Raw genomic sequence first — 228,458 nt, 5'->3', positions numbered from 1 at the left:
CGGACTGCTGGGACTTCGCCAGCTCGTGCTGCGGGTGCGACGGCAGGAACGGATAGCGCACGCCGGTGATCCCGTCGAGCTGCTCCAGCGCCGTCGCGACCTGCAGCGCCGCCGCGTTCTGGGCGCGCACGCGCACGTCGAGCGTCTCGAGGCCCTTGAGCAGCACCCAGGCGTTGAACGGGCTCAGCGACGGGCCGGTGTTGCGGACGAGCGTCTGCACCGGCCCCGAGAGGAACTCCTCGGACCCGAGGATCGCGCCGCCGAGCACACGCCCCTGGCCGTCGATGTGCTTGGTGGCCGAGTACACGACGACGTCGGCCCCGAGCTCGAGCGGCTTCTGCAGCACCGGCGTCGCGAACACGTTGTCCACCACGACGACGGCGCCCGCGGCGTGCGCGAGCCCGGCCACGCGCCGCACGTCCACGAGGTCCTGCATGGGGTTGGACGGCGACTCGAAGAACACGACGTCGGCCGGCGTGGCGAGGGCCTCCTCCCACTGCGAGGTCACGTGCCCGTCGACCAGGTCGACCTGCACTCCCCACTTGGCGAGGATCTCGTCGTAGATGACGTTGGTGGAGCCGAACAGCGCCCGCGCGGACACGATCCGCGAGCCGGAGCGCACCAGCGCGGCGAGGGTGTTGAACACCGCCGACATGCCCGACGCCGTCGCGTAGCAGGCCTCGGCTCCCTCGATGAGGCGCAGCCGCTCCTCGAACGTGTGCACCGTGGGGTTGCCGTACCGGGAGTACAGGAACTGCGACCGCTCGCCCGCGAACGCCGCCTCGGCGTCGGCCGCGGAGCCGTAGGTGTAGCCCTGGGTGAGGAACAGGCCCTCGGACATCTCCAGGAAGTCCGAGCGCCGGTGCCCGCCGCGGACGGCGAGCGTCGCGGGGCGGGCGCTCGCGGGCAGCGGGCGCGAGCCGCCGGAGGTCTCGGGGTCGGCGCCGGGGCCGGTGGGGGTCTGCGCGTCGGTCACCGGGCCTGCTCCTCCTGGGGGCCGCGCGGCGCGGCGTCGTCCTGCTCGTCGTCGTACGCCGCCCACGCCAGGCCGCGGACCTTCCAGCCCTCGCGGTCGCGCACGCCGTCGAACCCGGCGCCGCCCTCGAAGCCCTCCAGCACGTTGTACGCCGGGCCGATGCCGGCCGACGTGGCGAGCCGGGCGGCGCCGATGGAGCGCTGCCCCGAGCGGCACAGGAACACGACCGGGCGGCCCGGCCCGACGCCCGCGGCGCCGAGGTCGGCCAGGAACCCGGCGTTGGGGCGGCCGCCGGCCTTGACCCACTCGACGAGGACGGCGCGCTTGTCGATCCCGGCGAGGTCGGGCACCCCCACGGCGCGCCACTCGCCGTCGGTGCGCACGTCGACGAGGACGGCGTCGGGGTCGCCGGCCAGCAGGTCCCACGCCTGCTGGGGGGTCAGGTCGCCGGCGTAGCCGGTGGCCGGTCGGGCGTCGGGGCGTGAGCCAGGTGTCGGTGCAGGCGCGGTCATCGCACTCCTCCCATCGGTCGTGGCGGTAGCACCCTCGTCCGGACGGTGGTGCGCCGACAGGCGGCGACCCCGGCCCGCGGGTTGCTGCGGCGTCGACGTGCCACGTCACTCGGCCGCTCGGGATGGTCCTGGCGATCGTACGACAGCCGTCCGCCTGCTGGGCACCCCGTCTCGCGAAGCGAACGTGTGTCGCTCCCGCCGCCCGTGCGCCCCCACGACCGGCCGGAGGTCCAGGGTGCCGACGACCTCCCGCGGTGGTGTGGTGAGGGGGGTTGGGCGGCGGCTTCGGAGGCCACGGCGCGCCCACCCGGCGCGCGGGCACCCTCCGGCTGACCGCATCGTGAGAAGCACCGTCCCAGCGCTTGACGACGCGGCGGGCCGACCTGAGCATGGTGCACAGGTCAAGAGCGCCAGCGCGAAGCCCCGGCTCGCTGGCCGGCAACCCTCCTCTCGCGGCGGGGTGCCCCGGGTGACGACCTGGCCCGCGCCGACCGGCGTCGGGCAAGCGCGGGGAGGTCTCTCCCCGGCACGACCGAGGAGGACCAGGCATGACCACGCTCACCACCGCGCCCGCCCCGGGGACGCCTGACGCCACAGCCGTCACGGCCACGACCGCCGCGGCCGTGCTCGACCTGCCGCCGGTGCTGCCCGTCGTCGGCGGCGACACGCTCGTCCCGCTCGTCGACGGGCGCCGGGTCGGCTACGCCAACCTCGACGTCGCGGCGTCGGCCCCGGCGCTGCAGGCGGTCGCCGACCGGGTCGCCCGGGTGCTGCCGCTGTACGCGAGCGTGCACCGCGGCGCCGGCTACCTGTCGCAGGTCTCGACCGCGCTCTACGAGACGGCGCGGCGCACCGTCGGTGCGTTCGTCGGCGCGCGCGAGGACGACCTGACGGTCGTCACCCGCAACACCACCGACTCCCTCAACCTGCTCGCGGGCTGCGTCCCGGCCGACCCGGTCACGGGCGAGCCCGGCCGGGTGCTGGTGCTCGACATCGAGCACCACGCGAACCTGCTGCCCTGGCAGCGCGTCACGGACGCGACCGTCGTCACGGGCGGCCCCACGGTCGCCGCGACGCTCGCGGAGCTCGACGCGGAGCTGCGTGCCGGTGCCGCGGAGGGGCGCCCGTACGCGCTGCTCGCGCTCACCGGTGCCTCGAACGTCACGGGGGAGGCGCTGCCCGTCGAGGAGGTCGTCGCCGCCGCGCACGGCGCGGGGGCGCGGGTCGTGCTCGACGGCGCGCAGCTCGTGCCGCACCGCCGGTTCTCGCTCTCCGAGACGGGCGTCGACTACGTCGCGTTCTCGGGCCACAAGACGTACGCGCCGTTCGGCGCGGGCGCGCTCGTCGGCCGCCGCGACTGGCTCGACGTCGGCACCCCGTACCTCGCGGGCGGCGGCGCAGTGCGCCGCGTGCGCGCGGCGGCGACCGACTGGCACTCCGGTCCGGCGCGGCACGAGGCCGGCTCGCCCAACGTCATCGGCGCCGTCGCCCTGGCGGCGGCGTGCGACGAGCTGGCCGCCCTCGACCCGCAGCAGGTGCGGGCGCACGAGGACGCGCTGCGCCGCCGGCTGGTGTCCGGCCTCGGCGGGCTCGACCGGGTCGAGGTCGTGCACGTGTGGGACGACGCCGTGGACCCGGTCGGCGTGGTGACCTTCACCGTCGCGGGCTACGACCCCGGCCTGGTGGCCGCCTACCTGTCCGCCGAGCACGGCATCGGCGTGCGCGACGGCCGGTTCTGCGCCCACCCGCTGCTCGGCCGGCTCGGCTTCGACGCCGGCGCCGTGCGGGCGTCGGTCGGCCTGGGGACCGCCGGCGAGGAGGTGGAGCGCCTCGTCGCCGCCGTGCGGGCGCTCGTCACCGAGGGGCCCCGGGCGCGGTACGACGTCGTGGACGGCCTGTGGGTCGTCGTCGACGACCCGCGTCCCGTCCCCGAGGGCTCCGGGCTGGAGGGCCTGCTCGCTACCGCCGCGCTGGGGGCCGACGAGGCGTTCGGCTGCCTGCCGGGCGATGTCTGACCGTCGCCCGCGGTGAGGGCATGACGAGGGGGTGCGACCTGCCGCGGTCGCACCCCCTCGTCGTGCGGGCGTCTACTTGAACGCGTCCTTGGCGTCGTCACCCGCCTGCTTGAGGTTCGCGCTGGCCTGCTGAGCCTTGCCCTCGGCCTCCCGCTTCTCGTCGTCGGTGAGCTTGCCCTGTGCCTCCTTGGCCTTGCCCTCCCCCTCTTCCGCGAGGTGCCGGGCCTTGTCGCCGAGTCCCATCGGTGCTCCTTCCGTCGAACGAACGACCTCGAACACCGACGCTAGGCGCGCTCCGGCCCGTTCGCATCCCGGCGGCGTCAGCCGTGGTCAGGCGGCGACGGCGAACGCCACGCAGAGGGCGGCGACGGTGAGGTCGAGGCCGATGCACCACACGGCGAGCGAGCGGTGCACGACGACGTCGCGCCGGTAGTGCACCAGGTCCCAGGCGACGTGCGCGGCGAGCGCCAGCGCGGCGACGACGAGCCCGACACGTGCCGGCATGGCCACCGCCGCGACCGCGACGCCGAGGTACCCGACCATGGCGCCGGCCTGTGCGAGCGTCGTCGGGCGGCGGCGGGCGAGCCCGTACAGCAGGAAGGCCAGGCCCGCCGCGCCGAACGAGACCCAGCGCGGCACGCCCGCGTACTCGAGGAACGGCAGCGCGCTGGCGACCGGCACCATGGCCCACCCCACCCAGCGCCTGCCCGTGGCCGCGGCGGCGAGGTAGCAGACGGCGGCGACGCCGACCGCGGTGGCGGGCACCGCGGCGGTGGTGGTCTCGGCCGCCGACCCTGCGGGCACGTCGCCGCCGGCGCCCACGCCGAGCACGATGCCCAGGCCGGACAGGACGCCCGCCACGACCCAGAGCGCGTTGACGCCCGCGCTGGTGGTTCGTGGTGGGGCGGCGGGCGGCGTCCCGCGCTCGTGGCGTGCGGCGGACCGGGCAGGGGGTCGGGCGGCAGGTCGGGCGGCGGTCGCGTCGGGCTCGGACATGGCGGTTCACTCCCTCGTGTACCCCTCAGGGGTATATACCCCTGAGGGGTAACTTACGCCTGCCGGTCGGGCGTGTCGAGGCCCTGCGCGCCCGTCACCAGACCGGCGGGTGCCGGTCGGCCCAGTGCAGGCGGTCCTCGAGCTGGGCGGCGACCGCCAGCAGGGTGCGCTCGCGGCCGGGGGAGCCGACGAGCTGGACCCCCATGGGCAGGCCTTCGTCGGTCCGGTGCGTCGGCACGGTGATCGCGGGCAGGCCGGCCACGTTGAGCATCGACGTCCACGGCGTGTACTGGCACTGCTGGGCGAAGTTGCGCTCCGGGTCCTGCGGGTCGAACCAGCCCACGGGGCGCGGCGTCATCGCCAGCGCCGGCGTCACGACCACGTCGTACCGGGCCACCTGCGCGAGGAGCCGCCGCTCGTACGCCGTCAGCGTGCGCAGCGCCTCGGACACCTCGCGCGCCGGCACCTCGCGCCCCCGGCCGATCAGCCAGCGGGTCAGCGGCTCCAGCCGGTCCAGCACCGCCGGGTCGTCGATCGGCACCGCAGACGCCCCCGCCATCCACAGGGTGCGGAAGGCCGGCCCGTACTCGGGCGCCGCCTCCAGCGCCGTCTCCTCGACGTCGTGGCCGAGGCCCACCAGCACGCCGACGCCCGCGTCGAGGGCGGCCCGCGCCTCGGGCGAGGTCGTGATCTCGTAGAAGTCGTCCCACGCGGAGTCCGTCGTGACGCCGACCCGGAACCGGCCCCGGACGTCCTCGCCGCCGCTGCCGCCGACCTCGCCCCGCGTCGCCGCGGCCAGGTACTCGCCGGCGCGGGCCGACGGCGCGCGCAGGGTGAGCGGGTGCGCGACGCGTCCGTCCGGACCCCACGTGAGCATGCCCTCCAGCAGCAGCGCCGTGTCGGCGGTGGTGCGCGCGAGCGGCCCGTTCACCACCAGGCCGCCGAGGGACTCCTGGCCCGACCCCGCCGGCACGAGGCCACGGCTCGGCTTGAGCCCGACGACCCCGCACGCCGCGGCGGGGATGCGCACCGACCCGCCGCCGTCGGAGCCCGGCGCGAACGGGAGCAGCCCGGCGGCGACCGCGACGGCGGCCCCGCCGCTCGACCCGCCCGCGCCGAGCGAGGTGTCCCACGGGTTGCGGGCGACGGGCCCGGCCAGCGGCTCGGTGTAGGCGGGAAAGCCCAGCTCGGGCGCGGTGGTGCGGCCCAGGCTCACCGTGCCGGCCGCGTCCAGCACCTCGACGATCTCGTCGCTCGCGGGCGGCACGACGGCGTCCGCGCCGGCGAAGGCGCGCGAGCCGAACCCCGTCGGCACCCCCGCTCGGGCCCACAGGTCCTTGTCGCCGCTCGGCAGGCCCCACAGGGTCGCGTGCCTGCCCGCGCCGTCCCGCTCCAGCGCGGCGGCCCGTTCCCGGGCCTCGCGGGGAGTGACGGCGACGAACGCGCCCAGGTCCGGGTTCGCCCGCTCGATGCGGGCGAGAAAGTGGTCCGCGACCTCGGCGGGGGCGAGCTCGCCCGTCCGCAGGAGGTCGCGCAGCCGGACGGCGGTCAGCTCGTGCAGGTCATCCATGCTCCGCACGCTACCCACCCGCCCCGCGCTCCCGCCCGGCTCCGCCCTCGGCGAAGATGGTGGGGTGACCCACGACCTCGTCCTGGCCGGCCACGGTGTCCGGCTCGAACCTCTCGCCACCCGGCACGCCGCCGGCCTGCTCCCCCTGATCGACGAGGGCCTGTGGTTCGGCCTCGCGTCGCCCACCCCGACCTCGGTCGGCGACGTCGAGGCCTGGATCGACAAGGGCGTGGCCACGGCCGGCACTCAGGCGTTCGCCGTCGTCGGGGACGACGGCGAGGTGCGGGGCTCGACCCGCTTCTACGACCTCGCCCTCGTCCCCGGGCGGGTCGAGATCGGCGCCACGTTCTACGGTCGCGAGTGGTGGGGCGGGACGACGAACCCCGCCTGCAAGCTCCTCATGCTGGGCCACGCGTTCGAGACGTGGAACCTGCGGCGGGTCGCCCTGCGGGCCGATGCGCGCAACGCCCGCTCCCGCGCCGCGATCGAGCGGCTCGGGGCGAAGCCGGAGGGCGTGCTGCGCAAGCATCGCGTCGCCGCCGACGGGACGGTCGGAGACACCGCGTACTACTCGATCGTCGACGACGAGTGGCCCGAGGTCCGCGCCGGGCTGGAGCGGCGCCTGGTGGCGCCGTAGCTCCGCGGCGCCGGCCGGCTCAGCGCAGGAGGGGCGCGACCTCCTCGCCGAGGAACGCCGCGAAGCCGTCGAGGTCGGGCTCGTCGAGCGTCGGCTGCGCCACCACCGTCGAGACGCCGAGGGCGGCGAACCGGCGGAACCCGTCGGCGACCTGCTCGGCGGAGCCCCAGGTGGCGTGGTCGGCGAGCACCTCGTCGGACGTGGCGTCGACCTGCCACCGTGCCAGGGACGACCGCAGCCGGGCGGGCGCGCCGTCGCCGGTGGCGGTCTGCGCGAACGCGACCGCGCGGAACGGGTGCTCGCTGCCCGGCCCGGACTCGGCGACCGGCGGCAGCCCCGCCGCCGCGCGGCCCTCGTCCAGCAGGGCGACCGCCCGTCGCGCCCCGGAGACGCCCGAGTCGCCGTCGATGACGACGCCGTCCGCCACCTCGCCGACCAGCCGCAGAGTCTTCGGCCCCTTGGCCGCGGCCAGCACCGGGGGAGCGGCCGCCGGCGGCCAGTCGAGGGCGACGTCGTCGAGGGTGACGTAGCGGCCCGAGGTGGTGACGCGCTCGCCCGCGAGCAGCGCCCGCAGCGCGGTCACCTGCTCGCGCAGGAGCGTCAGAGGCGACGCCACCCGCGCGCCGACCTGCCCCATCCACTCCTGCACGCCGTGCCCGACGCCGGGCAGGAAGCGGCCGGGGAACATGCCGTCGAGGGTCGCGGTCTCCATCGCGGTGAGGGCCACGTTGCGCAGCGGCAGCGGCATGACGCCGATCCCGACGCGCAGCCGCTCGGTGGCGCTCAGCATCGCCGACGCCGCGGCGGGGCCGGACTCGAGGAAGCAGTCCTCCCACAACCACACCTCGTCGAGGCCCGCCGCCTCGGCGGTGCGGGCGAACGGGACGAACCGCGAGGGCGGGTTGCCGTAGGGCGCAAGGATGCAGCCGATCGTCGTCATGCCGCGATCCTGCCGGTCCGCACCGACATCCGCCCGCCCACATCCGCCCGCCCGGACACGGATGCTCGGGTCACGCCCCGGTCATGAGCGGGTGGCCCAGGAGCTCGAGGATCCGTGCGGTCATCAGCTCGGTGGCGGCCGGGTCGTAGCTCGGCAGGGAGCTGTCGGCGAAGTAGTGCTGGTCACCCGGGTAGAGGAAGAGCTCGGCGGTCCCGGACTCGGCGACGAGCGCCCGGGCGGCCTCGAGGTCGCCCTCGCCGACGAAGACCGGGTCGTGGTCCATGCCGTGGACCTGTGCGGGCACGCCCGCCGGCCAGCCGCCGAACTCGGACGACGGGACGCACGAGTAGCAGAGCACCGCGCCCTGGGCACCGGGGCGGGTCTGGGCGAGCTTCTGGGCCGGCAGCACGCCGAGCGAGAACCCGAGGTAGAAGAGCTCGGCGGGCAGCGGCCCGGCCGCCCGCGTGCCGCGCTCGAGGACCTCGCCGAACCCGAGCCCCTCGACGTGGGCCATCCCGGCGTCGAGGGTGTCGAACGTGCGGCCATCGAAGAGGTCCGGCAGGTGGACGGTGTGCCCGGCGTCGCGCAGACGCTCCGCGAACGCGGTGATCCCCGGCGTCAGGCCCTGGGCGTGGTGGAAGAGCAGGACCTCGGCCACGGTGACCTCCTCGTCGCCGGCGTCGTCACCCGTCACCGTACAACCGCGAGCGCCCCCGATGCCGAACGGGCGGCATCGGGGGCGACGGGGCGGTCAGAGCGGGGTGACGGTGCCCTCGAAGTGCTTCTGCCTGCGGCCGCCGTTCCAGCCCACGTACTCGAAGCCCTGCCCGGACGGGGTCACGGCGACGTCCACGGCGCCCGGCAGCAGCACCGGCTTCGCGAACTCGACGGTCCACCGGTAGGCCTCGCCGCGCGCGTGGCCGACGTCGGCCAGCGCGCGGGCGGCGGTGTACATGCCGTGGGCGATGGCGCGGGGGAAGCCGAACGCCTTCGCCGACAGCGCGGAGAGGTGGATCGGGTTCCGGTCGCCCGACACCGCGCCGTAGGCGCGGCCGGTGCCCGGGCCGAGAGCCCAGCGGCCGGTGGGCAGCGGCGGCACCCAGGTGCCGGCCGGCGCGCGGTCCTCGCCCTCCGCCGGTCCGGTGGCGCCGTTCTCCGCCTCGCTCCAGGGCAGGTGGAAGCCCTTGGCGAGATAGGTGGAGACCCCGCGCCACACGAGGGCGGTGTCGCCCGCCCGGCGCACCTCGGCCACGAGGTCCACCTGGACGCCGCGCCGGTGCGGGCGCAGGTTCTCCGACCAGGCGCGCACCTCGAGCAGGTCGCCGACGCGGACCGGGCCGTGCAGCTCGACCTGGTTCGCCAGGTGCACCATGCCCAGCAGGGGGAGCGGGAAGTCGCCGCGGACCATCACGGCCGTCGCCAGCGGGAACGCGAGCACGTGCAGGTAGCCGGCGGGCAGCACGTCCGTCACCGGCTCGTGGAGGAGCCGCTGGTAGTCGTGCAGGTGGCCCGCGAGGTTCGCCGTGGGGACGCCGGGGACGTGCAGCGCGACGTCCGGCAGGGTGAGCGGCTGGTCGCCGTCCGGCTCGCCGTCACCACGGCCCGCGCCGATCCCGGGCAGGCCGGGCAGCGCCCGGCCGGCCGCGATCCGGCCCGACGACGCCGCCCCGCGCGCGTACAGGGAGCCCAGCCCCGGCAGCGTGGGCAGCGTCTCGACCCGGAGCGGCTCCCCGGAGCTGGTGGCCGGCCGGTGCGCGCTCACCGACCCACCAGGTTCTGACCGCACACGCGCAGCACCTGGCCGTTGACGCCGGCCGCGGCGGGGGACGCGAGGAACGCGATGGCCTCCGCGACGTCGACGGGCTGGCCGCCCTGCTGCAGCGACGACAGCCGCCGCGCGACCTCGCGGGTGGCGAACGGGATGGACGACGTCATGTCGGTCTCGATGAAGCCGGGGGCGACCGCGTTGGCCGTGCCGCCCTGCGCGCCCACGAGCGGCGCCGTGGCCCGCGTGTGCCCGATGACGCCGGCCTTCGAGAAGCCGTAGTTGGTCTGGCCCTTGTTCCCGGCGATGCCGGAGGTCGAGGCGAGCGACACGATGTGCAGGCCCGGGACGCCTGCGCCCCCGTCGGCGCCGAGCAGCTGGGCGTTGATCCGCAGCTGGGCGGCGAGGTTGACGGCGATGACGGAGTCCCACTGGGCGGGCTTCATGTTCGCGAGCAGCTTGTCGCGCAGGATGCCCGCGTTGTGCACCACGATGTCGAGCCGGCCGTGCCGGGTGCGGGCGTGCTCGAGGATGCGCGTGCCGGCGTCCTCGGCGGTGACGTCGAGCTGCAGGGCGGTGCCGCCGACGGCGTTGGCCGTGCGGGCGAGGCCCTCGCCGGCGGCGGGGACGTCCACGCACACGACCTGGGCGCCGTCGCGGGCGAGCGTGCGGGCGATGGCCGCGCCGATGCCGCGCGCGGCGCCGGTCACGACGGCGACGCGACCCGCCAGCGGCCGGTCCCAGTCGGCGGGCAGCTCGGCCGTCGACGGCCCGACCGGCAGCAGCTGGCCGTCGACATACGCCGAGCGGGCGGACAGGAAGAAGCGCAGCGTGGCGAGGGCCGACGGCGAGTCCGCCGCGGCGCCGTCGGTGAGCACGATCCCGTTGCCGGTGGCGCCGGCGCGCAGCTCCTTGGCGAGGGAGCGCAGGAAGCCGTCGACCCCGTTGCGCACGGCGGCCACCTCCGGCGCGTCGCCGTCGGCGGCCGGTCGCGACACGGTGACCACGCGGCCCTGGGGGGCGAGCCTGCGCAGCACCGAGCCGACGGCCAGCACGGCGCCGGACACGTCGGTGGGGTGCGAGGCCTCGGTGAGCACCAGCAGGACGGCGCCCCAGCGGGCGTCGTCGGTCGGCTCGCGGCGCACGTCGAGGCCCCAGCCGAGGAGGGTCGTGGCGAGGGCGTCCGCGTCGCCGCGGGACGCGTCGTCGGAGACGACGAGCACCGGGCCGACCGTGAGCGGGTCACCCGCACGGAACCGGCGCAGGACCGCGGGGCGCGGCAGGCCGAGCTTCTTCGCGAGAGTCTTGGTGAAGCCGGTGTTGACGGCCCTGGTGTAGCTGTCGGTCATCGGTGTGCTTCCCCTCTCAGACGGACTCGACGATGGCGGTGGCACCGAGGCCGCCGGCGGCGCAGATCGAGATCAGCGCGCGGGCCGGCTTCCCGGTCTCGGCGGCCTTGGCCGCGACCAGCTTCGCCGCGGTGGCGACGATGCGCCCGCCGGTCGCCGCGAACGGGTGCCCGGCGGCGAGCGAGGAGCCGTTGACGTTGACCTTGCTGCGGTCGACCGAGCCGAGCGCGCCCGGCAGCCCGAGCTCGCCGGTGCAGTAGTCGGCGTCCTCCCACGCGGCGAGCGTGGTGAGCACCGTCGACGCGAACGCCTCGTGGATCTCGAAGAAGTCGATGTCGTCGAGCGTCAGGCCGTTGCGGGCGAGCAGGCGCGGCACCGCGTGGGCGGGGGCCATGAGCAGGCCCTCGTGGCCGTGCACGAAGTCCACGCCGGCCGTCTCGGCGTCGACGAAGCGGGCGAGCACCGGCAGGTCGCGGGCGGCGGCCCACTCGGCGGTGGCCAGGAGCACGGCCGACGCGCCGTCGGTGAGCGGGGTCGAGTTCCCGGCGGTCATGCTCGCGGGCTCGTCGAGGTTCTTGCCGAACACCGGCTTCAGGGAGGCGAGCTTCTCGAGCGACGTGTCGGGGCGCAGGTTGTCGTCTCGGGTCAGGCCGCGGAACGGGGTGACGAGGTCGTCGAAGAACCCGGACTCCCAGGCGGCGGCGAGGTGCTGGTGGCTGGCGAGCGCGAGCTCGTCCTGCGCTTCGCGGGTGATGCCCCACCGGGCGGTGGTGATCGCCTGGTGCTCGCCCATGGACAGGCCGGTGCGCGGCTCGTCGGTGCCGGGAGAGAGCGGCTTGAGGTCGCTCGGGCGCAGCTTGGCGAGGGCCTTGAGGCGGGCCTGGACCGTCTTGGCGTGCGAGGCCTCGAGGAGCACCCGGCGCAGGCCCTCGCTCACGGCGATCGGCGCGTCGGAGACCGTGTCGGTGCCGCCGGCGACGCCGGAGTCGATCTGGCCGAGGCGGATCTTGTTGGAGACGTTGATGGCCGCCTCGAGGCCGGTCGCGCACGCCTGCTGCAGGTCGAAGGCGGGCGTCTGCGACGACAGCGACGAGCCGAGCACGGACTCGCGCACGAGGTTGAAGTCGCGGGAGTGCTTGAGCACGGCGCCGCCCACGACCTCCCCGAGCCGCTCGCCCTGCAGGCCGAAGCGGGCGACGAGACCCTCGAGCGCGGCGGTGAACATCTCCTGGTTGGACGCGTCGGAGTACTTCTTGCCGGCGCGGGAGAACGGGATGCGGTTCCCGCCCACGATGACGGCGTCGCGCACGCCCGACGGACGGGCCTCGGACGCGGCACTGGTCGCGGCACGGGAGGTGGTCCGGCTGGCGGACCCGGACGGCTTGCGTGTAGCCACAGCGGTAGTTCCTTCACTCCGTCGGTCAGGTAGGACTCACAGTACCTGATACTCTCGGTCTCGTGAGACCAGTCACAGGGTGCGGCCGATGACGGCCGCAGGGCGAGAGCTCAACGGACGCTCGACGATGGACGGTCGGGCGGTCGGGCGGTCGGACGGTCGTTCCACGAGGTGGGACGACCATCGTGCCGCGCGCCGGGCGCAGCTCGTCAACGCCGCGCGCAAGGCCGTCCACCGCGGGGGGCCGGGAGTCTCCATGGACGAGATCGCCGCCGAGGCCGGCACGTCGAAGTCCATCGTCTACCGGTACTTCGACGACAAGGCGGGGCTGCGGCTCGCCGTCGCCGCCCACGTCGTCGCGACCATGCACGACGCGCTGCGCGAGGCGGCCGAGACGGCGCCGACGCCTCAGGCCGCGCTGCGCGCCATGGTCCGCGTCTACCTCGAGATGATCGAGCACTCGCCGAACGTGTACTGGTTCGTCACCCGCACCGCGATCGGGGGCAACGAGCCCGCGACGGACGCGGGCGGCCTGTCCGGCCCGGTCGAGGCGCTCGGCGCCTACCTCGACTCCGTCATCGAGCTCGTCGCCGCCCCCTTCGCGCGCGCCGTCCACGTGCCCGCCGCGACGGCGGCCGCGTGGGCGGCCGGGGCCGTCGGCTTCGTCCGCGGCGCGGGCGAGTGGTGGCTCGGCCACGGCGGCTCCGACCGGCAGGCCCGCGAGGACCTCACCGAGCAGGTCACGCTCTGGCTGTGGAACGGGCCCGTCGGCGTGCTGCACCACGACGGCCCGACCCCCGCGACCACCGACGCTTCCGACATTTCCATCCGTCACCGCACGCAGGAGAACCGATGACCACCACGTCCGACCGTCCCGCGACGCTCCCCACGAGCGGCGCCGGGGCCGCCGTCACCGCCAAGCCCGCACCTCGCGTCGACGTCGCCGGCCTGTCCGAGCAGCTGCTCGGCCGCTGGCCCGAGTGGCGCCGGTACGCCCGCCGGCGCGCGACCGACTCCGCGTTCTGGAAGGACGAGTCGCTGTCGATGGCGGAGCACCGCGAGCGGGCGCTCGAGCAGATGCGCCTGCTCGCCTCGGACGAGAAGCACCAGGTGTGGCTCGGGTTCCCGGAGCGGCTCGGCGGGCGGGACGCCCCCGGAGCCAACCTGGCCGGCTTCGAGGAGCTCGTCGTGGCCGACCCGTCGCTGCAGATCAAGGCCGGCGTCCAGTGGGGCCTGTTCGCCTCCGCCATCCTGCACCTGGGCACCCCGGAGCAGCAGGACCGCCTGCTGCCCGGCGCCATGGACCTGTCGGTGCCCGGCGCGTTCGCCATGACGGAGATCGGGCACGGCTCGGACGTCGCGTCGGTCGCGACCACCGCGACGTACGACCCTCAGACCGAGGAGTTCGTCATCCACACGCCGTTCCGCGCGGCGTGGAAGGAGTTCCTCGGCAACGCGGCCGTGCACGCCACGGCGGCCACCGTGTTCGCGCAGCTCATCACGAACGGCGTCAACCACGGGGTGCACTGCTTCTACGTGCCGGTGCGCGACCCGGAGACCATGGAGTTCCTGCCCGGGATCAGTGGTCACGACGACGGGCTGAAGGGCGGCCTGCGGGGCGTCGACAACGGGCGCCTGGCGTTCGATCAGGTCCGCGTCCCGCGCACCGACCTGCTCGCGCGCTACGGCGCGGTCGCGGCCGACGGCACCTACTCGTCGCCGATCGACAGCCCGGGACGCCGGTTCTTCACGATGCTCGGCTCGCTCGTCCAGGGGCGGGTGTCGCTCGACGGCGCCGCCTCCACGGCGTCGAAGCTCGGCCTCGCGATCGCCGTGCGGTACGGCGCGGAGCGCCGCCAGTTCACGTCGTCGTCGCCCGTCGAAGAGACCGTGCTGCTCGACTACGCGACCCACCGCCGGCGCCTGTTCCCGCGCATCGCCGAGACCTACGCGACGCACTTCGCCCACGACCGGCTGCTCGACCTCTTCGACGACGTCTTCTCCGGCGAGAAGGACACGCCGGAGCAGCGCGAGGACCTGGAGACGATGGCGGCGGCGCTGAAGGCGACGTCGACGACGTTCGTCCTGGACACGCTGCAGGAGTGCCGCGTCGCGTGCGGCGGCGCCGGCTTCATCACCGAGAACCGCATCACCAGCCTGCACCACGACCTCGACGTGTACGCCACGTTCGAGGGGGACAACACGGTGCTGCTGCAGCTCGTCGCCAAGCGCCTCGTCGGCGACTACGCCAAGCACCTCAAGGGCACGACGTCGTCGCCGGCCGGCATCGCCCGGTTCGTCGTCGACCAGGCCACCGACGCCGCCCTGCACCGCACCGGCCTGCGCCGGTTCGGCCAGGCGATCGCCGACGCCGGCGACCCGCGCCGGGCCGCCGGCCACCTGCGGGACGCCGAGACCCAGCGGGAGCTGCTCGCCGACCGCGTCGCGACCATCGTCGAGGACGTCGCGATGGCGCTGCGGCCCGCCCAGAAGGCGGACCCCGTCACCGCGGCGCGCATCTTCGACGAGAACCAGGTGCAGCTGGTGGAGGCGGCCAAGGCGCACGCGGACCTGCTGCGCTGGTCGGCGTTCACCGAGGCGCTCGAGCAGATCTCCGACCCGGGCACCCGCCGCGTGATGACCTGGGTGCGCGACGTCTTCGGCCTCACCCTCATCGAGCGCAACCTCGCCTGGTACCTCATCAACGGGCGGCTGTCGGCGCAGCGCGCCCGCACGGTCACGTCCTACGTCGACCGCCTGCTGGACCGGCTCCGCCCGCACGCCGTGGACCTCGTGGACGCCTGGGGCTACGGCCCCGACCACCTGCGTGCCGTCATCGCCTCGGGCATCGAGGCGGAGCGGCAGGACGAGGCCCGCGCGTACTACGCGGCGCAGCGCGCCGACGGGTCCGCGCCCCTCAGCGAGAAGGCGCTGAAGAAGGCGAAGAAGCAGCGCTGACGCGAGCGCTCCTGCGAGACACGGCGAACCCCGGACCAGGTGGTCCGGGGTTCGTCGTCTCTCGTCGACTCTCGGCGGGGGACGTCAGGCCGCGGCGGGTGCGGTGCGGGCCGGCTGGCGCAGGGGCTCGACCTCGGCGGGCTCTGCCTCGACGGGCTGCGGCTCCTCCTCGACGGCCTGCGCGTCGCGCAGCGGCAGCCCCAGGGTGACCGTGGACGGCCGGGCGGCGGCCCGGGGCGGCGGGGTCAGCAACGCGACGACGAACGCTCCGGCGAGGCCGGCCACGAGGGCCACGACCGCCGCCAGGGTCCAGCCGAGAGCGGCGAACGCGCCGAGCGCCGCTCCGTCGACCGTCGCCAGTGCGAGCCCTGCGACGAGCACACGCCTCATGCCTACCTCCCACGGTCCGCCTCTTCCGTGCTCCTCCCAGGAGACGACACCTCGGGCGGTACTGCATCCGCAGGGGCGGTTGATCCGGTCACATGTGCATCACGGTCGCGCCGCGGGACGGCCGCCGGGTGCTGTCGCGGGGGATCGGCCGCCGGAGGTCAGGGAGCCGGCGTCACCACCAGGAGGAGTGCGCGGGGGCCTGGGCGTGACCCAGCAGGAGGTTCTCGGGGACGCCGCCGGCCTGCCGCCGCAGCGCGAGATGCATGTCGCCCGTGAGGCGCAGCGCCAGCTCGAGCCGCAGCGGCCCCACGTGGTCCACGTGCAGGCGCCCGCCGACGGCGGGGTGGGGCGAGAGGGTGAGGACCTCGTCCGGCGCGGGCGTGATGCCCCGCTCGGCCGCCTCGAGGCACAGGTCCTCCAGGAGCAGGTCGGCACGCCCGTCCTCGGAGTCGAGCTCGGCGTACATCTCGACGGCGGTGAGCCAGCGGAGCTCGAGCGACCCCTCGAGGGTGTCGAGGAACCACCAGCCCTCGAGAGTCTCGAGGAAGACGTCACCGAACGCCGTCGTGAAGCGCGGCGTCTTGTCCTGGACCCCCAGCCACGACCATGACGCCAGCCCGTACGCGAACGCGTCGGGAGAGAAGGCACGAAGGATTTCCACGAGCGCATCAAACCACCTTGTGGTAAAAGGCAAAAGCCCCGGGTGGTCAGGGGCGTCTCGGTGGTGTGTGTCACGGAGGCGCAGCACTTTCCGCCGCCGACGGTGTGCCAGCGGTAGAAGATGCGAAAAGATCGCACCGCGAAAGGTCAAAAGTGCTGGTCGCCGCGCCGCAGGGCGGCGCGGACCGCCGCTCGCCGGAACGATGCCCGGGCGCCGGGCGTTGGTCCCGACGAGACGGTGCGACCCGGCGCCGGACCGACGACTGGAGGTGGGATGACGTACGACGCGACCCGGAAGGCTGCCGGGCCGGACCCGAGCAGTGCCGTGATCACGGGGCTCACCACGCTCGGCTGGTACGCCGTCCCGGACCTCGTCCGGCCGCGCTGGGGGCGTGCCCTGGCCAAGGTCGGCGTCGCCGCCGCGGGAGTGGGCGTCGGCCTGCTGGCCACCGCGGAGGGACGTGCGGCGCGCGAGGGCCTGCGGGCCCTCACGGCCCCGGAGGAGTCGGCCGCCCCCGGTGCCGCCGAGCAGCCCACCGGGCGGCCTGCCGAGCAGCACGGTGAGCAGCACGGTGACGAGAACGGCACCCCCGCCCCCGACGACGAGCCCGCCTCGCAGGTGGACCCCCGGCTGGCCGGCGCCGCTGTCGTCGGCGTGTTGGGCGTCATGACGGTGGTCGCGGTGGCAGGGGAGAAGTGGGCCTACCGGCGCGGCGAGAAGTGGCGCGCGAAGGGCCTCGCGCTGCCGCACACCCGGGTCGGCCTGATCGTCGGGGCGCTCGCCGCCGGCGCCACCCTGCTCGAGCCGCCGCGCGCCGTGGCCACCGGCGACGACGGGCGCGGCTGAGGATCCACGTCAGGCGTCGCCCATCGTCGACGCCCGGACGACGAGCCGGGGCGGCGACAGCTCGACGCCGGAGCTGGGGCGGCCGTCGATGGCGGCCAGGAGCAGCTCGGCGGAGCGTTGCCCCAGGCGTTCCAGCTGCGGGTCGACCGTGGTCAGCGGCGGGCGGCTCGCGAGGGTCATGACGTCCCAGTCGTCGTAGCCGGTGACGGCCACGTCCTCGGGCACCCGGACCCCGCGGTCGCGCAGCCGGTCGCAGCCGCCGCGGGCGAGCTGGTCGGACGCGAACGCGATGGCGTCGACCGGCAGGGGGTCTCCCGCGCGGTGGTCGCCCAGGACGAGGTCGACGGCGAGGCGGCCCCAGCGCTCGGACCACTCGCCGTAGAGCGGATCGCCGACGAGCGTGCCGTCGTGCCCGCGGAGCGCGGTCCGCAACGAGTCGTGCCGCTGCGTCGACGCGGCCTGGTCGCCGCGGCCGCCCACGTAGGCCACCCGGCGGCGCCCGAGCGACGTCAGGTGCTCGGCGACCGCCGTCATCCCGGCGTCGTCGTCGGGGACGACGGAGGCGTCCTGGGGGTCCTGCGACGGTGCGAACGCGTACACGACGGGCATCGGCACCCGGATGGGCCGGCGTGGCTCGGTGGTCCGGCCGGTGACGATGATGCCGTCGACGCGCCGCGCCACGAGGCTGCGCACGTGGTGCTGCTCGCGCACGGCGTCGTGCCGGGCGGTGGCGAGCAGCGCGGAGATCTGGCCGCCGACGAGGGCGTTCTCCGCCCCGAGCACCACGGGCAGCGAGAAGCGCCCGGCGGAGTCCGTGCTCAGCAGGCCGACGGTGAAGCTCCGTCGCGCCGACAGCGACCGGGCGGTGGCGTCGGGGACGAACCCCAGGCGCTCGGCGGCCTCGCGGACCTTGGCGCGGGTGGCAGGGCGGAGCGACCCGGTGTCGTTGAGCGCCTTCGAGACGGTGCTGGGGGACACCCCCGCCAGTGCGGCCACGTCGGTGATCCGCACGACTCCCGGAGCGTCCGTCATGAGCCCTCCCTGGCTTTCCTGCTGTTCCGCCCGGTGATCGAGCGCTGCAGCGATGATACGTGATCGCAAGTCTGTTGCTGGTGCTTGACGACCGGACCGGTGCTCCGTACCGTTAGGAAAACGGATTCCTAGTTTCCTACCTCAAGGGAGAGGTGCATGACGACGACGACGTCCCGGAATGCTCGTGGCCCGGCGGAGCCCACGGCTGCCGCCCTGGCGGCACTGCGCCCGCTGCCGTCCGGCGGCGCGACCGTGGACGGCGGGCTGTGGGGCCACCGCCTGCGGGTCAACCGCGAGGCCTCCGTGCCGGAAGGGCTGGGGCACCTGCGCGAGTACGGGAACGTGCGCAACCTGGAGATCGCGGCGGGCCTCGCGGAGGGGGAGGCGACCGGTCCGGTCTTCGCCGACTCCGACGTGCACAAGTGGCTCGAGGCCGCCGCGTGGGAGTACGGGCGCGCGCCCGACGAGGGGCTGCTGGCCGACATCCTCGAGGTCACCCGCGCCGTCGCCGGCGCCCAGGCGCCGGACGGCTACCTCGACTCCGTGCCGCAGCTGCGCGGCGTCCCCCGCTACTCCGACCTGCCCTGGAGCCACGAGCACTACTGCGCCGGCCACCTCGTCCAGGCGGCCGTGGCGCAGTCCCGCGCCACCGGCCGGCACGAGCTGCTCGACGTCGCCGTGCGGCTCGCGGACCACCTCGTCGAGACGTTCGGCGACGGCGAGGGGCAGCTGCGGGAGGTCGACGGCCACCCGGTCGTGGAGTCCGCCCTCGTGGAGCTGTACCGGGAGACCGGCACGCGCGCCTACCTCGACCTCGCCCGCTGGTTCGTCGAGGCGCGGGGCACCGGGATCATCGAGGGGCACGGCAAGCAGCCGACGTACTTCTCCGACCGGGTGCGGGTCCGCGAGGCCACGACGGTCGAGGGGCACGCCGTCCGCGCCGTCTACCTGGGCGCGGGCGCCACCGACGTCGCGGTGGAGACGGGCGACCACGAGCTGCTCGCCGCGCTCGAGCGGCAGTACGCGGCGATGGTCGACGGCAAGCAGTACCTCACCGGCGGCCTCGGCTCCCGGTGGGACGGCGAGTCCTTCGGCGACCCGCACGAGCTCCCGAACGACCGCGCCTATGCGGAGACGTGCGCGGCCATCGGCGGCGTCCATTGGGCCTGGCGGCTGCTGCTGGCCACGGGCGACGCGCGCTACGCCGACCAGATCGAGCGGCTGCTCCTCAACGGCTTCCTCGCCGGGCTCTCGCTCGGCGGGACCGAGTACTTCTACGTCAACCCGCTGCGGCTGCGGACCGGCGCGCACGCCGAGGAGGAACGCAACCCGGCCGCGGGGCGCCGCCCGTGGTTCGGCTGCGCCTGCTGCCCGCCCAACATCATGCGCACCCTGTCCAGCCTCGAGGGGTACCTCGCGACGGTCACCGACGACGCGCTCCAGGTGCACCAGTACGCGCCCGGCACGATCGTCGCGGACCTGCCCGCCGGGACGCTGCGCGTCCGCGTCGAGACGGAGTACCCGCACGACGGCCGGGTGACGCTGCACGTCGAGGAGGCGTCGGGGGGCGCCGGCCTCGCGCTGCGGGTGCCGGGATGGGCCGACGGCGCCACGCTCGACGGCGCCCCGGTCGCGGCCGGCGCGTACGCGACCGTGGGACGGCCGCTCGCGGCGGGCGACGCCGTCGTCCTCGAGCTGCCGGTCGTGCCGCGCCTCACCGCGGCCGACCCTCGGGTCGACGACGCGCGCGGCTGCGTCGCGATCGAGCGCGGGCCGCTCGTCTACGCCCTCGAGCAGGCCGACCAGGACGCGGGCGCCGTCGTCGACGACGTGCGGATCGACGTCGCCCGCCCGCTCGGGGAGGAGGAACGGCCCGAGCTGCTGGGCGGGGTGGTCGTCGTGACCGCGACCGGCACGGTGCAGGGGCGCCCGGCGACCGCCGCGGGCGACGGGCCGTACCGGCCCGCGTCCGAGACCGGCCCGGCGGCCGGCGGCACGGTGACGCTCCGGGCCGTCCCGTACCACCTGTGGGCGAACCGGGGGGCGCAGGCCATGCGCGTCTGGCTGCCCGTGGCCTGAACCGCAGCACCTCCCGCGGGCACCGGCGCCCGCGGGCACGGATGTGGCGCCCCGAGGGGCGCGGAGGAGGAGAGCGATGGAGCTCACCAGACGGCAGCTGCTCGCGCTGCTCGGCGCGGGCGCCACGACCGCGGCCACCGGCGTGGGCCTGGCCGGCTGCGCGCGCGACGTCACCGCCGTCGACGTCGGCGCCCCGGGGTTCGGGGAGGGCGCGAGCGGCACGGTGGAGATGTGGTGCCGCTCGGACACGGTCAACGGCGTGCAGGCGGTCGTGGACGCGTTCCACGCGGCGCAGGACCGGATCACGGTGCGGCTCACGCCGATCCAGAACGGCCAGTACGTCACCAAGGTCGCCACCGCGATCCGCGGCGGCCGGGTGCCCGACGTCATCGACATCGACGACATCTACTCGACGATGTTCGCGTTCCGCGACGTGTTCACCGACCTCACGCCGCTGGTCGAGGACCTCGCCCTCGGCGACGCGCTCAGCCCGGGCCACCTGGCCCTCGCCACCAAGGACGGGCGGCACCACGGCGTCCCGTTCCTGGGCGACTTCTCCGTGCTGTTCTGCAACACGGAGCTGTTCGACCGGGCGGGGCTGGACGTCGACGAGCACACCGCGTCGTTCGACGGTCTGCTCGAGGCCGCCCGCGCGATCGCCGCGCTCGACGACGACACGTACGGCTGGTCCTTCCCGGGCAACGCGTCGGGGGCGCTCGGGTTCACGGTGCAGCCGCACGTGTGGGCCGCGGGCACGGACCTGATTGCCGGCGAGGTCGGCGACCAGCGCGGGAACGTCGCCGGCAACGACGCCGTGCGGCGCACCCTCGACCTCGAGCGCACGCTGTGGGCGGAGCAGCTGGTGCCGCCGGGCTGCTTCTCCGACGACGGGTCGCGCTGGTCGGCCGACTACGTGGCCGGCCGGCTCGGGATGTTCCCCTCCGGGTATGGCGTCGTGGCGCCGAACGCGTCGCCCGAGCTGCTGGAGCGCAGCCGCGTGGTGCTGCTGCCCGGCCCGGACGGCGGCCGCGCGTTCTTCGACGGCGGCGACAACCTGTGCATGCCCGAGGGCGGGAAGAACCCGCAGGCGGCGACCGAGCTCATCCGCTTCGCCGTCGCCCTCGAGCAGCAGGCCCGGATGCCCGACGGCTTCTACTCGCCGATCCGTTCCGACGTCGTGACGCCCGAGTTCAGGGCCGAGCACCCGCTCGTCACCCCGCCGCTGACGACCCTCGGCTCCGGGTACGCCCCCACCACGCTCGCCTACAACCTCATCTACAACCAGCAGGACGGACCCTGGCTGCGCATGTTCCGCCGGGCCGTCTTCGACGGGGAGGTCGACGCCGCCATGGACGAGGCCCAGACCACGTACGACCGCATCCTCCGGCAGGCCCAGGCATGAGCGCCCCGGCGGTCGTCCGGGACGCCGCGGCGGGCACCGCGCGCGCCGCCGTCGCGCGCCGCCCGGACCGTCGGCGGCACGGCACCCTCACGCACCCCGCCCGCACCGGCCTGCTGCTCGTCGCGCCGGCCGTCGCGTTCGTGGTCGTGTTCGTGCTGGTGCCGCTCGTCTCGGCGGTGGGCATCTCGTTCACCAACCTGCCGCTCATCGGGCCGTGGCGGTTCATCGGGCTGGAGAACTACGCGTCGGTGCTGACCGACCCCGCGTTCTGGCGGTCCGTCGGGTACACGCTGCTGTACACGGCGATCGTCACGCTGCCGATCCTCGCGCTGGGCTACGCGCTCGCGGTGGTCGTGCGGTCCAACCGCCGCGGGGCGACCGTGCTGCGCACGATCTTCTTCGTCCCCTACGTCATCGGCCTCACCACGCTGAGCTTCCTCATGCTGCTCGAGGCGCAGCCGAACAGCGGCATGGTCAACGTGGTCCTCAAGGCCCTCGGGATCACCGACGGCACGACGGCGTGGCTCGTCGACGGGCCGCTGGCGACCGGCCTGCTGTGCGTCATGGTGATCTGGGCGGTCTCCGGCCTCACCATGGTGCTGCTCATGTCCGGGATGCAGGGCATCCCGCGCGAGGTCTACGAGTCGGCCGAGCTGGACGGCGCGTCGTGGTGGGTGCGGGAGCGCTCGATCACGGTGCCGATGCTGCGCCGCACCATCGCGATGACGGTCGTGCTGTCGGTCATCGGGTCGCTGCTGGCGTTCACGCAGTTCTACATCCTGACCCAGGGCGGCCCCGGCTCGGACACCACGACCGTGGTGATGGCGATCTACCGGCGGGCGTTCGTGCAGCTGCAGCTGGGGGCCGCGACGGCGATGTCGCTGGTCCTGGTCGTCATCACCGGACTGGTCACCGCGGCGCAGTTCTGGCTGCTGCGGGAGAGGAGCTGACATGGCCGCCACCCTCGCCCCGCCCGCGGGGCCGGAGCGGGACACCCGCGTCCGCCGCACGCTGTACGTGGTCGGCGGGGTCCTCGCCGCGCTGGTCTTCGTGGTGCCGCTGCTGCTGGCGCTCGTGCGCTCGGGCCAGCCGGGCGACGTCGTCGTCGCGGCGCCGGACGGACGCTTCCTCGACCTGTCGTGGGTCAACTTCCGGGCGATCCTCGACCAGCCGGAGATCTGGCGCGGCATCGTGAACTCCGTGGTGGTGTCGGTCGTGACGGCGCTGCTCACGGCGTTCCTGGCGACGCTCGCCGGCTACGGCTTCGCGAAGTTCGGCTTCCGGGGGCGCGGCGTGCTGTTCGGGCTCGTCCTCGTGACGCTCATGGTGCCGTTCCAGGCGATCCTCACCCCGCTGTACCTGCAGATGAACGCGATGCGGCTCACCGACAGCCTGCTCGGCCTCGTGCTCTTCTACGTCACGGTCAACCTGCCGTTCTGCGTGTTCGTCATGCGCAACGCGTTCGAGGCGGTGCCGGGCGAGATCGAGGACTCGGCGCACGTCGACGGGGCGGGCACCGCCCGCATGATCGCCTCCGTCCTGCGGCCGCTCGTGCTCCCCGGCGCGGCGACGGCGGCGCTGTACGCGTTCCTCGCGTCGTGGACCGAGTTCCTCGGGGCGCTGACGTTCCTCACCGACTCGTCGCTCTACACGCTGCCCGTGTCGCTGGTGAACCTGCAGCAGGGCGCCTACGGCCAGGTGGACTTCGGGCTGCTGGCCGCGGGCTCGGTGGTCGCGATGATCCCGTGCGTCGTGCTGTACGTGGCGCTGCAGCGCTACTACGTCGCCGGCCTGGCGTCCGGGTCGGTGAAGGGCTGAGGACGGGGTGCCGGGTCCGCGGGCAGGATCGGCGGTCCGGGCTCCGCGGGGTCGCCGGTAGACTGGCCGCGCGCCGTGGGGGCGCTCCCGCCCGGACCGACGCCGGATGCCGGCACCGCACCGCGGTGCGGTGATCACCCGGACCGGGGCCCTGAGCAGCAGTCCGAGTACTCGTGCGACCCGAGGGAAGTTGATGACCGCCGCACCCGACCAGCAGGTCGACCAGCAGGTCGACCAGCAGCTCGACACCGTCGAGCACGCCGCCACCACCCCCGACGAGGTCCAGCCGTTCGCCGCGCTGGGCCTCAAGCCGGACGAGTACCAGCGGATCCGCGACATCCTGGGCCGCCGCCCGACGGCCGCCGAGCTCGCGATGTACTCGGTGATGTGGTCCGAGCACTGCTCGTACAAGTCGTCCAAGGTGCACCTCAAGAAGTTCGGCGACCGCGTCACCGACGAGATGAAGAAGCACCTGCTGGTGGGCATCGGCGAGAACGCGGGCGTCGTCGACGTCGGCGACGGCTGGGCGGTCACCTTCAAGGTCGAGTCGCACAACCACCCGTCGTTCGTCGAGCCGTACCAGGGCGCCGCGACCGGCGTCGGCGGCATCGTGCGCGACATCATCTCGATGGGCGCCCGCCCGGTGGCCGTGATGGACCAGCTGCGCTTCGGCGCCGTCGACCACCCCGACACCGCGCGCGTCGTGCACGGCGTGGTGAGCGGCGTCGGCGGCTACGGCAACTCCCTCGGCCTGCCGAACATCGGCGGCGAGCTCGTCTTCGACGCCTCCTACCAGGGCAACCCGCTCGTCAACGCGCTGTGCGTCGGCGTGCTGCGGCACGAGGACATCCACCTGGCCAACGCCTCGGGCGTCGGCAACAAGGTGGTGCTCTTCGGCGCGCGCACCGGCGGCGACGGCATCGGCGGCGCCTCCATCCTCGCGTCGGAGACGTTCGAGGACGGCGTCCCCGCCAAGCGCCCGAGCGTGCAGGTGGGCGACCCCTTCATGGAGAAGGTGCTCATCGAGTGCTGCCTCGAGCTCTACGCCGCGCAGGTGGTGGAGGGCATCCAGGACCTCGGCGCCGCGGGCATCTCCTGCGCCACCTCGGAGCTGGCCTCCAACGGCGACGGCGGCATGCACGTGTGGCTCGACGACGTGCTGCTGCGCGACCCCACGCTCAACGCGGGCGAGATCCTCATGTCGGAGTCGCAGGAGCGCATGATGGCCGTGGTCCGGCCGGAGAAGCTCGACGAGTTCCTCGCGATCACGGGCAGGTGGGACGTCGAGACCGCCGTCGTCGGCGAGGTCAACGACTCCGGCCGCCTCACCATCGACCACCACGGCCAGCGGATCGTCGACGTCGACCCGAAGACGGTCGCGCACGAGGGTCCGGTCTACGAGCGCCCCTACGCACGGCCGGCCTGGCAGGACGCCCTGTCGGCGGACACCACGGTGGCCGCCGGGCTGGCGCGCCCGACGTCGGCGGACGGCCTGCGCGCGACCGCGCTGCGCCTGCTCGCGTCGCCCAACCTCGCCTCCAAGGCGTGGGTCACCGACCAGTACGACCGCTTCGTGCAGGGCAACACCGCGCTCGCGCAGCCCGACGACGGTGGCGTGGTCCGGGTCGACGAGGCCACGGGCCGCGGCGTCGCGCTCGCGACGGACGCGAACGGGCGCTACGGCAAGCTCGACCCGCGCACGGGCGCGCAGCTCGCGCTCGCGGAGGCGTACCGCAACGTCGCGACGACGGGCGCGACGCCGATGGCGGTCACCGACTGCCTGAACTTCGGCTCGCCCGAGCACCCGGACTCCATGTGGCAGCTCGTCGAGGCGATCGAGGGCCTGGCCGACGCGTGCCAGGAGCTCGGCGTGCCCGTCACGGGCGGCAACGTGTCGCTCTACAACGGCACCGGCGAGCCGGGCCAGATCGACTCGGCCATCCACCCGACGCCGGTCGTGGGGGTGCTCGGGGTGCTGGACGACGTCCGCACCGCGGTGCCGTCCGGCTGGCAGCGCGACGGCCTGTCGGTGCTGCTGCTCGGCACGACCGCCGACGAGCTCGACGGCTCCGCCTGGGCGGACGTGGAGCACGGGCACCTGGGCGGCCTGCCGCCGCGCGTCGACCTGGCCGCCGAGCGGGCGCTCGCGTCCGTGCTCGTCCGCGGCCGTGAGCTGGGCCTCGTCGCGGCCGCGCACGACCTCTCCGAGGGCGGGCTGCTCCAGGGCCTGGTCGAGGCGTCGCTGCGCTTCGGCGTCGGCGCCTCGGTGGCCGTCGACGGCGTCACCGGCCGCGACGGCGTGAGCCCGTTCGCCGCGCTCTTCAGCGAGTCGACGGCGCGCGCGTTCGTCGCCGTCGACCCCGAGCACGAGCTGGAGCTCGTCGAGGTGGCCGAGGCGGCGGGCGTGCCCGTGCTCCGGCTGGGCGAGACCGGCGGGGAGTCGGTCGTCGTCGCGGGCGGGTTCGACGGCGGCTCCTTCACGCTGCCGCTGGCGGAGGCGCGCGAGGCGCACGAGGCGACCCTGCCGCGCATCTTCGGCTGAGGCGCAGACTCAACCGACAGACGGCTCGGCTGACGACCGTCCCAGCCCGGGGTCACGGTCTCGCAAAATGAGACAAAGACTCGTTCCGTGGCGAGACTGCCATAGTGAACGGTGGCCGACGTCCGTTCGTGGGCCCGCTGTACCTGTACGACGAACCCGAGGAGCACCATGGAAGACCGCTTGCAGCCAGCCTTTGCCGAGGTGCTGCGACGCAACCCCGGCGAGGTGGAGTTCCACCAGGCCGTGCGCGAGGTCTTCGAGTCGCTCGGTCCGGTCCTGCGCAAGAACCCGCAGTACACCGAGGCCGCCGTGCTCGAGCGGATCTGCGAGCCGGAGCGGCAGATCATCTTCCGGGTGCCGTGGGTCGACGACACGGGCCGCGTGCGGACCAACCGCGGCTTCCGGGTCGAGTACAACTCGGCGCTCGGGCCGTACAAGGGCGGACTCCGCTTCCACCCGTCGGTCTACCTGGGCATCGTGAAGTTCCTCGGCTTCGAGCAGATCTTCAAGAACGCCCTCACCGGGCTGCCCATCGGCGGCGGCAAGGGCGGGTCGGACTTCGACCCCCGCGGCCGCTCCGACGGCGAGGTCATGCGGTTCTGCCAGTCGTTCATGACCGAGCTCTACCGCCACATCGGCGAGTACACCGACGTCCCCGCGGGCGACATCGGGGTCGGCGGGCGCGAGGTCGGCTACCTCTTCGGCCAGTACAAGCGGATCACCAACCGCTACGAGTCGGGGGTGCTGACGGGCAAGGGCCTCACCTGGGGCGGGTCGCTCGTGCGCAAGGAGGCCACCGGCTACGGCTCCGTGCTGTTCGCGCAGGACATGCTCGGCACCGTCGGCGAGAGCCTCGACGGGCGCCGCGTCTCGGTGTCCGGCTCGGGCAACGTCGCCATCTACGCGGCCGAGAAGGCCCAGCAGCTGGGCGGGCGGGTCATCACCTTCTCCGACTCCTCCGGCTACGTCGTCGACGAGGCGGGCGTGGACCTCGAGCTGCTCAAGCAGATCAAGGAGGTCGAGCGCGGGCGGGTCTCCGACTACGCCGAGCGCCGGCCGGGGGCGCGCGTCGTGACGGCGGGCTCCCTCTGGGAGGTGCCGACCGACGTGGCCCTGCCCTGTGCCACGCAGAACGAGCTCACCGAGTCGGACGCCAAGCACCTCGTGGCGAACGGCGTCCGCGCCGTCGCCGAGGGGGCGAACATGCCGACGACGCCCGAGGCGGTCGCGCTGCTGCGCGACGCCGGCGTGCTCTTCGGCCCGGGCAAGGCGGCCAACGCCGGCGGCGTCGCGACGTCCGCGCTCGAGATGCAGCAGAACGCGTCGCGCGACTCGTGGAGCTTCGGCTACACGGAGCAGCGCCTGGCCGAGATCATGGGCGGCATCCACGACCGCTGCCTCGCGACGGCCGACGAGTACGGGGCGCCCGGCGACTACGTCGTGGGCGCGAACGTGGCGGGCTTCACCCAGGTGGCCGACGCGATGATCGCGCTGGGCGTGATCTGACCGGCGCACGTCCCTGCGCACACGACGACGGCGCGGCTCCTGTCCAGGGAGCCGCGCCGTCGTGCGTCGTGCCGGCGCCGAGGTCGGCGCCCGGGGTCAGGCCCCGGTCTCGGCGTTCTCGGACGAGATCATCCACGCCTGCTTCTCGAGGTCGGTGATGACCTCGTGCAGCAGGTCGGCGGTGGTGGGGTCCTCGGCGTCGACGTCGTCGTGGACCTCGCGCGCGACCTCGACGGTCTGCGCCACGCGCTCGACGATCGCGTCGACCGTGTCGCCGACGGACACCAGCCCGGCCGGATACGGGGAGAGGTCGGTGGTCGTGGCGACGGTCTCCGTGCGGCCGTCCGGCACCGCCTGGAGGGCGCGCAGCCGCTCGGCGATGACGTCGCTGTGCTCGCGCGCGACGTCGACGAGCTCGTCCAGCTGGAGGTGCAGGTCGCGGAACCCGCGGCCGGTCACGTTCCAGTGGGCCTGCTTGCCCTGGACGTGCAGGTCGACCAGCGCGACGAGCAGGCGCTGCAGGTGGGCGCGCAGCTTGTCGGACGCCTCGGCTCGGGCGGTGTTGCGCTTGATCGTGGGTGCGGACATCGGTGCGCCTCGCTTCCTCGCGGCTGATCGCCCGGGTCGTGCGGCGGTCACCCGCATGCTCGTCGTTCCGCCTGAAGGGCGGCTCGTTTTCTTGAACGATTCCAGGATAGGGAGGGTGGGCCGGGTCCGCCAGCAAGGCCAGGCGAGCCTTCGTCGCCCGAGGGTCGGTCGCCGTGACGTCGGTGGCGGTTCGTCGCCCCGGTGGTCGCGAGCACGGCCGCGGAATCCTATGGTGAAGGAGGATCGCGGGTCCGGGTGAGGTGCACCGATGACGTGGCAGCTGGCGTTCGTGGTGGTGACGGTCGTCCTGGTGGCGGCGTTCGCCTCCCGGTCGTGGCTGCGCTCCGACAGCCATGGAGAGGCGATGGCGCGGCGCGACCTGCGTCGTCGTGCGGCGACGGCCGACCCGCTCGTGACCCTGGCGATCCAGGTCAGGCTCGGCCAGCTCGCCGGCGAGCTGCACCGGCTGACCGACGACCCGGACGTCTTCGCGCGAGCCCACCACTGGCGTGCCGTGCAGAGCGCCTACGACGCGCTGCTGCGCGAGGCGTGCCGGCTGTCGGGCCTCCCGGTCGTCGAGGCGCCCCTGCGCGCCGACGAGCGGACCGCGGCGGACGAGAGGCTGCGTGAGGAGCTGGAGCTCAGCTCCCGCGGCTGGTCCTGGTAGGCCCCAGGTCATCCCCTTCGAGAACGTCATCGTGGACGAAACAAGGCCTCGAGACGTCCACGATGACGTTCTCGAAGGGGATGGGGGACGACGACGCCCCGCCGTCCTGACGGACGACGGGGCGTGCTGCCTCGGCAGGGTGGGCCTGCTTCAGCGGGACAGGCCTGCCTCGGCGGGCCTACCTCGGCATCAGAGCGCCGCGAGGGCGCCGTTGAACGTCGCGGACGGGCGCATCACGGCGCCCGCCTTGGCCGGGTCGGGACGGTAGTACCCGCCGACGTCGGCAGGGTTGCCCTGCACGCCGACGAGCTCGTCCACGATCGTCTGCTCCTGCTCGGCGAGCTTCGCCGCGAGCGGGCCGAACGCGGCGGCCAGCTCGGCGTCGTCGGACTGCGCCGCGAGCTCCTGGGCCCAGTACAGCGCCAGGTAGAAGTGCGAGCCGCGGTTGTCGATGCCGCCCACGCGACGCGTCGGCGACTTGTCCTGGTCCAGGAAGGTGCCGGTCGCACGGTCCAGGGTGTCCGCGAGGACCTGCGCCCGGGCGTTGTCCGCCACGGACGCCAGGTGCTCGAACGACGCGGCCAGCGCGAAGAACTCGCCGAGCGAGTCCCAGCGCAGGTAGTTCTCCGCGAGGAGCTGCTGCACGTGCTTGGGTGCCGAGCCGCCGGCGCCGGTCTCGAAGAGCCCGCCGCCGTTCATCAGCGGCACGACCGACAGCATCTTGGCCGACGTGCCCAGCTCGAGGATCGGGAACAGGTCGGTGTTGTAGTCGCGCAGCACGTTGCCCGTCACCGAGATGGTGTCCAGGCCCTGGCGGATGCGCGCGAGCGAGAACGCGGTGGCCTCGGCCGGGGCCATGACGTGGATGTCGAGGCCGTCGGTGTCGTGGTCGCCGAGGTACTGCTCGACCTTGGCGATGAGCTGGGCGTCGTGCGCGCGCTGCGCGTCCAGCCAGAACACGGCCGGGGCGCCGGTGGCGCGCGCGCGGGTGACGGCGAGCTTGACCCAGTCGCGGATCGCGACGTCCTGCGTCTGGCAGGCACGCCAGATGTCGCCGGCCTGCACGTCGTGGCTGATCAGCACGTCGCCTGCGGCGTCGACGACCTCGACGGTGCCGTCGGCCGGGATCTCGAACGTCTTGTCGTGCGAGCCGTACTCCTCGGCCTTCTTGGCCATGAGGCCGACGTTCGGCACCGAGCCCATCGTGGCCGGGTCGAGGGCGCCGTGGGTGCGGCAGTCGTCGATGACGGTCTGGTACACGCCGGCGTACGACGAGTCGGGGATGACGGCGAGGGTGTCGTGCTCGGCGCCGTCGGGGCCCCACATGTGGCCGCCGCCGCGGATCATCGCCGGCATGGAGGCGTCGATGATGACGTCCGACGGCACGTGCAGGTTGGTGATGCCCTTGTCGGAGTCGACCATGGCGAGCGCCGGGCCGTCCGCGAGCCCCTGGGCGACGGCGGCCTTGATGGCCTCGCCGTCGGGCAGCGTGTCGACGGCGGCGAGCAGGCCGCCGAGCCCGTCGTTGGCGGAGACGCCCGCGGCCTTGAGCTGGTCGCCGTACTGCGCGAACAGCGCCGGGAAGAACGCACGCACGACGTGGCCGAAGATGATCGGGTCGGAGACCTTCATCATGGTCGCCTTGAGGTGCGCGGAGAACAGCACGCCCTCGGCCTTGGCCCGCGCGACCTGCTCGGCGAGGAAGGTGTTGAGCGCTGCGACGGACATGAACGTCGCGTCGACGACCTCGCCCTCGAGGACGTTGAGCCCGTCCTTGAGGACGGTCGTGCCGTCCGCGGTGACGAGGCGGATGGTCAGGGTGTCGTCGGCGGGCAGCACGACCGACTTCTCGTTGGAGAAGAAGTCGCCGGCGCCCATCGTCGCGACGTTCGTCCTGGAGTCGGCCGACCAGGCGCCCATGCGGTGCGGGTGCGCCTTGGCGTACGCCTTGACCGACGCGGGCGCGCGGCGGTCGGAGTTCCCCTCGCGCAGCACCGGGTTGACGGCGGAGCCCTTGACCTTGTCGTACCGGGCACGGACGTCCTTCTCCGCGTCGGTCCGGGGGTCCTCCGGGTAGTCCGGGATCGCGTAGCCGGCGGCCTGCAGCTCGGCGACGGCGGCCTTGAGCTGCGGCGTGGAGGCCGAGATGTTCGGCAGCTTGATGATGTTGGCCTCGGGCGTCGTGGCCAGCTCGCCCAGCTCGGCGAGGGCGTCGCCGACGCGCTGGTCGTCGGTGAGGCGCTCCGGGAACTGGGCGAGGATGCGCCCGGCCAGGGAGATGTCGCGGGTGGTGACGGCGACGCCGGCCTTCGCGGCGTACGCCTCGACGATCGGGAGGAACGAGTACGTCGCGAGCAGCGGCGCCTCGTCGGTGTGCGTGTAGATGATCGTGGCGGCCTCGGGCCGGGACTCCGTGGTCATGCGGGGATGCTCCCTAGGCAGGGCAGTGGTGGACGAGAGATTGTTTGACATCAAGATATCTGGCGTCCCGCGGGCCTGTCGAAAGACGGGAGGCGCCCGCCACGCCGGGGAGGCTCCTGGCGCGCGCCGCGGGGTGCGGGGAACTACGGTCGAGCCGTGCCATCGCGTCATCTGCACCTCGCTCTGACCTCGTCCGACGACGTCGCGGACGCGCTCGCCGCGCTGCGCGCCGAGGTGGGGCTGCCGGCCATGTTCCCCGCCGAGGCCAGGGCCGAGGCCGAGGAGGCGGCGCGCGCGGGGTTCGAGGCGGACGAGCGCGGCCGGCAGGACCGCCGCGACGTCGAGCTCGTGACCATCGACCCGCCGGGGTCCATGGACCTGGACCAGGCCGTCCACGTGGCGTCGTCGGGGCGCGGGTACGTCGTGCGGTACGCGATCGCCGACGTCGCCGCGTTCGTGCGGCCGGGTGGCGCCCTGGACACGGAGGCGCAGCGGCGTGGCACCACCGTCTACGGACCGGACGCGCGGACGCCGCTGCACCCGGTCGCGCTGTCGGAGGGGGCGGCGAGCCTCCTGCCCGGCGAGGACCGGCCGGCGGTGCTGTGGACGATCGGGCTCGACCCGAGCGGGGAGATCACCAGTGCCGAGGTCACGCGGGCGCTGGTGCGCTCCCGGGCGCGGCTCACGTACGGGGAGGCGCAGGCGTCGCTCGACGGCGGGGTGGCGTCGGAGTCGCTCGCGCTGCTCGCCGACGTCGGGCGGCTGCGCCAGGAGCGCGAGCGGGAGCGCGGCGGGGTCTCGCTCGACGTGCCGGAGCAGGAGATCGTGCCCGACCCCGAGGGCGGCTTCGGGCTGGAGCTGCGGCGCACGCTGCCCGTGGAGGGGTGGAACGCGCAGATCTCCCTGCTGACGGGGATCGCCGCCGCGACGATCATGCGCGAGGGCGGGGTGGGGCTGCTCCGCACGCTCCCGCCCGCGGACCGACGGGACGTCGACCGGCTCCGCAGGACGGCGGCTGCCCTCGGCATCGACTGGCCGGAGGGGCTCCCGTACGCCCAGCTGCTGCCGGTGCTCTCGTCCCGCCGCCCCGCGCACGCGGCGTTCCTCAACGAGGCGACCACGCTCTTCCGCGGCGCGGGCTACCTGGCGTTCGGGGTGCCGGGCGCCGGGGCCGCCACGAGCGACCCGTCGCCCGACGCCGCGCGGCACGCCGCGATCGCCGCCGAGTACGCGCACGTCACCGCGCCGTTGCGGCGCCTCGCCGACCGGTACGCGACGGAGGTGTGCCTGGCCCACGCCGGCGGTCGCGAGGTCCCCGACTGGGTGGCCGAGGCGCTGCCGGGGCTGCCGGGGACCATGGCGGCCGCAGCGCGGCGTGCGGGGACGTTCGAGCGCGGTTGCCTGGACGTCGTCGAGGCGGCGCTGCTGACCGGTCGTGAGGGCGAGACCTTCGACGGCGTCGTCGTGGAGGTGCACGGTGACGGCACGAGCGGCGGCACGGACGGTGCGCGCCGCGGCGAGGTGATGCTGCGCGAGCCGGCGGTGCTGGCCCGCCTGGACGGGCCGGACCTGCCGCTGGGCGAACGCGTGCGGGCGACCCTCGCCGAGGCGTCCGTCCCCGAGCGCACGGTGCGCTTCACGCTCTCCTGACCGTCGTCGCCCGGACGCGTCGGCCGTTGCGTCCGCCGCACGTCCGACCGGCGGACGGCGGGGCGGTCAGGGCTCGAGGTCGGTCGCGCCGGTGGCGCCGGGCAGGCGCAGGGGGACCGAGACCTGGTCGTGCGCGATGCGCCAGCCTTCGGCCGTGCGGCGGAAGCCGAAGGTGACCCGCACCCACATGCCCGGCGTCGTCGTGCCGTCGCGCAGCGTGCCGCTGAGGCGGCCGAAGCCGTGCCCCCAGGCGACGTGCTCGTCGACCGCGAACGCGAGGCCGCGCACCTCGTAGCCCACCTCCTGGAAGGCGGCGAAGACCCGCGCCCAGTTCTCGAGCTTCGCGTCGACGCCCGCGTGCTGCAGCGGGGGCTCCATGTCGAACGACACGACGTCCGGCGTGTAGAGCCGCCTCAGGGCCTCCAGGTCCCGGGCCCGCAGGCCCTCGGTGATCGCACCGACCAGGTGCCGGAGCGGGTTCTCGTCGTGGATGGTCATGTCCGTCCTTCCCGTGGGGTCTCTCGCTGACGACGACGTGGTGGGGCCGGGTGTGACGGAGAGGCTTCGTGCCGGTGCGAGATGACGTTTTGATAACACTCCTGCCTTATAACGATTCAACCTCTAGCCGAACACCGGAGGGTATTCGTTAAGGTCCCTTCCGTACGGCCCGTCGAGGGGCCGCCGCGGCGTGACGACGCGCTGCCGACCTGGGAGGACCAAGGATGATCCGAGGCAAGAGTCGCGGACGACGGCTGGCTGCTGCCGTCGCCGCGCTGACGAGCGTGACCCTGCTGGCCGCTGCATGCTCCGGCGCCGCGGGCGGCGACGAGCCGGCCGGCGAGTCCGGTGGCCCCGCCGCCGAGGGGGCGGCCACCGACCGAGAGCTCGTGATCTGGGCGGGTTCGCAGACCCCGATCACGGCCAACTTCAACCCCTACGCCGTGGGCGTGCTGCACCTGGCCAACGGCGGCATCTACGAGACCCTCCTCGCCTACAACAAGCTCGAGGACGTCGAGCCGACGCCCATGCTGGCCGAGTCGTTCGAGTGGAACGCCGACGGCACCGAGCTCACCGTGACCCTCCGCGAGGGCGTGCAGTGGAACGACGGCGAGGCGTTCACCGCCGACGACGTCGTCTACTCGTTCACCAACGACACGGCCAAGCCGGAGTACCTCGCGGACGCGAACGCGACGGACGACACCACCGTCGTCCTCAGCTTCGACGAGCCGGCCTTCGCCAACGAGTTCGCGATCCTCGGCAGCACCTACATCGTCCCGGAGCACGTCTTCTCCCAGCACGAGTCCGACACGGGCGAGGACGCCGAGGGCGCCGCCCTCAAGGGGCTGGTGGCCTGGGCGAACGCCGAGGCGCCCGTCGGCACCGGGCCCTACGAGCTCGACTCCGCGTCCAACGCCGCCTACACGGCCAAGGCGAACCCGGACTACTGGGGCGGGGAGCCGAAGGTCGCGTCGCTGCGCTACGTCGGCATCGACGCGAACCAGTCCGCGGAGGACCTGCTGACCACCGGCGAGATCGACTGGACCACGATGTTCGTGCCCGACCCCGAGCGGGTCACCTCCACCGGCGCCTACGGGTATGTCAACACCCCGATCGACCCGGTCGTGCTGTACACCTGCGCCAACACCGACCTCGGCTGCGAAGGCGACCAGACCGACGTGGCCGTGCGCCAGGCCCTGAACGTCGCCATCGACCGGTCCGAGATCAACGAGAAGGCGTTCGTCGGGCTGGCCACGGAGATCTCGCCGACCTACGCGCTGCTCGGTCGTGACGACAAGTGGATCGCGGACGGCATGCCCGCCGAGTCCCCGCAGACGGCCGACGCGGCCGCCGCGGGCGCGATCCTCGAGGAGGCCGGGTACACCAAGGGCGCCGACGGCTTCTACGCCAAGGACGGCGACCCCGTGGAGATCACCCTCACCTCGGTCGACGGCTGGACCGACTTCAACAACGCGGCGAAGCTGATCGAGGAGCAGGCGCGCGCCGCCGGGCTCAAGGTCACGGCCTCGACCGTCTCCTGGAACGAGTTCGCCGACACCCGGGTGTCGGGCGAGTTCGAGCTCATCATGGGCGGCGTCGTCGGCACGTCGATCGCCGACCCGTTCCAGATCTACCGCGAGTGGTTCTCCGGCGACTACACGCAGAAGGTCGGCACCGCCCTCGAGCCCGGCGAGTGGAACTTCTCCCGGTACGCGAACGACGAGGTGGACGCCGCGGTGCAGGCCGCGTCCGAGACGAACGACGAGGACGCCAAGGCGGAGGCGTACGCCACCGTCCAGGAGCACATCGTCGACGACCTGCCGTACATCCCGCTCGTGGTGAACGCCACCCAGACGTTCTTCAACACCACCGCGTACACCGGCTGGCCCACCGAGGACGACATGTACATGTTCCCGCCGTCGTGGCAGGGACCGTCGTCCGGCGTCGTCCTCGGCAAGCTCGGCGGCGCCGAGTAGCCGCTCCGCCGACGACGACCGGACGGTGGCCGGCGGGCGGACCCGCCCGCCGGCCACCGTCAGCACACCACCACTCCAGGAGGAGCCGCATGCCCCGGACACCGACGGGCAGGGGAGCGCCATGAAGTTCTACGCACGCCGGATCGCGTTCTACGCGGTCACGCTGTGGGCCGCCATCTCGCTGAACTTCTTCATCCCGCGCCTGCTGCCCGGCGACCCGTTCACCATCCTCATGGCCAAGCTGCAGCGCAGCGGCGACATCCCGGCCGGTGTGGAGAACAGCATCCGGCTCCTCCTGGGCGCCACGCAGGACCAGTCCCTGTGGGAGCAGTACGTGACCTACTGGGGGAACCTGCTGCGCGGCGACCTGGGGATCTCGGTGACGAACTTCCCCACCCCGGTCACCGAGCTCATCGGCGACGCCCTGCCGTGGACCCTCGGGCTGGTCGGCACCGCCACGATCCTGTCGTTCGTGCTCGGCATCGGGCTCGGGGCGCTGGCCGGCTGGAAGCGGGGCACGTGGGTGGACAGCCTCGTGCCGAGCACCACGATGCTCCAGTCGCTGCCGTACTTCTGGGTCGCGCTGGTGCTGATCTTCGCGTTCAGCGTGTCCCTCCAGTGGTTCCCCATCATCGGCGCCTACGACGTCTTCCACTTCAACGGGCCCGAGTGGAGCTGGGCGTTCGTCGGCTCCGTGCTCTACCACGCGTTCCTCCCGGCGGTCACGATCGTCATCTCGTCCGTGGGCGGCTGGCTGCTCGGGATGCGCAACATGATGGTGTCCACGCTGTCGGAGGACTACGTGACGACGGCGGAGGCCAAGGGGTTGCGACCGCGCCGCGTCTTCACGACGTACGCCATGCGCAACGCGGCGCTGCCGTCGCTCGCCGGGTTCGGCGTCTCGCTCGGCTTCGTGGTCGCGGGGTCGCTCGTCATGGAGCAGGTCTTCACCTACCCCGGCGTGGGCAAGCTGATGATCACCGCCGTGCGCAACAACGACTACGCGCTGATGCAGGGCGTCTTCCTGGTCATCACGCTCGCGGTCCTCGCGGCGCTGTTCCTCATGGACCTCATCTACGGCTTCCTGGACCCGAGGACGCGGCACAATGACTGACATCCCCACGCCCACCCCCACCGAGACCGCCGCCGTCGCGGCCCGCCCCGCCCGGCGCTCCGGTCTGAGGCAGTCGCTGCCCTCGATGTCGGGCAAGCTGCTCGCCGGGCTGATCCTCATCGGCGCGATCGTGCTGTTCGCGGTCGTCGGTCCCTGGATCACCCAGGACCCGCGCAGCTCCGGCAACGACGCGATGCTCCCGCCGCAGCCCGGCCACTGGCTGGGCACCACCTCGCTCGGCTACGACGTGCTCGCGCAGCTCGCGGAGGGCGCGCGCGGCTCCTTGATCGTCGGGGTCACGGCCGGGGTCGTGGCCATCGTCCTCGCCCTGCTGTTCGGCGTCGTCGCGGGCTACCTGCGCGGCTGGACGGACGAGTTCCTCTCGCTGGTCACGGGCATCATGCTCGTCATCCCCGGCCTGCCGCTGATGATCGTGGTGGCCAGCTACCTCCAGGTGCGCAGCCTGTGGGTCGTGGCCCTCATCCTCGGCGTCACCGCGTTCGCCGGCCCGGCGGTCGTGCTGCGCTCGCAGGCGCGGTCGCTGCGGGTGCGCGACTACGTGTCGGCGGCCCGGGTGGCCGGGGAGAAGACCCCGCGCATCATCGGGGTCGAGGTGCTGCCCAACCTGCTGCCCCTGCTCGCCTCGCAGTTCCTCTTCGCGATCGTGCTCGCCATCCTCGGCGAGGCCGGCCTGTCCTACCTGGGGCTCGGCCCGAACGGGTCGATCACCTGGGGCACCATGCTCAACGAGGCGCAGGGCGGCGGTGCGCTCACCCGCGGCGCCTGGTGGTGGTTCGTGCCGCCGGGCCTCATGATCGCGCTCTTCGGCACCGGGCTGTCCCTCGTGAACTTCGCGATCGACGAGATCGTCAACCCGAAGCTGCGCCTCGCGCCGGCCGCCGCCAAGAGCGTCCGGGAGGCCCGCAAGGCAGGCAAGGACAAGCTCGGCCGCCGGCCCGCCACGGCCGGCGTCACGACCGAGCGGACGGACGTCCCTGAGGCCGACGGCCCGGCCACCGACCAGAAGGAGAGGGTCGACGCATGACGGCCACCGCCACCGGCCCGCTGAGCTCCGCCGCGCACGACGCGTACACGGCCGGCCTCGCGCCCGTCCTCACCGCCCGGGACGTGTCCATCGAGTACGAGGTCGACCCGCCCGTGCAGGCGGTCAAGGACGTGTCCCTGACGCTGCACCGGGGCGAGATCCTCGGCCTCGCGGGCGAGTCCGGCTGCGGCAAGACGACCCTCGCCTACGGGCTCGACCGGCTGCTCAAGCCGCCGGCGATCCTGCGCTCGGGCGAGGTGACGTTCCACGACGCCTCGGGCGTCGACATCGACGTCGTCGGCCTGCGGGGCGACGCGCTGCGGGCGTTCCGCTGGGACAAGGTGTCGATGGTCTTCCAGGGGGCGATGAACTCGCTCAACCCCGTGATCAGCGTGCGCAAGCAGCTCGGCGACGTGCTCACCACCCACCGGCCGCAGATGGGCCGCAAGGAGCGGGACGCGCGGTCGGCGGAGCTGCTGGAGCTCGTCGGGGTCGACCCCGCGCGCCTCGACAGCTTCGCCCACGAGCTCTCCGGCGGCATGCGCCAGCGCGTGATGATCGCGATGGCGCTCGCGCTGGGCCCGCAGGTGATGATCATGGACGAGCCGACGACGGCGCTCGACGTCGTCGTCCAGCGCGGCATCCTGCGCGAGATCATGCGGCTGCGCGAGCGGTTCGACTTCGCGGTCGTGTTCATCACGCACGACCTGCCGCTGCTGCTGGAGATCAGCGACCGGATCGCCGTCATGCGCGAGGGCGAGATCGTGGAGATCGACACCGCGGAGTCGATCTACTCCCGGGCCCAGCACCCGTACACGCGCCAGCTGCTGGCGTCGTTCCCGAGCCTCACGGGAGACCGAGGCTCGTTCGTCCGCACCGGTGCCGAGCAGGAGGGGGCGTCATGAGCTGCCTCGAGGTCCGCAACCTCGTCAAGGACTTCAAGATCCGCAGCGGCCTGCGCAGCTCCACGCTGCGCGCCGTGAACGACGTGTCGTTCACCCTGGAGCCGGGCAGGACGATCGCGCTCGTGGGCGAGTCGGGGTCGGGCAAGTCGACCGTGGCGAAGATGATCTCCCAGCTGGAGACGCCGACGTCGGGGGAGATCCTGCTCGACGACGCGCCGGTGGGACGCCGGGGGCGTGCGCTGACCGACTACCGGCATCAGGTGCAGATGGTCTTCCAGGACCCGTTCGCGTCGCTGAACCCGTACCACACGGTGGCCCACCACCTGGAGCGCCCGCTGCAGCTCCACGGCGTGGCCTCCGGCGCGGAGCTGGAGCCTGCGGTGCACGGGCTGCTCGAGCGCGTGAACCTCACGCCGGCCGAGACGTACGCCGCCAAGCGCCCGCACGAGATGTCCGGCGGTCAGCGCCAGCGGGTCGCCATCGCGCGTGCGCTCGCCCCGGGGGCGCGGTTCCTCGTCGCCGACGAGCCGGTCTCCATGCTCGACGTCTCCATCCGCCTCGGGGTGCTCAACCTGCTGGCCAGGCTGCAGCGCGAGGAGAACCTCGGCGTCCTGTACATCACCCACGACCTGGCCACCGCCCGGCACTTCAGCGACGAGATCCTCGTCATGTACCGGGGGGACGTGGTGGAGCGCGGACCGTCCGACGACGTGATCCTCGACCCGCAGCACGACTACACGAAGACCCTCCTCGCCGCGGCGCCGGAGCCGTCGCGGCACGGGCGGCTGCGCGAGGAGGTGCGGGCGGAGCTCGCCGGGGCGTGACTCCCGGCGGCGAGGTAGTGCCTCCCGCTCTCCGGTAGTGCCCGCCGCGCACGACCGGAGCACGGGAGGCACTACCTCGCGGCGCCGTGCCGGGCGGCGAGCCGCTGCCGGTGGGCCTCGTAGAGCACGACCGCGGCGGCGTTCGACGCGTTGAGCGAGCTCGCGGAGCCGGCCATCGGGATGCGGATCGTGACGTCCGCCGCCTCCAGCCACGCCCGGGACAGGCCGGCCGTCTCGTTCCCGGTGAGCAGGAGCGAAGGGCGGGTGAGGTCGAGGTCGGCGGCGTCGACGTCGCCGTGCTCGTCGGTGGCGACGACGACGAGCGGGTCGCCCGCGGCCCGCCGGTCGGCCACCCAGGCCATGACCTCGCGGTGCGAGGGGGACCGGACCACGGGCACGGCGAACAGCGACCCGGTGGAGGCGCGCACCGACTTCGGGTCGTAGGCGTCCGACGCGTGCCCCGTGGTGATCAGGGCGTCGGCGCCGAAGGCGTCGGCGGACCGGGCGATCGCGCCGATGTTCCCGGGCTGCGTGGGCCGGTCGAACACGACCCCGAGGAACTCGGGGCCGACCTCGATCCGCGCGAGGTCGTCGGGCGGCATCTCGACGACCGCCAGGAGCTCGACCGCCCCCTCCGACTTCTCGGACAGCTCCGCCAGCAGCTGCGGCGACATGGCGAGCAGCTCGCCGCGCGTGGACCGCAGCAGGTCCTGCGCCCACCCCGACAGCCGGGCCTCGGCGTCGTACAGCAGGGCCCGCACTGTCCAGCCGTGCTCGACGGCCATCGAGATCGGCCGCACCCCCTGCACGAGGAACTCGCCGGCCCGGCCGCGCTTGGTGCGGTTGGTCAGGAGAGCCTGGAGCTGCTGGAAACGGGCGTTGCGGGTCGTGATCCGGCGGGTCGCCACGAGGCCTCCGATGCGTTCGTCGCGATGGGTGGTGCCGGCGCGCGCCGGCACCGACCAGGATGCCCTATCGTGCCGCCATGCCTGCACGACGACGGACCGACCCGGTGGCGGGGCGCGCGGCGGTGGCCGCGTGGCTGGGCGGGGACACGTCCCGCGCGGTGACGACGACGGCGGTGCGGTTCACGCTCGAGGAGCTGGCCGACGTCGCGCCCGGCAACGCCGTCGAGGTGCGGGTGCCGCCCGCGGGCGCTGTGCAGGCCGTCGCCGGCCCGCGGCACACGCGCGGGACCCCGCCGAACGTGGTCGAGCTCGACACCGCGACGTGGCTCGGGCTGGTCACCGGGCGGTTGCGGTGGGCCGACGCCGTCGCGGACGGCCGGGTGCACGCGTCGGGCGAGCGGTCCGACCTCTCCGCGCTGCTCCCGCTGCAGGCGGCGCGCGAGCGGCGCTGAGCCGGCTCCGCAGGTCCGAGGGGGCCCGGTTCCGCGCGCGGGCACGGGAGAGGTCCGCTACGTTCGGCGTCACCCGGCGGACCGCCGGGGCGCGCACGGCACGGGACACCGACGTCCCGTGCCCTGAGGTTCACCTGCGTTCCGCGCCCCGTTCATGCGGCCCTGCTCGGATGGCCTCACCCGCACGCCACCCGCGAAGGAGCCACCGTGACCCCTCCCCGCCCCGTCCCGCGCAGAGCTCCCCGACGCCGCGGGCTCTGCGCGGCCGCGACCGCGCTCGCGCTCGTCCCGGCCTGGGCGGTGTCGGTCCCGGCGCACGCGGCGCCGTCGCCGGACGCGCCCGTGGTCGTCGACGAGGTCTACGGGGGCGGGGGCAACAGCGGGGCCGCGTTCGCGCAGGACTTCGTCGAGCTGTTCAACCCCACCGACGAGCCGGTCTCGCTCGACGGCTGGTCGGTGCAGTACGCCTCGGCGACCGGGACGTGGGCGAACGGCGCGCAGACGGACCTGGCGGGCGAGATCCCGGCGGGCGGGTCGTTCCTCGTCGGGCAGGCCGTCGGGGCGAACACGTCGCTGCCCGCGCTCCCGGAGCCGGACGTCACCGGGACCGTCGCCATGTCCGGGTCCGGGGCGAAGGTCGCGCTCGTGCGCTCCACCGAGCGGCTCGCGTGCTCGGCCGCGGCGTGCGCCGAGGCGGAGGACGTCGTGGACCTCGTGGGCTGGGGGTCGAGCGCGAGCTCGTTCGCCGGGTCCGGGCCGGCGCCCGGGACCGGCAACGCCACCTCGGTCGCGCGCGTCGACCACGCCAACACGGCCGACAACGCCGCCGACTTCGCCGTCGGCGCGCCGACCCCCACGGCGAGCGGCACCGACCCCGGTCCCGGCCCCGACCCCGCCGAGCCCGTGACGATCGCGGAGATCCAGGGCACCGGCGACACGTCGCCGCTGGCGGGCCGGTCGGTCACCACGACCGGCGTCGTGACCGCGGCCTACCCGACCGGCGGCTTCGACGGCCTCTCCGTGCAGACGGCGGGCACGGGCGGCGACCCGGCCGACGACGCGACCCCGGGGGCGTCGGACGGCGTCTTCGTCCACTCGCGCGCGGCGGCCGCCGAGCTGGCGGTCGGCGACCACGTCGAGGTCACCGGGAAGGTCACGGAGTTCCACGGGCTCACGGAGGTCTCGGCGAGCAGCTGGACGGTGCTCGACGAGCCGGCGGCCCAGGTGAAGCCGACCGTCACCGGCTGGCCCGCCACCGACGCGGAGCGGGAGGCGCTGGAGGGCATGCTGCTCGCGCCGCAGGGCGACTTCACGGTCACGGACAGCTACGCGACCCACCAGTACGGCACCGTCGGGCTCGCGGCAGGCGACGGCCCGCTGGTGCAGCCCACGACGGTCGGCCGGCCGGGCTCCGCCGAGGCGGCGGCGCAGGCGGCCGACAACGCGGCGCGCGCGGTGCTCCTCGACGACGGCGCGTCCACGAACTACCTCGCGGCGGCGAACCAGGACCGGCCGCTGCCGTGGCTGACGGGCGGGGAGCCCGTGCGCGTCGGTGCCCCGGTCACGTTCACCGGCCCTGTGGTGCTCGACTACCGCTTCGACGCCTGGGGTCTGCAGCCGACAGCCCCGTTGACGCCCGACGTCGCCGCGACGGTGCAGCCCGCGACCTTCGAGAACACCCGCGAGGACGCGCCCCGCGACGTCGGCGGCACCCTGCAGGTCGGCACCTTCAACGTGCTCAACTACTTCACCACCACGGGCGACCAGCTCGACGGCTGCACGTACTACACCGACCGGCACGAGGACCCGGTCACCGTGCGGGGCGGCTGCCTCGCCCGGGGCGCCGCCGACGCGGAGAACCTCGAGCGGCAGGAGGCGAAGCTCGTCGCGGCGATCTCCGCGCTCGGGGCGGACGTCGTGGCCCTGGAGGAGATCGAGAACTCCGCGGCGTTCGGCAAGGACCGCGACCAGGCCCTGTCCGACCTCGTGGACGCGCTCGACGCCCACGACGGCGCCGGTACCTGGGCGTACGTCGCCTCGCCGGCCGACGTTCCGGCGGACGAGGACGTCATCCGCAACGCGTTCGTCTACCGCACCGCGGGCGCCGAGCCCGTCGGGGCCTCGCGGATCCTCGACGACCCGGTCGCGTTCGGCAACGCCCGTCAGCCGCTCGCGCAGGTCTTCCAGCCGGCCGGCGGCGTCGACGCCGACACCGGGGACGACGTCGTGGTGATCACCAACCACTTCAAGTCCAAGGGGTCCGCCGGGCCGTGGCCCGGCGACGAGGACACGGGCGACGGCCAGGGCGCCTCCAACGAGTCGCGGGTGCGGCAGGCGACGGCGCTCGCCGGGTTCGCGGACGACGTCGCGGCGGACGCCGGCACCGACGCCGTGCTGCTGGTCGGCGACCTCAACGCCTACGAGCAGGAGGACCCGGTCGTCGTCCTCACCGACGCGGGCTACACCGACCTGGGGCCGACCACCGGGGAGCACACGTACTCCTACCAGGGCCAGGTCGGGTCGCTCGACCACGTGCTCGCCTCGCCGGCGGCCGCCGCGGAGGTCACGGGCACGGACATCTGGGCCATCAACGCCGCCGAGCCGGTCGCGAACGAGTACAGCCGGTACGGGTACAACGTGACGAACCTGTACGACACGTCGCCGTTCCGGTCCTCCGACCACGACCCGCTGCTCGTCGGGCTCGACCTCGCCCCGTCGGCCCCGGCGTGGGACGAGCGGACCCGGTACGGCCGCGGCGACCGGGTGGTCCACGACGGCGTCCTGGTCGAGGCGACCCGCCCCAACCGGGCGAAGGAGCCGGGGGCCAAGCCGCACGGGCCGTGGCGGGTGGTGGCTTAGGCTCGGGGGGTGAGCAGCTCCGCCCCCGACCGGCCCGACCCGACGCGCCCGGACGCCCCGTCCGCGCGGCCGGACGACACCGTGGACGCGACCGCTGCGCCGGCGGGGGAGCGCGAGGCCGTCGAGGAGCCGCAGGACGTGACGCTCCTGGTGGACCCCACCCGGGTGCGCCGGGCGCCCCGCTACCCCGTCTTCCTCTGGATGGGCGCGCTCGTGGGGGTCGTCGGCGGGCTCGGGTTCGCGACGTGGCTCGTCGGTGTCACGGGCTCGGGCGCGTCGTTGATGAAGCCCGGCGTGTACATCACCGTCGTCGTCCTCGCGACGACGGCGCTCTGCATGGGCGTCGCGGGGCTGATCGCCGTGCTGGCCGACCGGCGCAGCCTGCGCCGCCGCTGATCCGCCCCCCGGACGCCTGTGGGATACTCGGTCCATGCCCTTGCGCCCTGACGGCCGTCTGACCCACGACCTCATGCCCGGCGAGAAGGGCCCCCAGGATGCCTGCGGGGTCTTCGGTGTCTGGGCTCCCGGCGAGGAGGTCGCCAAGCTCACCTACTTCGGCCTCTACGCCCTGCAGCACCGCGGCCAGGAGTCCGCCGGCATCGCCGCGAGCAACGGCGAGCAGATCCTCGTCTACAAGGACATGGGGCTCGTGTCCCAGGTCTTCGACGAGACGGCGCTCGACGCCCTGACCGGCCACCTCGCCGTCGGACACTGCCGCTACTCCACGACCGGCGCGGTCACCTGGGAGAACGCCCAGCCGACGCTCGGCGCCACCGCCGGCGGCACCGTGGCCCTCGGCCACAACGGCAACCTCACCAACTCCGCCGAGCTCGTGAACCTCGTGGCCGAGCGCTACGGCGCGCAGCGGCGCGGCGAGCTGGCGCGCGGCAACACCACCGACACGGCGCTCATCACGGCGCTGCTCGCCGGCGACGCCGACCACACGCTCGCCCAGACCGCCCTCGAGGTCCTGCCCCGCCTGCGCGGCGCCTTCTCGCTGGTGTTCATGGACGAGGGCACGCTGTACGCGGCGCGCGACCCGCAGGGCGTGCGGCCGCTCGTGCTCGGGCGCCTGCAGCGCGGCTGGGTCGTCGCCTCCGAGACGCCCGCCCTCGACATCGTCGGCGCGTCGTACGTGCGCGACGTCGAGCCGGGCGAGCTGATCACCATCGACGCCGACGGGCTGCGCTCCGAGCGCTTCGCCGAGCCCGAGCGCGCGGGCTGCGTCTTCGAGTACGTGTACCTGGCCCGCCCGGACAACACGATCAACGGTCGCTCGGTGCACGCGTCGCGCGTCGCGATGGGCCGCACCCTGGCGCGCGAGCACCCGGTCGAGGCGGACCTCGTCATCCCGACGCCGGAGTCCGGCACCCCCGCCGCCGTCGGCTACGCCGCCGAGTCCGGCATCCCCTTCGGGCAGGGGCTGACCAAGAACGCCTACGTCGGCCGCACCTTCATCCAGCCGTCGGACACGCTGCGCCAGCTCGGCATCCGGCTCAAGCTCAACCCGCTGAAGGAGGTCATCCGCGGCAAGCGGCTCGTCGTCGTCGACGACTCGATCGTGCGCGGCAACACCCAGCGGGCGCTGATCCGCATGCTGCGGGAGGCCGGGGCGGCGGAGGTGCACGTGCGCATCTCGTCCCCGCCGGTGAAGTGGCCCTGCTTCTACGGCATCGACTTCGCGTCCCGCGCCGAGCTCATCGCCAACGGGCTGAGCGCGGCCGAGATCGGCCAGTCGCTGGGCGCCGACTCGCTCGGCTACATCTCGGTCGACGGCATGATCGAGGCCACCGAGCAACCCGCGTCCCAGCTGTGCGCCGCATGCTTCACCGGCAAGTACCCGATCGAGCTGCCGGCCGCGGAGCAGCTCGGCAAGCACCTGCTCGAGCAGGCCGAGCTGCCGCTCGGGGCCCCCGAGGACGGGCTCACGCAGGTCTCCGTCGGCGCCGGCGCGGCGTCGGCGCTCGACCACCCCTGACATCCGCCGGTGGTCGAGCCTGTCGAGGCCACCTCCCCGCGATCCGTGGTGGCGTCGACAGGCACAGCCACCGCGTGGAGCATGACGTGACCAACGAACCCCTGACCTACGCGGCGGCCGGAGTCGACACCGAGGCCGGCGACAAGGCCGTCGAGCTGATGAAGGACGCCGTCCGCCGCACCCACGGCCCGGCCGTGCTGGGTGGGGTCGGCGGGTTCGCCGGCCTCTTCGACCTGTCCGCGGTGCGCGACTACCGCAAGCCGCTGCTGGCGACGTCGACCGACGGCGTCGGCACGAAGGTCGCGATCGCGCAGGCCCTCGACAAGCACGACACGATCGGCTTCGACCTGGTCGGCATGGTCGTGGACGACATCGTCGTCGTGGGGGCCGAGCCGCTCTTCATGACCGACTACATCGCCACCGGCAAGGTCGTGCCCGAACGGGTCGCCGACATCGTGCGCGGCATCGCCGAGGCCTGCGAGGTCGCCGGCACGGCGCTCGTCGGCGGCGAGACCGCCGAGCACCCGGGCCTGCTCGCCGAGAACGAGTACGACGTCGCCGGCGCCGCCACGGGCATCGTCGAGGCCGACGCCGTGCTCGGCCCGGAGCGGGTGCGGGCGGGCGACGTGCTGGTGGCCATGGCCTCCAGCGGGCTGCACTCCAACGGCTACTCGCTGGTGCGCGCCGTGGTGAACCGGGCGGGCTGGGCGCTGGAGCGCGAGGTCGCGGAGTTCGGCCGCACCCTGGGTGAGGAGCTGCTGGAGCCGACCCGCGTGTACGCCCGGGACGTCCTGGCGCTCGCCGGCGACCCCGCGGCGCAGGTGCACGCGGTCACGCACGTCACGGGCGGCGGGCTCGCGGCGAACCTGGCGCGGGTGCTGCCGGCCGGCACCGTCGCGACCGTGGACCGCGGCTCGTGGGAGCTGCCGACCGTCTTCCGTACGGTGCAAGAGCTGGGCGGGGTCCCGTGGCGCGACCTGGAGAACACCCTCAACCTGGGCGTCGGCATGGTGGCCGTGGTGGGTCGCGAGGGGGCGGACGCGGCCCTCGCGACGCTCGCGGCGCGCGGGGTGCCGGCCTGGGTGCTCGGCACCGTCGGCGAGCTCGACCCGGCCGCCGCGGCGGAGGACCTGGTCTCGGGCACCAAGGGCGTGCAGGGCGGCGCGGTCAGGCTCACCGGCGACTACCGCTGACCACCCTGGCGCGAGAGCGAGGAACAGCAAGGGCCGGACGGCGATGCCGTCCGGCCCTTCCTGACTCAGCTCAGAGGAAGCGCGTCAGCGCTCGTCCCACGAGTTGTAGCGGTTGTCGTACTCGTCGTCGGGGGAGTTGCGGTCCTCCGTGGCGAGGTCGGTACGACCACCCTCACTGCCCTTGAGCTCCTGCTCGAGCGCGTGATAGTTCGTCTCGGGGCTGTAGTACTTCAGCTCGCGAGCGACCTTGGTCTGCTTTGCCTTCTGACGGCCGCGGCCCATGGCTGAGACCCCCTCAACTAGGAGCGGGGCTGGCGACGTCCTCAGACGTGCGGCCCCGTGCGTAAGTATCGTCTGTTCAGCCCCAACGGTACATGCTCGCCGGCCTTTCGCTCCACTCCGGAGCGGGGTGCGGACGGCATCTGCCGAGGGCGAACGTCCAACCTGGCCGAAAATGTGTCTCGGATCACGAGATGCTGGTCCTGGATCGGCGCCCGTGGGCGGGCGGAACGACCGGAGCATCCAGGATGTCGGGGACCGGTGGTCCGGGGCTTTCATCCGGTCCTCAAGTCGCCTCAATCCCACTTTCTGCACACAATGGATCAGCGAGGCCGTGCACCATCCGGACGCCGCCCGGGACGGCCGCGCAACCAGGAGGTGCAGGGATGTCGCTTCACGGAGAGTCGGAGGTTCTGCTGACACCGGCCGAGGTGGCCAGCCTCTTTCGGGTCGACCCGAAGACGGTGACCCGGTGGGCGAAGGCGGGCAAGCTCTCGTCCATCCGCACCCTCGGGGGACACCGGCGCTACAAGGAGTCGGAGGTGCGCGCCCTGCTCGGGGCGGCCTCCGAGGACGCCACACCGGACAAGTAGCCCGAGCGGCCCAGCCTTGCCGTGCCACCGGTGAGCGCGCCTCGGCGGGAGCGACGGCTCAGCGGCGGGCTGCCCGCACGACGGCGAGGGTGGCCAGGGCGAGACCGGCGGCCACCGCACCGAGGAGGATCTTGGCGTTCCGGCTGCGCCGCGGCTCGGTCTCGGGAAGCCCTCCGCCCGTGACGAAGGCCCCGAGGTCGGAGGCGGCCTGCTTGGTCGACTGCGCCAACTGGGACGCCTGGTAGGACGGCGAGAGCCGGGTGACGAGCTGGTCCAGCGTGTCTCCGAGCTCTGCCCGGCTGCGTGCGACCTCCGCCTCGAGCTCGCGAGCGGTCGGTGCGGGTGTCCTGTTCTCGGGGGTCGTGGGTTCGCTCACCGGTGCATCCCCTTCTTGATCGTGTCGACGTCCTCCTTGACGCGGTCGACCGTCTCCGGCCGCTGTGCCACGCGCTTGAGCTGCGAGACCGCGATCGCGACGGCGATGCCGGCGACGAGCACCAGGAAGACGCCGACCACCAGAGCCGAGAGCCACAGGGGCCACGCCTCCGCGAGACCGATGATCCCGGCCCAGATCAGCACCCCGACGGCGTACAGGACGATGACGACCGCGGCGGCGATCAGCCCGATGCCGATCGCGGAGCGCTTGGCCTTCTCGGCCGCCTCGGCCTTGGCGAGCGCGATCTCGGCGCGGACCAGCCGGGTCGCCTGTTCCGAGAGCTGCTCCATGAGCCGGCCCATCGTGGGCGTTTGCTCGGCGGGCGGCGTCCGCCCGTCGTCCCAGTCCGTCATCGGCTGCTCCGATCCCGTGGTCGATCGTCCTGTGGGTCCCACTCAACCCGTCCCTGCTGGTCCAGGCAATTCCTGGGGACAGGACGGGGCCCGTGGGGAGTCCGGGTGCGCATGGCCGGGAACGACAGAACCCCCGGGCCTCGCGGGCCCGGGGGTTCCGGTGGTGGCTCCGACCGGCGTCGATCCGGTGACCTTTCGATTTTCAGTCGAACGCTCTACCAACTGAGCTACAGAGCCGTGACACGAAAGCCCGGGGCGCCGTTGCCGACGTACCGGGCGCATCATGCGCGACCCTGACGGGACTTGAACCCGCGACCTCCGCCGTGACAGGGCGGCGCGCTAACCAACTGCGCTACAGGGCCTTGGCGGAGGGTGATCCCCCTGCCGAGAAGCTCGTTTCGAGCCGAGAAGAAGCGTACCCCATGCTCAGGGCGATCCTGAAATCGGCTCCCGACCAGCGAGGACGCGGTCATTCGCGGTACTGACGTGCCGCGAGACGTACCCCCAACGGGATTCGAACCCGTGCTACCGCCGTGAAAGGGCGGGGTCCTAGGCCGCTAGACGATGGGGGCTGGACCTGCGCAAGCATACCGATCATGCCGGAGTGTGTCGGGCAGCCGGTCGGGCGACGGCCGTCACAGGGAGGCCGCGGTCGGGCGCAGCCCTCGGGTGGGCGAGGATGGGGCCGTGGTGGAGATGACGCGCGAGGACTTCGAGGACGCCGTCCGGGACGGCCTCGACCAGGTGCCGCAGGAGCTGGCCGCGATGATGGACAACGTCGTCGTCCTGGTCGAGGACGACGCCCCCTCCGACGACCCGGAGCTGCTCGGGCTGTACGAGGGCGTTCCGCTGACCGAGCGCGACCTGCACTGGGCCGCCGGCTCGCTGCCCGACCGCATCACGATCTTCCGCAACCCCACCCTCGCCATCTGCGACGACCGTGAGGACGTCGTCGAGGAGGTGGCGATCACCGTGGTCCACGAGATCGCGCACCACTTCGGCATCGACGACGACCGGTTGCACGCCCTCGGCTGGGCGTAGCGGGTCCGGAAGGCCCTCACTGCCCCCACGTGACCGGGCGCCAAGGCCGTCAGCGGGCGGAGTACTCCCAGTGCCACGCCTCGGGCTTGCGGCCGTCGGCGCGCGCCCAGCCGGGGTTGTCCCAGCCGAACTTCGGGGCGACGTCCCGCAGCCACTCGTACTGGGCGCTGCCGAACTCCTCGACGCCGCCGTTGAGGTCGACCGCGACGGCCAGGCCGTGGTCCGAGTACCCGGGGACGGCCGCGAAGTAGCCGCGGCTCGCCTTCACGGACACCTGGGACTCGTACGAACGGTAGGAGTCGCGGATCTCCAGGCTGCTGCCGAAGTGGGCGCGGTAGGCGGTGTTCAGCCGCTCGAGCTGCTCGGCCGCGTCGCGACGCAGCGTCTCGCCGGAGGCGAAGGAGAGCTCGGCGAGGTCGCCCGACGGGATGCGTCCGTTCTCGTAGCCGCGGGTGTCGTCGGCGTGCTTCGCCAACGCGGGTGCGGCCTCACGCGCAGCCTGCACCTGGGCGGTGAGGATCTCCGCGGGGGTGGCCGGCGCGGCCTCGATCTCGACCCGGGAGCTCTGCGCCCGGTCGATCGTCGTGGTCAGCGAGTCCGTGGCGGAGGCGAGCTTCTCGCTCGCGGCCGGCGTGGCGGCCAGCTGGCCGCCACCCGAGCCCGCGCCCGTCGCGGTGGTCCCCGTCGTTCCCGCGCCGGCCGGCGCGTCGGCGGTCGCGATGGCGATGTCGTCGCTCAGCAGCGTCGGGTGGGTGATCGCGTCGCCGACGGCGACGGCTGCGACGGGTTCCAGGTCGGCGGTGTCCAGGTCGGCGGTGTCCGGCGCGGCGGTGGCCGGCTGGCCGGCGGCGGGCTCGGCCGGCGCCTCGGCCTCCGGCGTGGCCTCGGCCTTGTCCGCCTTCTCGGTCGCGTCGGCCTCGGCGCGGTCGGCCACGGGGACGCGCTCCGACGACCGCGAGGCCTTGGCGCTCGCTGCCGCGTCGTTTGCCGCGGGCTTCTCGCCGGTGACGAGCGCGCGCAGCCGGTCCGCCTTGCGGGCGATCTTCTCGCGCTGCTCGTCCGACAGGCCGACGGCGTCGTGCGCCACGGTGCGGGCGCGCGCGAGCGCGGCCTGGGCGGAGCTGACGTCCTGCGGGGCGGCCTGCGCACCGGCAGCCGTCGTCCGCGCGACCGTGACGCCGTCACCCGCAGGTGTGGACTCGGCCGTCGGCGCGGCGGTGGTGTCGGGCGACCCGCTCGCGGTCGCGGCCACGCCCGTGGCCAGACCGGCGGACAGGGCCACCGCGGTGAGCGTCGCGGGCACGGCGGCGCGGCGCGAGCCGGCGCGCCGGCGTGCGGCGTCCGGCCGGTGGACGTCGCGGCGGCGACGGTACGGTGTCGTGGGACGGGGCTCGGGGGAGCCGTCGGGCTGGGGCGCGTCAGAGCGCGCGATGTCGTTCTCAGTCAAGTCAGGGGGTCCTCGGTGTCGGGGGCTCCTTCCATCGTGACCAGACCGCCGGGGTGCTCCGGCCCGTTCACGGGACCAACGGGAACGGATCCGGTGCGGAGCGGGCGCACGAGATGTGAAGACCCGGACATCCCGGGACGGGGCGCCGCGCCGTCCCGGGCCTCTCGCGGGTCTCGTCGTGGGTCGTCCCTGCGGGCGCGCGGCCCGTTCACAGTGCCCGCCCAGCCGCACGTTCCTAGGCTGAGGGCGTGCTCCCGCTCTCCGACCCCGACCCCGACCTCGAGCAGACCGCCGAGGCTACCGCCAGCCTGGCCGTCACCCTCGCGTGGGCCGCCGGCGCGCTCGTGGTCGCGTACGTGGTCGCGACGGTGGCGTCCGTCCTCATCCGGCGGCTCGGCCGGCGGAACCTGCTCGTGCGGGACATGGGCGTGCGGATGCGTCGCCCCATGCGCGTGGTGCTCATGATCGTCGCGGTCTGGATCGCCTTCCACGTCACCGCCGACCGGGCCGAGCCGTGGTTCGACGCCGTCAGCCACATCCTGCTGATCGCGACCATCGTCGCGGTGGCGTGGCTCATCGGTTCCGTGGCGTTCGTCGTCGAGGACCGCACGCTCGCGCGGTTCAGCGGGGTCCGCGGCGACGACCGGCACGCGCGGCGGGTCCGCACCCAGGTGAACCTGGTGCGCCGGGTCACGGTGGCGGTGCTCGTGGTCTGCGCGATCGCGGCGGTGCTGCTGACGTTCCCGGCCATGCAGGCGGCCGGGGCCAGCATCCTCGCCTCGGCCGGGCTGCTCTCCATCGTGCTCGGCGTCGCGGCGCAGTCGTCCCTGGCGAACACCTTCGCCGGCATGCAGATCGCGTTCACCGACGCGATCCGGGTGGACGACGTCGTCGTGCTCGACGGCGAGTTCGGCCGCATCGAGGAGATCACCCTCACGTACGTCGTCGTCCACGCGTGGGACGACCGGCGGCTCATCCTGCCCTGCACGTACTTCACGACCACCCCGTTCGAGAACTGGACCCGGCGCGCGGCCGACCTGCTCGGCACCGTCGAGCTCGACGTGGACTTCCAGGTGCCGATGGGCGCGATGCGCGACGAGCTGGACCGGCTGCTCGACGGCTCGGCCCTGTGGGACCGGCGCACCAGCGTGCTCCAGGTGACCGACGCCGTCGGCGGCCAGGTGCGGGTGCGCGCGCTGGTCAGCGCCGCGGACGCGCCGACCCTGTGGGACCTGCGCTGCTACGTGCGCGAGGGGCTCGTCGAGTGGTTGCAGCGCGAGGCGCCGGACGCGCTCCCGCGCACCCGCCTCGAGGCCCCCGCCGAGCCGGGGAGGCTCGACCTGCTGCGGGCCGTCGCACAGCCAGGGGAGGACGACCGGACCCACGACGACGAGCCCGGTGCCGCGACGTCCGACGAGACCGGCGTGGCCGGGTCCGAGGAGGGCGGCGCCGAGGTCGAGGACGCCGGCGCGCCGCCGGGCGGGCGGCCGCACCCGAAGGCCCCGGCGGTGGTGCCGCCGCGCTCCCCGGTCCTGCACCGGGACCTCCCGTCGCCCGTGCGCTCGAGCGTGCGCCCCGCGGTCCCCCGGCCGGGGCGGGGCACGACCCCCGCGGCGGAGCGCACCGTGCTGCTGCCCGCCGTCGACAGGTCGGCGCCGGGAGGCGGCGACGACGCGACGGTCCTCCTGCCCGCCGTCGACGACGAGCCCGAGCACGGCAGCACGGCCGAGCGGTCCGCGCTGTTCAGCGGCAGCGCCGAGGCGGAGGCCCGCTCCAAGAACTTCGACGGGCCCGGCCAGGACGTCATCGAGGAGCGCGAGCAGACCGCCATGCTGCAGCTCGGCGAGGACCCCGACGACGAGCTGCCGGGCGACGGCGGCGACCCCGGCGACCCCGGCGACGCCGACGACGCTGACGACGCTGACGCCGGCCGGTCGCACCGGGGACGGACGGCACCGGACTCGGGCGAGGGCGGCCCCGTGCACGGACCGGGCGAGGGGCACGGCGGCCGCGGCGACGGGCACGGCGGGCACGGCGGGCACGGTGGGGACGGCGGCGACGGGGGACAGTAGCCGCGGCCACGGCGCTGGTGCGGGTTCGGTGCGGGTTCGGTGCGGGTCCGGCTCAGCGACGAGTCCGGCTCAGCGACGGGTCCGGCTCAGCGCTGGTCGTCGGTGCCGGCGAACCAGCGCAGCAGCTCTTCCGGGAGGTCGTCGTCGGAGCCGGTGAGCCACAGCAGCAGCTGGTCGGGCTGGTCGGTGATGATGCCGTCGACGCCGGCCGACACGAGCGTGGCCCACGCGTCCTTGTCGTTCGCGGTCCAGGCGAGCACCTGGAGCCCCGCGTCCTGGCAGCGGGCGACGAGCGACGGGTCCGCGGACAGCAGCGGCGCGGCCAGGCTGACCGCGGCCGCGTCCAGCGCCGCCGCCCGGGCGACGAGGTCGGGCCGGTCGACCTCGACGAGCAGCGACCGGGGCACCTCCGGCGCCACGTCGCGCAGCGCCGCGATCGTGGGCGCCTCGAAGCTCTGCACCATGAACCGGTCGACCAGGCCGGCGGCCTCCACCTCCTGCAGCGTCACCGCGACCTGGTCGGCCGTCCATGCCCCCTTGTACTCGCACAGCACGTCCATGCCCCGGCGCTCGCGGACGAGGCCGAGGACCTCGGCCAGCGTCGGGACGCGCTGGCCGGCGAACCTCGGCCCGAACCACGAGCCGGCGTCGAGGGCCCGCAGGGAGTCGAGAGGCAGCTCCCCGACGGCGCCGGTGCCGTCGGTGGTCGCGTCCACCGTCGCGTCGTGGATGACGACCGGTACGCCGTCGGCGCTGAGACGCACGTCGATCTCGACGGCCTGAGCACCGGACCGCCAGGCCTCCTCGACCGCCACAAGAGTGTTCTGCGGGGCGACGGCGGAGCTTCCCCGGTGCGCGACGACCTCAGGCCGCACCCGGCGAGGGCGTGGCGGCGGTCCTGCGAGGAACGTGGGCACGGGGTCCCTCCTTCGCCGGCTGGCGGGTGCCTCCTCACCTTAGGCGACCCGCCCCCTGGCGGGGCGGCGCCGCCCCGCCAGGGGGCGGATCGACGTCAGGTGCCGGATCGCGTCAGCGCCTGGTGGTGGGTGCGCAGCTGGAGCAGGGCGGCCCTCAGCAGCGGGGTGCGCACGCCCAGGGCCTCGGCGCGGGCGGCCAGGTCGCCGAGGATGTGCTCCGCCTCGACGGGGTCGCCCTGCTGCAGGTCGCGGTAGAGCGAGGACGTGAAGCCGGAGCCGGGTTCGGTCAGCAGGGCGAGCGACCGGGCGTGCCCGGCCTCGCCGACCGGGTGGCCGGCGGCCGTCGCGACCCGTTCGCACTCGTCGACGGCCTCGAGGATCGTCGCCTCGCCCCCGGCCGCGAGGATGTCGCCGACGGTGCCGCGGAACAGGCAGGTGATGACGCCGGCGGCGGCGATGAAGACCCATTTCGCCCACAGGCGCGCCGCGATGTCGTCCACGACCTCCAGCGCGACGCCGTCCGCGGCGAGGGCCTCGACGACGCCGTCGGGGACCGGGTCGCCGTGCAGGCCGCCGATGGTGAGGCTGCTCATCGACGTCATCTGCACGACGGTGGCGTCGTCGTCGAGGGTCGCGACGATCATCACGATGCCGCCGAGAACCTGGCCGGGGAACGCCGCCTCCAGGGCGTCGACGTGGGCCATGCCGTTGAGCAGCGGGACGACGCGCGTGCCCGGCCCGACGGCCGGCGTGAGCGTCGGGACGACCGCGGCCAGCGCCGGGGCTTTGACGGCGACGATCACGAGGTCGAACGGGTCGCCGCCGTCGAGGCTCGTCACGACCCGCACGTCGTGCACCGTGTCCGTGCCGGGAGCCCGGAAGCGCAGGCCGTCGGCGGCGAGCTGCGCGGCGCGGCGTTCGCGGACCAGGAACGTCACGTCCTGCCCGGCGGCGACGAGGCGCGCCCCGAGGGCTCCGCCGGTCGCCCCGGCGCCGACGACGAGGATGCGGGTCATGCGGGCTTCCCTTCGCGCACTGCGGTGGGTGGGCCCCCCGGGGATCGAACCCGGAACCCGCGGATTAAAAGTCCGCTGCTCTGCCAGTTGAGCTAGAGGCCCGACGTCGTCGCCCGGTGTGCGGCACGACGGCTGCGCACAGCGTACGCGGGGCGGGCCCGTCGTCACGGCACCGACCGGTGCTCGCGTCCGGGTCGGTGGCCGGCCGGTGGCAGGCCGGGCACCAGGTCACGATCAGGTCACGGAGGGCAACCTATCCGCGCGCTGACGAGCCTGTCACGCGCGGTCTCACCCACCGGGAGATCTGGGTCCGATCGCGTCTCGCCATTGCTTTTTGCCCCTCGAGCCTGTTTCGGTGGACAGGTTCGCAAGGACCGACGAGAGGAGCGTCCATGCTCACCGTGACCGACAACGCCCGTACGGCAGTCCAGGACCTCGCCCAGCAGGCCGGCGTGCCGGCCGAGGGCGGTCTGCGGATCGCGCAGTCCGCCGGCCAGCCCGGCAACTTCGAGCTCGCGCTCGTTCCCGCGCCCCAGCCCGACGACCAGGTCGTCGAGGAGGACGGCGCGACGCACGTGTTCGTCGAGGCGCAGGCAGCCCCCGCGCTCGAGACGCTCACCCTCGACACCGACCCGGAGGCCCAGGGACCGGGGTTCGTGCTCACGCCGCAGGCGTGACGACCTCCCACGACGCTCCACATCTCATCGGCGGCCGGGAACCCACGGGTTCCCGGCCGCCGTCGTGTGCGAGCACGTCACCGGGCCGACGACGTGCGGCGCGGTCGGCTCAGACGGCGAGGTCCGCGACCGGGCCGACGATCCAGGTGGCGCCGAGCACGAGGCAGCCCACGGTGACGAGCAGGAACACGACGACCCACAGGATGCCGGTGGTGTGGGTGAGGGTGCCGAGCTGGTCGGCGTCCGAGCGTCGGGCCCGGCCACGGGAGCGTTGGGCCTGCAGCTCGAAGACGGGCCGGACGGAACCCAGCAGGAGGAACCACGTCACGGCGTACGCGACGGCCGACTGCGCGTCCGGCTCGAGCCACCACGAGACGGCGACCAGCGCGGCGCCGCTGACGAGCACCGACCACAGCCCGAACCAGTTGCGGATCTTGAGCAGCAGCAGCGCCAGCAGCAGCACCAGCAGCCACAGCAGGCCGACGGCGTAGCCCTGGCGCAGCAGCCACGCCGCGCCCAGGCCGGTGAGGCCCGGCCCGACGTACCCGGCGAACGCGGTGAGGATCATGCCGAACCCGCGGGGCCGGCCGGCCGACACCGTCAGCCCGGAGGTGTCGGAGTGCAGCCGGATCCCGTCGAGGCGCCGGCCGGTGAGCATCGCGGCCACGGCGTGCGCGCCCTCGTGCGCGATCGTCACGACGTGCCGGGCCACCCGCCACACGGGCGTCGCGAGCACGACGGCGAGCGCGACCAGTCCCGCCGCGAGCACGACGGTCTGCGGCGGTGGGTCCACCGGGGTGGTCGCCGCCGTCCAGATCTGTGCGAGCACGTCTCCGGTGGTCGCGAGGAAGTCGTCCACGGCGGACATTCCACCACGGCTTCCTGCATGTCCCACGAGAACGCCGTCCCGCCTCGCGCCCGGGCCGGTGGTGGTGAGGGTGGTCACCCGGGGCGCGGGCCGGACGGCTGGCGTGCGACAATGGGGGCCGGAGGCTGCGCGACCGCGCGCCCCGCGTCGTGGAGATCCCCCCGGATTGCGTGCGGCGGACCCCGACCCGACGTCTCAGCACGTCCCCAGCCCGAGAGGCCCATCTGTTGACTACCTTTGCCGATTTCGGCTTGCCCGCCCCTGTCGTCCGCTCGCTCGCGGACCAGGGCATCACCACCCCGTTCCCCATCCAGACCGCGTCCCTGGGCGACACGCTCGCCGGCACGGACGTGCTCGGCCGCGGCCGCACCGGCTCCGGCAAGACCCTCGCGTTCTCGCTCCCCGTGGTGACGCGGCTCGCGACGTCGGCCGCCAAGGCCGCCGCGGCCGGCCGCCCGCGCCGCCGGGCCGGCCGGCCCCGTGCGCTCGTGCTGTGTCCCACGCGTGAGCTCGCCAACCAGATCAACGCCGTCCTGGAGCCGCTCGCGGCCACGCTCGGCCTGAAGACGACGACGATCTTCGGCGGCGTCGCCCAGTCCCGCCAGGTCACCGCGCTCGCCGCCGGCGTCGACGTCGTCATCGCCTGCCCGGGCCGGCTCGAGGACCTGCTCGGCCAGAAGCACCTCACGCTCGACGACGTCGAGATCACCGTGCTCGACGAGGCGGACCACATGGCCGACCTCGGGTTCCTGCCCGGCGTCAAGCGGATCATGGACCGCACGCCCGCGGTGGGGCAGCGGCTGCTGTTCTCCGCGACCCTGGACAACGGGGTCGACGTGCTGGTCAAGCGCTACCTCAAGAACCCGGTGACGCACTCCGTCGACGACGCCGCCGCGCCGCCGCCGCAGATGACGCACCACATCCTCGCCGTCGCGGACGCCGACGCGAAGAAGCACGTCGTGCACGCGCTCGCCTCGGGCACCGGGCGCCGCGTGCTGTTCACGCGCACCAAGCACCAGGCCAAGAAGCTCGCCAAGCAGCTGACCGGCGCGGGCGTGCCCGCCGTCGACCTGCACGGCAACCTCGGCCAGGGCGCGCGCGAGCGCAACCTCGCCGCGTTCTCCTCCGGCTCTGTCAAGGTGCTGGTCGCCACCGACATCGCCGCGCGCGGCATCCACGTCGACGACGTCGAGCTCGTCGTGCACGTCGACCCGCCGGCCGAGCACAAGGCGTACCTGCACCGCTCCGGTCGCACGGCCCGCGCCGGGTCGGGCGGCGACGTCGTCACCGTGATGCTCCCCGAGCAGCGCGGCGACATGCGCGACCTGACCCGCAAGGCGAAGATCTCCGCGCGTCCGCAGCAGGTCGTCCCCGGTGACGCGACCGTGTCGGCGCTGGTCGGCGAGGTCGCGGCCTACGTCAAGCCGGCTCCTGCCCCGGCGCCGCAGCAGCCGTCCCGCAAGGGGCAGGCGCGCTCGCGCACGCCGCAGAAGCAGGGGGCGTCGCGCCAGCCCGCGCCGCAGCACCAGGGCGGTTCCCGTGCCGCCGTCCCCGCCGGGGCGTCCGGCGACGGCGCGGCCCGCCCGGGTGGCCGGCGTCGCCGCGGCGGCCGCGGCCGCGGTCCCCGCGCCGGCGCCTGACCGCGCCGGTCGTCACGCTGCCCACCGCACCCGCGGTGCCGGAACACCGGCGCCGCGGGTGCGGTTGTGTCCCACGGAGGTGTCACATGACGTACGAAGTCACGAAGTCCGACGAGCAGTGGCGCGTGGAGCTGGACCCGCAGGAGTTCGCCGTGCTGCGCCAGGCCGGCACGGAGCGGGCGTTCACCGGCGAGCTGCTCGGTGAGCAGCGCACCGGCGTGTACAGCTGTCGCGCGTGCGGCAACGAGCTGTTCCGGTCGGACACCAAGTTCGACGCGCACTGCGGCTGGCCGTCGTTCTACACGCCGCTCGCCGGCGACCGGGTGGAGCTCCTCGAGGACCGGTCCCACGGGATGGTCCGCACCGAGGTGCGGTGCGCCCGCTGCGGGTCGCACCTGGGGCACGTCTTCGACGACGCTCCGCAGACGCCCACGGGCGACCGGTACTGCATGAACTCGCTCAGCCTGTCGTTCGCCCCGGCCGAGGGCTGACACGCCCGTCGCCGCGGGGAGCGCTAGGGTCGCCGGATGATCGACCCGGCGCACAGCGCTCCGCCAGCCCTCGACCGGCTCGCCAACCTGCGGGACGTCGCCACGGCGTCACCCCGGTTGCGTCCGGGCGTGCTCCTGCGCTCGGACGCGCCGCGGGCCGGCGACGTCGTCCCGCGGGACGTGGCCTGGCCGCCCCGCACGGTCCTCGACCTGCGCGACCCGGGCGAGAGCCGGGACGCGCACCCGCTCGCCGGGACGGCGCACGTCGTGCCCCTGCCGGTGCTGGACGGCGCCGCGACCGGGGCGGCGAGCGCCCCGGCGCCCGTGCCCGGCCTCGGCGTCCTGTACCGCCAGATGCTCGAGGGCGTGGGCGCCGGCCACCTGGTCGACGGCGTCCGGCTCGTCGCGACGGCGGACGCCCCGACCCTGGTGCACTGCACGGCCGGCAAGGACCGCACCGGCGTGCTGGTGGCCCTGGTCCTCGCGCTCGCGGGCGTCGACCGGGCGGCGATCGTCGCCGACTACGAACGGACCGGCCCGCACATGCGCGAGGTGCTCGCCCGGGCGTCCGTCACCGCGCAGCTCCCCGCCCCGGACGCGCACGTCCTCGCGGCCCTGCCGCCCGAGCTGGTCACGGCGCCGGGATGGGCGATCGCGTCGGTGCTCGACCTGCTCGACGACCACGACGGCGGGCCGGAGGGCTGGTTCGCGGCCCACGGCGGCGCCGCCGGGACCGTCGACGCGCTGCGCGACCGGCTCGTCGCCGGCTGAGGCCGTCGGCCGGCGCGGCCGGCGACGCCGGGAGGCGTCAGGAGTTCGCGTCCCGCCAGCGCACGAAGTCGTCGGAGTAGCGGTGCAGCAGGGTCGCGAGCTGGGCGACGTCGGCCTCGTCCCACTCGCCGAAGGCCTGCTGGTACATCTCGACCCGCCGGTCGCGTGCCTTCGCGAAGCGGGCCTCCCCGTCCTGGGTGAGCGTGATCTGCTGCCCGCGGGTGTCCTCGGGGTCGACCTCGCGGTGCACCAGGCCGAGCTCGACGAGCCGGCTCAGCTGCCGGGAGACGGTCGCGCGGCCGACACCGAAGTGCGTGGCCAGGTCGGAGCCCCGGATCCCCGGGTTGGAATGGATGTGCGCCAGCAGGGGGTAGGCAGAGGCGTCGAGCTCCGGGTGCATCCGGCGGGCCGTCTGTGCCGCGGACGACTGGGCGCGCCGGATGAGGACGCGGATCTCGCGTTCCAGCGCACCGAACGGGTCGGTGACCGGATCGGGCGTGTGCGTCATGGTTGCCTCGTGCATGGGCCCATCATGGGCTGTCCGTGGGGTGCTACGGGAGGTCTCCACGGCATCGATCTCGTCACGATGCCCTGTTTTGCGGGTGAAATTCCGACAGAAGGGCCCCCGGAGAGCCTGGGCGGGCTCTTCCGGGGGCCATCTCGCGGCCGCGTCAGGAGGCCTGCGCGGGCTGCTCCTGCTCCTCGGCACGCTCCTCGTCGAGGGTCTGCTCGATGCCGGACCTCTGGCCGAGCGGGATCTCCTTGAGGAAGATCACCGCGACGAGCGCGACGAGCGCCATCGGCACCGCGATGAGGAAGATGTGCGTGATCCCGTCCGAGTACGCCGACTCGATGACCGAGCGCACCGCGTCGGGCACCTGCGACAGGTCGGGCACCCCGCCGGTGCCGGAGCCGAGGGCGGACGCCGGCACGCCGATCTCCGCCAGCCCCTCCACCGTCTCGTCCTGCACCTTCGTGGCCATGAGCGCGCCGAGCACGGAGACGCCGATCGAGCCGCCGAGCGACCGGAAGAACGCGACGCCGGACGTGCCGGCACCCATCTCGTGCACGTCGAGGGTGTTCTGCGTGGCGAGCACCAGGTTCTGCATGAGCGCGCCGACCGAGAGGCCGAGGCCGAAGAGGAAGACGCCGATGACGACGAAGCTGGTGTCGACCTCGATCGTGGACAGCCCGTACAGCGAGCCCGCCAGCACGACGCCGCCGCCCACCATGATCGCCTTGTAGCGGCCGGTGCGGGAGATGATGCGGCCGAGGACGAGCCCCGCGAGCATCGTGCCCACGACCATGGGGATGGTGAGCAGGCCCGACTCCGTCGGCGTCTTGCCGCGGGCGAGCTGGAAGTACTGCGCGAGGAACACCGCGGTGCCGAACATGGCGACGCCGACGGCGGCCGACGCGATGACGGAGAGCACGAACGTCCGGTTGCGGAACAGGTGCAGCGGGATGATCGGCTCGGCGACGGCGCGCTCCACGAACCCGGCGCCGACGAGGGCGACCAGCGCCCCGCCGAGCATCGCGGCGGTCTGCCAGGAGGCCCACTCGTACTTGTCGCCCGCGAAGGTCACCCACAGCAGCAGGAGCGCCACGCCCACGGCGATGAGCAGGGCGCCCACGTAGTCGATCTTCACCACGCGCTTGACGCGCGCGGGCAGGTGCAGCGTCTTCTGCAGGACGACGAACGCCGCGACGGCGAACGGGACGCCGACGAAGAACGTCCAGCGCCAGCCGATCGAGTCGGTGAGCACACCGCCGAGCAGCGGGCCGCCGATCTGCGCGACGGCCATGACGCCGCCCATGAGGCCCATGTACTTGCCGCGCTCGCGCGGGCTGATGATGTCGGCCATGAGCACCGTCGCGAGGGCGGTGAGGCCGCCGGCGCCGATGCCCTGCAGGGCGCGGAAGCCGATGAGCGTCTCGATGTTGTGCGAGAGGCCCGCCGCGGCGGCGGAGACCACGGTGATGGCGAGCGCGACCTGCATGAGGACCTTGCGGTTCGTCAGGTCGGCGAGCTTGCCCCACAGCGGGGTCGAGATCGTCATCGTCAGCAGCATGGCCGTGACGACCCAGGTGTACGAGTGCTGCGAGCCGCCCAGGTCGGACACGATCCGCGGGAGCGACGTCGAGACGATGGTCGTGGCCAGCAGCGAGACGAAGACGCCGAGCATGATGCCCGAGAGCGCCTCGAGCACCTCACGGCGGGTCATCGCGGGTGCGGGGGTGGCGGCGACGGTCGGTGCGCCGGCGGCCGGACTGACGGGAGTGCTCATCGGGTGAGGGTCTCCTCCTGCGCCTGGGCGCGGTCGTGGGTCGTGACGAGGGCGACCGCGACGCTGCGGATCCGGGTGATGGCGTCGGCGAGGTCCTGGTCCGACCAGTCGGAGAAGGCGTCGACCACGAGGTCGTCGATGCGGTCGAACGACACCTCCGCGAACTCGCGGCCGGCGTCGGTGAGCTCCAGCGTGCGGGCACGCCGGTCGTCGTCGTCGACCGTGCGCCGGACCAGGCCGGCGTCGACGAGCGCGCTGACCTGGCGGCTCGCGACCGAGACGTCGACGCGGAGCTTCGCGGCCACGTCGCCGAGCTGGACGCGACCGCACCGGGTGAGCAGATGGAGGGCACCCAGTCCGGCGCGGGGGAGGTCCAGGTCGCGCGCGATCCTGGTCGCGGCCTCGCGCTGGGCCCGGGAGAGCTCCTCGAGCGCCTGCACGAGCTCGCGGCTCGTCGTGCGGGGAACGGGCATGCCAAGACCTTCGGGGAGTGAGGGGGTGGCCGGGGCCGGTGGGCCGGGGCCGGGGTGACCGGACGGGTCAGAACCTTGCGAGGTGCCACCGTACATCCAGTGCTTGCAGCAAGCAAGTGTTCTGGTGAGAGCGACGGCCGGCCGGGCCCGACACGTGGTCGGACCCGGCCGGCGACGGGTCCGCGCGGTTCCGGGACGGTCCGGGGCCGCTCGGGCGCAGCCCGTCAGGCGCGGTGGTAGGCCTCGCCCGACATGTCCTCCAGCTCGACGCCCTTCGTCTCGGGGATCTTGGTGAGCACGAAGAAGAACGACAGCACGGCGAAGATCGCGTACATCAGGTACGGCAGCGCCGGGCCGAACGTCGCGAGCATCGGGGGGAACGTCAGCGTGATCGCGAAGTTCGCGATCCAGTTCGCCGCCGCGCCGACGCCGAGCGCCGCCGCGCGGATGCGGTTCGGGAACATCTCGCCCAGCAGCACCCACATCAGCGGGCCCCAGGTCGCGCCGAAGAAGACGACGAACGCGTTCGCCGAGACGAGCGCCACGATGCCCCACGCGCCGTCGAGCGACACGTTCTCGCCGCTGCCCGTCGCCTGCGTGAAGGCGATCGCCATGAGCCCCAGCGACACCGCCATGCCCGCGGAGCCGATGAGCAGCAGCGGGCGGCGCCCGACCTTGTCGATCAGCGCGATCGCGATGAACGTCACGGCGACGTTGGTGACCGCCGTGATCGTCGAGACGAGGAACGCCTGCGACTCCTCGAAGCCGACCGCCTGCCACAGCGTCGTCGAGTAGTAGAAGATCACGTTGATGCCGACGAACTGCTGGAAGATCGCCATCACGATGCCGACCCACACGATCGGCTTCAGCCCGAGACGGCTGCCCTTGAGGCTGCCCAGCTCGGCGTTCTCCTCGTCCTCGGAGATCGAGCGGTGGATCTGCGCGATGCGGTCCTCGACGTCCTCCTCGGGACCGAGCACGGACGACAGCACCGCTCGGGCGTCGGCGTCCTTGCCCTTGCTCACCAGATAGCGTGGCGACTCCGGCATCCGCACCGCGAGGATCCCGTAGACGGCGGCGGGCACCACGGCGACGATGAACATCCAGCGCCACGCCTCCCAACCCAGCCACAGCTCGTTCGCGGCGCCGCCGGCGCTCGTGGCGAGGATCTGGTCGGACAGCAGGGCGGTGAAGATACCGACGGTGATCGCGAGCTGCTGCAGCGACCCCAGCCGCCCGCGCATGGCGGCGGGCGCGATCTCCGCGATGTAGGCGGGGGCGATCACGGAGGCGATGCCGATCCCCACACCCGCCATGAAGCGCCAGAGCGCCAGGTCCCACGCGCTCCACGCGATCGCCGACAGGATGGACGAGACGAAGAACAGGACCGCACCGAGGACCATCACGTTCGTCCGGCCCCACCGGTCGGCGAGCTTGCCACCCGACCAGGCGCCGAGCGCGCAGCCCAGGAGGGCGACCGCCACCACGAGCCCGGTGACGGTGGAGTCCAGCTCGAACTGCCCCTCGATCGCGTCGACGGCGCCGTTGATGACCGACGAGTCGAACCCGAACAGGAAGCCACCGACGGCGGCCGCGACGGCCAGCCCGGTGGCTTTTCGGTGGGCGCTGCGCTCGTTCACTGATGTCGGTGACGTGCTCGACATGGGTGTCCTCGATTCTGCCGGGTCGGCATCGGGCCTCGTCCCGATGCTAGGTCGGCACGAACGACCTGGCGCGGCGGGTGCTGCCGGGGGAAGACAGGAGGGGGGCGCGGGGAGAGACACTGAGGTGATGAACGACGCACCCAGGCCGGCCCGCCCGCGCCGGCCCGCCATGCTGGACCCGCGAGACGCCGAGCGGCTGCCCGGGTCGCTCGACCCGGCGCTGCGCGACGAGGTCGCGCACACGACGGCGCGCGCGGTCGTGCACCGCGCGCGGGCCTCCGAGGACCCGCAGGTGGTGGACCGCCTGGTGCGCCTGGTCGAGCGCGAGGGGCTCGACGTCGTCGCGGGCCTGTGGTCCGACGCGGCGCCGACCTCGCTGCCCGGCGCGCTGTGGCGGCTCTACGTCCTGCGCGAGTGGGTGCGGCGCGACCCGCGGACGGTGACGCTGCGCTACCGGCTCGGCGTCGACGCCGCCCCGGTGCACGAGGCCGTCGCGGGCGTGCCGCGCCCGCCGTCGCCCGACGACGTGCGGACCCTCGCCGACGAAGTGCTTTCCGGCGTCTATGCCGGCGACCTCGCGGTGGCGCTGGAGCGCGCGGCGTCGTTCTGCCGCATCCTCGCGACGGGCGCGGCGTTCGACGCCGACGCGCGGGAGGTCGCCGACCCGCACGGCGCCGACCGGATGACGCGCGGCGCGGCCGACCTCGAGCGCACCGCCGAGGAGATGGAGCACGCGGCGGCCTCCTGGCGCGCCGGGGTCCTCGACTGAGACGAAGGTGCAGCAGAGGGTGGGGGCCGAGGAACGAGGCACGCGCCCGGCGCGGAGCCGCAGGCTCGGTCGACGAATCGCTCGGCTGAGGCCGACGAGCGACATTTTCGAGGTGTGGCCAGGGCGTTCGGGCGAGCCCGACCGAGGGGTTTACGATGGGCGGGCGACGTCGGGCCGCGGTAGCCCCGGGCTCCATCTTCAGCCGCTACGAGCGGCCACGCGCCGAGAGGCGCTCCCGGTCCGGCGTCGCTCATCACCAGCACCGACGTGACCCGGCGGGGCGAGGAGTTCACCGCGCGTTCAACTGGTCGCGCGGTGCGGCCCCGCCCTAGTCTGTGAACGTCTCAGCCTCCACGACCACAGGAGCGTCACGTGCGCCTGCGCCTGACACCGCGCGACACCACCTACTTCGACATGTTGGCCACGCTCGCGCAGCACAACGTGGCGGGAGCCTCCCTGCTGGCCGAGCTGCTCGGCGCGTCCCGCCCGGAGCGGGAGGCGATCGTGGAGCGGCTCTCGGAGACGGAACACCTCGCCGACGACGCCACGCACTCGATCATGCGGCGGCTGAACCAGACGTTCGTCACCCCGTTCGACCGGGACGACATCTACGGGCTCGCCTCGGCGCTCGACGACTGCATGGACTTCATGGAGGAGGCCGGCGACCTCATCGTCCTGTACAAGGTGGACGAGCTGCCGCTGCGCGTCTCCGAGCTGGTGCAGGTGCTCCAGCGGTGCGCCGAGCTGACCGCCGAGGCGATGCCGCGGCTGCGGTCGATGGACCAGCTGCAGGACTACTGGGTCGAGATCAACCGCCTGGAGAACCAGGGCGACAAGCTGCACCGCAAGCTCATCGCGCAGATGTTCGACGAGGTCACCGACCCGGTGCTGCTGATCAAGCTGAAGGAGATCGTCGACACCCTCGAGGAGGCGGCGGACGCCTTCGAGAGAGTCGCGAACATGGTCGAGACCATCGCCCTCAAGGAGTCCTGATCGATGGAGGCGGCTCTCGTCGTCCTCGTCGTCGCCATCGCGCTCGGCTTCGACTACACCAACGGCTTCCACGACGCCGCCAACGCCATCGCGACGTCGGTGTCCACCCGGGCGCTGACGCCGCGGGTCGCGCTCGCCATGGCCGCGGTCATGAACTTCGTCGGGGCGCTGCTCGGCACGGAGGTCGCGGAGACCATCGCGACGTCGATCGTCGACCTGCAGGACGCCTCGAACCACACGGCCCTCGTGGTCGTGCTCTGTGCGCTGATAGGCGCGATCGCCTGGAACCTCATCACGTGGTGGTTCGGGCTGCCGTCGTCCTCGACCCACTCGCTGATCGGCGGGCTCGTCGGGGCCGGCCTGGCGGGCGGCCTGCCGATCTACGGCCAGTCGATCATCGACAAGGTCGTGCTGCCGATGGTGTTCTCGCCGCTGATCGGCTTCGTCCTCGCCTACCTGGTGATGGTCGGCGTCCTCTGGATCTTCCGCAACGCGTCGCCGTCGCGGGTGACGCGCCGGTTCCGCATCGCGCAGACCGCGTCCGCGGCCGCCATGGCGCTGGGCCACGGCCTGCAGGACGCCCAGAAGACGATGGGCGTCATCTACATGGCGCTCGCGACGGTCGGCTGGGCCTCCGACGGCGTGATCCCGCTGTGGGTGAAGCTCGCCGCTGCGGGCGCCATCTCGCTGGGCACCTACTCCGGCGGCTGGCGCATCATGCGGACGCTCGGGCGCCGCATCATCGAGCTCGACCCGGCGCGCGGCTTCGTGGCCGAGTCGGTGTCCGCGCTGGTGCTGTACGCGAACGCGTTCATCCTGCACGCGCCGGTCTCCACCACGCACACGATCACCTCGGCGATCATGGGCGTCGGCGCCACGCGACGGCTGTCCGCCGTACGGTGGGGCGTGGCCAAGAACATCGGCGCCGCGTGGGTGCTGACGATCCCGGCGGCCGCGGCGGTCGCCGCCGTCACCACGTGGATCCTGCACCCCATGCTCGGCTGACGGTCACCAGACGGGCGGCGTGACCTTCTCCACCGCGACGACGCGGGGTCCCTTGGGCGACTCGGCCACGTGCGCCATCAGCAGCTCGCCGGGCTCGAGGAAGGGGTCGCGCTGGGGGAGCACGTCGGCCACGGCCCGTCGCGAGTGCTGGCCGAGCACGTCGAGCACCGTGGGCAGGACCGGCCGGTGGGTGCACAGCACGGACGAGCGCCCCGACTCCAGCAGGTCGCGCACCGTGGCCGCCACCCGCGCGGGCGAGCGCTCGTGCTGCGCCTCGGTGAGGTTGTCGCTGTACTCGGGCCGCAGGCCGGCCGCGCGCACGTAGGGGTCGACGGTGGTCGCGCACCGCTCCCACCGGCTGGAGACGGCCGCGTCCACGCCGTACGCCGCCAGCACCGGGACCGCGGCGGCGGCCTGCGCGTACCCGGCCGGGGTGAGGGGGCGGTCCTGCTCCGACCCGTGCCACACGCTGCGCGGGACCGCCCTGCCGTGCCGCACGATGGCGACGGCGTGGGTCGTGAGGCGCCCCGCGTCGTGCGCCGCGACCAGCGCGTCGAGCGGGCCGCGGTCGGCGTCGCGCGTCAGCCTCCCGGCGGCGTCGTCGGCGTCCAGCCAGGCGAGGTCGTCGACCTCGTCCGCCGTCGGCTCCTGGACGGGGTGCCGGGCGGCGAGGGGGCGCCCGTCGGTCTTGCGCCGGGCGCGGCGCGCCGCCCAGTAGTGCACGCGCTTCACCCGGCCCTCCGGGGTGAGGTACTGCAGGCCCGGCAGCGGCAGGCCGAGCACCACCGGCTTGCCGGTCTCCTCCGCGACCTCGCGCGCCGCGGCCGTCGCGAGGGACTCGCCGGCCTCCAGCTTGCCCTTCGGCCACGACCAGTCGTCGTACCGCGGCCGGTGCACGAGCAGCACCTGCAGGCGGCCGTCGCGCACCCGCCAGACGAGCGCGCCCGCGCTCTCGATCACCGGGGCGTGGCTGAGCGACGTCGCTCCCAGGGCGTCGACGAGGGGCGACGCGGTCCCCGCCACCGCGTGCCGCGTCGGGCCGGGCCTCACCGCACCCGCTCGGGCCGGCGCCGGTGGCGCTCGACCAGGCTCGCCTGCAGGTCCACGAGGGGGTTGCCGTCCGCGTCGACGTCGTGGCGCGTCCAGCGCGCGTCGGGGCCCAGGTGCCAGGTCGACGTCTCGTCGGACATCGAGCGGTCCACGAGGCCGACGAGCTCGTCGATGTGCGCCGGGTCCGTGATCCGCACCAGCGCCTCGACGCGGCGGTCCAGGTTGCGGTGCATGAGGTCGGCGGACCCGATGAAGACCTCCGGCCCGGAGTCGGGCCCCTCGCCGATCGCCGGACCGGCCGAGTTCGCGAACGCGTAGATCCGCGAGTGCTCGAGGAACCTGCCGAGGATGGAACGCACCCGGATGTGGTCGCTCAGCCCGGGGACCTGCGGGCGCAGGGAGCAGATGCCGCGCACCACCAGGTCGACCTGCACGCCGGCCTGCGACGCGCGGTAGAGGGCGTCGATCGTGTCCTCGTCGACGGCCGAGTTGACCTTGATCTTGACCCACGCCTCGTGGCCGTCCCGGGCCGCCGCGGCCTCGCGCTCGATGCGCTCGATGAGGCCCGAGCGCACGCTGCGGGGCGCGACGAGCAGCCGGTGGAACCGCGACTGCGGCGCGTAGCCGGACAGCTGGTTGAACAGGCGCGAGAGGTCCTGGCCGACGTCGCGGTCGCAGGTGAGCAGCCCGTGGTCGGTGTACGAGCGGGCGGTCTTGGGGTGGTAGTTGCCGGTGCCGATGTGGCAGTAGCGGCGCAGCCCGTCCGCCTCCTGCCGAACGACCAGCGACAGCTTGCTGTGCGTCTTGAGCCCGACGATCCCGTACACGACGTGCACGCCCGCCTCCTCGAGCTTGCGCGCCCAGGAGATGTTGGCCTGCTCGTCGAAGCGGGCCTTGATCTCGACCAGCGCCAGCACCTGCTTGCCGGCCTCGGCCGCGTCGATCAGGGCGTCGACGATGGGGGAGTCGCCCGACGTGCGGTACAGCGTCTGCTTGATCGCGAGCACGCCGGGGTCGGCGGCGGCCTGCTCGAGGAACGTCTGCACCGACGTGGAGAACGAGTCGTACGGGTGGTGCAGCAGGATGTCGCGCTCGGCGATGGCGGCGAAGACGTCCCGCGCCGTCGCCGACTCGACCTCCGCGAGCTGCCGGTGCGTCGTGGGGACGAACGGCGGGTAGTGCAGGGCGGAGCGCTCGATGTCGGCGATGACGTTGAGGCCGGTGAGGTCGAGCGGCGCCGGCAGCTCGTAGACCTCGTCCTCCTCCACGCCGAGCTCGCGGACCAGCAGGTCGCGGATGCGGGGCGAGATGCCGTGCGCGATCTCGAGCCGCACGGGCGGGCCGAAGCGGCGGCGCAGCAGCTCCTTCTCCATCGCCTGGAGGAGGTTCTCGGCGTCGTCCTCCTCGACCTCCACGTCCTCGTTGCGGGTGACGCGGAACGTGTGGTGCTCGCGCACCTCCATGCCCGGGAACAGGTGGTCGAGGTGCTGGGCGATCACCTCCTCCAGCGGGACGAACGACGTCTGGGTGCCGCCCTTCTGCGTGGGCGTCGGGGCGCTGGGGCGGCCGCGCTCGTCGACGGCGATGAACCGCGGCAGCAGTGGCGGCACCTTGACGCGCGCGAAGTGCTCCTTGCCCGTGAGCGGGTTCGCGACCACCACGGCAAGGTTGAGCGACAGGCCCGAGATGTACGGGAACGGGTGCGCGGGGTCGACCGCGAGCGGAGTGAGCACCGGGAAGATCTGCTTGCGGAAGAACTTGTGCAGCCGCTCCTGCTCGCGCTGCTCCAGCTCGTCCCAGTGCACGATCGTGATGGCCTCGGCCGCGAGCGCGGGCTGCACGTCGGAACGGAAGACGGCCGCGTGCCGCTCCATGAGGCGGTGCGCGTCGTGGCCGATCACCTCGAGGACCTGGCGCGGGCTCATCCCGGACGCCGCGGTGACCGCGATGCCGGTGGCGATGCGGCGCTTGAGGCCGGCCACCCGGACCATGAAGAACTCGTCCAGGTTGGAGGCGAAGATCGCGAGGAACCGGACCCGCTCCAGCAGCGGCAGGGTGGTGTCCTCCGCGAGCTCCAGCACCCGCTGGTTGAACGCCAGCCAGCTGAGCTCACGCTCGGCGAAGCGGTCGGCGGGCAGCGGCTCCAGCTCGTCGGGCGCGGGGGCGGGGACCGGCGAGGCGGGCTCCTGGTCCTCGGCGATGTGCTCGGCGATGTGTGCTGCGAGCTGCGGGTCGATCGACGTCCGCGGGCCGGCCGGGGCCGTGGACCGCGTGCGGGTGTCGGTGGCCTCGGCGGACGCCGTGGCGGCCGCGAACCGGCCGTGGCCGTCGCGCGGGCGGGAGCGGGACGCAGTCATGCACCCATCGTGGCACCGATGGGTGAACGACGGGTGACGACCGCCGGGGGGTGGACCGGGGGCGGACCAGGGGTGGACCGGAGCCGCGGCTACGACGCGGTCGCGGAGGCGGCGGGCGCGTACTGGACGTCCACGGCAGCGGGCTCGAAGCCGGCGCCCGCGTACGTGGCGCGCGCGGCGGCGTTGTCGCCGTCCACGTACAGCACGGCGCGGTCGCACCCGGCGCGCGCCAGGTGCTCCAGCGCGACGGAGGTGAGCATCCGGCCGAGGCCTCGGCCCTGCGCGGACGGGTCGACGCCGACGGCGTAGATCTCGCCGTCGCGGGCGCCGTCGGGCTGGCCCGGCTCGACCTTCGTCCACAGGTACGCGACCGGCGCGACCGTGGGGTCGTCCGGGGCGCCCGGGCCGTCCGCGGGACCGGCGGGCGCGGTGGGCTCGACGAGGAAGAGTCCCTCGGGGTCGAACCACGGCTCGCCGCGGCGGTCGCGCAGGTCGTCGGTCGTGAGGCGGCCCTGCTCGGGGTGGTCGGCGAACGCGCGGGCGTTGAGCCGCACCCACGCCTCGTCGTCGGCGTCCGGCCGGAACGTGCGCACGCGGAACCCGTCGACCTGCGTCGCCGCCGTCGGGCCGGACAGCGGCCGGGCGAGCAGCAGCAGCTCGCGCACGACGGCGTAGCCGCGGTCGGCGGCGAACGCGCGGGCCTCCGGCAGGTCGCCGTGCGCCCACACGCGCAGGCCCTTGCCCCGCTGCCCGGGCGCGCCCGAGACCATGGGCAGCCGGGCGTCGCGCTCGGCGGTGCGCAGCAGCATGCTGCCCGTGTGCCGGCGGCGGTGCTCGGGGTGCACGACGAGCTCCGCCGACGCGTCGTCGCCGCCCCGGTCGACCTGCAGGTAGCCGACGACGGCGCCGTGCTTGTCGTGCGCGACGACGTGGGTCAGCCACTCGGCGTCGGTCGCGAGGCGCAGCAGCGGCTGCTCCGACAGGGGAGCGACCCCGTCGTGGGCGGCGGCGGCCTCGGCGAGGCGCCGCACGGTCTCCTGGGCGGTGGGGTCGAGGGGCCCGATCTGCAGCGGGGGAGCGGTACGCACGGTCCCATCATGCCGAAGTGTGCCGCCGGCGGGGCACCGGGGCCGGGTCGCGACGACGGCCCGCCCTGCGGTGGGGCGGGCCGTCGTCGACCGGCGGGCGTCGGCCGCCGTGCCGGGGCGTCGCTAGCCGCGGGGGCCCTTCGGGCAGCGGGACAGGTCGACCGCGGCGGACTCACCGCGTGCGAGGGTCACCTCGACCGACCGGACCGGCTTGCCCGCGGGGTTGCGGCACGAGATCGTCCACGACTCCTCGAGCAGCGTCGAGGTCTCCTGGGACTGCCGCAGCGACGGCAGCAGGTGCCACTCGAACCGGCCGTTCTTCGGCACCTCGAGGGTCGAGACCAGCTCGTGGTCGGAGGTCAGCGTCCCGCCGTCGGCCACCGGGGTGGGCGAGGACTCGACCGTGACGTCCTTGTGGACGGTCAGCTCGACGCCCGCGGGCGCGGTCCCGGTGACGACCGAGTGCAGCGCCGGGTCGGCCGCCGCCTGCCACGCCCGGACGAACGCCGCGCGGGCGCTGGAGCCCTCGTACTCCCCGGTGCCCCAGTACTGCTGCGGCACGTACTCGTACGGCGGGTGGAACCGCTGCAGCCCGTCGAAGCCCGGCATCAGCTCCGGGGTGAATCCGAAGGTCCCGTTGACGTACAGGCCGTGCTCCTCCGCGGTGCCCGACGCGTCGTAGTAGACCTCCGGCCACGGGCCTGCCGTCCAGCCGAGGAGGGAGCCGAGCTCCTGCGCCAGGCCGTCGTACGCCTCGACGTCGGCCGGCACCGGCTCGAGCGGCGACGACGGGGCTCGCAGCAGGCGGGCGTCCGGGGTGTGCGCGTTGACCGCGACCGTCACCTGATGGGAGTTGATGAGGTCGCGCATGTTCGCGATCTCCGGCTCGGAGTACGGCCGTGCCCCGTGGTGGTTGCCGGCGGTCGTCTCGACGCTCGACCCGGGGCCGCCCCAGAACGGCCCGTAGTTGCGGTTCGGGTCCACGCCGAGGTCGCCGGTCGTGGCGGCGCACTCTTCCCACGTCGGGACGACGCCGGGCTCGACGCGGCAGTTCTTGCGCTTCATCTCGTTGATGAGCTCGCGCGAGATCACGTACCCGTCGGGGTTCACCACCGGGACGACGACCATCCGGGCGGAGTCCATCAGCGCGGTGAGCTCCGGGTCCTTCCCGTAGCTCGTGACGGCCTCGGTGGCGAACTCGGTGGTGAGCTCGAGCGTCGGCCACTCCCTGGCGTGGTGCACGCCGGTGAGGAGGAAGACCGGGTCGCCGTCCTCCGCCCGCACGTCGCCGGCGATCTCGATGCCGTAGATCGGGCGTCCGACCAGCGACGTCCGCGGCATCCGGAAGAGCTTCACCTGCTCGGGGTGCTCCTTCGCCAGGGCGCGCAGCTCGGCGTTCACCGTCTCCAGGTCGCGGTAGGAGACGCGGCCGGTCGGCAGGGACGACGCCCCGGACGGGTCCTCGGCCAGGGCCGCCTGGGCGGCCTCCTCCGCGGTGCGCGCCTCCCGGAGGGTCGCGAGCTCGGCGTCCGCCGGCTCGACATCGACCTGCCAGCCGTCGCGCACCAGCCGCTTGCGGTCCGCCTCGCCGTACAGCAGCACCTCGGCGTCCGGGGACGAGACGTCCAGGACGTCGAGACCGGTGGCGAGCAGCCGCTGCTTCTGCGCGGGGGTCTCGGCGCGCACGGTCGCGACCTGGAGGGCGGGCCCGTCGTCGGCAGGCCCGGGCGGCGGGGCGGCGGAGGCCGCGAGCGCGACCGTGGTCAGGGCCGACGTCGCGACGAGCGTGACGGCGAGACGGCGGGTGCGGTGTCTCTCCTGGTGGTGCCTGAGGGTGCTGTTCACGGGCTTCCTCTCTGGCTGCGGGAAACGCGGCCGACCGGCAGCACAGCCGCCGTCGACCCTGTGCCCAGGAGGCTCCCAGAGGCGAGGAAGCCGGGCAACCGGGAAATATCGCCCCAACATCGGGCGCGGTGGTCGGCCCCGCGCGCAAGCGACGAGGGGCGGACCGCAGGTCGCGGTCCGCCCCTCGTGGTGCTGCCTGGTGTCGGTCAGTCCTCGTTCGAGGAGGGCTTCTTCAGCCCGGCGGAGATGAGGTCCATCACCGACGAGTCCGCGAGGGTCGTGGCGTCGCCCACCGTCCGGTTCTCGGCGACGTCGCGCAGCAGGCGGCGCATGATCTTGCCGGACCGGGTCTTGGGCAGCTCCGGCACGACGAGGATGCGGCGCGGCTTGGCGATCGGGCCGATCTGGACGGCCACGTGGTTGCGCAGCTCGGCCTGGACCTCCTCGGCGCCCTCCGGCGTCGTCGCGCGGTCGGCGTGCTCCCCGCGCAGGATGACGAACGCGACGACGGCCTGGCCGGTGGTGTCGTCCGCGGCACCGACGACCGCCGCCTCGGCGACGACGTCGTGCGACACGAGCGCCGACTCGATCTCGGTGGTGGACAGCCGGTGGCCGGAGACGTTCATGACGTCGTCCACGCGGCCCAGCAGCCAGATGTCGCCGTCCTCGTCCTTCTTGGCACCGTCGCCGGCGAAGTAGAGGCCCTCGAAGCGCGACCAGTAGGTGTCCTTGAACCGCTGGAGGTCGCCCCAGATGCCGCGCAGCATGGCCGGCCACGGCTCGGAGAGCACCAGGTACCCGCCGCCGCCGTCGGGCACGGAGTGGGCCTCGTCGTCGACGACGTCGGCCACGATGCCGGGCAGCGCCACCTGGGCCGAGCCCGGCTTGGTGGCGGTGACGCCGGGCAGCGGGCTGATCATGATGGCGCCGGTCTCCGTCTGCCACCAGGTGTCGACGATGGGCGCCGTGTCGCCGCCGATCACGCGGCGGTACCACATCCACGCCTCGGGGTTGATGGGCTCGCCCACCGAGCCGAGCACGCGCAGGCTCGACAGGTCGAAGCCGGCGGGGACGTCCTCGCCCCACTTCATGCAGGTGCGGATCGCCGTCGGGGCCGTGTACAGGATCGAGACCTTGTACTTCTCGACGAGCTCCCACCAGCGGCCGCGGTGCGGGGTGTCCGGAGTGCCCTCGTACAGCACCTGCGTGGCGCCGTTGGCGAGCGGGCCGTACACGACGTACGAGTGGCCCGTGACCCAGCCGATGTCGGCCGTGCACCAGTAGACGTCCGACTCCGGCTTGAGGTCGAACACGTACTTGTGCGTGTACGCCGCCTGCGTGAGGTACCCGCCGGTGGTGTGCAGGATGCCCTTCGGCTTCCCCGTGGTGCCGGAGGTGTACAGGATGAACAGGGGGTGCTCGGCCTCGACCTGCACGGGCTCGTGCACCTCGGAGGCGCCGTCGACCGCGTCGTGCCACCAGACGTCGCGGCCCTCGGTCCAGTCGACGTCCTGCCCGGTGCGGCGCACCACGAGCACGTGCTCGACCGTCGTGGCGGGCGCGCCCTCCTTGGGCGCCAGCGCCTCGTCGACGGCGGGCTTGAGGGCCGACGGCGCGCCCCGGCGGTAGCCGCCGTCGGCCGTGATGACGACCTTCGCCTCGGCGTCGGCGATGCGGCTGCGCAGCGCGTCGGCGGAGAACCCGCCGAAGACGACCGAGTGCGGGGCGCCGATGCGGGCGCAGGCGAGCATCGCGACGACGGACTCGACGAGCATCGGCAGGTAGATGACGACGCGGTCGCCCGTGCGGACCCCGAGGGACTCCAGCGCGTTGGCGGCGCGGGAGACCTCGCGCTGCAGGTCGGCGTACGTGACGGTGCGGGTGTCGCCCGGCTCGCCCTCGAAGTGGAGGGCGACCCGGTCGCCCAGCCCCGCCTCGACGTGCCGGTCGACGGCGTTGTAGGCGGCGTTCAGCTTGCCGTCCGCGAACCACCTCGCCACCGGCGCGCCGGACCAGTCGAGGGTCTGGGTGAACGGTGTGGACCACGTGACCAGGTCTCGCGCCTGCGTCGCCCAGAACCCGAGGCGGTCGGCCGCGGCGTCCTCGTACATGGACGGCTGGGCGTTCGCCTGGGCCGCGAAGGCCGAGCTCGGCGGGAACGCCCGCGTCTCGTGCAGGAGGTTCTCGAGGCTGGGGGCGGTGGTCTCGTTCTCTGGCACGCTTACCTCCGGTGCGCATCGTCGCTGGTGCGGTCCCGCCGGGCGCGGCACGCCACGTCCCGGGACGGCGGGCCCCGCGGGGTCTCGCCGTCGGGAGTCTAGACCTCACGCGTGACCGGGGTCACGCCGTCCACGGTTCGGCCGCCCTCCTTGCAAACCGGGTCCGGGCCGCCGGAACAATTCCGTAGCCCGTCCGGCAACGGACTGGTAGATCTCGACCATGACCACCCTCGACGTGACCTGGCCGCGGCAGGTGGGCCCGCTCGTCCTGCGCCCCCCGTCGAGCCGGGACGTGGACCAGGTGCTCGCGTGGCGCAACCACCCCGACGTCACACGGTGGCTGCTGCGCACGGTGGTCGAACCGGACGCGTTCCGCGAGAAGTGGCTCGCCTCGGTCGACGACCCCGCCGACCACTCGGTCGTCGCCGACCTGGACGGCGTCGTCGTCGGCACGGGTTCGCTGTCCGTCCACGACGGCGAGGGCCAGATCCAGGGCGACGTCTGGCGTGGCGCGGAGGGCTCGCTCGGCTACCTCATCGACCCGGCGTACGCGGGTCGCGGGTTCGCGACCGCCATCGCACGAGCGCTGCTCGACGTCGGGTTCCACGACCTGGGCCTGCACCGCGTCACCGCGGGCTGCTTCGCGGCGAACGCGGCCTCGTGGCGGGTCATGGAGAAGCTCGGCATGCGCCGCGAGCAGCACGGCGTCCAGGACTCGTGGCACGCCGAGCTGGGCTGGCTCGACGGCTACACGTACGCCGTGCTCCGCAGCGAGTGGGCCGCCACGCCGTAGTCGCAGGGCTGCTCACAGGCCGGCGCAGGACTCAGAGGCTGGCACAAGAACGGCGCCCGGGTTTGCTCGACCGAGCGCCGTCCTCGCCGGTCCGGACGCGGGTAGCAGGCGCGTCGTGCTTTCACCGGGCGGGTCCGTTCCCACCGAGTGCGTCCTCAACCGGGGACTTCCTGTGCGTGGGTCCCGGCGTCCGGCCGTTGACTTCCATGGAACGTCACCCGGGCCGGGGTCGCAAGGGCGGGCGCCCTCGGGGAAGGGCGCGTCAGCCCCGCCGGTAGGACCACCAGCGCCTCAGCAGCCACGCGGCCGCGGCGGCGCCGACCAGAGCGCCGAGGACGAGCACCGCCGTCGGCGGCCGCAGCACGCGGCGCAGCGCGACCGGGCGGGTGAAGGTGAGCACGCCCCAGCCGTGCTCCACGGCCGCGCGCCGCAGGCTGCGGTCGGGGTTGACGGCGAAGCCGTGCCCGACGGCGGCGAGCATGGGCGCGTCGGTGATGGAGTCGGAGTAGGCGAAGGAGCGCTCCAGGTCGTACCCCTGCGCGGCGGCGAGGTCGCGGACGGCCTCGGCCTTCTGCTCGCCGTAGGCGTAGAACTCGATCTCGCCGGTGTAGCGGCCGTCGTCGACGGCCATCCGGGTGGCGACGACGTGGTCGGCCCCGAGCACGGTGGCGATCGGCTCGACGAGCTCGGCGCCCGAGGCCGAGACGACCACGACGTCGTGCCCCAGCTCGTGGTGCTCGGCGATGAGCTCGACCGCCTCGGCGTAGACGTACGGGTCGATGAGCTCGTGCACGGTCTCCGCGACGATCTGCTGGACCTTGCTCACCTCCCAGCCGGTCGCGAGCTCGGACAGGTGCTTGCGCATCCGCTCCGTCTGGTCGGCGTCGGCGTTGCCGGCGAGGAAGAGCAGGTGGGCATACGCACTGCGCAGCACGTCGCCGCGCGTGATGAGCCCGCCGGCGTAGAACGGCTTGGAGAAGGCGGCCGACGAGCTGGTCGCGATGATCGTCTTGTCCAGGTCGAAGAAGGCGGCGACCCGGTGGCCCTGCGCCGTGCGGGCGCGGGGCGGCGTCACGGCCGGGTCGTGCGGCTGGGCGCTCACGCAGGTGAGCCTATCGGTGCCGGTCGGCAGGTCGAGGGGTGCGGCCCGCCGGGAACTGTCCACGCTCATTGTGCACAACTCTTGTGCATAGGGAGTGTGCAGAGATACTGTGCACGCATGGCCGAGCAGAAGGACCGCCCGTACACCCATCTCGAGCTCACCGCCGAGGCGGCCAAGGTGCTCGCGCACCCGCTGCGCTCGCGGCTGCTCGGCGCCCTGCGGCGCGGCGGCCCGGCGTCGGCGACCGCGCTCGCGGCCGAGCTGACCACGAACACCGGCGCGACGAGCTACCACCTGCGCAAGATGGAGTCCGTCGGGCTCGTGGCCGACACCCAGGAGGGACGCGGCAAGGAGCGGATCTGGAAGGCCGCCACGCAGAGCCACGGGTGGAACGACTCCGACTTCGCCGGCGACGAGGACGCGCGCACGGCCCTCGGCTGGCTGGTGCGCGACTACCACCGGCAGTTCGACACGAACTACAGCCACTGGCTCGACGTCGCCGAGTCGTGGCCCGCCGAGTGGCAGGACGTCTCCGGCATGACCGACACCTGGGTGGACGTGACGCCCGAGCAGGCCCGTGCCCTGGAGGACGAGCTCGAGGCCGTCGTCAACAAGTACCTGCGTCTCGGCACCGGCGACCCGCGCGCCCGGCGCCTGCACCTGTGGCGGTTCACGTTCCCGCTCGACGCCGACGACGTGCCGGACGACGGCACTGCGTCCGACGGCGGCGCGTCCGACGGCGTGGCCGGGCGATGACCGCCCTGTCGCCGGCTGCCGCGCGCCGGGTCTTCCTCCTGCTCAGCGCGACCCGCTGGTTCCCCGTCGGGCTGGTGGTGGCCGTCACGACCCTGCTGCCCATCGAGCGCGGGCTGTCCGTCACGCAGACCCTCACGCTCGCGTCCATCACCGGGATCGTCGTGTTCGCCCTCGAGCTGCCGACCGGCGGGACGGCGGACGCGCTCGGCCGCCGGCCCGTGCTGGTGGCGGCGGCGTCGATGCAGGTGCTCGCCGCGACCCTGTTCGCGACGGCGCAGAGCTTCTGGGCGTTCGCGCTCGCTGCCGCCGCGATGGGCACCTTCCGGGCGCTGGACTCCGGGCCGATGGAGGCCTGGTTCGTCGACACCGTGCACGCCACCACCCCGGGCGCCGACGTCGACCGGACGCTGTCGCAGCAGGGCGGGGTCATGGGCACGGCGATGGCGGTGGGAGCACTGGCCTCCAGCGCCCTGGTGTGGTGGCACCCCGTGACGGCCTGGTCGGCGCTCACGCTGCCGTACGTCGTCTACGCCGTGCTCGCCGTCGCGCACCTCGTGATGGTGTGCGTGCTGCTCCAGGAGGACCGGCCGGTCCCGGCGGGCGCGCGTGTCGCGCCCGGCCGGTCGAGGGCACGTCGTGCCCTCGCGGAGGCCCGCCGCACGCCGGCGGTGATCGCCGACGGGCTGCGGCTGGCGGGTTCCAATCGCGTGCTGCTGGGCCTGCTGCTCGTCGAGCTGTTCTGGTCGGTCGCGATGGTCGCGTACGAGTCGCTCATGCCGATCCGGCTGTCCGAGCTGCTCGGCAGCGAGCAGGAGGCCGGGGCGATCATGGGGGTGGTCGCGTCGGCGGGCTGGGGGGTGTTCGCCCTCGGGTCGGCGCTCGCCGGCCTGGCCTCGCGCCGCATCGGCGTCGTGCGCGCGGCGATGATCACCCGGGTGCTCAACGGCCTGGGCGTGGTCTGGATGGGGCTCACCGCGGGGCCGGCCGGGCTGGTCGTGGCGTACCTCGTGACCTACTCCCTGCACGGGGCGGGCGGGCCCACGTACCAGGCGCTGCTGCACCGGGAGGCCGAGTCGCGCAACCGCTCCACCGTGCTGTCGATGGCGTCCATGGTGGCGTTCGTGTCGTACGCGCTCGCGTCGCCCGTGCTCGGCCGGTTCTCCGAGCTGACCTCCACGCCGGTCGCGATGATCGTCGCCGGCACGTTCAGCATCCTCGGGGTGCTCTGCTTCCTGCCCGCCCGACGGCACGAGCGCGCGCTGGTGGCCTCCGGCCGGGCCGCCGTCAGCGTCTGACGGCGGCCGAGCCCGCCCCCAGGGGCCGGCCCTCCACAGACTGACCAGGGCCGCACCCGCGGTCGTGGCGCGGCGGCCAGCCTGGGCGCCATGGACGACGCACCCGAGCCGCTCGCGGCGAGCACCCGCACCCTGCCGACCTCCGCCCGCGCCGAGCTCCCGTGGCTCACCGGCCCGCCGGGGACACGGCGCACCGGCCGCACCGCGCGGACGGTGGCCGTCGTCGGCGCATGCGGCGGGGCCGGGACGAGCACGCTCGCCGCGGCCGTGGCGCACGGGCTGCGGCGCTCCGGCGAGCCCGCCGTGCTCGTGGACCTCGACGTCCCCGGGCCCGGGCAGGACGTGCTGCTCGGGATCGAGGACGAGCCCGGCGCGCGATGGCCGGAGCTCGCCGCCGCGCGCGGCGACGTCGACGGCGAGGGGCTCCTCGCCGCGCTGCCGCGGTGGCGCACGGTGCCCGTGCTGTCCGCGAGCCGGCAGCAGCCGGACCCGCCCGACGACGCCGTCGTCCTCGACGTGACGACCGCCCTCCTGAGGGCCGGCGAGAGCGTCGTCCTGGACCTGCCGCGGCCCACGGCATGGTCGCGGGCCGCCGGCCTGCTCGCGGCCGCGGCGGACGTGGCGCTGCTCGTCGTCCCCTGCACGGTGCCGGGGGTGGCCGGAGCCGTGGCGACCTGCGCCGGGCTGCACGCCGCGCGGGTGCGCGAGCCCTGGGTCGTGGCCCGCCGGCCCGTGCCAGGTCGTGTCGACGCCGCGGCACTGGAGGCGGCCCTGGGCCTCGACGTCGTCGCCGAGGCACGGTGGGACGGCCGGCTCGCAGACGCCGTCGACCGCGGGGAGGGGCCACCGGTCGGGCGCCGCAGCGCGCTCGGACGGGTGGCCGCCGGCCTGGCCGCGGCGCTGCAGGGGGCGTCGTGAGACCGCGGCCGGTGGAGCGCAGCCTGCTCGACGACGTGCGCGACCGCGTCGCCGGGGCGGCCGTCGACGACGACGCGGTGCGGGCCGCGCTGGTGGCGAGCGGGCGCGTCATCGGCTCCTCCGCGCTGACAGACCTCACGCGGGCCGCGCGCGCCGAGCTCACGGGCGCCGGGCCGCTGCAGGCCCTGCTCGACCAGCCTGGCGTGACCGACGTGCTGGTCAACGGGCCCGACCAGGTGTGGGTGGACCGTGGCGACGGGCTGCACCGGGCCGACCTGGATCTCGGCAGCCCGGCCGCCGTGCGGGCGCTCGCGGTCCGGATGGCGGCCGTGGCCGGCCAGCGGCTCGACGACGCGGCGCCCACCGTCGACGCCCGCATGCCCGACGGCACCCGCCTGCACGCCGTCGTCGACCCCGTGGCGCCGTCGGGCGCCGTGATCGCGCTCCGGGTGCTGCGGCAGGCGACGCTCGACCTCGAGGCGCTCGTCGCCTCCGGCGGGGTGTCGCCACAGTGGCGCCCCACCCTGGCCGCGCTCGTGGGCGGGCGGGCGAACCTGCTCATCAGCGGCGGCACGGGCACGGGCAAGACGACGCTGCTCGCCGCGCTGCTCGGGCTGGTTCCGTCGCGCGAACGGATCCTCGTGGTCGAGGAGGCGCGCGAGCTGGCGCCGCAGCACCCGCACGTCGTGGGGCTGGCCGCGCGGCGCCCCAACGTCGAGGGCGTCGGCGAGGTGAGCCTCACGGACCTCGTGCGGGGCGCCCTGCGGATGCGGCCCGACCGCATCGTCGTCGGCGAGTGCCGCGGCGCCGAGGTGCGCGAGCTGCTGCTCGCCATGAACACCGGCCACGACGGCGGCATGGCCACGGTGCACGCCAACGCCGCCGAGCACGTGCCGGCCCGCCTCGAGGCGCTCGCGGCCCTGGCAGGGATGCCGCGGGAGGCAGTCGCGGCACAGGCGGCGGCCGCCCTGGACGTGGTGCTCCACCTGCGGCGCTCCCGCGGTCGCCGGTACGTCGCCGAGGTCGGCCTGGTGGACCGGGACGACGACGGCCGGCTCGCGGTGCGGCAGGCCGCGCGGTGGGGCGGGGAGGGATCGCCCGTGCCCGGGCCCGCATGGGACGAGCTCGCCGGCCGGTGGTCGGGGTGCTGAGCGTCCTGGCCGGTGCGTGCGTGGGCCTCGCCGTCCTCGCGGTGCTCGCACCGGGCGGCCGTCGCGCCGAGGTGTTGGTCCGGTCTCCCGCGCGCCCTCGGACGGCCCGGTGGCGACGGGCGGCCGGCAGGTCGCCCGCCGCGGCCGGGGACGAGGTCCGGGTGGCGGTCGCGCAGGTGGTCGCGCTGCTGCGTGCCGGCGCCCCGCCGGCCGCGGCCTGGTCGCGGGCCCTCGGGGTACGCGTCGACCTGGCGGGGCTGCCCGACGCCGACGAGCTGGCACCGGTGGTCGGCGGCGCGCAGCACGCCCGGTCGGTGGTGGCCGCCGCCCGGCTCGCCGGCGACGTCGGGGCCCCGCTGGGCGGGGTGCTGGACGCGGTCTCCGGCGCCCTGGTGGCCGAGGCGGAGGCACGTGCGGAACGGGAGGCGTCGCTGGCCGGCCCGCGGGCCACGACGCAGGTGCTCCTGTGGCTGCCCGTGCTCGGGGCGCTGCTCGGGTGGGCGCTCGGCGCCGACCCGCTCGCGACGGCCACCGACGGCGGCGCCGGGACCGCGGCCGTCTCGCTCGGCGTGCTCCTCCTGGTGGCCGGGCGGCTGTGGACGGGGCGCCTCGTCGCCGCGGCCCGCACGGCGGGGGAGGGGACGGCATGAGCGGCGGACCGGCCGTCGTCGCGTCAGCGGTCGGGCTGCTGGTGCTCGTCGCGGCGTCGCCGTGGTGGGCCGCCGGTCGAGGGGCGCGTCGTCGCGCCGGGCACCAGGTCGCGGGCGCCGGTCCGGGCGAGGCCGGGATCGGGGGTCCGGGCGGAGCTGCCGGTGGCGTCGGTGCGTCGCCGGACGCCGGGCCGGACGCCGAGCTGCCCGTGCTGCTGGAGCTGCTCGCCGCGGCCATGCGGGCCGGCGCGGGGGTGCCGCGGGCGCTCGAGGCGACGGCGGACGCCGTGCGGGGGAACGACGCGCCCGCCCTGCGCGCGGCCGCCGAGGCCCTGCGCCTGGGAGCGGACTGGGACACCGCCTGGCGGGGAGCGCCCGCACGGCTCGGACCGCTGCGCCGCGCCCTGCGCGGGGCATGGGTGGACGGCGCGGCGTCGTCCGACGCCCTGCGCGCCGCGCGGGACGAGGCGCTGCACGAACGGCGCGCCGCGGCCGCGACGGCCGCGGCCCGCCTCGGCGTGCGGCTCGTGCTGCCGCTCGGGGCGTGCTTCCTGCCGGCCTTCGTGCTGGTCGGCCTCGCCCCGGTGCTCATCGCGCTGGGCGTCGACCTGCTGTCCGGCTGACAGGACGACCCGACCCTGCGTGCGCCCCAAGGTCCGGCGCATCACGACGTCCGGCCGACCGGCCGGAGGAACGAGGAGGAGGAACACGATGAGGAACACGACGGAGACCGGGGACGGCGAACGCGCCCCCGGCGGGCGCGATGAGGAGCAGCACGCCAGGGCGGGCACCCAGGAGCTCGACCCCGAGGCGGGGCTGGCGACAGCGGAGTACGCCGTGGCCACGGTCGCGGCGGTCGGGTTCGCAGGGCTGCTCATCGCGGTGCTGAAGAGCGACACGGTGCGAGGCCTGCTGGAGAGCATCATCAGCTCGGCGCTGTCGGTCTGATGCACCGGCATCGCAGCAGCGAGGTACGTGCCGCCGATCCGCAGCGCGGCGCGGTCACCGCCGAGCTCGCCGTCGGGCTGCCCGTGGTGGTGCTCCTGCTGGTCGCGGTGCTGACCCTCACGGCCGCGTCCACGGCGCAGATGCGCGCCCTGGACGCGGCCCGTGCCGGGGCGCGCGCCTACGCGATCGGCGAGGACGACGCCGCCGTGCGGCAGACGGTCGCGCGGGTGGGCGGCGACGACGCCCAGCTCGGCGTCAGCCGCGACGACACGTGGGTGCGGGTCACCGTGACCCGCCCGGTCGTGGGCGGCTGGTTCGCCGCGGCGCCGTTGCGCGCCACCGGCGAGGCGACGGCGTGGGTGGAGCCGTGAGGCGGGAACGCGGGGCGGGCACGGTCCTCGTGCTCGCGCTCGCCGCCGTCGTCGTGCTCATGGCGCTCGCCGTCGGCGCGCTGGGGTCCGCCCAGCGCGCCCGGGGCACGGCGCAGGCGGCGGCCGACCTGGGTGCGCTGGCCGCGGCGACCGCCCTGCGGCACGGCGCCGACGCGTGCGCGACCGCCGGCGAGGCGGTCCGGCGCAACGGTGCCGGGCTCGCGGCGTGCGCGCCGGAGCCCGGCGGGGTGGTGGGTGTCACGACCACGCGGGCGGCCGTCGGCACGGACGACGGGCCGTGGCGCGGGCTGCTCGGCGACGCCCGGGCCCACGCACGGGCCGGGCCGCGACCCGCCGAGCTGCCGCCGCCCGGGCCCTCGGGCGCGCACGCGCCGCCTGCCTCGCCGGTGCCGCGGGGGACGCCGTGACCGCGGCGCGACGACGCCGGGCCGGAGCACCTCGGACAGGTGCTCCGACCCGGCGCCCCGGTCGTCGAACCGGTTGTCGAACCGGTTGTCGAACCGGTTGTCGAACCGGTTGTCGAACCGGTTGTCGAACCGGTTGTCGAACCGGTTGTCGAACCGGTTGTCGAACCGGTTGTCGAACCGGGTCAGTCCGGGATGACGACCCCCGTCAGCGGCGCGACCAACGGGTCGATCTCGTCCGCGTCGGGGACCTGCGACGCGCCGGGGGCGAAGCTCGCCCGCGGGCCGGTGACCGGCAGGTCCAGCGTCGTCGCGCCGAGGTCGACGGAGTACTCGGACGCGGCCGGGTCCACCGTGACGGTGGCACCGCGGTCGGTCCCCATGACGACGAGCCCGAGCTGGTGGCCGGCCGGGACGACCAGGTCGTTCGCCTGCATCTCGACCGTCAGGCGGTGCGTGCCCGCCCCGTCGAGACGTGCCCAGCCGCGGGCGAGGACCTGCAGGTCCGTGGGGCCGATGCGGCGCTCGACGTCGAGGTAGCACGCGTCGTCGACCGCCGACGCGGCGCCCCAGCAGGACTCGGTCTCGAGCGTGAGCGCCCCGTCGCCCTGCGGCAGCACTCGGTCGGCAGGGCCGTAGTCGACGAGGCCGACCGTGACCTGCCCGGTCGGTGCGTCGCTGGAGAGGGTCGTGGTCACCGACGGGGTGCCGGAGACCCGCAGGTCGTCGCGGAGCGTCCCCGTCGTGAACAGCAGGCGGTGCGGGTTCTCGCCCGCGCCGAGCGCCTGGCTGAACCGCTGGGAGGGGTCGTTGACCCAGTCCGCGTCGACGGCAGGGCCGCCGGCGCCGAGGCTCAGCGAGCCGTCGGCCTTGGGGCGGAGCTTCGTCGTGCGCTTCGCCGCGGGCCAGTCGTCCTGCTCGACCCACTCGTCCGGCGCGACCTCGACCCGGACGGCCGGCTCCCGGTCGATGCCGTTGCGGACGCCGTGCAGCTCGTGGTCGAACCAGCGGTGCAGGGTGTCGACCCACGCGGCGCGGTCCGAGTCGAACGGATCCACGTGCCCGAGCCGGGAGAGCCACATCTTGCGGTCCACGCCGTGCTCGCCCAGCGCCTCCCACCAGCGCGAGAAGTTCGGGGTGTCGACGTTGGTGTCCTGCAGCCCGTGCATGACGAACACGGACGCCGTGACCTGCGAGGCGTCGCCGAGCGTCCCCGCCCGGTAGTCGCGCTCGTCCCAGAACGCGTTGTGCGCCCCGGTGTCGTCGGCCGAGTCGGCCGTCATCTGCTCGAGCTGTGCGGAGCAGCTCGTCGCCTCGTGCCGGTCGCCCGCGACGTACTCCGACAGCCACGCGGGGTACCCGGTGGAGAAGGGGAGGCCCTGCGCCCGGTCGTAGTCGTACCAGGAGGAGATGGCGGCGATCGGCACGATCGTCTCGAGGCCCTCGACGCCGGTCGCGGCGACCCCGTTCGCCAGGGTCCCGTCGTACGACTTGCCGATCATGCCGGTGGCGCCCGTGCTCCACGACGCCTCGGCGGGGGTCCCGTCGGCGTAGGACGCCGTGCCGCGGCCGTTCAGCCAGTCCACCACGGCCTTGACCGACAGGATGTCGGACGGGCCGCCGTGGTCGGTGCAGCCGGTCGAGCGGCCGGTGCCCGCCATGTCGACCGCCACGAAGGCGTACCCGCGCGGCACGAAGTAGTTGTCGTAGAACAGCGGGAAGGACTCGATGGTCCCGTCCGCGTCGTAGGTCTTGAGCTCGCTCTCGTTGCCGCGCCCGCAGCAGGAGTAGTACGGGCTGGCGTCCATGACGACAGGCACCTCGGCCTCGCCGTTGAGCTCGGCGGGGCGGATCAGGTCGGCGGCGATGCGCTCGGGCTGCCCGTCGCCGTCCAGGTCCGGCGCGTCGACCCAGACCGACTCCTTGATCGCGTCGCCGTAGGAGTAGACGGGAGCGGTGGCCCCGTCGTCGCCCAGGACATAGGGCTGCCCGTCAGCGGCCGGTGGTGGGGCGGCCGGCGCCGCGGTGGCCGGCACCGCGGCACCCGCCGCGACGACGAGGCCGGTGAACGCCGCGACGAGCGCGGCCCCGACCGGGCGGGACGAACGTCTGCCAGAACCTCGGGACACTCCCATGTGCTTTCCCTCCGACGGGCCGATGGTGGCGCTCGCAACGTACCGAGGTCACCGGGGTGGCGCCACGGCAACGACCGCGGCGCCACCACGGCCGGAGGGCCGGCGTCAGGAGGGGTTCACGTGGAACAGCGCCGCGCGCTCGCTGATCTTCCGGGCGCGCGCGAGCCGCGGCTTGTCGGAGCCGTCGCGGATCACGGACCCCGAGGCCTCGAAGTCGGCGAGGAAGTCGACGGCCCACGCGACGTCGGCGCTGGACGGGCTGAACGACTCGTTGATGACCGCGGGGGTCTCCAGGTCGAGGCAGAGCTTGCCGGTGAGGCCGAGGGCCACGCCGTCGGCGGACTGCTCGCGCAGCAGGGAGTGGCTGGTGCCGACCGTCGGGCCGTCGATCGGCCCCGGCAGGCCGCCGATGCGGCTGGCGGTGACGAGGCGCGAGCGCGGGTACGCCATCGCGAGCGACTCGTTGGCGGTGCCAGTGTCCCGGCGGTAGTCGCCCGAGCCGAACGCCAGGCGGAACGCGCCGGGCGCGCGCGCGATGCTCACCGCGTCCTCGATGCCGAGGGCCGACTCGACGAGCGGGATGACGGGCACGTTGCCACCGAGGCGCTGTGCGGTGTCGACCACCTGGTCCGGGGACTCGGTCTTGGCGAGCATGACGCCCAGCAGGCCGTCGGCGTCCCACAGCGCGCGGATGTCGTCGGCCCACGCCTGCGAGCCGCGCTCGTTGATCCGCACCCAGGCGCGCCCGCCGCCCGCGAACCAGTCGAGGACCTTGGAGCGGGCCTCACCCTTGAGGCTGTCGTCGACCGCGTCCTCGCAGTCGAGGATGACCTGGTCGGCGCGAGAGAGCTGGGCGTCGTCGAAGGCGTCGGCCCGCAGGGCGGACAGCAGGAGCCACGAGCGGGAGTTGGCGGCGTCGACGCGCGTCTCCTCGCGAGAACGTCGGCGTTCGGCGAGGTCGATATCGATAGTCACCCCATGATCGTAGATTCTGCGGGCGCGTGGCTCAGTACCGCATCCAACAAGCGCACGGCCGCGGACTTGTCGAGTGGGGCGTTGTCGCTGCCGCACTTCGGCGACTGCACGCACGCGGGGCAGCCCTCGGCGCACGTGCACGCGGCGATCGCGTCCCGCGTCGCCTGCAGCCACCGCGCGCCGAGCCGGAAGCCGCGCTCGGCGAAGCCCGCGCCGCCGGGGTACGCGTCGTACACGAACACGGTCGCCTGGCCGGTGTCCGCGTGCAGCGCGGTCGAGACCCCGCCGAGGTCCCAGCGGTCGCAGGTGGCGAGCAGGGGCAGCAGCCCGATCGACGCGTGCTCGGCGGCGTGCAGGGCCCCCGGCGCCTCGTCTTCGCTCACGCCCGCGGCGCGCAGCACGAAGTCGGGCACCGACCACCAGACCGCCGTCGTGGCCAGAGTGCGCGACGGCAGGTCGAGCGGCTCGGTGCCGAGCACCTGCATGTCCGGCAGCCGGCGCCGCTGGAAGCTCACGACCTGGCTCGTCACCTCGACCGGGCCGAGCCCCCACGTGACGGGCCCCCACTCGTGCTCGACGACCGGCCGCCCCTCGTGGTCGTCCTCCACCGCGATCTCCATCACCTCGCGCGACCAGGTGGCGTGGTCGACGTCGCGGCGCACCACGAGCGCCACCCCGTCGTCGAGGTCGAGGTGGTCGACGACGAACGTCGTCCCCTGGTGCGTGTACACGGCGCCGTCGTGCACCTGCCCGTCGGCCGAGCCGGCGTCGACCGTGCCGAGCAGCCGTCCCGTGGTCGCCTCGACCACGCGCACGGGCCGCCCGCCCGAGCCGCGCAGGTCCGCCATCGCGGAGGCCGGCTGCGCGTGGGTCCAGTACCAGCCCGACCGACGGCGTCGCAGCGCACCCCGGGCGACCAGCACGTCCAGGACCTCGCGCACCACGGCGGGATCGCCGAACGCGGCCAGGTCGTCCGTGCGCAGCGGCACCTCCTGCGCGGCCGCGCACAGCTGCGGGGCCAGCACGTGCGGGTTGGCCGGGTCGAAGACCGTGGCCTCGAGCGGGGCGTCGAGGAGGGCCTCGGGGTGCGTGACGAGATAGGTGTCGAGGGGGTCCTCGCGCGCGACAAACGCGACCAGGCCGTCCGCGCCGGCGCGGCCCGCGCGGCCGGCCTGCTGCCACAGGGACACCCGGGTGCCCGGCCAGCCCGCGACCAGGACGGCGTCCAGCCCGGAGACGTCCACCCCCAGCTCGAGGGCGCTGGTGGTGGCGAGCCCGCGCACGGCGCCGGTGCGCAGCGCCTGCTCCAGCTCACGACGCTCCTCCGGCAGGTACCCGCCGCGGTAGCTCGCCACGCGGGCGGCGAGGTCGTCCGGCGCCCCGCGCAGGTGGTCGCGCGCCCGCTGGGCCACGGACTCCGCGCCCCGGCGCGAGCGGGTGAACGCGAGCGTGCGCGCCCCGTGGGCGGTGAGGTCGGCCAGCAGGTCGGCGACCTCCGCGGTGGCGGAGCGGCGCGGGTGCGGCGCGGCCGCGTCGGGCGTGACGACGGCCTCCGCCTCGCGCTCGGTGTGCCCCGGGTCGAGGGGGTCCGGCAGCGCCCACGGGTCGTCGGCCGCGGGCTCGTCGCCGGCCCCCGACCGCTCGAACCCGGCGATCTCCGGCGGCTGCCACAGCGCGACCGTGCGGCGGCCTGCGGGGGAGGCGTCGGCCGTGACGGTGACGACCTCGTCCGGGGAGACGCCCACCAGGCGCGCGGTGCTCACCGCCGGCTCGGCCGTCGTCGCGCTGGCGACGACGAACACCGGCCCGCCGGCGAGGTTCTCCGGGGCGGCGCCGCTTGCGCCAGGGCTCGCGCCAGGGCCAGGGTCGGGGCGCGGGGCGTGGTGCGCCGCGAGCCGAGCCAACCGGCGCAGCACCAGCGACACGTGCGCGCCGAAGACCCCCCGGTACGCGTGGCCCTCGTCCACCACGACGTAGCGCAGGGAGCGCAGCAGCCGCGCCCAGCGGCGGTGGTTCGGCAGCAGCGAGAAGTGCAGGAAGTCGGGGTTGGTCAGCACCACGTCGGCGTGCTCGACGACCCACCGGCGCTCGTCCGGCCCGGTGTCGCCGTCGCAGGTCGCGACCCGCAGCCCCGACGGCGCGGTGGGGCTGACGCCCATGGCGGTCACGAGGCGCTCCAGCCCCACGAGCTGGTCGGCCGCCAGCGCCTTCGTCGGCGCGAGGTACAGGACGGTGCCGCGCCGGGCGGCGGGCTCGATCCGGCCGGGGTCGGCGGCCTCGGCACGGGCACGGGCCCGCACCGCCGTGAGCGCCGGGAGCCAGAACGCCAGCGACTTGCCCGACCCGGTCGACGTCGCGAGCGCCACGTGCCGCCCACCGTGCGCCGCGTCCGCCGCGACGACCTGGTGCGCCCAGGGCCGTTCGACGCCGAGCGCCCGGTACCCCGCGACGACGTCCGGGTCGGCCCAGTCCGGCCACTCGCCCGTGACGCCCGCTCGGGCGGGGAACGTGCGCGCGTGCGTGAGCCGGTCGGCGCGGGCGCCGTGCGCGGTCAGCACGTCCAGCAGCGGGTGCCGGTCCGGGTCGTGGGGCAGGGCGTCGGGCACGGAGCAGGTCAGCCGAGCAGCGCGGCGCCCATGGCGCGCGACAGGTACCAGGGGTCGACGACGGCCGTGAGCTCGCGCGCGGAGTGCATCGACAGGATGGCGGCGCCGACGTCCACCACCCGGATGCCGAGGCGCGTGGCGGTGATCGGCCCGATCGTCGACCCGCACGGGATGGTGTTGTTCGAGACGAACTCCTGGCTCGGCACCCCCGCCGCGGCGCAGGCGGCGTGCCAGCGCGCGGCGCCGTGCGCGTCGGTGGCGTACCGCTGGTTCGCGTTGATCTTGAGGATCGGCCCGCCGCCGGCGACGGGGTGGTTGGCCGGGTCATGACGCTCGGGGTAGTTCGGGTGCACGGCGTGCCCGACGTCGGACGACACGCACCACGACGCCGCGAACGCCCGCTGCCGCCCCGCCTCACCGGCGCCGAGCCCCGTCGACACCCGGCGCAGCACGTCCTCGAGGAACGGGCCGGCGGCACCCGAGCGGGAGCCGGAGCCGATCTCCTCGTGGTCGAACGCGGCGAGCACGCCGATGCCGGTGAGCTCCGCCGGGTCGGCGCCCAGCAGCGCGGTCAGCGCGGCGTGCGTGGAGAGCAGGTTGTCCAGGCGGCCCGACGCCCACAGGGCCTCGCCCGCGCCGAACGCGCGCGGCGCCTGGGTGTCCGCGACGACGACGTCGTAGCCGAGGACGTCGGCCGCGTCGACGCCGGCGCCGTCGTCCGCCGTCGCGGCGAGCGCCGCGAGCACGTCGGCGTCCGCGACGTCGCCGAGCCCGAAGACCGGCTGCGTGTGGCGCTGCTTGTCGAGGGCGAGACCGTCGTTGACGGACCGGTCCAGGTGCACGGCCAGCTGCGGGATGCGGGCGAACGGGCCGGTGCGCACGAGGTGCTCGCCGCCGTCCGCCGTCACGACGCGCCCCGCCAGCTCCAGCTCGCGGTCGAGCCACGAGTTGAGCAGCGGCCCGCCGTAGACCTCGACGCCGGCCTGCTGCCAGCCGTGGCCGCCGGTCGTGGGGCGCGGCTTGAGTTTGAACCCGGGGGAGTCGGTGTGCGTGCCCAGGACCGTGAACGGCGTCGTCGGGCCCGCGGCCGGCGGGACGACGACGGCGATCGCGGCGCCGTCGCGCACGACGACGTACCGGCCCCCGGGAGCCAGGTCCCAGGCGTCCGTCTCGGTCAGGCGGGTGAAGCCGGCCGCCTCGGCGCGGCGGGCGACCTCCGCCGCCGCGTGGTACGACGACGGCGACGCGGTGACGAAGGCGCCGAGGTCCTCGGCGTGGGCGCGGGCGGCTTCCGGGACGGGCTCGAACGGCATGTCCGGCATCTTCCCACGCGCGCGGGGCGGAGGGTCAGCCCCCGGCCCGCTCCTCCCACGAGCCGTCGCCGGCGACGGTGACCGTGAACGGGGCGGAGAGGACCAGGTCGCCCGCGGCGACGTCCTCGGGCCACAGCCGGGAGAGCGCCCGCACCTCGTACTCGCCGGGCGGCAGGTCGGTGTCGAAGGACGTCTGGCCCTCCGCACGCCCGCCGGGGGCGCAGGTGGTGCTCGGGTAGTCGCTCGCGAGGCCGTCCAGCGCCCCGCCGGCCTGCGGCCCGAGCTCGACCGGGCTCTCCGTCATGTTGATCCCCACGTCCACCACGACCCCGTCCTGCGCCCACACCAGGGTCGGGCCGATCGCCAGGGCGTCGGCGGGGACGTCGCCGGGGACGGTGAGCCGGGTCGCGACGGTGAGCACCGGGCTGGTCGCCGGGCCGGCCGCGCCGACGGGACCCGTGGCCCCGAGCGACCAGCCCGCCGGGCCGGCAGGCAGCTCGTCGACCGCCATGCCGCAGACCAGCTCCGTGCCCTCGAGCCAGCCCGGCTGGTAGCCGTCGTCGATCACGTCGACGGCGGACGGGCCCTGCGCGTGGTCGGGCGCGTCGTCGGGAGCCGCGTCGTCCTGCTCGGTGCCCTCTCCGGTGCCTTCTCCGGTGCCGGACTCCTCCGGCTCGGGCGTGGGCGAGGGAGTCACCGCCGGCCCGGGCAGCGGCGTGGGCGGGTCGGGCAGCAGGGCGGCGCCACCGAGGGCGAGCATCCCGGCGACGGCGAGCGTCGTCGCCCCGATCCCGGCCTGCTTGGCCGCGCGGCGCCGGCGCACCCGGCCCCGGACCGCTCCGAGCGCACCGTCGGGCGCGTCGCCCAGGGCCGACGAGGCGGCGCCGAGGCCTGCCAGCGCGTCGAGCTCGCGGCGGAGCGCCTCGTCGGTGCGGGCGTCCGCCCAGTCGTCGCGGGCGTGGTTGCCGGTCATCGTGCGGCCCTCCGGTCCGTGGTCACATGGCCGGCGGTGCGGCCGTCCCGCTCGTCGGGCACGCGGAGCACGTCGCGCAGGCTCGCCGTCGCGTCCGCCAGGTAGCGCTTGACGGTGCCCTGCGCGAGGCCGAGCGCTTCGGCCACCTGCGGCACCGTGAGGTCCTCGAAGTACCGCAGGACGACGCACGCCCGCTCCCGCGGGGCGAGCCGCCCCAGCGCCGCGGCGACGTCGGCCCGCGCCGTCGCGCCCGACGCCGCTCCCAGGACCTGGTCGTCGACGGCCACGAGGTGCCGCCGCTCGTTCCACCGCCGTCGTCGCCGGTACTCGTCGAGGTAGAGGGTGAGGATCGCGCGGCGCACGTACGCCTCGCTCGTTCCGCCCTCCAGCGGGTGCACGCCGGGCGCGGTCCGCGGGCCGCGGCGCAGCCGCGAGAACACCTTGACCAGCGCGTCCTGCACCAGGTCCTCCGCCTGCCGCTGGTCGCCGCACAGCACGTAGGCGTACCCGACCAGGGCGCGTCCCCGCCCCCGCGCGAGCTCGGCGAGCTCGTCCTCCCACATGGCCATCAGTGCCTCCTGTGCGCCGTCCTACCCTTCACGACGCACGGGACGCCCGCACCGTTGGGGCGGATCACGATCTTCCGGGCCCGCCGCTCCCGGGACCAGCCGTTCACAGGTCCCGCCGCTCACAGATGGGCGGCGACGCGCTCCAGGGCGGCCGCGCCCACGACGTCGTCGGCCAGCAGCGGGACCTCGTCGGCGGGCAGGTGGCCGAGGGCGTCGCGCAGGGTGCGCAGGTGCGCGGACTCCTGGGCCCGGCGGGCGGCGAGCAGGTCGCCGGCGTCCGCCGGGGAGCGCTTGTTGACGACGAGCCCGCCGACGGGCACGCCGAGCTCCTCGAGCTGCCGGCACAGCCCGATCGTCTCCAGCACGGGCAGCCGCTCGGCCGCGAGGACGGCGACGAACGCCGTGCGGTCGGGGTCCGTGATCACCTCCCGCAGGCGTGCGAACCGGTCGCGGCGCTCGGTCAGGACGTGCCGGATCTCGCTGTCGCGGCGGGCCTCCGCCTCGCCCTGGCCGCCGAGCACCCGGGCCGCCGCCCCCAGCCGTTCCGACCGCTCGCGGCGGCGCAGCAGCCCGTCCGTCCAGGCGCCCATGGTCTCCGGCAGCGCGAGCAGCCGGGCGGTGTGCCCCGACGGGGCGGTGTCGAAGACGACGAGGTCGTGGTCGGCGAGGCCGTCCTCGACGGCCGTCGCGATGCGCTCCAGCACCGCCGCCTCGTGCGTGCCCGGCGCGTCGCGGGCGAGGTCGAGGTGGCGGTCCACCTCCCGCGACAGGTGCTCCGGGGTGAGGCGGTGCAGGGTGCGGCGCACCGCCGCCAGGTGCGCGGCCGCGGTGCGCGCCGGGTCGATCTCGACCCCGTCCACCACGCCGCCCTGCGCACCCCCCGCGCCGTCGAACGGCCCGGCCAGGCGCACGACGTCGTCGCCGACCGTCCGCTGCCACAGGTGACCGAGGTTGTGCGCGGGGTCGGTCGAGACCACCAGCACGCGCCGGCCGGCGCGCGCCTGGGCGAGGGCGGTCGCCGACGCCAACGACGTCTTGCCGACCCCGCCCTTGCCGCCCAGGAACAGCACGCGCCGCCGGGCGGCCAGGTCTAGCAGCACGAGATGCCGTCCAGCGGGGAGCGCTCCATCCCCATCCGGGTGTGCCACTCGTGCACCCGGTCGGCCACGAGCGGCAGCAGCTCGACCGTGTAGTACGACGCGGGGTTCGGCACCCCCAGCGCCTCGGCGAGGACGACCACGGTGAACAGGTCGTCCTCGTCGCGCCGGGCGCGGGAGAGCGTGCGCCGGTACGGCGCCTCGTAGAACTCCCGCAGCCCGGCCGACAGGCTGCGCAGCCCGTCCGTGACGGTGGTGCGCGTCGTCATGCCGTCAGTCCGACCCCACCGTGCCGCCGCGCCCCGACCCGGCGAGCACCGGGTCGTCGGTCTCCGGGTCGAAGGCGCCCTTGCGGGCGGCCTGCATGGCGATCGCGGCCTCGAGGGCGACCCACAGGGAGGCGACCAGGATGACGAGGTCGAGGCCGAGCAGCAGCCAGTTGCCGTCCGCGTAGAACGTGCCGATCTGCACGACCAGCGCGTAGACCGACATCACGAGCACGAACACCAGGGGGATCAGCACGAGGACCGGGTTGCGCTTCTTGCGCAGCAGGACCACCGCGATGATCGCGAGCGTCAGCGACGCGAGCAGCTGGTTGGTGGTGCCGAACAGCGGCCAGATGAGCAGGCCGCCGGAGCCGTCGGCGCCGGCGCTGAAGGTCAGGCCGACACCGACGACGAGCACGATCAGCGTCGCCACGACGTTGCGGACCCGGAACCCCATGATCTCGGCGGCCTCCTGCACGACGAACCGCTGCAGCCGCACCGCGGTGTCCATGGTGGTCGCCGCGAAGAGCACCGCCATGGTCGCCAGGATGGTCGCGGAGAGCGACACGGGGATGCCGAGGCCGGCGTTGACGATGGCGCCGCCGCCTTCGACGAACGCCGCGACCCCGCCCTCGTTGAACGCGCTGTACACGGCCTCCCAGTCGGCGAGCGTCTGGTACCCGGCCGTGGCGGCGATGATCGCGCCGAGGGCGAGCAGGCCCTCACCGACCGCGCCGAAGTAGCCGACGAAGCGACCGTCGGTCTCCTTGTCGAGCTGCTTCGCGGACGTCCCGGACGAGACCATGCCGTGGAAGCCGGAGATCGCGCCGCAGGCGATGGTGACGAACAGCAGCGGCACGATGCTGGGCGTGCCCTCGGGCACGGCGTGGTTGACGGCCGGGGCGACGATGGTCGGGCTGGCGAACAGCACCGACAGGTACAGGATGCCCAGGCCGATGAACAGCTGGACGCCGTTGATGTAGTCGCGGGGCTGGAGCAGGACCCACACGGGCAGCAGCGACGCGACGCCGGCGTAGACGAACAGCGCCACGATCCAGAAGGTCGCGGGCGTCATCCCGAGGACGGTCTCGGGCAGCACGACCGGGAAGCGGTCGCCGACGAGGATCAGCGAGTACAGGGCGACGACGCCGATGACCGTGGTGAGCAGCAGGTTCATCTTCCAGCGGTAGATCATCTGGCCGATGACGGCGGCCACGGCGATCGCGCCCCACACGGGGATGACCGACGTCGGCGTCGAGATGAGCAGGTTCGTGATGACGGTCGCGAACGCGGCCACCACCATGAGCAGCAGCAGGAAGATCACGACGAGGAACAGGTTGCGCCCGCGGGCGCCGATGTAGCGGCCCGACAGCATGCCCATCGACTGGCCCTTGTTGCGGACCGAGGCCCACAGCGCGCCCATGTCGTGCATGCCGGCGAAGAAGACGGTGCCGAGCGTGACCCACAGGAAGGCGGGGAGCCAGCCCCAGATCACGGCGACGGCGGGCCCGACGATCGGGGCGGCGCCCGCGACCGAGGTGAAGTGGTGGCCCCACAGCACGAACTTGTTGGTCGGCACGTAGTCGACGCCGTCGGTCAGCTCGTGCGAGGGGGTGCGGAACTCGGCGTTGAGCCGGTAGACGCGGCGCGCGAGGTACTTCGAGTAGACGAAGTACCCGGCGAGCATCATGGCGATGCCGATGATGGCGAGCACCAGGGAGTTCACGGTGGCTCCGTTCTGTCGTCGTTGACGGTTCGGCGGGACGCGGTGCGGTTTGTGTGGGAAGTGTAGAGGCCACCGCGAGCGGCGCCGACGGCGCCGGCGTCGCGGGTTGTTCGTGACGGCCGTCACATGTGGGTAGACTCACGCGCATCCCGCCGTCAACGGCGCCGGCGGGACCTTCCGGACCACCCGGCCGGGCCTCGACGACGTGGCACGGGCGGGCCCGGCGGGGGTCGAGGCAGCAGTACGTCGAGGAGGACGGATGCTCACGTTCGGATCCAGCAGCATCACGATCGTCGCGGTCATCGGGGTGATCGCGCTGGCCGCGCTGGTGTGCGCGGCGGTCATGCGGAAGCAGGTGCTGGCGGCGCCCGAGGGCTCGCCGGGCATGCAGGACATCGCGAAGGGCGTGCAGGAGGGGGCCTCGGCCTACCTCAACAGGCAGTTCCGCACGCTCGCGCTGTTCGCCGTCGTGGTCTTCGCGCTGCTGTTCCTGCTGCCGGGCGACGGCGGCATCCGCGTGGGCCGGTCGATCGCGTTCCTCTTCGGCGCGGGCTTCTCCGCCGCCATCGGCTACCTCGGCATGTGGCTGGCCGTGCGGGCGAACGTCCGCGTCGCCTCCGCCGCGACCCGCCCGGGCGGCCGTGCGGAGGGCGCGCGGATCGCGTTCCGCACCGGCGGCGTCGTCGGGATGTCGGTCGTGGGCCTGGGCCTGCTCGGCGCGGCGCTCGTCGTGCTGTTCTACCGCACCGACGCCCCCGCCGTCCTGGAAGGGTTCGGCTTCGGTGCCGCGCTGCTCGCGATGTTCATGCGGGTCGGCGGCGGCATCTTCACCAAGGCGGCCGACGTCGGCGCCGACCTGGTGGGCAAGGTCGAGCAGGGCATCCCCGAGGACGACCCGCGCAACGCCGCCACCATCGCCGACAACGTGGGCGACAACGTCGGCGACTGCGCCGGCATGGCCGCCGACCTCTTCGAGTCCTACGCCGTGACGCTCGTCGCCGCCCTCATCCTCGGCAAGGCCGCAATGGGCGAGCAGGGCCTCGTCTTCCCGCTCATCGTCACCGCGATCGGCGCCCTGGTCGCCCTGCTGGGCGTGCTCGTCACCCGGGTGCGCGGCAACGAGAACGGGCTCAAGGCCATCAACCGCGGGTTCTACCTGTCGGCCGTCGTCGGCGCCCTGCTGGCCGCCGTCGCCGCGTTCACCTACCTGCCGTCGTCGTTCTCCGAGCTGGCGGGCACCGCCGACCTCGGCGACGTCACCTCCGACCCGCGCGTCGTCGCGTCCCTGGCCGTGGTCATCGGCGTCGTCCTCGCCGGGATCATCCTGTGGATCACGGGCTACTTCACGGGCACGACGTCGAAGCCGACGCTGCACGTGGCCGCCACGTCGCGCACGGGCGCCGCGACCGTGGTCCTGTCCGGCATCGGGGTGGGCTTCGAGTCCGCCGTCTACACCGCGGGCGTCATCGCCGCCGCGATCTGCGGCGTGTTCCTGCTGGCGGGCGGCTCGATCTGGCTCTCGCTGTTCCTCGTGGCGCTCGCGGGCTGCGGGCTGCTGACCACGGTGGGCGTGATCGTCGCGATGGACACCTTCGGGCCGGTCAGCGACAACGCCCAGGGCATCGCCGAGATGTCGGGCGAGGTGGACGAGGAGGGCGCCCAGATCCTCACCGACCTCGACGCCGTAGGCAACACCACGAAGGCCATCACCAAGGGCATCGCCATCGCGACGGCCGTGCTCGCCGCCACGGCGCTGTTCGGCTCCTACGCCGACGCCGTGGGCACCGCGATGGCCGAGGTGCAGGAGATCGGCACCGGGCTCGTGCCCGCCATGCTCAGCTTCGAGATCATCTCCCCGGTCACGCTGGTCGGCGTGATCCTCGGCGCGGCCACGGTCTTCCTGTTCTCCGGGCTGGCGATCGACGCGGTGACGCGGGCCGCCGGCGCGATCGTCTTCGAGGTGCGGCGCCAGTTCCGCGAGCACCCGGGCATCATGACGTTCGACGAGCGGCCCGAGTACGGCAAGGTCGTGGACATCTGCACCAGGGACTCGCTGCGCGAGCTCGCGACGCCCGGCCTGCTGGCCGCGTTCGCGCCCATCGCCGTCGGCTTCGGCCTCGGCGTCGGCCCGCTCGCCGGCTTCCTCGGCGGCGCGATCGGTGCGGGCGTGCTCATGGCGGTGTTCCTCGCCAACTCCGGCGGTGCGTGGGACAACGCGAAGAAGATCGTCGAGGACGGCGCCTTCGGCGGCAAGGGCTCCGAGGCGCACGAGGCGACCATCATCGGCGACACCGTGGGCGACCCGTTCAAGGACACCGCCGGGCCCGCGATCAACCCGCTCATCAAGGTCATGAACCTCGTGGCGCTGCTGATCGCGCCGGCGGTCGTGATTCTGAGCGTTCCCGCCGACGCGAACCAGGTGCTGCGCATCGGCATCGCCGTCGTGGCGGCCGCCGTCGCCTTCGGGGCGGTCATCGTGTCCCGGCTGCGTGCGGCGCGGGTCGACCGGGAGCAGGCGGACGAGACCGCGGCGGTCCCCGCGAGGTAGCCCCGCGGGGCCGTGGTGGCGTCAGACCGGGGACCGTTCGCGACCGAACGGTCCCCGGTCTCACGCCCGCGACCTTCGGTGCGGGCGCGGGGGCTACTGGCCCGTGCGGCCGTCGATGCACTCGCGCAGCAGGTCGGCGTGGCCCAGGTGCCGGGCGTACTCCTCGACGAGGTGCTCGAGGATGTCGCGGACGGGGGTGCTGCCGCCGTCGAAGGGGACGTCGCGCGCCATGTCGGCGTCGGTCTGGGTGGCGAGCCAGGCGTCCGCGGCCGCGGTCTCGCGCCGCCACGCCTCCCACGCCTGGTCGACGACGGCGGGGTCGGCGACCGCCCCGTCGAAGGGCGCGTCGGGGCCGCCGTCGGCCGCGTAGAGCTTCGGCAGCTCGGGCTGGCCCTGCAGCACCCGGCGGAACCAGGAGTGCTCGACCCCGGCCAGGTGCCGCACGAGCCCCAGGAGCGAGAGCGTCGACGGCGGCACGGAGCGGCGCGCGAGCTGCTCGGCGTCGAGCCCCTCGCACTTCATCTCCAGCGTCGCGCGGTAGGTGCGCAGGTAGGACCAGTGAGTCTGCAGCTCACCGACCGGGTCCGACCACTGCTCGCGGGGGTCGTCCTGGGGGTCGACCCACATGTCGGGGAAGCGGCGGCTCTCGGAGGAGGACGTCGTGGGGGTGTCGGTCATGGGCGACATCCGACTCCACCGCGTCCTGGGCGCGCAAGGGGATTGACGCACCGGTCGGTCGGCGCGCGCCCGGCGGCACGCGTGGCTGCCGCTCGTGAATTCGGTGTTTCCGGCCGTGCCGAGTTGCCCGCCGCACGCCATGCTGGACGCGGACGTGCGACGGCGCAGGTCCGCGGCGGGACGACGACGTGCCGCCCGACGACAGGAGAAGGAGACCCATGAAGCTCCCACGCACCGTCGCGGTGCTCGGCACCCTCGCCCTCGCCGCGACGACGTTCGCCGGCCCCGCTGCCGCGGACGATCGACCCGACCGCCCGGGGCGCGGGCCGGAGCGCGACACGCCGGCCGCGGGCGCGACGTCGTTCGCCGAGCTGGCACGCACCGCGCAGGAGGACCGCGGCGGACCGGGCGGCCACGACCCGGCGGGCGGCGCGATCGAGATGCCCCGTGCGTACCCGCACCAGCCCGAGCTCACCGTGTTCCCGCCCAACGACGACGACGCCACCGACCTCAACGGGACCATCAGCCACGCCGACATCGCGCCGCGGCTCACCGAGCTCATGGCGGCGGGCGACCGGGTCTCGACCCAGGTCGTGGGGCAGTCCACCGCCGGTCGCGACCTGTACCTCGTGACGCTGACGGCGCCGGAGTCACGACGGGAGACGGCGCAGCAGACCCGCTGGCGCGAGCAGATCCGCACCGCTCCCGACCGGGCGGCCCGCGACCGGCAGCTCCAGCGCGGCTACAAGACCCCGCTGTGGATCAGCGCCAACATCCACGGCAACGAGTGGGAGGGCACCGACGCGGCGATGCAGGTCATCGAGGACCTGGCGACCTCCGACGACCCGGCCACCGCCGAGCTGCTCGAGCGCCACCGGGTCTACTTCTCCCTCACGCTCAACCCGGACGGCCGCACGATCGGGCAGCGCGCCACCACCCTGAACCTCGACGCGAACCGCGACATGATCACGGGCGCGACGCCGGAGTCACGGTCGTTCGTCGCGACCGCGCAGGCGCTGCAGCCGCTGTACGCGGCGGACTTCCACGGCTACACCGACGTCCTGCAGGTGGAGCCCTGCGGGCCGCCGCACGGCGAGAACTACGAGTACGACCTCTTCATCCCGCACGGGTACGCGATCTCGCGGCAGGTCGAGGACGACGTGGTCGCCGCCGAGATCCCCGGGAACACGTACTACGACCCGGCCACCGACGAGGCCGTCGACGAGAACACGGGTTTCATCAAGATCCCGTACCGCGACACCCCGTCCGGCTGGGACGACTACCCGCCGGTCTTCACCGCCCAGTACGCGGCGTACCACGGCGCGGTGACCAGCACGGTCGAGCTGCCGCACGGGCGCACCGGCCCGACGACGACGCCCGAGGACGCCGTCATCAACACGGCCGTCGCGAAGCAGACGATGACCTCGATGATCGACTACGTCGCCGAGCACCACGACGCGATGCTGGCCGACCAGATCGAGTCCTTCCGTCGTGGCGTGGCGGGCGGCCCGAAGGACGCGCTGACGGCCGAGGACGTGGCCGCCGTCCCGGGCCCGGACGAGTGGAAGCAGCACTGGGACGTCGCCGACGACCAGGACCCGGTCGACCTGCCGCGCGCCTACGTGATCCCCGTGGGCGACGGGCAGCGGTCGGCCGCCGACGCGGAGGCGCTGGTGGACCAGCTGCTGTTCCACGGCGTCGAGGTGGGCACGCTGGCACGCACCACCCGGGTGGACGGCACGACCTACCCGCGAGGGTCGTTCGTCGTCGACCTGCACCAGCCGCTGCGCGGCCTGGCGAACGTCCTGCTCGACCTGGGCACCGACATCTCCCAGAAGGTGCCGTCGATGTACGACATCTCGGCGTGGAGCCTGTCGTCGCTGTGGGGCGCGACGGTCGACAGCGTCGGCTCGACGACGGACCGGCCGGTGGGGCCGGTGCGGCCGCTGCGTGGTGAGCCGTCCGACGGCGGGGTGCCGCGCGGGGCGCCGTTCGTGGCGTTCGACGTCGCCGGCGTCGAGGACCACCGGGCGCTCAACGCGCTCCTCGACGCCGACGCCCCCGTCTGGCTGCTGGACGGCGGGCGCGCCGTCGTCGGGCCGGAGGGCCTGCGGGCGGCGCGGCACGTGGCGAAGGAGCACGACGTGCCCTTCGAGCGGGCGTCGTGGCGTGAGGTCGCGGGCCTGGACGACGCGACGGAGCTCGAGGACCTGACCGTCGCGTACGCGGGAACCCAGGACGACCTGCTGTCGCTCACCGGGCTCGGCTTCGACGATCTGGTGCGCGTGACGGCGGACGGGATCGAGGCGGGCGCGCCGACCGGCAGCACCGGGCTCGAGGACGCCGACGTGCTGTGGGTCGGCTCGCGGCTCGACCTGCCCGCCGGCAGCGCCGGCCGGGCGGCCGTGCAGGAGTGGGTGTCGGACGGTGGCTCGGTCGTCGGGCGCACGGGCGCCGCGTTCGCGGTGGCCGAGACGTACGGGCTGGTCTCCGGCGAGGCCGTCACCGGCAACCGGTCGGGCAACGGCATCGTCGACGTCGAGACCCCGGCCGGCTCCGTCCTCGCGGCGCACGAGCAGGACCACGCGTTCGTCTACCCGGCGACCTGGTTCACCGACCTCGGCGAGGGGACGACGACCGAGCAGGCGTACGCGGCCGACCCGTTCCTGGCCGGCCACTGGGCGCCGTCCGGCTCTGGAGCGGACGGGCCGGACGCCGCCGCCGGGCAGGCGGCCGTCGTCTCCGGCGAGGCGGAGTCGGGGGCGCGGGCCGTCGTCTTCGGCACGTCGCCGTTCTTCCGCACCCACCCCAAGGGAGGCATGAGCCAGGCCGCGCAGGCGCTGTTCTGGGCGGCGTCGGGTAACTGACGCGAGCGTCGGTTCGGCACTCGCGGCATCGGATCGGCAGGAAGGCCTGCCGATCCGATGCCGGGGTGCCGAACGGAACTCAGGCAGGGGAGGCCCGCGCGGGGTGTCAGGCGTCCGTCGCGAGCCGCTCGGCGACGGCCCGGTAGCGCTCGAGGTACAGCGGCCAACCGTTGCCGGAGTCAAGGCTGGTGAAGCCCTCCCAGCCCTCGCCGTGCCGGTCGAGGTGCCGGTGCACCAGTGTCACCGTGGTCCGCTCCGGGGCCGCGGCGACGAACCGGATCTCCACCTCGCTGGCGCGACCGGGGTCCGGCTCGACCTGCCAGCGCGGGCTGATGTCCCAGGTGAACACCAGCCGGTGGGGAGGCTCGTGCACGAGCACCCGCGCCCAGGTGCACCGGCTGCCGTCGACGCCGACGTCGTAGATCGTCCCGCCGGCACGAGGCTCCAGGACGGTCCGTTCGATCGGCACCGCCAAGAGGTTGTGCTCGCGGGGCTTGATCTGGTCGAACTGTTCGGTGAACACGCGAAAGGCGTGCTCGACCGGGACGTCGACGGAGATGTCGACCTGCAGCTGCGTCCGGTCCTGCGACGTCGTGGTCATCATGGTGCTCCTTCCGGTGGTGCCGCGGTCGGCTCGTAGGCCTGCTCGGCCACGTCCTTGAAGGTGGACAGGGTCTGGTTCCAGTAGGAGTCCAGCTCGCGCCGGAGTCCGTCCAGGCCGCTGAGCCGTGGCTGGTAGAGACGCTCGCGCCCCTGTCGCCGCACGTCGACGAGACGGGCGTCGAGCAGGACGCGCAGGTGTTGTGACACCGCGGGCCGGCTGACCGGCAGGTCGCGCGCGATCTCGGTCACGGAGCCCTGCCCCCGCGCGACCCGGGCGAAGACCTCGCGGCGCGTCGGATCGGCCAGCGCATGCCACGGGTCAACGGTCGACGTCTCCACCATGCGTAAGTTACTACTTACGCATGGCGGTGTCGAGAGGCTGATCTCCTGCGCCCGTCAGGCTCCTCAGGCGGCCGGTGCCGGGGTGCGCCGCGACGACGCGAGCCGCCGCGCCCGCGGCCACGCCCACGGCCAGGCGAAGCACACGACGCTCACCACCGCGGACACCCAGAACACGCGCCAGATCTCGCCGCGCAGCGGGGTCAGGAACGCGTCGAGGGCGAGCCGCACGGCCTCCATGCCCGTGTCCTGCAGGGTGAGCGCGTCGAGCGCGCGGGTGTTGCCGATCTGGACGCCGGCCTGCAGCACCAGCATGACCAGCGCGATCACCCCGGCGGCGACGGCGACGGTGCGCAGCCGCCGCCCGGCGCCCGCGACCCAGGCGGCTGCGGCGACGAGCGCGAGCACGATCACGGGCAGCCAGGGCGTGAGCCGGTCGAGCCAGGTGACGCCGTCCGAGACGGCGGCGAGGTCGTCCGACTCGAACAGCGTGATCGAGCGTCCCTGCGGCTCGATCCGCTCGGCGATCGTGAGCCCGCGGTCCACGAGCCGGTCGCGGACCTCCTCGACGAACGGGTCGAGCGGCACCGACACGACGCCGTTCTCGATGTCGAGGTACTCGCCGCTGCGGTCCTCCAGCACGCGGGCCGCCGTGCCGTGCCCCACCTCGTTGGCGCTGATCCACAGGGTGACGAAGGCCTGCGACTGCACGAGCCGGTCGGCCGCACGGGCGATCATCGTGTCCACCTGGTTGGCCAGCGCGGGCCCGACGACGGGGGACAGGCGGGTGAGGGCGTCGGGCACGCGCTCGCGCCCGGCGGCGTTCGACAGGGCGTCGTCGACCAGGGCCTGCACGTCGATCTGCGCGGTCACCTCGCGGGTGATGGCGGCGGACACCGCCTCCTGCACCGCGGGCTCGGACGCGAGCGGGCCCACGACCTCGAGGTACCCCTCCGTGTCGAGCACGGTGTGCTCCACGTAGCGGGCCGGGATCGTGACGACCGTGACCAGCACCGCGAGGACGAGCAGGACCGCGGTGACCGCTCTGCGCACCATGCCCGGCACGCTACCGGCGGGCCCGCCTCCCGGCGCGGGGAGGGGTCAGAGGCCGGTGCGGCCGTCGATGCACTCGCGCAGCAGGTCGGCGTGGCCCATGTGTCGCGCGTACTCCTCGGTGACGTGCAGCAGCACGTCGCGCGCCTCGACGGTGCCGCCGTCGAACGGCACCTCGCGGTCGAGGTTCTCGCCGACCATCCAGTCGTCGGCGGCGTCGACGGCGCGGTGCCAGGCGTCCCACGCCTCCTCGACGCACGTGGTGTCGGGCAGCGCCCCGTCGAAGTCGACGTCGGGGTAGCCGGGCAGCTCGAACGGCCCGCGCTCCGTGGAGCCCTGCAGCACGCGCCGGAACCAGTGGTGCTCGACGTTCGCGAGGTGGCGCACCAGGCCGAGCAGCGAGAGCGTCGACGGCGCCACGGAGCGGCGCGCCATCTGCGAGGCGTCGAGGCCCTCGCACTTGAGCACCAGCGTCATGCGGTACCGGCAGAGGTACTCCCAGACGGTCTCCTTCTCGCCGACGGGGTCGGCGCCGGTCACGCGAGGGTCGTGCTGAGGGTCCACCCACTGGTCGGGCGCGGTTCGGGTCACGTGCGCAATCTGGCCCACCACGGGCGCTGGGTCAAGCCTCGGGAGGCGACGCCCGGTCGTCCGTGGTAACGGGTAGCCTTCGCGGACATGGGCACGACGAGGACTCGACGCGACGAGCGGCGCCGTCGTGCCCCTCGCGGCCTGCGCCGTCCCCTGCCGCCGGGCTGGAGCCGGCCGGCTCCTCTCGCGGCGAGCGGGGCGGTGTCGCTCCTGCTGGGCGTCGCGGTCGGGCTCGGTTCCGGCGTGCTGGGCGACGCCGGTGGGGCGGCGGCCTCGGGGGAGGCGTCGGCCGCCGTGCCGGTGGAGCCGGCGACGTGCGCGGAGGCCCAGGTCGCGTGGTCGCGGGCGGCGACGGCCCAGGTCGCGATGTCGGCCGACCAGCCGCGCACCCTGCGCACCGGCTTCACCCGCGCCCGCGACGCGCTCGCGGCGGTGCGCCCGCCGGAGCCGGTCGTCGCCGACTGGCAGGTGGTGCTGGACTACCTGAGCACCGTGGCGACGGCGGTCGAGAAGGCCGACGGGGACGACGACGTGCCCGGGGCCGTGGCGGGAGCGCTCGAGTCGCTGGACACGCCGGCGATGTCGGCGGCGTCCGACCGCGTCACCACCTACCTGCGGGACGACTGCGGCGCGTCCTCGGACGGGGCGGCGGACGACGCGGGTGACGACGCAGGTGACGGCGCCGAGGACGATCCGGCCGGCGGGTCCTGAGACACGGCGGGCCCGCGAGCGGTTTCGCCTCGCGCGCGAGGTGGTTCACCATATGAGGATGCGCCGGCTCCGACTCACCCGTTCCCGACTCCCCGTCCTCGCCACGGCGGGGGTCGCCGTCGTCCTCGTGGCGGGCGGTTGCGGGGCGGCCGGCGACGGTGCCGAGCCGGCCGCCGAGCCCGCGCCTGCGGTCTCGGTGCCCGCCGACCTGCGGATGGGCGGGGACGGTGAGGCGTCCCGCTCGGCGGACAAGGACAAGAGCGAGGACAAAGGCCAGGAGCAGGCCGAGGGCGAGACGAAGGACGACGCGCCGGCGGAGAAGGGTGACGCCGACGCGGCGGCCTGCGCCGAGATGCAGGCGGCGTGGGCCGCGACCAACCGTGCGCTCGTCGACCTGAGCCCGGAGCACCCGCGCGCGCTGGTGGAGAGCTTCCGCTCGGGGTACCAGGCCGTGACGTCGGCTGAGCCGACCGCGGAGATCTCGTCGGCCTGGTCGGCCATGGCGGGCTACCTGGGCGACGCGGTCGAGGCGTTCGAGGACGTCGACGAGGACGACGCCGACGCGGTCAGCACGGCGATGGCGGAGACGATCAGCGCGGACGACACGGAGCGCGCCACGACCGCCGCCCAGGAGGTCACCGACTACCTCGCGGCCACGTGCACCGACCGGTGAGCGACGCCCCGCCGCCGGGCGCCTCGGCCCTCGCCGGTCCCGGCAGCACCGGCAGCACCGACAGCGCCACCGGCGACCGGCTCGTCGCCGGGCTGCGCACCGACCTCGACGCCGCCGGGTACACCGTCGACGGCGTCCGGGACCTGCTGGGCGACGTCGCGTCGGGCGCGCTGGACCGCGAGCAGCCGGTGGCCGCCCTTCGGGTCCTGGCGGGGGCGTCGCACGACCCGCGAGCTGCGCTGACCCAGCTCTTCGTCCTCGGCGACGAGGTGCTGCGCGCCGACCTCGACCGCGCGCTGCGCGGGGTGGGGGCCGACGGCGCGGAGCGGCTCGGGCTGGTGCGCGCGGCCGGTGCGGGCGCGGGCGACGCCGTCCGCGCGGTCGTCGACCTGCGCCCCTACGCCGCCGAGGACGCCGGCGGGCAGGTGGCGTGGTGGCTGGCCAGCGACCTGGGGGAGCTGGCCACGGGCGGCCGGCTGGCCGCCGACCACGTGCTCGGCACGGGCGGCGCGTCGACCACCCTCGCGCAGGTGACGGTCCGCGACCGGGTCGGCCGCGTGCTCGACCTCGGCACGGGCTGCGGCATCCAGGCGCTGCACGCCGCCCGGCACTCGCGCCAGGTCGTGGCCACCGACATCTCCCGGCGTGCCCTGGGCTTCGCGCGGTTCAACGTCGCGCTGAACCAGGCACCCGACGGGGGGACGGCCGACGTCGAGCTGCGCCACGGGTCGATGCTGGAACCGGTCGCGCAGGAGAGCTTCGACCTCGTCGTCTCCAACCCGCCGTTCGTCATCACGCCGCACGCGGGGGCCGCCGGGCGTGCGGTCGCCGACGCGCTCGGCGACTACGAGTACCGCGACGGCGGGCGGTCCGGCGACGACCTGGTGCGCGACCTCGTCACCGGCGTCGGCCAGGTGCTCGCCCCCGGCGGGGTGGCGCAGCTGCTCGGCAACTGGGAGCACCGCCGCGGCGAGCCGTGGACCGAGCGGGTGGGGGCGTGGCTCGACGCCGCCGGGCTGGACGGCTGGGTGATCCAGCGCGAGGTCCTGGACCCGGCGGAGTACGCCGAGACGTGGATCCGCGACGGCGGCACCACCCCCGAGCGCGAGCCCGGCCCGTGGGCGGCGGCGTACGGCGCGTGGCTGGACGACTTCGCCGCGCGCGGCGTCGAGGCCGTGGGCTTCGGCATCGTGACGCTGCGGCGCCCGGCCGGCGACACCGGCCCGGGCGCGGGGGCCCGTCCGACGCTGCGGCGCCTGGAGGAGCACACCGGCTCGGTGCGTCAGCCGCTCGGGGGCCACCTGGCCGCCTCGCTCGCGGCGCACGACTGGCTCGCCGCGCGCGACGACGACGCCCTCGCGGGGGCGCGCCTGGTCGTCGCCGACGACGTCACCGAGGAGCGCTACCTCACCCCGGGTGCCACCGACCCGAACGTCGTCGTGGTCCGCCAGGGCGACGGGCTGGGGCGTGGCGTGCACGCCTCCACCGGGCTGGCGGCGTTCGTCGGCGTCTGCGACGGCGAGCTCGCCGTCGGGCAGATCGTCGGGGCCATCGCGGCCCTGCTCGACGTCGCGGCCGAGGACCTGCGGGCGGAGCTGCTGCCCGCGGTGCGGGGCCTCGTGCGCGACGGGTTCCTGCGGCCCGCCGCCTGAGCTCCGGCTGCCGCCCGAGCAGGGCTCAGCCGGCGCCGAGGTAGGGGTCCGCCCAGGCGCTGACGATGCGGGCGGCGCGCCGGGCCTGGCCGGGCGCGGTCAGCAGGTGGTCCGACCCCTCGAGCGACACGAAGCTGCGCGGGTGCCGGGCGGCGGCGAAGATCTGGCTGGCGTTCTCGATGCCGACCACCGTGTCGGTGGGCGAGTGCATGACCAGCAGCGGCAGGCCCAGGTCGCCGATCGTGTTGTCGAGGTCCGCCTCGCGCACGTCCTCGACCATCCCGCGCTTGAGGTTGAGCCGCTTGTCGCCCACCCGCCACTCGGCGACGCCCTCGGCCAGGACCTGGTCGACCAGGTCGTCGTACTGGTTCTCGGCGTGGCTCGGGTCGAACGGCGCGCAGACCGACACGACGGCGCGCACGCCGGCCTCGGGCGCGGCGGCGATGGCGGCCGCCCCGCCCCACGAGTGGCCGACGAGCAGGTCGACCGGCGTGCCGCGCTGCGCCATGAACCGGGCGGCGAGCACGGTGTCCGCCACCTTGACGGTGAACGACCCGTCGCCCCAGTCGCCCTCGGAGTCGCCCAGCCCGAGGTTGTCGAAGCGGAGCATCCCGATGCCCTCGGCCGCGAGCTGCTTGCAGATGCGCGCCGCCGCGGGGGAGTCCTTGCCGAGCGTGAACCCGTGCGCGAACAGGCCCCAGCCCCGGGTCTCGCCCTCGGGCAGGTCGAGGATGCCGGCGAGCCGCGGCCCGGTGCTGCTGGTGAACGTGACGCGCTCGGCCATCGGTGCGTTCCTCCTTGTCGTGCCCGGTCAGGCCGGCCCCGACGGCCGGGGCGAGCCCGCGACGAGTGTGCCACGCGCCGCGCCACCGTGACCCTCGTCACTCGGGGAGATCTCCCCGTGGGCACGTGGGGCGCCGGGCGGGCGAGTCGTGGACGATGTCCCCATGCGAAACCGACAGACCATCACCCGCACCGCCGCCGTCACGACGAGCGCGCTCCTGGCCTTCGCCCTCGCCGCCTGCGGTGGCGGCTCGGACGAGGGCGGCTCGACCTCGGAGGGCTCCGCGGAGGGCGGCGCGGCCACCGAGGAGTCGCCCCAGGCCGAGGCCGAGGCGGGCGGCGACGACGTCTGCGGCGCCACCGAGGTGCTGACCGACATGTCGACCGCCATGGGCGACGTCGACCCGAGCGACCTGCAGGCCACCATGGACAAGCTCGAGGAGCTCACCGGCACGCTCGAGGCCGTCGACCAGCCGCCGGCGGAGATCGCCGACGACTGGGACGCGCTGTCGTCGTCCTTCCGCGAGGTGACCGACAGCCTCGGCGCCGTCGTCGACGACCCCTCGGACAGCGAGGCCATGACGAAGGTCTCGGAGGCCATGTCCACCCTGAGCGACCAGTCGTTCCAGGAGTCCGCGCAGGCGATCAGCACCTACACCGCGGAGAACTGCTGACCCGCTGACCTGCGGGTGATGGTCGTTCGCCGGAGAAGGCCTGGCCGACTCCTGGATGCACCCTTACCGTGAGATGCGCCGGGCAACCGTCCGGACCTGACGGAAGGAAAGCTCCGATGAGACGAACGACCTTCAGGGCGCTGGCCGCCACGGCCGCCGGGCTCACGCTCTCGGCGACCGCGGTGACGGCACAGGCCGCCGGTCCGTCCCCCGACGACGACGTCGCGGGGGCGGACCGATATCCGGCCGCTCTCCTGCAGGCCATGGAGGACGACCTCGGCGTGGAGCCCGAGCGCGCGGTGCAGCGCCTCGAGTACCAGCACACCGCGGCCGAGACCCAGGACGAGCTGGCGAAGAGGCTCGGCGACGAGTTCGCCGGCTCGTGGCTGGACCCCGAGCGGGACCGCCTCTACGTGGCGACGACGGACGCCGCGCACGCCGCCGCGGTCCGCGCGGCGGGCGGTCACGTCGTCGACGCCCGGTACTCGCTGGACCAGCTCGACGGCTGGGCCGCCGACCTTGCCGAGTCGACGGCGGAGTCGACGGCCGACGCGACGGCCGCCCCGGGCGACGTCACGGGCTGGCACGTGGACGTCACCGACAACTCGCTGGTGGTGGAGGTGCTCGACGGCGGCGCCGCCGACGCGCGCGCCGCGCTGGCCGACGCCGGTGTCCCGGACGCCGCCGTGACCGTCACGACGACCGCCGAACGGCCGCGGGTGCTCGACGACGTCGTCGGCGGGAACGCGTACTACACCGGCTCGGGCGCCCGCTGCTCGGTCGGGTTCGCCGTGACCGACGGCTTCATCACGGCGGGGCACTGCGGCTCCGCCGGGGAGACGACGACCGAGCCCACGGGCACCTTCACCGGCTCCAGCTTCCCCGGCGACGACTACGCCCACGTCGAGGTGGGCCTCGGCAGCACGCCGGTCGGCGCGGTGAACGACTACGCCGGCGGCCAGGTCGCGGTGGCGGGCTCCACGCCCGCGTCGGTGGGCGCGCAGGTGTGCCGCTCCGGCTCCACCACGGGCTGGCACTGCGGCACGATCGAGGCGCTCGATGTCTCCGTCTCGTACGCCGAGGGCACCGTCGACGGTCTCATCGGCACCGACGTGTGCGCGGAGCCGGGCGACTCCGGCGGCTCCCTGCTCGCCGGCGACCAGGCCCAGGGCGTGACGTCCGGCGGCTCCGGCGACTGCACCAGCGGCGGGCAGACGTTCTTCCAGCCCGTGAACGAGATCCTCGACGCCTACGGGCTCACCCTCGTCACCAGCTGACGGCCGCACCGCGCACGACCGACGAGCCCCGCCGGGCACTCCGGCGGGGCTCGTCGCGCTGCACCTCCGCCTCAACCGATGCTGGTCGTCGGTGGAGTCTGCGGTTCCGCTGCGGGCGGGTGCCTCGTCCCTCGGCCCCCACCTGCGCTGCACCTCCGCCTCAACCGATGACGACGGAGGACTCGGGCTTCCGGTACAGCCGCTGCCGGTCGCGCAGCGCGAGCCCGGTGCCCAGCGTGATCGGCCCGAGCCGGCCGAGGAACATCAGCACGACCAGCACGAGCTGGTGCCACGGCTGCATGTCGGCCGTGATCCCCGTCGACAGGCCGGTGGTGCTGAACGCGGAGACCACCTCGAACAGCACCTGGTCCAGGGTGAAGACGTGCGTCGAGAGGGTGATGGCGAGCGTCGGCACCACGACGGCGGCGACGCCGACGAGCGCGACCGTGAGGGCCCGGCGCTGGGTGCTGCGCGACAGCCGGCGGTCGAAGACGACGACGTCGGGATCGCCCCGCAGCTCGGACCAGATGACGAACGCCAGCACGGCGAACGTGGCGACCTTGACGCCGCCCGCGGTGCCCGCCGACCCGCCGCCGACGAACATCAGCATGTCGGTGAAGAACCACGTGCCGTTGTTGAGCTGCGACGTGTCGATCGAGTTGAAGCCCGCGGTGCGGGGCATGACCGACTGCGTGACGGCGGCGAGCACCTTCCCCGCCGGGTCGAGGGGACCGAACGTGCCGGGGTTGCGCCACTCCGCCGCGAGGAAGAAGGCAGTGCCCACCACGAGCAGCACGGCCGTGGTCCCGACGGTGAGGCGGGAGTGGACGCTCCACCGCGACAGGTGCCACAGGTCCGCCCCGCCGCCGGGCACGCGCCGGGTGCCGCGCAGTCGCCACAGCTCCAGCAGCACGGGGAACCCGATGCCGCCCACCACGACGGCGGCGCTGAGCGGCAGGCACACCCACGGGTCGGTGACGAACCGGATCAGGGAGTCGCCGTAGAGCGAGAACCCGGCGTTGTTGAACGCCGACACCGCGTGGAAGAGGCCCGACCACAGCGCGTGGCCCACGCTCTCGCCGTACGACACCATGAACCGCACCGCCAGGACGAGCGCGACCGCCAGCTCCGCGACGACCGTGAACCGCAGCACGCCGAGCAGGACCTGGCGCACGTCGCCCAGGCTGACCGACCGGGTGGACTCCGCGGCGACGAGCCGCGTGCTCAGCCCCAGACGGCGGGAGAGCACCAGGCCCAGCAGCGAGGCGACCGTCATCACCCCGAAGCCGCCGACCTGGATGAGCACCAGGATCACGGCCTGCCCGAACGGGGTCCAGAACGTCTCCGTGTTGACGACGCCGAGCCCGGTCACGCACGTCGCGGACGTCGCGGTGAACAGCGCCTCGACGAAGCTCGCGTTCCGGCCCGTGGCGCTGATCGGCAGGCTGAGCAGCCCCGTGCCGACGGCGATGGTTGCGAGGAAGCCGAGGGTGATCAGCTGAGCCGGACGACGGCGCAGGCTGGCTGGTGAGGCGTGGTCGGAGGCCGGTGACCGGTGCAGGACCGGGCGGCGCCACACGGGAAGGCGCACGAAGGTGCAGTCTTGCACCCTCGTTCGGGCCGGGCACGATGATGGAGGTCCCGCCCGCCGGCCGCACAGCGTGCTCACCACCTCGTCACACCGAGTCGGTACGGTTTCCCCGTGCTCTCGGACACGCGTCCCCTCGACTCGCCCGCTCCCGCTTGGGAGGCGGGCCGGCCGGTCGCGCCCGCGTGGCGGAAGGACGGTCTCGGGCGTGCGGGTGCTCCCGGGCCGGGCGGTGCGCCGCGGCCCGCCCCGGGCCCCCGGGCCGCTGCCGTCGTCGTCGCGGCGCTGGCGTTCCTCGGCGTGTGGCTGACGTGGCGCTTCTTCGTCACCACACCGGTGGGGCAGCGCGTCGACGAACTCGCGTTCGTCGGCGCGGCGCACGGCCAGAACCGGCTGTGGCGGGTCGCCGAGCCGGTGCTCGACGTCGTCTCGGTGGCGTTCGTCGTCGCCGGGGTCGGGGCGGCGGTGCTCGTCGCGGTGCTGCGCAAGCGCTGGGCGCTGGCCGCCCAGGTGGTGGCGCTCGTCGGTGGCGCGAACGTGACGACGCAGCTGCTCAAGCACGGCGTGCTCGACCGGCCCGAGCTGCTGCCCGGGTGGACCGGGCCGAACACCCTGCCCAGCGGGCACACCACGGTCGCGGCGTCCGTCGCCGTGGCCCTGCTGCTGGTCACGCCGCGCTCGTGGCGGCCGGTGGTCGCGGTGCTGGGCGCGGCGTACACCGGGATGACGGGCGTCTCGACGCTGGTGGGGCAGTGGCACCGGCCGTCGGACGTCGTCGCGGCGGTGCTCGTCGTGCTCGCCTGGGGCGCGGTGGTGTGCGCGGTGGCGCCGGCGTCGTCCCTCGACGTCCCGCGCCGGCCGGGGCAGTCGTTGCGCTCGCCGGGGTCGCACGTCGTCGCGGGCCTGCTCCTGATGGCCGCCGCCGCGGGCGCGGTCGTCTCGGTGGGGACCCTCGTGAGCCTGGCGCGCACGGGCAGCACCGTCGTGGTCCCGCTGGCGACCGACGTCACGGCGTACGCGGCCGGCGCCCTGGGTGTGCTGGCCGTCACGGCCGCGGCGTTCGCCGTCCTGCTGGAGCTGCGCCAGCTCACCGCGCGCCCCGCCGGGCGAGTGCCGCGCGAGCCTCGGTAGAGTGCGGCCGGCGGCCTCTGCCTCGCCCATGTCGTACCGTGACATGACCCGGGATCGCCCGGCCCCTCGGCAGCCCCGCACCACGGAAAGCAGGAACGGATGCCCCAGCCACGCAAGCTCGTGATCGTCGAGTCGCCCACCAAGGCTCGCAAGATCCAGGGCTACCTCGGCGACGACTACGAGGTCGAGGCGAGCGTCGGGCACATCCGCGACCTGCCGCAGCCGTCCGAGCTGCCCGCGGAGATGAAGAAGGGGCCGTACGGCAAGTTCGCCGTGGACGTCGACCACGGTTTCGACCCGTACTACGAGGTCTACGCGGACAAGAAGCAGAAGGTCCGCGAGCTGAAGAAGGCCCTCAAGGAGGCCGACGAGCTCTACCTCGCCACCGACGAGGACCGCGAGGGCGAGGCCATCGCGTGGCACCTCATCCAGGAGCTCAAGCCGAAGGTCCCCGTCAAGCGGATGGTGTTCCACGAGATCACCCGGGAGGCGATCGCCCGGGCGCTGGAGAACACCCGCGAGCTGGACACCGACCTGGTCGACGCGCAGGAGACGCGCCGCATCCTCGACCGTCTCTACGGCTACGAGGTCTCGCCGGTGCTGTGGCGCAAGGTCCGCCAGGGCCTGTCGGCGGGGCGCGTGCAGTCGGTGGCCACCCGCCTGGTGGTGGAGCGCGAGCGCGAGCGCATGGCGTTCGTCACCGCCGACTACTGGGACGTGTCGGGCCAGTTCGCCCCGACGTCCGGCGACGACGCGGGGCAGGGCTTCCGCGCCCGGCTCACGGGCCTGGCCGGCGACCGGGTCGCGACGGGCCGCGACTTCGACGACCTGGGGCGCCTCAAGGTCCGCACCGGCGTGACGCTGCTGGACGAGGCGTCCGCCCACGCCGTCGTCGCCGGGCTCGCGGACGCGTCGTTCGCCGTCCGCTCGCTGGAGACGAAGCCGTACTCGCGCAAGCCCGCGGCGCCGTTCACCACCTCGACGCTGCAGCAGGAGGCGAGCCGCAAGCTGCGGATGAGCTCCCGCCAGACGATGCGCACCGCGCAGGGGCTGTACGAGAACGGCTACATCACCTACATGCGGACCGACTCGCCGACGCTGTCGGCGGAGGCCATCGACGCCGCACGCCGGCAGGCGGCGGAGCTGTACGGTCCCGAGTACGTGCCGGGCGCGCCGCGGCTGTACGCCCCGAAGAACAAGGGCGCGCAGGAGGCGCACGAGGCGATCCGCCCCGCCGGCGACTCGTTCCGCACCCCGGCGCAGGTGGCGCGGGAGATCTCGGGCGACCAGTTCCGCCTGTACGAGCTCATCTGGAAGCGGACGGTGGCGTCGCAGATGGCCGACGCCAAGGGCTCCACGGCGTCCGTGCGGCTGGCGGCCGGGCTGACCGACGCGGCGGGCGAGCTCGCCGGGCGCGACGCGGTCTTCTCCGCGTCCGGCACGGTCATCACGTTCCGCGGCTTCCTCGCCGCGTACGAGGAGAGCACCGACGTCGAGCCGGCCGGCGAGGGCGCGAAGGGCGCGGCCGCCCGCGAGACGCGGCTGCCGCGGATGGCCGAGGGCGACCCGCTGAGCGCCGACGACCTCGTCGCCGAGGGGCACTCGACCACCCCGCCCGCCCGCTACACCGAGGCCTCGCTCGTCAAGGCGCTCGAGGAGCTGGGCATCGGCCGCCCGTCCACGTACGCGGCCACGATCTCGACCGTCCAGGACCGCGGGTACGTGCGGACCAAGGGCCAGGCCCTGGTCCCGACCTGGCTGGCGTTCGCCGTGATCCGGCTGCTCGAGGAGCACTTCCGTTGGCTGGTGGACTACGACTTCACCGCCGAGATGGAGGCGGACCTCGACCAGATCGCGGCCGGCGAGCGGGAGCGCGTCGCCTGGCTGACGCGGTTCTACTTCGGCGACGGCAGCGGCGCCGCGACCGGCTGGGGCCTGCGGGACATCGTCGCCAACCTGGGCGAGATCGACCCGGTCGCCATCAACTCGGTCGAGATCGGCGAGGGGATCCGGGTGCGCGTCGGGCGCTACGGCCCGTACGTCGAGGACCTCGGCGCCGAGGTGGCGGAGGGGCAGAACCCGCCGCGCGCGTCCATCCCCGACGACGTCGCCCCGGACGAGCTGACCGTGGCCATGGCGCGCGAGCTGCTCGCCGCGGGCGCCGACGACGGCAAGGAGCTCGGCGTCGACCCGGAGACCGGTCGCACGATCGTGGCGAAGTCGGGCCGGTACGGCCCGTTCGTCACCGAGGTGCTGGACCTTCCCGAGATCGACCCGAGCCTGTCGGCCGCGGCCAAGAAGAAGGCGAAGGCCGCGCAGCCGAAGCCGCGCACCGGGTCGCTGCTGAAGTCGATGACGCTCGAGACGGTGACGCTCGAGGACGCCCTGAAGATCCTGTCGCTGCCGCGCGTCGTCGGCACCGACCCGGAGTCGGGGGAGCCGATCACGGCGCAGAACGGCCGCTACGGCCCGTACCTGAAGAAGGGCACCGACTCGCGCACCATCGCGTCGGAGGAGCAGCTCTTCACGATCACGCTCGACGAGGCGCTGAAGATCTACGCCGAGCCGAAGCGCGGCCGCGGGGCGCGCGCCGCGACCCCGCCGCTGAAGGAGCTCGGGGACGACCCGACCAGCGGCAAGCCGATCGTCGTCAAGGACGGGCGCTTCGGCCCGTACGTCACGGACGGCGAGACGAACCGCACCCTGCCGCGCGACACGACGCCGGAGGAGATCACCGCCGAGCGGGCGATCGAGCTCCTGGCGGAGAAGCGCGCCGCCGGCCCGGCGAAGAAGCGCCGCACGACGGCGAAGTCGACCACGAAGAAGGCCCCGGCGCGCAAGTCGGCCACCAAGAAGTAGCCCGCCCGGCGCCCGTCGCGCCGGGGGTAGTCAGTCGGGAGTGGTCAGTCGGGGCGCTCGACGAGGTACGCGTGCCCGCCGGGTCGCACGACACGCTCGTGCGCCTGGCGCAGCGCCGCGTCCTTGGCGAGGTCCTCGTCGCGCGGCGGCTTCGGGGCGTTCCGCAGGATGTTCGCAGGCCCGAAGATCCACAGCAGGCTCTCGGTGGCCTTCATGCCCCACGTCCGGTCGTCGTCCTCGCGCCGTCGTCGCCGTCCCATGGCCCCTCGCTGACAATCATTGGTGCACTAACATCTGGTGCGCCAACCATAACCCGGGGCCTAGGCTGTGACCATGGACCTGCCCGACGACCCCCTGCGCCTCGAGGTGCAGGTCTGCTTCTCGCTCTCGGCGGCGGCGCGGGCCATGGTGGCGCTCTACAAGCCGATCCTCGAGCCGCTGGGGCTCACGCACCCGCAGTACCTCGTGATGCTCGGGCTGTGGCAGGACGAGCGCGCCGGCCGGCTGACGACGGTGACCGGCCTGGCCGCCCGGCTGCTGCTGGACCCCGGGACGCTGTCGCCGCTGCTGAAGCGCCTGGAGCGGCAGGGGCTCCTGGAGCGCCGTCGCACCAGCGCGGACGCCCGCGTCGTGGAGCTGCACCTGACCGACGCGGGCCGCGCGCTGCGGGCGCAGGCCGAGAAGGTCCCCGCCGCCGTCGTCGAGGCGAGCGGGCTGAGCCTGGCCGAGCTCGACGCGGCGCGGGTCGCGACCGAGCGGGTCATCGCCGCCGCGCACCCTGCGACGGTCTGACACCGGGGACGCGGCGCAACCAGTACCGTGTCGCCCATGACCGACGTCACACCTGCCGCGTTCGCGCCCGCGCTCATCCCCGACGACCTCGCCGGGAAGGTGCCGGACCCCCGGGACGCGCCGGCCGTGCGCTGGGGCGTGCTGGGTGCCGGCAACATCGCCGGGTCGTTCTCCGACGGCGTCCGCGAGCACACGGCGTCGTCCGTCGTGGCCGTCGGGTCCCGCGACGTGACGAAGGCGCAGCTCTTCGCGGACGTGCACGCCCCGCAGGCTCGTGCCCACGCCGGGTACGAGGCGCTGGTGGACGACCCGGACGTGGACGTCGTCTACGTCGCGACGCCGCACTCGCACCACCACGAGCACGCGCTGCTCGCGGTCCGCGCCGGGAAGCACGTGCTGGTGGAGAAGGCGTTCACGCAGGACGCCGGGCAGGCGCGCGAGGTGCTCGACGCCGCGCGCGAGGCCGGCGTCTTCGTCATGGAGGCGATGTGGACGCGGTTCCTGCCGCACGTGGCCGCGCTGCGCGGCGTGATCGCGCGGGGCGAGATCGGCCGCGTGGTCAGCGTGGTCGCCGACCACGGCCAGTTCTTCCCGTACACGCCGGAGCACCGGCTCTACGCGGCCGCGCTGGCGGGCGGCGCGCTGCTCGACCTCGGCGTCTACCCGGTGTCGTTCGCGCACGACCTGCTCGGCGCCCCCGAGACCGTCACGGCCGTCGGGGCGCTCGCCGGCACGGGCGTGGACGGGCAGGTGGGGATGGTGCTCGGCTACCCCGGCGGGGTGCAGGCCACGCTGTCGACGACGCTCTGGGCGCGCACCGCGAACACGGCCGTGATCTCGGGGACCGAGGGGCGCATCGAGGTGGCGCGCACGTTCTACGCGCCGACGTCGTTCACCGTCGAACGGCACGACGGCACGACGTGGGCCTACGACGGCTTCCGCGGCGAGGGCAAGCAGTACCAGGCGGCCGAGGTGGCGCGACGGGTCACGGCGGGCGAGACGCAGAGCCCGCGCATGTCGTGGGACGGGTCGCTCGAGGTCATGGACACCCTGGACGAGGTGCGCCGCCAGGTGGGCGTCCGCTACCCGGGGGAGTGACGACGCTCAGCGGGACAGGCGGCGCCCGCTGACCTCGGTCGGCGTGATGCGCACCCAGACGTTCTTCCCGTCCTGCAGGTAGCTGCGCAGGCCGGTGGCCTCGGCGGCCGCGCGGTCGGCGTCGCGCTCGAGGATCTCGGCGTCGCCGTGGAGCACCACGCTGTAGGCGACGTCCGGGCCCCACTGGTCGGCCTCGAACGCGACGTGCGCGTTGACCGCGAGCTCGGCCAGCTTCGCACCGGGCCGGGTCTTGAAGTAGACGAGCCGGTCCGCGACCGCGAACGTCACCGGGAAGATCTCCGGGACGCCACCCACCGCCGTCGCCAGGCGGCCGATGGGCTGCAGGTCGAGGAACTCCCAGCACTCGTCGTCGGTGAGCACGGACGTGGACTGGTGGGACTGGTCGTGCACGGAGCCTCCAACGGTGGGCGGGTAGCCCCATGGTGCCCCCGGGAGCGGGCCGGCGCCCGTCGGGGCCCGAGACGTGTGGGCGTGCCCGACTAGGGTGTCCGCGTGAGCAACGCACCCGGGTACTTCGTCTCGTTCGAGGGCGGCGACGGCGTCGGCAAGTCGACGCACGTGCGGCTGCTCGGGCAGTGGCTCGGGGAGGCCACGGGGCGCGAGGTCGTCACGACGCGCGAGCCCGGCGGCACGGAGCTCGGCGTCGAGCTGCGGCGGCTCGTGATGCACGGGGACGACATGGACCCCCGCACCGAGGCGCTGCTGTACGCGGCCGACCGCGCGCACCACGTCGCGTCGGTCGTGCGGCCGGCGCTGGCGCGCGGCGCGATCGTCGTCACCGACCGGTACCTCGACTCGTCCGTCGCGTACCAGGCGGGCGGCCGAGAGCTGGGCGAGGAGGAGGTCGAGGGGCTGTCGCTGTGGGCGACGGGCGGGCTCCTGCCGCACGTCACCGTGCTGCTCGACCTGGACCCGGTCGTCGGCGCGGCCCGCCTGTCGGGCGAGCCCGACCGCCTGGAGCGGGCCGGCGACGACTTCCACCGCCGCACCCGCGAGACGTTCCTGCGGCGGGCCGCCGCCGACCCCCGGCGGTGGGTGGTCGTGGACGCGTCGGCGCCCCTGGACGACGTGCAGGCGCAGGTGCGCGTGGACGTCGCGGCCCGGCTCGACCTGACGCCGGTCGTCGAGGAGGCCGTGGAGAGCACCGAGGAGAGGGCATGAGCGTCTGGGACGACGTCGTCGGCCAGCCGGACGCGGTGGCGGTGCTGGAGCGCGCCGCGACCGACCCCGCCGCGATGACGCACGCCTGGCTCCTCACCGGCCCGCCCGGGTCGGGTCGCTCGGTCGCGGCCCGGGCCTTCGCCGCGGCGCTGCAGTGCACCGGGCCGGAGGGCGACGCCCCGGGCGCGCCGCGTGGCCCCAGCGGCGGCGGGTGCGGCCGGTGCCGGGCGTGCACCACGACGCTCGCCGGCACCCACCCCGACCTCACCGTCGTGGCCACCGACAAGGTCGTCATCACCATCGACGAGGTGCGCGACCTCATCACCACCGCGTCCCGCACGCCGTCCACCGGCCGGTTCCGCGTGATCGTCGTCGAGGACGCCGACCGCATGGCCGAGCGCACCACCAACGTGCTGCTCAAGGCGATCGAGGAGCCGCCCCCGCACACGGTGTGGGTGCTGTGCGCCCCCAGCGCGCAGGACGTGCTGCCCACGATCCGGTCGCGCTGCCGGGGCGTCGTGCTGCGCGTGCCGCCCGCGGGCGACGTCGCCGACCTGCTGGTGCGCCGCGACGGGGTCGAGCCCGACGTGGCGCTCGCCGCCGCCCGGGCCGCCCAGTCGCACGTCGGGCTGGCGCGCCGGCTGGCGCGCGACCCCGACGCCCGCCGGCGTCGCGACGCCACGCTGGACGTCGCCCGCCGCATCCGCGGGGTCGGCGACGCGGTGCTCGCCGCCGGGGAGCTCGTCGACGTCGCCAAGGCCGAGGCCGTCGCGGCGGCCGCCGAGCGGGACGCCGTCGAGCGGGCCGAGCTCATGCGGGGCCTCGGCGTGCAGGAGGGCGACACGCTGCCGCCGCGCCTGCGCTCGCAGGTCAAGCAGCTCGAGGACGACCAGAAGCGCCGCGCCACGCGCCACCAGCGCGACGTCCTCGACCGCGCGATGGTGGACCTGCTGTCGCTGTACCGCGACGTGCTCGTGGTGCAGCTCGGCGCGGAGGTGGAGCTGGTCAACACCCAGCACGCCGCCGCCGTGCGCACGCTCGCCGCCGACTCGACCCCCGAGCAGACGGTCCGCCGGATGGACGCCATCGGCACCGCGCGGGAGCGGCTCGAGGGGAACGTGGCGCCGCTGCTCGCCCTGGAGGCGATGACGGTCGCGCTGCGGCCCCAGGGCTGACCTCCACCGGTCGGCGTATCAGGGCGACAGTTGCCTGATCACCCCTGGATGCGGTGAGGTGTTCCGCGGCGGGGGCCATGGTGGCTCCCGGACCTGACTGGGGGTTGGCATGAGGATCCTGTTGCTCGTCTCGGCGTTCAACGGGCTCACACAGCGCGTGTGGGCCCATCTGGTGGACCGGGGGTATGACGTCGGCGTCGAGCTGGCGCCCACGTTCGATTCTCCGGAGGACCTCACCAGGCGCGTCGAGGAGATCGCCCCGGACCTCGTCCTGGCGCCGTTCCTCAAGCACCGCGTCCCGCGCGAGGTCTGGGACCGGTGGACCACCGTCGTCGTGCACCCCGGGCCCGTGGGCGACCGCGGCCCGTCGTCCCTCGACCACGCCGTCCTGGACGGTCGTGAGCGGTGGGGCGTGACCGCGCTGTCCACGGTCGAGGAGATGGACGCCGGGCCGGTGTGGGCGACGTCGACGTTCGCGATGCCGTCGCCGCCGGTCGCCAAGAGCGCCCTGTACAACGGGCTCGTCGCCGACGCGGCGATGGCGTGCGTCGACGAGGTGCTCCGCAAGGTCGCGGCCGGCGAGGCCCCCACGGACCCCGCCCTCCTGGAGCGCGAGGTGGCCGGGACGGGCGAGCTGCCCCTGCTGCGCCGTGCCGCCTTCGAGCTGGACTGGACCCGCCCGGCGGAGGAGCTCGCGCGGACCGTCGCCGCGGCCGACGGCGCGCCCGGCGCGCCCGCCACCCTGGCGGGGGAGCGCTACTGCCTGTTCGACGCGGCGGTCGGGGAGCCGGTCGACGACCTCGACGGCGCGGGGCACGAGGTCGCGCCCGGCACGATCGTGGGTCGTGACGGGGACGCCGTCGCGATCGCCACCGGCCGGGGGACCCTGTGGGTGGGCTACGCGGCCACGCTGGCCGAGCGGCGCGGCACGAAGCTGCCGGCGGCCGAGGTGCTGGACGTGCGCGGCGTGCCCTACCGGCCGGTGCCGGCCGTGCTCGCCGAGTCCGTCTACGAGCGCGTCGGCGACGTCGGCTACCTCACGATCCGGTCGTACAGCGGGGCCATGCACACGGCGCAGTGCCGCCGGCTCACCACCGCCGTGGAGAAGGCGCTCACGGAGGACACGAGCGTGCTCGTGGTGCGCGGCACCGAGCACGCGTTCTCCAACGGCATCCACCTGGGCATGATCGAGGCCGCCGCAGACCCGGCCGCGGAGGCGTGGGCGAACATCCAGGCGATCGACGACCTGTGCGAGGCGATCGCCCGCGCCGACCAGCTCACCGTCGCGGCGTTCACCGCCAACGCGGGCGCCGGCGGCGTCATGACCGGCCTGTGCGCGGACGTCGTCGTCGCCCGCGACGGCGTGGTGCTCAACCCGTACTACGACATGGGCATCTTCGGCTCGGAGCTGCACACGTGGACCGTCGCGGCGCGACTCGGGGAGGCCGCCGCCGACGAGCTGCTGGGCGCCAAGCTCCCGGTGTCGGCCGGGCAGGCGGCCGCGGCGGGTCTCGTCGACGCGGTCGGCCCGCGCGACGCGGCGTCGTTCGACCGCTGGCTGGCCGGCCGGGCCGCCGCCCTCACCGGGGGCGAGGAGCGGCAGGCGGCGCTGGCGGCCGCCGCGAGCCGGCGTCCGGACCGGCCGCTGTCGTACTTCCGCACGATCGAGCTGTCCGAGATGGCGCGCGACCTCTTCGACGACCGCCGCGGCTTCGCGGCGAAGCGCCGCGACTTCCTGCGCAAGGCCGCCCCGGTCGCCACCCCGGCGCACCTGCGGTTCGCCGACGGGCGCGTGCTCGCCGGCGCGGTTGCGGGATGATCGGACGATGAGCCTGCTGCGATCGAGGGTGCGGGGCGTGGGCGCGGTCGGTGCGGTGGCGCTGCTCGCGCTGCTCGCCGCCGGGTGCGCCGACCCGGGGGCGCCGGGCGGGTCGTCCGACGGGTCGTCGGCGTCGCCCACCGAGCCGGAGCCCACGGAGCCCGAGCCCACCGAGCCGGAGCCCACCGAGCCCGAGCCCACCGAGCCGTCCGACCCGGACGAGACGCCCGCGGAGCCCGACCCGGCGCCGTCGGACCTCGAGCCGGGGGAGAGCGTGCGCGGGCTGCCCGACGGCGTGGAGGGGACGATGGACGCGCCCGTGGGCGTGGGGTGGTCCCCGGCCGACGGGCGCCTGTTCGTCGTCACGTACGGGTCGAGCTCGTGCCCGCGCCTGGCGGAGGCCACCGCGGACTGGGACGACGGCCACGAGTCCGTCGTCGTGCGCCTGGTCGACCCGCCCGCGGACAAGATCTGCACGATGGACTACATGCCGACCACGAGCGTGGTGGCGGTGCCCGACGACGTGGACGCGTCCTCCCCGGTACCCGTCCGGCTCGCCGGCGAGGGCCGGGTCGAGGTGAAGCCGCGGCCTGCGCCCGGCAAGCCGGGGCCGATGGCCTGGCAGCCCGCGGACTGAGGTCCGCGGGCCCGGGCGCCGCCCTCGCCGGGCGGCGTCCGGCACCCAGAACCGTGTGCCGGGCGGGCGGTGCCGGCAGGTAGGTTTGGCCGCGTGAACTCCGACGCGCGCCGCACGACCACCCGCCGTACGACCGCCCGCCGCGCCGCCGCCGTCCTGCTCTCCGGCGCGCTCCTCCTCGCGGGGTGCTCAGCCCCTGCCAAGGAGCAGTCGCCGGCCGAGAGCGAGGGGGCCACGGGCGGCGCGACCAACGCCGAGGGCGCGCCGAAGGGGTTCGAGGAGTTCTACGGCCAGTCCCTGGAGTGGAAGGACTGCGAGGACGGCTTCGAGTGCGCGACGGCGTCCGCGCCGCAGTCGTGGCACGACGCGGACGCCGGCACGATCGAGCTCGCGCTGGTACGCACCCGCGCGGAGGGCAAGAAGAAGACCGGGTCGCTCCTGGTGAACCCGGGCGGGCCCGGCGGGTCGGGGATCGACTTCGTGCGGTCCGCGTCGGGGACGTTCGGGGAGCCGCTGCGCAAGTCGTTCGACATCGTCGGCTTCGACCCGCGCGGGGTGGGCGGCTCCACCCCCGTCACCTGCTTCGACGACGCCCGCAAGGACGAGTCGCTGAGCAAGGACTTCGCCACGGACGACGCCGGCCTGAAGGCCATGGCCGCCGAGGCGCGCGCCTGGGGCGAGGCCTGCGCCGAGAACACCGGCGAGCTGCTGGGGCAGGTGGACACGCAGAGCGCGGCACGCGACATGGACATGCTGCGGGCGGTGCTCGGCGACGAGCAGCTGCACTACCTCGGCTACTCGTACGGCACGCAGCTCGGCGCCACGTACGCGGGGCTGTTCCCGGACCGCGCGGGCCGCCTGGTGCTGGACGGCGCGATCGACACGTCGCTGTCCGCCGACGAGGTCTCGAAGGGGCAGGCGGTCGGGTTCGAGAACGCGCTGCGCGCCTACGTCGCGGACTGCCAGGCGGGCGCCGAGTGCCCGCTGACGGGGTCGGTCGACGACGGCATGAAGCAGGTGCGCGCCGTCCTCGACGAGGCGTACGAGCACCCGTTCCCGACGTCCGACCCGAACCGTGACGTGACCCAGACCCTCGCCTTCTACGGCGTCGCCGTGACGCTGTACGACGAGGGGAGCTGGCCGCTGCTGACGCAGGCGCTCGACGAGGCGATCACCGAGCGCAAGGGCGACATGCTCCTGTACCTCGCGGACTTCTACAACGACCGCAACTCCGACGGGTCGTTCTCCACGAACTCGTCCGAGGGCTTCCGCGCGGTGAACTGCCTCGACGACCGCGGTGCCACCGACGCGGACACGATGCGCGCGGAGGCGGCCGAGATCGAGAAGGCCGCGCCCACCGTCGGCCGGTTCTTCTCCTACGGCGGCGCGTCGTGCGCCGACTGGCCGTACCCGGAGGTCGAGAAGGAGTTCGACCTGCACGCGAAGGGCGCGCCGCCCATCGTCGTCGTCGGCACCACCAACGACCCGGCCACGCCGTACGTGTGGGCGGAGGGCCTGGCCGACACGCTCGACTCCGGCGTCCTCGTCTCGTACGAGGGCGAGGGGCACACGGCCTACGGGCGTTCCAACGACTGCGTCGCCGGCGCGGTGGAGGACTACCTCGTGGACGGCACCGTGCCGGAGGACGGCCTGACCTGCTGATCGTCGCGCCCCCAGGCGCGCAGCAGGAGCACGCCGACGAGCGAGATCACGGCGAGCCCGACCACGTAGATCACGGTGGAGATCCGCCCGACGTTGTCCGCCGTCTCCGGTAGCAGCTGGCCGTAGGCGAGCACGTAGTGCACGCCGCCGGTGATGCGGATCGCGAGGTAGCCGGCGATGAAGCTCATCGAGTCCCACAGCGCGTGCAGCAGGAGCACGGCGACGTAGGCCAGCACCACCTGGCCCGTGAGGCGGTAGCGGCCGGCGGCCGTGGCGGCGCGGAAGATCGCCGCGCCCAGGATGGCCGTCCACAGCACGTGGCCCACCGGCGTCAGCAGCCCGCGGATCGCCTCGGTCTCCAGCAGTGCGGTGAGGTCGATGCGCCCGAGCCGCGTCAGGCTCGCGTTGAAGGCGTACCCGGCCGACTCGAACGCCGCGAACCCGGCGCCCACCGTGGCGCCGAGCAGCGCGCCGGAGCGCCCCGTCTTCGGGATCACGGCCACGCCCACCACGACGAACACGAGGATCTTGACGAGCTCCTCGATGGCGCCCACCCCGACGTACATCCACCACGACGGCGACAGGTGCGACTCCAGGATCGACGCGCCGAGCACGCCGAAGATGCCGCCGACGAAGAACGCCGCCAGCAGCCGCAGGGTGTCGATGCCGCCCGCGGAGCGCTCGAGCACGTACAGCACGACGCAGAACGGTACGAGGAAGCTGCCCAGCAGGATGACCGTCGGCACCAGGTTCGTGTTCAGCGTCCAGTACGTGACGGCGGCGGTCACGAGCCACAGCAGGGCGCCCAGGACCAGTGCCTTCCACCACCATCCGCGGGGGGTGGCAACCGCAGTGGCCGGTGGTCCGGGCGTCGCGTGCATCAGGTTCCTCCAGGCAGCCGAGCGGATGCCTGGGACGGCACCCCACCTGCGAAAGTACCGACGTGCCCGGGCGCTGTCGCGCGGAACGACGACAGTGCTCCGTCGGCGGGGCGGTCGGGAGGCGGCGGGGGCGCTCGGCCTCTCGGCGGAACGATTTTGGAGTCCGCCCGGGCGGTCAGGTACTGTAGGCGCGCTCGCTGTTCAGGGGGACGCCCTCTGGCGCGGTCCGAGCACGCCGCCTTAGCTCAGTCGGTAGAGCGATTCACTCGTAATGAATAGGTCGTCGGTTCGATTCCGACAGGCGGCTCCACCACGGAAACCTCCGCTGACCTGGACCAACAGTCCGGAGTCCGCGGGGGTCTTCTGCGTCTCCGGCGCCGGTCTGGGGAACGCGGCCACCAGAAGGCATGTGAGGACCGTGGTCGAGGAAGGGCTTCCAGCGGGCGTCGACCTTGTCGAGGAAGTCTTCGATGTCGTCACAGGGACGGCGAGGACGAGGCAGCCGAAGGGGACAGCCTCACGCAGCAGGCGTCGATCCTGTCGAGATCTCCTCACCCGTGCGGGGGAGAGGATTCGTCGTCTCGGGGGAGGCCGGCCGGCTCCGTCCGCGGTCAAGGTGAGAGCCACCCTTCTGACGGTCCCTTTCCCCGGAGGACGGAACATGCGCGTTGCCCAGGTCGTGACCGCCACCGACCTCCAGCCCCCGGGGCCGTCTCCCTCGGTGCCGTGGTGGGTGGAACGGGCCGCTCCCGCGGCCGCCGGCTGGGCCGTCGTCTACGGAGCGCTCGTCCTCTCCTGGGGGCTGGGCAACGACTGGGGCAGACCGTTCGGTGACGCCGACCTACCGACGGCGCTCCTCGGCGGGCTCGCCGCCCTGTGCGCGGCGGCAGCCGTCGCGGCGCTGATGACCGTGCGGGTCAGACCTGGTGCCGTGCGCCCCGGCCTCGCGGGCACCATGCTCTGGGTCTTCGCCGGGGTGCTCGTCACCGTCGCACCCGGCACTCTCACCCTCGATCTGGCCAGTGTGTTCACCGGGCACTTCGACGCCATCGACTGGCCGCCCTTCCTGGTGAAGCTGTTCGCCGTGCTTGGAGGAGTGCTCTTCGCGGGGGCCGCGGTCTCGTACCGCCGGCGACTGCACGGAGCCTGCGGCTATTGCGGACGCTTCGGCGGCAGCAGCGGGGAGCGGCGCCGGTGGGAGAAGGCCGCGGGATACGCGGCCGTCGTCGTGCCCACCCTCGGGTATGCCCTGCCGCACGTGCTCTGGGCGATAGGTGTGCCGTTCGGTGTCACGACGAAGGGCGCGGCCGAGTTCAGCGCCCCCGAGACCGCACCCGCCCTGTGGGGACTCGCGCTGCTCGCCGTCGCCGCTGCCGTGCTCACTCTCGGCCTGGTCATGTCCTGGGGCGAGACCGTCCCGCGTTGGATCCCGCTGGTCGGCGGCCGCACCGTCCCCCGGCTGCTCGCCGTGATCCCGCCCCTGGTGGTGGCCGCCGCGATCACGCCGTACGGGGTGCTGGGCACGGTCGCCATGACCGCGCACGTCACCGGGATCCACGAGCTCTCCGCCGAGCGCATGGGAGAGATGGAGCCGCTCGGCTTCTACATCACGTATCTGACGTTCGCCGCCTGGGGCGCGACCCTGTGCGCGGCGGCGGTCATGTACCACTACCGCACCCGCGGTGCGTGCGCTCACTGCGACGGGCACGCCGGGCTCCCGACGACGGCGAGTCCCTCACGCTGACCGACCCCACGGTTCACGAGAACCTGCTGTTCGCCCTGGACGTTTCGACCGCGCGTCGAGCAGCAAGCAGCGATGCAGCCCGGCGACCCGACCAAAGGCTGATGGCGGCGTGAGGACGCACGAGGGCCCCGGTGCCGATCGCACCGAGGCCCTCGCGTCAGTCGTCGTCCGTCCGCGTCAGCTCGAGGTCGCGGGCTCCCGCACGTCGTCGTCAGGCGCGTCGGAGTCGGCCTCGGAGCGGCTTTCGGCGCGGGCCCTGGGGGTGACCTCGGACGGCGCGTCGTGGTTGATGACCCCGTCGTCCTCGCCGGAGAAGAACCGGCGACCGTAGACGAAGAGGCACAGCACGATGCCGACGGCGAAGCCCCACGCGGCGCCCTGGACGGCGAGGACCGCGCCGGTGACGCCGGCGATGCCGAGGTCGGTCTTGCTGCGCGCCTCCAGGATCCCGACCTTGACGCTCACGAAGCCCTGGATGAGCAGCGTCAGGGCGAGGGCGACGCCCAGGATGGGCTCGACGAGGCTCACGATCGGCATCAGCCACAGCGCGGTGTTGGTGCCCCAGCGGAACGAGCCGGCGCCGCCGAAGATGGACCGCATGGCGTCGCGGCCCTTCTTGTACCGCTCGGAGATGGCGACGTGCATGGCCGCCCACAGCGGCCCGCACATGGTGACGTCGGGGCCGATGATGCCCATGATCGCGTTGCGGCCGCCGAAGATCAGGTGGGCCCGGTTGGGGTTGTACCGCACGGCCTCGTCGGGGCGCTCGACGGAGGCCTCGCCCAGCACGGCGCGGGCCTGCAGCACGTCGCCGAAGACCACGATGTAGGCGGCGAGCACGGTGGGCACGGCGGTGAGGAACATCATCGCGGGCGGCAGCCCGACGCCGAACACCGTGTACTCGCTCCACAGCGTGGCGAAGTCGGGCGTGCTGAAGCCCCACTCGATCGTGGGCCACGGCGCCTCGCCGAAGACGGGGGCGAGCACGACCGCCAGCAGGATGCTGGGCAGGATGCCGAGTCCGCCGATGACGCGCCACAGCCTGCCGCGGGTCTGCAGGCGGGCGAAGTGCTTGGAGTACAGCAGGTAGAACGCCAGCCCGACGGTGATCGCGATGGTCCACGGGAACGTCTCGAAGCGGCCGCCGGCGGCGAACACTCCCTGCACGGCGGCAAACCCGGCGCCGACGATGACGCCCGCACGCAGCGCGTTCGGGACGAACCGCACCACCTTCGCCGCGAGCCCGCTGACGCCGAGGAAGATCGAGAGCGCCGCCAGCATCAGCTGGAAGGCGATGAGGGCGTGCACCCGCTCGGGCCCCTCGGGGAACTGCTGGCAGTAGACCATCACCAACGGGATGGCGGGCGTGATCCAGCCGGGCACCACCGGGTCGCCGAGCAGGTGGTGCAGCAGGTAGAGGAGGCCGTTGAGCACGACGACGGCGAGGCCGACCTCGAACGGCATCCCGAGCAGCTCCATGAGCAGCGGGATCGCCGACAGGTCGACGGCGCACATGACGAGGCCCTGCGTGTAGTCCGGCCACTCGATGCGGTAGTGCACGAAGGGCAGCCGGACGTCGAAGGGGCCGAGCTTCCAGTGCGGCGACCGCGCGTCGCCGGTGGGGGCGCCGTCGGCCGGCGCGGGGGTGCTGGTGTCCATGAGTGTCTTTGCGTCCTTGCAGGTCGGGGCAACGGTGTCCCGGTGGTCGGGTCGTGGGGCGTCGTCGTCGGCGCCCCCGGTCTTCAGAAGACGATCACCTGGCGGACGGCGCGTCCGTCGGCGAGCTCGTCCATGGCGTCGTTGATCTCGTCGAGGCGGATGCGCCGGCTGATGAGGCGCTCCACCGGCAGGCGGCCCTCGCGCCACCACTGCGCGAAGGTGGGGATGTCGCGCGCCGGCACCGCCGAGCCCAGGTAGGAGCCGATGACGGTGCGCGCCTCGGCCGTGACGGTCAGCGGCGAGAGCTGGGCGCGGGCGGCCGGGTCGGGCAGGCCCACGGTGACGGTCCGGCCGCCGGGCGCGGTGGCGCCGAAGGCGGTCTCGAAGGCCCGCGCGCTGCCGGCGCACTCGATGACGTGGGAGGCGCGCACGCCCTGCTCGGCGACCTCGGCGGGGGTGAGGGCCCGGTCGGCGCCGAGCTCGCGCGCGAGGGCGAGCTTGTCGTCGAGCGTGTCGACGGCGATGACCTCGCCCGCGCCGACCGCGACGGCGGTGAGCAGCGCCGCGACGCCGACGCCGCCCAGGCCGACCACCATGACGCTCTCGCCCTCGGCGGGCGCGACGGCGTTGAGCAGGGCCCCGCCGCCGGTGAGGACGGCGCAGCCGAGCACGCACGCGACCTCGGGCGGCACGTCGTCGTCCACCGGGACGAGCGAGGCGCGGTCGACGACGGCGTGGGTCGCGAACCCGGACACCCCGAGGTGGTGGTGCACCGGCTCGCCGTCGCGCTCCAGGCGGCGGCCGCCGTGCAGCAGGCGGCCCTCGTTGTTGGCGGCGCTCCCGGCCGTGCACGGCAGCCGGCCGTCCGTGGCGCAGCCGGCGCACTCGCCGCAGCGCGGCAGGAACGCCATCACCACGCGCTGCCCGACGGCGACGTCGAACACGTCGTCGCCGACCGCCTCCACGCGGCCCGCGGCCTCGTGCCCGAGCAGCATCGGCAACGGCCGCACGCGGTTGCCGTCCACGACGGACAGGTCGGAGTGGCACACCCCCGCCGCCTCGATGCGGACCCGCACCTCCGTGGGGCCGGGCTCGCCGAGCTCGAGCTCCGCGACGCTGATCGGCGTCGACGCCGCGTAGGGGCGCGGACGGCCGATCTCCTCCAGGACTGCCCCGGTGATGCGCACCGTCGTCCACCTCTCGTCGTCTGGTCGGGGATCGGCTCACGGTAACGACGTCGGCCCGCCGGCAACCACGTCGTCACGACCATCTGAGGGCCTACGCTGTGTGCGTGGAGCACACATCGGCGGAGGAGTCGGGGGAGCCGACCGCGGCGTCCGGGGCGTCGCACCGGTCGCGCGAGGAGCTGCTGCGCGTGCTGCTCGACACCGCGACCGACCTCACGGCCCTGCGCGACGTGGAGGCCCTGCTGCAGGCGATCGTGCGCCGCACCCGCGCCATCGTCGTCGCCGACATGGCGTACATCAGCCTCAACGACCCGGCCCGCGGCGACACCTACATCCGCCGCTCCGACGGCGTCGCCACCGCCGCCTACCGGACGCTGCGCATGCCGCTCGGCGCCGGGGTGCTCGGCCAGGTCGCGACCGGCCTCGCGCCCTACCAGACGTCGCAGTACGCGGAGGACGACGCCATCGCGCACGACCCGGAGGTGGACGAGATCGTCCGCGCGGAGGGCGTGCACGCCATCATGGGTGCGCCGCTGACCGTGGCGGGGAAGGTCATCGGCGCGCTCATCGTCGCCGACCGCCGGCCGCGCCGGTACAGCCCCGAGGAGGTCGGCGTCGTGGAGTCCGTCGCGGCGCAGGCGGCCGTCGCGATCGACAACTCGCTGCGCTTCGAGGAGATCGCGCGGCACGCCGAGCGGCTCGACCGCGAGCAACGCCGCAGCGCCGCGGAGCTGACGCTCGCCACGCGCGTGCTGGAGCTCGACCGCCGCCTCATGGACGCCGTCATGGTGGCGCCCGACGTGCGCCGGGTGCTCACCCTCGGCGCCGGCGTGCTGGACTGCGACCTGCGGCTGAGCGACCCCGCCGGCGTCGTGCTGGCCACGTCGGAACCCGACCGGTCCGACCCGCGCGACCCGCCTGCGCCTTCCCGACCCGACCCACTCGAGCGACCCGCCACCGTCGTCGCGGTCACCGCCGCCACCGAGCACCTGGGCACGCTGGCCGCCTCGGCGCCGCTCGACGAGCCGGAGCGCGCGCTGCTCGAGCGGGTCGCGGTGCACGCGGCGCTCGCGCTGCTGTTCGCCCGTGCGGAGGAGGACGCGGACCTGCGGGGCCAGCACGAGCTGCACGACGACCTGCTGGGCGTCGGCGGCCGCGACGTGCCGCGCGAACGGCTGGACCGGCGCATGCGCCGGTGGGGCCTGCACCCGGACGACCGGCTGTGGTGCGTCGCCGTCGCGACGCCGCCCGCGGACCTGCGACCCCGGCTCCAGGTGCTGCGCGCGGCCGCGGCGCGGTCGGTGCTCACGGCGCACGAGGACCACGTGTGCCTGGTGACCGCCGACCCGGCGTGGGAGGAGTCGCTGCGCCGCACGGCGGCGAGGAACGGGTGGCGGCTGCGCGTGGGGTCGGGCGGGCCGGCCCCGCTCGGCGGGCTGCCCGACGCGCACCGCCGGGCGCAGCTCGCGCTGGGCTCGCTGGTCACCCTCGACCGGGACGGCGTGCTCGACGGCGGCGAGCTCGGGATGCTCGGCGCGCTCCTGGGGCTGGCGCGCAGCGGTGAGCTGCCGCCGTCGCTCACCGCCGGCATCGACCCGCTCGTGGCCTACGACGCGGAGCGGTCGGCCGACCTGACCCGCACGGCCTTCTACTACCTGGAGTCGGACGGCAACGTGGCGCGCGTCGCCGAGCTGCTGCACCTGCACCGCAACACGGTGCGCCAGCGGCTGGAGCGCATCGGCCTGCTGCTCGGCCCGGGCTGGGACGTCTCGCCCCGCCGGCTCGACACCCACCTGGCGCTGCGGGTGCGCGACGCGCAGGTGGGCCTGGGCCGCTGAGTCCTGCCGCCACGTGGCGCGGCGGCCGGGTGTGCGGCCGCACACCGTGCGCGGGCGGCGGTGGACGCCGTGACATCGGACGGGCCGCGGCGATGGTGGCAGCATGGCGTCCATGACCGTTGCTGTTCATGACCGTGTGTCCGCCGTCCTCTCCTCCGTCCCGACCGGGCTGCTGATCGACGGCGCCTGGCGCGACGCGTCGGACGGCGGCACGTTCGCCGTCGAGAACCCGGCCACCGAGGAGGTCCTCGCCCACGTGGCGTCGGGCACCGCCGACGACGCGCGCGCCGCGATGGACGCCGCCGCCGGGGCGCAGGAGTCCTGGGCCGCCACCCCGGCCCGCGAGCGCGCGGAGATCCTGCGCCGGGCGTTCGCCCTGGTGCAGGAGCGGCGCGAGGAGCTCGCCCTGCTCATGACGCTCGAGATGGGCAAGCCGCTGGCCGAGGCGCGCGGCGAGGTCACCTACGGCGGCGAGTTCCTGCGCTGGTTCGCGGAGCAGGCCACGCACGACGAGGGCCGGTACGCGCACACCCCCGAGGGCACCCTGCGGATGCTGGTCCAGCGCCGCCCGGTGGGCCCGTGCCTGCTCATCACGCCGTGGAACTTCCCGCTGGCGATGGCGACCCGCAAGGTGGCGCCGGCCGTGGCCGCGGGCTGCACGATGGTGCTCAAGCCGGCCCGGCTCACCCCGCTCACGTCGCTGCACTTCGCGCAGATCATGCTGGACGCCGGGCTGCCGGCCGGGGTGCTGAACGTGCTGCCGGCGGCGTCCGCGTCGGCCGTCAGCACGCCGATCCTGGCCGACCCCCGCCTGCGGAAGCTGTCGTTCACCGGCTCGACCCCGGTCGGGCAGAGCCTGCTGCGGTCGGCGACCGACAACGTGCTGCGCACCTCGATGGAGCTGGGCGGCAACGCGCCGCTCGTCGTCTTCGAGGACGCCGACCTGGACAAGGCGGTCGACGGCGCGATGGCGGCCAAGCTGCGCAACGGCGGCGAGGCGTGCACGGCCGCGAACCGCTTCTACGTGCACGAGTCCGTGGTCGACGAGTTCGTCGACCGCCTCGCCGCGAGGATGCGCGGGGTCGTGACCGGCAACGGGCTCGACGACGGGGTCACGCTGGGCCCGCTCGTCGAGCCGAAGGCGGTGGACTCGGTGACGGAGCTGGTGGCCGACGCCGTCGGGCGCGGCGCCCAGGTCGTCGTCGGGGGCGAGCGCCCCGACGGGCCCGGCCACTTCTACCCCGCGACCCTGCTGCGCGACGTGCCCGCCGACGCGCGCTGCATGCGCGAGGAGATCTTCGGGCCCGTGGCCCCGGTGGCGACGTTCCGCACCGAGGACGAGGCCGCCGCGCTCGCCAACTCCACGGAGTACGGGCTGGCGTCCTACGTCTTCACGCAGGACGTGCGGCGCGGGCTGGCGTTCGCGGAGCGGCTCGAGTTCGGGCTGCTCGGCCTGAACGTGGGCGTCATCTCCAACGCGGCCGCCCCGTTCGGCGGGATGAAGCAGTCCGGCACCGGGCGCGAGGGCGGCTACGAGGGCATCGCCGAGTACCAGGAGACCCAGTACGTCGGCATGCCGATCTGAGCGCCGCCGCGGTGTCGCCCTCGACGGGCGACCGGCGCGCGGGGGTGGTCGCGGCGCCCGTCGTGCGTCAGGGTGGCAGGCATGACGAGCAACGAGGTCAAGTTCAAGATCGACGTCCCCACGGAGCTCGAGGGCGGCGTCCCGGCCGACTTCGCGTCGCTGTGGCACACGTCGACGTCGTTCGTCATCGACTTCGTGGCGGCGACCAAGCCGCCCCAGCCGGTGACCGACCCCTCGACGGGGGCGGTCACCGGCCGGGTCGTGCCCGGCCGCGTCGTGTCGCGGGTGCGGATCCCGCCGCAGCAGGTGTTCGAGCTCGCCCGGGCACTGACCCAGCAGCTCGACGCGTGGGAGCGGGAGACGGGCAAGAAGACCGACGGGAGCGAGTGACCCTCAGAGCACCCGCTCGGGCCGCGCGAGGATGCCGGGCACCAGCCGCGCGCTGAGCGCCGCAGCCCCGCGCACCGCACCGAACCCCGCGGCGAACACGGCGAGCGCGGTGGCGACGGCGATCGGCTGCACGAAGATCGCGAAGCCGACCAGTGGGAACAGCAGCACGGCGGCGCAGAGCGCGGAGCCGCCCGCCACCATCCACAGGGCGGACATCACGGAGCGGCGCGACGCCTCGGCCATGACGGTGCGCGGCACGCCCAGCCGGTCGAGCGAGACGTGCACCGCCGCGCGGTCGAGGGTGGCGGCGGCCTGGTTGATGCCCACCGAGCAGGCGACCATGAGGAACGAGCCCGCCACGGTGACGAGGACGCCGGTGGAGATGTCGTGCATCAGCCACCGCTCGTCCGCGGCCATGTCCTCGGTCGCGGACAGGTTGGCCATCGCCAGGCCCACGGCGCCGAAGACGCCCACGAAGCTGGTCATCGCGACGCCGCTGACCTGTCGCCACGTCGCCTTGGGGTCCTCGAGGATCATGCGGGCGGCGAGCAGGCGCGGCACGGTCGCGGCCTTGCGGGCCTGACGCCGGGCCCGCACCCGCACGAACCACGGGCCGAGGGCGTCCAGCGCGAGCAGCATGGCGCCGAACGACGCCGCCAGGGCGCCGACGATCGCGACGATGCCGCCCATCTGGCCGAGCACTCCGAGCAGCTGCATCAGCCCCAGCCCGGCCAGCAGCACGGCACCGGCGATCACCACGCGCACCCAGTGCGCCGTCCCCGGCCGCTGCCGCGTGCGCACGCCCAGCGGCGTCACGACCACGGCACGCAGCCCGGCCACGGCGCTCGCGGCGGCGAGCAGCGTCACGACCGCCACGGCGAGGGGCAGCCACCACCACGGCACCCACACCTGGGCGCCGAGCGCCTCCCCGCGGAACTGCAGCAGGCCGAGCAGGGGAGCGGTGACCCCGTACAGCAGGGTCCCGGCCAGTGCTCCGACGAACGCGGTGGCGGCGGCCTCGAGGACGGTCAGCGTGGTGACGGTGCCGGTCGTGGCGCCGAGCAGGCGCAGGGACGAGAGGCGCTCGTCGCGGCGGCGCGCGGCCAGGCGGGCGGCGGAGGCCCCCACGGTGCCGAGCGGCACGAGCAGCAGCACGAGGGCGATCACCGCGAGCGTCTGGTAGGTGCTGGCGAGGTCGTCGTCCCAGCGGAAGAACGCCTGCGCGCCGCCCGCCACGAGCTCCAGCAGGGCCGTGACGACGGCGAAGCTCACGACCGGCAGCCAGAGCGCGAGCCGGTCGCCGTCGCGCCGCCGGGCGAACAGGGGGGCGAGGCGCACGGCGGTGACGAGCGCGCCGGTGGGCCGGGCGCCGGGGACGGCGGCGTTCATCGGGCGACCTCGCCCGGGGTCGCGGCCCCGCCGGCGGCGGCCGCGAGGGCCGTGTCGGAGACGACGCGCCCGTCGCGCAGCACGACGGTGCGGGCGCACCGGCGCGCGACGTCGGCGTCGTGCGTGACGACGACGAGGGTGCGCCCGGCGGCCACGGCCGCCAGCAGGAGGTCGAGCACCTCCTCGGACGTGGTGGAGTCCAGCGCGCCGGTGGGCTCGTCGGCGAAGATGAGCCGGGCCCCGGTGACCTGGGCGCGCGCGATGGCGACGCGCTGCGCCTGCCCGCCGGACAGCTCGCCGAGGCGGCGCTGCTCCATGCCGGCCAGGCCCAGGTGGGTGAGCCACTGCGCGGCCTCGGCCTCCGCCTGCGCGCGGGGGACGCCGCCGAGCATCCGCGCGACGGCCACGTTCTCCAGCGCGGTGAGCTCGCCGAGCAGCAGCCCCTGCTGGAAGACGAAGCCGAGCTCCTCGCGCCGCAGCCGGGCGCGGGCGTCGTCGCCGAGCGTCGCGACGTCGACCGGCCCGGACCCGGACGCGAAGGTCACCGACCCCGCCGTGGGCCGCAGGATGCCGGCGAGGCAGTGCAGCAGCGTCGTCTTGCCCGAGCCCGACGCGCCCATGACGGCGACCGACGTGCCCGGCGCGATGTCGAGGTCGACGGCGTCGAGGGCCGGCGTGGCCCCGCCGGGGTACTGCATCGTGAGTCCGCGCGCGCTCAGCAGAGGTGTCATGACACCCAGGGTGCCCGCGGGGCGGGCCGGCGCGCGTCGCCCTCCGAGCGGATCCGGGCGCCGCCCAGGTCCCCCTCAGGTATGACGGCGGGGTCAGGGTTCCCCCGGGACCCGGCCGGGCGAGGACGGACCTGCGGGCCGGCTCAGACGGCGGCGCCGGCCACCCGCAGGTCCGCGACCAGCGCGTCGAAGGCGGCGTCGCGGTCGGCGCGGTCGCGCAGGCGCAGCAGCGACGACGGATGGGTGGTGACGACGACGGCCGCCTCCGGGCGCACGCCCTCGGCGTCGTCCAGGAGCGTGCCCCGGACCTCGCCGACGCGCACCGGCCGCCCGAGCACCGCGCGCGCCGCGGTGGCACCGAGCGCGACGACCACGCGCGGTCGCACCACCGACAGCTCGGCCTCCAGCCACGGCAGGCAGGCCCGGACGTGCGCGACGTCGGGGGTCTTGTGCAGCCGGCGCTTGCCCCGCTCGACGTGGCGGAAGTGCTTGACGGCGTTCGTGAGGTACACGCCGCCGGCGTCGAGCCCGGCCGCCTCGAGCGCGTCGGCGAGCACCCGGCCGGCCGGTCCGACGAACGGCTCGCCCTCGCGGTCCTCGCGGTCGCCCGGCTGCTCCCCGACGAGCGCCAGGCCGGCGTCCTCGGGCCCCGTCGAGAACACGACCTGGGTCGCGTCGGCCCACAGCTCGCAGCCGCGGCAGGCGTGCGACGCCTCCGTGAGCGCCTCCACACGGGCGTCGTCGGGCACCCATTCCTGGGCTCCGGGGCGGTCCGGCCGGCTGCGCGTCATGGTCACCTCCGGGGCCAGGATGGCGCGGCTGCCGCGTGCTCGCCGGGCGGTTCCGCGTCGTCGGCCGGCCGGTAGGCTCGGCGCCATGGCTTGGAGCTTCGGGCGTCGTCGACCCACCACGTACCTGCTGGGGGAACCGGTCGACCCGTACCCGGCCCAGGCGCCTGAGGTGGCGCGCGGCCACGTGCGCCGGATCACGGAGCTCGGCGAGCCGGTGCTGCACGCCCCGGCGCGCACGGTCGAGGAGTTCTCCACGCCCGAGCTCGCCCGGCTGATCGACGACATGTTCGCGACCATGGAGGGGGCCGAGGGCGTCGGGCTCGCGGCGCCGCAGGTCGGCGTCGACCTGCGGGTGTTCGTGTACGACCTCACCGACTCCCGCGGCGACCGGCACGTGGGGCACGTCGTGAACCCGGTGCTCGAGATCGACGAGGACGCCGAGCCCGAGACGGAGGACGAGGGCTGCCTGTCGTTGCCGGGCGCGTACGAGCCGCTCGAGCGCCCGGGTGGCGCGACGGTCCGCGGTGTCGACCAGCACGGCGGGCCGCTGCAGCTTACGGCGTCCGGGTACCTGGCGCGGTGCTTCGTCCACGAGGCGCAGCACCTGGACGGCACCCTCTACTGGGACCACCTGTCGCCCGCGCTGCAGGCCGACGCCCTGCGCCAGCGCGACGAGGAGCGGGCGGACGTCCTCGCGGGGCGCCGCGAGGTGGCGATCGAGCTCGACAAGACGCCGGCCGACTATCCCGACGCCCCCGCCGGCGGCCGCTGACCCGCCCCGAGACAGCAACGTGCGTGCTGACTTGATCCTCACGACGCGGTTTTGGGGATCAAGTCAGCACGCACGTTGCTGTCTCGGGGTGGCTCAGAGGGTGTGCACCCAGTCGGCGACGGCGGCCGCGACCTCGCCGTCCTTGCCGCGCACGTCGTGCGCGCCGGGGATCGTCACCGTGGTGACCGGCCCCGGGATCGCGGCCGCGTGCTCGGCCAGCTCGGCGGGCGTGCCGAAGGGGTCGCGGTCGCCGGAGACGAACAGCACCGGCACCCGGAGCTGCGGCAGGTGCTCGACGCGCAGCCGCTCCGGTTTGCCGGGCGGGTGCAGCGGGTAGCTGAGCAGCACGAGCCCGGCCGCGGGCAGGCCCTCGGCCACCGCCATCGAGCACATGCGCCCGCCGAACGAGCGCCCGCCGAGCAGCAGCCGGTCGGTCGTCGTGCCCAGGTCGGCGGCGAACCGTTCGGCCTCGGCCCGCAGGTGCGCGACCGCCACCGGCGGCCGGTCGGGCACCTTCTTGCCCGCCAGGCGGTACGGGAAGTCGACGCGCCGGGTCGTCACGGGCGGGTCCAGCGCGTCCAGGGCGTGCTCGACGGCGACGAGCGAGTGGTGGTCGCGGCCCGCGCCCGCTCCGGGGGTGAGCAGGAGGCCGAGTGGACGGGAGTCGTGGCGCTGCGGCATGGGTCCAGTGTCCGGGGTCCGGGGCTGTCCCCGCCCGCCGGTAGCGTCCGGGGGATGAGCGAGAAGGAGCCGGGTGGGGTCCCGGGCGGCATCGGACCGGGCGGCACCGGACCGGGCGGCATCGAGCCCGGGAGCGTCGTGCGGGGCGCCGACTGGTACGCCCGCGACCTGTCGGGGCAGGTCTTCGAGCAGGTCGAGCTGGTCGACGTCGACCTCACCGAGGCGCACGCGACGGGCGCCACGTTCGACGGCTGCACGTTCCGCGGGGTGCGGTTCAACGCGTCGGTCTGGACGGAGTCGGCCTTCACCGGCTGCACCTTCAGCCGCGCGAACCTCTTCGACGCCCGGTTCGACCGGTGCAAGCTCGTCGGGTCCGCGTTCGACGACTGCCGCCTCGACCTGCTGCGCGTCGAGGGCGGGAACTGGTCGTTCGTGACGCTTCGCCGCGCCGACCTGTCCGGCGTGCGGATCGAGGGGGCGCGGATGCGCGAGGCGGACCTCGAGGGCGCCCGGCTGCCGGGCGCCACCGTCGTCGGGGTCGACCTGTCGGGCGCGGTGCTCGACGGCGCGGACCTGCGGCGCGCGACCCTGCGCGGCAGCGACCTGTCCGCCGTCGACCCGCGGACCGCGATGCTCGAGGGGGCCGTCGTCGACCCCGCGCAGGCGGTCACGCTGGCCGAGGCGCTGGGGGTCGTCGTGGCGGGCTGACGACCGCCCCGGACCGGCCGACCGTCGCGGTCGGGTGGCCCTTCTCACACCCCGAGCCGTTCGCCCTGGTCATCCCGGGCGGAGCGGCCAGGGGGAGCCCGGACCGCCCATTTACATCGTTTACCCTCGGAGGTACGGCGTCGACGACCGACGCCGCCGGCCCAGCGCAGGAACCCGGAGGAAACCCCGATGACGGACTTCGACGTGTCACGCGAGCAGGTGGCGATCAACCCGATCGTGCTGCAGCGTGCCGACCCGTGCGTGCTGCGGCACGACGGGGCGTACTACTTCACGGGATCGCACCCGCAGTACGACCGGATCGTGCTGCGCCGCGCCGAGCGCCTCGAGGACCTGCAGGCCGCCGACGAGGTGACCATCTGGGAACGGCACCCCGACGGCCCGCAGTCGCACCTGATCTGGGCCCCCGAGATCCACCGCGTGGACGGCGCCTGGTACGTCTACTACGCGGCCGCGCCGGACGAGGACGTGACGGTCGACGTGCCCGGCACCGACGACACGTTCAACCACCGGATCTTCGTGCTGGAGAACACGGCCGACGACCCGCTGGCCGGCGAGTGGACCGAGCGCGGCCAGGTCGACACCGGCTGGGAGTCGTTCGCCCTGGACGCGACGAGCTTCACGCACGACGGCGACCAGTACCTCGTGTGGGCGCAGCAGCACCCGGACGTCAAGGGCCACTCGAACCTCTACATCGCCCGCATGGCGAACCCGTGGACGCTCGCGACCGAGGCGGTCGAGCTGACCCGGCCGGAGTTCGACTGGGAGACCCGAGGGTTCTGGGTCAACGAGGGCCCGTCGGTGCTGGTGCGCGGCGGCCGCGTCTTCCTCACCTACTCGGGTGCCGCCACCGGCATCGACTACGCCATGGGCCTGCTCACCGCCGACGCGGGCGCGGACCTGCTGGACCCGGCGTCGTGGACCAAGAGCCCCGAGCCCGTGTTCGTCTCCGACCCGGCGGCCGGCCAGTACGGTCCGGGCCACAACTCGTTCACGCAGACGGCCGACGGCGACACCGTGCTCGTCTACCACGCCCGCACCTACACGGAGATCACGGGCGACCCGCTGCGTGACCCGAACCGGCACGCCCGCGCCCAGGTGCTGCCCTTCGACGCGGCCGGCGACCCCGTGTGGGGCACGCCCGTCCCCGACACCCGCCCCACCCCCACCTCCACCGAGGTCCTGCCCGCCGACGGAGCGTTCTGATGAGCACCTCGACCGCCGCCCCCGCGAAGCCCCGCGCCCGGGACTCGCTGACGAAGCTCGCGTTCTGGAACTTCGGCGGGCTGTTCTTCTTCTACTTCGCCATCTGGCAGCTCGTGATGACGTTCCTCGCGCCCTGGCTGGCGGACGAGGCCGGCATGAGCAGCGGCAACATCGGCCTCGTGAACTCCGTGATGGCGCTCACGGCCCTGTGCCTGCAGCCGTTCTACGGGTACATCCAGGACCGGCTCGGGTTCCGCAAGAACCTGTTCGCCGTGGTCGTCCTCGTCGGCGCGCTGATGGGTCCGTTCTTCGCGTTCGTGTTCGTGCCGATCGTGAGCCTCAACGAGGTGCTCGGCGCGGTCGTGGGAGGCATCTTCCTGTCGCTGGCGCTCAACTCGGGCGTCGGCGTCGTCGAGGCGTTCAACGAGCGCAACTCGCGGGCCAACGGCTTCGAGTACGGGCACGTGCGCCTCTTCGGGTCCGTCGCGGGGGCGACGGCCTCGCTCGTCGGCGGGTTCATCTGGGCGTCCAACCCCGACAACATCTGGTGGGTCGCCACGTTCTCGGCGATCGTGCTGGGCGCCCTGCTGCTCGTGGCCCGCACCCCGAAGCCCGGCTCGCCGGAGTACGTCGCGGCCGGCGGCGCCAAGACCGAGGGCGAGGACAAGCCTCGCGTGAGCGCGGCGACCGTCAAGCACCTCTTGCGCGACCGCTCGTTCGTCGGCTTCATGGTGCTGATGTTCGGCACCGCCGCCCTGTACGACGTCTTCGACCAGCAGTTCGCGATCTACTTCGCGCAGTCCTTCGCCGGGGCGGGCGACCCGCAGGTGCTCTTCTCCCGCGTCGTCTTCGTGCAGATCCTGCTCGAGGCGCTCGTCATGATCGCCATGCCGTTCCTCATCAACAAGATCGGCGCGAAGAACGGCCTGCTGCTCTTCGCCGGCGTCCTCGTGGTCCGCGTGCTCGGCTCGGCGATCTTCGACTCGACCGAGCTGCTCATCCTGTGGCGCCTGCTCGCCGCCATCGAGATGCCGCTCATGCTCATCTCGGTGATGAAGTACATCACCCGCATGTTCGACGTCCGGATCTCCGCGACCGCGTACATGATCGGCTTCAACACGGCCAAGCAGATCGGCATCGTCATCTTCGCCTGGGTGTTCGGCCTGTCCTACGACGCCATCGGGTTCTCGAGCTCGTACCTCGTCATGGCGGTGGTGGTGGTCGCGGTCACCGTGGTCGCCGCCCTCCTCATGCGCGACGACCGGGGCCGGCCCGACCCGGGCGTCGCGACCGCCGCCGCCGTGGACGGCGCCGCGGCCTGACCCCTCGTCGCGCCGCCTCCTCGCTCGCAGGGCCCGTCCCGGTTGCCGGGGCGGGCCCGCCTGCCAGGGTGGGAGCCATGTCCGTCGACCTCGTCGCCCGCTCCCTCGCGCTCGGCCTCGCGGCCGGGGCGCGCGCCAGCCTCGGGCTCGCGGCCCCGGTCCTGGGCCCCGCGCCCGCGTCGCGGCGGGGCGAGCCCGCGGCGTACGTCCGCCGCCCGCCCGCGAGCCTGCGGACGGTCGCCGTCCTCTCCGTCGTGGGCGAGCTCGTGGGCGACACGCTGCCGGCCACCCCCAGCAGGCTGGAGAACCACGGCCCGGACGGCCGCGCCGTGAGCGGCGCCGCCGGCGGCCTGCTCCTGGCACGCCGCCGCCGCGCGCCGGTGGCCGGCACCCTCGTGGCGGCGGCCGCCGGGGTGGCCGGGGCCGTCGCCGGGACCGGCGTGGGCGCCGCGTGGCGCTCGGCGTTCGCCCGCCGCGGCTGGCCCGACCTGCCCGCGGCGCTCGCCGAGGACGTCGTCGCCCTCGCGCTCGCGACCTGGGCGGTCCGCGCCTGACCCGACGTGTTCAGCCCCGACGTGTTCAGCACGTCCTGGCGCCCGTCGTCCGGAAGAGTGGGCGCCATGGACTGGGTGGGTGGTGCGGTCGGAGGGTTCTTCGTCTTCGTGTCGACGGTGGCGATGCTCGTGCTGCTCGCCTGGGCGTCACGACGCGTCATGGGCGCGCCCGTCGGGTGGGTCCGCGCGGCGCTCGTGTCGCTCGTCGCGATCACGGGCGCGTCGGGCGCCCTGACGGGCGGGCTGCGCGCGGCGGGATGGGCGGACGACGACGGGGTGCTCGCCGTCGACCCGTGGGTGGCGCTGGTCGCGATCGTCCTCGTCTTCGCGTGGGCCTTCGTGCTCGGGCTGTGCGTGCTCCTCGTGCTCGAGGTGCTGGTGCCGACCGGCACGGTGCCCACCCCGTGGCGCGCCGTCCGGCGGCTGCGGCAGGGCCGGCGCGAGACGCGGCGCTACGCCCAGGTCATGACGATCGCGCTGCGCCACGGGCTGGGCGGCGCGTTCGGCCGCACCCGGCGCGCGGACGGCACGACGACGTCCCGCACCGACGTGCGCCGCCTCGCCGTCGGGCTGCGCGACACCCTGAGCGACGCCGGCGTCACGTTCGTGAAGTTCGGCCAGACGCTCTCCACCCGCCGCGACCTGCTGCCCGACGCCGTCACGACGACGCTCGCGACGCTGCAGAGCGACGTCCCCCCGGCGCCGCCGGACCAGGTGGCGGACGCCGTCGCCGAGGCGCTCGCCCGACCGGTGGACGAGGTCTTCGCGGCCTTCGACCCGGTGCCCCTCGCGTCGGCGTCGGTCGGCCAGGTGCACGCCGCCCGGCTGCTCGACGGAAGGGAGGTCGTGGTCAAGGTGCAGCGCCCGGGCGCGCGCGAGCAGGTGGCCGTGGACCTCGCGATCCTGGGGCGGCTCGCGCGCCGCCTCGAGCGGGACACGGCCTGGGGGCGCAGCCTCGGCGTCGTCGCGCTGGCGGACGGGTTCGCCGCCTCCCTGCGTGAGGAGCTCGACTACTCGGTGGAGGCCGAGAACACGCGCGCCCTGCGCGCCGGCCTGGACGTCGTGACGCACGACGGCGCGTCGTCGGGGCCGCTGGTCGTGGTGCCGGAGGTGGTGGACGGCCCGTCCGGGCCGACGCTGCTGGTGCTGGAGCGCCTCCACGGCACCCCGGTCGGGCAGGCGCAGGCGCTGCTGGCGGGCCTCGACGCGGGGAGCAGGCGGGAGCTCGCGGACCGGCTGCTGCGGGCCGCGCTGGACCAGCTCCTCGTCGCCGGCACCTTCCACGCCGACCTGCACCCCGGAAACGTCCTCGTGCTCTCGGACGGCGGCCTCGGCCTCCTCGACATGGGATCCGTCGGGCGGCTGGGCGAGCCCGAGCGCATCGCGCTGGGCTCGCTGCTGCTGGCGATCGACGGCGACGACGCGATCGCGGCCACCGACGCGCTGCTCGAGCTGCTCGACCCGCCCGCCGGCCTGGACGCGCGGCGGCTGGAGCGGGAGGTGGGCCAGCTCGTGCTGCGCTTCCGCGCGGGCGCCGGCGCGGGGGCGGCCTTCGCCGGCCTGGTGCGGCTGGTCACGGCGGCCGGCGTGGCGGTGCCGCCGCAGGTGGCGGCCGCGTTCCGCACGTTCGCCGCGCTCGAGGGCACGCTCGACCTGCTGAGCCCCGGCTACGACCTCGTCGCCGCCGCCCGCGACGAGGGTCGCCCGCTGCTGTCCCGGCTGGTGACGCCGGAGGCCGTGCGCCGCAAGGTGACGCAGCAGCTGATGGGCTTCGCGCCCGAGCTGGAGCGCCTGCCGCGCCGGGTCACGCGCATCGTCAGCGACCTCGAGCAGGGCCGGTTCACCGTCGCGGTCCGCGCGTTCTCCGACCCCGCGGACCGCGCGTTCCTCTCGGGCCTCGTGCAGCAGGTCATCATGACGCTCGTCGCCGTGGGCGCCGTCGTCGGCGCCGTGGTCCTGCTCGTCGCGGACGGCGGGCCGATGCTCGCGCCGGAGCTCCCGCTGTTCACGGTGCTCGGCGCCGCGCTCGGCTTCGTCGGCACGGTCCTGGCCGTGCGGGTGCTGGTGCTCGCGCTGCGCGGCACGTCGCGAGACCGGTGGTGAGGGGCATGATCAGGACATGAGATACGCAGAGCACATCTCCGAGCTTGTCGGCGGCACCCCGCTCGTCAGGCTGTCCCGCGTCACGGAGGGCCTGAGCGCGACGATCCTCGCCAAGGTCGAGTACGTGAACCCCGGCGGCTCCGTGAAGGACCGCATCGCCCTGAAGATGGTCGAGGCCGCGGAGTCCTCTGGCGAGCTGCGTCCCGGCGGCACGATCGTCGAGCCGACGTCCGGCAACACCGGCGTCGGCCTCGCCCTGGTGGCCCAGCGCAAGGGGTACGACTGCGTCTTCGTCTGCCCCGACAAGGTGAGCGAGGACAAGCGGGACGTGCTGCGCGCGTACGGCGCCCGCGTCGTCGTGACGCCCACCGCCGTCGCGCCCGACCACCCTGACTCCTACTACTCCGTGTCGGACCGCCTCGTCACCGAGATCCCCGGCGCGTGGAAGCCGAACCAGTACGCCAACGCCAACGGGCCGCTGTCGCACTACGAGTCGACGGGGCCCGAGGTCTGGGCGGACACGGACGGGCGCGTGACGCACTTCGTCGCGGGCGTCGGCACGGGCGGCACGATCACGGGCACCGGTCGCTACCTCCAGGAGGTCTCGGCCGACCGCGACGCCGCCGCCGGGGGCCGCGTGCAGGTGGTGGGCGCCGACCCGGCGGGGTCGGTCTACTCGGGCGGCGACGGCCGGCCGTACCTCGTGGAGGGCGTCGGCGAGGACTTCTGGCCCGGGGCCTACGACCCGGAGGTCCCCGACGAGGTCATCGCGGTCACCGACACCGACTCCTTCGCGATGACGCGGCGCCTCGCGCGCGAGGAGGGGCTGCTGGTCGGCGGGTCGTGCGGCATGGCCGTCGAGGCGGCCCTGCGGCTCGCGCGTCGGCTCGAGGACCAGGACGCGGAGGCGGCCGCGCGCGCGGTGATCGTCGTCCTGCTGCCCGACGGCGGGCGCGGGTACCTGTCGAAGATCTTCAACGACGCGTGGATGCGGTCCTACGGGTTCCTGCCCGACGAGGAGGGCGTCACCGCGGGCGACATCCTGCGGGCCAAGGACGGGCGCCTGCCCGACCTCGTGCACACGCACCCGAGCGAGACCGTCCGCGACGCGATCGAGATCCTGCGCGAGTACGGCGTGTCGCAGATGCCCGTCGTGGGGGCGGAGCCGCCCGTGAAGATCGGCGAGGTGGCGGGGTCCGTGACCGAGCGGGCGCTGCTCGACGCCGTGTTCTCCGGCCGCGCGGCGCTCGCCGACCGGGTGGACACCCACATGGGCCCGCGGCTGCCGCTCATCGGGGCGGGGGAGGGCGTCGACGCCGTGCGCGCCGCGCTGCAGGGGGCCGACTCGCTCCTCGTCGTCGAGGACGGCGACCCCGTGGGCGTCCTCACGCGGCACGACCTGCTGGGCTTCGTCGCCGGCCGGTGACGGGTCGCGGACGGGCCGCACACCGGACCGGCGCGACCGGGCGCACGGACACCGGGCGCACGTACGCTGGCCGGGTGAGCACCCCGAGCAGCGAGCACCCCGACTGGACCGCCACCGGCTTCTCCACGCGTGCCATCCACGCGGGGCAGGACCCGGACCCGACGACGGGCGCGGTCGTGCCGCCGATCCACCAGGTCTCCACGTACAAGCAGGACGGCGTAGGCGGCCTGCGCGGCGGGTACGAGTACTCGCGCTCGGCCAACCCGACCCGGACCGCGCTCGAGGAGGCGCTGGCCGCCGCGGAGTCGGGCGGCACAGGCACGTCGGCGAGCGGCTTCGCCTTCGCGTCGGGGCTGGCCGCGGAGGACACGCTCCTGCGGGCGGTGCTGCGCCCGGGCGACCACGTGATCGTGCCCGACGACGCGTACGGCGGCACGTATCGCCTGGTCGCCCGGGTGTTCGGGCCCTGGGGCGTCGAGCACACGCCGGTCGACCTCACGGACCTGGACGCGGTCCGTGCGGCGGTGCGCACCGGGGACGACGGCGGGGCGACGCGGGTGGTGTGGGTCGAGACGCCGACCAACCCGCTGCTCGGGATCAGCGACATCGCCGCGCTCGCGGGCGTCGCGCACGAGGCCGGCGCGCTCCTCGTCGTCGACAACACGTTCGCGACGCCGTACCTGCAGCAGCCGCTGGCGCTGGGCGCGGACGTCGTCGTGCACTCGACGACCAAGTACATCGGCGGGCACAGCGACGTCGTCGGGGGTGCGCTCGTCGTCGCGGCGGGCGCCCGGCTGCCGGGCGGGCTGGAGTCGCCCGCTGGCGGCACGGACGTCGCGGGCGCGGTCGGCTTCCACCAGAACTCGTCGGGGGCGGTCGCCGGGCCGTTCGACGCCTGGCTCACGCTGCGCGGGCTCAAGACGCTCGCCGTGCGCATGGACCGGCACCAGGCGAACGCCGCGATCGTCGCCGACTTCCTGGCGTCCCACCCCGCCGTCACCGAGGTCGTCTACCCCGGTCTCGCGTCCCACCCGGGGCACTCGCTCGCGGCACGCCAGATGAGCGGGTTCGGGGGGATGGTGTCGTTCCGCGCGGGGAGCGAGGCGAAGGCGCTCGACGTGTGCGCGCGCACGCGGGTGTTCACGCTCGCGGAGTCGCTCGGCGGCGTCGAGTCGCTCGTCGAGCACCCGGGCCGGATGACGCACGGCTCGGTCGCGGGCACCGCGCTCGAGGTGCCCGACGACCTCGTGCGCCTCTCCGTCGGCATCGAGGACGCCGAGGACCTGGTCGCCGACCTCGCCCGGGCGCTCGCCTGAGGCACTCCTCCCGCCGGTCGCCTCAGCCGCGGACGACCGTGACGGGGCAGGGGGAGAAGTCGAGCACCTGCCGGCTCACGGAGCCGAGCAGCAGCCGGTCGAAACCGCCCAGGCCGCGCGCGCCCACCACGAGCCGGTCCGCGCCGCCCGCCGCCGCCACGAGCGCCTTCGCGGCCTGCCCGTGCACGACGCGCTCGTGCACGCGGTCGGCGGGCAGCCCGTGGCTCGCCGCCTCCACGGCACCGCGGAGCGCGTCCGCCGCGAAGCTCTCGTAGTCGTCGATCGGCGGGGCCCAGCCCCAGGAGCCGGGCAGGGGCGCGAGCGTCGTGATCTGCCAGGCGAAGACGGCCTCCAGCTCGGCCCCGGTGCGGGTCGCGACCTCGGCCGCGTGCCGCAGCGCCGCGACGCTGGACGCCGAGGAGTCCACGCCGACGACGATGCGCGGACCGCGCGTGGCAGCCTCCGCGGAGCCGTCGACGGTGATCGTGCCGTCGGCCGGGTCCGCCGGGTCGCCGTGCCGCACGACCGTCACCGGCACGCGTGCGTGCTCGACCACCGTGCTGGAGACCGAGCCGAGCACGCGCCGCCCCAGGCGCCCGCGCTGGCGCCGGCCGAGGACGAGCATGTCCGCGTCCGCGGAGGCCTCCAGCAGGGCGTCCGCCGCGGGCCCGGGCACCACGTGGGTCTCCGCCTGCGGGTCGAGCCCCGTGCGTCCGCGGGCGCGCTCGAGATATGTTCGGACCTGCTCGTGCTCGCCCGAGTCGAGCGCGGCGTCGCCGCTGCTGGCGCCCGCCCGGGTCACGAGGACGGCGTGCAGGGGGGCCTGCCGGCTCGCCGCCTCGCGCATCGCCCAGTCCAGGGCCTCGTCCGCCTCCGTCGAGCCGTTCACGCCGACCACGATGCCGCGCATCGGTCACCTGCTTCCCTCGTCACGGTGTCCTGACCTGCAGGATAGGGCGCGTCCGCCGCGCACGTCGGGGGAAGGCGGTGTGACGTCGGCCCGGAGGGGCGGTCAGCCGCGCTCGCGGCGCTTGTCCCGCCCGGACAGCAGCATCCGTACCGGCTGCGTGACGACGTCGACCCGGTCCACGAGGTCCGCGGGCCCGGTGACGACGAGCGCCCGCCCGGCCGCGACCACGTAGACGGCGGTGGTGCCCCGCGCCGTGACGCCCACGCTGACGGCGTCCTCGCCGTCGACGCCGAACGTCCCGGGGCGCAGCGGTGCCTCGTCGACCTCGTCGACCAGCGCCCGCATCGCGCTGCGGTAGTCGAGGTAGGCGTCGGCGAAGTCGCCGCCGGCCGCGTGCCCGCGCCCGGGCTGCGTCGCGTCCTCGGGCTCCGTGCCGACGGGGGCCGCGATGTCGGCGTGCAGGGGCGCGGCGAGCGCGCCGGAGCAGGCGGCGCGCACCACGTCCTCCACGTCGTCGTCCGGCACGACCGTGCGCAGCGTCTCGACCTCGAGCGCCTCGCCGGTGAAGCACCGGTACGCGCGGACGAACCGCTCGCAGGTGGGGTCCTCCTCGTCGGCGAGGCCGGTGAGCGCCTCGTCCTCGAGATCGAGGCCCCAGGTCAGCGGGTCGGAGACCTCGGCGACCACCCCGGAGAACCGGGCGATGCGGGCGTCCTCGCTCTCCCACGTGCCGCCCTGCCGGCCGGCGCCGCTCCCGCCGTCGTGCTGCTCGATGCCGTCGATGCCGTCCATGTCCTAACCCCCCGGGTCGGTACGGCCGCCGCTACGGGCCCTCCTGCCGAGCCTGGACCGCCCGACCGGCGGGTGGCAACGCGGCACGCCGTCACGCCCCTGGCGAACATGGGCTTACCGGGGGGTGTCGGCGCGTTGTGAGCGCATAGAGTCGTAGCGGTCAGGCTGTCGCCGTCATCTCCGACGGGGTGCAGGAAACGCCGCTCGTGAGGGAGCAGCACATGTTCGAGAGATTTACGGACCGAGCCCGTCGGGTGGTCGTCCTCGCGCAGGAAGAGGCGAGGATGCTCAACCACAACTACATCGGCACCGAGCACATCCTGCTCGGTCTCATCCACGAGGGTGAGGGCGTCGCGGCGAAGGCCCTGGAGTCCCTGGGCATCTCGCTCGACGGGGTGCGCACGCAGGTCACCGAGATCATCGGTGAGGGCCAGCAGGCCCCGAGCGGGCACATCCCGTTCACGCCGCGCGCCAAGAAGGTGCTGGAGCTGTCGCTGCGCGAGGCGCTGCAGCTCGGGCACAACTACATCGGCACCGAGCACATCCTGCTCGGCCTCATCCGCGAGGGTGAGGGTGTCGCCGCACAGGTGCTCACCAAGATGGGCGCCGACCTGAACAAGGTGCGCCAGCAGGTCATCCAGCTGCTCAGCGGGTACCAGGGCAAGGAGCCCGTGGCCGCCGGCGGTCCGCAGGAGGGGCAGCCGTCCGGCTCCGCCGTCCTCGACCAGTTCGGCCGCAACCTCACCCAGGCCGCGCGCGAGGGCAAGCTCGACCCCGTGATCGGGCGCTCGACGGAGATCGAGCGGGTCATGCAGGTGCTGAGCCGCCGCACCAAGAACAACCCGGTCCTCATCGGCGAGCCCGGCGTCGGCAAGACGGCCGTCGTCGAGGGGCTGGCGCAGGACGTCGTGCGCGGCGACGTGCCCGAGACGCTCAAGGACAAGCAGCTGTACACGCTGGACCTGGGCGCGCTCGTGGCCGGCTCGCGCTACCGCGGTGACTTCGAGGAGCGCCTCAAGAAGGTGCTCAAGGAGATCCGCACCCGCGGCGACATCATCCTGTTCATCGACGAGATCCACACCCTCGTCGGGGCGGGCGCTGCCGAGGGCGCGATCGACGCCGCCAGCATCCTCAAGCCGATGCTGGCCCGTGGCGAGCTGCAGACCATCGGCGCCACCACGCTCGACGAGTACCGCAAGTACGTCGAGAAGGACCCGGCCCTGGAGCGCCGCTTCCAGCCGATCCAGGTGAACGAGCCGTCGCTCGAGCACGCCATCGAGATCCTCAAGGGTCTGCGCGACCGCTACGAGGCGCACCACCGCGTGTCCATCACGGACTCGGCGCTGGTCTCCGCCGCGCAGCTCGCCGACCGGTACATCAACGACCGGTACCTGCCGGACAAGGCGATCGACCTCATCGACGAGGCGGGCGCGCGCCTGCGCATCCGCCGGATGACGGCCCCGCCGGAGCTCAAGGCCCTGGACGAGGAGATCGCCGACGCTCGCCGCGACAAGGAGTCGGCGATCGACGAGCAGGACTTCGAGAAGGCCGCCGGGCTGCGGGACAAGGAGAAGCAGCTCACCGCCCAGCGTGCCGAGAAGGAGAAGGCCTGGAAGTCGGGCGACCTCGACTCCGTCGCGGAGGTCGACGACGAGCTGATCGCCGAGGTGCTGGCGATGTCCACCGGCATCCCCGTCGTCAAGCTCACCGAGGAGGAGTCCAGCCGGCTGCTCCACATGGAGGACGAGATCCACAAGCGGGTCGTCGGCCAGGAGGCCGCGATCAAGGCGCTGTCGCAGGCGATCCGTCGCACGCGCGCCGGGCTCAAGGACCCGAAGCGCCCCGGTGGCTCGTTCATCTTCGCCGGCCCCACCGGCGTCGGGAAGACCGAGCTGGCCAAGGCGCTCGCCGAGTTCCTCTTCGGGGACGAGGACGCGCTCATCCAGCTCGACATGTCCGAGTTCTCGGAGAAGCACACCGTCTCGCGGCTGTTCGGCTCGCCCCCCGGCTACGTCGGGTACGACGAGGGCGGCCAGCTCACCGAGAAGGTGCGGCGCAAGCCGTTCTCCGTGGTCCTGTTCGACGAGGTGGAGAAGGCGCACGCCGACATCTTCAACTCGCTGCTGCAGGTGCTCGAGGACGGTCGCCTCACCGACTCGCAGGGCCGGGTGGTCGACTTCAAGAACACCGTGATCATCATGACCACGAACCTCGGCACGCGGGACATCGCCAAGGGCGTCCAGACCGGCTTCAACGCCGGCGGCGACCTGGTCACGTCGTACGAGCGGATGAAGTCGAAGGTCAACGAGGAGCTCAAGCAGCACTTCCGGCCGGAGTTCCTCAACCGCGTCGACGACGTGGTGGTCTTCCCGCAGCTCTCGCAGGACGAGATCGTCGAGATCGTCGACCTGGAGGTCGCCAAGCTGGACAAGCGCCTGCACGACAAGGACATGGCCATCGAGCTCACCACCGCCGCGAAGAACCTGCTGGCGGAGAAGGGCTACGACCCGGTCCTGGGCGCCCGTCCGCTGAAGCGGGCCATCCAGCGGGAGATCGAGGACACCCTGTCCGAGAAGATCCTGTTCGGCGAGATCAAGCCGGGCGAGATGGTGATCGTCGACGGCGAGGGCGAGGGCATCCTCGGGGAGTTCACCTTCCGCGGGGTGCCGAAGTCCGAGCACGACCGCGGCCCGGTCTCGGTCGGCGCCGCGGCGGCGCTCGACGCCCCGACCGGCGTGTCCGTCCGCGACCTGCCCCCGACCGGGCAGCTGCAGGCCGGCGCGGAGTGATCCCGACCGCCGGCTGACGCCGGCACGGCCGACCGAAGGCCCCGGGCCCCCCTCACGGGGCCCGGGGCCTTCGTCGTGCCCGGGCGTCCTCGCCGGGGAGTCAGCCCGCGAGGGCGACGGCCGGGCCGGACCGCTCGAGCGTCGTCACGTGCCCGCCCGACGTGGAGGTCCAGGTCGTGACGGGGGTGAAGCTGCCCGCGGCGAGGTCGTCGGCGGTCACGACGTGCTGCGCGTGCCGGCACGTGTACGTCGCGCCCGGCGCCAGGTTCGTCCAGCGGCAGTTGCGGGCGCTCGTGGCCGGGTCGAGGTGCGCCAGGTTGCCGGTGGGCACGACGGTCGTGGTGGCGTCGGAGAGGTTGCGCACCGCGAAGGAGAAGCTCAGCACGTCGCCGACGGCGTACCCGTCCTGCGGGCGGGTCAGCGTCGCGTCGCCGACCTGGAGGGTGCCCGGCGCCACCGTGCCGGCGAGGACCCAGTCGAGGTCGAACGTGGCGAAGCGGATGCCGCCGTTGCCGGCCTCCGGCTCGTACAGGAGGCCGACGTTCCCGTCCGGCAGGGTCGCGAGCGTGGAGTAGGCCATGCCGGCGGAGTGGAAGGTGCGGGACGCGGCCCACGTCTCGCCGTCGTCGAAGCTGACCCGCACGGTGCCGTTGCTCCGCGAGGAGGTGGACGCCGCGTTCGAGAACAGCAGCACCTTCGCCTCGGCGGAGCCCTGCGGCGCGTTCGGGTAGGCGCGGACGATCGACGCGTTGTTCGTCGGGTCGGGCAGCTCGCGGTCGAGCGTCACCGGGCCGTAGGTGACGCCGCCGTCGGTGGAGTAGGCGACCTTGCGGTAGCCGGAGCGCGCGGAGTCGCGCGAGTTCAGCATGACGCGCCCGTCCGACAGCTCCACCGTCTTGTTCTCGTCCATCCCCGTGCCGACGGGGGTGCCGACCTCCCACGTCGCGCCGTGGTCGTCGGAGTACACGGACACGGCCTGGAAGTCGCCCGAGCCGTTGATGATCGTGTACTGCTGCACCAGCCGGCCGGCGTGCTCGCCGTACTTGAGCTGGATCCCCTGCCCGGACGTGGCGAACCGTGAGCGCCAGCCCAGGTCGGCGGTGACGTCGGCCGTGATGGTGCGGTGGGTCCAGGTGCGGCCGTCGTCGGTGGACGTCGAGACGTCCGCCTGGATGACGTCCCGGTCGTCGGGGTCGACGCCGGGCTGCGACCCGCCGAAGCCCTGGTCGTACGACTTCACGTGGAAGTTGAAGATGTCGCCGGTCTCGCGGTCGACGACGTAGCTCGGGTCGGAGTACCCCACGACCGGTGCCGTCGTCTTGCCGGCGGCGACCACCTCCTGCGGTCCCCAGGTGGCGCCGCTGTCGGTGGAGCGGCGCTGGAGGATCGAGTTGGGGCCGGGGGAGTCCGCGGCCGTGGGCCGGCCGTCGTACGACGCGAGCACGTCGCCGTTGTTCGCGACCGTCAGCGCGGGGATGCGGTAGTTCGGGAAGTCGCCCTCGCCGTTGGTGGCGAGCTGCTGCTCGCTCGCCGAGCCACCTCCGCCGGTGGGCGGCGCGACGTCGTGGTCCGGCGCGGGGTCGAGGTGGTGCGCGCCGGCGGGTGCGGCGACGGCGAACGTGCCCGCGACGGCGACGGCGAGGGCGATCGCCGCGGCCGTGCGGGAGGCCCGGGGCGTGCGGCGGGCGCGGGGGGCGGGGGCTCGTCGGGGAGCGCGGGGGACTGGTCGGGGAACGGGCATGCTCGTCCTTCCTCGGGGAGTGGTCGAGGGCACGGGGGGCCGGCGGCGACGGTGCCACTTCGGTCCTGAGCTCATGACGACTGACATCGGATGTCTGACGTCTCGCCCAACCTATGGCCAGGTCAGGGCGCGGCGCAACGGGGCCTAGGATCAGCCACGTCTCCGGAAGTCAGCCGACGTCAGCAAGGAAGCCGATGACGACACCGACCCGCGCCGTGCCCGCGGCACGCAGCCGCCGCGACGCCCTCGGCGCGCGGGCCTGGGTCACGGTGGTCGTCGTCGGCCTGGTGGGGCAGCTGGCCTGGACCGTCGAGAACATGTACCTCAACGTGTTCGTCTACGACACGATCTCCACCGACCCGAACGTCCTCGCCGGGCTCGTCGCCGCCTCGGCGGTCGCGGCGACCGCCGCCACGTTCCTCGTGGGCGCCTGGTCCGACCGTGTCGCGCGGCGCCGCCCGTTCATCGCCGTCGGGTACGTCCTGTGGGGCGCGACCACCGCCGCCTTCGGCCTCGTCTCGCCCGCGGCCGGGGCGGTCACCACGACCGTCGGCGCCGCCGTCGTGGCCGTCGTCGTCCTGGACTGCGCCATGTCGGTCTTCGGGTCCGGCGCGAACGACGCCGCGTTCAACGCCTGGGTCACCGAGTCGACCACCCCCGCCAACCGCGGGCGGGTGGACGGCGTGCTGGCGATCATGCCGCTGGTGGCGATGCTGGTCGTGTTCGGGGCGCTCGACCCGCTGACGCAGGCCGGCCGGTGGGAGCTGTTCTTCGGCGTCGTCGGCGGCGTCACCGCCGTGGTCGGCGTCCTCGCCCAGGTCCTCGTGCGCGAGCCCGTCGCGACCCGACCGCCCGCCGACGGCTACCTCGCGTCGCTGGTCCACGGGCTGCGGCCGAGCACCGCCCGCCGGCACCCGCGCCTGTACCTGCTGCTCGCGGCCTGGGCCGCCGTCGGCACCAGCACGCAGGTGTTCCTGCCCTACCTGATCATCTACCTGCAGCGGTACCTGCGGATCGACGGGTACCCGCTCGTGCTCGCCGTGGTGCTCGTGACCGCCTCCGTGGTGAGCGTGCTGGGCGGCCGGGGCATCGACCGGGTGGGCAAGCAGCGCACGATCCTGCCGGCGACCGGGGTGCTCGTCGCGGGCCTGCTCGGCATGTTCGTCGCCCGCGGGACGTGGCCGGTCGTCGCCGCCGGCACCGTCATGATGAGCGGGTTCCTCCTCGCCGCCGCGGCGCTCGCCGCGAGCGTGCGCGACGAGACCCCCGACGGTCGCGTCGGCATGGTGCAGGGGCTGCGGATGATCGCCATGGTCGCCCTGCCGATGGTCGTCGGCCCGTTCGTCGGGGCGGCGGTCATCGTGGGGGCGGACGAGACGTACGTCGACCTGGGCGTCGTCAAGCAGGTGCCGACGCCGTGGATCTTCCCCGCCGCGGCGGCCGTGGCGGTGCTCGTCGTCGTGCCGGTCGCCCTCCTGCGCCGCCTGGCGCGCCGGGAGGCAGGCCGATGAGCGCGGCGACGACGGCGCCCGCCGTGCTCACCACGCCGTGGACCGACGCGGTCGACGCCGACGCGCCCCTGCCGGAGCATCCCCGGCCCCAGCTGGTCCGCCCGGGCTGGTGCAGCCTCAACGGCCCGTGGCAGTACGCGGTGACGCCGCTCGCGGCCGCCGCCGACCCGTGCGCCGTCGCCGACCCCCTCGACGCGCCGAACCGTTGGGACGGCCGCATCGTCGTCCCGTTCTCGCCGGAGACCCCGCTGTCCGGGGTCGGGCGCTCGCTGCGGCCGGACGAGACGCTCTGGTACCGGCGCCGCTTCACCCTGCCGCGCCCCCTTGCGGCCGGCGAGCGCGTGCTGCTGCACCTCGGCGCGGTCGACCAGTCGTGCCGCGTGGCCGTCGACGGCGTCGAGGTGGGTGGCCACTCGGGCGGCTACCTGCCGTTCTCGCTCGACGTCACCGCCGCCCTGGGGGCCGGCGACGGGTCCGGCGAGCACGAGGTCACCGTGGCGGTGCGCGACGTCACCGACACGTCGTGGCTCGCGCGCGGCAAGCAGTCGAGCCGGCGCGGCGGCATCTGGTACACGCCGCAGTCCGGTATCTGGCAGACGGTGTGGCTCGAGATCCTGCCCCGCGTCGCCGTCGACCGCCTCCGCCTCGTCCCGGACCTGGACGCCGGGGAGGTCGAGGTGACGGTCACGGCTGCGCACGCCGACGACCGCGCGACGGCGGACGTCACGGTGCGCGCCGCCGGCCAGGTCGTCGCCGCGGCCCCGGTGCCGGTGGGCGCGCCCACCCGGCTGGTGCTGGACGGGCCGCCGCGCCCGTGGAGCCCCGAGGACCCGTTCCTGTACGACGTCGAGGTGGCGCTCGGCGACGACCGCGTGACCAGCTACGTCGCGCTGCGGTCGTTCGGCGTCGGGCGCGACGCCGCCGGCCACCCGCGGCTGCTGCTCAACGGCGAGCCGTACCTGCCCGTGGGCCTGCTGGACCAGGGCTACTGGCCCGACGGCGGGTACACCGCGCCGACGGACGAGGCGCTCGCGGCCGACGTCCGCCTCGCCCGCGCCATGGGCTTCACCATGCTGCGCAAGCACGTCAAGGTCGAGCCGCTGCGCTGGTACCACCACTGCGACCGGCTCGGCATGCTCGTGTGGCAGGACGCCGTGAACGGCGGCGGCCGCTACCACCCGCTGGTGATCACGGCCCCCGTGCTCGGCGCCCCGGCGCTCGACGACCGCCGCCACCACCGGTTCGGCCGCGAGGACGCGGCGGGCCGGGAGCGGTTCGAGGCCGAGCTGCGCGAGATGGTCGAGCACCTGCGCGACGTCCCGTCGGTCGCCCTGTGGGTGCCGTTCAACGAGGCGTGGGGGCAGTTCGACGCCGCCCGGGTGGCCGACCTCGTGCGGCGGCTGGACCCGTCCCGCCCCGTCGACCACGCCAGCGGCTGGCACGACCAGGGCGCGGGCGACCTGCGCAGCCTGCACGTGTACTTCCGGCCCGTGCGGGTGCCGCGACGGTGGCGCCGCGGCGGCGACGGGCGGGTGCTGGCCGTCACCGAGTACGGCGGGTACAGCCTGGTGGAGCCGGGGCACACGTGGGGGAGGAAGGTGTTCGGCTACCGCCTCTACCGCTCGCGGCGCACGCTCGCCCGTGCGGTCGCCCGCCTGCACGACCGCGAGATCGTCCCGGCGGTCCGGCGCGGGCTCGCCGCCACCGTGTACACCCAGCTCTCGGACGTCGAGGACGAGGTGAACGGCCTCGTCACGTACGACCGCCGGGTGGTCAAGGTGCCCGAGCACGTCATGCGACAGATCAACGACCGGCTGCGGGCCGCCGCCGCGCCCGCCCCTGCACCCGAGAGGACCCCATGACGCTCCCCGAGCTCACCGAGCGCGTGCCGCTCACCCGCCCCGACGGTCGCCTGGACCGGCGCGCGGTCGGCTGGGCGCGTGGCCCGCTGGTCGACACCGACGGCGTCGCCCGCGACGGGCGCCGGTACCTCGGCCGCAACAAGCGGTGGGAGTACTGGGGCGTCGTCACGCCGACGCACCTGCTGGCCGTCACGGCCTCGTCGATCGACTACGCCGCGGTCCACGAGGTGTGGGTGCTCGACCGGGCGACCGAGGAGACGTTCGGCGCTTCCGCGACCGTCGTGCCGGCGCGCGGGGTGACCCTGCCGGGCACGCTCGGGGCCGGCCCCGTCCGCGCCCGTGCGAAGGGGCTCGACGTCGCGATCGACGAGGTGCCCGGCGGCACCCGGCTGCGCGCGCGGACCGCCGACGCGTCGTTCGACGTCGTCGCCGAGCTGCCCGCGGGCCACGAGCGCCTCGCCGTCGTCGTGCCGTGGAGCGACACCCGGTTCCAGTACACGGTCAAGGACGTCGCCCGGCCGGCGCGGGGCACGGTCACGACGGCGGGGGTGGCCCACGAGCTGGCCGCCGGGGAGTCGTGGGCGGTGCTGGACCACGGCCGCGGCCGCTGGCCGTACGACGTGCGGTGGAACTGGGGAGCCGGCTCGGGCCGCTCCGGCGGGCACGTGGTCGGGCTCCAGGTGGGCGGGCGCTGGACCGTCGGCACCGGGTCGACCGAGAACGCGGTCGTCGTCGACGGGCGGCTCACGTACCTGCCCGACGAGCTGACGTGGACCTACGACCTCGCGGCGCCGCGGCGCCCGTGGCGCGTGACCGGCGGCGGGCTCGACGCGACCTTCACCCCGTTCTACGACAAGCGGTCGCGGACGGACCTGGGCGTCGTCGCCTCCGCCACCCACCAGAGCTTCGGCCACTGGTCGGGGTCGTTCACCCCGCCGGGTGGCGGCGACCGGGTCGAGCTGGCCGGGCTGGTCGGCTGGGCCGAGGAGGTCCACAACCGCTGGTGACGCGCCCGGGCTGGCCGGGGCGGCGGCTACGCCGTCGTGACGCCGAGAGCGCGGTCGATCGGCTCGTAGTGCGCGACGACGGCCGCCTGGAAGGCCTCGACGTCCCCGGCCTCCGCGGCGTCGAGCATCAGCCCGTGCGCGCGGGCCGTGGCGTCCAGGTCGGCCGCGACGGAGAGCCCCAGCTTGGGCACGACCGCGGTGTGCACGTCCCAGAACGCGGCGACGAGCTGGCCGACGAGCGAGTTGTCGAGGCGGGCGAGCAGGGCGGTGTGGAACGCGCGGTCCTGCTTGGGGAAGCTGCGTCCCTCGGCGGCGGTCGCGACCATCTCGTCGACGAGGGCGTGCAGCTCGGGGTTCGACGTGCCCGCGAGGCTCGCGACGATGCGTGCGGCCATGGCGCTGTCGAGCGCCTGGCGGACCTCGACGACGTCGCGCAGCGCGCGCAGCTCGTCGCCGGGGCTCAGCACGCCGCGGAAGACGAGGGCCTCCACCAGGGCGTCGAGCGACATGTCGCCGACGAACGTCCCGTGGCCGTGCCGCACCTCGACGATGTCGAGCGTGGACAGGGTGCGGATCGCCTCCCGGACGCTGGACCGCGAGACCCCGAGATGCCCGCACAGCTCGGCCTCCGTCGGGAGCGGGTCGCCGGGCCGTAGGCCCTCGCCCAGGATGAAGTCCTTGATCCGGTCGGCGGTCGTGGCCCGTCGGGGCGCGCTCGCGGTGTGCGTCGTGTCGACCGTGAGCGTGGTGAAGCTCCTGCGCAGTGGTGTCGCCATCTTGACCCCTTCGATCCGTGGTCCTAGTGTCAGCCTACACAACGTCAGACATCAGACATCCGCTGTCTGTCCGCGGTCCCGCTCTCACTGTCAGGAGAACCAATGAGGCTTCATGTCAGTCCGTCCCGCCGCCGCGGCGTCGCCGCCGTCGCCGCGGGAGTCGTCGCCGCCATGGCGCTCGCCGCCTGCTCCGGCGGTGGCGGCACCGCGTCCCAGGGAGCCGGCGCCACGGGCGAGGTGGACAAGGACGCGGTCATCAAGGCGGGCATCTCGTACTCCCTCTCGGGCGGCTTCGACCCGATGACGACCACCGGTGCTGTGACCGTAGCGGCCAACTGGCACGTCTTCGAGGGACTCACCGAGATCGACCCGGCGAGCCGCGAGGTCTACGCCGCGCTCGGCGCCGAGCTGCCCGAGGAGATCGACAAGACGCACTACGAGGTGGACCTCCGCGAGGGCGCGGTGTTCCACGACGGCAGCCCCGTCACCACGGACGACGTCGTCTACAGCTTCGAGCGCGTGATGGACCCGAAGAACGCGTCGATCTACGCCGACTTCGTCGACTTCGTCGACTCCGTCAGCGCCGTCGACGAGGACACCGTGTCGATCGAGCTCAAGCACCCGTTCAGCCTCGTGGCCGAGCGCCTGTCGACCGTCAAGGTCGTGCCCGAGAAGCTCGTCGAGTCCGACTACGACGCGTTCAACTCGCTGCCCGTCGGCACCGGGCCGTACCAGCTCACCGGGGCGACGCCCGGCGAGGCGATCACCTTCGAGCGCTTCGACGACTACACCGGCCCCCGACCCGCGCAGGCCGCGGGCCTGGAGTGGGACCTCCTCGCCGATCCCGCCGCCCGCGTCACCGCGCAGAGCTCGGGCACCGTCTCCGCGATCGAGGACGTCCCGTACATCGACGTCCCGGCGCTCGAGAGCCAGGCCACGGTCGAGTCGGTGCAGTCCTTCGGCCTGCTGTTCATGATGTTCAACACCGACGAGAAGCCGTTCGACGACCCGCGCGTGCGCCAGGCGTTCTTCTACGCCCTGGACATGGACAAGATCATCGAGACCGGCATGCTGGGCAACGCCGAGGCGGCCACGAGCTTCCTGCCGAAGGACCACCCGGACTACCAGGAGGCCTCGACCGTCTACACCTACGACCCCGACAAGGCGAAGCAGCTGCTCGCCGACGCCGGCGTCGACGACCTGTCGATCGACCTCACCACCACCGACACCGGCTGGGTCGGCGACGTCGCGCCCCTCATCAAGGAGGACCTCGAGGCGATCGGGATCTCGACCACCCTCGACGTCGGCCAGTCGGCCGGCCAGTACGCCAAGGTCGACGAGGGCAAGTTCGACGTCATGGTCGCGCCCGGCGACCCGTCGGTCTTCGGCAACGACCCCGACCTGCTCATGCGCTGGTGGTTCGGCGACAACGTCTGGTCCGAGCGCCGGTACCGCTGGGACGACGACCCGAAGTTCGCCGAGCTGCAGAAGCTGCTCGACGAGGGCGTGCAGACCAGCGGCGTCGAGCAGCAGGAGGCGTGGAAGCAGTCCTTCGACCTGATCTCCGACGAGGTGCCGCTCTACCCCCTGTTCCACCGCAAGCTGCCCACCGCGTGGGACGCCGACCAGCTCCAGGGGTTCGAGCCGCTGCCGGTGACCGGCCTGTCGTTCCTCGACGTCGGCTCCGTCGGGCCGTGAGCAACCTGCTGCGGCTGGTCGCGCGCCGTCTCCTCCAGCTCCCGGTGATGATCCTGGGCATCACCCTCCTCGTCTTCCTCGTGATGTCGTTCTCGCCCGTCGACCCCGCGATCATCGCGCTCGGCGAGAGCTCGTCCCTCGAGGCGCGGGAGAGCTACCGCGAGGCGAACGGCCTGAACGACCCGTTCCTCGTCCAGTTCCTGCACTATCTGGGCGGCCTCGTCCAGGGTGACCTCGGGACGTACACGGCGAGGCAGCTGCCCGTCGGGGACGCCGTCGCCCAGGCGCTGCCCATCACGCTCGCGCTGACCTTCATCGGCCTCGCGATCGCCGTGGTCCTCGCCTTCGCGTTCGGCGTGGTCGCCGCGCTCTACCGCGACCGGTGGCCCGACCAGGTCATCCGTGTCGTCTCGGTCGTGTCGCTCGGCACCCCGTCGTTCTGGCTCGCGGTCCTGTTCATCCAGCTCTTCACGCTGCAGCTCGACCTGCTGCCCGGCAGCGGGCCGCTCCCGGCCCTCGACGAGGACCCGGCCGGCTACCTCGCCCGCATGGCCCTGCCCGCCGTGGCGCTCGCCGTGCCCGTGGTCGGCCAGATGACCCGGGTGATCCGCACGTCCATGGTCGAGGAGCTCGACAAGGACTACGTGCGGACAGCCATCGGGGCCGGGCTGCCGCGCAGCGTCGTCGTCGGCCGCAACGTGCTGCGCAACGCGCTGATCACCCCGATCACCGTGCTCGGCCTGCGGGTCGGCTACCTCATCGGCGGCGCGGTGGTCATCGAGGTCATCTTCGCGCTGCCCGGGATGGGCACCCTCATCCTGGAGGGCATCACCTCCAACCAGGCCAACCTGGTCCAGGGCGTCACCCTGACCGTGGCGCTCGCCTTCGTGCTCATCAACATCGTGGTCGACCTGCTCTACGTGCTCGTCAACCCGCGGATCAGGACGGTGTGACGTGCGACGCAACCTCGCAGAACGACTCTCCGCGCCGGCGCTGCGCCTGCGCGCCCTGCCGGTGGCCTCCAGGATCGCGCTCGCCGTCGTCCTCCTCGTCGCGCTGGCCGCGGTCTTCGCGCCGCTGGTGACCGCCGACGACCCGCTGGCGTCGGGCACGCCGGTGCAGCCCCCCAGCGGGGACCACTGGTTCGGCACCGACCGCCAGGGCCGCGACATCTACTCCCGCCTCGTCTACGGTGCGCGGTACTCGCTCGTCATCGGCATCGGCGCCACCGGGGTGGCCCTCGTGGCGGCCGGCGTGCTCGGGGCGGTCACGGCGACCGCGAACAAGTACGTCGCCGAGACGCTCATGCGCGTCCTGGACGTCGTCATGTCGTTCCCCGGCATCGCGCTCGCGGCCGTCTTCGTGACCGTGTTCGGGCGGTCCCTGCCGGTCCTGGTGCTGACGATCGCGTTCCTGTACACGCCCCAGCTCACCCGGGTGGTCCGCGCGAACATCCTCGACCAGTACGGCGAGGACTACGTCTCCGCCACCCGCGTCATGGGTGCGCGCACCTCCTGGATCCTCGCCAAGCACGTGATGCGCAACTGCATCGCCCCGGTGCTCGTCTTCACCACCGTGCTCGTCGCCGACGCGATCATCCTCGAGGCGTCGCTGTCCTTCATCCAGGCCGGCGTCCAGCCGCCGCAGCCGTCGTGGGGCAACGTCATCTCCGACGGCCGCGACCTGGTCATGGGCGGCTACTGGTGGGCGACCTTCTTCCCCGGGCTGCTGATCATGGTCACGGTGCTCGCGCTCAACGTGCTCTCCGAGGGCATGACCGACGCGATGGTCGCCGCCCCCCGCGGGGCCGTCCGGAGCGCCCGCACCGACGACGCGCAGGACGCCCCGGCCGCCGAGGCCTCGGCCGCCCGGGAGGCCGCCGCGGCGGCCGACGCCGCGACGACCGTCGCCGACGTCGACCCGGACCTCGAGCACGTCGAGCCGGAGGTGCCGCTCGCCGACCGCCTCGCGACCCTGCGCGCCGCCGAGACGGGCCGCGCCGACCGGCACGACGACGTCCCGGACGCCGAGCCCCTGCTCGAGGTGCGGAACCTGTCCATCCGGTTCCCCGCGCGCCACGGTGACGTCGCCGTCGTCGACGACGTGTCGTTCTCCGTCCGCCCGGGCGAGACCATGGCGCTCGTCGGCGAGTCCGGCTGCGGCAAGTCGATCACCTCGCTCGCGATCATGGGGCTGCTCGGGGGGTCCGCGCAGATCAGCGGCGAGATCCGCTACGGCGGCCGCGACCTGCTCGCCATGGGGGACCGGGAGCGCGCGTCGCTGCGCGGCACCGAGATCGCGATGATCTACCAGGACGCGCTGAGCTCGCTCAACCCGTCGATGCTGGTGCGGGCCCAGATGAAGCAGCTGACGCGCCGGGGCGGCACCCGCACCGCCCACGAGCTGCTCGAGCTCGTGGGGCTCGACCCGGAGCGCACGCTCAGGAGCTACCCGCACGAGCTGTCCGGCGGGCAGCGGCAGCGGGTGCTCATCGCGATGGCCCTCACCCGCGACCCCAAGCTCGTCATCGCGGACGAACCGACCACCGCACTCGACGTGACCGTGCAGGCCCAGGTCGTCGAGCTGCTCGAGGAGCTGCGCGCCAAGCTCGGCTTCGCGATGGTGTTCGTGAGCCACGACCTCGCGCTCGTCGCCGAGATCGCCCACCGCGTCACCGTCATGTACGCCGGCCAGGTGGTCGAGCAGGCCACGACGCGCGAGCTGCTGCTCGACCCGCGGCACGAGTACACCCAGGGGCTGCTCGGCTCGGTGCTGTCCATCGAGTCGCGCTCGACCCGCCTGCACCAGATCCCCGGCACCGTGCCGTCGCCGCGCGACTTCCCGGCCGGCGACCGCTTCGCCGCCCGGTCCTCGCGCGGCGACCGCCGGTCGGACGTGCGGCCCGTGCTGCGCGCCGTGCCGGGGCACTCCCACCATCTCGTGGCGGTCGCCCCCGGCACCCCCGAGCTCGAGACGGGGTACGCGGCGCCGGCCGGCGCCGAGCCCAGCGCGATCGGAGGCGCCCGATGAGCACCACGACCAACCCGCCCGTGGTCGAGCTGTGCGGCGTGCACGTCGTCTTCAAGTCCCGGGCCGGCACCCTGTTCAAGGCCAAGCACGTGCACGCCGTGGACGACGTCTCGGTCCAGGTCCACCGCGGCCAGACCGTCGGCATCGTGGGGGAGTCCGGGTCGGGCAAGTCCACGATGGCGAAGGTCCTCGTCGGCCTCCAGCCGCCCACCCGCGGCGAGGTCCGCTTCCGCGGGGACGTCGTCACGCGGTACACGCCGGCGGTGCGCAAGAAGGTGGGCCGCGTCGTGTCGGTCGTCTTCCAGGACCCGGCGACGGCGCTCAACGCCCGCATGACGGTGCGCGACGCGCTGCGCGACCCCCTCGACGTGCACCGGGTGGGCGACGCGGCCTCGCGGGAGGCCCGCGTGCGCGACCTCGTCCACCTCGTCGGGCTCCCGTCGTCCGCGCTGGAGGCGATGCCCGGCCAGCTCTCGGGCGGGCAGCGCCAGCGCGTGGCGATCGCGCGGGCCCTGGCGCTCGAGCCGGACGTCGTCGTCGCCGACGAGCCGACGTCCGCCCTCGACGTCTCCGTCCGCGCGCAGATCCTCAACCTGCTCGCCGACCTCAAGGCCGAGCTCGACCTGGGGATGGTCTTCATCTCCCACGACATCCAGACCGTGCGGCACGTGTCCGACGAGATCGTCGTCATGCGCGCCGGCCGGGTCGTCGAGTCGGGCCCGGCGGCGCGCGTCCTCGACGACCCCCAGGACAGCTACACCCGCACCCTGCTCGCCGCGGCGCCCGCGCTGCTGTGACCCCCGCCGTGACCCCGCGCCGTGACGACCGCGCCGTGACCTTCCCGCCCGTCCACCCCTCACCGCACCCCCAGAACCGGAGCACCACGTGACCACGCACCCCTTCCGCGGCATCGTCCCGCCCGTCCTCACCCCGTTCACCGCCGACGGCGAGGTCGACACCGCGTCCCTCGACCGGCTCGTGCGCCACCTCGTGGACGCCGGCGTGCACGGCGTGTTCGTGCTCGGGTCGACCGGCGAGGTCGCCTACCTCACCGACGCCCAGCGGGACCTCGTCGTGCGGACGGTGGTGGCGGCCGTCGACGGCCGCGTCCCCGTCATGGGCGGCGCCATCGACCTCACGACGGCGCGCGTCGCCGCGCAGGCACGCGCGCTCGTCGCCGCCGGCGTCGACGCGGTGGTCGCGACCGCCCCGGTGTACGCGATCAACGACGCCGACGAGATCGAGCGGCACCTGCGCGCCGTCGCGGCCGCGGTCGACGTGCCGCTCCTCGCGTACGACATCCCCGTCCGCGTGCACGCCAAGCTCGGCGCGGACCTGCTGGTGCGCCTCGGGACCGAGGGCGTGCTCGCCGGGGTCAAGGACTCCTCGGGCGACGACGTGGCGTTCCGCCGGCTCGTCGCGGCCAACGCGGCCGCCGGCTCGCCGCTCGCGCTGTTCACGGGCCACGAGGTCGTCGTCGACGGGATGCTGCTCCTCGGCGCGGACGGCGTCGTCCCGGGCCTCGGGAACGTCGACGCCGCCGGGTACGTGCGGCTGTGGGACCTCGCGGAGGCCGGCAGGTGGGAGGAGGCGAAGCGCGAGCAGGACCGCCTGGCCGCCCTGTTCGAGATCGTCTTCCAGGCCCCGGGACGCTCGGGCGACGCGGCCGGCGTGGGCGCGTTCAAGGTCGCCGCGCAGCGGCAGGGCCTCATCGACACCACGACGGCGGCGTTCCCCGTCGAGGCGCTCGACGACGCGACCGCCGCACGCATCGAGGCGATCACCCGCGACGCCGGGCTGCTGGGTGCCTGAGCCGGGGGCCGGGTCGCTGGCCGGGTCGGCCCGGCCGGCAGCCGGGGCCGGCGTCGTCGTGGGCGTCGACCTGGGCGGCACGAAGACCGCGGCCGCGCTGGTCGCGGCCGACGGGTCGCCCGGGCCGGTGCACACCGCCCCGACCCCGGCCGCGAGCGGGCCGGAGGCGGTGCTCGACGCCGTCGCCGCGCTGGTGACCCGGGTCGTGACGGCGTCCGGTGCGCCGCTGCGGGCGGTGGGCGTCGGCGCCGCCGGGGTGATCGACGCCGGTCGCGGCGTCGTCGTGTCGGCGACCGAGACGTTCCGCGACTGGCCCGGGACGGACGTCGCCGGCGGGCTGGCCGCGCGCCTGGCGCCGCTCGTCGCGGGGCCGTCGGCCAGCGGCTCGTCCGCCGTGGCGCCGCTCGTCGTCGTCGAGAACGACGTCGACGCGCACGCGGCGGGCGAGGCGTGGCGCGGGGCCGCGGCGGGCGCGCGCAGCGCGCTGCTGGTCGCCGTCGGCACGGGCGTCGGCGGGTCGGTGGTCCTCGACGGGCGCCCCCTGCGCGGCGCCCACCACCTCGCCGGCGAGATCGGGCACGCCCCCGTGCCCGGCGCGGAGGGCCTGCGCTGCGCGTGCGGCCGTCCCGGTCACCTGGAGGCCGTCGCCGCGGGGCCGGCGATCCACCGGCGCTACCTGGCGCTCGGCGGGGACCCCGCGAGCCCGGACGCGCGCGACGTCGTCGCGCGGGCCGGCGCCGGGGACGAGCTCGCGGCCCGGGTGGTCCGCGAGGCAGGCGCGGCCGTCGGTCGCGCGGTCGCCGGCGTCGTCACCGTGCTCGACCCCGAGGTCGTGGTGGTCGGCGGCGGGGTCGGCGGCGCCGGCCACCTGTGGTGGTCGGCCCTCGAGGGGGCGCTGCGCGGCGAGGTCGTCGACGTCCTCGCCGACCTTCCCGTGCTCCGCGCCGTGCTGGGCGACGACGCCGCGGTCGTGGGCGCCGCCCGCAACGCCTGGTCCGCCCTCGGTGCGGCAGCACCGACCGCCGGGAGAGAGTGACGACATGACCGACCAGCCCTGGACGCGCGAGCGCGTCCTCGACGCGATGCGCGGGCGCCTCACCGTGTCCTGCCAGGCCTACCCCGGCGAGCCGATGCGCGACCCGCGCACCACCGCCCAGGTGGTGCGGTCCGTCGTCGCCGGCGGGGCGGCCGCGGTCCGGGTCCAGGGGCTGGACGACGTCGCCGCCGCCGTGGCGGCGGTCGACGTCCCGGTCGTCGGGCTCTGGAAGGACGGCTCGGACGGCGTGTTCATCACGCCGACCCTGGACCACGCCGTCGCCGTCGCCCGCGCGGGCGCGCACGTCGTCGCGCTCGACGGCACCCGCCGCCCGCGGCCGGACGGGCGCACGCTCGCCGGGACGGTGGCACGGCTGCGCGAGGCGGCCGACGTGCTCGTCATGGCCGACTGCGGGTCGACGGGCGACGCGCGCGCCGCCGAGGACGCGGGCGTGGACCTGCTCGGCACCACCCTCGCGGGGTACACGGGCGAGCGGCCGCGGACCGACGGGCCGGACCTCGGGCTGGTCGACGAGGTCGTCGCGGCGTGCACGCTGCCCGTGGTCGTCGAGGGGCGCGTGCACACGCCCGCCCAGGCGGCGCAGGCCCTGGCGCGCGGGGCCTTCAGCGTGTGCGTGGGCACCGCGATCACCCACCCCACCACGATCACCGGCTGGTTCGCCCGCGCCCTGCCCTGAGGGTGCCGACCCGCGTCAGGGTCGGTCGAGGCGGTCCAGGACGGCGCGCGTCAGCCCGGCGACGTCGTGGACCAGGCCGGCGGCGCCCGCCGCCTCCAGCTCCCCGTCGGCGGCGTACCCCCAGGTCACGCCGAGGCAGGGGATGCCGTGCGCGGCGGCCCCGTGCACGTCGTGCTCCCGGTCGCCGACCATGACGGCCGGGCCGTCCGCGCCCGGCACGACGGGGGAGGTGCGCCCCAGCGCGGCGAGCGCCTTGGCGATGACGTCCGCCTTGGTGGACGTGCCCTCCTCGATCGGCGCCCCGAAGACGCCGTCGACCAGCTCGGTCAGGCCGAAGCGGTCGCAGATGGGCCGGGCGAACACCTCCGGCTTCGACGTCGCGACGGCGAGCGTGCAGCCCACCGCCCGCAGCTCGCGCAGCACCTGCGGGACGCCGTCGAACACCCGGTTGTCGTACATCCCGGCGGCGGCGAACACCTCGCGGTAGGCGGTCACCGCCTCGTCGACGCGGTCGGCCGGCACGCCGTGCCCGCCGAACGACTCCGTGATCGGCGGGCCGACGAACGAGCGCAGCGTGGCCTCGTCGGGCACCGGCAGGCCGAGCACGCCGTACGCGTGCCGGATGCCGGCGAGGATGCCGGGGGCGGAGTCGGTGAGCGTGCCGTCGAGGTCGAGCAGCACCAGGGGAGCGGGAGAGCGGGTCACCCCAGCAGGCTAAGCGCTCCCGCGGGCGCGACGGTCGCCGCGCCCAGCGCGACCGCCTCGCGCCCCAGCGCGGACGGCGCCACCCGTACGTCCGCGCCGCTGACCGGCGGCTCGCGCCGGACGGACGCCGCGATGCCCGGGCCCAGGAGGTCCCACGCCGACGCGACCCCGCCGCCGACCACGACGTCCGTGACGTCCAGCAGCGTCGCGACGAGCACGGCGGCCCGTCCCACGGCGTGGGCGGCGTCGTCGAAGGCCCGCCGTGCGTCGCCGTCGCCGGCCCGGGCGAGCTCGGCGACCTGGCGCGCCCCGGGGACGGCCAGGCCGGTGGCGCGCTCGAAGGCGCGGGCGACGGCACGCCCGGAGGCCAGCGTCTCCAGGTGGCCGCGGCCACCGCAGGTGCACGGCAGGTCACCGAACCCGGCGACGTGCCCGATCTCGCCGGCGGCCCCGGAGGGGCCGCGGTAGAGGTTGCCGCCGAGGACGAGCGCGCCGCCCACCCCGGTGCCGAGCGTCACGGCCAGGACGTCGGCCAGCCCGCGGGCGGCGCCGGACCGGGCCTCCCCGAGCGCGAAGGCGTTGACGTCGTTCTCGACCGCGACGGGCACGCCCAGCGCGTCGCCCAGCGCGTCGGCGAGGCCGAAGCCCGCCCACCCGGCGAACGAGTCGGACGCCGCGACGACCGTGCCGGTCGCCGGGTCGACGACGCCCGCCGCACCGACGCCCGCCCCGGCCAGCCGGGTGCCGGGCGCGGCCCGCAGGGCCGAGCGCACCAGGCCGGCCGCGGCGGCCACCATCGCGGGGCCGCCCTCCCCGGCCGGGGTGGCGCCGTGCTGCCGCGCGACGACGCGCTCGCCGTCGACCAGGACGACGGACGTGCCCGTGCCCCCGATGTCCAGCCCGGCGACCACGTCCCGCAGGCCGTCCCCGCCCACTCAGCGCCCCCCGAGGCCGGCGGTGGCGATGCCCTTGACCAGGTGCTTCTGGAGGGCGATGACGATGATCGTCGTCGGGATCATCGAGATGATCGACGCGGCCATCTGCAGGTCCCACCGCGTGCCGTTCTGGCCCGAGAAGGTGGCCAGGCCGATGGGCAGCGTGCCGTGCGCCTCGTAGTCCACGACCGAGATCAGCGGCCACAGGTAGCTGTTCCAGAACGCCATGAAGGTGAACACGGCGAGCACGGCGACGGCGGACGTCGCGAGGGGCAGGATGATCCGCCAGAACGTGCGGAACGGCCCTGCGCCGTCGACCCGGGCGGCCTCGTCCAGCTCGTACGGGATGCCGCGGAAGAACTGCCGCATGAGGAACGTGCCGAACGCCGTGAACGCGAACGGGAAGATGAGCGACTGGTAGGAGTCCACCCACCCGAACCACTGCATGACGATGAACATCGGCACCACCAGGACCTCCTGGGGCACCATGAGCGTCACGAGGAAGAGGACGAAGACGACGTCGCGCCCCTTCCACCGCAGCCGGCCGAAGGCGTACCCGGCCGTCGTGGAGACGGCCAGCACCACGAGCGTGCCGGCGACCGAGACGAACAGCGAGTTGCCGATGTACGTGGCGAACGGCCCGTAGGCGAACACGTCCGCGAAGTTGCTCCACCGCACCTCCGAGCCCACGAGGGTCGGCGGCATGGAGAACATCTCGTTGTTCGGCTTGAGCGCGGAGAAGAAGGCGTACACCAGCGGCAGCGCGAAGAGCGCCGCGGCGAGGACGATGCCGACGTGCGCGAGCACGAGCCGCACGCGGCCGGAGCCGGCCGACGCCTCGCGCGCCCGGTCGGCACCCGGGCCGCCGGGGCCGGGACGCGCGGCGGCGGCCTCCGGTGCCGCGAGGGGCGGCGTGCCGGGCACGGTGGCGACCTGCCCCGTGAGGTGGTCGGTACGGTCAGTGCTCATAGTGCACCCACCTCTTCTGCGCCCGGAACTGGAACGCGGTCAGCCCGATGATGAGGACGAACAGGACCCACGCGGCGGCCGCGGCGAGGCCGAGGTCCTGGAACTTGAAGCCCTGGTTGTAGATGAACTGCACCAGGGGGAGGGTCGCGTTGCCCGGCCCGCCGCCGGTCAGCAGCTGGGGCTGCGCGAACACCTGGAGCGCCGTGATGACCGTCATGACGGTGGCGAAGAAGATCGACGGCGACAGCATCGGCAGCACGACGCTGCGCAGCATGCGCCACCCCTGCGCGCCGTCGATGCGCGCGGCCTCGATGACGGGCGCGGGCAGCTGCTCGAGCGCGGCCGAGAAGATGAGCATGTTGTAGCCCATGCCCTGCCACACCGACATGACGACGACCATCGTCATCGCCCAGTTCTCGTCGGCGAGGAAGTTGGGCAGCTCGACGCCGAGCACCGACACGGAGATGCCGTTGAACAGCCCCTGCGGCTGCAGCAGCATCTTCCACACGAGCGCGTTCGCCACGATGGGCGTGACGACCGGGATGAAGAACAGCACCCGGAACGCCGCCCGGCCGCGGATGCGCGGGCCGAGCGCGAGCGCGAGCGACAGCGCGACGACGAGGTTGAGCGGCACGTAGAGCAGCGCGAAGACGGCCGAGTTGCGCAGCGCGGGCCAGAAGTCGGGGTTGGAGGTGAACAGGTCGACGTAGTTGCCGAGCCCGGCGAAGCTGCGCTCGCCGAAGGCCGGCCAGTCGTACAGGCTCATCACGACGGAGAGCCCGACGGGGACGATGGTGAACAGGGCGAGCCCCACCAGGGCCGGGCTCATGAAGCCCAGCGCCTGGCGGGACTCGATCCTGCTCAGCCGGGAGCGGCTGGACCGCCGCGTCCCGGCAGAGCTGATCGTGGTCATCGGTGGGACGTCCTTCTCCGTCGGCTCACTCGCCGAACTGCTGCTGGGTCTGCCCGAGGACGTCCGTCATCGTGGCCTGGCCGTTGTAGACGCTGACGAGGTCGGGCTGCAGGGCGGTGTTCACCTTGTCCCAGTCCTTCGTGGAGCGCTGGGCCTCCACGTCGGCGAACGCGGCGTCGAACGCGGCCTCGACCTCGCCGCGCACGGACTTGTCCAGCGAGGAGAAGTACAGGGGCTGCGACTCGGCGCGGGCCGGGTAGCTGCGGCCCGACGTCGCCATCGCGTCCTGGGCGTCCTTGCCCACGAGGGAGCCGAGCACCTTCAGGGCCGCCTCCTTGTTCTCGCAGCCCTTGGCGATGCCGTAGCCGGAGCCGAGCACGAGGCTGGTGGAGCCCGCCTCGCCGGTCGGCAGGTCGACCATCCCGGCGTCGAAGCCGGCGTCGTTGCCGAGGTAGGACACGGCGTTCCAGGTGCCGTCGACGGCCATCGCGGCGTTGCCGCCCGAGTACTGGTTCTCGCCCCAGCCGGTGTCCGAGGCGGACGCCGCGGGCAGCGCGACCTCCTGGTCGGTCACGAGGCCGGAGTACCAGGTGGCGGCGTCGGCGAACGCCGGGTCGGTGAGCGCGAGCGTGCCGTCCTCGCCGACCGGCTGCTGGCCGGACATCGCGATCGGCAGCGCCATCCACTGGAACTCGCCGAGCCCGACGGCGAAGCCCTTGGTGGCGTCCGTGGTCGCGCCCTGGGCCGTGGCCTCGAAGTCGTCGAACGACCAGCCGATCTTCGGCTCCGGGGCGCCGGCCGCGTCGATCAGGTCCTTGTTGTAGTAGACGAGCATCGTCGAGACGTCGAACGGCAGGCCGAGGAGCTGGTCGTCGTAGGTCATGATGTCGAGCGCGCCGGGGGCGAAGTCGTCGCGGCTGATGCCGGCGGTCTTCAGGTCGGCGTCGGTCAGGGGCTCGAACGCGTCGGCGTAGGTCGACAGCCGCTGGCCGTTCATGGACGTGAGGCACGCCAGGTTGCCCGACGACATGTTGGTCGTCAGCTTCGTGAAGTAGTCGTTCCACGGGGCGGTCTGGAGGCGGACGTCGACGTCCGGGTTCTCCTTCTTGACGATCTCGAGCGTCTCGTTGAGCGCGTCCGTGTCGGCCTGGCTGCCCGACCACATGTCCCAGACGATCGCCCCGTCGTCGGAGCCGCCGGAGCCGGAGCCGGAGCCGCACGCCGCGAGGCCGAGCATCGCGAGGGCCGCGGTGGAGGCGAGGAGGGGGGTGCGCATGCGCATGGATGTTCCTCTCTGGTGGGTGCTGTGCGTGTCGGGGGCGGGGCGTCGGTGCCGCGCGCCCGGGATGCGTGAGCCGGATGCTGCCGGGGGTCGGCCGTCGTCGGTGGTGCGCCGGGGTGTCGTCACGGGGTCCTCTCCTCGTCGAGATCCGTCTGTCGCCACGGCGGGCCGCGGCGCGTCGGCCGAGGATCCACTTCTTCGTTCGACCGAACGTGCGCTATCACATCACAAGAATCAAAGTTTGAGTACTTCGTTCGGTAGGGTGAGTGCAACGGCCGGCCGATCTGGACGTCGGCTGGTCCTCCTCGCGCTCCTGCGCCAGGATGGGGCTCGCTTACTTTGTTCGACCGCGAAGGAACCTCGATGGCCCTCGACCCTGCACCCGCCGAGCCCGCCGCCGAGGCGCCCGTGACGTCACGCATCGTCGCGCTCGTCTCCGCGGGCGTCGCGAGCTCGCGCGCCGACCTCGCGCGCGAGCTCGGCGTCGCGCCCTCCACCGTCTCCGGCCGCGTCACCGAGCTCATCGACGCCGGGGTCCTCGACGAGGGCGGCGCCGGAGAGTCCCGCGGCGGACGGCGTCCCCGGCTGCTGCGCCTGCGGCCCGACGGCGGCCACGTCCTCGCCGCCGACCTCGGGGGGACGCACGCGCGCCTGGCCGTCATGGACCTCACCGGCCGTCTCGGGGCCGTGCGCGAGGTGCCGATCGAGGTCGCCGACGGGCCCGAGGCCGCACTGGCGGCGATCCTCGAGGAGGGGGCGGACCTGGCCGCCCCGTCCGCCGCCTCGTCCGCCGCCTCGTCGGACGCGGCGCCCGGCGCCCGGTCCGCGCTGCGCGGCATCGCGATCGGCCTCCCCGGCCCGGTGGACGTCGTGACCGGCCGGGTCGAGTCGCCCGCGCGGATGCCCGGCTGGAACGGCTTCGCGGTGCGCGACTGGCTCGCGGAGCGCGCCGGGGTGCCCGTGCTCGTGGACAACGACGTCAACCTCATGGCGCTGGGCGAGCACTTCTCCTACCCGCGCCGGGTCGAGCACTCCGTCACCGTCAAGGCGGGCTCCGGCATCGGCAGCGGGCTCATCGCCTCGGGCCGGCTGCACCGGGGCGCCACCGGCGCGGCGGGCGACATCACGCACTCCCGGGTGAGCGCGGCGGGCGAGATCCCGTGCTCCTGCGGCAAGCTCGGCTGCCTCGAGACGATCGCGTCGGGCGCGGCGATCGTGCGCCAGCTGCGGGCGCAGGGCCTCGACGTGACCACGACGGCGGACGTGGTCCGGCGTGCCGGGGACGCGGAGCCGGCCGTGACGACGCTCGTGCGCGAGGCGGGCCGGCACCTCGGCGAGGTGCTGTGCACCGTCGTGAACTTCGTGAACCCCGACGCCGTCTTCCTCGGGGGCGCGCTCTCCACGCTCGAGCCGTTCGTCGCGAGCGTGCGCTCCCAGCTGTACGAGGGCTGCCACCCGCTCGTCACGAAGAACCTCGTCATCACGCGCGCGACGACGGGGCCCGAGGCCGGCGTCATCGGCGCGGGCCGCCTCGTCGTCCAGCACGTCCTCGCCGACCCCGGCGCATTCCTCCTGCGCGACTGACGCCCGCCGGCCGGCACGCCGGGCCCGCCGCGGCGGGCCCGGCGGTGCTCAGGCCCGCACGCGCAGCACGGCGACGTGCTGGTCGCGCAGCCGCCCCGGCACGACGACGTCGGGGGCGGGCCGACGGTCGTCCCGGGCGAGCTCCGCGGGTGCGCCGTCGTCGAGCCAGGCGACGTCGGCGGCGTCCGCGAGCTCCGGCGCCAGCGCCACCAGGCCGCGGCCCGGCTCGAGGACGTGCACGAACACCTCGTCGCCCCGGCTCGTGTAGGCCACGGGGCTGCGCCCCGGGTCGGGGCGGCCGGTCACGGGGTCGCACGGCACGTCGCCGCTGCGCAGCCACGGGCGCGTGCCGTAGATCGCGTCGCCGTGCGCGCCGAGCCAGCGGCCGAGGGCGGCCAGCCGCTCGCGCTGGAGCTCCGGGATCGACCCGTCCGCGCGCGGCCCCACGTTGAGCAGCAGGTTGCCGTTCTTGCTCACGACGTCGACGAGCAGGTGGATCAGCTCGCGCTCGCCGATCGTGTGCTCGGGCCCCTCCGCCGCGTTGTACCCGAACGACCAGCCCAGCCCGCGCGTGGCCTCCCACGGGTGCTCCAGCGTCTCGGGGACGTGCGAGTACTCGCGCGTCCAGAAGCCGTGGAACGGCACGCCCCACCGGTCGTTGACGACGCCGTCCGGCACCGCCTCGAGGTACTCGCGCAGCAGCGCGGCCAGCCCGTGCGGGGCGCCCGTCTTGCCCGCGTCGGGCCACTCGATGTCGTTCCACAGCACGTCGGGGGAGAACCGCTCCACGAGCTCGCGCAGCTGCGCCGCCGCGTACCGGGCGAACACGTCGTCGTTGCGGCGCAGGCGGAACAGGTCCGTCGACGACTCGATCGGCGGGTACTCGCTCACGTGCCAGTCGAGCGCGCCCGAGTAGTAGAGCCCGAGCCGCGCGCCCGCGTCGCGGGTCGCGCGCGCGATCTCGGCGATCAGGTCACGCCCCGGGCCGCGCCCCACGGCGTTGAAGGGGGTCGTCTCCGTGCCCCACAGGCAGAAGCCGTCGTGGTGCTTGGTGGTCGGCACGACGTACCGCCCGCCGGCGGCGACGAGCTCGCCCACGAGGGCGTCGGCGTCGAAGCCGGAGACGTCCCACAGGTCGGCCAGGTCCTCGTACGACGTGCCCACGCCGTACCGCTCCTCGTGCCGCCGCCGCGTGGGGCTGCCCTCGATGCGCACCGTGTTGGCGTACCACTCGGCGTACTGGTGGCGGGCGTACGCGTCCTCGTCGGGCACGCTGCCCTCCGCGTGCGGGGTGCCCCACGCGGGCACCGAGTACAGGCCCCAGTGGACGAAGAACCCGAGCTTGGCGTCGCGGTACCAGTCGGGCACCACGGCGTCGGGGTAGGCGGGGGCGTCGGCGCCCAGGTCGGGCCCGGTGCGCTCCTCGAAGTTCAGCACGGTCGGCTCCTTGCAGGTCTGGCAGGTCTGGCGGTGGGTCAGGGCGCGTCAGGGCATGTCAGGGCGCGGCGCGTCAGCCGTGCCGGCGCTCGGGCTCGCCCCGGCGGCGCAGCACGGGGCGCAGGTCCGGGTCGGCCAGGTCCGGGTCGAAGGGGAACATCGGGCGCTCGATCCGGTGGTGGCCCAGGCGCAGCAGGTCCTGGTCGACGCCGCCCGGGGTGAGCGCGAGGCGCCAGTCGGCGGCGAGGTCGTACAGCTCCGGCTCGAGGTAGCCGATCTTCACGACGACGACGTCGGCGCGGTGGGGGTCGAGCCCCAGGCGCGTGAAGTCGTGCACGTGGTGGTAGGGCTTGCGCCGCTCGGTGACGACGGCGTGCACCCCGCCGCGGCGCACCACCACGACCGTCCCGGCGTCCGCGTCCCCGGGCGTGATCGAGAAGACCTCGCCCGCCAGGCGCACCGGACCGCGGGCGCGACCGTCGACGTGCCCGCCGGCCTCGACGTCGACCCGCCCGCCGACACCCGCGCGCACGGCGGCGGCGACCGCCGCCGGGTCGAAGACGGACGCGTGGATCACCGTGGGGCCGTCGTCCGCGGCGAAGCGCGGGTCGTCGAGCAGCTCGCCGAGCGACCAGGAGACGTCGCCTGCGCCGCCCGCGGTCGGGTTGTCGCCCGAGTCGGAGACGACGAACGGGCGCGGCGCGTCGTGCGGCCGCGCGAGCGCGAGGTCGAGGCACTCGCCGAAGGTGCCGGTGGGGGCGACGAACTCGAAGCCGTCGCGGGCGGCCCAGAACGCGCGTGCCAGCGCGTGCGCCTCGGCCCCGGCGACGTCCGGGTCGTCGCCTGTGACGACGACCGCGGCCTGGCAGCGCGGTTCGTCGGCCCAGGCGTAGCCGATCCAGATCGCGGCGTCGACGACGCCGTCCTTCGCCTCGACCGCCGGCAGCCGGTCGTAGAGGCCCTTGGCGGGCTCGAGGCGCGTGCTCGTCTTCTCGCCGGGAAGCAGCACCGGGACCTGCACCCAGGCCTGCCACGGGCGTCGCGTCGCCGGCTCGGCACCGTGCGGCCCGCGCAGCCTCTCGAGCAGGTGGTGGACGGCGCGCTCGCGCGTGTTCGCCTCGTCCTCGTGCGGGGCCATGCGGTAGCAGGTGATGAGGTCGACCGCGCGGGACAGCGCGGCGGAGACGTTGCCGTGCAGGTCCATGGATGCCGAGACGAGGGTGTCGGGCCCGAGGGCGTCGCGCACCGCGCCGGCGAGGTCGCCCTCGGCGTCCTCGCGGCCGACGACGCTCATCGCGCCGTGGATGTCGAGGTAGAACCCGTCGAGCGGGCCGTGGGCGGCGACCTCGTCACGGATGCGCTCGACGATCTCGTCGCGCATCGCCCGGTAGACGTCGGGGTCCACGGCGCCGCCGGGCAGCGACCGGCCGTGCAGGAACGGGAGCCAGGCGGCGGCGTCGCCGCGCGGCGTCCCGGGGGCGAGGAACGGGTAGCGCGCCCGCAGGTCGTCCCCGCGCCGCAGCGTGAAGGCCTCCCAGCCGCTCACGTGCGGCGAGAAGGTGCTCGACTCGATCGAGATGCCCGCGATGCCGATGCGGGGCCGGTCGAGGCCGCCGGGGGCGACGGGGGAGAGCGGGGGCGACCAGACGGTCGAGGCGAGGGGGATCACGGCGGCGGGTTCCTCCGGTGGCGGGCCGAGCCTGCGCGGGACGACCCGCACATAGATCGGATGTATCAACGTCCCGGCGAGGATAGCGGACCTCTGGGGAGTGCGGGTGCCGCGACGCGTCCGGACGCGCCGGTCGAGCATCCCGCCGAGATCCGGTCGACCATCCGGCCGGGGAGTCGCGCCGAGTCGCGGCCCCGGCTCCCGTCGGTGCTCCACCCCCGAGACATCGGATGAATGGGCCGACGGTAGACGCCCGGTGTCTCGACGGAGCCATCGCGCGGACGGGGAGACGGTTGACAGCGTCCGGGCCCGGATGGTTCCGTACGGCAGAACACGGTTCCGCTAGGCGGACCGAAGGGGCATCGACGGGGTGCCCCGCTCGACGACGAGCAGGAGGAGAAGCGATGAGGCTCAAGAGGTTGGCGGCCGCGGGGACGGCGGCGGTCGTGGCGGCGACGCTCACGGCGTGCGGCGGGTTCGACACGCCCTCCGGCGGCGGCGAGGCCGAGGCGTCCGGCGGCGCCGGCGGCGCGGACGCCGAGAAGGTCTTCAAGGTGGCTTTCAACCAGAACGCGGAGCAGCCCGAGGCGGTGGCCATGACCCACCTCGGCGAGCGCCTCGCCGAGCGCACGGACGGGCGCTACTCGCTCGAGGTCTTCCCGAACGAGACGCTCGGCGCGCAGAAGGACACCGTGGAGCTGGTCCAGGCCGGCACCGTCGACTTCGCGCTCGTGGCCGGCTCCCTGCTGGAGAACTTCAACCCCGACTTCGTCGCGCTCAACATGCCGTTCGCGTACGACTCGCAGGAGCACCAGGAGGCCGTGCTCAACGACCCCGAGATCACCGGCGACGTGTACTCCTCGATCGAGGACCAGAACATCCGCGTGCTGGGCGGGTTCTCGGCGGGCACGCGCAGCGTCTACAACTCCGAGAAGCCGATCACCGAGCCCGCGGACCTCGCCGGCATGAAGATCCGCGTCATGGAGTCCGACACCAACACCCGGATGATGGAGCTGATGGGCGGCACCGGCACCCCCATGGGCCAGGGCGAGGTCTACACGGCCATCCAGTCCGGCGTCATCGAGGGCGGGGAGAACAACGAGTCGATCTACGCCAACCTCAAGCACGCCGAGGTCGCGCCGTACTACTCGTACACCAAGCACCTCATGATCCCGGACCTCCTGATCACCAGCCCCGCGGTCTTCGACACGATGTCCGCCGACGACCAGGCGATCTTCCTCGAGGAGCTCCAGGGCGCCTTCGAGGAGTCCAGCGAGCTGACGACGAAGATCATGGCCGACAGCAAGGCCGCCGCCGAGGAGGCCGGCGCCGAGTTCAACGAGCCCGACGTCGAGCCCTTCCGCGACGCCGTCGCCCCGCTCGTCGACGAGAAGCTGACCACCGACACCTCGCGCGAGCTGTACGACGCGGTCCGCGCGGCCGCCGAGTGACGGCGGCGCCGGGCGTCCGGGGAGCCACCTCATGACACGCGTCAAGCAGGTGCTCGACGTCGCGCTGCAGTGGATGTGCATCGTGCTGCTCGCCGCCCTCGTGGTGATCGTGGCGTGGCAGGTCTTCGCCCGGCAGGTGCTGTCCGACCCGAGCACGTGGTCCGAGGAGCTGGCGAAGTACGTCTTCATCTGGCTGGGGCTGTTCGGGGCGGCGCTCGTCTTCGGCGAACGGGGGCACATCGCGGTCGACGCGCTGGTGCGCAAGCTCCCGGAGCGCTGGCAGCGCCGGGACGCCGTCTTCTGCCAGGTCGTCATCGGCGTCTTCGCCGCGCTCGTGCTGGTCTACGGCGGCTGGCAGGTCTCCGCCCTCGCCTGGAACCAGGCGATGCCGGGCCTGCCGCTCATGGTCGGCTGGCTGTATCTGGCGCTGCCGCTCTCGGGCGTGCTCGTGCTCTTCTACACCGTCTACCACCTGGTGGCCGTCGTGCGTGGTGCCGAGGGCGCCGCCGTCGACGGCGAGCCGGACGCGATCTGAGGAGGTCCCTGTGGAGATCGCAGCTCTTGCCGGGCTCGTCCTGGTCGTGGGGATCCTCGTGCTCCTCGCCCTCGGCGTCCCCGTCTCCGTCGCCGTCGGCACGGCGTCCGCGGCCGCGGCCATCACGGCGCTCGGCTTCGAGAACGGCCTGCTGACGTCCGCGCAGCAGATGTTCCGCGGCATCAACAACTTCTCGCTCCTGGCGATCCCGTTCTTCGTGCTCGCCGGCGTGATCATGAACAACGGCGGGATCGCGCTCCGGCTCATCAACTTCGCCAAGGTGCTCGTGGGCCGGGCCCCCGGCTCGCTCGCCCAGACGAACGTCGCGGCGAACGCCCTGTTCGGGGCCGTCTCCGGGTCGGCCGTCGCGTCGGTCGCGGCGGTGGGCTCGACGATGGGGCCGCTGCAGGCCAAGGAGGGCTACCCCAAGGACTTCGCGGCGGCGACGAACATCGCCTCCGCGCCGTCCGGCATGATCATCCCGCCGAGCAACCTGATGATCGTCTACTCGCTCGTGTCGAGCACCTCGATCGCGGCGCTGTTCGTGGCCGGGTACGTGCCGGGCATCCTGTGGGCGGCGGTGTGCATGGTGATCGTGCACCTGTACGCCCGCAAGCGGCCCGCCCTGCGGGTCACCGAGACGATGTCCGTCGCCGCGCGGCTGAAGGTCGCCGCCGACGCGGTCCCCGCCCTGCTGCTGATCGTCGTCGTGATCGGCGGGATCCTCGCCGGCGTCTTCACGCCGACGGAGGCGTCGTGCATCGCGGTGGTCTACGCGCTCGTGCTCTCGTTCGCCCACCGCGCGATCACGGTGCGCGACCTGGCGGGCATCCTGCTCGAGGCCTCGCGGACGACGTCGATCGTGATGTTCCTGGTCGGGGTGTCGGCCGTCATGTCGTGGGTGATGTCGTTCGCGCAGATCCCGCAGCTCGTGACCGACGCCCTGCTGTCGGTGAGCACCAACCCGTACGTGCTGATCGTGCTGATCGTCGCGCTGCTGCTGGTCATCGGGTGCTTCATGGACCCGACCCCCGCCGTGCTGATCTTCGCGCCGATCTTCCTGCCCGTCGTGACGGAGTTCGGCATGGACCCCATCCACTTCGGCATCTTCATGGTGCTCGCGCTGTCGATCGGCACCATCACGCCGCCCGTCGGGCCGGTCCTGTTCGTCGGGGCCCGCGTCTCCGGCATGTCCATCGAGAGCGTGATGCGACGCATGCTGCCGTTCTTCGTCGCTCTCGTGATCCTGCTGCTCGTCGTCGCGATGACGCCCGCGCTGTCCCTGTGGCTGCCCGGCGTCCTCGGGCTGGCGTAGCCGCCGCACGACCCTGCACGACCCTGCACGACCCTGCACGACCCTGCACGACCCTGCACGACCCTGCACGACCCTGCACGACCCCAGGAGGTCTTCATGGAACAGCGTTACGCCACGGCACCGGACCAGGTGCCCGGCATGGACACCGAGGAGCTGCGCCGCCGGTACCTGGTGCCCGGGCTCTTCGTCGACGACGAGATCCGTACCGTCTACACCCACCACGATCGGGTGGTGCTGGGCGGTGTCAGCCCGGTCTCGGCGCCGCTGACCCTGCCCGGCTACCCCGAGATCCGCTCGGAGCAGTTCTTCGACCACCGCGAGGCCGGCGTCGTCAACGTGGGCGGGCCGGGCACGATCACCGTCGACGGCACGGCGCACCGCCTCGCGCACGGCGCGTGCCTCTACGTGGGCCGGGGCGCGGCGGACGTCGTGCTCTCCTCCGACGACGCGGCCGGGGACGAGGGCCCCGCGCGGTTCTACCTGTTCTCCGCGCCGGCGCACACCGCCTACCCGACGACGCTGGTGGAGCCCGGCCAGGGCACGGTCCGCGAGCTGGGCGACCAGCTCACCTCGAACCGGCGCACGCTCAACCAGTACATCCACTCCAGCGGGGTGCAGTCCTGCCAGGTGGTCATGGGTGTCACGACGCTGCACCCGGGCAGCATGTGGAACACCATGCCCGCGCACACCCACGACCGCCGCACGGAGTGCTACCTGTACTTCGACCTCCCCGACGAGGCCCGGGTGGTGCACCTGCTGGGCGAGCCGACCGAGACCCGGCACATGGTCGTCGCGAACCGGGAGGCGATCATCTCGCCCAGCTGGTCGGTGCACTCCGGCGTCGGGACGTCGGCATACTCCTTCGTGTGGGCGATGGCCGGTGAGAACCAGGCGTTCGACGACATGGACGGGTTCGACGTCGCCACGATGCGCTGACGGCCGCCGGCACACGGCGCGGACGAGGAGGCTGGGATGAGCGAGGCGGCGACGGCGAGCGAGAAGACGCTGATGGTGCTCGAGGCGGCGATGACGCACGAGCGGTTCAGCGAGATCGTGGCGGCGGTGCACCTGCCGAAGGCCACGGTCCACCGCATCCTCGCGACCCTCGTGGACCGGGACTTCATCCGCGTCACCGCGGGCGGCGAGCACGTGCCGGGGCCGAAGGTCCTGTCGCTCGCCGGCCGGGCGTACGACCGCATCGACGTCTCGTCGATCGTCCAGCCGTACGTCGACGACCTGGTGCGCCGCGTGCAGTGCACGGTGCACGTCGGGGTGCGCAGCGGGGACGAGATCATCTACCTGGTCCGCACCGACTCGGACAAGCCGTACCGGATGCCGTCGCGCGTCGGCGCCGCGATCCCGCTGCACACCTCGGCCATCGGCAAGTCGATCCTGGCCCGCCTGGACGACGACGAGCTGGTCCGGTTCGTCAACCGGGCCGGGCTGGTGCGCCGCACGGCGCGGACCCTGACCACCCTGAAGGCGCTGCGGGCCGAGGTCGCCGACATCCGCCGCGACGGCCACGCGTTCGACCGTGAGGAGAACGTGCCCGGCGTCGTCTGCATCGGCACGGCGCTGCGCGACCACACCGGCCACTCCAACTACGGGCTGTCCATCTCCACGCTCGCGCTCGAGCACACCGAGGAGCAGCTCGTGGCGATGGCGGGCGACCTGCACAAGGCCGCCGCCGACATCACCTACGCGCTCGGGGGCGCGGACCGCTAGGGCGCACGGCGCCCGCCGGCGGTCGCGCACCCCGGCCTGACGAAAGACGAGTCCTTGAGCAACACCAGTTCTGTCGACCTGCCCACCGACCCCACCGTCGCCCGGATGTTCGCCCTGACCGGCCGCACGGCCGTCGTGACCGGCGCCAGCAAGGGCATCGGCCTCGCGATCGCGGAGCTGCTCGCGCGGGCCGGGGCCGACGTCGTGGGCGTCAGCACGACCATGCCCGACGGCGACTCCGACACGCGCCGCGCGGTCGAGGCCGCGGGGCGCGAGTTCACGCCCGTCGCCACCGACCTGTCCGACCGCGAGGCGGTCGCGCGGCTGGCCGGCTTCCTGGCGGAGCGCGAGGTGGACGTGCTGGTCAACAACGGCGGCACGATCCGCCGCGCGCCGGCCGCCGAGCACCCCGACGCCGACTTCGACCACGTGCTCGACGTGAACCTGCGCTCGGCGTGGGTCCTGTCCCGGGAGGTCGGGCGCAGCATGCTCGCCCGCGGCGGTGGCCGGATCGTCAACACCGCCTCGATGCTCAGCTTCCAGGGCGGCATCAACGTGCCGGGCTACACGGCGGCCAAGTCGGCCCTCGCCGGCCTGACCAAGGCCCTCGCCAACGAGTGGGCCGGGCGCGGGGTCAACGTGAACGCCGTCGCGCCGGGCTACGTCGCCACGGCCAACACCGGCGCCCTGCGGTCCGACGAGCAGCGCAGCGCCGAGATCCTCGCCCGGATCCCGGCCGGGCGCTGGGGCGACCCGGCGGACATCGCCGGCGCCGTCCTGTACCTCGCGGCACCCGCGTCGCAGTACGTGCACGGCGCGATCCTGCCGGTCGACGGCGGGTGGCTCGCCCGCTGAACCACGGCTACGTCGTCGGGGCGGGGACGGTCAGGCCGACCGGGAGGACCGTCGGGAGCAGCTCGCGCAGCGCGGCGACCCGCGCGGCGCGGGCTGCGCCGGTCATCCGCTCGGCGGGGGCGGTGATGCTCACGGCCGCGACCGGCCGCCCCGCGCGCAGCAGGGCGACCGCGACGCACGCGATGCCGGGCTCGTTCTCCTCCGTCTCGGAGGCGTAGCCGCGGGCGCGCGCGTCGTCGAGGGTCGCGTGCAGCCGGTCGGCCGTCGTGGCGGGGCCGGTGCCCGTGGCCGCGGCGAACCGCGCCAGCTCGGCGTCGTCCGACGGGGCGGCGGCGAGCAGGGCGCGCCCCAGCGCGGTGGTCGCCACCGGCACGCGTCGCCCGACGGCGGACCAGACGCGCAACGGGCGCTGCGGTTCCACCTTGTCGAGGTAGACGACCTCGGTGCCGGCCAGGACGCCGAGGTGGACCAGCTCGTCGACGTCGTCCCGCAGGGCCTCGAGCGCGGGGCGAAGCAGGGCCGGCAGGTTGTCCTCGGCCAGGTAGGCGGTGCCCAGCGCGAGGACGGCGGGCCCGAGCCGGTAGGTGCCGGCGTCGTCCTGCTCGGCGTACCCGCGGTGGCGCAGGGCCGAGAGGGTGCGGTGCAGGGTCGACTTGTTGGCCCCGACCTCGGCGGCGAGGGCCGCGAGCGTGGTGCCGCCCGCGCCCGCGCGGGCCAGCGCGTCGAGGGTGAGGAGCGCCTTGTCGACGCTGCCCAGCGGGCTCGGTGCGGCGTCCGCCCGTCCCGCGGCGTCAGGGGGTTGGGTCATCGCTGGTCCGTCCTCTAGGGTGTTCCGTAGTGAACAACAGGCGTTCACCATAGCGAAACGGAGCCTCGATGTCTTCCCCCGACACCCCGACCCCGGCAGCCGCCGGCGACGTGGTCGCCGCGCTCGGTGCCCACCGGCTCGTGCCCGTCGTCGTGGTCGACGGCGCCGACCAGGGCGCCCGGCTTGCCGACGCGCTCGTCGCCGGCGGCCTGCCCGTCGCCGAGATCACCCTGCGCACCGCGGGCGGGATCGACGCCATCCGCGCGGTCGCGCGCACGCAGCCCGACGTCGTGGTCGGCGCCGGCACCGTCACCACCGCCGACCAGGTGGACGCCGTCGCCGACGCGGGCGCCCGCTACGTCGTGTCGCCGGGGCTGTCGGAGGCCGTCGTCCGCCGCGCGCAGCACCACGGCCTGCCCGTGCTGCCCGGCGTCGCCACGCCCACCGAGATCATGGCCGCGCTCGACCTGGGCCTCGACGTCGTCAAGCTCTTCCCGGCCTCCGTGGTCGGCGGGCCCGCCGCGATCAAGGCGTTCTCCGCCCCGTTCCCCGGCCTGCGCTTCGTGCCCACCGGCGGCGTGGGTGCCGCCAACCTCGGCGACTACCTCGGCCTCGCCCCCGTGCTCGCGGTGGGTGGCTCGTGGATGGTGGACAAGAAGCTCGTCGATGCCGGCGACTGGGCCGAGGTCACCCGCCGCACCGCCGAGGCCGTCGCCCTCGCCGCCGAGATCAAGGAGTCCTGATGAGCAACCCGTCCATCACCACCCGTCCGGCCGCCGAGTGCCGGTACGACGCGGTCGCGCTCGGCGAGGTCATGCTCCGCCTCGACCCGGGCGACCGCCGCGTGCGCACGACCCGCTCCTTCGACGTCTGGGAGGGCGGCGGCGAGTACAACGTCGCCCGCGGCCTGCGTCGCGCGTTCGGCCTGCGCGGTGCGATCGTCACCGCGCTCGCGGACAACGAGGTGGGCCGCCTCGTCGAGGACTTCATGCTCACCGGCGGGCTCGACACCTCCTGGGTGCAGTGGCGCGAGTTCGACGGCATCGGCCGGTCGGTGCGCAACGGCCTCAACTTCACCGAGCGCGGCTTCGGGGTGCGCGGCGCCGTGGGCGTCAGCGACCGCGGCCACACCGCGATCTCGCAGATGCAGCCCGAGGACGTGGACTGGGACGCCCTCTTCGGCGCGGGCGTGCGCTGGCTGCACACCGGCGGCATCTTCGCCGCGCTGTCCGAGTCGGCCGCGGACGTGGCCGAGGCCGCCATGTCGGCCGCGCGCCGGCACGGCACCGTCGTGTCGTACGACCTCAACTACCGCCCGTCCCTGTGGAAGGACATCGGTGGCGTCGATCGGGCGCGCGAGGTCAACCGCCGCCTCGCGCAGCACGTCGACGTCATGATCGGCAACGAGGAGGACTTCACCGCCTCCCTCGGCTTCGAGGTCGAGGGCGTGGACGAGAACCTCACCGACCTCGACACCGGCGCCTTCCGCGCGATGATCAAGACGGCCGCCGAGGCCTACCCGAACTTCCAGGTCATCGCGACGACGCTGCGCGGCGTGAAGTCCGCGTCCGTCAACGACTGGGGCGCGATCGCCTGGTCGCGCGCCGAGGGCTTCGTCGAGGCGACCCACCGGTCGGACCTGGAGATCTTCGACCGCGTCGGCGGCGGCGACTCGTTCGCTTCCGGGCTGGCGTACGGGCTGATGGAGCTCGGCTCCCTGCAGGAGGCCGTGGAGTACGGCGCCGCGCACGGCGCGCTCGCCATGACCACGCCCGGCGACACGACGACGGCGACCCTCGCCGAGGTCGCCAAGCTTGCCGGCGGCGGCAGCGCCCGCGTCCAGCGCTGACGCGACCCACCGCCCGGCCGACGCCGGGGGCGCGGCACGTGCGAGGTCCCAGCCGGGTGGCTTCGCACGTGCCGTCGCCACGGCGCGGGCGGCACGTCAGGCGTAGCGGCGGAACGCGAGCACGGCGGCGGTGCCGAAGACGGCGAGGAAGGCCCCGCTCCACAGCAGCGTCGCGCCTACCGGCCCGGCGACCGGCCCGCCGAGCAGCAGGCCCTGGCTGGCCTCGATCGCGTGGCTGACCGGGTTGACGCCGGCCCACGCCTGCAGCCAGCCGGGCATCGTCTCGGTCGGTGCGGTCATCCCGGTGCCGAAGACCAGCGGGAACGGCAGCAGGAACCCGACGGTCGTCACCATGATCTCGTCGCGCAGCACGACGGCGACGAGCACGGTCAGCCAGCTCAGCGAGAAGCCGAGGGCGATCGCGACGGCGCAGGCGGCCAGCGTCGAGGCCAGGTCCGTCTCGACGCGGAAGCCCATCGCGTACCCCACGCCGAACAGCACGGCGAGGGCGATGACGTAGCGCACGCCGTCCGCGAGCACGGAGCCGGTGAGGATCGCCGCCCGCGGCACGGGCATGCTGCGGAGCCGGTCGAAGACGCCCTTCTTCATGTCCTGCACGATGCTGAGGCCCGTCGCGACCTGCCCCGTGAGCACCGTGGTCAGCACGAGGACGCCGGGGAACAGGTACTGCAGGTACTCCTGGGTCGAGCCGGCGACGGCTCCACCGAAAAGGTAGACGAACAGCACGAGGAACACCACCGGCAGGATGACGGCGTCCATCAGCTCGCCGGGGTTGCGCAGGGTCTTGACGAGGGCGCGGCGCGCCAGCGCCAGGCTGTGGCGCGCCAGCGGCCAGCGCCGCGGCCGGAGGTCGGCCGCGCCGCGCGGGGGCCGCGGGCGGGTCTCGGGGCGGGTCGTGCCCAGGGTGTCGGTCATGATGCCTCCCTCGTGCTCGTCTGTGTGACGGGGCCGTCGGCGGGCCTGCCGGTGAGCGTGAAGAACACCTCGTCGAGGCTGGGCAGCCGGAGCGCCATCTCCGCGACGGCGACGTCCGCGTCCTCGAGCCCGCGCACGACGTCGGCGAACTCGCGCTGGCCCGCCACCGGCGCGGTGACGGTGCCGCCGCGGGGCCGCCCGACCGGCCGCCCGGTGACCCGCCCGACGACGTCCGCCGCGCTGCCGGCCTGCGCCGGGTCGCGGGGCCGCACGACGACGGTCTGCCCGCCGGCCTGCTGCTTCAGCCCCGCCGGGGTGTCGTGGGCGATGACACGGCCGTGGTCGATCACGGAGATCTCGTCGGCGAGCGCGTCGGCCTCCTCCAGGTACTGCGTGGTGAGCAGCACCGTGGTGCCGTCGTCGGCGAGGGTGCGGATCGTCTGCCACATCTCCTCGCGCTTGCCGGGGTCCAGGCCGGTGGTGGGCTCGTCGAGGAAGAGGACGCTCGGGGAGCCCACGAGGCTGGCGGCCAGGTCGAGACGCCGGCGCATCCCGCCCGAGTACGTCGACGCGCGGCGCCCCGCGGCGTCGGTGAGCCCGAACCGGTCGAGCAGCCGGGCGGCCCGGGTGCGTGCCTCGGCGGTCGGCAGGTCGAGCAGCCGCCCGAACAGCACCAGGTTCTCGGTGCCGGTGAGGTCCTCGTCGACGGTGGCGTACTGGCCCGTGAGCCCGATCCGCCGGCGCACGGCGACCGCGTCGCGGGCCACGTCGAGGCCGTCGACCGATGCGCGCCCGGCGTCGGCGCGCTCCAGGGTGGCGAGCACCCGGATCGCGGTGGTCTTGCCGGCGCCGTTGGGTCCCAGGACACCGAGCACCGTGCCCGGCCGTGCCTGCAGGTCGACGCCGTCGAGCGCGGTCGTCGACCCGAACCGCTTGACGAGGCCCTCGACCTCGAACGCGGGCCTCATGCCGCCGGTCCGTCCGTGCGGGCGGCTCGGTCGGTGCCCTCGGCGCGGGCGGTGCCGGACGGGCCGGGCGTGACGTTGAGGTTGCGGTCGAAGAGGTTCCGCGGGTCGTAGGCGTGCTTGACGGCGCGCAGCCGCGCGAGCGTCGCGGGCGGGTACGCCGCCCGCAGGTCGGCCTCGGTCGCGGACCCCTGGAAGTTCACGTACGCGCCGGTGCCGTGCGCGGCGACGGCCCGCCAGCCGCCGAGCGCGTCCTCGACCGCGGCGTCGGACGCGTCCGCCGACACGATCGTGCCGCCCACGACCATCACCTCTGCGTCGCGGTGCGCGAACGCCGTCGCGTCGGGCAGCACGCGGGAGAACGCACCGCCCAGGGCGCGCACGGCGAGCACCGTGGGCCGTTCGCCCGCGAACGCCGCGACCAGGTCGGCGACGACGGCGTCGTCCAGCGCGGGCACCAGGACGTTGCGCGCGACGACGCGCACGCCCGGCGGGTGCCCGCCCTCGTCGAGCACGTCGGCGTACGGGACCGTCGCGACCGACGAGCCGGTCACCGTGCCCAGGTGCCGCAGGGGCTCGATCGCGCGGTCCGCGGCGGCGCCGTCGTCGTGGGAGGCGCAGACCAGCACGGTGGCCGCCGCCGGCCGGCCGAACATCGCCGGCACGAGCAGCAGCGTGCTGCTGAGCTCCTCGTCGGCCGCGCGCATGACGTCGCGCCAGCCGCGGACCAGCCGCGCCGGGTCGTCGGGGGAGTAGGTGATGCTGCCGAACCGGACGTCGCCGACCCGCTGGGCGACGAAGTCGAAGGAGACCGCGACCCCGAAGTTGCCGCCCCCGCCGCGCAGCGCCCAGAACAGGCCGGCGTGCTGGTCGGCGCTCGCGACCAGCGTCCGCCCGTCGGCGGTGACCACGCGGGCCGCCACCAGGCTGTCGATCGCGAGCCCGTGCCGGCGCACCATCCAGCCCACGCCGCCGCCCAGCGTCAGGCCGCCGACGCCGACGCTCGCCGTGTCTCCCGCCGTGAGGCCGAGCCCGTGCGGGGCGAGCGCCGCCGCCACCCGGCCCCACGTCGCCCCCGCCCCGACGCGCACCACCCGGCGGCCGGGGTCGACGACCTCCACGGAGTCCAGGTGCCGCAGGTCGAGCACCACGCCGCCGTCGTTGGTGCCGTGCCCGAGCGCGCCGTGCCCGCCGGAGCGGACCGAGAGCGCCAGCCCCGCCCGTGCCGCGGTCACGACGGCCCGGGCGACCTCGCGCTCGTCACGGGGCCGCGCGACGAGCGCCGGGCTGCCCGCGGCGAAGAGCGTGCCGCTCGCCTCGGCGTAGCCGTCGTCGCCCGGGACGAGCACCTCGCCCAGGCCGGTGACGTCGATCGGCCCGGCCGGCCCCGTCAGCTCCGCCGCCCCCGCCGGGGTGGCCGGACTGGCCGGGCCATGCCGTTCGCTCCTCGTGATGCTCACGGTGATCTCCTTCGATGTGGTCGTGGCCGCCCGTCGTCGCGCCGGGCGTCATGACGATCCTTCGCCGCCGCGCACCGGAAGTCGTCGTCCCTCCGGCGGCTCCTGCGGGTACCGGGCGGGGCGCGCGTCGCGGCGGCGGGTACGGCGCCGGGAGCAGGCGGGAGGTACTCCCGCGGGCGGATGCGGCCCGCGCGAGGGGCGCCATACGCTGGCCCGATGCGGACGGAACGGGGTTGGCGACGCTTCTTCGCCGCGGGGTGGCTCGTCTCCCTCGGCATCACGGCGGTGGCCTACCTGCAGTGGCGGGCCTACGTGCGCGAGGTGGAACAGCGGGCGGAGGACGCCGAGCGCACCCGCGACGAGGTGGCCCGGCGCCGCGCCGTGGAGGAGCGGCTGCGCATCGCGCGCGAGCTGCACGACTCGCTCACCCACAGCATCTCCGTGATCAAGGTGCAGGCCGGTGTGGCCGCGCACCTGGCGCGCAAGCAGGGCGAGGACCCGCCGCCCGCGCTGCTGGCCATCCAGGAGGCCAGCACCGACGCCGTCCGGGAGCTGCGCTCCACGCTCGACGTGCTGCGCCGCGACGGCGAGGCGAACGGCAACGGCCTCGCGCGGCTCGCGGCCCTCGTGGAGCGGGCCGAGGTCGCGGGGGTCCGGGCGACGGTCACCGTCACCGGCGAGCGGCGGCCGCTGCCCACCGACGTGGACGAGGCGGCCTACCGCGTGGTGCAGGAGGCCCTGACCAACGTCGGCCGGCACGCGGGCGACGCCGCCACCGCGACCGTCCGGGTCCGCTACGGCGCGGGGGAGCTCACCGTCCAGGTCGACGACGACGGCCGCGGCACGGCGTCGCGCCGGCCCGAGGCGGGGCACGGGCTCACGGGGATGCGCGAGCGGGTCACGGGGCTCGGGGGCCGGCTGCGCGCGGAGCCGCGGCCGGAGGGCGGGTTCACCGTCCGCGCCGAGCTGCCCCTCGCCGGCCACGCCGCCGACGGGACGTGACCGCGTGATCCGGGTGCTGCTGGTCGACGACCAGGCGCTGATCCGCTCCGGGATCCGCGCCCTGCTGGACGCGGAGGACGACGTCGACGTGGTCGCCGAGGGCACGACCGGGCGCGAGGGCGTCGACCTCGCCCGGGAGCTGCGGCCCGACGTCGTCCTCATGGACGTGCAGATGCCGGACCTCGACGGGATCGGCGCGACCCGGGCGATCTGCGCCGACGACGACCTGGCCGCCGTGCGGGTCGTCATGCTGACCAACTACGGCCTGGACGAGTACGTCTTCGACGCCCTGCGGGCGGGGGCGTGCGGGTTCGTGGTCAAGGACACCGAGCCCGCCGACCTGCTGCAGGCCGTGCGCGTCGCCGCGGCCGGCGACGCGCTCCTGTCGCCGACGATCACGCGCCGGCTCATCAGCGAGTTCGTCGCCCGGCCGCCGGACACCCTCGCCGCCCCGGCCGGGGACGTGCTCACGCCGCGGGAGCGGGAGGTCGTCGCGCTGGTCGCCCACGGGCTGTCCAACGACGAGATCGCGGAGCGCATGGTGCTCAGCCCGCTGACCGCGAAGACGCACGTGAGCCGCGCGATGACGAAGCTGGGGGCCCGCGACCGGGCGCAGCTCGTCGTGTACGCCTACGAGTCGGGGATCGTCTCCGTGCGGACCCCGGGCAGCCGGTAGCCGCGCGGCACCGCCAGCGTCGACAGGCTCGGCCGCCACAGGGGCGTCGTGACCCAGGCGAGGTCGAGCCGCTCGCCGGGGCGCCCGCGCGCGACGAGGCCGTGCGGCGACGTGGGCACGACGGCGTGGACCTCCGTGCTCCCGTCGTCCGCCGTGCGGGCCCGGACGGCGAGGACGAGCACGTCGTCGCGCGCGCCGCCGGCCTCGCCCGGCTCGTCGGGACGGTGCGGCCAGGGGAGCACGTGCGTCGTCCAGGAGTCCTCGGTGGCGACCAGGACGTCGTCGCCGACGGTGAGCGTGCAGGCGCCCGGCTCGTGGGACACCAGCGTCCACGGCACCGGGCTCACGACGTCGGACGGGGTCGGCTCCGGGTCGGGCTCCATGCGTCCGGGCCCCGTGCGTCCAGGCCAGGTGTCGAGCGCGGCCAGGCGGGCGTCGAGCGCCTCCTGCCCGGCGGGGTCGGGCGGCAGCGGGCCGTCGGAGAGCCGGTCGGCGAACCGCCGGAACGCGTCCAGCACGCGGTCGGTCGTGCGGGTCGCGCCGAGGTACCCGACCGCGAGGCCCAGCTCCGGCACGGCGAGGCCGAACTGCCCGTACGCGCCGTCGGCCCGGAACCCCCACCGGTGGTTGCGCCACACCTGGTAGCCGTAGCCGGCCCGCCAGTCCGGGTGCGCGTCGGGGTCGAGGGCGTTGTCCGACCAGGCCCGCGACAGCTCCGCGACCCAGCCGGCCGGGATCACCTGGGCGCCCCCGTACCGCCCGCCGTCGGCCATCGCGACCGCGAGCCGTGCGACGTCCTCGGCCATGAGGTGCAGCCCGGAGAAGCCCTGGTCGATGTCGAGGCCGCCTTCGGGGCCCTCGTCGCGGTGCGGGGTCCACCACGCGTCCGCGATGCCGAGCGGGTCCAGCAGGCGCGGGCGCAGGTAGTCGGTGAGGCGCTCGCCGGTGAGCGCCGTGACGATCGACGACAGGACCATCGACGCCGGCGAGCTGTAGACGAAGCGTGACCCCGGCGCGTGCTCCGGCACCGTGCCGAGCAGCCGCGCGGAGTCGAACCCGACCGCGGGCAGCTGCTCCACGGAGTGCCCGGTGTTCATGGTCAGCAGGTGCCGCACGGTGATGCCGGTGGGGTCGGTCACGCCGAGCACCTTGGCGGCGAGGTCGTCCACCGACAGCCGGCCCTCCGCCACGAGGTGCCCGACGGCGATCGAGGTGAACGTCTTCGACACCGAGTAGACGAGCGCGGGCACCTCCGGGCGGTACGGCGCCCAGGTGCCGCGCACCACCGGCACGCCGCGCCGGTGGACCACCAGGCCGTGCGGGTCGAGGCCCGGCTGCTCCAGGTCGTCGAGCAGGTCGAGGACGGCGGCGGACGGGATGCCGTGCGACTCCGGTGTCGTGGCGGTCATGGCGGGGCGGGCTCCTTCGCGTGCGGGCGGTCGTGGTCAGGTCAGGACGGCGTGCGGCGCGCCGGCGGGGCTCGCCGTCCGGGGCGCCGGCGTCTAGCCTGCACCTCGTGCCCCCGCCGCGTCTGCGCCGCGCCGCCGTCCTCGTGCTCGAAGGGGCGAAGCCCCTCGACGTCGGCATCCCCGCCCAGGTGTTCACGACGCGACCGAGCATGCCGTACGAGGTCCGGGTCTGCGGGGCGGCGCCGGGGCTGGTCACGGGCGGGGACGGGCTCTCGTACCACGTGGCCCACGGCCTGGAGGCGCTGGACTGGGCCGAGATCGTCTTCATCCCGGGCTACCGCTTCCCCGACCGCGACGACCCGCCGCCCGACGTCGTGGAGGCGCTCCTGTCCGCCCACGCGCGCGGGGCGCGGCTGGCCGCCATCTCGACCGGCGCGTTCGCGCTCGCCGCGGCCGGGCTGCTGGACGGCCGGCGCGCCACCACGCACTGGCACTACACGCGGGCGCTCGCGGCCCGGCACCCGCGGGTGCGCGTGGACGAGAACGTGCTGTTCGTCGACGAGGGCAGCGTGCTCACGTCGGCGGGCGCGGCGTCGGGCATCGACCTGTGCCTGCACGTGCTGCGCGGCGACCTCGGGGTCGCGGCGTCCAACCACGCCGCCCGCCGGCTCGTGGCGGCCCCGTACCGCAGCGGCGGCCAGGCCCAGTACGTGCCGCGCAGCGTGCCGGAGCCGCTGGGCGAGCGGTTCGCGGCCACGCGCGAGTGGGTGCTGCACCACCTGGCCGACGACCTCACCCTGGACGACCTCGCCCGGCACGCCGCCGTGTCGCCGCGGACGTTCTCGCGCCGGTTCGCCGACGACACCGGGTACACGCCGATGGCGTGGGTGAGGCGGGCGCGCGTCGACGTGGCGCGCGAGCTGCTGGAACGGTCGGAGCGCAGCGTGGAGCAGGTCGCCGCGGACGTCGGGCTCGGCACCGGGGCGAACCTGCGCGCGCACTTCCGTCGCATCCTGGGGACGACGCCCAGCGAGTACCGCACCACGTTCGCCCGCGGGGAGTGAGGGCGGGCCGCCGGGCCGGCCGCCGAGCCGCCCACCGAGCCGGCTGGCGAGATCCTTGCGGACCGTGGCGTGCGCGCCGGTGTTCCCGTCCTGCGACGTCGGCGAGCCTGGTGCCGAACCGAGAGGAAGGGACGTCACATGACTCGCATCGCCATCAACGGGTTCGGGCGGATCGGCCGCAACGTGCTGCGCGCGCTGCTCGAGCGCGACAGCGACCTGGAGGTCGTCGCCGTCAACGACCTGACGGAGCCCGCGGCGCTGGCGCGGCTGCTCGCCTTCGACTCCACGGCAGGACGCCTGGGCCGCCCCGTCACGGCGGAGGACGACGCGCTCGTCGTCGACGGGCACCGGGTCGCCGTGCTCGCCGAGCGCGACCCGGCCGCCCTGCCGTGGCGCGACCTCGGCGTCAACGTCGTGCTGGAGTCGACGGGCCGCTTCACGTCCGCCGACGCGGCGCGCGCCCACCTGGAGGCCGGCGCACGCAAGGTGCTCGTCAGCGCGCCGTCCGCGGGTGCCGACGTCACGCTCGCCCCCGGCGTCAACACCGGCGCCTACGACCCGGCGGCGCACACGATCGTCTCCAACGCGTCGTGCACCACCAACGCGCTCGCCCCGCTCGCCTCGGTGCTGGACGACCTCGCGGGCATCGAGCACGGGTTCATGACCACCGTGCACGCCTACACCCAGGAGCAGAACCTCCAGGACGCCCCGCACCGCGACGCCCGGCGCGCCCGCGCCGCGGCGGTGAACATCGTGCCGACCACGACCGGCGCCGCGAAGGCGATCGGCCGCGTGCTGCCCCGGCTCGACGGGAAGCTCTCGGGCGACTCGATCCGGGTCCCCGTCCCGGTGGGCTCGATCGTCGAGCTGAACGCCAGCGTCGGGCGCGACGTCACGCGCGACGACGTCCTGGCCGCGTACCGCGCGGCCGCCGACGGGCCGCTGGCGGGGATCCTCGAGTACTCCGACGACCCGCTCGTCTCGTCCGACATCACCGGCAACCCCGCGTCGGCGGTCTTCGACTCGCTGCTGACGCGGGTCGAGGGCCGGCACGTGAAGGTCGTGGCCTGGTACGACAACGAGTGGGGGTTCTCCCACCGCGTGGTCGACACCCTGGAGCTGCTCGCCGCCGGCTGACCCCGCCCGGGCGGTGCGGAGCCGGGTGGGTGGGCGGGTCAGGCGTCGCGGGTCGGGGCGCCGTGACGGAACGCGTCCCACGCGCCCAGGAGGTACTGGGCGCCGAGCGCCCGGTCGTACAGGCCGTAGCCCGGGCGGGGCGGGTTCGTCGTGTTCTCGTCCCACAGGTGCCGGCCGTGGTCCGGCCGGACGTAACCCTCGTACCCCGCCTCGGCGTACGCCCGCATGATGCCGACCGTGTCGACGTCGCCCTCGCAGGCCCGGTGGCCCACCTCGGAGAAGTCGCCGTTCGGGAAGTGCCTGATGTTGCGCACGTGCGTGAAGTGGATGCGGTCGGAGAAGCGCCGCACCGTGTCGGCGGCGAGCGGGGCCTGGGCCGGGTTCGCCGAGAAGCTCCCGAGGCACAGCGTGAGCCCGTGGTGCGAGCTGGGGTGCAGGTCCAGCACCCGTTGCAGGTCGTCCGGGGTGGACACGACGCGCGGCCAGCCGAAGACGTCGAACGGCGGGTCGTCGGGGTGGACCCCGAGCTTCACCCCGGCCTCCTCGCAGGCCGGGACCACGGCGTCGAGGAAGTAGCGGTAGTTCGCGTACATGTCCTCGTGGGTGACGCCCTCGTACGCGCCGTTGAGCTCGGTGAAGCCCGCGAGCCGCTCCGGCTCCCAGCCGGGCAGCGTGAGGCCGTGCGAGCCCGTGGCCATGTCGGCGATGAGGCCCTCCGGCGTCATCCGGTCCACGACGGCCTTCTCGAAGTACAGGGCGGTCGAGCCGTCCGGCAGGGGGCGCCGCAGGTCGGTGCGCAACCAGTCGAAGACGGGCATGAAGTTGTAGCAGACGACCTTCACCCCGGCGCGGCCCAGCCGCCGGACCGTGGTCACGTAGTTCTCGATCGCCTCGTCCCGGCCGAGACCCAGCACCGTGCGGCCCAGCTTGATGGACTCGTGCACGTTCACGGACTCCACGACCTCGGCGTCCAGGGTGCGGGTCACGCCCCGGGCCCGTGCCTCGTCGGACAGCCCGGTGATGTGCGCGACCTCGGCGTCGATCTCGGCCTGCTCCCACACCTCGCCCGCCTGCTTGTGGTGCAGGCTCCAGACGACGGTCTCGACGCCGGGGATCTGGCGGATCTGGTCGAGGGTGACGGTGTCGTTGCCCTCTCCGTACCAGCGGAAGCCCATCTTCACTGCGTGCTCCTCGTGCTCGTTCGTCGGTCGGGACGGCGGTCAGGGGCGGGCGTATGCCGCGAGGGGCAGCCGGTACGCGAGGTCGACGGCGACGTCGAGCGCCTCGTCGAGGTCGAGCCGGTGCTCGACGACCAGGCCGGCCAGGTACCCGGCGTCGACCCGGCGGGCGAGGTCGTGACGGGCGGGGATGGAGCAGTAGGCGCGGGTGTCGTCGACGAAGCCGCTCGTGTTGCTGAACCCGGCCGTCTCGGTCACGGCCTCGCGGAACCGGCGCATCGCGTCGGGCGCGTCCAGGAACCACCAGGGTGCGCCCAGGCGCAGGGCCGGGTAGACGCCGGCGAGCGGCGCCAGCTCGCGGGAGTACACGTCCTCGTCCACGGTGAACGCGATCATCCGGAAGCCCGGGTGGTGGCCGAAGGCGTCCAGCACGGGGCGCAGCGCGCGGGTGTACTCGGTGACGACGGGGATGTCGTAGCCGCGGTCGGGGCCGAAGGCGGCGTGCGGCCCGCTCGCGTGGTCGCGCAGGACCCCGGGGTGCAGCTGCATGACGAGGCCGTCCTCGGCGGACATGGCCGCCATCTGGAACAGCATGTGACCGCTGAACGCGGCGGCCTCGGCCGCGGTGACCGTGCCGGCGAGCGCGGCGTCGAAGACGCGGCGGGCCTCCCCGTCGTCCAGGGGCGTGGTGTCGGCGGACAGGTGGCCGTGGTCGGTCGCCCGCGCCCCGGCGGCGACGAAGCGCTCCCGCTGGGTGCGCAGCGCGTCGAGGTAGCGGTCGTAGCCCGTGACGTCGACGCCGGCCGCCTCGGCGAGCCGGGCGACGTCGTCGCGCCAGCCGGGGCGGCCGGTGTGGAGCAGCGGGTCGGGGCGGAACGTCGGCAGGACGCGGTCGCCGTAGCCGTCGGCGGCGAGCTTGGCGTGCGCGTCGAGGGTGGCCCACGCGGGGTCGGTGGTGGCGATGACCTCGATGTCGAACCGGTCGAGCAGCGCGCGGGGGCGGAAGCCGGGCTCGGCGAGGCGGGCGGCGACCTGGTCGTACAGCGCGTCGGCCGTCTCGGCCGACGGCCGCTGGGTGACGCCGAAGATCTCGACGAGCTCGTGCTCGAGCCAGTAGCGGGTGGGGGTGCCGCGGAAGTGCTTCCAGCCCGCGCAGAAGCGCCGCCAGATCGCCCGCGGGTCGGTCTCGACGTCCTCGTCGGCGGTCGCGCCGATGCCGAGCCGGGGGAGGGTCTCGCCCTGGGAGACGAGCATGCGGGTGAGGTAGTGGTCGGGCACGACGAGCAGCTCGGCCGGGTCGCCGAAGGGCGCGTCGTCGGCGAAGGCCGCCACGTCGACGTGACCGTGCATGGACACCAGCGGCAGGTCCGCCACGGCGGCGTAGATCTCGCGCGCGACCGGCCGCGTCACGGGGTCGGCGGGCAGGGCCCGGTCGGGGTGCAGGGTCCACGGCTCGCTCAAGCTCGTCTCCTCGTGCTGGGGCGACGGCGTCGTCGCCACGGGCGGCGACCGCGCCGCCCGCAATTGATGGAATCGATTGCGGTCATCCTGCCGTGCTGCCGACGATGGCGCAAGGACTCCGCAAACTCGGACCGGCCGAGGTCTTGACGCGATCCCGGTATCGTTTGCAGACTGTGCGGCGTCGGGGTTCACCGTCGATCGCCGGAAGGAGGCACCGTGGCGAACGCACGCGACGTGGCGCAGCTCGCAGGGGTCTCCGTGTCGACGGTCTCGCGGGCCCTCGCGCAGGGCCAGCACGTGTCGGCGGACACCCGCGAGCGGGTCTCGGCGGCCGCCGCCCGGCTGGGCTACCGCCCGAACCCGACGGCCCGCGGCCTGCGGATGGGGCGCACCCAGACCCTCGGCCTGCTGGTGCCCGACCTGGAGAACCCGTACTTCGCCTCGGTGACCAAGGGCGTCCAGGCCCGCGCCCGGGCCGCGGGCTACGGGCTGTTCGTCGCCGACTCCGAGGAGGACGCGCCCACCGAGCCCGAGCTCGTGCGCGAGTTCGCGCAGCGGGTCGACGGCGTCCTCCTGGCTTCCCCACGCTCCGACGACGAGACGCTGCTGCGCGCCGTCGAGGGCATCCCCGCCGTGCTCGTCAGCCGCGACGTCGAGGGTCTCGCGTCGGTGGCGGTGGACGACGCGGACGGCTCGGCCCAGGCGCTCGGGCACCTGCACGCGCTGGGGCACCGGCGCGTCGGCGTGGCCGCCGGCCCCGGCAACTCGTGGTCGGGCGGGCGGCGCGTCGACGGGCTGCGCGCCGCGGCCGAGCAGCTGGACGGCGTCACCCTCGCCGAGCTGGGGTCGTTCCCCCCGTACTTCTCCGGCGGGTTCGCCGCCGCGGACCACGCCGTCGCCGCCGGCGTCACCGCCGTCGTCGCGTTCAACGACCTCATGGCGCTCGGCATCCTCGACCGCCTGCGCGGGCGCGGCGTGCGCGTGCCCGAGGACGTGTCGGTCGTCGGGTTCGACGACGTGCCCGTCGCGACGCTCGTCTCGCCGGCCCTCACCACCGTCCACGTGCCGCGGGCGGGCCTCGGCCGGCGCGCCGTCGACCTGCTCGTGGCGGCGCTCGACCCCGCGCGCCACCCCGAGCCGCCCGCCCATCACCGCCTGCCCGTCGAGATCGTCGTCCGCGGCTCGACGGGCGTGCCCGGCCGCCCGGACCACCGGACCAGCACCCCCTGACGAGCACCTCCGCGTCACCGCAGACGCCACTCGTTCCCGGGCACCGTCGCCCGGGGGAAGGAAGGAACGCTCATGCGAACGATCCGTACCCGCACCCGTCACCGGGGCGCCGCCGCCGTCGTCGTCGTCACGGCCCTCGGCCTCGCCGCCGGGGCCTGCGCACCGCCCGCCGACAGCGGCGGCGACGCGCCCGCGGCCACCGCCGCGGCCGACGTCCCCGAGACGCCGTCGGAGCCCGTCGAGCTGCACATCCTCGACGTGGCCGGCAACCAGAAGCTGACCGAGCCCATGATCGACGAGTTCGTCGAGAACAACCCGGACGTCATCTCCTCGGTGACGTGGGAGACGGGTGGCGCGCCCGACGTCACCGGCATCGTCAAGCCGCAGGTCGACTCGGGGAACCTGTCGGTCGACCTCGTCCTCACGGGCAACGACGGGCTGTCGGCCGGCATCGGCCAGGACCTCTGGGTCCCGGTCGTCGACGACTTCGGCGACCGGCTCAGCAACCAGGAGAACTACCTCGAGCCCGCCGCCGCCATGCAGGACCTGGCGGAGGGGTACGGCGTCGTCGTCACCTACTACCCGTCCGGGCCGCTGCTGCAGTACGACCCCGCCGCGGTGGACGACCCGCCGTCGACCCCGCAGGAGCTGCTCGAGTGGGCGGAGACCAACCCGGGCAAGTTCGGGTACGCGCGGCCGGCGAACTCCGGGCCGGGCCGGACGTTCCTCATGGGCCTGCCGTACATCCTCGGCGACGAGGACCCGCAGGACCCGGAGAACGGCTGGGACAAGACGTGGGCCTACCTCGAGGACCTGGGCCAGTACGTCGACAACTACCCGACCGGCACCGGCCAGGTGGTGACGAACGTCGGCGACGGCACGTGGAGCATGATCCCCACGACCACCGGCTGGGAGATCGAGCCGCGCACCGACGGGCGGCTGCCGAACACGCTCGAGGCGGCGGCCTTCGACGACTTCACCTGGGTCACCGACGCCCACTACGCCGCGATCCCGAAGGGCCAGTCGGCGGACAAGATCGCCGCGATCCTCCTGCTGCTGCAGGACGTCCTGACGCCCGAGCAGAATGCCAAGGCCTACGACCACGGCTACTTCTACCCCGGCCCGGCGGTCGAGGGGGCCACGCTCGACAAGGCCCCCGAGGAGTCGCAGCAGGTGCTCGAGGAGTACGGGCGCGACTGGTACGACGACCTCATCGCGTCCGAGCCGTCGACCACGCCGCTGGCGCCGGACGCCATGGTCACCGCGTTCGACATCTGGGACCGCAAGATCGGCGCCGGCAAGTACACGGAGGAGTGAAGTTCCGATGGCGATCACTGCCGGGACGTTCGACTCGCTCGAGCTGCGCGGGGTCGGCCGCAGCTTCGGCGGGCACCAGGCGCTGGCCGGCCTGGACCTGACCGTGCGCAAGGGCGAGTTCATCGCCCTGCTCGGGCCGTCCGGGTGCGGGAAGTCCACCGCCCTGAACTGCCTGGCCGGGCTGCTCCCGTTGACGCACGGCGAGATCCTGCTGGACGGCCGGCGCGTGGACACGGTGCCGAGCGAGAAGCGCGGCTTCGGGATGGTGTTCCAGAGCTACGCGCTGTTCCCCCACCTCAGCGTGGCGAAGAACGTGGCGTTCGGCCTGCACATGCGGGGCCTGCCCAAGGCCGAGGTCTCGCGCCGCACGGCCGAGGCGATCGAGCTGGTGAAGCTCACGGAGCACGCGGCGAAGCTGCCGGGCCAGCTCTCGGGCGGCCAGCAGCAGCGGGTCGCGATCGCGCGCGCCGTCGTGCTGGAGCCGTCGCTCGTGCTCATGGACGAGCCGCTGTCCAACCTGGACGCCAAGCTCCGGCTCGACATGCGCACCGAGATCCGGCGGCTGCACCAGAGCCTCGGGCTGACGACCGTCTACGTCACCCACGACCAGGAGGAGGCGCTCTCCCTGGCCGACCGGCTCGTCGTGCTCCGCGAGGGGCGCGTGCAGCAGGTCGGCACGCCCGACGAGCTGTACGACCACCCGAGCAACTGGCACGTCGCGGACTTCATGGGGTACCGCAACATCCTGCCGGGGACGGTGGTCGCGACCACGGGCGGCGACGGGCTCCGCGTCGGCCTCGGCGCGACCACCCTCACCTGCCGGCCGGTGGGCGACCGGCCGGCGGACGGCGAGACGGTCCGGGTCGCCGTCCGGCCGGACGACCTCGCCGTCGTGGCGGGCGGCGAGGCCCCGCGCGACGGCAACGCCCTGGAGGGCACGGTCGTCGTCGTCGAGTACCACGGGCGCGAGTTCGCGGTCGTGGTGCAGGCCGGCGACGGCACCCTGCTGCACGTGCGCACGCCGGAGGCACCGCGGGTGGGCGACACGCTCACCCTCACGGCCCCGGCCGAGCGGGTGCTCGTCTTCCCCGCCGCCCTGGCGGGCGAGGCGACCGCGGGGGCCGAGGCCCGGGCGGTGGCGGCATGACGACCGCCGCCACCGGGTCGCGGGGCAGCACGGCCAGCCTGCGCCACCGGCTGGCCGAGCGGGGCATCGACTCCTCGCTGTGGCTCATGGTGCCCGCCCTCGTGTTCGCGCTCGCGCTGTTCGTCTACCCCTTCTCCTACGGCATCGGGCTGACGTTCCAGCCCGGGCTCGCCACGCAGGAGAAGTGGGGCGGCGGCGTCCTCGCCAACTACGTGGCGTTCTTCCGCGACCCGTTCGTGTTCGACTCCGTGTGGATCACGATGCGCCTCGCGCTGCCGGCGGCGCTGTTCAACGTGCTCGCGTCGATCCCGGTGGCGCTCGTGCTGCGGCGCCGGTTCCGCGGCAAGCGCCTGATGACGTCGATCCTGGTGCTGCCGATCACGCTCGGCACCGTGCTCACGGCGCAGGGGCTGCTGATCTTCGCGGGCCGGCAGGGCTGGCTGAACCGTGCCCTGATGGCGACGGGGCTGGTGGACCAGCCGGTGCAGCTCGTCAACAACTACGTGGGCGTCATGCTCTCGCTGATCATCACCGGGTTCCCGTTCGCGTTCCTGCTGGTGTCGTCGTACCTGTCGGGCATCGACCCGTCGCTGGAGTCCGCGGCGCGGACGCTCGGCGCGGGGTGGTGGCAGCGGTTCCGCCGGATCACGCTGCCGCTGCTGGCCCCGGGCCTCGCGACCACGTTCATCCTCACCTTCGTGCTCGCGTTCTCCGTGTTCCCGTCCGCGCGCCTCGTCGGTGACGCGATGGGCTCCACGCGCGTGATGTCGCTCATGGCGTTCCGCGCGTTCGGCGAGCAGAACGACTACCCGATGGCGTCGACGATCGCCCTCATGATGGGCGTCGTCGAGCTGGCCGTCGTCGCGCTCGTGCTCGCGTGGCGCGCGCTGCTCTACAAGGGTTCGACGGGAGGCAAGGGCTGATGGCTGCTCTGGAGAAGGTGCGCGACGAGGCCCCGCCAAAGGCCCCGGCGCGCGGGCGGCGCCCGTCGAGGCCGCGGGGCTCGGTGCCGGCGCCCGGCACGACGCCGGGGGAGAAGCGGCTCGCCGCGTCGCCGTCGGCATGGTTCGTCTGGTCGGGGATGGCCGCCTTCCTCGTCCTGCTGCTCGGCATCATCGTCGCCGTCGTCGTCGACTCGTTCGGCCGGAGCTGGTTCGACACCTGGCTGCCCGCGGAGTGGACGGCGCAGTGGTACGCCGAATCGTGGGACCGGTTCGACCTGACGCACGTCATCGGCGTCACGGTCGGCGTCGCGCTCGCGGTCGTGGTGCTGTCCGTGCTGATCGGCGTGCCCGCCGCCTACCTGCTCGCGCGCCGCAGCTTCCCCGGCAAGCGGCTCGTGAACGTGCTGTTCCTGCTGCCGATCCTCATGCCGCCCATCACGTACGGCATCCCGCTCGCCACCGTGATGTACGCCTTCGGCCTCGGCCGCTCGGTCGTGGCGGTGATCCTCGTCAACCTCGTGCCCTCGGTGCCGTTCGTCATCCTGACGATGACGCCCTTCATCGAGCAGATCAACCCCGCCATCGAGTCGGCGGCGCGCATGTGCGGCGCGGGGATGCGGCAGGTCTTCACGCGGATCCTCGCGCCGCTGCTGGTGCCGGGGATCCTCGCGGCCTCGATCCTCGTGCTCGTGCGCACCGTGGGCATGTTCGAGCTGACGTTCCTCGTCTCGGGGCCGCAGTCGGACACGCTCGTCGTCGCGATCTACCGCGCGATGACGTCGGCCGGCGGCGGCGAGGCCCGGCAGCTGATCTCCGCCATGGCGGTGATGTACACGACCACCATGCTCGCGATGCTGGTCGTCGCCCTCAGATTCGTGAACCCGACCCAGCTGGTCGCCCAGGTGAAGGAAGCCCGTGACGACTGACCGACTGACCCGTTCCGCCCTCCCGCAGCCCCTGCCGCCCGGCGTCGCGCCTCCGGTGACGCCGGCGCAGGTCGGCGTCGTCCACCTGGGCATCGGCGCGTTCCACCGCGCCCACCAGGCGGTCTTCACCGAGGAGGCCGCCCGCGCCACCGGTGACCTGCGCTGGGGGATCCTCGGCGTGACACAGCGCTCGGCGGCCGTGCGCGACCAGCTGCGGCCCCAGGGCGGCGTGTACGCGGTGCTGACGGCGGGCACGGACCGCGCACGGCTCGACCTCGTCGGCTCGGTGGTCGACGTCGTGTGGCCCGCGGAGGAGACGCCGCGCGTGCTCGCGGCCCTCGCGGCGCCGACGACCCACGTCGTGACGCTGACCGTGACCGAGAAGGGGTACGCGCGCGGCGCCGATGGCGGCCTCGACCTCGACCGGGTGGCCGACGACCTCGCCGCGCTGCGCGCCGAGCACGGCGTCGACGGCGCCGCGGGCCGCCCGAGCGACGCCGACGCCGTGTCCGGCGGGCCGGGCCGGAGCGCGATCGGGCTGCTGGTGCGCGGGCTCGCCGCGCGGTACCGGGCGGCCGAGGCGGCGGGCGACCGGCGCCCGCTCACGGTGCTGACCTGCGACAACATGGTGGACAACGGCCGGGTGCTGCAGCGCCTGGTCGACGCGGCCGTCGACGCGGCGCTGCCCGGGTCGCGGGGCGACGCGCTGCGGGCCTGGCTCGCCGCCGACGTCACGTTCCCGTGCTCGATGGTGGACCGCATCGTGCCCGCGACGACGCCCGCGCAGCGCGACGCCGTCGAGCGCGACCTGGGCGGGCGCGACGAGGGGCTCGTGGTCGGCGAGCCGTTCCGCCAGTGGGTGATCGAGGACCGGTTCGCCGGGCCGCGACCGCCGTGGGAGGCGGCCGGCGCGACCTTCACCGCCGACGTCGCGCCCTGGGAGCGGGCCAAGCTGCGGATGCTCAACGGCACCCACTCGCTGCTGGCCTACGCGGGGCGGCTCGCCGGGCACGCGACGATCGCGGAGGCGGTCGCCGACCCCGCGCTCCGCGAGAGGGCGCGCGCCTTCATGCTCGACGACGCGCTGCCGACGCTGACCCCGCCCGACGGCGCCGACCTGGCGGCCTACGGGGAGTCGCTGCTGGAGCGGTTCGCGAACCCCGCCACCGGGCACACCACCGTCCAGGTGTCGATGGACGGCACGCAGAAGATCCCGATCCGCTGGGGCGGGATCGTCGCGGACCGGCTCGCCGCGGGCGAGGTGCCGGCTGGCGCGGCCTTCGCGCTCGCCGCCTGGTGCGAGGTCGTGCGGCGCGCGGCCGCCGACGGCCGCGCCGTCGACGACCCGCGGGCGGACGAGCTGCGCTCGGTCGTGGCCGACGCGGGCGGCGGGGACGCCGCCGCGGCACCGCGCGCGGACGTCGCGCGGTCGCTGCTCGCGCTGCCCGGGCTGCTGCCCGGCGGCGCGGGCACCGACGCCCGCCTGGTGGACGCCGTCCTCGCCGAGGCCCGGTCGCTGACATGACGCCCGGCCCTCGCCGGGGCCGGAGATCTTCCCGTCGCGCAGCCGCTCGGCAGGAGAAACGACGCCCTCGAGAGGAGGCCCTGACACGCCCGGGGACGGGCGTCCGTCGCGGCGTGGGAGCGCTGCTACGTTGAATGCGTTCATTCGGGCGCCGGGGCCTGGACCCCGGTGCCGTCACGACGAAGTGGGGACGGATGCGAGCTGTCACGAGACGCGAGCTCCTCGGCATGGGACTCGCGGGAGGCGCCGCGGCGGCGCTCGCCGGGTGCGCGACACCGGGGACGACGTCGGTCAACACCCAGCCGGTGGTCCCGGCCGCCGCGGCGGGCGAGAAGATCACGCTCACGTACTGGGCCTGGCTCAAGGACCTGCAGAAGGTCGCCGACATCTGGAACGCCAAGAACCCGAACGTGCAGGTCGAGGTCTCCTGGATCCCGGGCGGCAACGACGGCGGGTACCAGAAGATGTACTCGGCGCTCGCGGCGGGCGGCGGGCCGGACCTCGGGCAGGTCGAGATGCGGTCGATCCCCGAGTTCATGCTGGTCAACGGGCTGGTCGACCTGCGCCGGTACGGCATCGACGAGCACGCCGACCGCTTCGACGAGACGCTGTGGAGCCAGGTCGGCTTCGCCGACGGCGTCTACGGCATCCCGCAGGACTCCGGCCCGGTCGGGATGTACTACCGGCCGGACCTGTACGAGCAGGCGGGCGTGCCCGTCCCCACGACCTGGACGCAGTGGGCCGAGGTGGCGCCCGCCATCCGGGAGCTCGGCGTCTTCATCGACGCGTTCGCGCTCGACGACGCCTCCATCTTCGGGGGCCACGCGATGCAGGCCGGGGCGACGTGGCTGCGCAGCACCGACGACGGCTGGGTCATCGACATGGCGGACGAGATCACCCTCGACGTCGCCCGCTTCTTCGACAAGGCCATCGACGACGACCTGGTGACCACGTCCGCCAACCCGTTCAGCCCCGGCTGGTACGCCGCCGCGGCGGACGACAAGATCGCCTCGCTCGTGCAGGCGAGCTGGGGCGACGCGCTGCTGGAGAGCGTCAGCGGCGCCGAGGGCAAGTGGCGCGTGGCGCCCGCCCCGCGCTGGGAGCACGGGTACGGCTCGTCGTTCATCGGCGGGTCGACGGCCGCGGTGCTCGCGAACAGCAAGCACCCGAAGGAGGCGATGGAGTTCGCCGTCTGGATGACCACCAGCCCCGAGGGCGTCGACGCGATGATCGAGCACTCCGGCATCGGCTGGTCGCCGGCCCGCGACTACATCGGGGCGGCGCGCGAGGAGCCGAGCGAGTTCTTCGGCGGGCAGCGGTACAACACCGAGGTGTTCCAGCCGGCCACGCAGCAGCAGAACCCCGACTGGCAGTGGTGGCCCATCACCCAGCAGACGTTCAACATCCTCGGCGACGGGTTCCGCGGCAAGGCGACGGGCGGCACCCTCGTCGACGCGGTGGTGGCGGCCGAGCAGCGGACCATCGAGGTCTTCCGCCAGAAGGGCCTGACGATCCGGAAGGCGGACCGATGACGACGCAGACCGCACGCACGCCGGGGCCCGCCGGGGGCCCCACCACGGGAGCCGCCGCCACGCGGTCCGCCGCCCGCCCGCGGAAGCGCGGCGCGGTGGACCGCGCCCCGTGGATCCTCGTCTCCCCGTTCCTCGCCCTGTTCCTGCTGACGTTCATCCTGCCGATCCTCGTCGCGATCGTGCAGAGCTTCACGAAGGTCACCCGCGCGGGGCTGTTCGGCGAGGAGGGCGTCACCAGCACGTTCGCCTGGTTCGAGAACTACCGCCTCGTCCTCGAGGACGGGAACTTCGTGGCCTCGATCTGGCGCATGCTCCTGTTCGGCATCGTGCAGGTCCCGGTGATGATCGTGGCCGCGACGGTGCTGGCGCTGCTGCTGGAGTCCGCGTCGGCGCGCTGGCCGGGCTTCTTCCGCGCGACGTTCTTCCTGCCGTACGGCATCCCGGGCGTCATCGCGACGATCCTCTGGTCGTTCCTGTACGTGCCCGGGCTGAGCCCGATCATCGACGTCTCGGAGATGCTGTTCGGGTACACGCCCGACTTCCTCGGCGCCGGCACGGTCCTGTGGTCGATCGCGAACATCGTGACCTGGACGTACGCGGGCTACAACATGCTCATCATCGTGGCGCAGCTCAAGGCGATCCCGTCCGAGCTGTACGAGGCGGCGCGCGTCGACGGTGCCGGCCCCTGGCGCACGGCGACGTCGATCCAGCTGCCCCTGATCCGCCCCGCGCTCGTCCTCACGACGGTGTTCTCGATCATCGGCACCCTGCAGCTGTTCGCCGAGCCGCAGCTGCTGAAGTCGGTCTCGCCGGCGATCGACTCGCAGTACACGCCCAACCTGTCGGCCTACACGACGGCCTTCGCGTACAACGACTACAACCTCGCCGCGGCCCAGTCGGTCCTCATCGCCCTGGTCGCGTTCGCGCTGTCGTTCCTCTTCCTCCGCCTGACGAACAGGAGCTCGCGATGACCGCCACCGTCTCCACCCGGCCGCGCACGGCGGCCGACCAGGGCGCCGCGGCGGGCGAGCCGGGGCAGGTCCGCCGCGGCCAGCCCGCGACGAAGATCATCGTCACGGGGATCCTCGTCGTCGTCGCCCTCTACTTCCTGGTGCCCGTGTACTGGGTGGTCGTCGCCGCGTCGAAGACGACGGACGACCTGTTCGGCACGAACGGCTTCTGGTTCGGTGACACGTTCGCGCTCTTCGACAACCTCGCGGCCGTGCTCACGTACGGCGGCGGCGTCTTCGTGCGCTGGCTGGGCAACTCCGTCCTGTACGCCGGGGTGGGCGGGCTGATCGCGACCTACCTCGCGGCGGCGGGCGGCTACGCGCTCGCGAAGTACCGCTTCCGCGGGAACAACCTCGTCTTCGGCCTGGTGCTCGGCGGCGTGCTGGTGCCCGGGACGGCGACGGCGCTGCCGCTGTTCCTGCTGTTCAGCCAGCTCGGGCTCGCGAACACGTACTGGAGCGTGCTCATCCCGTCGCTGGTCTCGCCGTTCGGGTTCTTCCTGTGCCGCATCTACGCGGACTCGTCGGTGGACTCGTCGCTGATGGAGGCCGCCCGCATCGACGGGGCGGGCGAGCTGCGCATCTTCCACACCATCGGGCTGCGGATCATGACACCCGCGCTCGTGACGGTGTTCCTGTTCCAGATCGTCGGCATCTGGAACAACTACTTCCTGCCGCTCGTCATGCTGAGCGACCAGGAGCTCTACCCGATCACCCTGGGGCTCAACAACTGGAACAGCCAGACCGACCGGCTGCCCGAGTTCTACGAGCTCACCACCGGGGGCGTGCTGCTCTCGGTCATCCCGCTCGCCATCGCCATGATCGTGCTCCAGCGGTTCTGGCGGGGCGGCCTGACGGAAGGTGCTGTCAAGGCATGACGCTGTCCTCCCTGCCCACCGGGCTGCCGCACGAGTCCACCGCCCCCGCGACCGGGCGGGTCGAGCCGGCGCGCGCGGCGCTGGCCGGCGACGCCCCGCGGACGTCGCTCGACGGCACCTGGAGGTTCCGCCTGCTGCCGGGGGTGCCGGGCGCCCCGGGCGCGCACGGCGTCCTGCCCGACGGCGAGGGCGCGGCCGACTTCGCGCAGCCGGGCTACGACGCGGGCGGCCCCGGGTGGGACGACGTGCCGGTGCCCGCCCACTGGGTGCTGGTCGGCGACGGGCGGTACGGGCGGCCGATCTACACGAACGTGCAGTTCCCGTTCCCCGTCGACCCGCCGCACGTGCCGGACGAGAACCCGACGGGCGACTACCGCCGCGAGGCGGACGTCCCGGCCGCGTGGACCGAGAGCGGCCGCGTGCTGCTCCGGTTCGACGGGGTGGAGTCGTTCTTCACGGTCTGGGTGAACGGCGAGGAGGTCGGCTCGGCGTCGGGCAGCCGCCTGGCGCACGAGCTGGACGTCACCGCCGCGGTGCGGCCGGGCGTCAACACCGTCGCGGTGCGGGTGGTGCAGTGGTCGGCGGCCAGCTACCTGGAGGACCAGGACCAGTGGTGGCTGCCGGGCATCTTCCGCGACGTCACGCTGCTGCACCGGCCCGTCGGCGCCCTCGACGACGTGTGGCTCGACGCCGACTACGAGCCGGCCACCGGCCAGGGCGTCCTCGCGCCCGAGGTGCGGGCGTCCGACGACGCGTACCCGGTGCGGCTGCGCGTGCCCGAGCTCGGCGTCGACGTGACGTGGGCGAGCGCCGCGGACGTCGCGCCCCTCGAGGTGGGGGTCGTCGAGCCGTGGTCGGCGGAGGTGCCGCGCCTGTACGACGCGAGCGTGTCGTCCAGGGCGTCGTCGGGGGACTCGTCGGGGGAGGAGCCGGGCGAGACCGTGACGCTGCGCGTCGGGTTCCGGCGCGTCGAGATCGCCGGCGACCGGCTGCTGGTCAACGGCCGCCGGGTCACCTTCTCGGGCGTGAACCGGCACGAGACCCACCCCGACCGCGGGCGCGTCTTCGACGAGGCGCACGCCCGCGCCGACCTGGCGCAGATGAAGCGGCACAACGTCAACGCGATCCGCACCAGCCACTACCCGCCGCACCCGCGCCTGCTCGACCTCGCCGACGAGCTGGGCCTGTGGGTGATCCTCGAGACCGACCTCGAGACGCACGGCTTCGAGGCCGGCGGCTGGGTGGGCAACCCCAGCGACGACCCGGCCTGGCGCGACGCCTACCTCGACCGGGTGCGGCGCACGGTGGAGCGCGACAAGAACCACCCGAGCATCGTGCTCTGGTCGCTCGGCAACGAGTCCGGCACCGGCCGCAACCTCGCGGCGATGGCCGAGTGGGTGCACGGTCGTGACCCGTCGCGGCCCGTGCACTACGAGGGCGACTACGCCGGCGAGTACACCGACGTCTACTCGCGGATGTACTCGACCGTGCCCGAGACGGCGTCCATCGGCAGCGACGACGCGTTCTCGCCGCTGCTCGGGTGCTCGGTCGCCGACTCGGCGCGCCAGCGGTCCAAGCCGTTCCTGCTGTGCGAGTACGCGCACGCCATGGGCAACGGCCCGGGCGCGCTCGACCAGTACCGCGAGCTCGTGGACACCCACCCGCGGCTGCACGGCGGGTTCATCTGGGAGTGGCGCGACCACGGCATCCGCACCACGGCCGGCGGCCCCGACGGCGCCGAGTACTTCGCGTACGGCGGCGACTTCGGCGAGGTCGTGCACGACGGCAACTTCGTCATGGACGGGATGGTGCTCTCCGACGACACCCCCACCCCCGGGCTGACGGAGTTCTGGCACGTCGAGCGGCCGGTGGTCGTGGCGTCCGCGCCCGACGGCGGCCCGGGCACCGTCGAGCTCTGGAACCGGCGGCACACGGCGGACACGGCCGACCTCGAGCTGCGCTGGCGCGTGGAGCACGACGGCCACGTCGTGGCGGAGGGCAAGGCCGCCGTCGAGGGGGCCGACGGCCGGCCCGTCGCGGCGGGGGAGCGGTCGCGGGCCGAGCTCTTCGACCCGGCCGCCCTGCCGGCGCCCGGGGCGGGCGTCGAGGCGTTCGCCACCGCCGAGGTCGTGCTGCGCGCGCCGACGGCGTGGGCCGACGCCGGGCACGTCGTGGCGCGCGAGCAGTGGGCGCTGCCCGCGCCGGCCGCGGTGCGCGCCCGGGCCCGGGCGGCCGCGCCGCTGGGCGACGCCCCGGCCGTCTTCCGCGGCCCGGAGCTCGTGGAGCTCGCCGGCGCCGCCGTATCTGCGCCCCGCGTGGAGCTGTGGCGCGCGCCGACCGACAACGACGAGGGCGCGGCGATGGGCAGCTACGACGCCGTCGACCCGACGCTGCTGCCGTGGCGCGGCACGCCCGCGCCGGCGGTCGCCGAGCGCTGGCGCCGGCAGGGCCTGGACAGGCTGACGCACCGCACGCTCGCGGTCGACGAGACGGTGGACGGGCTGACCGTGCGGCGCCGGGTGTCGGCGGCGCAGAGCCGGGCGACGGTCGACGTCGACGAGACCTGGACCGCCGAGCGGGCGGACGACGGCGTCGTCGAGGCGGTGCTGCGGGTCGTCATGACGCCCGACGACCTGTGGGACGACGTCTGGCCCCGCATCGGCCTGCACCTGGAGCTGCCGACCGACGTCGACGGTGCCCGGTGGTTCGGGCTCGGGCCGCACGACGCGTACCCGGACGTGCGCCGGTCGGTCGTCGTGGGGCGGCACGCCGCCGGGATCGACGACCTCACCACGGCGTACGCGCGGCCGCAGGAGTCGGGGCACCGCCCGGAGGTCCGCGAGCTCGTGCTGGAGCGCGGCGGCCGGCCGTGGCTGCAGGTCACCGCGGGTCGTGACGCGGCGGGGCGCCTGCCCGGCTTCACGCTCGCCCGGCACTCCGCGCACGAGCTGGCCCGGGCGGCCCACCCGTACGAGCTGCCCGCGCCGGCGCGCCACCACCTGTACCTCGACGCGGCCCAGCACGGGCTCGGGTCGCGCGCCTGCGGCCCGGACGTGTGGCCGACGGCGATGCTGCGCCCGCAGGCCCGCACCCTCGAGCTGAGGTGGCGCACGCTCGACGCCTGACCTGGTCGGTCTCTTCGGCAGGGACGGCGTCGGTTCGGCACGTACACCTGCCGAACCGGAGCCGTCCTGCCGAAGGGATGCGGCGGGTCGTCAGGCGGCCGAGTCGTCGACGATGGTCCCGCCGTCGAGGACGACGCGCCGTCCGCGGAAGCGGGCGCGCGTCGTCCGGTCGTGCGAGACCAGCAGCAGGGTGCCCGCGTAGGCGGCGAACGCCTGCTCGAGCTCCTCCACCAGCGCGGGCGCCAGGTGGTTCGTCGGCTCGTCGACCAGCAGCACGTCGGTGGGTGCCGTCACCAGGCGAGCCAGCTCGAGCCGCCGGCGCTGCCCCTGGGACAGGGCGCCGATCGGCCGCGGCAGGTCGTGCGGCGCGAACAGCCCGGTGCCGAGCAGCGCCACCGCGTGCTCGTCCAGGTCCCCGGGCCGCCCGGCCGCGAACCCGTGCAGCACCGTGCGCCGGTCCCGCGCGCCGAACCCGTCGGTCTGCCGCAGGTGCCCGACGGCGCCCACCGTGCGCACGCCCCCGGTGTCGGGCTCGACCTCGGCCGCGACGACGCCCAGCAGCGTGCTCTTGCCGGCGCCGTTCGCACCGGTGACGAGCACGTGCTCGCCGTGGCGCACCACCAGCCGCGGCACCCGCAGGCGCCCGCGCACCTCGACGCCGTCGAGCAGGACCGCCGGCCGGTCGGCGCCGGCCGCGGCGGAGCGGTCTCCCGCTGTGGTGGTCGTGCCGACCTCGGTGCGGAACTCGGCCCGCTCCGCCGGGCGCGGCGCGGGGTCGTCGGTCAGCCGTCGCACCCGTTCCTTGGCCTGGCGGACCCGCGACGTCGCGCCGTGGCTGCGCGAGCGCGCGCGGAACTGCGCCGCCCCGAAGATCGACAGCTCGACCTTCTGCGGGATGTTCTCCAGGCGGGCGGCGTTCGTCTCCACGAGCCGGTGGTTCCGGTCGAGGTCCGCCCGCCACCGTTCGTGGGCGAGCCGCGCCTGCTCGCGCTCGGCCTCCTTCGCCGCCAGGTAGCCGGCGTACCCGGCGCCGTACCGTCGCGCGACGCCGCCGTCGACCTCGACGAGCGTCGTCGTGAGGTCGGCGAGGAAGGCCCGGTCGTGGGTGGCGGCCACGACCGTCCCGGCGTGGTCGCGCAGGCGCCCCGTGAGCCAGTCCAGGGCGGCGTCGTCGAGGTCGTTCGTCGGCTCGTCCAGGAGCAGCAGCTCCGGGTCGGCCGCGAGGGTCCCGGCGAGCGCCAGGCGGGAGCGCTCGCCGCCCGACAGGGTGCCGAGCCGGCGCCCGCGGTCCAGGCCGGGCAGGCCGAGGCGGTGCAGGGCGACGTCGACCCGGTGGTCGGCGCCGTGCCCGCCGCGGGCCTCGAAGCGCGCCGTGAGCGCGGCGTGCCGGTGCGTGGCGACGTCGAGCGCGTCGTCGTCGAGGTCGCCGAGGGTGCGCTCGAGCGCACCGATCTGCGCCTCGAGCGACCGCAGGTCGGCGAGCAAGTGGTCGACGGCGTCCCCGACCGTGCTCGCGGGCGGCAGGTCGAGCGCCTGCCTCAGGTGCCCGACGCCGCCGGGGGCGTGCACGACGCGGGTGCCGTTCTGCGGCTCCAGCGCCCCGGCGAGCACGCCGAGCAGCGTGCTCTTGCCGGAGCCGTTGTCGCCGACGACGCCGACGCGCTCGCCGGGGGCGACGGTCAGGGAGAGCCGGTCGAGCACCACGCGGTCGGCGTAGCGCAGGGTGATGTCGGTGAGGGTGAGCTGTGACGGGTCCATGGGCAGGACTCCTTCCGTCGTCGACGACGACAGCGGACGGTGGTGGGCACGCGGACGCCGACGCGGAGCGGTGCTCGACGCGTCGGCGCGGGTGCGGTCACAGGGTTCCCATCGGCGCCGACCGTAGCGGGGTCCGCCGGGGGCCGCCACCCCTTTTCGCCGGGCCGGGCGCGCTACCGTGGACGGGCCACGTCCGCTGCATGCGCAAAGGAGCGTCATGAGCACTCGTTCGAAGGCATCCCCCACCCGTCCACCGCTCGCACGCCGCGTCGGGGCGGTCGCCACGACGGCGGCCCTCGGCTTCGGCCTGGTCGCGACGGCCCCCGCCGCCACGGCCGACGACGACGACAGGATCCTCGTCGTCGGCAAGACTCTCGGCTTCCGCCACTCGCACATCGACGACACCACCCACGCCCTCATCGACCTCGGCGCGGAGCACGGCTTCACCGCCGACGTGTGGGACCCGCCCAACGACTCGGGCGGCTGGTGGGGCCCCGGCTCGCCCGGTCAGCCCGACCTCACGATGGACTCCACGCCGTTCACCAGCCCGGAGGACCTGGCGCAGTACGCGTCGATCGTCTTCGTCTCGCCGGTGGACAACACCAACAGCCTCGACCCCGCGCAGCCCCGCCTGCTCGACGACGCCGAGCTCGCCGCGCTGCAGGGCTACGTGCACGACGGGGGAGGCGTGGTCGGCATCCACGCCGCCACCGACACCATGCACACCTCCGGATGGTTCACCCAGCTCATGGGCGGGGGCGCCCGGTTCGCCAACCACCCGCAGCAGCAGACCGCCACCATGCGGGTGGAGAACGCCGCCCACCCGTCCATGGCCGGGGTGCCGCTGGAGTGGTCGCGCTGGGACGAGTGGTACAACTACACGCTCAACCCGCGCGGCGACGTGCAGGTGCTGCAGACCCTGGACGAGTCCACGTACTCCGGCGGGTCCATGGGTGACGACCACCCGATCGCGTGGTGCCAGAACTTCGAGGGCGGCCGCTCCTGGCACCAGGGCGCCGGTCACGTCGACGAGGCGTGGACCGACGACACCTTCCTCACGATGGTGTTGCGCGGCATCGAGTGGACCTCCGGCCGGGTCAGCGGCGGCGGGGACTGCGTGACGTTCGGCGAGGTCGACGGGCTCGTGTCCGCGTTGCCCACCGACACCGCGCGTGACGCCGTCGCCGTGCGGCAGGTGACGGCACGCCTCGACGCCGCCGAGGCCGCCTCCGACGACGGCGACCGGGCCGTCGCCCTGCGGCACCTGCGCACCGCCGAGCGCCTCGCCCGGGCGCTCGTGGCCGACCGGGAGGCGGCCGGCGCGCTCGCCGCCAAGGTCGCCGACCTGTCCGCCTGGCAGGAGGGGCTCGTCGCCGCCGGCGCCTGAGCCCGACGCGGGGCGCCCCGGATCGGTCCGGGGCGCCCCCTTGTGCGTCCGGGGGGGCCGGCTCGACCGGAATGGGTGAAATCTCGTAACGATCCCGTTACGGGTGGCTATGTCGGACAGAAGCGGCTATAGCGTCATCGGCCGGGAGCCGGCCCACCGTCGTCGACGGGCGCGGCCGCTCCGGTCCCAGGGCGACGCGAACCGCGGCGCCCGCCGCCGCACCCGTGAGAGCGAGACCTGTCCCGATGACCGTGACCCGACTGCGATCTACGATCGCGCTCCTCGTCGCCGTGGCGTTCGCGCTGCTCGGCGCCGTCGTCGCCCCGATCGCCGCCCAGGCGACCGGCGGCGGGCATGACGCCAAGCCCGGCCAGGAGGTGTGCACCGAAGGCGGCGGCTGGACCAAGGTCGAGGTCGGCGGTGAGAAGACCGAGCACGTCGTGACCGCCGACGAGGGCTACCTCATCGACGCGGTCTGCGTGAAGTCGTCGACGACCGTGGAGGTCACCGACGTCGAGCCGCCGCGCCCCAGCGTCACGGTGTCGTCGCCGTCGTCCAACGACAACGGCCAGCAGCAGGCGATCAGCCACGTCGCCTACCACCAGGTGCCCGCGACGTTCGACTGGGACTGGCCCTACCCCGCGCCGGTCTGTGACGCCGGCCTGACCGTCACCTATCCGGAGAACCTGCCGGAGGACCAGGCGAACGACGTCAACGTCCGCGTCAAGAACCTCGAGACCGACGAGGAGTGGACGGGCAACTTCCACCGCGCCGACGGCACCTGGTCGGGCGAGCAGACCTTCGACCCGACGACCCTGGCGGGCTGGCCGGGCTGGGCGCACTACGCGTACGTGTGGGCGCAGGTCGGCGGGACGAACTACCACTGGAGCGGCGAGGTCGAGTGCGGCGAGCCCGGCACGCCGGAGCCGCCGTCGGAGACGACGCCCCCGACGGAGCCGGAGGACGAGCCGACCGAGCCGACGCTCGAGGGCTCCACCGCCGTCGGCGAGTGCGTGGCCGACGCCCCGTGGATCGGCTACGACGTGCGCCTCACGCCGGCGGACGCCGAGCTCGACGACCGCACGGTCGAGCTCGTCCTCACGGACGGCACGCACACCGAGACGCTGGCGCTGGGTGAGCTCGGCGACGACGGCACGCTGTCCGGCCGCGTCCTGTGGCCCGGCGCCGCCGTGGCCGCGGACGGCGAGACGCCCACCGCCTGGCCCGGCTGGGAGCAGCTCGACAACGGCACGTGGGTGGAGACCGACGGCAACTTCGCGTGGACCCGCGGCGACATCTCGGCCACGTTCGTCGTGAACCCCGACCTGACGGTCGACCTGGACTACCCGCCGGCGACGCCGGACTGCGCGGCCATGCCGGCGCAGGCCGGGGGTGCCGGCGGGGCCGACGACGTCGTCGCCGCACCGGTGGAGGGGCCCGACGCGGGCCTGGACGCCCCGGTGACCACCGTGGAGGCCGGCGCCGACGAGCTGCCGCGGACCGGGGCGAGCGTCGCCTGGATCGTGGCCGGTGCGCTCCTCCTCGTGGGCGCGGGCGTCACGGTGCTGATGGTGCTGCGCCGCCGGGCCTGACCGGAGCGCGCCGGAGGGCGCGGGCGCGGCGATCTCCCGGACGGGACGTCGTCGCGGCCGCGCCCTGCGCGCGTCCGGCTGTCAGTCGCGCTGCAGCTCGCGCCGCGACGGCAGCAGGAACGACAGCCCCGCGGCGACGAGGGTGAACCCGGTCGCCCACCAGAACGCCCGGTCGAAGCCGCCGGCGACGACCGTGGGGTCCGTGGCCCCGGCCACCGACGCGGTGAGGACCATCGCGAGGGTCGCGGTGCCGACCGACCCGCCGAGCTGCTGCCCGATGCGGGTGAAGATGCTCGCGTCGGGCATCTCCTCACGTTCCAGCCCCACGTAGGCGACCGCCATGAGCGGCGTCATGACGAGCCCCAGGCCCATGCCGCGCACGAAGAGGGCGACCAGCAGCCACCAGTACGCGCTGTCCGTGCCGGAGAAGGCGAAGGGGACGGTGCCCAGCGCGACGACGAGGAATCCGGCCACGGCGACGGGCCGGGCTCCGACGGTGTCCGTGAGGCGCCCGCCCAGCGAGCGGGTCACCAGCGTGCCGACGCCCTGCGGGATGAGCAGCAGGCCGGCGGCGAGCGCGTCCTCGCCGCGCAGCGACTGGAAGTACAGGGGCAGGAGGAACATCGCCCCGTACAGCGCGACGCCGGTCAGCGTCAGCAGGACGGTCGAGACGGCGAGCGGCCGGTGGCGCAGGAGCTTCAGGTCGAGCAGCGCCCGGTCGCCGCGCCGCAGGGCGCGCAGGACGAACGCGACGAGCAGCGCCGCTCCGACCAGGAGGGGCAACCAGGCCTCGACGTGCCCCAGGCCGCCCTGCTCGCCGACCTGCGAGAGCCCGAGGATCACCGCGGCGACGCCGGGGGAGACGAGGCAGAGGCCGGCGACGTCGAGCGGGGGGCGAGGTGCGTCCGCCGCCGGGCGGTCGTCGGGCAGCACGCGCCACGCGAGCCAGATCCCGAGCAGGCACACCGGGACGTTGACGAGGAACAACCAGTGCCAGGTGAGGTTGCCGAGGATCAGGCCGCCGATCACGGGACCGAGGATCGGCCCGAGGGCGATCGGCAGCCCGACCACCGCCATCAGCCGTCCCACGGACTGCCCGCGCGCGGCCTGCATGATGAGCGTCGTCATCAGGGGCATCATCACGCCGCCCGCCAGCCCCTGGAGCACGCGGAACGCGATCAGGCTGGGGGCGCTCCAGGCGAGCGCGCACAGCACGGAGCCCAGCAGGAACCCCACCTGGGCGAGGATCCACAGCCGCTTCCCGCCGAGCCGAGCCTGCAGCCAGCCGGTGGCGGGGATCGCGACGAACATCGCCAGCAGGTAGCCCGTGGAGACCCACTGGATCGTGCTGATCGAGGCGCCCAGGTCCTGGGCGAGGTCGTGCAGCGCGACGTTGACGATGGTGGTGTCGAAGATGACGGCGATGCCGCCGGCGATGACGGCGAACGCGATGCGCAGCACGCTGCGGTCGAGGCCGCCGGGCGCCGTCGTGCCCGGGGAGGTGGAGGTCATGTCGATCCTTAAGATCCGATGATGTATCTAAGTTCGACCGTATGACCGAGCGGATAAGATGCACAAGTGGATCTTGGCGACGGGAGCGGTGACGTGCGCGACAACGAGCCCTCGGGCGGTGCGCCGGCGCGCCGTCGGCGGGGCGAGCCGTCGGGCGGTGCGCCGGCGCGCCGCCGGCGTGGCGAGGCGCTGGAGGGCGCGCTGCTCGAGGCCGCGTGGGACGAGCTCGTCGAGCACGGGTACGCCGCGCTGACCTTCGAGGGGGTCGCCGCGCGGGCCGGCACCAGCCGGCCGGTGGTCCGGCGCCGGTGGGCGAGCCGGGCCGAGCTGGCGCGCGCCGCGATCGTGCGCCGGAGCCGCGCGCACCCCGCGACCGAGCCCGACACCGGGAGCCTGCGCGGTGACCTGCTCGCGCTGCTGGCGGGCGTCGTCGACCGGCGGGCCGAGATGACGGCGCTCGTCGCCACGAGCTTCGGTGCCTACTTCGAGGAGACCGGGACGTCGTTCGCCGACCTGCGGGCGGAGGTCGTCGGCGGCCGGACCCTCGCCGTGGACGGCGTGCTCGAGCGGGCCGTCGAGCGGGGCGAGATCGACCGCTCCGTACTCACCCCCCGGGTCGTCGCGCTGCCGTTCGACCTGCTGCGGCACGAGCTGCTCATGACCCTTCGGCCGGTGCCCCGCAGCGTGCTGGAGGAGATCGTCGACGACATCTTCCTCCCGCTCGTCGCCGCGCGGTCGCGCGCCGAGCGGTAGGCGAGGGCGCCCCCCGCCGTCAGCCGGTGCCGGTCGTGGACTCGCGGATCACGAGCTCGGGCTGGAACGTCACGTGCTCGACGGCGTCGTCCGGGCGCAGGAGCAGGTCGGCCGCGTGGTGGCCGAGCTGGTGGGTGGGCTGGCGCACCGAGGTCAGCGGGGTCGCGAGCTCGCCGGCGAAGGCGACGTCGTCGTACCCGACGACCGCCATGCCGGACGGCACGGGCACGTCGGCGGCCCGGAGCGCCCGCAGCGCCCCGAGGGCGGTGAGGTCGTTGACGCAGAGCATCGCGGTGGGCCGCTCGTTCAGGGCGAGCACCTGCTGGGTGCCGGTCTGCCCTCCGTCCGCGTTGAGGCTCGGGATGGTGATCTCGACGAGCGCGGTCTGCGGGTCGAGCCCGCCTTCGGCCAGGGCGGCGCGGACGCCGGCGGCGCGGTCGGCGCACTGGCGGATCGAGTGGGACCCGTTGACGAACGCGAGCCGCTCGTGGCCCAGCCCGAGCAGGTGGCGCGTGGCGGCGGCGGCGCCGGCCCGGTCGTCGACGGCGACGGAGGAGAGCGTGTCGGACGGCGACGGCCGGTCGAGGAGCACGACCCGCAGGCCGCGGGCGCGCGCGGCCTCGAGGTGCGCGAGGTCGGGGGTGGCGGGCACGACCATGACGCCCTGCACGCCGTGCTCCTCGAAGAGGCGCAGGTAGCGGGCCTCGCGCTCGGGGTCCTCGTCGGAGCTCGCGAGCATGAGCGTGTAGCCGGCCTCGTCGAGCCGGTCCTCGATGCCGCGGGCGACGTCGGTGAAGAACGGGTTGGCGACGTCAAGGACGATGGCGCCGGCGGTGGTGATCGTGCCGGCGCGCAGCTGGCGGGCCGAGCCGTTGGGCACGAAGTCGAGCTCCGTGATCGCGGTGAGGACGCGGTCACGGGTGGCGGGCGCGACGCGGTCGGGCCGGTTGAGGACGTTGGAGACCGTGCCGACCGACACCTGGGCCAGGCGGGCGACGTCGCTGATCGACGCGCGGCGTCGGGTGGTGGTGGCCATGGTCCCCTCGGTCGTCGGCAGGTGCTCGGCGGGCCGCTCGGCACCTGGGGGCGGCACGTCGGCCGACCCGTGGGCGCCGGCGCCCGGCGCCCTCAACGTACTCCACCGCGACGGTTCGCACGCCTCGAGGAGACCGGTTTCGCCCGGTCCGGGGAGGGGCGCGGGCTTGCACGGGCGGGCGGCCTCCGGCTATCGTGCTTGAAACGATTCACCCTGCCGATGAGGGCAGTGCACACGTCGACGACGACGGGGAGGAGAGACCCGATGCCGGTCCCCACCGCAGCCGGGCGCACCACGGGCTGGAAGGCGACCATCGCGGTCGCCATGTCCAACTACATCGAGGCCGGCGCGATCATCGCGATCGCCACCAGCCTCACCGCCTGGCAGACGCACTTCGGGTTCGACGACGCGCTCGCCGGCCTGCTCGCCGCGCTGAGCGCCAACGCCTTCGGAGCCGCCGTCGGCGCCGCGATCGGCGGGCCGCTCTGCGACCACTACGGGCGCAAGTTCATCTACACCTACGACCTGCTGCTCTTCCTCCTGGGCGCGGTGGTCGTGACGTTCGCGGGCAGCTTCCCGATGCTCCTGGTGGGCGTGGTGCTCATGGGGATCGCGGTCGGGGCGGGCGTGCCGGCCTCCTGGACCTACATCGCGGAGGAGGCCCCCGCGCACGAGCGCGCCAAGCACGTCGGCACCGCCCAGCTCGCCTGGTCGGTCGGCCCGATGATCGGCTTCGCGCTCGCCGTCCTGGTCGAGCCGCTGGGGCTGCTCGGCAACCGCCTGATCTTCCTGCACCTCGGCGTCGTCGCGGCGGTCACCTGGTGGGTGCGCCGCGGCCTGGCCGAGTCGCGGCTGTGGAAGGACGGCAAGGACGCGGCACAGGCCGCGGGGGAGCGGCGCAGCTTCTTCTCCGGCGTGGTCGCGCTGCTGCGCGACCGGCGCAACCTGGTGCCGCTCGCCTTCCTCTTCGGCGTCTACGCGCTGTGGAACACCGTGGCCGGCCAGGCCGGCATCTTCCAGCCGCGGGTGTACGACGCGGCCGGGCTCACCGACGTCACCGAGCAGAACCTGCTGCAGGTGCTGGTCTGGGGCTGCACCGTCGCCGGGACCTGGTTCGGGTTCATGCGGTACGCCGACCGCGTCAGCCGCCGGTGGCTCTACTGCGGCGGCGCCGCGCTGGGGGTCGTGGCCTGGGCCGTGCTGATCTATGCCCCGCCCGGGACGTTCTCGCTGTTCTTCTTCGCCATCGGCTGGGGCGTCTCGGCCGGCCTCGGCGCCCAGGCGTTCTACGGGCTGTGGACGGCGGAGCTGTTCGCCACTCGCTACCGGGCCAGCGCCCAGGGCGTGCTGTTCATGCTCGCCCGCGTCATGGTGGGGCTGCTCTCCAGCGTGTTCCCGGTGCTGCTGACCACGATCGGCCTGCACTCGCTCGGCTACCTCATCCTCGGCCTGCTCGGCGCCGCGCTGCTCATCGGCACGATCTGGGCGCCGAACACGCGGGGCCGGTCGCTCGAGGACATCGAGGCCGAGCGGTACGGCACCCCGGCCACGGTCTCGGGGGCGCAGCGATGACCGGCCCCCGGCCGGGCGACCGGCGCCGCGTCATGTTCCAGTTCCGGGTCCGGCCCGAGCTGCTGGACGAGTACGCGCGCGAGCACGCCGCCGTCTGGCCCGAGATGCTCCGCGCGCTGCAGGGCACCGGCTGGGAGAACTACTCGATCTTCACCGCCCCCGACGGGCTCGTCGTGGGCTACTTCGAGTCCACGGACCCGGACGGCGCCCGCGCCGGCATGGGGCTCCGCGAGGTGAACGCGCGCTGGCAGGCCGCGATGGCGCGGTTCTTCGCGGGCGCCGGGCCCGACGAGCAGATGGCGGAGCTCACCGAGATCTTCCACCTGGAGACGCAGCTCGCGGCCCTCGACCCCGCCGGCGCGACCCACCCGACCCACCCGAACGACCCGGCGGACGCCGCGGCACGCAGCACCCGAGAGGAACAGCGATGACCACCTTCGACGACATCGTCCCCACCCTGGACCGCCTCGCCATCGAGGTGCCGTCGTGGGCGTACGGCAACTCCGGCACCCGCTTCCGCGTCTTCAGCACGCCCGGCACGCCGCGCACCCCGCAGGAGAAGATCGCCGACGCCGCGAAGGTGCACGAGCTGACGGGCCTGGCGCCCGTCGTCGCCCTGCACATCCCGTGGGACACCGTGGACGACTACGCCGAGCTGCGCCGCTTCGCGAACGACCACGGCGTCGACCTCGGCACCATCAACTCGAACACGTTCCAGGACGACGCGTACAAGCTCGGCTCCCTGACCCACACCGACGCCGCCGTGCGGCGCCAGGCGATCGACCACCACCTGCGCTGCATCGAGGTCATGGACGCGACCGGGTCGCGCGACCTGAAGATCTGGCTGGCGGACGGCACCAACTACCCGGGCCAGGGCGACATGCGCGCCCGCCAGGACCGGCTGCACGAGTCGCTGGCCGAGATCTACGCCCACCTGGGCGACGCGCAGCGCATGGTGCTGGAGTACAAGTTCTTCGAGCCGGCGTTCTACCACACCGACGTGCCCGACTGGGGCACGTCGTACGCGCAGGTGAGCGCCCTCGGCGACAAGGCGTTCGTGTGCCTGGACACCGGCCACCACGCCCCGGGCACCAACATCGAGTTCATCGTGGCGCAGCTCCTGCGGCTCGGGAAGCTCGGCTCGTTCGACTTCAACTCCCGGTTCTACGCCGACGACGACCTCATCGTGGGCGCGGCCGACCCGTTCCAGCTCTTCCGCATCATGGTCGAGGTGATCCGCGGCGGCGGGCTCGACGAGGGCTCGCCGGTGGCGCTGATGCTGGACCAGTGCCACAACATCGAGGACAAGGTGCCCGGGCAGGTCCGCTCGGTGCTGAACGTCCAGGAGATGACCGCCCGCGCGCTGCTGCTCGACCGGGACGCGCTGGGCAAGGCGCAGGACTCCGGCGACGTCCTCGCCGCGAACGAGATCTTCATGGACGCGTTCTACACGGACGTGCGGCCCGCCCTCGCCGGCTACCGGGAGTCGCGGGGCCTGCCCGCCGACCCGATGGCCGCCTACGCGCGGTCCGGCTACCAGGCGCAGATCGCCGCCGAGCGCGTCGGCGGCCAGCAGGCAGGGTGGGGCGCGTGACCACGCTCGCCCGAGCCCGGCGCCCTCTCCCCTCCATCGACCACACCGGAGCAGCACGATGACGAACCCGACCGTCGCTTCCCTCGTCGAGCGCTCGAACCGCCTCGGGGCCGACCCGCGCAACACCAACTACGCCGGCGGCAACACGTCCGCCAAGGGGATCGAGAAGGACCCCGTCACGGGGCGGGACGTCGAGCTGCTGTGGGTCAAGGGCTCCGGCGGCGACCTCGGCACCCTCACGGAGTCCGGGCTCGCCGTCCTGCGCCTGGACCGGCTGCGCGCCCTCGCGGACGTCTACCCGGGCCTGGAGCGCGAGGACGAGATGGTCGCCGCGTTCGACTACTGCCTGCACGGCAAGGGCGGCGCGGCCCCCAGCATCGACACGGCCATGCACGGCCTGGTCGACGCCGCGCACGTCGACCACCTGCACCCCGACGCGGGCATCGCGATCGCGACCGCGGCCGACGGGCCGGCGCTCACCGACACCGTCTTCGGCGGCAAGGTCGTGTGGGTGCCGTGGCGCCGACCCGGCTTCCAGCTCGGCCTCGACATCGCGGAGATCAAGGCCGCCCACCCCGAGGCGATCGGCACCGTGCTCGGCGGGCACGGCATCACCGCCTGGGGCGACACGTCCCAGGAGGCCGAGGCGAACTCGCTGTGGATCATCGCCACGGCCGCCGCGTACATCGAGCAGCACGGGCGGCCCGAGCCCTTCGGCCCCGCGCTCGAGGGTTACGGCGCCCTGCCCGAGGACGAGCGGCGTGCCAAGGCGGCGGCCCTCGCGCCGCACCTGCGCGCCGTCGCGTCCCACGACAGGCCGCAGGTCGGGCACTTCACCGACTCCGACGTCGTGCTCGACTTCCTCGCGAGCGCCGAGCACCCGCGCCTGGCCGCACTGGGCACGAGCTGCCCCGACCACTTCCTGCGCACCAAGGTGAAGCCGCTGGTCGTGGACCTGCCGGCCACCGCCACGGTGGAGGAGATCGTCGAGCGGCTGCCGGAGCTGCACGAGGCGTACCGGGCCGACTACACGGCCTACTACGAGCGCGGCGCCGCCGAGGCGCGCGCCCGCGGCGAGGAGCCGCCCGCCATGCGCGGCGCCGACCCCGCGATCGTCCTGGTGCCGGGCGTCGGCATGTTCTCCTACGGCGCGGACAAGCAGACCGCGCGCGTGGCGGGCGAGTTCTACGTCAACGCCGTCAACGTCATGCGCGGGGCGGAGGCGCTGTCCACCTACGCCCCCATCGACGAGTCGGAGAAGTTCCGCATCGAGTACTGGGCGCTCGAGGAGGCCAAGCTGCAGCGCAAGCCGAAGCCCAAGCCGCTCGCCACGCGCATCGCCTTCGTCACCGGCGCGGCGTCGGGCATCGGCAAGGCCATCGCGACGCGCCTCGCCGCCGAGGGCGCGTGCGTCGTCGTCGCCGACCTGGACCTGGAGAAGTCCGTGGCCGCGGCCACTGAGATCAACGAGTTGATCGGGAGCACCGACGTCGCGGTCGGGCTGGCGGCGAACGTCGCCGACGAGGCCGCGGTGCAGGCGGCGCTCGCCGACGCCGTCCTCGCCTTCGGCGGCGTCGACATCGTGGTGAACAACGCGGGGCTGTCGCTGAGCAAGTCGCTGTTCGACACCACCGAGGCCGACTGGGACCTGCAGCACGACGTCATGGCCAAGGGCTCGTTCCTGGTGGCCAAGAACGCCGCGCGCATCCTCGTGGACCAGAAGCTCGGCGGCGACGTCGTCTACATCTCGTCGAAGAACTCCGTGTTCGCGGGGCCGAACAACATCGCGTACTCGGCCACCAAGGCCGACCAGGCGCACCAGGTGCGGCTGCTGGCCGCCGAGCTCGGCGAGCACGGCATCAAGGTCAACGGCATCAACCCCGACGGCGTCGTGCGCGGGTCCGGCATCTTCGCCTCCGGCTGGGGCGCCAACCGCGCCAAGACGTACGGCATCGAGGAGCAGGACCTGGGCAAGTTCTACGCCCAGCGCACCCTGCTCAAGCGGGAGGTGCTGCCCGAGCACGTCGCGAACGCCGTCTACGCGCTGTGCACCCCGGACTTCTCGCACACCACCGGTCTGCACGTGCCCGTCGACGCGGGCGTCGCGCAGGCGTTCCTGCGGTGATGCCGGTGCCAGCGAGGGCGGGCACGCTCGCCGCCGTGGACCTGGGCGCCACCAGCGGCCGCGTCATCCTCGGGCGGTTCGGGGGGCGCGAGGGGCTGCGGCTGCACCACGTCGCGCGGGTCCCGAACGACCCGGTGCGCACGCCGGACGGGCTGCACTGGAACCTGCTGGAGCTGTACCGGCAGGTGCTCGCGGGGCTCGCCGCGGCCGAGCGGGACGCACCCGGGGAGATCGAGGGCGTCGGCATCGACTCGTGGGCGGTGGACTACGGGCTGCTGGCCGGCGGGCGCCTGCTCGGCGTGCCGTACCACTACCGGGACGAGCGCCGCGCGGCCGGCGTGGAGCGCGTGCACGCCCGCGTGGACGCCGTCGCGCTGTACCAGCGCAACGGCCTGCAGCACCTGCCGTTCAACACCCTGTTCCAGCTCGCGACCGAGGGGCCGCTGCTCGGCCTCGCCGACCGGATGCTGCTGGTGCCCGACCTGCTCGCGCACTGGCTCACCGGAGCCGAGGTCGCGGAGCGCACCAACGCCTCCACGACCGGGCTGCTCGACGCCCGCACGGGGGAGTGGGACGTCGAGCTCGCCGGCCTGCTCGGCCTGCCGGCCGGCATCCTCCCGGGGCTCGTCGACCCCGGGACGACGCTCGGCCCGCTCACGGGAGACGCCGCCGCGCTCGTGGGCCGCCCGCTCGAGGTCGGCGCCGTCGGCTCGCACGACACGGCGTCCGCCGTGGTCGCGGTGCCCGCCACGGACCGCGACGTCGCCTACGTGTCGTGCGGCACGTGGGGCCTGGTGGGCCTCGAGCTGGATGCGCCCGTGCTCGCCGACGAGGCCCGCCGGGCGGGCTTCACCAACGAGGGCGGCGTCGACGGGCGCACCCGGTTCCTGCACAACGTCATGGGGCTGTGGCTGCTGTCGGAGTCGATCCGCACCTGGGAACGGGACGCCACCGCGGCGCAGCGCTCCAGCACGCTGGCCCAGCTGCTCGCCGAGGCCGCGCACGTCACGACGCCCGTCGCCGTCTTCGACGTCGACGACCCGCGGTTCCTGGCCCCCGGGGACATGCCCGCGCGCATCGCCGCGTGGTGCGCCGAGCACGACCAGCCCGTGCCGGCGACGCGCGGCGAGCTCGTGCGCAGCATCGTCGAGAGCCTCGCGCAGGCCTTCGCCGACGCGGTCGCGACCGCGGCAGGACTGGCCGGACGCCGCGTGTCGACCATCCACGTGGTGGGCGGCGGCGCGCAGAACACCCTGCTGTGCCAGGCGACGGCGGACCGCTCCGGCCTGCCCGTCGTGGCAGGTCCGGTCGAGGCGACGGCCATCGGGAACCTGCTGGTGCAGGCGCGCGCCCGCGGTCTGGTCGACGGCGGCCTGGAGGACCTGCGGGGGATCGTCGCCGCCGCGTTCACCCCCGTGCGGTACGAGCCCCGACACGGCTGACCGGCCACGGGGCGCCCATGGTCGGCGTCGCCGCGGTGAAGTTGAACTCCGCCCAGACGTGCTTCTCCCCGGCGGGGGTGCGGAACCAGCCGACCCGGTCGGCGACCCGGCCGGCGAGCCGCAGGCCGTGCCCGCCCTCGCCGGGCTCGCGGTCGTGCGGGACCACCGGCGGGGAGTCGGGGCTGTGGTCGACGACGTCCAGCACCGCGACCTCGCCGTCGCACAGCAGCCGCACCGAGACCGGCGGCGTGGCGTGCTCCAGGCCGTTCGCGACGAGCTCGCTCGCGACGAGCACCATGCGCTGCACCCCGGACAACGAGCCGGGCAGACCGTCGCCCGAGCGGCGCGGCACGCGGGCCGCAGGGCAGTCGCACGGCAGCCGCGACTCCAGGTCGGCACGCACGTCCGCGAGCCCGGCGACCGAGGTCACCGTCCACGACCCGACGACGTCGAACCTGGGCGACGATGTCGCCTCGCCCGGGTTCACCGGCATCCCGTCCGACCCATCTCCGCCTCCCCGCGCGTGCTGCTCCGCCCGCGCCAGCTGCCCCCCGGTACCGACTGTGGCCGTCCGGTCCGCCGTCGACCATACGACGGCTGACGCCGTGCCGCGCGGGCTGCCGGAGAGTCGTCGCGCGACGCGCCGACGGGGACGGATCCGCGTGCCGGAGCACGGCCGGCGGGGTCAGGAGGACGCGTCGTCCGCCACCGCCAGCGCGAGCTCGCAGAACATCGAGTCGGCCCAGGAGAACCACGGCCGCGAGTACTGCGTCGGGTCGGAGGGGTCGAAGCTCTCGTGGACGCGGTCGGTGCCGCCGTCGGCGTCGGCGATCAGCTGCAGCAGGCGCCGGCGGTCCTCGGGCGTGCCGGTGAGGCCTTCCACCGCCAGCGCGATCGGCCAGACGCGGCCCGGCATCGTGTGCGGGCTGCCGACGCCGCTCGCGACGCTCCCGGTGAAGAAGTACGGGTTCGCCGGGCTCAGCACGAAGTCCCGCGTCGCGCGCCACACGTCGGGGTCGAGCACGTCCGGGGCGACGAGCGGCAGCGAGAGCAGCGACGGGGTGTTGGCGTCGTCCATGCACAGCACGCCCCCGAGGCCGTCGACCTCGTACGCGTAGATGCGCGCGCCGTCGCCGGGGGTGCCCGCGGGGTGCGGGACCACCCCGTGCGCCGCGGCGCCGTCGACGAGCTCGCCCGAGAGCGCGCGGGCGTCGTCGGCCAGCGCGGTGTCGGACCAGACCTCCCCGGCGATCTCGGCGACGGCCAGCAGCGCCTGCGCGGCGAACAGGTTCGCGGGGACGTTGTAGCCGAAGGTGCAGGCGTCGTCGGACGGGCGGAAGCCGCTCCACGTCATGCCCGTGAACCCGACGGGCGTGCCCCGGCCGTCGCGCGCGAGCGTCTCCGTGGGGATCGCCGTGTCGCGGGAGAACCGGTACGGCGACCGGTCGTGCCGCTGCTCGAGGCGCAGCTGGTCGACGACCGTCCGCAGCACCCGGTGCGCGCGCTCGTCGAGCACGTCCGTGCGCCCGGTGGCGCGCCACAGCCGGTGCGCCAGCGTGACCGGGTAGGCGAGGCTGTCGACCTCGTACTTCTGCTCCCACACATGGGGGTCGTCGCAGACGTCGTCGGGGTCGTAGTGGGCGCCGGTCGGCCCGTCGTTGAACGCGTTCGCGTACGGGTCGTGGTCCAGGCACGCGAGCTGGCGGCGCACGACCCCGGCCACGAGGTCCGCGAGCGGCGCGCACCCGGCGAGGAACCGCAGGTAGGGCGTGAGCTGCGTGGTCGAGTCCCGCATCCACATGGCCGGGATGTCCCCGGTGATGACGAACGCGCTGCCGTCGGCGCCGGTCGTCACCGTGTCGGTGAGGGTGCGCCGCAGCGCCGCCTCCACCATGCCGCCGACGCGCTCGCCCGCCACGGCGCGCACGCGGTCCGCGGCGGCCCGCAGGGTGGCGTCGACCTCGGCATCGAGCGGGGGGTCGAGCGGGGCGTCGGGCCGGGCGGTCGTGGTCAGCGTTCCCACGGGGTGGTGTCCTCCAGGTCGGTGACGCGCGCGGTGGCGGCGCCGGCGGGCTCGTCGGTGTCGGGGGTGCACCACACGCCGACGGTCACCGGCACGGCGACGGGCTCGCCGCCCGCCCAGGAGCCGAGCGCGTCGAGGCCGAGCCGGTACGTCAGGGACGTGGTCGTGCCGGCCCCGACGATGGCGCGCTGCACGCCCAGGAGCGTACGACGCCGGGGCCGGACGCCGCGCTCGTGCCGCCGCCCGTACAGCGGCACGGACACCGTCGCGGGGGCGGGGCCGGTGTTCGTGACGTCGACGGTGAGCACGGCGGCGGCGCCGGCAGCCAGCGCGGACGCGGGGACGGTGGCCGTGTCGTCGCGCAGGACGGCCGAGATCCCGGGCACGTGCGCCGAGCCGAGGGGCAGCCCGCGCAGCACCGGGTTGTCGGAGTACGCGCGGGCGGTCTCCAGGCGCTCGTCGTGGGCGACGGGCAGGACGCCGTCCGCCGCGGGGAACGTGGCCGGGAGACGGCCCGACGCCGACCCGGTCAGCAGCGTCTCCGCGACCGCGGCGCCGCCGCCCGGCCCCGGGAACGGCACCACGAGCAGCGCGTCGACGAGCGTCAGCAGCTCGGTCAGCACCCGCGGGCGCCCGTCGATCAGGACGCCCACGACCGGCCTGCCCGCCGCCCGCGCGGCGCGCGCGACGTCCAGCTGGGCCTGCGGCAGCGCGACGGACGACAGGTCGACGCCCTCGCCGTTCGTCGTGTCCGGGGCGGGGCCCTCGACGGCGCCGTTGGCGGCGAACTCGTCGTCGTAGCTGCGCCGGCTGGTGCCGCCGAGGACGACGACGGACACGTCGGCCGCCGCGCACGCCTCCCGCACGGCGGCGAGGGCGCCGGGCTCCGGCCCGTCGTCGAGCGGCCCGCGCAGCCGGCTGCCGGCGGCGTGCCGCACCCGCCCGGCACCGAGCCGGTCGGTCAGCGCCGAGAGCACCGTGGACGCCGCGGGGTCCGACGGCGGGCGCGGCGGCGTGTAGTCGCCGAGCTGCGCGTCGAGGTCGTCGGCGTTCGGCCCGACGACGGCGACGGTCGCGCCGTCGTGCAGCGGCAGCACGCCGTCGTCGCGCACCAGGACCACCGACTGCCGGGCCGCGCGCTCGACGAGCGCGACGACCTCCCGCTCGCGCGCGGGCTCGGCGCCGGTCGGGGCGGGGCCCGCCGTGGGGCTCGTTGCGGGGACGTGCTCTCCGAGCAGCCCGAGGCGACGCTTGAGCGCGAGCACCCGGTCGACGGCGCGGTCGAGCACGTCCTCGCCGACCAGGCCGCGGTCGAGGGCCTCCTCGACGTGCGTGAACGCCTCGTCCCAGAGGCTCAGGTCGACGCCGGCCTGCAGGGCGAGCGCCGCGGCGGACGCCGGGTCGGGCGCGCTGTCGCGCAGCCGGTCGACGGCCGTGCCGTCGGCCATGACGAGGCCGCTCCAGCCCCACCGGTCGCGGATCGTGCCGGTCAGCAGCTCCTCGTTCGCGCTGCAGGGCACCCCGTCGACGTCGTTGTAGGCGGCCATGTAGCCGGCGACGCCCGCGCGGGCCGCGGCGAAGGCCGGGCGCAGGTGCAGCTCGCCGAGCTCGCGCCGGCCGATCGGGGCGCCGGAGCCGTTGCGTCCGCCGATGCCCGCGCCTTGGCCCGCGAGGTGCTTGGCGACGACGGCGACGTGCCCGGCGTCGATCGGGTCGTCGCAGCCTGCGGTGCCCTGCATGCCGCGGACCGTCGCCTCGACGAGCGTCGCCGCGAGCGCCGGGTCCTCGGAGAAGCACTCCTCCGCGCGCCCCCAGCGAGGGTCGCGCAGCACGTCGAGACCCGACACGAGCGCGACGTGCGTGCCGCGGGCGCGGGCCTCGGCCGCCACGAGGGCGCCGAGCTCCTCGGTGAGCCCGGCGTCCATCCCCGCGCCGAGGGCGAGGTTGACGGGCAGCGTCGTGCCGCCCAGCGCCATCAGGCCGTGCGGCGCCTCCTCGACGAACAGCACGGGCAGCCCGTCGCCGTACCGCCGCACGTGCTCCTGCACGGCGGCGTACGCCTCGGCGCTGCGCTCGGGTGGGATGCCGTCCTCCCACCGGACGGCCGACCAGGGGTCCGCGCGCAGGACGCCGTAGAGCGCGCCGAGCCCGCCCCACCGGTCCACCTCCGCGCGCAGGACGTCGGTCACGCGCGGGCGTCCGTCGACCCAGCGCACGGCCTCCCAGCCCTTGAGGCGCTGGTTGACCTGGCCGATGCGGGTCGCCAGCGGCAGCCCGGCCGCCGTGACGGGTGCGGGGGTCGTCATCCCTTCACCGCCCCCGAGAGCAGCGCGCGCTGCATCTGGCGCTGCAGCAGCGTGTACACGAGGTACACGGGCAGCAGGGTGAACAGCGTGCCGGCCATGAGCACGCCGTAGTCGGTGCCCGCGTCGACCTTGAGGGTGGGCAGGGCGACCTGGATGGTGCGCTGCGCCGTGTCCGGCCCGATGAGGATCAGCGGGTACAGGTAGGCGTTCCAGAACGACAGGAAGTTCAGCAGCAGCACCGTCGCGATGCCGGGGATGCAGATCGGTAGGTAGACCTGGCGCAGCACCTGCAGGGAGGTGGCGCCGTCCATCGACGCGGCCTCCTCCAGCTCGCGCGGGATCGTCCGCATGAACGACGTGAGGATGACGACCGACAGCGGCAGCGCCGTCGCCGGCAGCAGGAAGACCACGAACGTGCGGGTGTGGAAGAGGCCGAGGGCGGCGGCCAGCAGGAACGTCGGGAACAGGGCGGCGAACGACGGGATGAGGAACCCGAGCGCGAAGACGCCCTCCACGACCTTGCCGGCGCGGCCCCTGGCACGGGCCAGCGCGAACGACGCGGGCAGCGCCAGCACGAGCGTGAGCAGCAGCGCGAAGAGGGTCGTCAGCACCGAGTTCGCGACGGCGAGCCACAGGTCGGCCTGGTCGATCGCCGTCGTGAAGTTCGACAGGTCCCACGTGGTCGGCAGCGCCAGCGGCGACTCGAAGATCTGCTCGTTGTCCTTGAACGACGAGACGATGAAGTAGTAGAAGGGCACGATCAGCAGGGCGGCGTAGATCCACGCGAGCGTGCCGCTCGTGATCGAGCCGATGCGGTCGCGCAGGGGGAGGGCTGCGGTGCGCCGGGCCATGTCGGTCTCCTCGGGCTCTTGGTCGGGGATCAGTGGGTGGCGCGCAGCACGCGGCGGATGGCGCCCATGCCCAGCAGGCCGATCACGAAGAGGACGACGCCGACGGCCTGGCTGTAGCCCAGGTCGGCCTCGACGAACGCCTTCTGGTAGATGAGGTACGCGAGCGTCGTCGTCGAGGTGCCCGGCCCGCCCTGGGTCAGCAGGAGCACGTTCTGGGCGGAGTTGAACAGCATCGACAGGAACTGCAGCATCGTGACGACGCCGATGAAGTCGCGCGCGATCGGCCAGTACATCCGCCACGCGATCCGCC

198 protein-coding genes, 5 tRNA genes and 1 riboswitch (2 of these 204 only partly in view) are annotated in these 228,458 nt (G+C 74.3%); of the genes, 114 read left to right on the top strand and 89 right to left on the bottom strand.

What is annotated here, in order from left to right; translation table 11 throughout:
• Both IEW03_RS01520 and IEW03_RS01515 read right to left on the bottom strand, forming a co-directional pair.
• Window positions 1-910: the 5' portion of an O-succinylhomoserine sulfhydrylase gene (locus tag IEW03_RS01520; RefSeq protein WP_229737323.1), read on the bottom strand. 290 nt of this gene lie to the left of the window's left edge; the window shows 910 of its 1,200 coding nt (coding positions 1-910); its start codon is at window positions 908-910; its stop codon lies beyond the left edge, outside the window.
• Between the two features lie 62 nt (window positions 911-972).
• Entirely contained in the window at window positions 973-1,488 is a 516-nt protein-coding gene (locus tag IEW03_RS01515) for a rhodanese-like domain-containing protein (RefSeq protein ID WP_188521869.1), read from the bottom strand.
• 399 nt (window positions 1,489-1,887) lie between these two features.
• Window positions 1,888-2,002, top strand: a riboswitch (SAM riboswitch).
• A 34-nt stretch (window positions 2,003-2,036) separates the two neighbouring features.
• On the opposite strand from IEW03_RS01515, the gene IEW03_RS01510 reads away from it, so the two are divergent.
• Entirely contained in the window at window positions 2,037-3,503 is a 1,467-nt protein-coding gene (locus IEW03_RS01510) for an aminotransferase class V-fold PLP-dependent enzyme (RefSeq protein ID WP_188521868.1), read from the top strand.
• Window positions 3,504-3,575: 72 nt separating this feature from the next.
• Here the strand turns inward: IEW03_RS01510 and IEW03_RS01505 are convergent, their stop codons facing one another.
• From IEW03_RS01505 to IEW03_RS01495, 3 genes are all read right to left on the bottom strand, one after another.
• A complete protein-coding gene (locus IEW03_RS01505) occupies window positions 3,576-3,746 on the bottom strand; it encodes a CsbD family protein (RefSeq protein WP_188521867.1) in 171 nt (56 codons plus the stop codon).
• Between the two features lie 87 nt (window positions 3,747-3,833).
• Entirely contained in the window at window positions 3,834-4,499 is a 666-nt protein-coding gene (locus tag IEW03_RS01500) for a hypothetical protein (RefSeq protein WP_188521866.1), read from the bottom strand.
• 94 nt (window positions 4,500-4,593) lie between these two features.
• Window positions 4,594-6,069, bottom strand: coding sequence for an amidase (locus IEW03_RS01495; protein ID WP_188521865.1), 1,476 nt, complete (start codon window positions 6,067-6,069; stop codon window positions 4,594-4,596).
• Window positions 6,070-6,133: 64 nt separating this feature from the next.
• On the opposite strand from IEW03_RS01495, the gene IEW03_RS01490 reads away from it, so the two are divergent.
• Window positions 6,134-6,706, top strand: coding sequence for a GNAT family N-acetyltransferase (locus tag IEW03_RS01490; RefSeq protein ID WP_188521864.1), 573 nt, complete (start codon window positions 6,134-6,136; stop codon window positions 6,704-6,706).
• Window positions 6,707-6,725: 19 nt separating this feature from the next.
• Here the strand turns inward: IEW03_RS01490 and IEW03_RS01485 are convergent, their stop codons facing one another.
• The 5 genes from IEW03_RS01485 to IEW03_RS01465 all read right to left on the bottom strand — a co-directional run bounded on the left by IEW03_RS01485 (window position 6,726) and on the right by IEW03_RS01465 (window position 12,156).
• Window positions 6,726-7,646 (bottom strand): LLM class flavin-dependent oxidoreductase, encoded by a 921-nt coding sequence (locus tag IEW03_RS01485; RefSeq protein ID WP_188521863.1) that lies wholly within the window; start codon window positions 7,644-7,646, stop codon window positions 6,726-6,728.
• A gap of 70 nt (window positions 7,647-7,716) precedes the next feature.
• A complete protein-coding gene (locus tag IEW03_RS01480) occupies window positions 7,717-8,340 on the bottom strand; it encodes a dienelactone hydrolase family protein (RefSeq protein WP_308808191.1) in 624 nt (207 codons plus the stop codon).
• Window positions 8,341-8,397: 57 nt separating this feature from the next.
• Window positions 8,398-9,408 carry a MaoC/PaaZ C-terminal domain-containing protein gene (locus IEW03_RS01475; RefSeq protein ID WP_188521862.1) on the bottom strand — a complete coding sequence of 337 codons (1,011 nt, stop codon included), beginning with the start codon at window positions 9,406-9,408 and terminating at the stop codon, window positions 8,398-8,400.
• The gene (locus IEW03_RS01470) at window positions 9,405-10,760 is read right to left on the bottom strand and encodes a 3-oxoacyl-ACP reductase (RefSeq protein ID WP_188521861.1); all 1,356 of its coding nucleotides are present in this window, start codon (window positions 10,758-10,760) and stop codon (window positions 9,405-9,407) included. Before IEW03_RS01470 ends, IEW03_RS01475 begins: the two co-directional genes overlap by 4 nt.
• Before the next feature lie 16 nt (window positions 10,761-10,776).
• Complete coding sequence (locus IEW03_RS01465) at window positions 10,777-12,156, bottom strand: acetyl-CoA C-acetyltransferase (RefSeq protein WP_188521860.1); 1,380 nt, start codon at window positions 12,154-12,156, stop codon at window positions 10,777-10,779.
• Between the two features lie 127 nt (window positions 12,157-12,283).
• On the opposite strand from IEW03_RS01465, the gene IEW03_RS01460 reads away from it, so the two are divergent.
• Together IEW03_RS01460 and IEW03_RS01455 are read left to right on the top strand one after the other, a co-directional pair.
• Window positions 12,284-13,012, top strand: coding sequence for a TetR/AcrR family transcriptional regulator (locus IEW03_RS01460; protein ID WP_188522013.1), 729 nt, complete (start codon window positions 12,284-12,286; stop codon window positions 13,010-13,012).
• Window positions 13,009-15,114, top strand: coding sequence for an acyl-CoA dehydrogenase family protein (locus IEW03_RS01455; RefSeq protein WP_188521859.1), 2,106 nt, complete (start codon window positions 13,009-13,011; stop codon window positions 15,112-15,114). The genes IEW03_RS01460 and IEW03_RS01455 overlap by 4 nt, the downstream gene beginning before the upstream one ends.
• 84 nt (window positions 15,115-15,198) lie before the next feature.
• Here the strand turns inward: IEW03_RS01455 and IEW03_RS01450 are convergent, their stop codons facing one another.
• Window positions 15,199-15,504, bottom strand: a complete 306-nt coding sequence (locus IEW03_RS01450; RefSeq protein ID WP_188521858.1) for a hypothetical protein — start codon at window positions 15,502-15,504, stop codon at window positions 15,199-15,201.
• A gap of 172 nt (window positions 15,505-15,676) precedes the next feature.
• A complete protein-coding gene (locus tag IEW03_RS01445; RefSeq protein WP_188521857.1) occupies window positions 15,677-16,165 on the bottom strand; it encodes a hypothetical protein in 489 nt (162 codons plus the stop codon).
• Window positions 16,166-16,438: 273 nt separating this feature from the next.
• Here IEW03_RS01445 and IEW03_RS01440 point away from each other — a divergent pair, with 273 nt between their 5' ends.
• The gene (locus tag IEW03_RS01440) at window positions 16,439-17,011 is read left to right on the top strand and encodes a hypothetical protein (protein ID WP_188521856.1); all 573 of its coding nucleotides are present in this window, start codon (window positions 16,439-16,441) and stop codon (window positions 17,009-17,011) included.
• Between the two features lie 9 nt (window positions 17,012-17,020).
• On the opposite strand, the gene IEW03_RS01435 is transcribed toward IEW03_RS01440, so the two are convergent.
• Window positions 17,021-18,043 carry a LacI family DNA-binding transcriptional regulator gene (locus IEW03_RS01435; RefSeq protein WP_188521855.1) on the bottom strand — a complete coding sequence of 341 codons (1,023 nt, stop codon included), beginning with the start codon at window positions 18,041-18,043 and terminating at the stop codon, window positions 17,021-17,023.
• Between the two features lie 156 nt (window positions 18,044-18,199).
• Here IEW03_RS01435 and IEW03_RS01430 point away from each other — a divergent pair, with 156 nt between their 5' ends.
• The 6 genes from IEW03_RS01430 (at window position 18,200) to gdhA (ending at window position 27,390) form a co-directional block, all read left to right on the top strand.
• The gene (locus IEW03_RS01430; RefSeq protein WP_188521854.1) at window positions 18,200-20,122 is read left to right on the top strand and encodes a glycoside hydrolase family 127 protein; all 1,923 of its coding nucleotides are present in this window, start codon (window positions 18,200-18,202) and stop codon (window positions 20,120-20,122) included.
• A gap of 76 nt (window positions 20,123-20,198) precedes the next feature.
• On the top strand, window positions 20,199-21,524 hold the full coding sequence (locus IEW03_RS01425; RefSeq protein ID WP_188521853.1) for an ABC transporter substrate-binding protein: 1,326 nt from the start codon (window positions 20,199-20,201) through the stop codon (window positions 21,522-21,524).
• Window positions 21,521-22,474, top strand: coding sequence for a carbohydrate ABC transporter permease (locus tag IEW03_RS01420; protein WP_188521852.1), 954 nt, complete (start codon window positions 21,521-21,523; stop codon window positions 22,472-22,474). The genes IEW03_RS01425 and IEW03_RS01420 overlap by 4 nt, the downstream gene beginning before the upstream one ends.
• A 1-nt stretch (window position 22,475) precedes the next feature.
• Window positions 22,476-23,342: a carbohydrate ABC transporter permease gene (locus IEW03_RS01415; protein WP_229737303.1), complete on the top strand. Its 867-nt coding sequence runs from the start codon at window positions 22,476-22,478 to the stop codon at window positions 23,340-23,342.
• 193 nt (window positions 23,343-23,535) lie between these two features.
• Window positions 23,536-25,884 carry a phosphoribosylformylglycinamidine synthase subunit PurL gene (gene purL / locus IEW03_RS01410; RefSeq protein ID WP_188521851.1) on the top strand — a complete coding sequence of 783 codons (2,349 nt, stop codon included), beginning with the start codon at window positions 23,536-23,538 and terminating at the stop codon, window positions 25,882-25,884.
• Between the two features lie 168 nt (window positions 25,885-26,052).
• A complete protein-coding gene (gdhA, locus tag IEW03_RS01405) occupies window positions 26,053-27,390 on the top strand; it encodes an NADP-specific glutamate dehydrogenase (RefSeq protein WP_188521850.1) in 1,338 nt (445 codons plus the stop codon).
• Window positions 27,391-27,486: 96 nt separating this feature from the next.
• Here gdhA and IEW03_RS01400 read toward each other — a convergent pair whose 3' ends face one another.
• Window positions 27,487-27,978: a Dps family protein gene (locus IEW03_RS01400; protein ID WP_229737302.1), complete on the bottom strand. Its 492-nt coding sequence runs from the start codon at window positions 27,976-27,978 to the stop codon at window positions 27,487-27,489.
• Window positions 27,979-28,246: 268 nt separating this feature from the next.
• Between IEW03_RS01400 and IEW03_RS01395 the strand changes: the two genes are divergently transcribed.
• Window positions 28,247-28,645: a hypothetical protein gene (locus IEW03_RS01395; RefSeq protein ID WP_188521848.1), complete on the top strand. Its 399-nt coding sequence runs from the start codon at window positions 28,247-28,249 to the stop codon at window positions 28,643-28,645.
• A gap of 189 nt (window positions 28,646-28,834) precedes the next feature.
• Here IEW03_RS01395 and IEW03_RS01390 read toward each other — a convergent pair whose 3' ends face one another.
• Window positions 28,835-31,066 (bottom strand): NADP-dependent isocitrate dehydrogenase, encoded by a 2,232-nt coding sequence (locus tag IEW03_RS01390; RefSeq protein WP_188521847.1) that lies wholly within the window; start codon window positions 31,064-31,066, stop codon window positions 28,835-28,837.
• Window positions 31,067-31,222: 156 nt separating this feature from the next.
• On the opposite strand from IEW03_RS01390, the gene IEW03_RS01385 reads away from it, so the two are divergent.
• Window positions 31,223-32,716, top strand: a complete 1,494-nt coding sequence (locus IEW03_RS01385) for an RNB domain-containing ribonuclease (RefSeq protein WP_188521846.1) — start codon at window positions 31,223-31,225, stop codon at window positions 32,714-32,716.
• A gap of 66 nt (window positions 32,717-32,782) precedes the next feature.
• Here IEW03_RS01385 and IEW03_RS01380 read toward each other — a convergent pair whose 3' ends face one another.
• Window positions 32,783-33,214, bottom strand: a complete 432-nt coding sequence (locus IEW03_RS01380; RefSeq protein ID WP_188521845.1) for a YybH family protein — start codon at window positions 33,212-33,214, stop codon at window positions 32,783-32,785.
• 224 nt (window positions 33,215-33,438) lie between these two features.
• Between IEW03_RS01380 and IEW03_RS01375 the strand changes: the two genes are divergently transcribed.
• From IEW03_RS01375 to IEW03_RS01355, 5 genes are all read left to right on the top strand, one after another.
• Window positions 33,439-35,190: an ABC transporter substrate-binding protein gene (locus IEW03_RS01375; protein WP_188521844.1), complete on the top strand. Its 1,752-nt coding sequence runs from the start codon at window positions 33,439-33,441 to the stop codon at window positions 35,188-35,190.
• A 121-nt stretch (window positions 35,191-35,311) separates the two neighbouring features.
• Window positions 35,312-36,304 (top strand): ABC transporter permease, encoded by a 993-nt coding sequence (locus tag IEW03_RS01370; RefSeq protein WP_188521843.1) that lies wholly within the window; start codon window positions 35,312-35,314, stop codon window positions 36,302-36,304.
• Entirely contained in the window at window positions 36,297-37,349 is a 1,053-nt protein-coding gene (locus IEW03_RS01365; protein ID WP_188521842.1) for an ABC transporter permease, read from the top strand. Before IEW03_RS01370 ends, IEW03_RS01365 begins: the two co-directional genes overlap by 8 nt.
• Window positions 37,346-38,254: an ABC transporter ATP-binding protein gene (locus tag IEW03_RS01360; protein WP_188521841.1), complete on the top strand. Its 909-nt coding sequence runs from the start codon at window positions 37,346-37,348 to the stop codon at window positions 38,252-38,254. Before IEW03_RS01365 ends, IEW03_RS01360 begins: the two co-directional genes overlap by 4 nt.
• A complete protein-coding gene (locus IEW03_RS01355; protein ID WP_188521840.1) occupies window positions 38,251-39,078 on the top strand; it encodes an ABC transporter ATP-binding protein in 828 nt (275 codons plus the stop codon). Before IEW03_RS01360 ends, IEW03_RS01355 begins: the two co-directional genes overlap by 4 nt.
• Window positions 39,079-39,149: 71 nt before the next feature.
• On the opposite strand, the gene IEW03_RS01350 is transcribed toward IEW03_RS01355, so the two are convergent.
• Window positions 39,150-39,986: an RNA methyltransferase gene (locus IEW03_RS01350; protein WP_188521839.1), complete on the bottom strand. Its 837-nt coding sequence runs from the start codon at window positions 39,984-39,986 to the stop codon at window positions 39,150-39,152.
• Window positions 39,987-40,063: 77 nt separating this feature from the next.
• On the opposite strand from IEW03_RS01350, the gene IEW03_RS01345 reads away from it, so the two are divergent.
• The 5 genes from IEW03_RS01345 (at window position 40,064) to purM (ending at window position 46,468) form a co-directional block, all read left to right on the top strand.
• Window positions 40,064-40,438, top strand: coding sequence for a sterol carrier family protein (locus IEW03_RS01345; protein WP_188521838.1), 375 nt, complete (start codon window positions 40,064-40,066; stop codon window positions 40,436-40,438).
• Between the two features lie 207 nt (window positions 40,439-40,645).
• Window positions 40,646-43,297: an ExeM/NucH family extracellular endonuclease gene (locus tag IEW03_RS01340; RefSeq protein WP_188521837.1), complete on the top strand. Its 2,652-nt coding sequence runs from the start codon at window positions 40,646-40,648 to the stop codon at window positions 43,295-43,297.
• A 9-nt stretch (window positions 43,298-43,306) separates the two neighbouring features.
• The gene (locus IEW03_RS01335; RefSeq protein ID WP_188521836.1) at window positions 43,307-43,693 is read left to right on the top strand and encodes a hypothetical protein; all 387 of its coding nucleotides are present in this window, start codon (window positions 43,307-43,309) and stop codon (window positions 43,691-43,693) included.
• Between the two features lie 34 nt (window positions 43,694-43,727).
• Window positions 43,728-45,275, top strand: a complete 1,548-nt coding sequence (gene purF, locus IEW03_RS01330) for an amidophosphoribosyltransferase (RefSeq protein ID WP_188521835.1) — start codon at window positions 43,728-43,730, stop codon at window positions 45,273-45,275.
• Window positions 45,276-45,361: 86 nt separating this feature from the next.
• Window positions 45,362-46,468: a phosphoribosylformylglycinamidine cyclo-ligase gene (gene purM / locus IEW03_RS01325; protein ID WP_188521834.1), complete on the top strand. Its 1,107-nt coding sequence runs from the start codon at window positions 45,362-45,364 to the stop codon at window positions 46,466-46,468.
• An 84-nt stretch (window positions 46,469-46,552) separates the two neighbouring features.
• Here the strand turns inward: purM and IEW03_RS01320 are convergent, their stop codons facing one another.
• A complete protein-coding gene (locus tag IEW03_RS01320; protein ID WP_188521833.1) occupies window positions 46,553-46,750 on the bottom strand; it encodes a DUF3073 domain-containing protein in 198 nt (65 codons plus the stop codon).
• Between the two features lie 383 nt (window positions 46,751-47,133).
• On the opposite strand from IEW03_RS01320, the gene IEW03_RS01315 reads away from it, so the two are divergent.
• Window positions 47,134-47,340 (top strand): BldC family transcriptional regulator, encoded by a 207-nt coding sequence (locus IEW03_RS01315; RefSeq protein ID WP_188521832.1) that lies wholly within the window; start codon window positions 47,134-47,136, stop codon window positions 47,338-47,340.
• A 58-nt stretch (window positions 47,341-47,398) separates the two neighbouring features.
• On the opposite strand, the gene IEW03_RS01310 is transcribed toward IEW03_RS01315, so the two are convergent.
• The 5 genes from IEW03_RS01310 to IEW03_RS01290 form a co-directional block, all read right to left on the bottom strand.
• Window positions 47,399-47,716, bottom strand: coding sequence for a DUF3618 domain-containing protein (locus IEW03_RS01310; protein ID WP_188521831.1), 318 nt, complete (start codon window positions 47,714-47,716; stop codon window positions 47,399-47,401).
• A complete protein-coding gene (locus tag IEW03_RS01305; protein WP_188521830.1) occupies window positions 47,713-48,129 on the bottom strand; it encodes a phage holin family protein in 417 nt (138 codons plus the stop codon). Before IEW03_RS01305 ends, IEW03_RS01310 begins: the two co-directional genes overlap by 4 nt.
• A 161-nt stretch (window positions 48,130-48,290) precedes the next feature.
• Window positions 48,291-48,366, bottom strand: a tRNA-Phe gene (locus tag IEW03_RS01300).
• 51 nt (window positions 48,367-48,417) lie between these two features.
• Window positions 48,418-48,491 (bottom strand) — tRNA-Asp (locus IEW03_RS01295).
• A 137-nt stretch (window positions 48,492-48,628) separates the two neighbouring features.
• Window positions 48,629-48,701 (bottom strand) — tRNA-Glu (locus tag IEW03_RS01290).
• A 124-nt stretch (window positions 48,702-48,825) separates the two neighbouring features.
• Between IEW03_RS01290 and IEW03_RS01285 the strand changes: the two genes are divergently transcribed.
• Window positions 48,826-49,170 (top strand): metallopeptidase family protein, encoded by a 345-nt coding sequence (locus tag IEW03_RS01285; protein ID WP_188522011.1) that lies wholly within the window; start codon window positions 48,826-48,828, stop codon window positions 49,168-49,170.
• A gap of 49 nt (window positions 49,171-49,219) precedes the next feature.
• On the opposite strand, the gene IEW03_RS01280 is transcribed toward IEW03_RS01285, so the two are convergent.
• Complete coding sequence (locus tag IEW03_RS01280; RefSeq protein WP_188521829.1) at window positions 49,220-50,617, bottom strand: M15 family metallopeptidase; 1,398 nt, start codon at window positions 50,615-50,617, stop codon at window positions 49,220-49,222.
• A 248-nt stretch (window positions 50,618-50,865) separates the two neighbouring features.
• Here IEW03_RS01280 and IEW03_RS01275 point away from each other — a divergent pair, with 248 nt between their 5' ends.
• Complete coding sequence (locus IEW03_RS01275) at window positions 50,866-52,689, top strand: mechanosensitive ion channel family protein (protein ID WP_188521828.1); 1,824 nt, start codon at window positions 50,866-50,868, stop codon at window positions 52,687-52,689.
• A gap of 86 nt (window positions 52,690-52,775) precedes the next feature.
• On the opposite strand, the gene IEW03_RS01270 is transcribed toward IEW03_RS01275, so the two are convergent.
• The 3 genes from IEW03_RS01270 to IEW03_RS01260 form a co-directional block, all read right to left on the bottom strand.
• On the bottom strand, window positions 52,776-53,606 hold the full coding sequence (locus tag IEW03_RS01270) for a glycerophosphodiester phosphodiesterase (protein WP_188521827.1): 831 nt from the start codon (window positions 53,604-53,606) through the stop codon (window positions 52,776-52,778).
• A 95-nt stretch (window positions 53,607-53,701) separates the two neighbouring features.
• A complete protein-coding gene (locus IEW03_RS01265; protein ID WP_188521826.1) occupies window positions 53,702-54,622 on the bottom strand; it encodes a ketopantoate reductase family protein in 921 nt (306 codons plus the stop codon).
• A gap of 29 nt (window positions 54,623-54,651) precedes the next feature.
• Window positions 54,652-54,724, bottom strand: a tRNA-Lys gene (locus IEW03_RS01260).
• A 290-nt stretch (window positions 54,725-55,014) separates the two neighbouring features.
• On the opposite strand from IEW03_RS01260, the gene IEW03_RS01255 reads away from it, so the two are divergent.
• Window positions 55,015-55,299, top strand: a complete 285-nt coding sequence (locus tag IEW03_RS01255) for a HesB/IscA family protein (RefSeq protein ID WP_188521825.1) — start codon at window positions 55,015-55,017, stop codon at window positions 55,297-55,299.
• A 109-nt stretch (window positions 55,300-55,408) separates the two neighbouring features.
• Here the strand turns inward: IEW03_RS01255 and IEW03_RS01250 are convergent, their stop codons facing one another.
• Entirely contained in the window at window positions 55,409-56,167 is a 759-nt protein-coding gene (locus IEW03_RS01250) for a M50 family metallopeptidase (RefSeq protein ID WP_188521824.1), read from the bottom strand.
• A 251-nt stretch (window positions 56,168-56,418) separates the two neighbouring features.
• On the opposite strand from IEW03_RS01250, the gene IEW03_RS01245 reads away from it, so the two are divergent.
• The 3 genes from IEW03_RS01245 (at window position 56,419) to IEW03_RS01235 (ending at window position 59,069) form a co-directional block, all read left to right on the top strand.
• Entirely contained in the window at window positions 56,419-57,807 is a 1,389-nt protein-coding gene (locus tag IEW03_RS01245) for a DEAD/DEAH box helicase (RefSeq protein ID WP_371870581.1), read from the top strand.
• Between the two features lie 86 nt (window positions 57,808-57,893).
• Entirely contained in the window at window positions 57,894-58,298 is a 405-nt protein-coding gene (gene msrB / locus IEW03_RS01240) for a peptide-methionine (R)-S-oxide reductase MsrB (RefSeq protein ID WP_188521822.1), read from the top strand.
• 36 nt (window positions 58,299-58,334) lie between these two features.
• Complete coding sequence (locus IEW03_RS01235; RefSeq protein WP_188521821.1) at window positions 58,335-59,069, top strand: tyrosine-protein phosphatase; 735 nt, start codon at window positions 58,335-58,337, stop codon at window positions 59,067-59,069.
• A 37-nt stretch (window positions 59,070-59,106) separates the two neighbouring features.
• On the opposite strand, the gene IEW03_RS01230 is transcribed toward IEW03_RS01235, so the two are convergent.
• The 4 genes from IEW03_RS01230 to IEW03_RS01215 form a co-directional block, all read right to left on the bottom strand.
• The gene (locus IEW03_RS01230; protein WP_229737301.1) at window positions 59,107-59,592 is read right to left on the bottom strand and encodes a MarR family winged helix-turn-helix transcriptional regulator; all 486 of its coding nucleotides are present in this window, start codon (window positions 59,590-59,592) and stop codon (window positions 59,107-59,109) included.
• Between the two features lie 148 nt (window positions 59,593-59,740).
• Window positions 59,741-61,357: an MDR family MFS transporter gene (locus IEW03_RS01225; protein ID WP_188521820.1), complete on the bottom strand. Its 1,617-nt coding sequence runs from the start codon at window positions 61,355-61,357 to the stop codon at window positions 59,741-59,743.
• Window positions 61,354-61,830 carry a MarR family winged helix-turn-helix transcriptional regulator gene (locus tag IEW03_RS01220; protein WP_188521819.1) on the bottom strand — a complete coding sequence of 159 codons (477 nt, stop codon included), beginning with the start codon at window positions 61,828-61,830 and terminating at the stop codon, window positions 61,354-61,356. Before IEW03_RS01220 ends, IEW03_RS01225 begins: the two co-directional genes overlap by 4 nt.
• A gap of 224 nt (window positions 61,831-62,054) precedes the next feature.
• On the bottom strand, window positions 62,055-63,494 hold the full coding sequence (locus tag IEW03_RS01215) for a sugar porter family MFS transporter (RefSeq protein ID WP_188521818.1): 1,440 nt from the start codon (window positions 63,492-63,494) through the stop codon (window positions 62,055-62,057).
• 169 nt (window positions 63,495-63,663) lie between these two features.
• Here IEW03_RS01215 and IEW03_RS01210 point away from each other — a divergent pair, with 169 nt between their 5' ends.
• The 3 genes from IEW03_RS01210 to IEW03_RS01200 all read left to right on the top strand — a co-directional run bounded on the left by IEW03_RS01210 (window position 63,664) and on the right by IEW03_RS01200 (window position 66,261).
• Window positions 63,664-64,263, top strand: coding sequence for a hypothetical protein (locus tag IEW03_RS01210; RefSeq protein ID WP_188522009.1), 600 nt, complete (start codon window positions 63,664-63,666; stop codon window positions 64,261-64,263).
• Window positions 64,264-64,635: 372 nt separating this feature from the next.
• Window positions 64,636-65,256 (top strand): DUF47 domain-containing protein, encoded by a 621-nt coding sequence (locus IEW03_RS01205; protein ID WP_188521817.1) that lies wholly within the window; start codon window positions 64,636-64,638, stop codon window positions 65,254-65,256.
• A gap of 3 nt (window positions 65,257-65,259) precedes the next feature.
• Complete coding sequence (locus IEW03_RS01200; protein ID WP_188521816.1) at window positions 65,260-66,261, top strand: inorganic phosphate transporter; 1,002 nt, start codon at window positions 65,260-65,262, stop codon at window positions 66,259-66,261.
• A gap of 3 nt (window positions 66,262-66,264) precedes the next feature.
• On the opposite strand, the gene IEW03_RS01195 is transcribed toward IEW03_RS01200, so the two are convergent.
• The 5 genes from IEW03_RS01195 to acs all read right to left on the bottom strand — a co-directional run bounded on the left by IEW03_RS01195 (window position 66,265) and on the right by acs (window position 74,820).
• Window positions 66,265-67,284, bottom strand: coding sequence for an NUDIX domain-containing protein (locus tag IEW03_RS01195; protein WP_229737300.1), 1,020 nt, complete (start codon window positions 67,282-67,284; stop codon window positions 66,265-66,267).
• Between the two features lie 23 nt (window positions 67,285-67,307).
• Window positions 67,308-69,668 (bottom strand): RNA degradosome polyphosphate kinase, encoded by a 2,361-nt coding sequence (locus IEW03_RS01190; protein ID WP_188521815.1) that lies wholly within the window; start codon window positions 69,666-69,668, stop codon window positions 67,308-67,310.
• Window positions 69,669-69,757: 89 nt separating this feature from the next.
• Entirely contained in the window at window positions 69,758-70,756 is a 999-nt protein-coding gene (mshD, locus tag IEW03_RS01185) for a mycothiol synthase (RefSeq protein WP_188521814.1), read from the bottom strand.
• Window positions 70,757-70,879: 123 nt separating this feature from the next.
• Window positions 70,880-72,601 (bottom strand): M14 family zinc carboxypeptidase, encoded by a 1,722-nt coding sequence (locus IEW03_RS01180; protein WP_188521813.1) that lies wholly within the window; start codon window positions 72,599-72,601, stop codon window positions 70,880-70,882.
• A 206-nt stretch (window positions 72,602-72,807) separates the two neighbouring features.
• On the bottom strand, window positions 72,808-74,820 hold the full coding sequence (gene acs, locus IEW03_RS01175) for an acetate--CoA ligase (RefSeq protein WP_188521812.1): 2,013 nt from the start codon (window positions 74,818-74,820) through the stop codon (window positions 72,808-72,810).
• Window positions 74,821-75,040: 220 nt separating this feature from the next.
• On the opposite strand from acs, the gene IEW03_RS01170 reads away from it, so the two are divergent.
• Window positions 75,041-75,613 carry a GNAT family N-acetyltransferase gene (locus IEW03_RS01170; protein ID WP_188521811.1) on the top strand — a complete coding sequence of 191 codons (573 nt, stop codon included), beginning with the start codon at window positions 75,041-75,043 and terminating at the stop codon, window positions 75,611-75,613.
• Between the two features lie 262 nt (window positions 75,614-75,875).
• Here IEW03_RS01170 and IEW03_RS01165 read toward each other — a convergent pair whose 3' ends face one another.
• Window positions 75,876-76,715, bottom strand: a complete 840-nt coding sequence (locus tag IEW03_RS01165) for an HAD family hydrolase (protein WP_371870580.1) — start codon at window positions 76,713-76,715, stop codon at window positions 75,876-75,878.
• A 117-nt stretch (window positions 76,716-76,832) separates the two neighbouring features.
• Here IEW03_RS01165 and IEW03_RS01160 point away from each other — a divergent pair, with 117 nt between their 5' ends.
• The 9 genes from IEW03_RS01160 (at window position 76,833) to IEW03_RS01120 (ending at window position 83,232) form a co-directional block, all read left to right on the top strand.
• On the top strand, window positions 76,833-77,471 hold the full coding sequence (locus IEW03_RS01160; RefSeq protein WP_188521809.1) for a winged helix-turn-helix domain-containing protein: 639 nt from the start codon (window positions 76,833-76,835) through the stop codon (window positions 77,469-77,471).
• Window positions 77,468-78,766, top strand: a complete 1,299-nt coding sequence (locus IEW03_RS01155) for an MFS transporter (protein WP_188521808.1) — start codon at window positions 77,468-77,470, stop codon at window positions 78,764-78,766. Before IEW03_RS01160 ends, IEW03_RS01155 begins: the two co-directional genes overlap by 4 nt.
• A gap of 90 nt (window positions 78,767-78,856) precedes the next feature.
• Complete coding sequence (ssd, locus tag IEW03_RS01150; protein WP_188521807.1) at window positions 78,857-79,684, top strand: septum site-determining protein Ssd; 828 nt, start codon at window positions 78,857-78,859, stop codon at window positions 79,682-79,684.
• On the top strand, window positions 79,681-80,835 hold the full coding sequence (locus IEW03_RS01145) for a TadA family conjugal transfer-associated ATPase (protein ID WP_188521806.1): 1,155 nt from the start codon (window positions 79,681-79,683) through the stop codon (window positions 80,833-80,835). The genes ssd and IEW03_RS01145 overlap by 4 nt, the downstream gene beginning before the upstream one ends.
• 161 nt (window positions 80,836-80,996) lie before the next feature.
• Window positions 80,997-81,485: a hypothetical protein gene (locus tag IEW03_RS01140; RefSeq protein ID WP_229737299.1), complete on the top strand. Its 489-nt coding sequence runs from the start codon at window positions 80,997-80,999 to the stop codon at window positions 81,483-81,485.
• Window positions 81,482-82,108, top strand: coding sequence for a type II secretion system F family protein (locus IEW03_RS01135; RefSeq protein WP_188521804.1), 627 nt, complete (start codon window positions 81,482-81,484; stop codon window positions 82,106-82,108). Before IEW03_RS01140 ends, IEW03_RS01135 begins: the two co-directional genes overlap by 4 nt.
• 88 nt (window positions 82,109-82,196) lie before the next feature.
• Window positions 82,197-82,433: a DUF4244 domain-containing protein gene (locus IEW03_RS01130; RefSeq protein WP_188521803.1), complete on the top strand. Its 237-nt coding sequence runs from the start codon at window positions 82,197-82,199 to the stop codon at window positions 82,431-82,433.
• Entirely contained in the window at window positions 82,433-82,804 is a 372-nt protein-coding gene (locus IEW03_RS01125) for a TadE family type IV pilus minor pilin (RefSeq protein ID WP_188521802.1), read from the top strand. The genes IEW03_RS01130 and IEW03_RS01125 overlap by 1 nt, the downstream gene beginning before the upstream one ends.
• Window positions 82,801-83,232, top strand: a complete 432-nt coding sequence (locus tag IEW03_RS01120) for an Rv3654c family TadE-like protein (RefSeq protein ID WP_229737298.1) — start codon at window positions 82,801-82,803, stop codon at window positions 83,230-83,232. Before IEW03_RS01125 ends, IEW03_RS01120 begins: the two co-directional genes overlap by 4 nt.
• Window positions 83,233-83,414: 182 nt before the next feature.
• Here IEW03_RS01120 and IEW03_RS01115 read toward each other — a convergent pair whose 3' ends face one another.
• The 9 genes from IEW03_RS01115 to IEW03_RS01075 form a co-directional block, all read right to left on the bottom strand.
• Window positions 83,415-85,364 (bottom strand): CocE/NonD family hydrolase, encoded by a 1,950-nt coding sequence (locus IEW03_RS01115; protein ID WP_188521800.1) that lies wholly within the window; start codon window positions 85,362-85,364, stop codon window positions 83,415-83,417.
• A gap of 105 nt (window positions 85,365-85,469) precedes the next feature.
• Complete coding sequence (locus IEW03_RS01110) at window positions 85,470-86,339, bottom strand: HpcH/HpaI aldolase/citrate lyase family protein (RefSeq protein WP_188521799.1); 870 nt, start codon at window positions 86,337-86,339, stop codon at window positions 85,470-85,472.
• Window positions 86,336-88,945 (bottom strand): DEAD/DEAH box helicase, encoded by a 2,610-nt coding sequence (locus IEW03_RS01105; RefSeq protein WP_229737297.1) that lies wholly within the window; start codon window positions 88,943-88,945, stop codon window positions 86,336-86,338. The genes IEW03_RS01110 and IEW03_RS01105 overlap by 4 nt, the downstream gene beginning before the upstream one ends.
• 8 nt (window positions 88,946-88,953) lie before the next feature.
• On the bottom strand, window positions 88,954-90,258 hold the full coding sequence (locus IEW03_RS01100; protein ID WP_371870579.1) for a M18 family aminopeptidase: 1,305 nt from the start codon (window positions 90,256-90,258) through the stop codon (window positions 88,954-88,956).
• Window positions 90,259-90,292: 34 nt separating this feature from the next.
• Window positions 90,293-91,231: a hypothetical protein gene (locus IEW03_RS01095; protein ID WP_188521797.1), complete on the bottom strand. Its 939-nt coding sequence runs from the start codon at window positions 91,229-91,231 to the stop codon at window positions 90,293-90,295.
• A complete protein-coding gene (locus IEW03_RS01090; protein ID WP_188521796.1) occupies window positions 91,228-91,800 on the bottom strand; it encodes a sigma-70 family RNA polymerase sigma factor in 573 nt (190 codons plus the stop codon). The genes IEW03_RS01095 and IEW03_RS01090 overlap by 4 nt, the downstream gene beginning before the upstream one ends.
• Before the next feature lie 119 nt (window positions 91,801-91,919).
• Entirely contained in the window at window positions 91,920-92,900 is a 981-nt protein-coding gene (locus tag IEW03_RS01085) for an ArsA family ATPase (RefSeq protein ID WP_188521795.1), read from the bottom strand.
• Entirely contained in the window at window positions 92,891-93,166 is a 276-nt protein-coding gene (locus IEW03_RS01080) for a cory-CC-star protein (protein ID WP_188521794.1), read from the bottom strand. Before IEW03_RS01080 ends, IEW03_RS01085 begins: the two co-directional genes overlap by 10 nt.
• Before the next feature lie 4 nt (window positions 93,167-93,170).
• Entirely contained in the window at window positions 93,171-94,889 is a 1,719-nt protein-coding gene (locus tag IEW03_RS01075; protein WP_188521793.1) for a carbon starvation CstA family protein, read from the bottom strand.
• Window positions 94,890-95,148: 259 nt separating this feature from the next.
• On the opposite strand from IEW03_RS01075, the gene IEW03_RS01070 reads away from it, so the two are divergent.
• Window positions 95,149-97,437 carry a sodium-translocating pyrophosphatase gene (locus IEW03_RS01070; RefSeq protein WP_188521792.1) on the top strand — a complete coding sequence of 763 codons (2,289 nt, stop codon included), beginning with the start codon at window positions 95,149-95,151 and terminating at the stop codon, window positions 97,435-97,437.
• 93 nt (window positions 97,438-97,530) lie between these two features.
• On the opposite strand, the gene IEW03_RS01065 is transcribed toward IEW03_RS01070, so the two are convergent.
• Window positions 97,531-98,115: a DinB family protein gene (locus IEW03_RS01065; RefSeq protein WP_229737296.1), complete on the bottom strand. Its 585-nt coding sequence runs from the start codon at window positions 98,113-98,115 to the stop codon at window positions 97,531-97,533.
• A gap of 218 nt (window positions 98,116-98,333) precedes the next feature.
• Here IEW03_RS01065 and IEW03_RS01060 point away from each other — a divergent pair, with 218 nt between their 5' ends.
• Window positions 98,334-100,982 (top strand): M14 family zinc carboxypeptidase, encoded by a 2,649-nt coding sequence (locus IEW03_RS01060; protein ID WP_188521790.1) that lies wholly within the window; start codon window positions 98,334-98,336, stop codon window positions 100,980-100,982.
• Window positions 100,983-101,088: 106 nt separating this feature from the next.
• Here IEW03_RS01060 and IEW03_RS01055 read toward each other — a convergent pair whose 3' ends face one another.
• From IEW03_RS01055 to IEW03_RS01040, 4 genes are all read right to left on the bottom strand, one after another.
• Window positions 101,089-101,583, bottom strand: coding sequence for an SRPBCC family protein (locus IEW03_RS01055; RefSeq protein WP_188521789.1), 495 nt, complete (start codon window positions 101,581-101,583; stop codon window positions 101,089-101,091).
• On the bottom strand, window positions 101,583-101,927 hold the full coding sequence (locus IEW03_RS01050; protein WP_188521788.1) for an ArsR/SmtB family transcription factor: 345 nt from the start codon (window positions 101,925-101,927) through the stop codon (window positions 101,583-101,585). The genes IEW03_RS01055 and IEW03_RS01050 overlap by 1 nt, the downstream gene beginning before the upstream one ends.
• 63 nt (window positions 101,928-101,990) lie before the next feature.
• Window positions 101,991-102,980 (bottom strand): hypothetical protein, encoded by a 990-nt coding sequence (locus tag IEW03_RS01045; protein ID WP_188521787.1) that lies wholly within the window; start codon window positions 102,978-102,980, stop codon window positions 101,991-101,993.
• Window positions 102,981-103,025: 45 nt separating this feature from the next.
• A complete protein-coding gene (locus IEW03_RS01040) occupies window positions 103,026-103,568 on the bottom strand; it encodes a DinB family protein (RefSeq protein ID WP_229737295.1) in 543 nt (180 codons plus the stop codon).
• 87 nt (window positions 103,569-103,655) lie between these two features.
• On the opposite strand from IEW03_RS01040, the gene IEW03_RS01035 reads away from it, so the two are divergent.
• The 3 genes from IEW03_RS01035 to IEW03_RS01025 are packed head-to-tail and all read left to right on the top strand — an operon-like array spanning window position 103,656 to window position 106,604.
• Complete coding sequence (locus IEW03_RS01035; RefSeq protein WP_188521786.1) at window positions 103,656-104,279, top strand: hypothetical protein; 624 nt, start codon at window positions 103,656-103,658, stop codon at window positions 104,277-104,279.
• Window positions 104,280-104,337: 58 nt separating this feature from the next.
• Window positions 104,338-104,952, top strand: a complete 615-nt coding sequence (locus IEW03_RS01030; protein WP_188521785.1) for a hypothetical protein — start codon at window positions 104,338-104,340, stop codon at window positions 104,950-104,952.
• On the top strand, window positions 104,949-106,604 hold the full coding sequence (locus IEW03_RS01025; RefSeq protein WP_188521784.1) for a DUF7059 domain-containing protein: 1,656 nt from the start codon (window positions 104,949-104,951) through the stop codon (window positions 106,602-106,604). Before IEW03_RS01030 ends, IEW03_RS01025 begins: the two co-directional genes overlap by 4 nt.
• 25 nt (window positions 106,605-106,629) lie before the next feature.
• On the opposite strand, the gene IEW03_RS01020 is transcribed toward IEW03_RS01025, so the two are convergent.
• The gene (locus IEW03_RS01020) at window positions 106,630-107,388 is read right to left on the bottom strand and encodes an alpha/beta hydrolase family protein (RefSeq protein WP_188521783.1); all 759 of its coding nucleotides are present in this window, start codon (window positions 107,386-107,388) and stop codon (window positions 106,630-106,632) included.
• 163 nt (window positions 107,389-107,551) lie between these two features.
• Here IEW03_RS01020 and IEW03_RS01015 point away from each other — a divergent pair, with 163 nt between their 5' ends.
• Window positions 107,552-108,061: a hypothetical protein gene (locus IEW03_RS01015; protein ID WP_188521782.1), complete on the top strand. Its 510-nt coding sequence runs from the start codon at window positions 107,552-107,554 to the stop codon at window positions 108,059-108,061.
• Between the two features lie 116 nt (window positions 108,062-108,177).
• Window positions 108,178-109,338, top strand: coding sequence for a S1 family peptidase (locus IEW03_RS01010; RefSeq protein WP_188521781.1), 1,161 nt, complete (start codon window positions 108,178-108,180; stop codon window positions 109,336-109,338).
• A 160-nt stretch (window positions 109,339-109,498) separates the two neighbouring features.
• Here IEW03_RS01010 and IEW03_RS01005 read toward each other — a convergent pair whose 3' ends face one another.
• The gene (locus IEW03_RS01005) at window positions 109,499-110,929 is read right to left on the bottom strand and encodes a TrkH family potassium uptake protein (protein WP_229737294.1); all 1,431 of its coding nucleotides are present in this window, start codon (window positions 110,927-110,929) and stop codon (window positions 109,499-109,501) included.
• 111 nt (window positions 110,930-111,040) lie between these two features.
• Here IEW03_RS01005 and IEW03_RS01000 point away from each other — a divergent pair, with 111 nt between their 5' ends.
• Together IEW03_RS01000 and topA are read left to right on the top strand one after the other, a co-directional pair.
• Window positions 111,041-112,057, top strand: a complete 1,017-nt coding sequence (locus tag IEW03_RS01000; protein WP_188521780.1) for a phosphatase PAP2 family protein — start codon at window positions 111,041-111,043, stop codon at window positions 112,055-112,057.
• Between the two features lie 99 nt (window positions 112,058-112,156).
• Window positions 112,157-114,916: a type I DNA topoisomerase gene (topA, locus tag IEW03_RS00995; RefSeq protein ID WP_188521779.1), complete on the top strand. Its 2,760-nt coding sequence runs from the start codon at window positions 112,157-112,159 to the stop codon at window positions 114,914-114,916.
• A 44-nt stretch (window positions 114,917-114,960) separates the two neighbouring features.
• Here topA and IEW03_RS00990 read toward each other — a convergent pair whose 3' ends face one another.
• Window positions 114,961-115,176, bottom strand: coding sequence for a hypothetical protein (locus tag IEW03_RS00990; protein ID WP_188521778.1), 216 nt, complete (start codon window positions 115,174-115,176; stop codon window positions 114,961-114,963).
• Between the two features lie 73 nt (window positions 115,177-115,249).
• On the opposite strand from IEW03_RS00990, the gene IEW03_RS00985 reads away from it, so the two are divergent.
• A complete protein-coding gene (locus IEW03_RS00985; RefSeq protein ID WP_188521777.1) occupies window positions 115,250-115,708 on the top strand; it encodes a MarR family winged helix-turn-helix transcriptional regulator in 459 nt (152 codons plus the stop codon).
• Window positions 115,709-115,744: 36 nt separating this feature from the next.
• On the top strand, window positions 115,745-116,806 hold the full coding sequence (locus tag IEW03_RS00980; protein WP_188521776.1) for a Gfo/Idh/MocA family protein: 1,062 nt from the start codon (window positions 115,745-115,747) through the stop codon (window positions 116,804-116,806).
• A gap of 6 nt (window positions 116,807-116,812) precedes the next feature.
• On the opposite strand, the gene IEW03_RS00975 is transcribed toward IEW03_RS00980, so the two are convergent.
• Complete coding sequence (locus IEW03_RS00975) at window positions 116,813-117,217, bottom strand: pyridoxamine 5'-phosphate oxidase family protein (RefSeq protein ID WP_188521775.1); 405 nt, start codon at window positions 117,215-117,217, stop codon at window positions 116,813-116,815.
• 102 nt (window positions 117,218-117,319) lie between these two features.
• On the opposite strand from IEW03_RS00975, the gene tmk reads away from it, so the two are divergent.
• The 5 genes from tmk to IEW03_RS00950 all read left to right on the top strand — a co-directional run bounded on the left by tmk (window position 117,320) and on the right by IEW03_RS00950 (window position 123,281).
• Window positions 117,320-117,988 (top strand): dTMP kinase, encoded by a 669-nt coding sequence (gene tmk, locus IEW03_RS00970; RefSeq protein WP_188521774.1) that lies wholly within the window; start codon window positions 117,320-117,322, stop codon window positions 117,986-117,988.
• Window positions 117,985-119,163: a DNA polymerase III subunit delta' gene (locus tag IEW03_RS00965; protein ID WP_188521773.1), complete on the top strand. Its 1,179-nt coding sequence runs from the start codon at window positions 117,985-117,987 to the stop codon at window positions 119,161-119,163. The genes tmk and IEW03_RS00965 overlap by 4 nt, the downstream gene beginning before the upstream one ends.
• A gap of 109 nt (window positions 119,164-119,272) precedes the next feature.
• On the top strand, window positions 119,273-120,982 hold the full coding sequence (locus IEW03_RS00960) for an enoyl-CoA hydratase-related protein (protein WP_188521772.1): 1,710 nt from the start codon (window positions 119,273-119,275) through the stop codon (window positions 120,980-120,982).
• Window positions 120,983-120,989: 7 nt separating this feature from the next.
• On the top strand, window positions 120,990-121,619 hold the full coding sequence (locus IEW03_RS00955; protein WP_188521771.1) for a hypothetical protein: 630 nt from the start codon (window positions 120,990-120,992) through the stop codon (window positions 121,617-121,619).
• Between the two features lie 93 nt (window positions 121,620-121,712).
• Window positions 121,713-123,281: an alpha/beta hydrolase gene (locus tag IEW03_RS00950; protein ID WP_188521770.1), complete on the top strand. Its 1,569-nt coding sequence runs from the start codon at window positions 121,713-121,715 to the stop codon at window positions 123,279-123,281.
• Here IEW03_RS00950 and IEW03_RS00945 read toward each other — a convergent pair.
• Window positions 123,236-124,162 carry a PrsW family glutamic-type intramembrane protease gene (locus IEW03_RS00945; RefSeq protein WP_188521769.1) on the bottom strand — a complete coding sequence of 309 codons (927 nt, stop codon included), beginning with the start codon at window positions 124,160-124,162 and terminating at the stop codon, window positions 123,236-123,238. The two genes, IEW03_RS00950 and IEW03_RS00945, sit on opposite strands and share 46 nt — an antisense overlap.
• 234 nt (window positions 124,163-124,396) lie before the next feature.
• Here IEW03_RS00945 and IEW03_RS00940 point away from each other — a divergent pair.
• Window positions 124,397-124,472: transfer RNA gene (locus tag IEW03_RS00940), tRNA-Thr, on the top strand.
• Window positions 124,473-124,823: 351 nt separating this feature from the next.
• The gene (locus IEW03_RS00935) at window positions 124,824-125,906 is read left to right on the top strand and encodes a hypothetical protein (RefSeq protein WP_188521768.1); all 1,083 of its coding nucleotides are present in this window, start codon (window positions 124,824-124,826) and stop codon (window positions 125,904-125,906) included.
• Window positions 125,907-126,083: 177 nt separating this feature from the next.
• On the opposite strand, the gene IEW03_RS00930 is transcribed toward IEW03_RS00935, so the two are convergent.
• On the bottom strand, window positions 126,084-127,565 hold the full coding sequence (locus IEW03_RS00930) for a hypothetical protein (protein WP_229737293.1): 1,482 nt from the start codon (window positions 127,563-127,565) through the stop codon (window positions 126,084-126,086).
• Window positions 127,566-127,648: 83 nt separating this feature from the next.
• Window positions 127,649-128,752 (bottom strand): alcohol dehydrogenase catalytic domain-containing protein, encoded by a 1,104-nt coding sequence (locus IEW03_RS00925; RefSeq protein WP_188521767.1) that lies wholly within the window; start codon window positions 128,750-128,752, stop codon window positions 127,649-127,651.
• Between the two features lie 104 nt (window positions 128,753-128,856).
• Between IEW03_RS00925 and IEW03_RS00920 the strand changes: the two genes are divergently transcribed.
• From IEW03_RS00920 to IEW03_RS00910, 3 genes are all read left to right on the top strand, one after another.
• Window positions 128,857-130,590, top strand: a complete 1,734-nt coding sequence (locus IEW03_RS00920; RefSeq protein ID WP_188521766.1) for a helix-turn-helix domain-containing protein — start codon at window positions 128,857-128,859, stop codon at window positions 130,588-130,590.
• A 112-nt stretch (window positions 130,591-130,702) separates the two neighbouring features.
• Entirely contained in the window at window positions 130,703-132,175 is a 1,473-nt protein-coding gene (locus IEW03_RS00915; protein WP_188521765.1) for an NAD-dependent succinate-semialdehyde dehydrogenase, read from the top strand.
• Window positions 132,176-132,256: 81 nt separating this feature from the next.
• The gene (locus tag IEW03_RS00910) at window positions 132,257-132,565 is read left to right on the top strand and encodes a DUF3467 domain-containing protein (protein ID WP_188521764.1); all 309 of its coding nucleotides are present in this window, start codon (window positions 132,257-132,259) and stop codon (window positions 132,563-132,565) included.
• 3 nt (window positions 132,566-132,568) lie between these two features.
• Here IEW03_RS00910 and IEW03_RS00905 read toward each other — a convergent pair whose 3' ends face one another.
• The 3 genes from IEW03_RS00905 to IEW03_RS00895 form a co-directional block, all read right to left on the bottom strand.
• Entirely contained in the window at window positions 132,569-133,954 is a 1,386-nt protein-coding gene (locus IEW03_RS00905) for an FtsX-like permease family protein (protein ID WP_188521763.1), read from the bottom strand.
• Window positions 133,951-134,685: an ABC transporter ATP-binding protein gene (locus tag IEW03_RS00900; RefSeq protein WP_188521762.1), complete on the bottom strand. Its 735-nt coding sequence runs from the start codon at window positions 134,683-134,685 to the stop codon at window positions 133,951-133,953. The genes IEW03_RS00905 and IEW03_RS00900 overlap by 4 nt, the downstream gene beginning before the upstream one ends.
• A 143-nt stretch (window positions 134,686-134,828) precedes the next feature.
• Window positions 134,829-135,476 carry a UdgX family uracil-DNA binding protein gene (locus IEW03_RS00895; protein WP_188521761.1) on the bottom strand — a complete coding sequence of 216 codons (648 nt, stop codon included), beginning with the start codon at window positions 135,474-135,476 and terminating at the stop codon, window positions 134,829-134,831.
• Between the two features lie 85 nt (window positions 135,477-135,561).
• Here IEW03_RS00895 and def point away from each other — a divergent pair, with 85 nt between their 5' ends.
• Complete coding sequence (gene def, locus IEW03_RS00890) at window positions 135,562-136,248, top strand: peptide deformylase (protein ID WP_188521760.1); 687 nt, start codon at window positions 135,562-135,564, stop codon at window positions 136,246-136,248.
• 93 nt (window positions 136,249-136,341) lie between these two features.
• Here def and IEW03_RS00885 read toward each other — a convergent pair whose 3' ends face one another.
• Complete coding sequence (locus IEW03_RS00885; RefSeq protein WP_188521759.1) at window positions 136,342-136,929, bottom strand: alpha/beta hydrolase family protein; 588 nt, start codon at window positions 136,927-136,929, stop codon at window positions 136,342-136,344.
• Between the two features lie 54 nt (window positions 136,930-136,983).
• Here IEW03_RS00885 and IEW03_RS00880 point away from each other — a divergent pair, with 54 nt between their 5' ends.
• The 7 genes from IEW03_RS00880 to IEW03_RS00850 all read left to right on the top strand — a co-directional run bounded on the left by IEW03_RS00880 (window position 136,984) and on the right by IEW03_RS00850 (window position 145,582).
• Window positions 136,984-137,637 carry a pentapeptide repeat-containing protein gene (locus IEW03_RS00880; RefSeq protein WP_188521758.1) on the top strand — a complete coding sequence of 218 codons (654 nt, stop codon included), beginning with the start codon at window positions 136,984-136,986 and terminating at the stop codon, window positions 137,635-137,637.
• A gap of 189 nt (window positions 137,638-137,826) precedes the next feature.
• Window positions 137,827-138,861: a glycoside hydrolase family 43 protein gene (locus tag IEW03_RS00875; protein ID WP_188521757.1), complete on the top strand. Its 1,035-nt coding sequence runs from the start codon at window positions 137,827-137,829 to the stop codon at window positions 138,859-138,861.
• Window positions 138,861-140,183: an oligosaccharide MFS transporter gene (locus tag IEW03_RS00870; RefSeq protein ID WP_188521756.1), complete on the top strand. Its 1,323-nt coding sequence runs from the start codon at window positions 138,861-138,863 to the stop codon at window positions 140,181-140,183. The genes IEW03_RS00875 and IEW03_RS00870 overlap by 1 nt, the downstream gene beginning before the upstream one ends.
• A 77-nt stretch (window positions 140,184-140,260) precedes the next feature.
• On the top strand, window positions 140,261-140,737 hold the full coding sequence (locus tag IEW03_RS00865) for a hypothetical protein (RefSeq protein ID WP_188521755.1): 477 nt from the start codon (window positions 140,261-140,263) through the stop codon (window positions 140,735-140,737).
• 66 nt (window positions 140,738-140,803) lie between these two features.
• Window positions 140,804-142,840 carry an ABC1 kinase family protein gene (locus IEW03_RS00860; protein WP_229737292.1) on the top strand — a complete coding sequence of 679 codons (2,037 nt, stop codon included), beginning with the start codon at window positions 140,804-140,806 and terminating at the stop codon, window positions 142,838-142,840.
• Window positions 142,841-142,856: 16 nt separating this feature from the next.
• The gene (locus IEW03_RS00855) at window positions 142,857-144,266 is read left to right on the top strand and encodes a cystathionine beta-synthase (RefSeq protein WP_188521754.1); all 1,410 of its coding nucleotides are present in this window, start codon (window positions 142,857-142,859) and stop codon (window positions 144,264-144,266) included.
• A 74-nt stretch (window positions 144,267-144,340) separates the two neighbouring features.
• Window positions 144,341-145,582 (top strand): cystathionine gamma-synthase, encoded by a 1,242-nt coding sequence (locus tag IEW03_RS00850; protein WP_188521753.1) that lies wholly within the window; start codon window positions 144,341-144,343, stop codon window positions 145,580-145,582.
• Window positions 145,583-145,604: 22 nt separating this feature from the next.
• Here the strand turns inward: IEW03_RS00850 and IEW03_RS00845 are convergent, their stop codons facing one another.
• Together IEW03_RS00845 and IEW03_RS00840 are read right to left on the bottom strand one after the other, a co-directional pair.
• On the bottom strand, window positions 145,605-146,492 hold the full coding sequence (locus tag IEW03_RS00845; protein WP_188521752.1) for a universal stress protein: 888 nt from the start codon (window positions 146,490-146,492) through the stop codon (window positions 145,605-145,607).
• 102 nt (window positions 146,493-146,594) lie between these two features.
• Window positions 146,595-147,284 (bottom strand): hypothetical protein, encoded by a 690-nt coding sequence (locus tag IEW03_RS00840; protein ID WP_229737291.1) that lies wholly within the window; start codon window positions 147,282-147,284, stop codon window positions 146,595-146,597.
• Between the two features lie 221 nt (window positions 147,285-147,505).
• Here IEW03_RS00840 and IEW03_RS00835 point away from each other — a divergent pair, with 221 nt between their 5' ends.
• On the top strand, window positions 147,506-150,073 hold the full coding sequence (locus IEW03_RS00835) for an ATP-dependent Clp protease ATP-binding subunit (protein WP_188521751.1): 2,568 nt from the start codon (window positions 147,506-147,508) through the stop codon (window positions 150,071-150,073).
• A 100-nt stretch (window positions 150,074-150,173) separates the two neighbouring features.
• On the opposite strand, the gene IEW03_RS00830 is transcribed toward IEW03_RS00835, so the two are convergent.
• Window positions 150,174-151,814, bottom strand: coding sequence for a sialidase family protein (locus tag IEW03_RS00830; protein ID WP_229737290.1), 1,641 nt, complete (start codon window positions 151,812-151,814; stop codon window positions 150,174-150,176).
• A 194-nt stretch (window positions 151,815-152,008) separates the two neighbouring features.
• Between IEW03_RS00830 and IEW03_RS00825 the strand changes: the two genes are divergently transcribed.
• The 3 genes from IEW03_RS00825 to IEW03_RS00815 are packed head-to-tail and all read left to right on the top strand — an operon-like array spanning window position 152,009 to window position 156,194.
• On the top strand, window positions 152,009-153,325 hold the full coding sequence (locus IEW03_RS00825; RefSeq protein WP_188521750.1) for an MFS transporter: 1,317 nt from the start codon (window positions 152,009-152,011) through the stop codon (window positions 153,323-153,325).
• Window positions 153,322-155,187 carry a glycoside hydrolase family 2 protein gene (locus IEW03_RS00820; protein WP_188521749.1) on the top strand — a complete coding sequence of 622 codons (1,866 nt, stop codon included), beginning with the start codon at window positions 153,322-153,324 and terminating at the stop codon, window positions 155,185-155,187. Before IEW03_RS00825 ends, IEW03_RS00820 begins: the two co-directional genes overlap by 4 nt.
• A complete protein-coding gene (locus IEW03_RS00815) occupies window positions 155,184-156,194 on the top strand; it encodes a DUF2804 domain-containing protein (protein ID WP_188521748.1) in 1,011 nt (336 codons plus the stop codon). Before IEW03_RS00820 ends, IEW03_RS00815 begins: the two co-directional genes overlap by 4 nt.
• Window positions 156,195-156,220: 26 nt before the next feature.
• On the opposite strand, the gene IEW03_RS00810 is transcribed toward IEW03_RS00815, so the two are convergent.
• Window positions 156,221-156,970 carry a FadR/GntR family transcriptional regulator gene (locus IEW03_RS00810; protein WP_188521747.1) on the bottom strand — a complete coding sequence of 250 codons (750 nt, stop codon included), beginning with the start codon at window positions 156,968-156,970 and terminating at the stop codon, window positions 156,221-156,223.
• A 102-nt stretch (window positions 156,971-157,072) separates the two neighbouring features.
• On the opposite strand from IEW03_RS00810, the gene IEW03_RS00805 reads away from it, so the two are divergent.
• From IEW03_RS00805 to IEW03_RS00775, 7 genes are all read left to right on the top strand, one after another.
• Window positions 157,073-158,668: an ABC transporter substrate-binding protein gene (locus IEW03_RS00805; RefSeq protein WP_188521746.1), complete on the top strand. Its 1,596-nt coding sequence runs from the start codon at window positions 157,073-157,075 to the stop codon at window positions 158,666-158,668.
• Entirely contained in the window at window positions 158,665-159,621 is a 957-nt protein-coding gene (locus tag IEW03_RS00800; RefSeq protein WP_188521745.1) for an ABC transporter permease, read from the top strand. Before IEW03_RS00805 ends, IEW03_RS00800 begins: the two co-directional genes overlap by 4 nt.
• Window position 159,622: 1 nt before the next feature.
• The gene (locus tag IEW03_RS00795; RefSeq protein ID WP_188521744.1) at window positions 159,623-161,698 is read left to right on the top strand and encodes a dipeptide/oligopeptide/nickel ABC transporter permease/ATP-binding protein; all 2,076 of its coding nucleotides are present in this window, start codon (window positions 159,623-159,625) and stop codon (window positions 161,696-161,698) included.
• Window positions 161,695-162,495, top strand: a complete 801-nt coding sequence (locus IEW03_RS00790; protein ID WP_188521743.1) for an ABC transporter ATP-binding protein — start codon at window positions 161,695-161,697, stop codon at window positions 162,493-162,495. Before IEW03_RS00795 ends, IEW03_RS00790 begins: the two co-directional genes overlap by 4 nt.
• Window positions 162,496-162,583: 88 nt before the next feature.
• Window positions 162,584-163,510 carry a dihydrodipicolinate synthase family protein gene (locus IEW03_RS00785; RefSeq protein ID WP_188521742.1) on the top strand — a complete coding sequence of 309 codons (927 nt, stop codon included), beginning with the start codon at window positions 162,584-162,586 and terminating at the stop codon, window positions 163,508-163,510.
• Window positions 163,503-164,546 (top strand): ROK family protein, encoded by a 1,044-nt coding sequence (locus tag IEW03_RS00780; RefSeq protein ID WP_229737289.1) that lies wholly within the window; start codon window positions 163,503-163,505, stop codon window positions 164,544-164,546. The genes IEW03_RS00785 and IEW03_RS00780 overlap by 8 nt, the downstream gene beginning before the upstream one ends.
• A gap of 4 nt (window positions 164,547-164,550) precedes the next feature.
• Window positions 164,551-165,243: an N-acetylmannosamine-6-phosphate 2-epimerase gene (locus tag IEW03_RS00775; protein ID WP_188521741.1), complete on the top strand. Its 693-nt coding sequence runs from the start codon at window positions 164,551-164,553 to the stop codon at window positions 165,241-165,243.
• A 15-nt stretch (window positions 165,244-165,258) separates the two neighbouring features.
• On the opposite strand, the gene IEW03_RS00770 is transcribed toward IEW03_RS00775, so the two are convergent.
• From IEW03_RS00770 to IEW03_RS00750, 5 genes are read right to left on the bottom strand one after another with little or no spacing between them, the layout of a single operon-like run.
• Window positions 165,259-165,948, bottom strand: coding sequence for an HAD hydrolase-like protein (locus IEW03_RS00770; protein WP_188521740.1), 690 nt, complete (start codon window positions 165,946-165,948; stop codon window positions 165,259-165,261).
• The gene (locus IEW03_RS00765) at window positions 165,945-166,883 is read right to left on the bottom strand and encodes an ROK family protein (RefSeq protein ID WP_229737288.1); all 939 of its coding nucleotides are present in this window, start codon (window positions 166,881-166,883) and stop codon (window positions 165,945-165,947) included. The genes IEW03_RS00770 and IEW03_RS00765 overlap by 4 nt, the downstream gene beginning before the upstream one ends.
• Window positions 166,884-167,852: a carbohydrate ABC transporter permease gene (locus IEW03_RS00760; RefSeq protein ID WP_188521739.1), complete on the bottom strand. Its 969-nt coding sequence runs from the start codon at window positions 167,850-167,852 to the stop codon at window positions 166,884-166,886.
• Window positions 167,842-168,765 (bottom strand): carbohydrate ABC transporter permease, encoded by a 924-nt coding sequence (locus IEW03_RS00755; RefSeq protein WP_188521738.1) that lies wholly within the window; start codon window positions 168,763-168,765, stop codon window positions 167,842-167,844. Before IEW03_RS00755 ends, IEW03_RS00760 begins: the two co-directional genes overlap by 11 nt.
• 25 nt (window positions 168,766-168,790) lie before the next feature.
• Window positions 168,791-170,041, bottom strand: coding sequence for an ABC transporter substrate-binding protein (locus IEW03_RS00750; RefSeq protein ID WP_229737287.1), 1,251 nt, complete (start codon window positions 170,039-170,041; stop codon window positions 168,791-168,793).
• A gap of 369 nt (window positions 170,042-170,410) precedes the next feature.
• On the opposite strand from IEW03_RS00750, the gene IEW03_RS00745 reads away from it, so the two are divergent.
• On the top strand, window positions 170,411-171,631 hold the full coding sequence (locus IEW03_RS00745) for an ROK family transcriptional regulator (RefSeq protein ID WP_229737286.1): 1,221 nt from the start codon (window positions 170,411-170,413) through the stop codon (window positions 171,629-171,631).
• Window positions 171,632-171,679: 48 nt separating this feature from the next.
• On the opposite strand, the gene IEW03_RS00740 is transcribed toward IEW03_RS00745, so the two are convergent.
• On the bottom strand, window positions 171,680-173,068 hold the full coding sequence (locus IEW03_RS00740; RefSeq protein ID WP_188521736.1) for an alpha-L-fucosidase: 1,389 nt from the start codon (window positions 173,066-173,068) through the stop codon (window positions 171,680-171,682).
• Between the two features lie 73 nt (window positions 173,069-173,141).
• Window positions 173,142-174,737, bottom strand: a complete 1,596-nt coding sequence (locus tag IEW03_RS00735; protein WP_229737285.1) for a M81 family metallopeptidase — start codon at window positions 174,735-174,737, stop codon at window positions 173,142-173,144.
• Window positions 174,738-175,141: 404 nt separating this feature from the next.
• Between IEW03_RS00735 and IEW03_RS00730 the strand changes: the two genes are divergently transcribed.
• The 6 genes from IEW03_RS00730 to IEW03_RS00705 all read left to right on the top strand — a co-directional run bounded on the left by IEW03_RS00730 (window position 175,142) and on the right by IEW03_RS00705 (window position 180,618).
• Window positions 175,142-176,188, top strand: a complete 1,047-nt coding sequence (locus IEW03_RS00730; protein WP_188521734.1) for a TRAP transporter substrate-binding protein — start codon at window positions 175,142-175,144, stop codon at window positions 176,186-176,188.
• Between the two features lie 31 nt (window positions 176,189-176,219).
• Window positions 176,220-176,723 (top strand): TRAP transporter small permease, encoded by a 504-nt coding sequence (locus tag IEW03_RS00725; RefSeq protein ID WP_188521733.1) that lies wholly within the window; start codon window positions 176,220-176,222, stop codon window positions 176,721-176,723.
• Window positions 176,724-176,733: 10 nt separating this feature from the next.
• The gene (locus IEW03_RS00720) at window positions 176,734-178,038 is read left to right on the top strand and encodes a TRAP transporter large permease (protein ID WP_188521732.1); all 1,305 of its coding nucleotides are present in this window, start codon (window positions 176,734-176,736) and stop codon (window positions 178,036-178,038) included.
• 96 nt (window positions 178,039-178,134) lie between these two features.
• Entirely contained in the window at window positions 178,135-178,974 is an 840-nt protein-coding gene (gene kduI / locus IEW03_RS00715; protein WP_188521731.1) for a 5-dehydro-4-deoxy-D-glucuronate isomerase, read from the top strand.
• A 36-nt stretch (window positions 178,975-179,010) separates the two neighbouring features.
• Window positions 179,011-179,763, top strand: a complete 753-nt coding sequence (locus tag IEW03_RS00710; RefSeq protein ID WP_188521730.1) for an IclR family transcriptional regulator — start codon at window positions 179,011-179,013, stop codon at window positions 179,761-179,763.
• A 105-nt stretch (window positions 179,764-179,868) separates the two neighbouring features.
• A complete protein-coding gene (locus tag IEW03_RS00705; protein ID WP_188521998.1) occupies window positions 179,869-180,618 on the top strand; it encodes an SDR family oxidoreductase in 750 nt (249 codons plus the stop codon).
• 7 nt (window positions 180,619-180,625) lie between these two features.
• Here IEW03_RS00705 and IEW03_RS00700 read toward each other — a convergent pair whose 3' ends face one another.
• Window positions 180,626-181,426: an IclR family transcriptional regulator gene (locus IEW03_RS00700; RefSeq protein ID WP_188521729.1), complete on the bottom strand. Its 801-nt coding sequence runs from the start codon at window positions 181,424-181,426 to the stop codon at window positions 180,626-180,628.
• A gap of 68 nt (window positions 181,427-181,494) precedes the next feature.
• On the opposite strand from IEW03_RS00700, the gene eda reads away from it, so the two are divergent.
• Together eda and IEW03_RS00690 are read left to right on the top strand one after the other, a co-directional pair.
• Window positions 181,495-182,169 carry a bifunctional 4-hydroxy-2-oxoglutarate aldolase/2-dehydro-3-deoxy-phosphogluconate aldolase gene (gene eda, locus IEW03_RS00695; protein ID WP_188521728.1) on the top strand — a complete coding sequence of 225 codons (675 nt, stop codon included), beginning with the start codon at window positions 181,495-181,497 and terminating at the stop codon, window positions 182,167-182,169.
• On the top strand, window positions 182,169-183,275 hold the full coding sequence (locus IEW03_RS00690; protein ID WP_188521727.1) for a sugar kinase: 1,107 nt from the start codon (window positions 182,169-182,171) through the stop codon (window positions 183,273-183,275). Before eda ends, IEW03_RS00690 begins: the two co-directional genes overlap by 1 nt.
• 96 nt (window positions 183,276-183,371) lie before the next feature.
• Here IEW03_RS00690 and IEW03_RS00685 read toward each other — a convergent pair whose 3' ends face one another.
• From IEW03_RS00685 to IEW03_RS00675, 3 genes are read right to left on the bottom strand one after another with little or no spacing between them, the layout of a single operon-like run.
• The gene (locus IEW03_RS00685; RefSeq protein ID WP_188521726.1) at window positions 183,372-184,211 is read right to left on the bottom strand and encodes an ABC transporter permease; all 840 of its coding nucleotides are present in this window, start codon (window positions 184,209-184,211) and stop codon (window positions 183,372-183,374) included.
• The gene (locus IEW03_RS00680; protein WP_188521725.1) at window positions 184,208-185,179 is read right to left on the bottom strand and encodes an ATP-binding cassette domain-containing protein; all 972 of its coding nucleotides are present in this window, start codon (window positions 185,177-185,179) and stop codon (window positions 184,208-184,210) included. The genes IEW03_RS00685 and IEW03_RS00680 overlap by 4 nt, the downstream gene beginning before the upstream one ends.
• Entirely contained in the window at window positions 185,176-186,636 is a 1,461-nt protein-coding gene (locus IEW03_RS00675) for an FAD-binding oxidoreductase (protein ID WP_229737284.1), read from the bottom strand. Before IEW03_RS00675 ends, IEW03_RS00680 begins: the two co-directional genes overlap by 4 nt.
• A 216-nt stretch (window positions 186,637-186,852) precedes the next feature.
• Between IEW03_RS00675 and IEW03_RS00670 the strand changes: the two genes are divergently transcribed.
• Both IEW03_RS00670 and IEW03_RS00665 read left to right on the top strand, forming a co-directional pair.
• Window positions 186,853-187,638 (top strand): sensor histidine kinase, encoded by a 786-nt coding sequence (locus tag IEW03_RS00670; protein WP_229737283.1) that lies wholly within the window; start codon window positions 186,853-186,855, stop codon window positions 187,636-187,638.
• 4 nt (window positions 187,639-187,642) lie between these two features.
• Window positions 187,643-188,314 carry a response regulator gene (locus IEW03_RS00665; protein WP_188521723.1) on the top strand — a complete coding sequence of 224 codons (672 nt, stop codon included), beginning with the start codon at window positions 187,643-187,645 and terminating at the stop codon, window positions 188,312-188,314.
• Here the strand turns inward: IEW03_RS00665 and IEW03_RS00660 are convergent.
• Window positions 188,269-189,723 (bottom strand): serine hydrolase domain-containing protein, encoded by a 1,455-nt coding sequence (locus IEW03_RS00660; protein WP_188521722.1) that lies wholly within the window; start codon window positions 189,721-189,723, stop codon window positions 188,269-188,271. The genes IEW03_RS00665 and IEW03_RS00660 overlap by 46 nt on opposite strands.
• A gap of 98 nt (window positions 189,724-189,821) precedes the next feature.
• On the opposite strand from IEW03_RS00660, the gene IEW03_RS00655 reads away from it, so the two are divergent.
• Together IEW03_RS00655 and gap are read left to right on the top strand one after the other, a co-directional pair.
• Window positions 189,822-190,787, top strand: coding sequence for a helix-turn-helix domain-containing protein (locus tag IEW03_RS00655; protein ID WP_229737318.1), 966 nt, complete (start codon window positions 189,822-189,824; stop codon window positions 190,785-190,787).
• Window positions 190,788-190,925: 138 nt separating this feature from the next.
• Window positions 190,926-191,924, top strand: a complete 999-nt coding sequence (gene gap, locus IEW03_RS00650) for a type I glyceraldehyde-3-phosphate dehydrogenase (protein ID WP_188521720.1) — start codon at window positions 190,926-190,928, stop codon at window positions 191,922-191,924.
• Window positions 191,925-191,962: 38 nt separating this feature from the next.
• On the opposite strand, the gene uxuA is transcribed toward gap, so the two are convergent.
• Both uxuA and uxaC read right to left on the bottom strand, forming a co-directional pair.
• Complete coding sequence (uxuA, locus tag IEW03_RS00645) at window positions 191,963-193,099, bottom strand: mannonate dehydratase (RefSeq protein WP_229737317.1); 1,137 nt, start codon at window positions 193,097-193,099, stop codon at window positions 191,963-191,965.
• 45 nt (window positions 193,100-193,144) lie between these two features.
• A complete protein-coding gene (uxaC, locus tag IEW03_RS00640) occupies window positions 193,145-194,563 on the bottom strand; it encodes a glucuronate isomerase (RefSeq protein WP_188521718.1) in 1,419 nt (472 codons plus the stop codon).
• Window positions 194,564-194,779: 216 nt separating this feature from the next.
• On the opposite strand from uxaC, the gene IEW03_RS00635 reads away from it, so the two are divergent.
• The 10 genes from IEW03_RS00635 to IEW03_RS00590 all read left to right on the top strand — a co-directional run bounded on the left by IEW03_RS00635 (window position 194,780) and on the right by IEW03_RS00590 (window position 208,197).
• On the top strand, window positions 194,780-195,793 hold the full coding sequence (locus IEW03_RS00635; protein WP_188521717.1) for a LacI family DNA-binding transcriptional regulator: 1,014 nt from the start codon (window positions 194,780-194,782) through the stop codon (window positions 195,791-195,793).
• A 72-nt stretch (window positions 195,794-195,865) separates the two neighbouring features.
• Window positions 195,866-197,110: an extracellular solute-binding protein gene (locus tag IEW03_RS00630; RefSeq protein WP_188521716.1), complete on the top strand. Its 1,245-nt coding sequence runs from the start codon at window positions 195,866-195,868 to the stop codon at window positions 197,108-197,110.
• A 7-nt stretch (window positions 197,111-197,117) separates the two neighbouring features.
• The gene (locus tag IEW03_RS00625) at window positions 197,118-198,257 is read left to right on the top strand and encodes an ABC transporter ATP-binding protein (RefSeq protein ID WP_188521715.1); all 1,140 of its coding nucleotides are present in this window, start codon (window positions 197,118-197,120) and stop codon (window positions 198,255-198,257) included.
• A complete protein-coding gene (locus tag IEW03_RS00620; RefSeq protein ID WP_188521714.1) occupies window positions 198,254-199,180 on the top strand; it encodes an ABC transporter permease in 927 nt (308 codons plus the stop codon). Before IEW03_RS00625 ends, IEW03_RS00620 begins: the two co-directional genes overlap by 4 nt.
• Window positions 199,180-200,127, top strand: coding sequence for an ABC transporter permease (locus IEW03_RS00615; RefSeq protein WP_188521713.1), 948 nt, complete (start codon window positions 199,180-199,182; stop codon window positions 200,125-200,127). Before IEW03_RS00620 ends, IEW03_RS00615 begins: the two co-directional genes overlap by 1 nt.
• A complete protein-coding gene (locus tag IEW03_RS00610; protein ID WP_188521712.1) occupies window positions 200,117-201,652 on the top strand; it encodes a mannitol dehydrogenase family protein in 1,536 nt (511 codons plus the stop codon). Before IEW03_RS00615 ends, IEW03_RS00610 begins: the two co-directional genes overlap by 11 nt.
• Before the next feature lie 194 nt (window positions 201,653-201,846).
• On the top strand, window positions 201,847-203,184 hold the full coding sequence (locus IEW03_RS00605; RefSeq protein WP_188521711.1) for an ABC transporter substrate-binding protein: 1,338 nt from the start codon (window positions 201,847-201,849) through the stop codon (window positions 203,182-203,184).
• A complete protein-coding gene (locus IEW03_RS00600) occupies window positions 203,181-204,155 on the top strand; it encodes a carbohydrate ABC transporter permease (protein ID WP_188521710.1) in 975 nt (324 codons plus the stop codon). Before IEW03_RS00605 ends, IEW03_RS00600 begins: the two co-directional genes overlap by 4 nt.
• Window positions 204,152-205,072 (top strand): carbohydrate ABC transporter permease, encoded by a 921-nt coding sequence (locus IEW03_RS00595; RefSeq protein ID WP_188521709.1) that lies wholly within the window; start codon window positions 204,152-204,154, stop codon window positions 205,070-205,072. Before IEW03_RS00600 ends, IEW03_RS00595 begins: the two co-directional genes overlap by 4 nt.
• On the top strand, window positions 205,069-208,197 hold the full coding sequence (locus IEW03_RS00590) for a glycoside hydrolase family 2 TIM barrel-domain containing protein (protein WP_188521708.1): 3,129 nt from the start codon (window positions 205,069-205,071) through the stop codon (window positions 208,195-208,197). The genes IEW03_RS00595 and IEW03_RS00590 overlap by 4 nt, the downstream gene beginning before the upstream one ends.
• Window positions 208,198-208,287: 90 nt before the next feature.
• On the opposite strand, the gene IEW03_RS00585 is transcribed toward IEW03_RS00590, so the two are convergent.
• A complete protein-coding gene (locus IEW03_RS00585) occupies window positions 208,288-209,955 on the bottom strand; it encodes an ABC-F family ATP-binding cassette domain-containing protein (RefSeq protein WP_188521707.1) in 1,668 nt (555 codons plus the stop codon).
• Between the two features lie 217 nt (window positions 209,956-210,172).
• Here IEW03_RS00585 and IEW03_RS00580 point away from each other — a divergent pair, with 217 nt between their 5' ends.
• Together IEW03_RS00580 and IEW03_RS00575 are read left to right on the top strand one after the other, a co-directional pair.
• On the top strand, window positions 210,173-211,342 hold the full coding sequence (locus IEW03_RS00580) for a ThuA domain-containing protein (protein WP_188521706.1): 1,170 nt from the start codon (window positions 210,173-210,175) through the stop codon (window positions 211,340-211,342).
• Between the two features lie 245 nt (window positions 211,343-211,587).
• Complete coding sequence (locus IEW03_RS00575; protein WP_188521705.1) at window positions 211,588-212,934, top strand: hypothetical protein; 1,347 nt, start codon at window positions 211,588-211,590, stop codon at window positions 212,932-212,934.
• 81 nt (window positions 212,935-213,015) lie between these two features.
• Here the strand turns inward: IEW03_RS00575 and IEW03_RS00570 are convergent, their stop codons facing one another.
• On the bottom strand, window positions 213,016-214,446 hold the full coding sequence (locus IEW03_RS00570) for an MDR family MFS transporter (RefSeq protein ID WP_188521704.1): 1,431 nt from the start codon (window positions 214,444-214,446) through the stop codon (window positions 213,016-213,018).
• A 66-nt stretch (window positions 214,447-214,512) separates the two neighbouring features.
• Between IEW03_RS00570 and IEW03_RS00565 the strand changes: the two genes are divergently transcribed.
• Entirely contained in the window at window positions 214,513-215,199 is a 687-nt protein-coding gene (locus IEW03_RS00565; RefSeq protein ID WP_229737282.1) for a TetR/AcrR family transcriptional regulator, read from the top strand.
• A gap of 19 nt (window positions 215,200-215,218) precedes the next feature.
• On the opposite strand, the gene IEW03_RS00560 is transcribed toward IEW03_RS00565, so the two are convergent.
• A complete protein-coding gene (locus IEW03_RS00560) occupies window positions 215,219-216,235 on the bottom strand; it encodes a LacI family DNA-binding transcriptional regulator (protein WP_188521703.1) in 1,017 nt (338 codons plus the stop codon).
• A 264-nt stretch (window positions 216,236-216,499) separates the two neighbouring features.
• On the opposite strand from IEW03_RS00560, the gene IEW03_RS00555 reads away from it, so the two are divergent.
• From IEW03_RS00555 to IEW03_RS00535, 5 genes are read left to right on the top strand one after another with little or no spacing between them, the layout of a single operon-like run.
• Window positions 216,500-217,807: an MFS transporter gene (locus tag IEW03_RS00555; RefSeq protein WP_188521702.1), complete on the top strand. Its 1,308-nt coding sequence runs from the start codon at window positions 216,500-216,502 to the stop codon at window positions 217,805-217,807.
• Window positions 217,804-218,238: an L-rhamnose mutarotase gene (locus IEW03_RS00550; RefSeq protein ID WP_308808190.1), complete on the top strand. Its 435-nt coding sequence runs from the start codon at window positions 217,804-217,806 to the stop codon at window positions 218,236-218,238. The genes IEW03_RS00555 and IEW03_RS00550 overlap by 4 nt, the downstream gene beginning before the upstream one ends.
• The gene (gene rhaI, locus IEW03_RS00545) at window positions 218,235-219,401 is read left to right on the top strand and encodes an L-rhamnose isomerase (RefSeq protein WP_188521701.1); all 1,167 of its coding nucleotides are present in this window, start codon (window positions 218,235-218,237) and stop codon (window positions 219,399-219,401) included. The genes IEW03_RS00550 and rhaI overlap by 4 nt, the downstream gene beginning before the upstream one ends.
• A 58-nt stretch (window positions 219,402-219,459) precedes the next feature.
• Window positions 219,460-221,526, top strand: a complete 2,067-nt coding sequence (locus tag IEW03_RS00540) for a bifunctional aldolase/short-chain dehydrogenase (RefSeq protein ID WP_188521700.1) — start codon at window positions 219,460-219,462, stop codon at window positions 221,524-221,526.
• Window positions 221,526-222,968, top strand: coding sequence for a rhamnulokinase (locus tag IEW03_RS00535; protein WP_188521699.1), 1,443 nt, complete (start codon window positions 221,526-221,528; stop codon window positions 222,966-222,968). Before IEW03_RS00540 ends, IEW03_RS00535 begins: the two co-directional genes overlap by 1 nt.
• Here IEW03_RS00535 and IEW03_RS00530 read toward each other — a convergent pair.
• The 5 genes from IEW03_RS00530 to IEW03_RS00510 form a co-directional block, all read right to left on the bottom strand.
• Window positions 222,934-223,461: an ATP-binding protein gene (locus IEW03_RS00530; protein WP_188521698.1), complete on the bottom strand. Its 528-nt coding sequence runs from the start codon at window positions 223,459-223,461 to the stop codon at window positions 222,934-222,936. The genes IEW03_RS00535 and IEW03_RS00530 overlap by 35 nt on opposite strands.
• Before the next feature lie 192 nt (window positions 223,462-223,653).
• Window positions 223,654-224,991: a glycoside hydrolase family 125 protein gene (locus IEW03_RS00525; RefSeq protein WP_229737280.1), complete on the bottom strand. Its 1,338-nt coding sequence runs from the start codon at window positions 224,989-224,991 to the stop codon at window positions 223,654-223,656.
• Window positions 224,979-227,297, bottom strand: coding sequence for a glycoside hydrolase family 3 protein (locus IEW03_RS00520; protein ID WP_188521697.1), 2,319 nt, complete (start codon window positions 227,295-227,297; stop codon window positions 224,979-224,981). The genes IEW03_RS00525 and IEW03_RS00520 overlap by 13 nt, the downstream gene beginning before the upstream one ends.
• Entirely contained in the window at window positions 227,294-228,148 is an 855-nt protein-coding gene (locus IEW03_RS00515; protein WP_229737279.1) for a carbohydrate ABC transporter permease, read from the bottom strand. The genes IEW03_RS00520 and IEW03_RS00515 overlap by 4 nt, the downstream gene beginning before the upstream one ends.
• Window positions 228,149-228,177: 29 nt before the next feature.
• Window positions 228,178-228,458, bottom strand: partial view of a carbohydrate ABC transporter permease gene (locus tag IEW03_RS00510; RefSeq protein ID WP_188521696.1) — the final stretch only. Its footprint extends 658 nt past the window's final position; only the last 281 of its 939 coding nucleotides appear in the window; the start codon falls outside the window, past its right edge; the stop codon is at window positions 228,178-228,180.

The organism is Isoptericola cucumis, from assembly GCF_014635665.1.
In the GTDB taxonomy this organism is placed as follows: Bacteria; Actinomycetota; Actinomycetes; order Actinomycetales; family Cellulomonadaceae; genus Isoptericola; species Isoptericola cucumis.
This window is presented reverse-complemented; position numbering and strand designations above follow the sequence as displayed.

Bases quoted from the DNA above. Each gene is read 5' to 3' on its own strand.
- IEW03_RS01515 (WP_188521869.1), bottom strand. From the start codon at position 1,488: ATGACCGCGCCTGCACCGACACCTGGCTCACGCCCCGACGCCCGACCG.
- IEW03_RS01510 (WP_188521868.1), top strand. From the start codon at position 2,037: ATGACCACGCTCACCACCGCGCCCGCCCCGGGGACGCCTGACGCCACA.
- IEW03_RS01505 (WP_188521867.1), bottom strand. From the start codon at position 3,746: ATGGGACTCGGCGACAAGGCCCGGCACCTCGCGGAAGAGGGGGAGGGC.
- IEW03_RS01500 (WP_188521866.1), bottom strand. From the start codon at position 4,499: ATGTCCGAGCCCGACGCGACCGCCGCCCGACCTGCCGCCCGACCCCCT.
- IEW03_RS01495 (WP_188521865.1), bottom strand. From the start codon at position 6,069: ATGGATGACCTGCACGAGCTGACCGCCGTCCGGCTGCGCGACCTCCTG.
- IEW03_RS01485 (WP_188521863.1), bottom strand. From the start codon at position 7,646: ATGACGACGATCGGCTGCATCCTTGCGCCCTACGGCAACCCGCCCTCG.
- IEW03_RS01470 (WP_188521861.1), bottom strand. From the start codon at position 10,760: ATGACCGACAGCTACACCAGGGCCGTCAACACCGGCTTCACCAAGACT.
- IEW03_RS01460 (WP_188522013.1), top strand. From the start codon at position 12,284: ATGGACGGTCGGGCGGTCGGGCGGTCGGACGGTCGTTCCACGAGGTGG.
- IEW03_RS01455 (WP_188521859.1), top strand. From the start codon at position 13,009: ATGACCACCACGTCCGACCGTCCCGCGACGCTCCCCACGAGCGGCGCC.
- IEW03_RS01450 (WP_188521858.1), bottom strand. From the start codon at position 15,504: ATGAGGCGTGTGCTCGTCGCAGGGCTCGCACTGGCGACGGTCGACGGA.
- IEW03_RS01440 (WP_188521856.1), top strand. From the start codon at position 16,439: ATGACGTACGACGCGACCCGGAAGGCTGCCGGGCCGGACCCGAGCAGT.
- IEW03_RS01435 (WP_188521855.1), bottom strand. From the start codon at position 18,043: ATGACGGACGCTCCGGGAGTCGTGCGGATCACCGACGTGGCCGCACTG.
- IEW03_RS01430 (WP_188521854.1), top strand. From the start codon at position 18,200: ATGACGACGACGACGTCCCGGAATGCTCGTGGCCCGGCGGAGCCCACG.
- IEW03_RS01425 (WP_188521853.1), top strand. From the start codon at position 20,199: ATGGAGCTCACCAGACGGCAGCTGCTCGCGCTGCTCGGCGCGGGCGCC.
- IEW03_RS01420 (WP_188521852.1), top strand. From the start codon at position 21,521: ATGAGCGCCCCGGCGGTCGTCCGGGACGCCGCGGCGGGCACCGCGCGC.
- IEW03_RS01415 (WP_229737303.1), top strand. From the start codon at position 22,476: ATGGCCGCCACCCTCGCCCCGCCCGCGGGGCCGGAGCGGGACACCCGC.
- purL (WP_188521851.1), top strand. From the start codon at position 23,536: ATGACCGCCGCACCCGACCAGCAGGTCGACCAGCAGGTCGACCAGCAG.
- gdhA (WP_188521850.1), top strand. From the start codon at position 26,053: ATGGAAGACCGCTTGCAGCCAGCCTTTGCCGAGGTGCTGCGACGCAAC.
- IEW03_RS01400 (WP_229737302.1), bottom strand. From the start codon at position 27,978: ATGTCCGCACCCACGATCAAGCGCAACACCGCCCGAGCCGAGGCGTCC.
- IEW03_RS01395 (WP_188521848.1), top strand. From the start codon at position 28,247: ATGACGTGGCAGCTGGCGTTCGTGGTGGTGACGGTCGTCCTGGTGGCG.
- IEW03_RS01390 (WP_188521847.1), bottom strand. From the start codon at position 31,066: ATGACCACGGAGTCCCGGCCCGAGGCCGCCACGATCATCTACACGCAC.
- IEW03_RS01380 (WP_188521845.1), bottom strand. From the start codon at position 33,214: ATGACCATCCACGACGAGAACCCGCTCCGGCACCTGGTCGGTGCGATC.
- IEW03_RS01375 (WP_188521844.1), top strand. From the start codon at position 33,439: ATGATCCGAGGCAAGAGTCGCGGACGACGGCTGGCTGCTGCCGTCGCC.
- IEW03_RS01370 (WP_188521843.1), top strand. From the start codon at position 35,312: ATGAAGTTCTACGCACGCCGGATCGCGTTCTACGCGGTCACGCTGTGG.
- IEW03_RS01365 (WP_188521842.1), top strand. From the start codon at position 36,297: ATGACTGACATCCCCACGCCCACCCCCACCGAGACCGCCGCCGTCGCG.
- IEW03_RS01360 (WP_188521841.1), top strand. From the start codon at position 37,346: ATGACGGCCACCGCCACCGGCCCGCTGAGCTCCGCCGCGCACGACGCG.
- IEW03_RS01355 (WP_188521840.1), top strand. From the start codon at position 38,251: ATGAGCTGCCTCGAGGTCCGCAACCTCGTCAAGGACTTCAAGATCCGC.
- IEW03_RS01345 (WP_188521838.1), top strand. From the start codon at position 40,064: ATGCCTGCACGACGACGGACCGACCCGGTGGCGGGGCGCGCGGCGGTG.
- purF (WP_188521835.1), top strand. From the start codon at position 43,728: ATGCCCTTGCGCCCTGACGGCCGTCTGACCCACGACCTCATGCCCGGC.
- IEW03_RS01320 (WP_188521833.1), bottom strand. From the start codon at position 46,750: ATGGGCCGCGGCCGTCAGAAGGCAAAGCAGACCAAGGTCGCTCGCGAG.
- IEW03_RS01315 (WP_188521832.1), top strand. From the start codon at position 47,134: ATGTCGCTTCACGGAGAGTCGGAGGTTCTGCTGACACCGGCCGAGGTG.
- IEW03_RS01305 (WP_188521830.1), bottom strand. From the start codon at position 48,129: ATGACGGACTGGGACGACGGGCGGACGCCGCCCGCCGAGCAAACGCCC.
- IEW03_RS01285 (WP_188522011.1), top strand. From the start codon at position 48,826: ATGACGCGCGAGGACTTCGAGGACGCCGTCCGGGACGGCCTCGACCAG.
- IEW03_RS01265 (WP_188521826.1), bottom strand. From the start codon at position 54,622: ATGACCCGCATCCTCGTCGTCGGCGCCGGGGCGACCGGCGGAGCCCTC.
- IEW03_RS01255 (WP_188521825.1), top strand. From the start codon at position 55,015: ATGCTCACCGTGACCGACAACGCCCGTACGGCAGTCCAGGACCTCGCC.
- IEW03_RS01250 (WP_188521824.1), bottom strand. From the start codon at position 56,167: ATGTCCGCCGTGGACGACTTCCTCGCGACCACCGGAGACGTGCTCGCA.
- msrB (WP_188521822.1), top strand. From the start codon at position 57,894: ATGACGTACGAAGTCACGAAGTCCGACGAGCAGTGGCGCGTGGAGCTG.
- IEW03_RS01235 (WP_188521821.1), top strand. From the start codon at position 58,335: ATGATCGACCCGGCGCACAGCGCTCCGCCAGCCCTCGACCGGCTCGCC.
- IEW03_RS01230 (WP_229737301.1), bottom strand. From the start codon at position 59,592: ATGCACGAGGCAACCATGACGCACACGCCCGATCCGGTCACCGACCCG.
- IEW03_RS01225 (WP_188521820.1), bottom strand. From the start codon at position 61,357: ATGAGCACTCCCGTCAGTCCGGCCGCCGGCGCACCGACCGTCGCCGCC.
- IEW03_RS01220 (WP_188521819.1), bottom strand. From the start codon at position 61,830: ATGCCCGTTCCCCGCACGACGAGCCGCGAGCTCGTGCAGGCGCTCGAG.
- IEW03_RS01215 (WP_188521818.1), bottom strand. From the start codon at position 63,494: ATGTCGAGCACGTCACCGACATCAGTGAACGAGCGCAGCGCCCACCGA.
- IEW03_RS01210 (WP_188522009.1), top strand. From the start codon at position 63,664: ATGCTGGACCCGCGAGACGCCGAGCGGCTGCCCGGGTCGCTCGACCCG.
- IEW03_RS01200 (WP_188521816.1), top strand. From the start codon at position 65,260: ATGGAGGCGGCTCTCGTCGTCCTCGTCGTCGCCATCGCGCTCGGCTTC.
- IEW03_RS01190 (WP_188521815.1), bottom strand. From the start codon at position 69,668: ATGACTGCGTCCCGCTCCCGCCCGCGCGACGGCCACGGCCGGTTCGCG.
- IEW03_RS01170 (WP_188521811.1), top strand. From the start codon at position 75,041: ATGACCACCCTCGACGTGACCTGGCCGCGGCAGGTGGGCCCGCTCGTC.
- IEW03_RS01160 (WP_188521809.1), top strand. From the start codon at position 76,833: ATGGCCGAGCAGAAGGACCGCCCGTACACCCATCTCGAGCTCACCGCC.
- IEW03_RS01155 (WP_188521808.1), top strand. From the start codon at position 77,468: ATGACCGCCCTGTCGCCGGCTGCCGCGCGCCGGGTCTTCCTCCTGCTC.
- ssd (WP_188521807.1), top strand. From the start codon at position 78,857: ATGGACGACGCACCCGAGCCGCTCGCGGCGAGCACCCGCACCCTGCCG.
- IEW03_RS01135 (WP_188521804.1), top strand. From the start codon at position 81,482: ATGAGCGGCGGACCGGCCGTCGTCGCGTCAGCGGTCGGGCTGCTGGTG.
- IEW03_RS01130 (WP_188521803.1), top strand. From the start codon at position 82,197: ATGAGGAACACGACGGAGACCGGGGACGGCGAACGCGCCCCCGGCGGG.
- IEW03_RS01125 (WP_188521802.1), top strand. From the start codon at position 82,433: ATGCACCGGCATCGCAGCAGCGAGGTACGTGCCGCCGATCCGCAGCGC.
- IEW03_RS01115 (WP_188521800.1), bottom strand. From the start codon at position 85,364: ATGGGAGTGTCCCGAGGTTCTGGCAGACGTTCGTCCCGCCCGGTCGGG.
- IEW03_RS01100 (WP_371870579.1), bottom strand. From the start codon at position 90,258: ATGCCGTTCGAGCCCGTCCCGGAAGCCGCCCGCGCCCACGCCGAGGAC.
- IEW03_RS01095 (WP_188521797.1), bottom strand. From the start codon at position 91,231: ATGACCGGCAACCACGCCCGCGACGACTGGGCGGACGCCCGCACCGAC.
- IEW03_RS01090 (WP_188521796.1), bottom strand. From the start codon at position 91,800: ATGGCCATGTGGGAGGACGAGCTCGCCGAGCTCGCGCGGGGGCGGGGA.
- IEW03_RS01080 (WP_188521794.1), bottom strand. From the start codon at position 93,166: ATGACGACGCGCACCACCGTCACGGACGGGCTGCGCAGCCTGTCGGCC.
- IEW03_RS01070 (WP_188521792.1), top strand. From the start codon at position 95,149: ATGCTCACGTTCGGATCCAGCAGCATCACGATCGTCGCGGTCATCGGG.
- IEW03_RS01065 (WP_229737296.1), bottom strand. From the start codon at position 98,115: ATGACCGACACCCCCACGACGTCCTCCTCCGAGAGCCGCCGCTTCCCC.
- IEW03_RS01060 (WP_188521790.1), top strand. From the start codon at position 98,334: ATGAAGCTCCCACGCACCGTCGCGGTGCTCGGCACCCTCGCCCTCGCC.
- IEW03_RS01055 (WP_188521789.1), bottom strand. From the start codon at position 101,583: ATGACCACGACGTCGCAGGACCGGACGCAGCTGCAGGTCGACATCTCC.
- IEW03_RS01050 (WP_188521788.1), bottom strand. From the start codon at position 101,927: ATGGTGGAGACGTCGACCGTTGACCCGTGGCATGCGCTGGCCGATCCG.
- IEW03_RS01045 (WP_188521787.1), bottom strand. From the start codon at position 102,980: ATGGTGCGCAGAGCGGTCACCGCGGTCCTGCTCGTCCTCGCGGTGCTG.
- IEW03_RS01035 (WP_188521786.1), top strand. From the start codon at position 103,656: ATGGGCACGACGAGGACTCGACGCGACGAGCGGCGCCGTCGTGCCCCT.
- IEW03_RS01030 (WP_188521785.1), top strand. From the start codon at position 104,338: ATGCGCCGGCTCCGACTCACCCGTTCCCGACTCCCCGTCCTCGCCACG.
- IEW03_RS01020 (WP_188521783.1), bottom strand. From the start codon at position 107,388: ATGGCCGAGCGCGTCACGTTCACCAGCAGCACCGGGCCGCGGCTCGCC.
- IEW03_RS01015 (WP_188521782.1), top strand. From the start codon at position 107,552: ATGCGAAACCGACAGACCATCACCCGCACCGCCGCCGTCACGACGAGC.
- IEW03_RS01010 (WP_188521781.1), top strand. From the start codon at position 108,178: ATGAGACGAACGACCTTCAGGGCGCTGGCCGCCACGGCCGCCGGGCTC.
- topA (WP_188521779.1), top strand. From the start codon at position 112,157: ATGCCCCAGCCACGCAAGCTCGTGATCGTCGAGTCGCCCACCAAGGCT.
- IEW03_RS00990 (WP_188521778.1), bottom strand. From the start codon at position 115,176: ATGGGACGGCGACGACGGCGCGAGGACGACGACCGGACGTGGGGCATG.
- IEW03_RS00985 (WP_188521777.1), top strand. From the start codon at position 115,250: ATGGACCTGCCCGACGACCCCCTGCGCCTCGAGGTGCAGGTCTGCTTC.
- IEW03_RS00980 (WP_188521776.1), top strand. From the start codon at position 115,745: ATGACCGACGTCACACCTGCCGCGTTCGCGCCCGCGCTCATCCCCGAC.
- IEW03_RS00965 (WP_188521773.1), top strand. From the start codon at position 117,985: ATGAGCGTCTGGGACGACGTCGTCGGCCAGCCGGACGCGGTGGCGGTG.
- IEW03_RS00960 (WP_188521772.1), top strand. From the start codon at position 119,273: ATGAGGATCCTGTTGCTCGTCTCGGCGTTCAACGGGCTCACACAGCGC.
- IEW03_RS00955 (WP_188521771.1), top strand. From the start codon at position 120,990: ATGAGCCTGCTGCGATCGAGGGTGCGGGGCGTGGGCGCGGTCGGTGCG.
- IEW03_RS00945 (WP_188521769.1), bottom strand. From the start codon at position 124,162: ATGCACGCGACGCCCGGACCACCGGCCACTGCGGTTGCCACCCCCCGC.
- IEW03_RS00935 (WP_188521768.1), top strand. From the start codon at position 124,824: ATGCGCGTTGCCCAGGTCGTGACCGCCACCGACCTCCAGCCCCCGGGG.
- IEW03_RS00930 (WP_229737293.1), bottom strand. From the start codon at position 127,565: ATGGACACCAGCACCCCCGCGCCGGCCGACGGCGCCCCCACCGGCGAC.
- IEW03_RS00915 (WP_188521765.1), top strand. From the start codon at position 130,703: ATGACCGTTGCTGTTCATGACCGTGTGTCCGCCGTCCTCTCCTCCGTC.
- IEW03_RS00910 (WP_188521764.1), top strand. From the start codon at position 132,257: ATGACGAGCAACGAGGTCAAGTTCAAGATCGACGTCCCCACGGAGCTC.
- IEW03_RS00905 (WP_188521763.1), bottom strand. From the start codon at position 133,954: ATGAACGCCGCCGTCCCCGGCGCCCGGCCCACCGGCGCGCTCGTCACC.
- IEW03_RS00900 (WP_188521762.1), bottom strand. From the start codon at position 134,685: ATGACACCTCTGCTGAGCGCGCGCGGACTCACGATGCAGTACCCCGGC.
- IEW03_RS00895 (WP_188521761.1), bottom strand. From the start codon at position 135,476: ATGACGCGCAGCCGGCCGGACCGCCCCGGAGCCCAGGAATGGGTGCCC.
- def (WP_188521760.1), top strand. From the start codon at position 135,562: ATGGCTTGGAGCTTCGGGCGTCGTCGACCCACCACGTACCTGCTGGGG.
- IEW03_RS00885 (WP_188521759.1), bottom strand. From the start codon at position 136,929: ATGCCGCAGCGCCACGACTCCCGTCCACTCGGCCTCCTGCTCACCCCC.
- IEW03_RS00880 (WP_188521758.1), top strand. From the start codon at position 136,984: ATGAGCGAGAAGGAGCCGGGTGGGGTCCCGGGCGGCATCGGACCGGGC.
- IEW03_RS00875 (WP_188521757.1), top strand. From the start codon at position 137,827: ATGACGGACTTCGACGTGTCACGCGAGCAGGTGGCGATCAACCCGATC.
- IEW03_RS00870 (WP_188521756.1), top strand. From the start codon at position 138,861: ATGAGCACCTCGACCGCCGCCCCCGCGAAGCCCCGCGCCCGGGACTCG.
- IEW03_RS00865 (WP_188521755.1), top strand. From the start codon at position 140,261: ATGTCCGTCGACCTCGTCGCCCGCTCCCTCGCGCTCGGCCTCGCGGCC.
- IEW03_RS00860 (WP_229737292.1), top strand. From the start codon at position 140,804: ATGGACTGGGTGGGTGGTGCGGTCGGAGGGTTCTTCGTCTTCGTGTCG.
- IEW03_RS00855 (WP_188521754.1), top strand. From the start codon at position 142,857: ATGAGATACGCAGAGCACATCTCCGAGCTTGTCGGCGGCACCCCGCTC.
- IEW03_RS00845 (WP_188521752.1), bottom strand. From the start codon at position 146,492: ATGCGCGGCATCGTGGTCGGCGTGAACGGCTCGACGGAGGCGGACGAG.
- IEW03_RS00840 (WP_229737291.1), bottom strand. From the start codon at position 147,284: ATGGACGGCATCGACGGCATCGAGCAGCACGACGGCGGGAGCGGCGCC.
- IEW03_RS00835 (WP_188521751.1), top strand. From the start codon at position 147,506: ATGTTCGAGAGATTTACGGACCGAGCCCGTCGGGTGGTCGTCCTCGCG.
- IEW03_RS00830 (WP_229737290.1), bottom strand. From the start codon at position 151,814: ATGCCCGTTCCCCGACCAGTCCCCCGCGCTCCCCGACGAGCCCCCGCC.
- IEW03_RS00825 (WP_188521750.1), top strand. From the start codon at position 152,009: ATGACGACACCGACCCGCGCCGTGCCCGCGGCACGCAGCCGCCGCGAC.
- IEW03_RS00820 (WP_188521749.1), top strand. From the start codon at position 153,322: ATGAGCGCGGCGACGACGGCGCCCGCCGTGCTCACCACGCCGTGGACC.
- IEW03_RS00815 (WP_188521748.1), top strand. From the start codon at position 155,184: ATGACGCTCCCCGAGCTCACCGAGCGCGTGCCGCTCACCCGCCCCGAC.
- IEW03_RS00810 (WP_188521747.1), bottom strand. From the start codon at position 156,970: ATGGCGACACCACTGCGCAGGAGCTTCACCACGCTCACGGTCGACACG.
- IEW03_RS00805 (WP_188521746.1), top strand. From the start codon at position 157,073: ATGAGGCTTCATGTCAGTCCGTCCCGCCGCCGCGGCGTCGCCGCCGTC.
- IEW03_RS00790 (WP_188521743.1), top strand. From the start codon at position 161,695: ATGAGCACCACGACCAACCCGCCCGTGGTCGAGCTGTGCGGCGTGCAC.
- IEW03_RS00775 (WP_188521741.1), top strand. From the start codon at position 164,551: ATGACCGACCAGCCCTGGACGCGCGAGCGCGTCCTCGACGCGATGCGC.
- IEW03_RS00760 (WP_188521739.1), bottom strand. From the start codon at position 167,852: ATGAGCACTGACCGTACCGACCACCTCACGGGGCAGGTCGCCACCGTG.
- IEW03_RS00755 (WP_188521738.1), bottom strand. From the start codon at position 168,765: ATGACCACGATCAGCTCTGCCGGGACGCGGCGGTCCAGCCGCTCCCGG.
- IEW03_RS00750 (WP_229737287.1), bottom strand. From the start codon at position 170,041: ATGCGCACCCCCCTCCTCGCCTCCACCGCGGCCCTCGCGATGCTCGGC.
- IEW03_RS00745 (WP_229737286.1), top strand. From the start codon at position 170,411: ATGGCCCTCGACCCTGCACCCGCCGAGCCCGCCGCCGAGGCGCCCGTG.
- IEW03_RS00730 (WP_188521734.1), top strand. From the start codon at position 175,142: ATGAGGCTCAAGAGGTTGGCGGCCGCGGGGACGGCGGCGGTCGTGGCG.
- IEW03_RS00725 (WP_188521733.1), top strand. From the start codon at position 176,220: ATGACACGCGTCAAGCAGGTGCTCGACGTCGCGCTGCAGTGGATGTGC.
- kduI (WP_188521731.1), top strand. From the start codon at position 178,135: ATGGAACAGCGTTACGCCACGGCACCGGACCAGGTGCCCGGCATGGAC.
- IEW03_RS00710 (WP_188521730.1), top strand. From the start codon at position 179,011: ATGAGCGAGGCGGCGACGGCGAGCGAGAAGACGCTGATGGTGCTCGAG.
- IEW03_RS00705 (WP_188521998.1), top strand. From the start codon at position 179,869: ATGTTCGCCCTGACCGGCCGCACGGCCGTCGTGACCGGCGCCAGCAAG.
- IEW03_RS00700 (WP_188521729.1), bottom strand. From the start codon at position 181,426: ATGACCCAACCCCCTGACGCCGCGGGACGGGCGGACGCCGCACCGAGC.
- eda (WP_188521728.1), top strand. From the start codon at position 181,495: ATGTCTTCCCCCGACACCCCGACCCCGGCAGCCGCCGGCGACGTGGTC.
- IEW03_RS00690 (WP_188521727.1), top strand. From the start codon at position 182,169: ATGAGCAACCCGTCCATCACCACCCGTCCGGCCGCCGAGTGCCGGTAC.
- IEW03_RS00685 (WP_188521726.1), bottom strand. From the start codon at position 184,211: ATGACCGACACCCTGGGCACGACCCGCCCCGAGACCCGCCCGCGGCCC.
- IEW03_RS00680 (WP_188521725.1), bottom strand. From the start codon at position 185,179: ATGAGGCCCGCGTTCGAGGTCGAGGGCCTCGTCAAGCGGTTCGGGTCG.
- IEW03_RS00670 (WP_229737283.1), top strand. From the start codon at position 186,853: ATGCGGACGGAACGGGGTTGGCGACGCTTCTTCGCCGCGGGGTGGCTC.
- IEW03_RS00660 (WP_188521722.1), bottom strand. From the start codon at position 189,723: ATGACCGCCACGACACCGGAGTCGCACGGCATCCCGTCCGCCGCCGTC.
- gap (WP_188521720.1), top strand. From the start codon at position 190,926: ATGACTCGCATCGCCATCAACGGGTTCGGGCGGATCGGCCGCAACGTG.
- uxuA (WP_229737317.1), bottom strand. From the start codon at position 193,099: ATGGGCTTCCGCTGGTACGGAGAGGGCAACGACACCGTCACCCTCGAC.
- IEW03_RS00630 (WP_188521716.1), top strand. From the start codon at position 195,866: ATGCGAACGATCCGTACCCGCACCCGTCACCGGGGCGCCGCCGCCGTC.
- IEW03_RS00625 (WP_188521715.1), top strand. From the start codon at position 197,118: ATGGCGATCACTGCCGGGACGTTCGACTCGCTCGAGCTGCGCGGGGTC.
- IEW03_RS00620 (WP_188521714.1), top strand. From the start codon at position 198,254: ATGACGACCGCCGCCACCGGGTCGCGGGGCAGCACGGCCAGCCTGCGC.
- IEW03_RS00615 (WP_188521713.1), top strand. From the start codon at position 199,180: ATGGCTGCTCTGGAGAAGGTGCGCGACGAGGCCCCGCCAAAGGCCCCG.
- IEW03_RS00605 (WP_188521711.1), top strand. From the start codon at position 201,847: ATGCGAGCTGTCACGAGACGCGAGCTCCTCGGCATGGGACTCGCGGGA.
- IEW03_RS00600 (WP_188521710.1), top strand. From the start codon at position 203,181: ATGACGACGCAGACCGCACGCACGCCGGGGCCCGCCGGGGGCCCCACC.
- IEW03_RS00595 (WP_188521709.1), top strand. From the start codon at position 204,152: ATGACCGCCACCGTCTCCACCCGGCCGCGCACGGCGGCCGACCAGGGC.
- IEW03_RS00590 (WP_188521708.1), top strand. From the start codon at position 205,069: ATGACGCTGTCCTCCCTGCCCACCGGGCTGCCGCACGAGTCCACCGCC.
- IEW03_RS00585 (WP_188521707.1), bottom strand. From the start codon at position 209,955: ATGGACCCGTCACAGCTCACCCTCACCGACATCACCCTGCGCTACGCC.
- IEW03_RS00580 (WP_188521706.1), top strand. From the start codon at position 210,173: ATGAGCACTCGTTCGAAGGCATCCCCCACCCGTCCACCGCTCGCACGC.
- IEW03_RS00575 (WP_188521705.1), top strand. From the start codon at position 211,588: ATGACCGTGACCCGACTGCGATCTACGATCGCGCTCCTCGTCGCCGTG.
- IEW03_RS00570 (WP_188521704.1), bottom strand. From the start codon at position 214,446: ATGACCTCCACCTCCCCGGGCACGACGGCGCCCGGCGGCCTCGACCGC.
- IEW03_RS00560 (WP_188521703.1), bottom strand. From the start codon at position 216,235: ATGGCCACCACCACCCGACGCCGCGCGTCGATCAGCGACGTCGCCCGC.
- IEW03_RS00555 (WP_188521702.1), top strand. From the start codon at position 216,500: ATGCCGGTCCCCACCGCAGCCGGGCGCACCACGGGCTGGAAGGCGACC.
- IEW03_RS00550 (WP_308808190.1), top strand. From the start codon at position 217,804: ATGACCGGCCCCCGGCCGGGCGACCGGCGCCGCGTCATGTTCCAGTTC.
- rhaI (WP_188521701.1), top strand. From the start codon at position 218,235: ATGACCACCTTCGACGACATCGTCCCCACCCTGGACCGCCTCGCCATC.
- IEW03_RS00540 (WP_188521700.1), top strand. From the start codon at position 219,460: ATGACGAACCCGACCGTCGCTTCCCTCGTCGAGCGCTCGAACCGCCTC.
- IEW03_RS00535 (WP_188521699.1), top strand. From the start codon at position 221,526: ATGCCGGTGCCAGCGAGGGCGGGCACGCTCGCCGCCGTGGACCTGGGC.
- IEW03_RS00530 (WP_188521698.1), bottom strand. From the start codon at position 223,461: ATGCCGGTGAACCCGGGCGAGGCGACATCGTCGCCCAGGTTCGACGTC.
- IEW03_RS00520 (WP_188521697.1), bottom strand. From the start codon at position 227,297: ATGACGACCCCCGCACCCGTCACGGCGGCCGGGCTGCCGCTGGCGACC.
- IEW03_RS00515 (WP_229737279.1), bottom strand. From the start codon at position 228,148: ATGGCCCGGCGCACCGCAGCCCTCCCCCTGCGCGACCGCATCGGCTCG.